Here is a 182,271-nt window from a genome sequence, read left to right on the forward strand (position 1 = left end):
ATGCAGATGGTCGCGACGATTAAGGATAGCTTTGGGAATATGAGGTCTTCTGCGGTAAGCGTTATGGTCGAGCCGCAAACCAATGTGAGTATGAACGATACAGGCGTAACGGCTTATGCGACTAACAACACTGTGTTAGCTAGTTATCAATCTGATTATGCTGGGCAAGACGCAGATTTTGGTAATGACCGAATGGCGTTGTCTGGCGTTGCTGATAAAACTGGGCGTGGCGCTGGAGGCTTCGACTTTACGCGTTTAAATGAAAATGGTGACCAAGTAGATAATACTGCCTTGCCTTGGCGATGTGTGCGCGACAATATTACAGGCCTTGTGTGGGAAGCGAAAACGCTAAATGATGTGAATGACATACACCATGCTGATCACGTCTATACATGGTTTCAGTCAGAAGACAATGGGAATGTTGCGGGTGAGCTTAATACTGGAGCTGCAAGCTGTTCAGTGAGTAATGGGCAATGCAATACTGAAGATTTCCTAAACGAAGTGAATAGCATCGGCCTCTGTGGATTTTTTGATTGGCGCATACCTACCCATCAAGAGCTTCAGTCCATTGTACATTATGGTAAGACGACTCCGCCCCTTGCCGATACCGATTATTTTCCGTTTTCTGGTGATAGTGGTTCATTCCCTTTATGGTATTGGACAAATGAGTCGAGTGCAGATGGTGTATCAGATTCAGGCGCTTTTAATGCTTGGGCACTGGATTTTAAATCGGGTGTCGATAATTTTTTGAATAAATCCACGATGGCACGGGTGCGCTTAGTAAGAGCTGGTAGGGTGGTGATAGACGAATGAGTATATTATTTAAACGCGTGTTTTGGGTCGTTTGCTGGGCGATACTAGCGGTAGTTAGCCAATTTGTCTATGCCGAATCGACATGCCCAGATGGCCTGGAGAACACGATACCTGATGAAGATTTGGTAGAATATGAAGGTGGTGAAATTTTGCATGTGCCGTCAAATCTTGTGTTCATGCGTTGTACAATTGGACAACAATGGGATGGTGATACGTGTATCGGAGATGCTGAGCCTTATTCATGGCAACAAGCACTGGCATTAAGTGTTGGTTATCAGTTTAATGAAAAAAATAGCTGGCGCTTACCAAATGTCAAAGAATTGGCTGTTATTGTTGAACGAGCATGTGTACGCCCATCAATCAGTGAGGATTCATTTCCAAAGACGCCTGCTGATGATTTTTGGACCTCAACGCCTTCGATGCTGGATGAACAACGGGCATGGTCGCTTACTTTTACGAATGGCAGTAGCGCGATTAAAGCAAAGGACAGAGATATATTTGTGCGTTTGGTTAGAACGCGGTTACCAAATGAACCGATTGAATAAGTGCAGGCAAAGATTGTTGCGCAGGTGCCATTCAACTGCGGGTATCACTTAATTGTAAGAATAACTCAAACGAACTCCGCTAAAAGCGTGTTCAAATAACGGCGACCGAGTTCGGTAACGCGCCAATGTGTCGCGCTTGATGCTAGTAAGCCTTTGTTCACTGCACGCTGCAAGACGACATTCTCTTCATTACTTAATAACGATAAGGTATATTTGGCGTAGTCATTCTGGGGACAAGCCTCTAACAGACGAAAACGGTTCATAAAAAATTCAAATGCGATTTCCGAAGTTTCGATGTCATTTTCACTGTACAAATAAGGCTTGGATAAATCCATGTAACCTTTTGGATGTTTGACCTTGACTGTACGAGTGATTTTACCCGTTGCGTTATCAGTTAGTTTACCATGTGCGCCGCAACCAATCCCCATATAATCCCCAAAGCGCCAATAGTTCAGATTATGTTTTGATTGCTGTTCTGATTTACAATAGGCAGAAACCTCATACTGTCGGTATCCGTTTTTTGCCAACAGTGCTTGACCTTTTTCTTGAATATCCCACAGTATTTCGTCGTTGGGCAAAACTGGTGGTTGAGAATAAAACTGAGTATTTGGCTCTATAGTTAGTTGATACCAAGAAATGTGTGGCGCATTTAAGTCTATGCTGGTTTGTAAATCGTGTAATGCCTGCTCTGGCGTTTGGTTGGGCAAGCCATGCATTAAGTCAGTATTAAATGAGCGCAGCGGCAACGCGCGAGCTAGTTCGATGGCGCGCACTGCTTGTTGACCATCGTGTATGCGCCCAAGTTTTTGTAAATGGCTTGAGTCGAAGCTCTGCACTCCAATTGATATGCGGTTAATGCCACTATCGACAAAACCTGCAAATTTATCTGCTTCTACTGTGCCTGGATTGGCTTCCATCGTCACTTCGGCATTTTCAGCAACAGTCATTCTTTCTTTTACGCCTGAAAGTAGTCGATGCATACCTGCCACACTGAGCAGACTTGGCGTACCACCGCCAATAAAGATACTGGAAATTACACGCGGCACATCTCTGCGTTCTTGACCAGTTAGCATAAAGCGATCTATATCCGTACTTAAATCATCGAGTAAATGTGAGATGTATTCCGATTCTGGTATCTCACCTTTTTTCTGGTGTGAATTAAAATCGCAATAAGGACACTTTTGTACGCACCATGGAATATGAATATATAAAGAAAGAGGTAGGGACATTGATGAATCGTTTATTTCAGTAGCGACTGGATAGCAGGCATTAACTGCTTCAGCGCTTTGCCACGATGGCTTTCCCTATTCTTAACTGATTTGTCTAGCTCAGCAGCCGTGCAATTGTGTTCCTGTACATAGAAAACAGGATCGTAGCCAAACCCACCTGAGCCAGAAGCCGCTTGTGTGATATTACCGTGCCACTCACCTTGACAAATGATAGGCGTAGGATCGTCTGCACTTCGCATAAATACCAGAACGCACAAAAATTTAGCCTGACGGTTGTCAATGCCATCAAGTGTCTTTAATAGTTTTGCATTATTGGCTTCGTTATCGCCATGCACGCCAGCATAGCGCGCAGAATAAATGCCGGGTGCACCGTGTAAAGCTTCAACAACTAAACCGCTATCATCTGCAATTGCTGGCATGTTTGCTAGAGAGGCTGCATGCCGCGCTTTAATTATTGCGTTCTCTACAAAGGTAGTGCCCGTTTCAGGTACATCAGGAATGTCAAAGGCAGACTGTGGCGTGACTTTGATGCCATATTCACCGAATAAGCTATTAAATTCAGCTACTTTCCCTTTGTTGCCAGAAGCGAGTACTAATTGATCAAAATTCATCACTTACGCTTGCCTTTAGTCTTTGTCTTGCGCTTTTTTTCTGCCGCAGTTTTCTTTTTCTTTGGTTTTTTTACGATAGTCGGGGCCTTATGTTTTGGCCGAAGTTCATCAATGATACGTGGTTTTAAAGGCTCGCCGGTAAAACGTGATATTTTACCTACCCACTGATAATCGTGGGCTTCTACGAGTGATATCGCAGTGCCTTTAGCGCCGCCACGTCCTGTGCGGCCAATGCGATGCAGATATACATCTGCGCCGCGTGGCATGTCATAGTTAACCACATGCGAAACGTCTTTTACGTCAATCCCTCGTGCCGCTACGTCAGTCGCCAGTAATATTTTGACCTCGCCAGATTTAAACTTTTCCATCGCAGCCATGCGTTTGTCTTGCGGCATTTCGCCTTGCAACCATACAAGCGGGAAGTCAGCCCACAATTTGTCGCGTAAAGCATGTAAGCGTTCTCTCGTTTTTACGAAAACAATGCATGACTCTATTGAATGGGTGAGTAGGTGCTTAATGATGGCATCTTTGTGACTTAAATTGTCGCACAAGTAGTACCACTGCAAAATTTTTGCTTTTTCTTTCCGTGAGGGATTAGTCGTCACTTCTTTTGGAGAGTTTAATAACTGGTCTGCAAATTTTCTTACACCAATACTTTCAAGGGTTGCCGAAAACAACATACTTTGCTTTCGCCACCTGGCTTCCGAAGCAATTTGGTTTACAATGGTTGAAAAACCCATATCAAGCATTCGATCAGCTTCATCAAGCACGAGGCTTTCGATATCACGGCAATCTAAACTTTCTTTTTCAATATGCTCGAACAAGCGACCGGGAGTGGCGACCAAGATGTCAGGCCGGGCGTCCAATGTTTGTTTGTCTGTACCATAGTTTATGCCGCCTGTAATAACACCTGAACTCAGGTGAGATTTTGCAGTAACTCGCTTACACTGTTCGTGAACTTGCAATGCAAGTTCCCTTGTTGGTACTAAAATAAGTGCTCTACACTGACTATCTCTATTTTTAGGGGTATCTAATAAAAATTGACAAAGTGGAAGTAAGTACGCGAGTGTTTTACCTGTGCCAGTGGGCGCGCAGGCCATGATATCTCGACCTTCCAATGCCTCCGGTATCACTAGGGCTTGGATACTGGTTGGATGAGTAAAACCCATGTCAGCGACGGCATGACATAGGTCGTCGTCAAGCTCTAGTTCAGGAAAGGTTAAAGTCATTTATGAGTCACTTGTTTTATGAGATCATTTAAGATCGTTAGTCGATAAGTATTATGTCGATGTCATTCAGACGAAAGCACCGCAATTGTGCGCGCAGTGTACCTTAATTTAGGATATTTTTCTCGGCTCGTTCTGATAAAAAAGTACCGATTAATGTTAAGCGCTCAGATTCTATTGCGGCTTTTATTTCTAGGCCTTTTAAACCCTTGTCAACAAAAGGTTTTGCGATGACTTGCGCGCATTTTTCATAGATAGCGTAAAAGTCCTCGGCTTGTGGATACGGTCTATTGGCAAAGTTCTTTCGGCCTAAAAAATCGGCTTCGCATACTTGTAGCAGTTGTTTAAATCTTTTGGGCTTGCGCCATGCGTCAGCACCATTTAATACATTGAGCACCTCTATTGCTTGTTTTGTATATAAGCGATGCACAACGCTATGGTGGGCACTGGTCAATAACGCGAGATCTTTACAATCGTTCGGCACAGCTAATCTTTCACTAAAGGCTTTGATTGCAGGTAAGCCTAAATCGTCATGGCCATGATGTGAGGGCCAATTGGTTGTATCAGTTAGCGCCTTCCCTAAATCATGCACGAGTGCTGCAAATCTCACGCTGAGGGCTTCAGAAAATTCTACTGCCTTTTCTAACACCATCATCGTATGTACACCAGTGTCTATTTCAGGATGCCATTGAGATGGATTTGGGATGCCCCATAATTTATCCAGTTCCTTATACCAGTATGACAGACCATCGATAGATTTTAGTATTGTAAAAAATATATGAGGGTGTTTGTCTTTTAGGCTTGAGGCTGTTTCTTGCCAAACACGCGGTGCGCTGAGGTGCTCTAACTCTCTTGAAGTGACTAATTCGCGCATCATTGATAAGGTCGTGTTGTGAATCGCAAAGCCATAATCAGCATATCGTGCAGCAAACCTTGCGGTTCTTAGTACGCGTAACGGATCCTCAGAAAATGCATCTGACACATGCCGTAAAGTTCTAGCGTTCAGATCTTCTTGGCCATTGAATGGATCAATGATGTTGCCTTTTTCGTCCATTGCCATTGCATTAATTGTAAGGTCACGACGGCGCAAGTCCTCCTCTAAAGTCACTTTTGGGGAACTATCACAAGTAAAACCTGTATAGCCTTGCCCAGATTTTCTCTCGGTGCGGGCTAGGGCATATTCTTCTTTCGTTTTGGGGTGTAAAAATACAGGAAAGTCTTTACCAACTTGGGTAAATCCATTGCTCAACATTTCTTCAGTCGTTGCGCCTACCACTACGTAGTCCCTGTCTTTTATCGCGCGACCGAGCAACTTGTCTCTGACTGCTCCACCTACTAAGTATGTTTGCATGTCGTTTTATATAAATTCTGAATAATACACAGTGTATCAAAATGCAACGCCAGTGTTGAGTTGTCTTCTGTTGACAGCGATATCAGCCATGTTACCTTAAGCCAATCAACGGAGATTACAGAAGTAAGAGTGTGTATTTAAACTACTATGGGTTGACGGATAATCCATTTTCTATCGCGCCAAACCCTGAATATTTATTCATGAGCAATCGACACCAACAAGCATTGGCGCACCTTAACTATGGTTTGCATGAATCCGGTGGTTTTGTGATGTTAACGGGCGAAGTGGGAACAGGTAAAACCACCGTGTCACGAAAACTAATGCAAGAATTGTCTGAAGATACTCAAACCGCTGTTATATTAAACCCGACACTATCAGCGCTTGAATTGCTTGCAACGGTATGTGATGAACTCGGAATTCAATATGACCAATCACATGCTTCATTAAAAGCGTTTACTGATAGAATTTTACAGCGCTTAGCCAACAACCATGAAAATGGCATTAATACGGTATTGATTATTGATGAAGCGCAGCATCTACTCCCAGAAGTATTAGAACAATTGCGTTTGCTGACAAATCTAGAGACTAACCGAGAAAAGCTACTTAAAGTCGTTTTAATTGGCCAGCCTGAACTACAACAACTATTGCGTCGTAATGAGCTTCGACAATTGGCGCAGCGTATTACTGCGCGTTATCACCTCTTACCGTTAACAAAAGAAGAGGTGGGGCAGTATGTAACACATCGTTTGTCAGTCGCAAATGGTAGGCAAAAGTTATTTAGTAAAGCGGCCATTGAGCATTTATTCTCGATTAGTGGTGGTATTCCTCGCGTAATTAATTTGTTGTGTGATAGAGGCCTAAGTTTAGGATATTCCTTACAACGGCCTTTTGTTGATCATCGTGTAATGATTTCGGCAAGTTGCCAAGTATTGGGGCATGACATCGTTACTCAACGTCAGCAAGTTGGGTGGAAAAAACACTACATTCAGGCATTTTTAGTTTGTTTGGCAATTGGCCTAGTGGTTGGAGGTTTTTATGCTTAAGCAGATGAATGTCGCCGAGTTACGCCCTGGAATGATGGTTACTCAGGTTATTGAGCAAAATGGCCCAGTAAAAATCAGACGTGTTGGTTTGGTTAAATCTGAGGCGATGATAAAAGGTTTAACCGAGATGGGAGTCAGCACGGTCGAAGTGGATCTTTCACAAAGTCTGGTTGTTGATAATGACGCTGAAGATCTTGCAATAAAAACGCAAAACCCAAAAAGTACACCAACCCGTCGGTTGATTGACAACGACCGCCAAGTTGAACAAGTTGACCGCCAACTCTCTCAACAATTCCACAATTCATTATTCATGCCTGCCATTGAAGAGATGCCGTCAGTATTTCAACTTTATGCTAAACCTATAAGTTTTGTAGCTGCTTTCGCTATACTTGGCTTTTCTCTTGGTTTTTTAGTGATGCAATCACCAAAACTAGTGAATCTGTTGCAAACCTCAAATGATCAGCTAGCTAGTGCAGGAAAAGTTGAGCAAAGTACACCGCAAAATACACCGCAAAGTACTTCCTTAAATCGCAATAGCGCCAATACAGGGCAGAGCAACAAGCTATCTACGATATCTTCAGATGACGGGCCAACGAGTGATACTGACGTTTTGCCTAACACCGAGACGACTAGTGTAAATCAATTGAGCGAAAATGATGAAACAAACCCTTTAGCGGTAAGTAGTGAAAATAATCGAGAGGAAATTGGTACTAACAATAGTAACTCCGAGACAAATGAAAATGCGGTCTCGATAGATGAACAAGCACCGGTAACATACGTAAATGGTGTCGCGCTGCAATCAGGTGAACGGGTACTTGGTTATCAAGGCGAGGAAGAAAATTCATCTGGTATTACTGTTGCAGAGGCAAATGACAATGGTGTGTTGTCAGACGTCGATAGAATAGAGATAGAAACGGGTGGCAGAGTCATCAACAATCCAAATGAAGCTTCTAACGCCGATACTTTTTCAGATTTACTGCGTCGCGTAAATGAAGCTGCCGCTGAGGTTAAAGAATCTGAACCACTACCAAATGATCCAAATTTTTTACCGAGTGATACATTTTTATCGGATGACAATCCAGCGCCAAGTAGTGCGAATCAAAATGGCCAATCAGTTACCACACCAACGCGCTATCAACGCTTAGATGAATTGCCGTTAGATATTCAAAATGTGTTGCCGTCAATGAGCTTTAGTGCACATATGTTCGCATCTGAACCTGAAGACCGTTGGGTAAGAGTAAATAGCTTGCGTAGGCAAGAAAACGAATTTATTACTGATGGTTTACGTATTTTTGAAATTCAGTCTGACAAAGTTATTCTTGAATATAGAGGCGAACGTTTTTCGATGAATGCCTTGAGTGATTGGTAAGTGGTCAATTGGTAAGTGAATAGTTGGTAAGTGATTAATTGATAAGTGATTGTCGAAAGAGACCCCCATAGATGTGTCTCTTTCGCATATCAGCATTTATTTGGGATAAAGTGCGGTACGGAAGAATTTGGGCAAATTAAGGTCGAATTCTTCGGGACGTACTGCCGTTTTTATACGTTCAGAACTTTTGTTCAAATCAATGATTTTTATTTCAGTGTGGTGTTTACCACGTATGCTATAGAATGACATCACCTTTGGTTTTAAAGGGTTTTTTCTATTTGCTTGTGCCACTATGGCTAATTTTCCACTTTGTAGATGGACAAGAGAACCGACAGGATACAAACCTATTGCTTTTATAAAGTCCTCTACTAAAGCTTTATCAAATGAGGGGTCTTCCAGCATTTCTTCTAATGTAGATTGTGAACTAGCTGATCCCTTATACGGCCGAGCGGTTATCATCGCGTCATAGGTATCTACAATTCCAGCCATTTGTGCAAATACGCTGATTTCTTGCCCTGATAAGCCTTTCAAATAGCCGCTGCCATCTATGCGCTCGTGGTGATGTTTCAGCACATCGTAGATCATATCGGGAAAGTCAGAATGCCTTTCAAGTATTTCAACACCAATATCTACATGCGTGCGCATGACCACAACATCGGCTTCACTAAATTTTTGATTGTTAGTAGCCAATTCGGGTGGCAACAATGCCATACCAATATCCATTAGCAGTCCACTAAAGGTGAGATCTTCTACTTCGCTTGCAGACAAATCTTTATATTTGCCAAATAAGCTCAACAAAATGGAGCAGTTCAAACTGTGTTGAACTAAATAGTCGTTGCTTTCTTTTAACATTACTAGGCAAGACAAGGCTTCAGGGTTATCAAACACTGAGTCAATAATATCTTGAGTCAAATCATGTAGTTTATCTAAGTCTGGGGTACTGCCACTACGCAATGATTTAACAAAATTAGATTGAATTGAGCGAGCTTGAGTATAGAGTTTATCTGCCGCGGCGAGTTGTTGTTGTTGCTCTTCAAAACTTAATATCTTAGGTTTCGATGCATTTGTTTGTTTCGGCTTTATAGACGCAGTGTCTGCATCTTGATTTTTTGTATCTACGATGTCCAAATCGTTGATGCTTTCTGATTCGCTTTTCGACAGGTCAATCTCAACAGAAATTACACCTCTGGATTGCAAATTATCAATCGTACTTTGCGACTTGATTACACCTTCGCGCTTGACGTGCAAGCGTGCTTCAGCCTCTACTACCCTTATTAGATACATACCGGTCTTTAAAGATTGTATTGAAATCGTTTGCTTCATTGTTCACTTTAGTTATCTGGTACCCACAAAGTATCTTTTGGGTAGACTGGGTTGTTGTAGCTTTTTATCGGCAACAAACAACCCAACTAAAGGAATATTTTAGTTATAACCATGCATGACGAGATTGTTCGAAAGTCGAAATATTATCTGACAACTCTAGGGTTTGCCCAATGGCATCTAAACCCTTCAATAGGTTAGTTTTATGCTGTTCAGCAATATCAAATCTTATCGTCAGTTCTGCTGCCAAAACAGTTTGATTGGGTAAGTCAATCGTTACGTTTACTTGTGGATCACTTTCTACCAGCGCAAACAAGGCATCGGTGTCTGCTTGACTCAGTGCAACAGGTAGTATTTGGTTGTTAATACAGTTACCGTAAAAAATGTCTGCAAAACTTGTGGCAACGATGGCTGTAAATCCGTAGTCCGCTAATGACCAGGGGGCATGCTCACGGCTTGAACCACAACCAAAATTTTCGCGCGTAAGTAAAATATTGGCACCTTGATATTCAGGTTTGTTCAGAGAAAATTCAGGGTTAAGTACTTGTTCTTGGGTATCAAGGTAACGCCAGTCATGGAATAAATGCTTACCATAACCAATACGAGTGACACCGGTTAAAAATTGCTTAGGTATAATTTGATCAGTATCGACGTTTGCTTGGTCTAACGGCGCGAAACGGCCACTGACAACATTAATTCCACTCATACACTTTCTCCTAACGATCTTACGTCAGTAAATTTACCCGTGATTGCCGCAGCAATAGCCATTTCAGGACTAACTAGGTGTGTTCTAGCCCCGCGACCTTGGCGACCTTCGAAATTTCTGTTACTTGTGGATGCACAACGGTCTTCAGCCTGAAGAATATCGTCATTCATTCCTAAACACATCGAACATCCAGGCAAACGCCATTCAAACCCGGCATTGATGAATATCTTATCTAAAGACTCGGCTTCAGCTTGTGCTTTTACCGATACAGAGCCTGGGACAATAATTGCGGTAACGTTCGGTTGAACTTTCCCTTTTTTGGCCACTTCAGCGGCCGCTCGTAAGTCCTCGATACGACCATTGGTGCATGAGCCAACAAATACATGAGAAACACTTACATCAGATAATTTCTGACCTGAGTTCAAACCCATATATTCTAACGCTTTTTCGGCCGATGCTTTTTCAATCGGATCGTCAAAATTCTCAGGTCCAGGTATAGGGGAATCTACGCCGATAACTTGGCCGGGATTAGTTCCCCACGTGACTTGTGGCGCAATATCATCTGCATGTAATTCTACAACTGAATCAAAGCTTGCGTCTGCATCAGAGTACAAAGACTTCCAGTATGTTACCGCAGCATCCCAGTGTGTATCATCCGGTGCATGAGTACGGCCCTTTATATATGCAATGGTCGTTGTATCAGGGGCAATAAGACCAGCTTTAGCGCCAGCTTCAATACTCATATTGCATATGGTCATGCGTTCTTCCATGCTTAGCGATTGTATTGCTTGGCCAGCATATTCAATCACGTGTCCAGTGGCACCTGCGTGGCCAATTTTACCGATAATGGCCAGAATAACGTCTTTTGCTGTTACACCTAAACCAAGCTTACCATCGACTTTTACAAGCATGCTTTTTGCACGACTTTGTTTTAAGGTCTGAGTAGCAAATACATGTTCCACTTGTGATGTACCAATGCCAAATGCCAGTGCACCAAATGCGCCATGCGTAGCTGTATGAGAGTCACCACAAACTACCGTCATACCGGGGTGGATAAGCCCTAATTCTGGCCCCATGACATGCACAATTCCTTGGTTTTTATGACCGACAGGGAAAAGTTGAATACGATGTTGAGCGCAATTTGTAGCTAGCGTATTTAGTTGCAGCGCATTTTGTGGGCCACAGGCGTCAATGGCCAAGGACTTTGTCGATATACTGTGATCCATCGTGCCAAAGGTTAAATCTGGACGACGTACCTTACGGCCTTTTTCGTTTAAACCAGCGAATGCTTGTGGAGACGTCACTTCATGGATGAGGTGGCGGTCAATATATAGCAATAGATCATCACCAACTTGGTCAACAATATGTTGTTCTAAGACTTTTTCATATAATGTTTTAGACATATTTTATGCCTCTATAATTTGTTGGACAATATAATCACCCACTTCGGAAGTAGATTTAGCGTGTTGCTTTTCATCTGCGCTCAATAGTTCGCCAGTTAAAATGCCTGCTTCTAATGTCTTTACTACTGCAGCATCAATTGTATTGGACGCCTCTTCTAATCCAAGGCTGAATCGCAACATCATTGACGCAGATAGAATTTGAGCAATGGGGTTCGCTATTCCTTGTCCCGCAATATCAGGCGCAGATCCACCTGCGGGTTCATACATACCAAATCCCTCGCCATTGATACTCGCCGATGGCAATAAGCCCATTGAGCCTGTGATCATCGCACATTCATCAGACAAGATATCGCCAAATAAGTTTGAGCAAAGTAGTACATCAAACTGCGCAGGATTCACAATCAATTGCATAGCCGCATTGTCAATGTATATGTGCTCAAGGCTTACGTCAGAATATTCGCTTGCAACATCCTCAACGACTTCACGCCACAAGCGACTGGATACAAGTACATTTGCTTTATCTACAGAGGTGACTTTGCCTTTGCGTTTTTGAGCTGCTTTAAATGCTGAATGGGCAATACGACGAATTTCCCGTTTTGAATACACCATGGTATCAAACGCTTTCTGTTCTTCGCCTTCCCCATCTAAGCCTTTTGGTTGCCCAAAATAAATGCCAGATGTCAATTCGCGAACCACCAATACATCAACATCATTTTCAGCAATATCCAACCGTAATGGAGACAAGTGGGCTAGGCCTTTATAAATTTTCGCGGGGCGCAAATTACTAAATAAGTCGAAATGGCTGCGCAGTGTTAGTAAAGCCGCTCGCTCAGGGCGTTGCTCAAGTGGCAATGCATCCCATTTTGGCCCACCAATTGAACCAAATAGTATGGCATCCGCTTCTTCACACCCTTTAAGAGTGCTTGCCGGAAGTGCTTCTCCCTGCGTATCAATTGCGTAGCCGCCAACAGCAAATTCCGTGCGTTCGAAAGATATGTTGTGCTTTTGTGCAACAGCATCTAATACTTTATTTGCCTCTTGCATTACTTCGGGGCCGATACCGTCCCCAGGTAACACAGCGATTTTATAACTCGCCACTTGTTTATACTCCTGAAACTTTGTGTTGTTTTTGCAAATCAATTTGATCTGCCAAATATGTATTGTTTAGAACAAAAATCAGTGATTTAACACCGGCTTCCACAATATCAGTAGCGAGACCAATACCGTGAAAACGACGATGCTTATATTCTGCGATAACACCGACTTGTGCCAATGCATCTGCACCTTCACCTTTTGAGTCTAATTTAAAATCGACGACGGCTAAGTCGTCGCCATCAATTGACTTACCGTTAATGGCTCGAATAATTGCGTTGAATGCGGCATCTACTGGACCATTGCCTACTGCTGATTCGGTAATTTCGTCATCACCCACGGCAAGTGTCACGGTGGCTGAGGGAATCATTTTTTGTCCACTTGTAGCGTGTAGATAACTTAGTTTATAGTAGGCATCTTCATGTTTTTGTTGATTAAAAAACAATAGTGCTTCTAAATCATAATCAAATACTTGGCCTTTTTTATCTGCCAACTTCAAAAAGGCCGTGTAAATTTCTTCTAAGTCGTATTCGTCTGCACCATAACCTAGTTCACCCAATCTATGCTTAATAACGTGGCGACCCGAGCGAGACGTAAGGTTTAAATTGTTTTTGTTAATGCCGACACTTTCAGGCGTCATGATCTCGTATGTGTTCTGACCTTTTAATACGCCATCTTGGTGTATACCAGAAGAGTGGCTGAACGCATTTGCTCCAACAATTGCTTTGTTTGCTTGTACAGGCATATTGCAAAGTTGACTGACGAGCTTTGATGACTTAGATATTTCTTGTGGATTAATGCCAGTTTGATAGCCTAGCTTACTTTCACGGGTGCGCATTGCCATAACGATTTCTTCTAATGAACAGTTACCAGCACGTTCACCAATGCCGTTGATAGTACATTCTACTTGTCTTGCGCCGTTCTCTACTGCTGCCAAGCTATTTGCTACAGCTAACCCTAAGTCATTATGGCAGTGCACAGAAATGACGGCCTTATCAATATTGGGAACTCTGTTGAATAACTGGTGAATAATACCGCCAAATTCTGAAGGTATCGTATAGCCTACAGTATCAGGAATATTGACGGTAGTTGCACCAGCATTTATTGCTGATTCGACCATACGGCAAAGATAGTCGATATGCGTTCTTCCTGCGTCTTCACAGCTAAACTCGACGTCGTCGGTGTATCTTTTTGCATGTTGAATGGCCTTGACTGCCATGTCGACGACTTCATCTTGAGACTTTCGTAGCTTAGTGCCAACGTGAATGTCAGATGTTGCGATAAATGTATGGATTCTAAATTGTTCGGCGACGCCAAGGGCTTGACCGCATGCATCAATGTCTTTTACAAGCGCTCTAGATAATCCACACACAGTAGAATTTTTGATTTCTTTAGCTATTAACTGAACTGATTCGAAATCACCTGGAGATGATACAGGAAAACCTGCTTCAATTACGTCAACACCGAGCCTTTCGAGCATGAGAGCAATCTGCAGCTTTTCGCGTACGCTTAAACTGGCGGGCAATGCTTGCTCGCCGTCTCTTAATGTAGTGTCAAAGATTATGACTCTATCACTCATTTTGCTCACCTTTTATGTTTTATTTGCTCAAAAAAAAACCCGTGCGATGCACGGGTTTTACTAAAATTTAAGTAAGCGCTACCCGTGCGATTTGTTCGCCAGACCGAGTAGAAGCAGAAGTGAAAAGTTGAAAACTATCATTTTCGTAATTTCGTTAATTTGCTATGCGCTTATGAATATGCGCACAAATGTAATCTGGTTTACCAGTCTGGTCAACACTTATCATGCATTTTTATTTAATTTCTTATGAATATTTTCTCCATGTAGCGTTTATCTGCTAAATTAGCTTTGCATTTCAACGCCAACTTCAGTAATTAAACGACGCAACCAGACATGACCTGCGTCATGGTGAAGTAATGCGCTCCAAGCCATTTTTAATGCAATGGGGGGAATGTCAAATGGCGGTTCGACAACTGCAATGGCAGGATCATCTTTAAAAATTTTTGCTGCTTTACTTGGTAACGTTGCTATATGGTTTTGAGATTTAGCGAGTTGCAGCGCCGCATGATAGTGTCTTGTGAATACACGTATATTTCGCTGCTTTCCGAGTTTTATCAATTCTGCATCAACCCAACCGAGCTTTTGTACTTCGTTTGGATCTATACCAACGCCAACACCGAAACCAGTTTTACTCACCCAAATATGTTGTCCTCGCAAATAGGCATCTAAGGTGAAATTATCTTTATCTGGGTGAGACGCCGCAACAACACATGAGAATGTGTCGTACCAAATGACTTTTTGATGGAATGATAAGGGCAATTCGTCAAAACGATTAATCGCCATATCCACTTTGCCTTGCTCAACATCATGAAACGTTACGTCGCTTGGTGTAATCAAATCGAGTGTAATACTCGGTGCAAACTCTGCTAAACGACCAATTAGCTCCAATAGTAATGTTGATTCAGCATAATCACTTGTCATAATCCTAAAAGTGCGTGTGCTAGTGGCTGGATCGAATTCTATTTCAGGTTGAATTGATGATTCTAGTTTACTTAACACGTCGCGTATAACAGGTTGTAACTCTATCGCGCGTTTGGTAGGCGTCATACCATCGCTTGTTCGCACTAACAATGGATCTTTAAACAAATCTCTTAAGCGTTTTAGCCCGTTACTCATAGCTGGTTGTGTAATACTTAGTTGGTTTGCTGCTTTTGTCACGCTGCCTTCTCGTAACAGCACGTCCAAATAAACCAGAAGATTTAAGTCAATTTTGGCGATATTCAATACGATTTCCTCAGATTGCAGCGTAGATGCGCAATGTATGTGCATAATTATATAACTATTTTGGATAATTAGTAGCAGTTTAATCAATGTCGTGAATGGGGTGTGATCTGTTTAATTTATTGATATATATTAATAAACTTATTTTTTATGGTGAACTTGAAATAAGCTATTCAATTTAAATTGAATATATCTGAGTCTTAATATAAATATGAGTTATTGATGCCATTTGTGCCAGAAAGTATAAAAATTTACTTTTACATTGAAAAATGAAATGTGTGATTTTTTTGGCAGTGTATAATCAATGCGCAAAATTGTCAGTGCGCAAAAGGCCTGTATAAATATAAGGTAAACCACTTATAGGCAATTGCATATTGTGGTTAGCTCAACATTTACTAAAGAGAGTTTTATGCAAATTATAATAAAAGGAATGTGCGCATTAAGTGTCACCTTACCGTTATTGTTAGCGGGTTGTGCATCGAATAACAGCGACGCAATAGTAAAAAAAATGGGAAATGAGCTTGAAAATACTGCAATAGAAACCGGGTTGCCAAAAAACATTATCATGGTGGTTGCAGACGGTATGGGGCCAGCTTATATACCTGCGTTTAGATATTACATGGATAACCCAGAGACGGAAGACGTTGAATCCACTGTGTTAGATGATATTTTAGTTGGAACGGCGCGTACTTATCCTGCAAAAGTGTCTGGGTTTGTTACCGACTCTGCGGCATCAGCAACAGCCTTAGCATCTGGTGTTAAGACGTATAACGGTGCGGTGGGCGTTGACGTAAACAAACAAGCTGTTGAAACGGTCATGCATAGAGCTAAACGGTATGGCATGAAAACAGGTGTAGTTGTTACATCTTCAATCATTCATGCAACGCCTGCATCTTATATGGTAGCCAATGAATATCGTAAGAATTATGACGCACTAGCAGATAGTGTATTTGATACGCGAATTGATGATAAGTTCGTTGCAGATCTAATGTTGGGTGCAGGTACGCTCAATTTTATCCGTGAAGACCGGCACATCGTAAACGAATTTATTAACGAAGGTTTTCAATACCTTGATGCGCTTGAGCAATTACCCTCTATTAGTAACAAAGCACCGGTACTCGGTTTGTTTGCAAGCTTCGAAATGCCGTGGGCGTTAGATTCGGATGATCCAACTCGATTGACGACCATGACTTCATCCGCGCTTGATTACATGACTAGCGATACCGGCTTTTTCTTGCTTGTTGAGGCAAGCCAAGTGGATTGGGCGGGACATGCGAACGATATTGCTGGTGCAATGGCTGAAATGTACGATTTCAGCAAAACAGTTGAACTGCTACGCGCGTATGTCGAAAAACATCCGGATACATTAGTGGTTATTACGGCAGATCATAGTACAGGTGGATTAACGGTAGGTGCCAGCGGTGAGTACCGATGGGATCCTATATGGTTGAAAGGCGTAAAGGCATCACCAGTTACGATTGCTTCTGGCTTAAAAACGGCGGATGACAAAACCTCATATCTTCAAACGCAATTAGGTTTTGAATTAAATAACGATGAACAAAATTTATTGTCGTTGATTACCTCAGAATCACCAGCACGTGATGTCGAAAGCATCGTTAAGCGTATCTTAGACAAGCGAAGTAACACGGGGTGGACAACTGACGGACATACTGCGGAAGATGTTTACGTGTTTGGTGTAGGCGCGCAAATTGAACGCTTTAGAGGTCAACTAAATAACATCGATATTGCGACGAAGATTTTTGAACTTTTAGATGAAAAGCATGCGCAATAGCATGCTTTTGGGGACTAGTTTATTGATGCAGGAACGTTTCTATTGGCTCACCTGTGCACTTGCCGATTTGTTTAAACAAGTAGATGAGCGCGCCAACCAATAGAATCATGCTTGGTATGACAATCACTGGATAACTTAATGCGGTCATTCTGCCTAACTCTTCTGTGTAGGCGGTTGTCCCTGGTTCTGATACCAGTATCCACTTTGCCAAAAAATAATTGAGACCAGCGGATAGGAAAAAAGAACTCGCCACAATATAGCTACTAACTGCAATTTTCTGTCCGAATTCTGCGTGTGAGTTCTTTTCTGATAAGCTAGAATTGAGCTTTTCCCAATTTACTATTTGATCGTTCAAAATCATGATTTTAACTAAGGGCTTTTTACTGAACTGAGTAAGTAAAACCGCAATGCCTAATATTGCAGGGATACTGGCTTCTTTTATCGCCATGTATTCAGCCGGCAGTTTCAACAGCGATATCCCACCAGTTAATAGCACACTGATGACGCCTAGCACCGAGAAAGCATTTATCTTTTTACTTTGTTTTAGATCATATAAACCGTAGCCTAAAGGGAAAGCGAGAGCGGCAACAACACTCCACATTGGGCCAAGGTATTCATCACTGGCTAAATAGCTCATGATGAGGACAGGAACGGCAATATTGAAAATTAAGTTGCCGAAGAAGCCTTGTTGTTGCGCTGGTTTCTTTGATGATTGGTCTATTTCTGTACTACTCATTTAATAAAACTGTATCCGTAAAAGTAGATGACGAGTGTACGCGAATTTCGATACCAGTCCATAGGCTAAATTTATAGATAGGTATACTTATTTGTAAACAATAATGTTTTTCTTACTTCACTAATGCTTAGCAATCGATGTCCAATCAATGTTATTAATTCGTTTGTCGGCGATATAAAAAATTTTGTCCCTACCTTTTAGGGTTGAACTGATAGGGGGGTTTACAGCAATTTTTTGTTTGTTTTCCTCTGCAGCGAAACCAATGAAAGTGGCGTCATACGTTTTCTTTAGGACATCAAACAGTATACCTGCCGTTATGGCAGTCACTTCAGATGGGATAGTTGCTGAAAATTGTGCTTGGCCTTCATAAACATCCAATAAGTCATGATGAAGTAGGCTTGAGCCCGGGTCAAACGCAGATTTAGCCAACATTTCTACCGCAACACTTGGCGTACATTCAATTTCTGGACAGTGTTGCTTTAAAAGCCCGACAAGACTTTCGTCATCAAAATACGAGACTTTATGTGCTTCTGGATTTCGTTTAGAACAATAAAGTGACGTTGTCATGGTCATATCGTCATGAGGGTTATCGATAATGATGACTGATGCACTGTCCACACACGCTCTATCCATGTCGGCATCTTGGTTAAAAGAATCTACCTTAACGAACGATATTTCACCTGGCATGGGGTTTTCTATGTCGGCTCGCACACACAGCACAATGTCAGGTGTGCCTGGTACATCCTCACGTTCAATGAGTAACAATTTTAGAAGTTGCTCTGTGCGTTTACCATTCCAACCAATTAATAAAACGTGATTACTAACATTCAAAGAGTGCATACCTCGTGCTCCTTTTTTCCATTGTTGACTCAACCAACTTGCTACTCGCCCAACGACTAAAGCGAATATACTCAAGCCGGCAGGAATGACATATAGCGATACTATCCATTTTCCGGCATCTGTAGTAGGGGACATATCGCCATAGCCTACCGTTGAGCCTGTCACTATTAACCAGTAGAAAAAATCCGCGAATCCAAGAAGGGCAGATTCACCTGCTACAAACAGCAAACTCCATGTGCTAACTGAATACACTGCAAGCATCATTAAGAGGGTGTACCACTTAAGTTGCGTGAAGTATCTCAGCATTATTTTTTTAACGTTAGGCCAAAGCAGCATTGCATACATGATTGTTATTTTTGATATCTACAAATCATACCGATGATTGTAAAAATGTAAATAACTGAAATACGGTATAAAAAGCCCGACAAAACTGCCGGGCAAAGGGACAACACAAGGAATGAAAATAAGAAATAGTGAAATGGGAGAGGTCAAAATTTCTAATCATCATCATAGTGAAGTTCTGTATAATGGTCAGCAAATACTGGGTATCGGCAAATGTTGTTACGTATTTTTTATGATACCTGTTTGAATTTAATTTTATTGATTGAGCTTACATGAAAGTCACTGATTTTGATTTTGATTTACCCGAAACTCTCATCGCAAAATACCCAGCAAATACACGTACGGCCTCTAGAATGTTGCACCTCGATGGTAAGTCTGGCACTACAGTAGATAGGCAATTTACAGATATCCTTGAATTAATTGAGCCAGGTGACTTACTTGTTTTTAATAATACTCGGGTGATACCTGCGCGTTTATTTGGACAAAAAGAAACGGGGGGAAAGGTAGAGGTTATGCTGGAACGGGTGTTGAGTGACAACACCGTATTGGCGCATATAAAGGCCAGTAAATCGCCAAAGGCAGGTAGTTTAATTACGCTTGAAGGTGGTTTAGTCGCCAAAATGCTTGCGCGACAAGGTGAGTTATTTCATTTGGCTTTTGAAGCCGACGAAAATATTTTTGACTTACTCGAAAAATATGGACATATGCCGCTCCCTCCCTACATTGATAGGCCTGATGAAGATGGAGACAAAGAGCGTTACCAAACGGTTTACAATAAAAAACCTGGAGCAGTAGCGGCCCCAACGGCGGGTTTGCATTTTGACGACGAAATATTAAATGCCCTCAAAGAAAAAGGCGTGAATATCGCTTTTGTTACCTTACATGTTGGTGCGGGCACTTTTCAGCCTGTTCGAGTCGATAACATTGAAGAACATCATATGCATTCAGAATATGCCGAAGTGACTCAAGACGTCGTTGAACTGGTTAAACTGACCAAGCGAAATAACAAACGCGTAATTGCCGTAGGTACAACGTCTGTTCGTTCAATAGAATCAGCCGCGCGTGCTAGTGACGAACTAATTTCCAAGTTTCTATCAGATACCAGTATTTTTATTTATCCAGGTTTCAACTTCAAAGTCATTGACGCAATGTTGACGAATTTCCACTTGCCACAGTCAACGCTTATTATGTTGATAAGTGCCTTTGCCGGGCGCGACAATGTGCTGTCTGCATATAAACACGCGATTGCACAAGAATATCGATTTTTTAGCTATGGTGATGCCATGTTCATCAATAAAGCGTGAAGATGTATTGTTAAAAAGAAGATCTAGTTAATAAATAATAGTCTGCCAGTGCCATATCAGTATTAGGTTTGGTATACTTTCGCGCTATTTTGAAATGAACATTTTTGCTGCGCGTTTATTATTGTTGTATTGCGCAGTAGTGAAATACACATACTGAAGAGTTTTCAATGAAGTTTAATTTACTTAATACCGATGGCTTCGCTCGCAGAGGGCAGTTAGTGTTTGAGCGAGGCGTGGTAGAGACACCCGCATTCATGCCCGTTGGTACTTATGGTACGGTAAAAGGTATGACGCCCGAGGAGCTTGATGAAACGGGCGCTCATATTTGTTTAGGCAATACCTTTCATTTAATGCTTCGCCCCGGTACTGAAATTATTCAAGCGCACGGTGATCTGCATGATTTTATGCATTGGGATAAGCCAATCCTTACGGACTCTGGTGGTTTTCAGGTCTTTTCCTTAGGTGATTTGCGTAAAATCAGTGAAGAAGGTGTTACTTTTCGTTCACCCATTAATGGTGAAAAGATTTTGTTAACACCAGAAAGGTCAATGGAAGTGCAACGCGATTTGGGTTCAGACATTGTCATGATCTTTGATGAATGTACGCCTTTTCCTGCGACAAAAGATGAAGCAAGAGTATCAATGCAACTATCGCTCCGTTGGGCTAAGCGCAGTAAAGAAGCACATAGTGGCAATGCATCTGCCCTGTTTGGAATTATTCAAGGCGGAATGTATGAAGACTTGCGTGATGAGTCTTTGGCTGGTTTAGAAAATATTGATTTTGACGGGTATGCGATTGGTGGTCTTTCAGTTGGCGAACCGAAAGAAGATATGATGCGCATTGTGAAATACACCGCGCCAAAAATAAACCCTGACAAACCTCGCTATTTAATGGGTGTAGGAAAACCTGAAGACATTGTTGAGTCGGTCAGGCGTGGGATTGATATGTTTGACTGCGTAATGCCTACACGAAACGCACGAAACGGACATTTATTTGTCACCGAGGGTGTCATTAAAATTCGTAATGCTAGGCATAAGAGAGATACCTCGCCATTAGATGAAAATTGTGATTGTTACACTTGTAAAAACTATTCTCGGTCATATTTACATCACTTAGACAAGTGTAACGAGATACTCGGCGCGCGTTTAAATACTATCCATAATTTACGGTACTATCAAATTGTTATGGAAGGTTTAAGAGACGCGATTGAACAAAATCGCTTAGACGATTTTGTTGCTGATTTTTACGCTAAAAAAGGGCTTCCAGTCCCTGAGTTAGATTAGCTAACAGATAATAGTAGTTTAGATAAAATAATTAATAAAAGGACATTCGTATGAGTTTTTTCATTTCTTCTGCACATGCACAAGAGGCTGGCGCGGCTTCGTCTGGCTTTGGCTTTGAACCATTAATCATGTTGGCCGTTTTCGGTTTGATTTTTTACTTCTTACTTTATAGACCACAAGCCAAACGTGTGAAAGAGCATAAAGGCATGGTGTCTGCGCTGAGCAAAGGTGACGAGGTGCTTACTCAGGGAGGCTTGGTTGGCAAAATAACGAAAGTGGCTGACGACAAAGATTTTCTTGAAATTATGTTGAATGAAAATAACAACATTATGGTTCAGAAATCAGCGATCAGTGCTGTATTGCCAAAAGGCACAATGAAATCGATTTAAATGTGAAACGTGAGCTGCAGTTATTTGCATTCTTACGTATATAGGAAAGTATTGTGTTAAATAAAACGCCCCTTTGGAAATACTTCACAGTAATCGGCATGATTTTATTATGTGGATTATATGCTTTGCCTAATTTGTATGGTGAAGACTTTGCCATACAAATTTCGTCAAGCCGCGATACTACCGTTTCTGCAGAAATGGTGGCAGATATTACTTCGCATCTCGAGTCTGCAAATATTTCATTTAGGAGAATTGAGTTTAAAGATGAACGCATTCTTGTTCGTGTAAACGATTCAGATACACAACTAATTGCTAGGCGATCATTGGATGATGTATATGGCGATGACTACTTTGTTGCGATGAACTTAGCTCCAGATACTCCAGAGTGGCTGGCCAATCTAGGCGCAACGCCAATGAAGTTGGGTCTGGATTTGCGCGGTGGCGTGCACTTCTTGATGGAAGTTGACATGAAAACAGCCATCGAAAAATCGCTCGATGGCGCTAAATCAGACTTAGAAAATAGACTGCGTGAAGAAAAGCTTAGATACCGTGGTATTCGAGTGGTGGGCGATGATTTAGAAATTACCTTTCGTGCTGCAGATGTGCTCGAAAGTGCCCAGTTTTATCTTCGAAACAATTATGGTGAAATGGCGTTTACTGAAAAAGACGACTTAACCTTACGTGCCAGTTACACACCGCAACGCTTAAGTGAACTTCGCGATTATGCGGTAAAGCAGAATATCACCATTATTCGAAATCGCGTTAACCAATTAGGTGTTGCCGAACCGCTTGTTCAGAAACAAGGACAAGAACGCATTGTGGTTCAGCTTCCTGGTATACAGGACACCGCAAAGGCAAAAGAAATCCTAAACGCAACAGCGACCCTAGAATTTAGACTTGTCGATTTAGACGGCGATTTAGCAAGTGCTGTTCGAGGTAGGGTGCCTCCTCGTTCTAAACTATTATATACCCGTGATGGTCGTCCGCAATTGCTGAAAAAAGATATTATGCTTGAAGGAAGTCACATTGTTGACGCTAACAGCAGTATGGACGAGAACGGATTTCCTCAGGTAAACATTGATTTGGATGGGAAGGGCGGCAGCCTGATGTCTAAAGGCACAAAAGACAATGTTGGAAAACCCATGGCTACCGTTTTCATTGAATATGAAGCGACGGATAAAGAAGATACTGAAGGCAATACGATTTTTGAGAAAAAAGAAGAGATTATTAATGTTGCCACTATTCAAGCACAGTTAGGTAGTTCCTTTAGAATTACTGGAATTGACAGTGTGACAGAAGCGCGTGATTTATCTTTGCTGCTAAGAGCGGGTGCGTTAATTGCGCCTATTCAAATTGTTGAAGAACGTACCGTAGGTCCTAGTCTAGGTAAAGAAAATATAGAGTTAGGTCAAACGGCGATACTATACGGCCTAATCGCAGTATTGATTTTTATGTTGATTTACTACCGCGCGTTTGGCGTTGTTGCCAATATTGCGTTGATGATTAACGTAATTATGATTGTTGGAATAATGTCTATGATGCCTGGCGCTGCGCTGTCTTTACCGGGTATGGCTGGTATTGTCCTGACAGTCGGTATGGCAGTCGATGCAAATGTACTAATCTTTGAGAGAATACGTGAAGAGTTGCGTGAAGGGCGGAGTCCGCAGCAAGCAATTCATCATGGTTACGATAATGCCTTTTCTACGATTTTAGACGCTAATATTACCACTTTTATTGCCGGTTTAATTTTGTTTGCAATTGGTACTGGTCCAATAAAAGGTTTCTCAATTACCTTGATGATTGGGATTATTACGTCAATGTTTACTGCGATATTGGTGACTAGAGTATTGGTGAATGCCGTTTGGGGTGGTCGCCGAGTTGAAAAACTGGCGATATAGGAGACTAAGATTATGGCATTTCAAATATTAAAGTTAAAAGATACCGTGAGTTTTATGAAGTTGCGTATACCAGCTTTGTTTCTCTCTACTTTTTTGATTCTTGGATCAATTACCTCTTTAGCGGTAAACCAGCTGAATTGGGGCTTGGATTTTACTGGAGGCACGGTAATTCAAATGAATTACCCCCAAGGTGCTGACTTAGAAAAGGTTCGCTTAGAACTAAGCGAAGCGGGTTTCGAAAATGCAGTAGTACAAAATTTCGGTAGTAGCCAAGAAGTGTTGATTCGAGTCGCCCCTCGTGAGGACTTAGCACAAGAAAAGATTGGCGATATGGTTGTTGAAGCACTCCAAGCTAAGAGCGCTGACGCCGAGAAGCAGCGGATAGAGTTTGTTGGGCCCAATGTCGGTGAGGAGCTCACTGAGCAAGGCGGCTTAGCGATGTTAGTGGCACTTATTTGTATTCTAATATATGTTGCTATGCGGTTTGAATGGCGTTTTGCGCTTGGTTCAGTTGCTGCCTTAGCTCACGATGTTTTAATTACACTTGGTTTGTTTTCTGTATTGCAATTGGAATTTGACTTAACAGTACTTGCGGCACTTTTAGCGGTAATTGGGTACTCCCTAAATGACACGATTGTTGTATCTGACCGTATTCGTGAGAACTTTCGTAAAGTACGAAAGGGTACGCCTGAAGAAATCATCAATATTTCACTTACGCAAACTTTAAACCGAACGATTGTCACGTCCTTAACAACAATTCTAGTATTGTTAGCCTTGTTCTTTAAAGGTGGTGCATTGATTCATGGTTTCGCGACTGCATTACTTATGGGCGTATTCATTGGTACTTATTCATCTGTATATATTGCAAGCGCAGTAGCATTGGCATTAGGTATCAGCAAAGAAGACTTGATGCCAACCGAAGTCGAAAAAGAAGGTGAAGATTTAGAACCACTCTAGACTCATAGAGTTATTTAGCAACAAACACGGGATCGTTAAGATCCCGTTTTTTTTAGCAAGTTCGAATGTTTGTATCATAGCCACTGTGTATCGTTGTCCAACGTGCACTTCAAAAAAACAGCCCTCATTAATCACACCCTAAACAGACTAATTTGGTTTGCTTGCAACTTTTTCAATTTCGACGCGTAAGGTTTAAATGTAAGCATCGGTCGCTGAAAATCAAAGAATGCTGCAGACGTTTTGTAAAAGTGATTTGTGCATATTTAAACAAAGATTAATAAAAGGAATACATTAATGAAACTCTCTAAAAAGTATATTGCGATGATGGCTGTATGTTTGTGGACAAGTGCTTCACAAGCGGCTCTGTTGACTGCGTTTGAAGCAACTGGCGATACTGCAGCTGATATTCAACAAACAGTTGATGACTTTCGCGGTGCATTAGGTGCAAATAATGGAAATCTTCCAATAAATGCGGACCCTAATGGCCGTAGACAAATTAATTGGGATGGTATACCGGATGCCTTTTCTGATCCTAATTTATTGCCAGGCGATTTTTTCAACGCGGACATACCAGGCCGCGCGCGGGGAATTGAATTTCAAGCGACAGGCAGTACTACCGGCTTTATGGTATCTTCTACCGCTGCATCGGGTCAGCCTACAGCGTTTGGTTTTGATAGCGCATTTCCCGTCTTTAGTGACGAACGACTATTTGCGTCAGTAGGCGGTTCAAGTTTCGATATATTGTTTTTTGACCCATCAGACCAAACGACACAGGCAACAGTTACAGGCTTTGGTGCTGTGTTTTCGGGTTTACAAATAGCGTCGCCAGTACAACTTCAGTTTTTCAATCTAGCGAATGAGTTAATCGGTAATTTAGATCCCATCGGCACCGATACAGGCGATGGCCTATCGTTCTTTGGCGCCATTTTTGATGCACCTGAAATAGCGAAAGTTAGTGTGATTGGCGATTCTCGTTTTCTTACTGAAAATGGCCGTTTTGCGGGGGCAAGGGGTGACGGTTTCGCGTTTGATGACTTTATTTTTGGAGAGCCTATTCCAGTTTCACAAGTGAATGTCAGTGCGCCGTCGACTATTGCATTTTTTATTGTCAGCTTTGTAGCGTTTTTCACTTTACATAGAAAAAGTGGATTAAAGAAATAGCGATATCAAGGTCACTTAAGTGCGCGCTGCAAATTAGCGCGCATTTTGTTAATTCTCACATATTCGCGTTTGCTAATTGCATATGGATGTCGCTTGTCAATTCGCTTGGAATGCAAAGTTGCTGTGATAATTGATTCAAGTAGCGTTGTGATTCAACGGCATGCATATCAATCGCACTTGCGCTCGCGGCGTAAACTTCTATGCCTGTTTGAGAATTTGGCACTTGTGCGACTAACTCACTTAATGAAAGTGGTTTACGCAGTTCGTCAAACAACATGGCTTTTTCTTCAACACTTAGATCTAACATTTCAACTTGCGCAAAAATGCGGGCACGTTCATTGTCATCAATGTGTCCGTCAGCATAGGCCGCTGCTATCATTGCTCGCATTACAAGTATTTGACCAGAGGTATTTGTGTCTTCAATAACCTCATTAAAGGCTCGCTCTGGCAGCTGCGCTGGCGTGAAATCAAATTGAACACGGTTGTTTTGTGGATTCGATTGTGGTCGTGTTTGGTGTAAATTGGCTGCCTGCACACTACCTTGTTTACTTGAATACTGTTGATATGCTTTCCATGCGATACCGCCGACGGCGGCTAAAGCGCCTACCTTAAGTGCCGACTTTCCCATTTTCTTTGTTTTTTTACCTGCTACCATACTGGTTAGTCCGCCGCCCGCGACACCTCCAAGAAAGCCACTCAGTGCGCCTGATTTTGATAGTCCGCCTACTAATTTGTGTAAATCCATAATTCACCTGTAATTCAATTGCACCCATTTTGATTTTAAATTCGTAAAGAACTTAAGAATACGTATTTGACAGTCATCCAAAAGACACAATAGTCATTCAGAGTCTGTCTTGATAGCTACAAATTGTTACATGCTATGTCAGCAAAAAGTTTGTTGATGTAAGCAGTATTTATTAACACTAGGCCTTTTATAGGGATAAAAATGAAGCGAAGTAAATTTCTGATTGTGTCCATGGTACTTGTTTTGACAAGTTGTGTATCATGGGTTTTTGCCAAAGGCCCATACAATGAAATGCCTGCTGGCAAATACACGCTAGATTTGACCCATGCAAGTATCGTTTGGAAGGTGTCACATTTCGGCTTGTCGAACTATGTGGCACGATTTACTGATTTTGATGCAATAATTGAATTTAATCCAAATAATATTGAGAAGTCTAAAGTGACAGCATCAATCAACCCAATGTCGGTGCAAACGGCCTACCCAAATGCAGAAGAAAAAGACTTTGACAATATTTTGGCGACCGACAAAGGATGGTTTAACGCGAAGGCGTTTCCACGCATTGAATTTCAATCCACTAGCATCAACATGTTGACGGACGACACCGCAAAAATGTCAGGAAATTTGGTCTTTTTAGGTGTATCAAAAGCAGTAGAGCTTGATGTCACAATTAATGGCGCTATGCCCTCACAACCTTTCAGTCGAAAACCAACTATGGGGTTTTCGGCCAGCACTGTTATCAAACGTTCTGATTGGGGGTTGGACAAATACTTGCCGCACATTGGCGACGATGTTGAAGTTATGATAGAAGGCGAGTTTTCAAAAGGCCCAGATGACTAACGCTCCATGAATGAAATAATGCCGGTTAAAAATAGATATCACACTAGCGCTATCGTTTTGCACTGGTTCATGGCACTTGCGGTAATTGTGATGCTTATATCGGGTTTATATATGGCCAATGGGGATATGCCCAAGTCAGACCAATACAAAATGTACCAATTACACAAAGCCGGTGGCATGACAATGTTGTGGATGATATGTTTTCGTATTGCTATTCGCTTAATACAGCCGCCACCGAGTTTACCCGCAGATTTGTCTCTTACCAACAAACGTGTTGCGAAAATAGGGCACTTAATGCTCTACGCGGGATTAATACTTTTGCCCATCAGTGGTTGGTTTATGGTGTCATCTAGTCCATTTGGTTTACCGACCTTTGTTTTTGTCGATTGGATAAAATGGCCTCATATCCCTTGGGTCAGTAAAAACAAGTTTGTTGAGACACTCAGCAATACAGCGCATTGGATACTTGCGTATTTAATGATTGTGCTTATCACTGGGCACGTGGCTGCGCTTATTTACCATCATAAAAAGCATAATATCAATTTGTTAAAAAGAATGTGGTTCAGAAAATAATGTTAAAATTTGCTAACAGCAACAAAAAGTTCTGCAGGCGTAAAAGCGTCGCCAAAACTGTTTTTAATTTAAGATTCACAGTGCTGCTATGTTTGCTTTGCCTCATACAAAACGTGGTTATTGCGTCTGAAATACAAGCAAACAATAACAATGGGAAGTTACAATTTTCTGGTGAGCATGCAGGTATGGTATTTACTGGTGAGTTTTTGGAGTGGCATGCATCGATTATCTTACCACCTGAGAAACACGCATTAATTACCGCTAGTTTTAATGTGGCGAGCGCAAAAACGGGTGACGCTACTTATGATGAGACCTTACCCGAAGAGGACTGGTTTTACGTCGAAAAGTATCCCAAAAGCACATTCGTCAGCGATACTATTGTGCAAAATGGTGCAGGGTACCAAGTAAGAGGTACTCTTGAGCTTAGAGGAAAAAGACAGAAAATTGCGTTTGTGTTGGAAGACAAAGGAGATGTTCTTGAGGCCAACTTTATTGTTGACCGACTTGCCTTTGATATTGGCCGGGAATCAGATGTTTCTGCAGAATGGGTGAGTAAAGATATCAAAATGTCCTTACTAATTGATAAACCTTAGTATGATGTTTGAGGTTAGTATTGTCATTAGCCTAGTGAGATAAAAACGTTTAGATATAGCCGTAGAACATTAAACCTACAATTGCTCGCGCTCGGAGAGAGCGCGAGTGTCAAAATACTAGTTACTTCAGCACTTTCACCAATTGCTGAACAACTCTTGGGCCACCAGACACAATGCCATTGGCTGAACCTGGTGCTTTTATTTCTGCGTAAAATGGGTCGTTATTTCCTGCGTAGTCGGTACTCAACCCGCCTGCCTCTCTAACTAGTAATTCGCCAGCAGCCATATCCCAGGCCTTTAAGCCCTTTTCAAAATAACCGTCGTAACGACCTGCAGCGACATAGGCTAAATCTAGTGCCGCTGAACCCATTCTGCGAACGTCGCCACATTGCATGAATATTTCGGAAAACTTAGATGAAATACCTGCAAATTCTTCTTTGTTTTTAAAGGGGAATGCAGTGGCGAGAATAGTACTGGATAAGTCTTTCGGTTTGGATGCTCTGATTCTATATCCGTTTAATTGTGCACCTGCTCCTTTTGATGCCGTGAATAACTCTCCTCGAATCGGGTCAAATACGACGGCTTGATCAAGTTTCCCTTTGTTTAACAAGGCAATACTTACGGCAAAGTGAGGGATACCTCGAATGAAATTGGTGGTGCCATCTAAGGGGTCGATTACCCAAGTAAAATCAGGGTCATTGCTGATATTGCCACTTTCCTCACCAATGAACGAATGGTTTGGATAGGATTGCTGAATTTTGTTAATAATAGCGGCTTCGGCTTCATGGTCAATTTTTGTCACATAGTCATGAGTGCCTTTTTGTTGAATTTGCAAATCGTCTAGATTTTCAAATCCTCTGGAAATAATATTGCCAGCCGAGCGCGCGGCGCGCACAGCAATGTTCAGCATAGGATGCATAGATACCACCGAATTGTTGAAAGAACGAACGTTTAAAAAACGCGCGGAGTTTACCAGAATGATTGCCTTAGTAAAAGAAAAACTCTGTTTTGACATATCTTGTCGTGGTATATTACGCGCCGATTTTTAACTCGGTAGGCCGCATTCATGCTAGATGATATACGCATTGTATTAGTGAACACATCCCATACAGGTAATATTGGCTCCGCCGCTAGAGCCATGAAAACAATGGGTTTGTCGTCATTGTATCTTGTCGATCCGGTATCTGCGCCTGATGGTAAAAGTAGTGCGCTAGCCGCAGGGGCCGGCGATGTATTAGCAAGTGCAATTACCGTGAATACCATGCAAGAAGCGATAAGTGGTTGCGGCCTTGTAGTCGGAACGTCAGCTAGATCGAGAACACTCTCATGGCCAATGTTAACGGCCAGAGAATGTGGCGACAAACTTGTTCAAGAAGGTAAACAACATCCTGTTGCTTTGGTCTTTGGAAGGGAAGCTAGTGGCTTAACCAACGAGGAATTACAGCTGTGTAACTTCCACGTATGTATTGACGCTAACCCTGAGTATAGTTCACTTAATTTAGCCGCTGCGGTGCAAACACTTTGCTATGAAATACGTATGAATTATTTAGATATGAAAGCAGCTCAGTACACAGAAAGAGAGGCTCCGGAATATCCTTTTACCGACGATATTGAACGTTTCTATGAACACCTGCAAAGTGCTTTATCCAAAACCGGTTTTATCCGCGAAAACCACCCCGGCATTATCATGACTAGGCTGAGACGCTTATATAATCGCGCAAGGCCTGACGCGCGTGAAATTAATATCTTACGCGGAATGTTGGCGTCTATCGATAAGATGGCAGATAAAACGACAAAAGAAGAGTAAACCATGTTTAGCGATTTTAGAGATGATATTAAAAGTGTTTTCCATCGAGATCCGGCGGCCAAAAGTAGCATTGAAGTTATCCTAAACTATCCCGGTTTACATGCTGTATGGATTCACCGAATCAGTCATAAATTGTGGCTTAAAAAGTTGGGCTGGTTGGCTCGAATATTGTCTACCTTTGCGAGATTTTTGACGGGCATCGAAATCCATCCCGGCGCATCGTTAGGGCGGCGGGTATTTATTGATCATGGAATGGGTGTTGTCATTGGTGAAACAGCGGTGCTAGGCGATGACGTTACTTTGTATCATGGCGTTACGCTTGGCGGGACCACTTGGAATAAAGGGAAGCGTCACCCGACCTTAAAAAATAACGCAGTAGTAGGTGCTGGCGCAAAAATCTTAGGACCTATCACTATAGGTGAAAATGCGAGAGTCGGTTCTAACTCTGTTGTGGTTAAAGACGTCCCTGATGATGCTACTTGTGTTGGAATTCCCGGACGTATTATTCAAATGCAGAAAAAACAGGGCTCACAAAACGGGTCTAAGCGTATAGAAATAGCCAAAAAATATGGTTTTGATGCCTATGCAGTCGCTGAAGATAATCCGGATCCTGTCGCAAATGCAATGGGGTTGTTACTTGAACATGTCCACTTAATGGACAAAAAAGTTGAAGAAATGTGTGGTGTTATTCAATCACTTGGTGGCGATGTTTGTACGGATAGCTTGCCACATATAAGTGCTGAAGACTTTGAAAAGACAGGTATTTCTCCCGTATTGAAAAAGGCGCAAGTAGAGGCCTTTGACCCTCACATTTAATTGTGAATTTTTCAGGTGCAATGTGGAAAGAATAAGCTATAAAAAATAACCTAGTAAATTAGTCAGGTAAATACTTGACAAATTTACTCAAGTAATTAGACTTCACATCACGAAACAAACTAGATGAAGTGATATATGAAACTAACATCAAAAGGACGCTATGCGGTGACCGCAATGTTAGATGTGGCTCTGCATTCAAAGCGTGGTCCTGTGCCTTTAGCTGATATTTCTGAACGACAGGCAATATCACTTTCATACTTAGAGCAGTTGTTCTCTAGATTGCGAAAGCATGAACTTGTATCTAGCGTTCGGGGTCCCGGTGGTGGATACCAACTTGGACGCGAAGCATCTGACATCGCCGTTGGAGAAGTGATATCTGCGGTTGACGAAAGTGTTGATGCGACAAGATGTAACGGCAATTCAGATTGCCAAGGTGGCGAGCGATGCCTTACGCACAGTTTGTGGCAAGATTTGAGTGACAGAATCACCAATTTCTTAAATGAAATCACCTTGGGTGAACTCATGAGCAAAGGCGAAGTATTAACCGTCGCCGACAGACAAAATAAATCTGCAAAAAAAATGGTTAACGACATTGAAATTAGCATGCAACTTTAAGCGGAGTTACTGATGAGCAATATACAACTACCTATTTACCTTGACTATGCGTCAACGACACCGGTTGATCCGCGTGTGGTAGAAAAAATGAAAGAGTGCTTATCCTTAGAAGGAAATTTCGGTAATCCTGCATCTCGTTCTCATAAATTTGGTTGGATTGCTGAAGAGGCGGTCGATATTGCACGCAATCAAGTGGCAGACTTAGTGAACGCAGATTCTAGAGAGATCGTCTTTACGTCTGGTGCAACTGAATCAAACAATCTAGCAATAAAGGGTGCAGCGCATTTTTATCAAAAGCGTGGCAAACACATCATTACCCTTAAAACTGAGCATAAAGCGGTACTTGACGCTACACGTCAACTAGAACGTGAAGGATTTGAGGTGACTTATATGGCGCCTGAAAGAAATGGTTTAGTTGACTTGGAAAAATTGAAAGCTGAAATACGTGAAGACACCATTTTAATCAGTATTATGCACGTTAACAACGAAATTGGTGTCATTCAAGATATTGCTACTATTGGTGAAATGTGCCGAGAGCGCAAAATTATTTTTCATGTAGATGCTGCGCAAAGCACAGGCAAAGTGCCAATCGACTTACAAACGTTAAAAGTCGATTTAATGTCTTTCTCCGGTCATAAAACATACGGGCCAAAAGGAATCGGCGCACTTTATGTTCGCAGAAAACCAAGAATTCGTATTGAAGCACAAATGCATGGTGGCGGGCATGAACGAGGTATGCGTTCAGGTACATTAGCAACCCACCAAATTGTTGGAATGGGCGAAGCCTTCCGTATAGCCAAAGAAGATATGGCGAGCGAAAACGAACGTATTAAAATGCTCAGAGATAAGCTTTGGAATGGCATCAAAGGCATGGAAGAAGTTTACTTGAATGGCGATGCTGAAAAACGTGTTGTTGGTAGTTTAAACGTCAGTTTTAACTATGTTGAAGGTGAAAGTTTAATTATGGCATTAAAAGATATGGCTGTTTCTTCAGGTTCAGCATGTACTTCGGCAAGTTTAGAGCCTTCATACGTATTACGTGCCTTAGGTATGAATGATGAACTTGCGCACAGTTCAATTCGTTTCAGTATTGGTCGTTTTACTACCGAAGCCGAAGTAGACCATGTGATTAACGTTGTCCAAGACGCAATTGTAAAGCTTCGTGAAATGTCACCGCTTTGGGATATGTTCAAAGATGGGGTGGATTTAGAGAGTGTCGAGTGGGCTCACCACTAAATGTGACTTGAGTTAAGCATTAATTTAATAAGGCATTGTGTAACTATGCAGTGCGTTAAGCAGATAATTTTTTGAGGTGATATAAAATGGCTTATAGTGAAAAAGTAATAGACCACTACGAAAACCCACGTAATGTCGGCGCTTTTGACAAAAATGATCCTACAGTCGCAACGGGTATGGTCGGTGCACCTGCGTGTGGTGATGTTATGCGACTTCAGTTGAAAATTGGAGACAATGGCATTATCGAAGATGCTAAATTTAAAACTTACGGTTGTGGTTCTGCTATTGCGTCTAGCTCATTGGTAACGGAATGGGTCAAAGGGAAGTCAATAGATGAAGCTACTGAGATTACCAATACTGATATTGCGCAAGAATTAGCGTTACCACCAGTAAAAATTCATTGTTCGATACTTGCTGAAGATGCGATTAAAGCCGCGGTTAGCGACTATAAGAGTAAACAAGCTTAATTATTTGTTGTGTAGGTGCTTGAGTATGCAAGCACCGTTAAGATTTAATGGGAGCAGTATTTTGGCTATCACAGTGACAGAGGCTGCGGCTAACAGAGCCAAAACCTTTTTACAAAACAGAGGCAAAGGCTTAGGACTTAGACTAGGCGTCAAAACCACTGGGTGTTCGGGTTTAGCTTATGTATTGGAATTTGTTGATGAGCTAGATGAAGGTGATGAAATCTTTGAAGACAATGGTGTAAAGGTCATTATTGATGGTAAGAGTCTGGCGTACCTAGATGGTACAGAGTTAGATTTCGCCAAAGAAGGCTTGAATGAAGGTTTTCAGTTTAATAACCCTAATGTATCTGGCGAATGTGGTTGCGGAGAGAGCTTTAACGTTTAGGTTGGGTGTTTAGATGTATTGCGAGTTTTATTCTCTACCAAATTCAGCATATCCACCCCTTTTTATCATTTCTTAAGTTTACTGCTGACAATGACCAATTATTTTTCACTATTTAATATTCCAGAAAAATTTTCTATTGATTTGATAGAGCTTAAAGCTCGGTATCAAACCCTGCAAAAACTTACGCATCCGGATCGTTTTGTTAATGCTAGCGATCAAGAAAAACGTATGTATATGCAAAAGAATACGCAAATTAACGATGCATATTTTGTTTTAAGTGCTTCGGTTAAACGTGGCGAACACATACTTGATATTCGAGGTTTTAAACGCGTTGATGAGCAAGCGACGCATAGTGACAACAGTTTTTTAATGCAACAAATGATGCTAAGAGAACAGTTAAGCGAGGCGACTGATGAAGTATCTTTTAATGCCTTGGAGGATGAAGTTACAACGCTTACGAATGATTTACTAGATAAAGTACGTAATGGTTTAGATAGTCATAATGAAGCAGGTCACCGAGCTGCCGCAGATGCGCTGACAAAATTAAAGTTTTTAGCGAAGCTCGGTGAAGAATCTCTCGCACGAAAAGAACAAATCTTATAATAGGACGTTTAAATGGCATTATTGCAAATTGCCGAGCCAGGCCTTAGTGCTGAACCTCATCAGCGCAAAATTGGGGTGGGTATCGACTTGGGTACGACTAACTCACTGGTTTCAGTGGTCAAGAGCGGTGCAGCTGAAACATTGCCTGATCACGATGGAAAACACCTATTACCGTCTGTCGTTCAATACCAAAAAGATTTGACAAATGTCGGAGAAGAAGCAAAAAACGCTTCTGCTAGCGATCCCGTCAACACTATTGTTTCAGTAAAGCGATTTATGGGAAGAAATGTTGAAGATGTCGTATCTACGTGGAAAAAATTGCCTTACCAATTTGCTGAAAACTCCGGCAATCCAATTTTTCAAACTGTACAAGGGAACAAAAACCCAATTCAAATTTCGGCAGATATTCTAACAGCACTTAAAGTACGAGCTGAAGCATCAATGGGCGATGATATCACCGGTGCTGTAATAACGGTACCTGCCTATTTTGACGACGCGCAACGCCAAAGCACGAAAGACGCTGCGCAACTTGCCGGCCTAAATGTGCTTCGTTTACTGAATGAGCCCACTGCTGCCGCGATTGCTTATGGTCTTGATAATGATGAAGAGGGCAGTATTGCCGTTTACGATTTAGGTGGTGGAACCTTCGATGTGTCCATTTTACACCTGAATAAAGGCGTTTTTGAAGTATTGTCAACGGGTGGGGATACCGCACTTGGCGGCGATGATTTTGATTTAGCAATAGCGGAGTATGTTACTGGTAAATTAGGTGTAGAGGAACAATCAACCAAATATCATCGACAGTTTATGAATGCTGCTAAGCAGGTTAAAGAAGCATTATCAACGACGGACTCAGCGACATTCACGGTAGATATTGAATCTCACCTTCACTCTATTACTATCACCAAGCTAGAATTTGAATCGATTATTAAGCCGCTCATTGATAACAGTATCAAGATTTGTAAGCAGGCTTTAGCGGATGCAAAACTTAAGGTCGATAAAATACAACAAGTGGTGATGGTTGGTGGTTCGACGCGCGTACCTTTAGTACGTGAATTAGTCGGAAACTTCTTTGACACGCAACCACTGACGAGTATTAACCCAGACAAAGTAGTGGCTATAGGTGCAGGGATACAGGCAGACATTTTGGTAGGGAATAAGCCTGACAATGATATGTTATTGCTGGATGTCTTGCCTTTATCTCTTGGTATTGAGACGATGGGGGGATTGGTTGAGAAAATTATTCCTCGCAATACGACGATACCGGTAGCCAGAGCACAAGAATTTACAACCTTTAAAGATGGTCAAACGGCCATGATGATTCATGTGTTGCAAGGGGAACGTGAGCTTGTAGACAACTGCCGCTCTTTAGCTAAATTTAACCTCACCGATATGCCGCCGATGGCCGCAGGTGCTGCTCATATACGCGTGACGTTTCAAGTTGATGCGGATGGTTTGTTGAGCGTGACAGCGATGGAAAAATCTTCCGGAACTCAAGCGCATATTCAGGTGAAGCCGTCTTATGGCTTAGAAGAGTCCGAAGTACTTGAAATGCTGACTGCGTCTATGACTCATGCAAAAGATGATATGCAAGCCCGTATGTTAAAAGAACAACAGGTTGAGGGACAAAGAGTGCTTGAAGCTATGGATGGTGCTCTTTCAGCAGATGGGGATAAATTGCTAAGTAAAGACGAACGTGAAGCGATTGACGTCGCGTTGCTTCAATTAGCGACATTAATTCAATCTGATGACGCCGATGCTATTAAGCAACAAATTGAAACCGTTGATAACGTGAGCCAAACATTTGCAAGCCGAAGAATGGATATGTCTATTCGAGAAGCTTTGTCTGGCCAATCAGTCACAGATTTATAAGTTAAGGGGATAAAATGCCGCAAGTAATATTTTTACCACATGAAGAGTTATGCCCCGATGGTGCTGTGTTGGAAGGAAATGAAGGTGAAACAGTATTAGATGTCGCCTTAAAAAATGGTATCGGTATAGAGCATGCCTGCGAGAAAGTTTGTGCGTGTACCACGTGCCACGTAATTTTGAGAGAAGGTTTTGACTCGACAGGTGAAGCTGACGATTTGGAAGAAGACCTGCTAGATAAAGCATGGGGACTTGAGCCAGAATCTCGTCTCGGTTGCCAGGCTGTTATTTCAGACGAAGACCTTGTGGTAGAAATACCAAAGTACACAATCAATCACGCGTCTGAACAACATTAAAAATTCATTGGGATTTTTGCTTGAAGTTGCATATAATCGCGCGCAGTCAATTTATTCATGCAACATATTATACATACAATAGGATTTCATCATGGCTTTAGAACGCACTTTTTCTATTATTAAACCGGATGCTGTAGCAAAAAATGCGATCGGTGCCATTTACAATCGCTTTGAATCTGCAGGTCTACGTATCGTGGCTTCAAAAATGGTTCATCTTTCTCGCGAAAAAGCGGAAGGTTTTTACGCTGAACATAAAGAACGTCCGTTCTTTGGTGCTTTAGTTGACTTTATGACATCTGGTCCAGTAATGGTTCAAGTGCTTGAAGGTGAAAATGCTGTTGTAAAAAATCGTCAAATCATGGGGGCAACTAACCCTGCAGATGCTGATGCAGGCACTTTACGCTCTGATTATGCGGCGTCTATCGATGAGAATGCGGTACATGGTTCTGATGCTCCAGAATCTGCTGCACGTGAAATTGCATACTTCTTCTCTGACGAAGAAATTTGCCCACGTACAAGATAAAACAAACATAAATTAATGATAAAGGGAGCTAAGGCTCCCTTTTTTTGCTATACAGTTAACTATAATCAAGCACATTGTAATTTCGCTGTACCGCATTCATGCAGTAAATAGGCATTCGATAATGACACAAGCATCTGATAAAGATAATTCCATATCACTCACTAGTCGCGGCGCTAAGAAAGTAAATTTACTTAATTTCAATCGCGAAGGATTGAGAGAGTACTTTGCCTCTATCAATGAAAAACCGTTTCGAGCGGATCAGTTGATGAAATGGATTTATCAGGTCGGTGAATCAGATTTTACAAAGATGACAAACCTCAACAAGGTTTTGCGCGCCAAACTAATTGAACATTGCGAAATTAGGGCGCCCGAAATCTCAGAGTATCAGCAAGCTACAGACGGAACAATAAAGTTTGCGATCATGTTAGATGGTGGTCAAGAAGTAGAAACAGTATGGATACCTGAAGCGGAAAGAGCCACATTGTGTGTGTCTTCTCAAGTTGGTTGTGCGCTTGAATGTACTTTTTGTTCAACGGCGCAACAAGGGTTTAATCGTAATTTATCTGTTGCAGAAATTATCGGTCAGGTTTGGCGGGTGGCTACTTTCATTGGCTTATCAAAAGATACTTCTCAACGACCAATTACTAATGTCGTCATGATGGGCATGGGTGAACCATTGCTTAACCTCAAGAATGTTGTCCCTGCAATGGATATTATGATGGACGATTTTGGTTTTGGTTTGTCAAAGCGAAGAGTAACATTGTCAACGTCAGGTGTGGTGCCCGCTCTGGACATGCTGGGTGATCAAATTGATGTTGCCTTAGCGATTTCTTTGCATGCACCAGACAATGTATTGCGAGATGAAATAGTGCCGGTAAATAAAAAATATCCAATTGAAGAATTTTTAGCGGGTGTAAGGCGCTATTTAAGTAAGTCTAAAGCGAATCAAGGAAAAGTAACGGTTGAATACGTTATGCTTAATGGCATAAATGACAGCACTGAGCAAGCGCATCAATTGGCGAAAGTGTTAAAGGAAACGCCTAGTAAGATAAACTTGATTCCTTTTAACCCATATCCCGGTTCTCCCTATACTTGTTCGAGCAATTCAAGAATAGATAGGTTTGCAAAAGTCTTAATGAACTATGGATTTACAGTGGTTGTCAGAAAAACACGCGGTGATGACATTGATGCAGCTTGTGGTCAGTTGGTTGGAGACGTGGTAGACCGAACTAAGCGTTTGCTAAAAAAACAAATGCAAGGAAAGCCTATCTCGGTTAGAGTCTCAGAGTAAAATTCCAGAAACACATAATCGGAGAAGCCTTAAGGTGTTGAAAAAAATTGCAATATTGTGTTTTTTTGTCGTGCTTGGTGGTTGTGTATCAGAGCCGGTCGACCCTGCATTTGTAGGTACTGGGGCTATTGACAAAGATGAAGCGGCAAAAACAAGAGTTAGTTTAGGTTTAACGTATCTTAAGAATGCTAATTATACGCAGGCTAAATTTAATCTTGATAAAGCAATAGAATTTGCGCCGCGCTCGGGTGAAGCGCATTACGCAATGGCTTTTTACTATCAGCAGGTTGGCGAAAATGCGATTGCTGAAGAGTACTATGAGAATGCGCTTGCTTATTCGCACAACGATCCGGATGTTGTAAATAGTTACGCGGTGTTTTTGTGTCAACAAGGCGAATATGAAAAAGCGAAAACGTATTATCTTCAGGCCATTAATTCACGTAATTATGTTGCTACAGCTGAAACATACGAAAACTTAGCTATTTGCACATTGAGTCATGGTCAAAAGGAAGAGGCGATTGAGTACTTTAATAGTGCCTTAAACCATCAACCGACCCGCCCAAGAAGTTTGTTTCTCTTAGCACAAACCTATGTTGAGTCGGGGCGTTGGGAAGAAGCAAAAAAAACGCTTTGGCGTTATGAAAGAAATGCGCAGGTCAATGCTGAATCTTTATTTATGCAATATAGAATTGCCCAGGGCGTGGGTGATACAAAAGCTGCAATTGGCTATGGAGATTTGCTTAACAGTATGTTTCCAAAACACGAGAACACTACTAAATATAACGACGAAATGAGTAAGTTTGCGCCAGCTGCAAAAGTGACTCGAAAATTAGCGAATGTAAAACCTACGCAAATTGCGTCAGAGCAACTCGAACCTGAAAATAGTATTCTTCAGGGAAACGTTGAAAAAATAGAACAAACCGCTAGTGAAAAAGTAGATACTGAGTTTTCGGATGTTAATGACGCCGATATAGTTGATGAGAACGCTATTGCGGATGAAAATCAAACAACTGGCTTAGATATTTTGGCGGACAACGAGCAAACGCATGAAAATATTGAAAAATCAGTAGAAAATGATGTATTTCATATTGTGCAGCCGAAAGAAAATTTGTATCGTATTTCTCTAAAGTATAATGTGAAAATGGATAAATTGTTGGAATGGAACAATTTATCTGATGCATCATCAATAAGAATAGGCACTAAGTTGCGGGTGAGGGAACCTAATAATAATGAATGACCAAGAAAAAACACCGGCACAGGAAGTAGAGCCTCAGAACGGCCAAAGTCCAGGACAGCAGTTAAAAATTGCGCGTGAGACCTTGGGTCTTAGCCAGCAACAAGTCGCGGAACGCCTACATTTACGTCTCAATAGTATTGAAACGATAGAGACCGATGGCATCGAGCAAGGCGTATCTATTACCTTTACCAAAGGTTATGTCAGACTTTACGCTAAATTAGTAAACTTGGACGTTGCCCCGTTGCTGGTTGCTTTTGAAAAAATCCATGCAGGTGACAAAAAGCCAGCTAAGCTGCAAAGTTTTTCGCGCCGAGTTGAACGTGAGGCTAACGATAACCGTTGGAATATGGTGACATATATCGTTGTTATTTTAGTTATCGCATCGTTAGGTTATTGGTGGTATGACCAACAGGATAGTTCGTTGTCAGATTTAGCGAGCGACGCTGCGCAGCAAGTAAGAGATACCTTTGAACAATCTCCGGATGAACCAGTTGAAGAGGAAAAACTAGATTCGGGGCCTCAAATAACGGAAGAAAATGCACAGCAATTGCAATCAGACCAAGCGAGTAATTCTGATATAGATAATTCAGCGTCGAGCTCACTTGAGATTGTAAATGACCTATCCGACGAGGGAAGTGGAATAAACTCTAGCGATACGATTGCCGATACTTTAAATGACGATGTTTCAGATACGTTAGTTACGTCCACAGACAAGATCATTGAAGATACTGGTGCTGATGTTAATGCATTGTCTAGCGCCGTTGCTGATGAAGTAACGGATTTAAATGAGGCGGTTAGTGACACATTAGATGATGCAACTGATAATGCCCAAGAAGAAGCTGAGCAACTAACGCAAGTAGAACCGATTCGGAATTCATCTTCTGCTATTAATACAGATGGCACAGTAGATATGATATTTACCTACAAGCAGGATTGTTGGCTAAGTGTCAAAGACGCGACAGGTGAAACATTGATATACGGTACAAAGCGCAAAGGGCATGTGTCGGAAGTCAGTGGTATTCCCCCAATAAAAGTTAACCTTTGTCCGCGAGAGCGTGTAGAAATTGAATATGGCCGGCAGCTGGTTGATTTGAGTGTATTTTCACGTGGCAGTCCGGTTAAATTAGAACTACCATTAGTGAGCCAATAATGTTTGCTGAGAGTCCTATCAAACGCCGCAAATCTAAGTGTATATATGTAGGCGATGTTCCGGTAGGCGATGGCGCGCCAATATCTGTACAATCGATGACAAATACTCTAACAACTGATGTCGAAGCAACCGTTGCTCAAATTAATAAAATCAAGGCTGCAGGTGGCGATATTGTAAGAGTGTCGGTGCCTACAATGGACGCCGCCGAAGCCTTCAAGCGTATTCGCCAGCAAGTTGAAATTCCGTTAGTAGCCGACATTCACTTTGACTATCGTATTGCGCTTAAAGTAGCAGAATATGGCGTAGACTGTTTACGTATCAATCCAGGCAATATCGGTAATATTGAACGGGTCAAATCAGTCGTAGATTGTGCGAAAGATAAAAATATCCCCATACGTATTGGTGTGAACGGTGGGTCTTTAGAAAAAGATTTACAAGAAAAATATGGCGAGCCAACCCCTGAAGCATTGGTTGAATCGGCAATGCGTCATGTGGACATTTTAGATAAGCTAAATTTTGATCAATTTAAGGTGTCGGTAAAGGCCTCAGACGTATTTTTAGCCGTGGGTGCGTATCGATTACTTGCCAAGCAGATAGAACAACCCCTACATCTTGGGATAACCGAAGCAGGCGGATTAAGGTCTGGCTCAGTAAAAAGTTCTGTTGGCCTAGGTATGCTGTTAGCCGAAGGTATTGGAGATACTATCCGAATTTCGCTTGCCGCTGACCCAGTTGAAGAAATTAAAGTCGGCTTTGATATTCTTAAGTCGTTGCGTATTCGTTCTAGAGGCATCAATTTTATTGCATGCCCAAGTTGTTCTCGGCAAGAGTTTGATGTTATTGCTACCGTCAATGCTTTAGAGCAGCGCTTGGAAGATGTGTTAACGCCGTTGGATGTGTCAATTATTGGTTGTGTTGTCAACGGCCCAGGTGAAGCTGAAGTATCAGACTTAGGCTTGACAGGCGCGAGAAACATGAGCGGTTTTTATGAAGACGGTGAGCGTCAGCGAGAGCGTATCGCTAATACCGATTTAGTCGATAAGCTTGAGCATAAAATTCGGACAAAAGCATTGATTAAGGCATCGATGCTAGAAGAAAATAAGCGAATTGATGTCAAACATCTAGATGAGTCAGCATAAATTTCCTTTATTACTTGTTTTTCTTCCCTTCCTAGATTTACCCAGCGTGACAAAATCCTTATAATGTCGCGCTTTCTTTAAATTAACAAAAAATGGGATAATAGTGGCTAAAACGATTCAAGCAATTCGAGGTATGAATGATTGCCTTCCAGAGCAAAGTGGCGCTTGGCAGTTAGTTGAATCTCATATTCGAACGTTAGCGGCGACTTATCACTACCAAGAAATCAGAACGCCTATTGTTGAGTCTACGGATTTATTCAAGCGAAGTATCGGTGAAGTTACTGATATTGTTGAAAAAGAAATGTACACCTTCGAAGATCGCAATGGCGATAGCCTTACCTTAAGGCCAGAGGGAACAGCATGCTGCGTTAGAGCTGGAAATCAGCACGGTTTATTGTATAACCAACAGCGACGCCTTTGGTACATGGGGCCAATGTTTCGGCATGAGCGCCCACAAAAAGGGCGATATAGGCAATTTCATCAATTTGGGGCTGAAGCTTATGGCTTTGAAGGACCAGACATTGATGCAGAAATTATTGCAATGGGCGCACGTTTATGGAAAGCATTTGGTATTGAGCAAAGCGTTACTTTACAGATAAATACACTTGGTGATACTGCTTCCAGAGAGCGATATAAGCTTGCACTGGTAGATTACCTAACAGGCTTTAGCGATGAGCTGGACGAAGACAGTAAACGTCGTTTGTCGTCAAACCCTTTGAGAATCCTTGACACTAAGAGCAAGGAAACGCAAAAAATATTAGAAGGCGCTCCCACATTATTCGATTATTTAGATGACGCATCAAAACAACATTTTAGTAGTCTTTGTGAACACCTAGACGCGCTGGATATTGAGTATGAAATAAATCAAAAATTAGTTCGTGGTTTAGATTACTATAATCGCACGGTATTTGAATGGGTGACGAATGCCCTAGGTGCACAAGGTACAATATGTGCTGGTGGTCGTTACGATGGTTTAGTTGAACAGCTTGGCGGAAAAGCGACGCCTGCAATTGGATTTGCAATGGGCATCGAGCGTCTTGTGTTACTTATGCAAGAAATTAACACCGACGATAGCTTTGCTTCGTCCGCAGACGTTTATGTGACTGCGCTTGGTGATTTGGCGCAGCTTGAGGCGGCGACTATTGCTGAGCAGATTCGTGATAAATACGAAGGCAGTAAAGTTATTCTGCATTGCGGCGGTGGTAACTTTAAGAAACAAATGAAAAAAGCGGATGCCAGTGGTGCGAAAGTAGCAGTAATTGTTGGCGAGAATGAAGTGAGTGCTGGTGAATACGGCGTGAAATATTTACGCGAAGATACAGCACAAGAAACACATAACATTCCCAGTTTATTAGAAAACTTGGGTAAAATAATTAATAACTAAGCTGCGAAACGCAGTTAAGGTTTGAGTTAGAGGACATAATGGATCGTTACGAAACTGAAGAACAACAAGTTGAAGCCATCAAACAATTTTGGAAAGAAAACGGCACTGCCATTATCGTTGGCGCGGTTTTAGGCCTTGGGGGGCTTTGGGGGTGGCGGTTTTATTCAGACAAAACAATCGAAAGTAAGGAAGTCGCATCGTCTGCATATCAGGCGGGTATCGACGAGTTTGTTAAAAGTGAGGATACGGCTTCTCTTCAAGCATTTCTATCTGAACACAGTGACTCTGGGTATAGCAATTTAGCGGCCTTTATTGTGGCTCAACAAGCCGTTGAAAAAGACGACTTTGAAGCTGCTAAGCGAGCGCTAGAAGGTGTAGCATCTTCTACAGATGCGATTGCAGATTTAGCGCGTATACGTCTAGCGAAAGTACATTTGCATTTAGGTGAAAACACACAGGCAATAAGTCAGCTTGACCAAGTTGTAGCGACATCTTTTTTAGATCAAGTAAATGAATTGAAAGGTGACGCACACTTTGCAAATGGTGAATTTGATCAAGCGCGATCTTCATATAATCTCGCATTAGTTGAACTTCCTAACAATATTAATATCAAAATGAAACTCGATAATATTGCGTATGCAAAAACTCAGGCTGTGAGTATAGATAGTGAAGAATAAAATTTATGTGCTAGTTGGCGCGGCAATGATGCTTGGCGGTTGTAGCACAATATCTGGTTGGTTTACGGATGAAGAAGAACTTGAGATACGTCGTTTGGCCGAAATCGATATGGTGTTTACTCCTCAGATAGAATGGCAGGAAGAAATTGGTGACGGTGTTGATGAGTATTTCTCAAACCTTTCACCTGTTGCGGCATACAGCAAAATCTTTGCTGCAGATCGCGCTGGCAGTATTTACGCCTTATCTCCTGATAGTGGTAAGGTGCTCTGGGAACAGGACATTAGTACTGACAGCAAAGAAAGTAAGTTATCCAATTTATATGGCATGTTTCCAGCGCGAATTCCCGCTAAGATTTCTGGCGGGTTATCTGCCGCGTATGAAACTATTTTTCTTGGCACTGAAAATGGAGAAGTTATCGCGCTAAACGAAGCTGATGGCTCTATAAAGTGGCAAGTAAAAGTCCCAGGGGAAGTCATTGTTCCACCAGCTATAGATGCAGGTGTAGTGGTAATAAATACCGTTGCCGGTGTATTGTTAGGACTTGACGCGGATACTGGAGAGGTTAAATGGCAGAATGAATCTGACGTACCGCCCTTGTCACTTCGTGGCGTTTCTGCGCCAACGGCGGCAAATGGTGGTGCAATTGTTGGTACAGCCACTGGAAAATTAATTGTCAATATTATCGACACCGGTTTGACCGCTTGGGAGCAGGTAATAGCTAAACCTGTCGGTGCGACTGAGCTAGAGCGCATTGTTGACGTTGATAGTAAGCCAATTGTGTTTGGCGGCAATATTTATATTGTAAGTTATGGTGGTGGCCTGTCGGCAGTAGAATTACGTACCGGGCAAGTGGTGTGGAATCGCGAATATGCGGCATACCAGAACGTTACAGTGAATGGTAATACACTTTATGTGACTGACAATAATAGTAATATTTATGCTATCGATCGTCGTAACGGTGTCGAGCTTTGGTCAAATACAGTGTTAAGAAAGCGTGGTCTAACTGCGGCAACACCCATAGGTGAACATGTCGTCGTGGGTGATAAATGGGGTTTTTTACATTGGTTAAATCAGGCCGACGGCAAGATAGTCTCTAGGCTTGACTTAGGTGGTGATGACGAAGATGAAGGCATTTATACTGCACCTATTGAAGCGAATGGTAAGCTACTGGTTAAAACCAGAGAGGGTGACCTTAACCTAATTAGTGTACCTTAAAGCTTAGTTGCTCGTTACACAGTATAACGAGTACAATACGTCAAAGCGTTTCGCTAAAATGATGTAACGCCACTAAATAATACAAACGCCAATGCTTAAGTCATTGGCGTTTTAGTCTAAGAGGAAAATTATGCTACCAGTGATCGCCTTAGTTGGCCGTCCAAATGTGGGTAAATCTACATTGTTTAACCGTTTAACCCACACACGAGATGCATTGGTTGCAGATTTTCCTGGTCTTACTCGTGACCGCAAATACGGACAAGCGAAATATGAACAACGACAGTTCATCGTTGTGGATACTGGGGGAATCAGTGGTGATGAAGAAGGTATCGATGCAGCAATGGCTGAACAGAGTTTATTGGCTATTGACGAAGCGGATGTAGTTTTGTTTCTTGTAGATGCGCGAGCAGGCTTAACGCCAGCTGATATTGGTATCGCAAACCACTTACGTAAACAAGAGAAGGCTGCATATTTACTTGTTAACAAAGTAGACGGCATTGATGGTGATAGTGAGAGCGCAGATTTTTACTCCATTGGTTTTGCTCATCAAATGCAAATTGCTGCGGCGCACGGGCGCGGCGTTAGTCAAATGTTAGACGCGGTGCTCGGGCCTATTGAGGCAGACTTTCCAGAAATGATGGCTGAGTCTGAAATCGAGCATGAGGAAGAAGACGCAGATGCTAAATTGGCGCGTTTGCAAAGCCTCCCTATTAAGTTAGCTATTGTAGGAAAACCAAACGTTGGAAAGTCGACCTTAACGAATCGTATATTGGGTGAAGAACGTGTCGTTGTTTACGATATGCCAGGTACAACAAGAGATAGCATCTTTATTCCGATGGAGCGTGACGAGCGAGAGTACGTGCTTATTGATACCGCAGGTGTGCGTAAGCGTAAGAAAGTCAGTGACACGGTCGAGAAATTTTCAATTGTTAAAACGCTTCAGGCAATTGAAGAGTCAAACGTTGTACTTCTTGTCATTGATGCACGACAAGGCATTACTGATCAAGATTTGTCCTTACTTGGGTTTGTATTGAATTCAGGACGGTCTTTAGTACTCGCCGTAAATAAATGGGACGGTTTGGATACTGACATTAAAGAAGATATTAAACGTGAACTGGACAGACGGTTAGGGTTTATTGACTTTGCGCGTTTGCATTTTATTTCTGCCCTGCACGGCACTGGAGTTGGGCATCTGTTTGAGTCTGTGCAAGAGGCTTATGCCTCTGCGACTAAACGAATTAATACGGCGATGCTTACGCAGATCATGGAAATGGCGCAAGACGATCATCAACCTCCCTTAGTGGCTGGTCGCAGAGTTAAAATGAAGTATGCTCATGCTGGTGGATATAACCCACCTGTAATCGTGATTCATGGCAATCAACTCGATTCTTTGCCTTCATCATACAAACGTTATCTGATGAATTATTATCGTAAGGCACTTGAGGTGATGGGAACGCCAATTAAAATTGAATTTCGTGAAGGTGCTAATCCATTTGAAGGAAAGAAAAACCAACTATCCCTTTCTCAGCAGAGAAAGCGCAAACGCTTGGTAAGTTTTCATAAGAAAAATAAACGTTAAGGCATCATATTTTTAGGTTAACAAATAGTTAATTCCAATGTAGTCTGGTAGTCCTTTGTAAACTAAAAAGTAATTAAAAAGGAACGTAACATGGGTTTATTAGATGGCTTGATGGGAAATGCCAGTGAAGTAGATGTCGCTGAAGTGAGTGAAAGTTTAGCGGAAATACTTGCAGACAATGAGTCGATTACCAATGCTTATAAGTTGATACGCGATATGTTGGTATTAACGAATAAACGGCTTATATTCATTGACAAACAAGGTGTCACAGGTAAAAAAGTTAGCTATCACAGCATTCCTTACAAATCAGTAACGAATTTTATTGTTGAAACTGCAGGGACATTTGACACCGACTCAGAACTAAAAGTGTGGGTATCTGGCAATTCAACACCCTTGGAATTGGAATTGAAATCAAGTTTAGCACCGTCAGTACAACAAGCGCTGGCAACTCAGATGTTCAGCTAGTATTAAGAGCGCCAGATGTTTTTTGGCGTTTTGAGTGTTGTTTGAGGTGTTTTTTTGGCCGGTTTGGTTTTCATGGTTTTCATGTTTTTCGCAGTTTTACTTGCTCCCTGCACTGCATTTTGCAATAGCTGCAATTCACTTTTGGTAAAATTTCGCCATTGACCTAGTTTTAAATTACTCAAGTTAATGTTCATTATACGTGTACGTTTCAAGCGTTTTACGTCGTAATCAAAGTATTCACACATACGTCGAATTTGGCGATTTAATCCTTGTGTAAGAATGATTTTGAACACAAATGTACTTATTTTTTCGACGGTGCAGGGTTTGGTTACCGTATCAAGTATTGGGACACCGCGGCCCATATTTTGAATGAATGACGCCGTAATGGGCTTGTTAACCGTCACTATATATTCTTTATCATGTGCATTTTCAGCCCGCAGGATTTTATTGACGATATCCCCGTCACTTGTCAAAAAGATAAGCCCCTCGGAGGGTTTATCTAGTCGTCCAACAGGAAATATGCGAGATTTATGCTTAATTGCATCTATAATATTTCCCTTTATGTGGCGCTCCGTTGTACAAGTAATTCCGACAGGTTTATGGTAGGCAATGTAGACGCGATCTGATTTGTTATCAGGTGCCGCGGTGAGTATTTTTCCGTCAAGCGCTACTTTATCACCATGCATAACTTTTGTGCCTAGTTCAGGCAGTTTACCGTTAATAGTGACACGTTTTTGCTCAATATATTTGTCAGCTTCTCGGCGAGAACATACACCCGTTTCGCTAATGTACTTGTTGAGTCGTTTACCTGTATTTTCTTGCATGGATGATTTGTTTTGTTTAATACTCATTGGGGAACAATTTCTTGTGTCAATTGTACTGTATATTTTGAGCAGCGTGCTTATTTTTCTGATTAATTGTCTATATTTATAAGAGAAAAGTATGCAGATATAGTGAGAATAAATAGCCGAAATCTGGCAACTACTTCCAATGCACTTGGGGCTGAGCTAGAATACGCCTCGTATTTTTAATGAGTGCGACTTCTCTCTGCGCATTTTATCAGCAGAATACGGTTCAAATAGCGTAAAATACTCGCAGTCAATGAGCACATTGGCGCATTATACACGGCACTTTCATTTACCCTTAACGAGCTTTAGGAATATTAATGACTACAGATACCTCTAAGATAATTTATACCATCACTGACGAAGCACCGGCTTTAGCAACACAATCATTGTTGCCAATCATTGAAGCATTTACGGCATCTTCTGGTATAACTGTCGAAACGCGTGATATTTCATTAGCAGGTCGTATCATTGCTAATTTTCCAGAATGTTTAACCGATGAGCAACAAATTAATGACGCCCTCACAGAACTTGGTGAGCTAGCAAAAACGCCTGAAGCCAATATCATAAAGTTACCTAACATCAGCGCATCGGTTCCGCAGTTACAAGCCGCGATCAAAGAGCTTCAAGCGAAAGGCTATGCGCTCCCTGATTATCCAGAACAGGCGGATAGCGATGATGATAAAGCGGTTCAATCAAAATATGCAAAAGTATTGGGCTCTGCGGTAAACCCAGTATTACGTGAGGGTAATTCAGACAGACGTGCGCCAGGTTCTGTAAAACAATATGCGCGAAACAACCCACACTCTATGGGAGCTTGGTCAAAAGAATCTAAGTCGCACGTTGCACATATGTCAGGTGGCGATTTTTATGGTAGTGAGCAGTCGACGACAGTGAGTGGCGCACAGGATGTAAAAATTGAATTTGTGACTGAAAATGGCGATGTGTCGGTGTTAAAGGAAAAAGTATCACTGCTTGATAAAGAAGTTATCGACGCATCAGTGATGAGTAAAGCCGCATTGGTTGATTTTTTCGAAAAAGAAATTAGCGCTGCAAAGGATGAAGATGTGCTGCTTTCACTTCATATGAAAGCGACGATGATGAAAGTGTCTGATCCAGTGATTTTTGGGCACGCAGTAAAAGTATTTTTTAAAGATGTATTTGAAAAACATGCCGAAACCTTCGCGGAGGTTGGTGTTGACGTTAAAAATGGTTTAGGCGATGTATACGCCAAAATCGAAAAGTTACCTGCGGATAAGAAAGCTGAAATCGAAGCGGATTTGCAAGCAGTGTATGGTACTCGTCCTGACATGGCGATGGTTGATTCTGACCGTGGCATTACTAATCTTCATGTACCGAGCGATGTGATTATCGACGCGTCTATGCCTGCCGCGATTCGTGCGTCTGGTCAAATGTGGGGGCCAGATGGTAAACAGAAAGACACTAAGTTTATGATTCCAGACCGTAACTACGCGGGTGTTTTTGCTACTGTGATTGACTTTTGTAAAGAAAATGGCGCTTTTAATCCATCAACAATGGGGACAGTACCTAACGTTGGTTTGATGGCGCAAAAAGCGGAAGAATATGGCTCGCATGACAAAACATTTATTCTAAGTGCTAACGGTATTGTAAGAGTAGTCAACACCGCTGGTGAAGTTTTGTTGTCACACAATGTAGAAGAAGGTGACATATGGAGAATGTGTCAGGCAAAAGATGCACCAATCCAAGATTGGGTTAAATTAGCAGTAACTCGCGCACGTGCTACAAATACTCCCGCTGTTTTTTGGCTAGACGAAAACCGTGCTCATGATGCCGAAATGATTAAAAAGGTAAATGCATATTTACCAAATCACGATACTTCAGGCCTTGAAATTTTGATCATGAGCGCTGTTGAAGCGACGGCTTATACCTTGGATCGTTGCTTTAAAGGCGAAGATACTATTTCTGTTACCGGAAATGTATTGCGCGACTATTTGACCGATTTATTCCCAATCCTAGAATTGGGTACAAGCGCTAAAATGCTATCTATTGTGCCGTTAATGAATGGCGGTGGATTGTTTGAAACAGGTGCCGGTGGTTCTGCTCCTAAGCATGTACAGCAATTTGAAAAAGAAAATCACTTGCGTTGGGATTCACTTGGTGAGTTTTTAGCGTTAGCGGCGTCTTTAGAACACCTTAGTACTTTTGCTAAAAACCCTAAGGCGCAAGTATTGGCTGATACTTTAGATGCTGCAACGGCGAAATTCTTGCAAGAGAACAAGTCTCCTTCACGTAAAGTGAACGAGCTTGATAATCGGGGTTCTCACTTCTATTTGGCAATGTATTGGGCTCAAGCTCTAGCTGCACAATCGGAAGATACAGAGCTACAAGCGCAATTTACTTCTATAGCGACAACATTGACTGAGAAGGAAGGCACTATCGTGAATGAGCTAAATGATGCTCAAGGTGTTGCTGTCGACGTTAGTGGTTACTATTTTGCAGATACTGCTTTGGCTGCGAAGGCAATGCGCCCGAGTGAAACATTCAATGCTGTATTAGCAACGCTGTTGTATTAATCAAAACTAGACCTAAAAAAACCACGCATATGCGTGGTTTTTTTGTATTTATTAAAAGAAGGATTTAGTTAAACACTAGCCATCCGCGCGCATTGAGCGCATAAACTTAGATTCAGGTGGTACTTCAATCTTCGCGATACTTTGTTCAACGATAGGTAACATCACCATACCCGGAAAATTACCTGATAATTTTACAAACTTGTCGCCTTTTTTGAACAAATAGTTAGTTGTATATACCGGTTCGATACCTGTATTTAATTTAACTTCAAAAGCATAGCCCTCAAGCACTTGATCTTGTTGCTCGATTTTAAGCGGCTTAACGTCTGAAATTGAATATTCGTTTATCCCTGCTTGTTCCACTAAAGCTTGCACTTGAAGTTGCTCTGAGCTTAATTCAGCAGCCAATAGATCCGCGTCATCCATGGTGTTTGTATAGGTAAACGGAGAAACAGGATATACCGTAATGTCTACCACAGCATCAGCATACTCAGGGTGCTCATATCTCGCGATACTACCTTGCATTGGATCACGATATAAAGCTTGCTGTTGAAGTGAAAAATCGCCAATTGTTGATGGAATTGTCATTTCTTGGTGATAATCACTGGCGCCAACCGTTTCGTAAATACGCTCCGCATCGAGGATCTCGGCATTTCGAATATGATTAACCCATTGCTCTAACATTAGATTTGCAGCATTGTCTATTTTTTCTTGAGTGACGGGCAAGCCAATCGCTTGAGTGACATTCATATCGTCAATAGGAATACCGCGCCAACTCGTTGTAATTTCCATTACTAGCGTAGGAGAGGTGCTTGAATCAATGATTGCATCACCGACTAACACTTCATACTCAGACAAAGATAATGCTTCTTTAACATCATCCGCATATTCATTAGCCTTGATGAACTGGCGTAATGCGTTTTTGTCGAGTGTATGGGTTTTACACTGCGTAGTTTCACAATAAGTACTTACATTTTCGCTTAAACTTGCCGCGTAAAAAGGTAAATCGCTTTGATTGTTAGCAAAAGATACTTGGCTAAATAAAGTAAGTCCGAGAGAGGTAATAACTAATGAAGACACATTTGATTTCATGGAAACTACAACATCCACTGTATAAATTGTTATAACTTGGTATGGATTTTAACACCATACTTGTAGACAGACAAACAAATTTATAACAATTCATACAAATGAAAAACAAAGTTTACATATATCAAGCGTTTAACTAACGATTATTTTTTATCTATAACTTCGGCAGTAAATTCCCCATCTGTTAGACGTGTTTTTATCAACTGTTTAGGGTGTATTTCATCTATGGAACGTAGGATTTTACTTTCAGAATGACTATCTTCTGAAAACGTAATGCTGTAGCCGCGTGCCATTGTAGACAAAGGGCTGACAGAGTCTAACAAGGCGGTTTTGGCGCTCAATTGTTGAGTAGTCATTTTTAGGACATTTTGCATTGAATTGTGCAATACGCTTTCTTTTTGAACTAGTGCATTCTGCAAGGTTTCAATTCGTTCCGCCGGCGATAAGTTGTTTAGTGAGTTGTTTGTTATTCGATGCTTTTGCCGCATATTTTGTAATGCATTGGTTATGCCTCGTTCTAGTTGCTGTTTAAGTTGCTCTATTTTTGTACTTTGCACTTCAATTGCATTTTGTGGGTGGCTGTTGTTTAGTCGATGCAGCAAGTTATCGAGGCCTTGTGCGTTGTTCTCAATCAGCCGTTGTGGTGATTGGTTTTTTAGGCCTTGATTAATCACGTCGAATCCATGAGCCTTAATTCGATGTTGCCTGTTAAACGCGGCACTTAAGTTTGCGAGTTGTTGGCGTATTTGTTGTTTCAGTACTTGGGCATCTTTACTTAGTAATTCTGCAGCGGCTGAAGGTGTTGGTGCTCTCATATCAGCAACAAAATCGGCAATGGTCACATCAATTTCATGTCCAACAGCGGATACTATCGGCAAAAATGACTGATGAATTGCTCGAGCAACAGTTTCTTCATTAAATGGCCATAAATCTTCCAATGAACCACCACCTCTGCCAACGATTAACACATCTACTTCGTTGCGTTGATTAGCTTTTATGATTTGCTTAACAATTTCTGGTGCCGCTAATTCACCTTGCACTGCGGTTGGATAAAGTACAACTTCGACACTAGGGTTTCTGCGCGCAAGTACATGTAAAATATCATGAATAGCTGCACCAGTAGGAGATGTGATGACCCCAATTCGGTTAATTGTCGTCGGCAATGCTTGTTTAGCCTCATCACTAAATAAACCTTCTTGAGACAATGCGTGTTTAAGTGCTTCAAATTGCTGTTTTAATTGCCCAACGCCCTCAGGTTCCATATGTTGAACAATTAATTGATAATCCCCTCTTGGTTCGTACAAACCAATACTTGCACGCACTAAGACCTTATCTCCTTGTTTGGGGCGAAAACCGATTCGTTGATTTGCGCCTTTAAACATTGCGGAGCGCACTTGTGCTTGATTGTCTTTTAAAGTGAAGTACCAGTGTCCCGAACTTGCTGCCACAAAATTACTTATTTCACCGGTAACCCATACTAAGCCAATTTCACTTTCTAACACACGTTTAGCAAAACGATTGAGTTTGGTGACACTTAATATACTGACTTGATCTGATGTGGCGAACATAAATGACTTATTTTTAGTAATTTTCCTTATTATTCTAGTTTACCTTGGGAATAAAAAACACTACAATTACGCCGCAATTAAACCACTACCGAAACAGGTGAAATTGCATGCTACGCATCGAAAAAGAAGCGCTTACTTTCGACGACGTTCTGCTTGTTCCTGGGCATTCCACAGTGTTGCCTCACACAGCGAATTTACAAACCAAGCTTACCCGTAAAATTACTCTAAACATGCCATTGATGTCTGCGGCAATGGATACGGTAACTGAAGCTAATCTAGCGATTGCCCTTGCACAAGAAGGCGGCATTGGCTTTATCCATAAAAACATGTCTGGCGAAGCGCAAGCGGAACACGTATTAAAAGTTAAAAAATACGAGAGTGGTGTTGTTCAAAACCCAGTAACTGTGCGTGAGCATGCAACTATTGGTGATATTAAGGCACTCAGCAAACAACTCGGTTATTCTGGTTTCCCCGTTGTTGATGAGGGCAATAATCTAATAGGGATTGTCACAGGGCGTGATTTACGCTTTGAAAACAGGCTTGATCAAGCAATTTCAAACGTTATGACGCCGAAAGAAAAGTTAGTGACAGTCACGTCGTCCGCGACCGCTGACGAAGTGATGCACTTAATGCATGAGCATCGAATTGAAAAAATACTTGTCGTTGATGAAGCATTTAGGCTAACAGGCCTTATTACAGTAAAAGATTTCAAAAAGGCAAAAAGTAAACCGAATGCTTGTAAAGATTCTCAAGGCCGTTTGCGTGTCGGCGCAGCAGTCAGTGTTGGTGCTGGAACAGATGAAAGAATACGCCTACTTGTAGAAGCTGGTGTAGATGTACTGCTTATTGATACTTCCCATGGGCATTCTCAAGGTGTAATTGACCGAGTGTCTGCAGTACGCAAAGCTTACCCTGAATTACAGTTAATCGCTGGAAATGTTGCAACAGCGGAAGGTGCGTTAGCGCTAGCTGAAGCGGGGGTCGATGCGGTAAAGGTAGGGATTGGCCCTGGCTCTATTTGTACGACTCGCATAGTAACAGGTTGCGGCGTACCGCAAATTACTGCAATTTCTGATGCAGTTTCAGCAGTAGATAAACTAGGTATCCCTGTCATTGCTGACGGCGGTATTCGTTTTTCGGGTGATGTTGCTAAAGCGCTAGTTGCTGGCGCTAGCTCTGTCATGGTCGGTAGTATGTTTGCAGGCACGGAAGAAGCGCCAGGTGAGGTAGAGCTTTATCAAGGGCGATACTATAAGTCATACCGTGGTATGGGGTCGCTTGGTGCTATGAATCAAAGCAATGGTTCCTCTGATCGATATTTCCAAGACAGCAATAGCGCCGAAAAACTAGTGCCAGAAGGTATTGAAGGCCGTGTTGCGTACAAAGGGCCAATTGCAAATATTATTCACCAGCAATTAGGTGGTTTGCGCTCTGCGATGGGATTAACTGGTTCAGCAACCATTGAAGAACTTAGAACAAAACCTAAGTTTGTTAAAGTAACGTCCGCTGGGATGGGCGAATCTCATGTGCACGATGTTAGTATTACGAAAGAAGCACCTAATTACAGATTAGGATAAATCCAATGTTCTTTTTGAGCAGCATGTTCTATTGCTGCTCTTTCACTATTTCTTAGGGTCATTTAATGTCAGTAAATATCCATAGCCAAAAAATACTCATTCTAGATTTTGGTTCTCAATATACGCAACTTATTGCACGTCGTGTGCGTGAAATAGGGGTTTATTGTGAACTGTGGGCATGGGATGTTAGCGAAGAAGATATTCGTAATTTCGCGCCAGACGGTATTATCCTCTCGGGTGGCCCAGAATCAGTCACCGAAGCTGGTTCGCCAAGAGCGCCACAATATGTATTTAATGCAGGCGTTCCTGTATTAGGTATTTGTTACGGCATGCAAACAATGGCGCATCAGCTTGGTGGCGCGGTGCAAGGCTCTGACTTACGCGAATTCGGTTATGCTCAGGTTGAGTTGTTAAATGCCACCGAGTTGTTTGATAAAATCGAAGATGAGATTGGCGCAAACGGCAATGCCTTATTAGATGTATGGATGAGTCATGGCGATAAAGTGGCGGCAATACCGGAGGGCTTTGAAACGATTGCAAAAACCTCAAATTGTCCGCATGCAGCAATGGTTAACCTTGATAAACAGTTTTATGGTGTGCAGTTCCATCCTGAAGTAACGCATACTAAACAGGGTTTACGGGTGCTTGAACATTTTGTGATTAACATTTGCAAATGTGAAAAATTATGGACGGCAGCCTCAATTATCGAAGATGCGGTAGCACGGATTAAACAACAAGTTGGTGATGACGAAGTTATCCTAGGTTTATCTGGCGGTGTTGATTCAAGTGTGACGGCAATGTTATTGCATCAAGCAATTGGTCACAAACTAACCTGTGTATTTGTAGACAATGGTTTGTTGCGACTCAATGAAGGTCAGCAAGTGATGGACATGTTTGGCGATCATTTTGGTTTAAACATCATCAAAGTTGATGCTGAAACACGCTTCCTTGACGCTTTACAAGGTGAAACAGACCCTGAGAAAAAGCGTAAGATCATCGGGAATGAATTTGTTTACGTGTTCGATGAAGAGTCTAACAAGCTTGCTAATGCCAAATGGCTTGCGCAGGGGACTATTTACCCCGACGTGATTGAGTCTGCGGGCTCTAAGACAGGTAAAGCTCACGTCATTAAATCACACCACAATGTCGGTGGGTTGCCTGAAGATATGAAAATGGGCTTAGTCGAACCATTGCGAGAACTCTTTAAAGATGAAGTGCGTAAAATTGGTTTGGAGTTAGGCTTACCTTACGACATGTTATACCGCCATCCATTCCCTGGTCCGGGTTTGGGGGTGCGAGTACTCGGTGAAATAAAGAAAGAGTACTGTGACCTTCTGCGACGTGCCGACGCTATTTTTATCGAAGAACTGCATAACGCGGATCTTTACCATAAAGTGAGTCAGGCCTTTACTGTATTCTTGCCTGTGCGTTCTGTTGGTGTAATGGGAGATATGCGGAAATATGATTGGGTTGTCTCTATAAGGGCCGTAGAGACGATAGACTTTATGACCGCGCGTTGGGCACATTTACCCTATGACTTTCTTGGAAAAGTATCAAACCGAATCATCAATGAAGTAGATGGGATATCTCGAGTGGTATACGATATTTCAGGCAAACCACCTGCAACAATAGAGTGGGAATGATTCCACGTCTAGCAGTGTCTAGCTCCTATAAGCAATAAACTTATCATAACCCATTGTCATCAATGGGTTTTTCTTTCTATGGACGGGAGTTTTAAGGGGCTTCTAGTGGACTGGTTAAATTAGACAGGACAATGCAGTAATAGAATCTATGACTGAGCAGTTTAAAGAATAGCTTTATCCTAAAGGTCACGCTCTCTAAAAGAAATACCTATGCCACATCCGAATTGTTTAATTGTAGAAAGTAAGTTTTCGATGTTGCCGCCGCATCTGCATCAATGATAATTGTCGTCGCTCCGGACTGTAAAAAAGACTTCACAATATCGGCGCGAGTCTTACCTTGAAGATAAACCGTAATCGGGCAGTCAATACCATAATCACGCTGAGCTTGGAGAGATTGAGGGCCAAATATTACTTTGTTCGTTTATTTTTGTGATCAATATAAATATTTATTCATAGTAATCGCAATGCACAAGAAGGCAAAAAGATCTTGGTTAGTACGTTAAAAGCTACTATTGAATACTTGCTGGTGTTAGGAGTGTATTTAATTTTTCATTAAAATTATTCAAGCCTAAGAAAGGTATTTCAGACCTATTTAAGATATAAAAAATCCTCTCCAATAGTATCAAAAACCTTACTATATACGTTTTTCCTGCCTTCTTGTTTAATCATGTCAACAATGCATAATTTCTGCGTATATTCAAAAAAAGCGAAAATCTGAAAATCAGATTTAGCTTTTAATTATGGTGGGATTAGCGATGAATTCTGAAGGCTCAACAGGCAATAATCGGTTTGACTATCGATTTGCCAAAATGCTTTATCAATGGCGGTGGCTTACCGCCATCTTCGTTTTGTGTAGTGTGATCTATGTCTTTATGAGCGGCATGGAGAATATTGGCCGAGTCACGAAGTCTGTACTTTCGATTAGCGATATTTCGGATGGTTCGGGGCAAATTGCACCGCAAATGTTTGATCCGAGTTTGGATGTTTGGTTTGACACGGGCGATGCGACAGTTAAAGCCTATTTTGATATTGAAGACCGCTTTATTGCCGAAGACTATATCCTTGTTACCTTCGAGAATACACAAGATTCCTATGGTGTATTCAGTCGAGAATCTTTAGAAACTATCCAAAGACTGACTGAAAACTTTTTAACCGTGCCTGGTGTACGGCATGTGCGCAGCCTAACTTACAGTCCGTGGATTCGTTGGGGAAGTATAGACGATGGTATTTCGACAGAAAACGGACTGATTATTAGTGATTTAGTCGAAAGTCCTGCCACCCAGCTCAGTGATAAGCAGCTAGTTGAACGTATGGTTGCGGTATTGGGGGCTAACCGAACGGCTAAAAAAATTGGTGCGCAACGCGTAAGAGAGTATCTGGGAAACAACGCTAACTTTGAAGACTTTCAGGGTGAACCCTTATTGCTTGATGCCATCGTCAATCAGGATGCCTCTGCCACTGCAATTCAAATTCAGATAACCCGACCCGTTGTTGAAGGTGAACATTCTGAACTCACCAAAAAACTCTATTCCGTACAATTTCAACGTGCAGCCTTACGAGGTATTGAACATTTCCTGAATATCGAAAGTGGGCTTTCACTTAAAACAACCGCTTTTCAAAAGGCTGAAAAACAAATTTCAGCTTTGCCAGAGAGCGAAGATAAAAGAAAACTTAAGCAGTCGTTATCCGACCCAAGCAAGAACTTCATGGTCGATCAAGATGGCCAAACCATACAAAAGTACCGAGTTTTTCGGCTTGATGAAGACGGCCATTACCTTGATATTGCCAGCTTAAATAGTGAGTTTAAAGCTGACAGTACATTTACGCCAAACGCATTAAGCCCTTATAACTTTAAATTGGGTGGTGTGCCTGTGTTGGAAAGGAATTTTGAAGTGGTTGGCTCAGCCGACTCAAAATTCTTACCACTGATGTTTCTTGTCATAACCGTCTTTTTAATCATTTTAACCCGCAGCTTTGCTGGTACTGTTATTCCAATGGTTGTTGTTCTTGCATCCATTTTTGGCACGGTAGGGACTATTTTTGCGACGGGAACACTCTTTAATAATCTGACCGCTATGATGCCTAACATGATGACGGCTATCGGGGTCGCCGACTCTATTCACCTTGTTGCAGCCTGGTTGCTCATGCGCAGTCAATATGACAATAAAGCTGAACTCATTATTGAAGTTATCCGAAAAAATGCAGCACCGGTATTGCTAACAACAATAACGACCGCCATTGGCTTTTACTCGCTGATGCTTAATGATTTAACACCCGTTAAACAATTGGCGTGGAGCATGGCTATCGGCACTTTTATCGCTTACTTGCTTACCATGACGGTAGTGCCGTTAATGCTATCACTATTTCCTCACTCAAAAAGAAAGCGTATTAAGCAAAGAGATGCGATATCCCAATACTTATCAACCCAATGGGCAGCCCTTATTATTCGTCATCGCGCTAAAGTGGTTGGCTATTCAAGTATCGTCGCTTTGATATCCTGTATAGGTTTATTCTTTGTTCAAATTGATGCCGACCAGCGAAAAATGTTTACTGCCGACAATCCGGTGATCCTCGACTTAATCTGGATAGAAGAGCACCTTGGCGGCACAGGTGACTTGGAAATCATTTTTAACAGCACAGCGAGTGATAGTGCTGAAGGCTTGAATGAACAGGAGGCGGCCAGACTTGAATCACTTCAAGCAAGAAACGTCGCAACAGCTAGCGGGATAAGCGGTGTTAAGGCGTTAAGCTCAGCTGAGATGAACGAGTTAAACTCTCTTCACCAGCGCTATGAAGCTTGGAATAACGGGCGTATTGGTGTTTCTGCCCAATTTCTACAACAGGTTGAGCAATTTGAATACCGTCTGCGTGAAGAAATGGTTAAACCAGATTCTGCGTTGTCTATTATCACCGATTTGTCATCACCGTTGGACATTCTGAAAAAAATGCACCAAGTGCAAAATAACGACAATCCAGCCTTTTATCGCGCGGTTAATGAAGGCGACGTATCGGCCTCACTTCGGCAGGCATCAGTAGAATTTGATGAACTGACCGAGGAATATAACTATATACCGTCGCAAACGGCATCAACGCTTATATCTCAATACTGGCTGCAGTATGAAAACGGTGCTCGACCGGGTGAAACCCTATCAACTCAACTAAGTGTTGATCGCCAACACTATAGAATGCAAGGTCGAGGGTTGTTGTGTACTACTCAAGAAAAACAAGCGGCAATTGCCAAAATTCGTGAAATTGCCGAGAACGAATTTCCTGACCTTATTGCGACACCCAACGATGCCTCCATTGCTGACCTAACGGTGTCAGGTAAGAAAACGTTGATGGATCGCACAGGTATTATTATCGCGGAGAGCTTTTCTAAATCTATCGTGGTTGCGCTTATCGTCATTTTGATTGTTATTAGTCTTTTCTTCCGCTCTTGGAAATTAGGATTAGTCAGTGCGCTACCTAATGTTTTACCGATAGCCATACCGCTCGGCTTCTTTGGTTGGTTTGGCATCATGATTGATGGGCCCGCCATTGCGGTTGCTGTGGTTGCTTTAGGTGTTTGTGTTGACGATACAATTCACTTTTTCACCAAATACTCACGTGCCATAAATAGTGGCAAAACGGTTGAGCAAGCCATTTCAGAAACCATGCGTGAATGTGGCGACGCCTTAACCCTGACTACTATCGTGTTGATCGTCGGCTTTAGCACCATGCTGCTCAGTTCATTTTCTCCGAACTATTTAATGGCCGTGCTGGCTGTTTCGATGATTGCCTTGGCATGGCTGGCTGACTTTATTGTTACACCCGCCGTATTAGCCATGATGGATATTAAGTCTTCCGAAAAGAAGGACACTGCAACCGATTCATTAGCTTATAGCGGAGGCTCTCAATAATGAAAAAACAACTATTAATCCTGCTCAGTGTGATCACGACAATCAGTCTTTCGGGCGTTACCTCCGCGAATGACGCTCCACCTGTATTTGATACTGAAAACCCGGCTATATACGGCAAACAACTGGTGGAATATTCTGATAGAAAACTACATGGCTGGAGAGATGAATTAGTCGCGGGAAAGATGTCCCTCTATGACACCAATGGTCAATCTGTATTGCGTTCATTTAGACGTATTGGACTGGAGCGCTTTGGTCAGGGAGATAAGTCCATTATTAAGTTTACCTCGCCTGCTGATATTAAAGGTGTAGCAGCACTTAACTATGAAAATTCAGGCAGCTCAGACGATAACTGGCTTTACTTGCCCTCTACCAAGAAGGTACGCCGTATCTCTGGTGCGAATAATACGGCGAGTTTCCAAGGCTCAGAGTTTACCTACGAAGACCTCAACGATTTAGACCCGGCAGAATACCAGTGGCAGTTTCTTAAAGAAATACAGATGGAGATTGATAACGAAACACTGCCTGTATTTAAAATAGAAGGTAAACCAACTTACCGAGATACAGCTTATTCTTACTTAATTCTCTATCTATCGAAAGACCATTGGTTTCAAGCTCAAGTCGAGTATTTTGATAAATCAGGCACCCATTTAAAAACCAGAACATCCAGCCAGTGGCAGCAGTTTCATAACCAATACTGGCGGGCGCTACAAGTAGAGATGGCGAATCATCAAACTGGCAAAAAAACAGTCTTAAAATTTAGTGATTACCTAGTGGATTTATCGCAATACACCAGTAAAAGAACTGGTAAAAAGCGCGCGAATCTGACTGAATCATCTTTTACCAAGCGCGCATTGACTAAATAGGAATGGTTAGATGCGTTTAAAAGTTAGGCCACTTAAGTATACATTGCTGGCAGGTGTTGTTGTTTTCACGTTCTCTGGTATTAATGGTTATGCACAGAGCAGTGATGATTTATTTAGCGACTTGCTGGAAGAAACTGTTAGCGATGACATTGTCATTGACGATACCGTAAGCACTTCTGGTGCTTCGCTACAGGCATTTTCAGGTTATGCAGAGTTATCGCCCCGTATTTTTCTGAATGACAGAAATGGGTATCATAATGATGAGCAGGTGTTGCTTACTACCGAATTTGAATTCGATGTATCACTAGGACAAAACACAACTGGCTATATCAGGCCACGCCTGTTTTTGGATTTGATCGATAGCGATCTCCAGCGGCTTGAGCTTTTTGAAGGTTATATTACCTATCAGCAAACGCATTGGGATCTTCGTGTCGGCCAGTTTGTTGAAAACTGGGGTATTGCCGATACCTTCAATCCCATTGATGTATTAAATCGACGCGACTTGAGTACTCAGTTGTTAGATACCACGCGCTTAGGCGAGGTGGGTGTTCGCGCCCGCTGGTTGCTTGATGGCAATGGCATGATCGGTGAGCCAACATTGGCTTTTTATGTGCTGCCCTGGTTTCAACGAACACGGTTTGCACTTGGCCGGCAGCGCTTAGGACTGGGAAGCGAAACCATCACGTTCAAGGAGAAGCAAGGGTTTGAGCCTGATGGAGACGAAGCCTATCTTTACGCACTTCGTTACCAAAGCACACTCAATACGTCGCTATTCAATGCCGATATACAACTTGTTGCCAGTCGAGGTACCGATAGAAATCCGTTAATCCGTCCCTTTAATGCTGATATAGCCGATACATTAGCACCTGTATATTTCGGTAATCGCATTCTGGGGGCTGGTATCCGCGCTGTCTCTAACATTGAAAAACTAGCAGCGTTTACCTTTAAGCTGGAAATAGCGCAGAACAACCCTTATGAATTTGAACAATCGCCTGTTGCAGTAATGGATGATTATCTTGCTTATGTCGCCGGTTTTGATTGGGATACTTATAACCTGCTAAACAATCAAGATCAGCTCACGTTCACACTTGAGTACGCCGGCGAATCAGGCGTCAGTCAAGCTCAAAGCGAAGCGTTCCCCAGACCTTTTAGTGACGACCTGATAACACGGTTATTTTGGCAATCGGGTGACTTTGCCCGCTCATCAGTTGAGCTAAGGGGCGTTTATGATCAGGAAAATGACGAGCATATTATTGAAGCAACTTTTGGCAGGTCTTTAATACAATGGCATCAAGACTTAAAGCTGGCGCTGAGTGTTTTGTATATAGCGTCTTCCTCAGAGCCTACTGCAACATTTAGCCAGTTACCGGATAACACGTCGTTGGCAATGACACTCCGGTTTGATTTTTAGGCCTATATAAATTTTATCGAGCGTTAACGGGGAGGTTATGAAAAATGACCGTCAAAGCATTTGCTTTATAAATTGTGCTATCGAAGCATATGGTGATAGATGGAGCTTGATCATTATTCGTGACATGGCCTTTTATGAGAAAAGGACATTTGGGGAGTTTTTGAAATCACCAGAAGGGATTTCTACCAATATTTTGGCTAATCGGTTACTGCATCTAGAATCTTCAGGATTAATAGATAAACGAAAATGTTCTGATGATGGGCGAGCTTATATATACAGCCTCACTAATAAAGGGGAATCGGTTAAACCGATTCTGGAAAAAATGATGGTTTGGGGAAAAGAAAGTAGCTTAAACAAGTATAATGAACATAAAAGTATCACTGTTAAGCATAAAGACTGACCATAATGATAAATTTGAACCCTATTTCAGAAGCTGAGTTTCAAACTTACTTAAAGGCTACAATAAAAAGCTATGCTGATCACAATGTTGAATCTGGGCGATGGCCTAAAGAAGAGTCATTAAGGCTTGCAAAGGATGAGCTAGATTCATTATTACCCGATGGCTTAGATACTCCCAATAACGATATATACGTGATTGAAAGCAGAGATCAAAATACATCAGTTGGATATCTGTGGGTGAACATTTCCAAAGAGTTAGATGAAAAATCAATGTTTATCTGTGATATAGAAGTACATGAAAAGTTTCGTCGAAAGGGATATGCAGAAGCCGCCATTCATTCTATCGAGAAGAATGCAAAGGCATTAGGGGGTTACCAGAATTCAGGCAAATATATTTGGACATAATACAAAAGCACAAACTTTATCAGAAAAGCTTGGCTATCGGGCTACAAATGTATTCATAAGTAAGAACCTTCGGTAAATTTGTTGTGCCGCTAATACCTCTTCCTTGCTTAGTTTATGCCAACAAAACATATGGCCAAAGTAAATAGTGAAGTGTCTACTTATTTCAACAACATCCCTTAAGATGCAATTTTATTTTCAATATTTGCCATTGGGCTTTAGTTAAACATTAATTCAATGGCAAGAAACGGGATGTTTGATAATTTGATCATTTATATACTTTGACTCCTAAACTATTTTAATAGGGGTACATAATGGAACTGCACAATAAAACGATCATTATCACCGGCGCGAGTAGCGGCATCGGCAAGGCGGCTGCAAAACTTTTCGCTCGCGAAGGCGCTAATTTAGTGCTTGCTGCACGACGTACAGCAGAACTTGAAAACCTTACTGCTCAACTTAAACAAGACGGTTATAAGGCTAGCTACCTGGCAGGCGATGTGACGGACAAAGACTATGCCTTTGAATTGGTTAATATTGCCAACAGTGAATTTGGTGGAGTAGATGGTGCCTTTAACAACGCTGGTATTATGGGTGAAAACACCGCTATTCCAGAAATGTCTGACGAGAATTGGCACCAAGTTATTAACGTTAACCTTACTAGTGCCTTTTACGCTGCCAAAGCGCAAATTCCTGCCATACAAAAACGCGGGGGAGGCTCACTTGTTTTTACTTCATCATTTGTGGGTTACAGCAATGGCGGTATGCCAGGTATGGGGGCTTATGCTGCTTCTAAGGCGGGCATGATTGGCTTGGCGCAGTCTATGGCCAGTGAACACGCGGCGGAAAATATTCGTATCAATACACTTTTACCCGGCGGTACCAAAACAGACATGGCAGGAAATGACCCTGATATCCATGAGTTTATTGCAAACCTTCATCCAATCAAACGAATGGCTGAGCCCGAAGAAATTGCGCAGGCTGCGCTGTTTTTGTTGTCAGACCGTTCTACCTACATGACTGGCAGTCCAATGATTGTCGACGGTGCAATGTCAACTCGGCTGATATAGGTACTTAGTCATGAAGAAGGTGACAGTACTCACAGAACAAATGATGTATGACGCGGTTGTGAGCAGGGACAAGTCGCTCGACGGCCAATTCGTGTATGCAGTAATGACTACTGGCATATATTGCCGTCCAAGCTGCGCCTCTCGCCCAGCACTGAAAAAAAACCTCCGTTTTTACTCGACGCTAGATGAGGCAAAGAACGCAGGCTTTCGTGCTTGCAAGCGCTGTAAACCAGATGATCCCAGATACGATGTTAATCGCCTTGTTGAACTTGCGCGTTATATCATCGCAAATGCGGATGAGAAACTGTCGCTCAATGACTTAGCCAAGCGCCAAGGTATGTCGCCGGGCTATTTGCAACGTACATTTAAAGCGGTGTTCGGCATTTCTCCCAAAATGTTCCAAGACGCCGCTCGGCTCAACACCCTAAAAAGCATGCTTAAAATAGGTGATGATATTACGGGTGCTATTTTTGGCGCTGGTTATGGCTCACCTAGCCGCTTCTACGAAAATGCTGCCAGAAAAATTGGGATGAGTCCCAAAACTTATCGCAATGGTGGCGAGGGCGAAGAGATTATGTTTGCTTGCCGCGAAACTTCGCTGGGCACATTAATGATGGCCGCGACTCAAAAGGGCGTTTGCTTTGTGATGTTTGGCGATAACGAAATACAACTCTTTGAACAGCTGCAAGCAGAATTTGCTAAGGCCAGCTTTACCAAAACCTTGAATAATGGTGGCGTGCTCCTCGATACCTGGATGACAGCTCTAGAAAACCATCTTGAACAAGGCGCTCCGCGACCCGAAATTCCTCTAGATCTCCGTGGCACTGCCTTCCAAATCAAAGTTTGGCAATTTTTACTCACTATCCCTGATGGTGATGTACTCAGCTATAGCGAAGTGGCTCAAGCAATAGACAAACCACGCGCCATGCGTGCTGCGGCCACCGCTTGTGGTAAAAACCGCATTGCGATGTTAGTGCCATGTCACCGAGTACTGAGAGGTGACGGTGGTTTAGGTGGTTATCGCTGGGGGTTGGAGCGTAAGCGAACCTTATTGGATGCTGAACGACAAAGGCGTGTAGAATCGTGAGTATTCCGCGACGAATAAACGCGCTCGACTGGACGGCAACACGCATTATGCTGAATGAACATGGCTACGCTTATTTGCCGAGTATACTTAATCAAGAAGAATGCCTTCAGTTAGCCCAACTTTATGATCAGCCAACAACCGGATTTCGCTCCCACATTAATATGGCGCGCTACAATTTTGGTCGTGGTGAATATAAATACTTCAGCTATCCCTTACCAAATATCGTCAGTCAATTGCGCAGTTCGTTTTATCCATATCTTGCCAAAATCACCAACGAATGGGAGTATCAGCTAAAGACAGGTAGGCAATGGCCTGAAACATTAGAGCAATTAACAGAGACTTGTCACCAAGCCAATCAGATGCGACCAACCCCTTTACTGCTTCGATATACAAAAGGCGATTACAATTGTCTGCATCAAGATCTTTATGGTGAAATTCATTTTCCCCTTCAAGTGATTATTCAATTGAGCGCCCAAAGTGAGTACAGCGGTGGCGAATTAGTGCTTGTTGAACAGCGTCCACGTATGCAATCCCGACCCATGGTAATACCGTTTGAGCAAGGCTCTGCCATTATCATTCCAGTGCGAGATCGCCCTGTAAAAGGCTTACGAGGCTGGCGTCGTAATCAAATGCGTCATGGTGTGAGCGAGCTTACACAAGGAACCCGGCACACCTTAGGGTTGATTTTTCATGATGCTAACTAAGCAGCCAAGATTGATAGCAAAGGATAATATGAAAGTGAATAGTAACCGAACCTTGGATCTCTTTGAGCAACTAGGCGAGAAACCAACCAATCTTCTTCCCTGCGGCGGTACAGTTCATTATTACGGCCCTATCACTTCAGGCTGTGCTGCTGACAATTACTTCGAGTCTTTATTACGCGATGTTGCTTGGAACCATGATGAAGCGATTATTTTTGGTAAACGAATCATCACCAAACGGAAGGTGGCGTGGTATGCGGATAAGCCTGAATCTTATACTTACTCCAACACAACCAAGATAGCATTGCCATGGATACCCGTTTTACTAGAGTTAAAAGCGCTGGTTGAATCTGCTAGTGGTGAAACATATAACTCGTGTTTACTGAACCTCTACCACGACGGAAGTGAGGGTATGGCGTGGCATAGCGACGCGGAGAAAGACCTTAAACGAAATGGTGCAATTGGTTCCTTAAGTTTTGGTGCAGAACGGAAGTTTTCTTTTAAACATAAGCAAAGCAAACAGACTGTATCGAAGGTGCTGGAACATGGAGCTTTACTTGTTATGAAAGGTACCACTCAAAGTTATTGGCTTCATCGACTACCACCAACAAAAACAGTCACTACTCCACGCATTAATTTGACTTTTAGAACTATTGTTTAAGAGAGCAAAAAACTTCCTGTTAATGGTCATATCCCTGCTTATTGTTCCGCTAATCCCTCTACCTTGCTTAGCTTATGCTAACTATAAATGCGGTAGAAAATAATGCTATTGTTGCTCCCATGATGTTCGCGATAAAGAGTATTTCTACAAATAGTGGTGCTACAGCTAATCAAGCTAGCCAGAACCGCACCGTTCCTATAATTTTCTTTTATCCATTTCATTTGAATAAGCGTTTAATTTTCAACGTTTTCAACAGCCCATTTATGCATTTCACCAAAAAACTTTTCTAGGGCCGCCGCTTTTTTTGTTGCGCTGTATTCAACACGAGGCGGTACTTCAGCATATACCTTGCGCGTGACCAATTCATCTTCTTCAAGCGCTCTAAGCTGGCTGGTTAACATGGTTTGGGTAATGCCGGTAATTTCACGGCGTAGCTCGTTAAAACGCTTGGTGCCTCCAAAAATCAAAATGCGAAGTATCCATAATTTCCATTTGCCGCCAATCATCGCAATGACTTTATCAAAGCCCTGACAGGAGGCCATATTTTCACGGCAAGCTATTTCCTTTCGTGTCGGCATAATAAAACTCTTCTAACTGTTCACTTTTATCAATAGTGGTGAAGGCATTAGTATTAAAAACATACTATGTAGTATTTTTCTGCCTTCTTGAATATTAATACTATTACATGTCAAATAACTTTTCAATATTGAAGAGAAGGAGAGGGCTTTTGTCTATCAAGGTTTATGCGATTAGCGGTTCACCGAGCGCGTGGCGAGTATTACTTGCCTTAACATTCAAACAACTAGAATACGATGTGCAGTATCTGAATCTGTCAGAACAGGAGCATAAGTCTGAAGCTTATCTGGAGCTTAACCCCAGAGGCACCGTGCCTTCGTTAGTGTCAAATGGCGTAACACTGCGCGACTCCATTGCTATTCTCGCTTGGCTAGATCGTGCTTACCCTGACAAGCCATTATTTGGTCATACTCCCGAACAGGCTGCTCATATCTGGCAAGTCACAATGGAAGCAAGCGAGCATTTACGTAATGCGAGTAAAGGGCTTTTACTTCCTATCTTTTTTCAAGGCGCTGATAAGAAAACCGATGAATTGGCACAAGTCGCCACTACCCAACGAAGTGAAATGCAAAAGTTGGGCGCTTTGCTTGTAAGGCATTATTTTATCGGTGGCGATTACCCTAGCGCCGCAGATGCAGTATGTTTTCCTGAAGCGCGTATGCTCAAAAGAGCGCTTGACACGAGAGCGGAACTAATGGAAGCGCTAGGGTATCAACTTGATTTGTCAGATTTTCCAGATATTGCTGCTTGGATAGGTCGGATTGAAGCATTTGAGGGTGTTAATAAGACGCTGCCACCGCATTGGAGTTAGCACATGCATGGTTTCTGGTATAGATAACGCAAATTTCTGAGGACGCAAGGCATTTTCTGAAAGAACATGGTGAACTGTTCTTGATCCAAAAACGCCGACTAAAGATCTATAGAATACACAAAATCCATTATTGAATGACTACGAAGAATCGTTTTAGAAACAAATAAAGAGAAGTATGGAAAGCTTCAGTGTACTAAAGAATGCCGTTGGTTCAGTATTAAATGGTGATAAAGAAGTATTAGCAGAGTTAAAGGAGCGGATTCAATAGGCAAATGCACATATGACTGGAAGGTTTGCAATTGATACTGATTATATATACAGTATTTGGTGGTCTATATAAATTAGCAATTGAGTAGTCCTGTTTGGACGCAAGTTATGAAGGATAAAAACACATGCAAGTTAAACATGAATGGAGGAAAAAAGAGAAAGTTATCTATCTTCCAAAAAATTGCCCTGAAATAATTGATGTACCCAGCTTCAAGTTCATCACAATTAAAGGGGAAGGAAGCCCAGCTGAAAGTTCATTCGCCAACAGTGTTAGCGCTTTGTACTCTTTAGCGTACACGATAAAGATGATGCCCAAAAAAATGGACACACCTCCAAATGGGTATTTTGATTTTACTGTATACCCGTTAGAGGGGGTTTGGGATATTAACGATGAGGCCAAAGCTAATTTTACAGGCGTAATTAGTAAAGATGACTTTGTATATAAATTGATGATACGTCAGCCCGATTTTGTTAACGAGAGCTTCTTTAAAGAAATGCTAGATATTGCTATGGAAAAGAAAAAAAGCCCACTACTAGAACAATTGTATTTTGAACAGTCATCTGAAGGTCTTTGTGTTCAAATGCTGCATCTAGGGCCTTTTGAAGATGAGCCTGAAAGCTTTAAAGTAATGGAAGAGTTTGCAAAAAGTGAGAACCTTATACGGATATCCAAGGCGCATCGAGAAGTATACCTTTCTGATACTCGAAAGGTAGCACCTGAAAAGCTTAAAACAGTGCTTAGATTTCAAGCAAAAAGATCATAGATGAGGTTAAATTTTGATAAAGCTATCAGTAAGTATTGATGTCGCCAATCTTAAACAGGCAGAGAATTTTTACATTGAAGCGCTTGGCTGTATAAAACTAAGGGATCAAGGAGGCATGTCAGTTATTTCAGTGGAAAACTGTGATATTTATCTACAGGAGAAAGCGGAAGGTTCTAAAGCAGTTCCTTCTGAAGTCATTGAACGAAGTTACTCTCGTCATTGGACACCAGTACATATTGATTTTTTAGCTGAAAATGTTGATGAAATCGTAGAGCGTATCCTTAAATTAGGCGGTAAGCATGAAGGTGGTGATAGTGGTGACTGGGGTTCAATTGCTTACTGCGCAGACCCATTTGGTAATGGTTTTTGCGTAATCAATGAGTAAAGCGTATAACAAATGTCGGCAGAATTATTAGCGAGCTAAATAAGGTTTTAATTTATGCACATTCTCAACGGTGACAGTGCCGCAGGTGCTTTCAAACAGACATTTCGTGTCTCTACAGAGGATATACTTGTATTTAGGGATGTACTCTCCTGCGGTGGTTTGACCGAATTTAGTGACATGAAGAGCTGGGCGCAATTCAGGCGAAGTTATTGGGGTGAGATGTTTCTCAAGCACGGTTTTGGCTCTATAGAGGAGATCGAAAAAGCACCGCGCGATTTCTATAATGATTTTGATGAGTTGAAAGGTGCTACTGATGTCAACTTATGGTTAGGCGTCTCCCTGAGCGATCATTTGTTGTTGGTTTACATCGTCACACTCTTCACGCATTACGGATTGGACGTCGATAAGCTGAAAATCTATCAATATGAAAAGATTAATGATAATCGTATGATAGTGATTGGCCTCGGCATGTTAAACCCTGAGCAAATAGCAGCATATAAACCTGACGCCATTACCTTAAGCCAAACACAAATCAAGTACTGTTTAGATGTGTGGGAGGCACTGGTATCAGAGACTCCAGACAAACTTATACAGATACTGAGGCAAGAAGCATTAGAGCTGCCGTTACTCCATCAGGCACTGAAAAGCCTGTTTTATCGTTTCCCCGACAGTGAGCGTGGGTTAAGTCATTTTGATCACATTATTCTTGAGGCAGCCAAAAAACATCCCTCTAATACGGCTCGTATTATTGGTGCAGTCTTAGCTCATAGTATGCGCTCTGGCTGTGAAGAGAGTATTCACACTTTGGACACTGTAGGAGATATTTATCTCTTCAATCGCCTTAAAAATATGGCTGGAAAAAGCCTTAAAAAACCGCTGTTATCACTCAATGTAATGGATGATAACTTGAGGAATACAAAAACAGAGATCACCGAGTTCGGATTGAAAGTTCTGGCCGGGCAGTACAATGCAGTTCAAGCCAATGGTATTGAAGACTGGGTGGCAGGCATTCACCTCGACAGCTCCAAAGGAGAAGCTTGGTTTAGGCAAGGTGATAAACTGATGTTAGAAAGTATAGATTGAGCATTTAGTGCCATCATTTTTTGATTATAAAACGGCTCAATGTAATCAATGATATTAGTTTTGGCTTCATGTCTTGTTTGATACTGATGATAATTCACGTGTTCTGATTTTAAGCGCCGAAAGAAGCGCACTGTTACTACATTATCTAAACAGTTGCCAGCTCGACTCATACTTGACGCTAGAGCTGTTCTTTCAGTGAGCGTTGAAAAGCATCACAGATGCGCTGTACGCCCAGAACTGTATGGAATAAGACAGCTTTCACGGGGTTCTCGCTTATTTAACGCTAGTCGTAACGCATGGGTTGTTAGTTCACTGTTTGGCTTATCAGAGAACGCCTAACTGATCACTTTACGTGAGCATTAGTCCATAATAACGGCTAAATATCACCAGTCTTGTTGAGTACGGATAAAGGTAATGTCACATAGACTACACTGTGTTGTTCAGGAGTATGAGCGCTGGCTTTAGGCGCGACACTTTTTTGTTTTTTCCGCTACTGCGATACCCATTGTTGGGTTGTCGTTATTAAATTCTTAGTATTTACATTGCACTAATAAAATAGACATGTTGTGTTTCAACAGCAGCCTGTCGATATTTGAATGCTGCGTGATAGTCTTCATCCATTAGCAGTTGAAGAAAGTTCTCTCGGCGCGGGTATTGGCCAATGGCAATAATGTCCCACTGTTCTAGGTTGTCGCCGATAAAATCTGCCTCAACAGCGCCTCTTAATACAAAGTGACCTCCGACTTCTGCTACCTTGGGTACACTGGTTTCGGCATATTTGCTAAACGCTTCGTGTCCAGACATAGACTCTTCAATTAGCTTATTATCGGCGCCTGTTCTTAGTTTAAAAAAGTTAACAACCGTCAGGGGAGCATCTTGATCTCCTTCTACCAGCGATTGCCACTGTGCACGAGATGGAAGATTAAAGCCGGTTCCATATAACTTAATTAGCGTATCAATTGAATATTTCATTTACATTCCAATATAGTTTTTCTACTTTAATTATTTAGGGTTATTCCAGTACCTGTAGCAAAGTAAGATTGCTCAGGGAATAGTTCCTTATGACTCAAAAGCTCAATAATGTAATCGCTGATTTTCTTTGCCGTCAGTGGTTGTTCCCACTGGTTCATGAAATCAGTTAGCGTTTTACCATTCGCTTCAGCGTAGGCCTGACCTGCGGCTTGACCCAATTCGGTTTCGGCGATGAGTTGTTTAGGAATAATCGAATAAAAATTCAAATCTAAGTTACGTAACGCTGCTTCTTTTTGAGCATATTCTGTTAAAAAATGCTGCATCCGCTTAGCACCGGCATAACCGCCTGACAGTCTTGAGCCTGAAAGCCCAGCACCGCTGGAGAAATTAATAATGGTACTGCCAGAAGCCATCGGTAAAGTGATAGCGGCTGATAAGAATGCATGAGCAATTTTAGTGTCAATATTCCACGCACCGCTAAACGCTTCCCAGCTTTGCTCAAAAAACGGTGCCATAGGTTGAGCATGACCTGCTGATAGAATTAACAAATCGGGCTCGTGCTCTGACAGCAAACGAGCCGCAGAACCTTCGCTTGCGGCATCTTCAGCAAGCACGGTTATATTCGGGTTGGCAGATTTGAGCGTTTCCAATTTTGCTAAATCACGGGCAACCACTGTGGTATCAACGCCACTTTCAGCTAAACGCAAAGCGATTTCTCTGCCAGAGCCTGAACTGCCGCCTATGACTAAGGCTTTTTTAGATTGAATAGTCATTGTCGTTCCTTTGGTTTCAGCTATCTAAGGCTGGTTGCTCTCGGTATGCGGTGAGCCAACACCGGTATCGAGATAAGTCTTTAAACTCTCGACAAAAAACATATCCCAACCTGCTTCACACACTTCATAGCAATGAAGGTTTGGTGTTAAACCATTATGGGTAAAGTCAATTTTCGTCTGCTCTCCGTCAGCTTCAATCTTCCATATCATTTTTGTCCCTAGCCATTCGGTCTGGGAAGCCTCTGGTTTGTCTGTAATCAGGTGGTAAGCATCTACGCACTCTAATTCGACTAATTTACCTGGCACCAGCGTTTTGGCTTCCATCGTCCAAAAGGAGACGTTAGGTGCGAAGGTAAATTTAATTTGGTCACCGACTGCGTTGAAAGACTTTCCGTGTGTCGTCGTCCACCAGTGGTCATAGCCAGTCGTTAATGCTTGATAGACGGCTTCGGGTGAAGCGTTTACTGAGATTACCTGATGGTAGCTTGGTTGGTTCATGTTAAGTACTCGCTCTGTAAAGTGAATACCTATATGATAGAACTACAGTATTAAATCGCAAGAAGGCAGATTTTTCTTGTATAGTATTAAAATAATACTAATGGGATGAAGTAACTATGAAATCTAAAGAAAAGCAAATGGATGCAACACCCCATATACCGGTGATTGATGGGTTTTGCCCTATGCCTGATATCGCGAAATTAATCGGCGGAAAGTGGAAGCTGATTATTCTGCAAATTTTGATATTTCAAGGAATGCAACGTTTTAATGGATTAAGGCGATGTATCCCCGATGTCACCCTAACTATGCTAACCAGTCAGCTACGGGCACTGGAAAAGGACGGCTTAGTACATCGTGAAATTTACGCTGAAGTGCCACCCCGTGTAGAATATTCTGCGACTCCAAGAGCAATGGCATTGCAGAAAGTGTTTTTATCTATGCACGAGTGGTGGCTCGAAGATGAAAAACGCAATATTTAATGAGTAGTACGATCAAAAGCAGCAATACGCTGAAGAATCAGTAGTGACGAGGGGCTGAACTGAAAGTTAGGCGAAATCTGGGCTAGATAAATTTTCCTGATGTTATGAAATAGTTATGGGGGAATGATTCCGCGTCTAGCAGCTATAAGCAATGAACCTATCATAACTCATTGTTAACAATGGGTTTTCATTATATGGAGGAGTGTTTCAAGCACCTTCTAACACTTCCAAGCAAATTGTTTTCATGTAATTTTTCATCGTATCGTCTTTTTCAATGTATCAGAAACTGCTCAGCCGACCGCAGTGCGAAAGCATTAGGACGTGAGAGGGTGACAGTTCCGCTCAGTGGAATTAGCGTTTAGCATATGCGGTAATGACTTGCCAACGCACTGCAACGGAATATCGAAATAGAACACTTCAATATGTAAATATCTTAAGATATGCTGGGGCTTATATTTTTAATAAGGAAGATATATAGCTCTTTCGTTTTACTAAATAATCAGTTAGCAAAACGGGATATTCTTCCCTAACGGCCTGTTTGACTGAATTTCGTTGCATGAGATTGGTACGCCATACTTGTACTTTTGGTAAGTTCTCAAAAATATCAATCTTAAAGTGAAGATCGAACACCTCAAAATATCGGAATATAGGGGAGTAAACGGCATCTATTAACAAAAAAGTTTTTCCGTTAAAGTAGGGCTCGGCTTTCGTTTCAGATTCTAGTAATTCAAATCGACGAGTTAACGCTGAGAGTGTATTGTTAAATTCACTCTTGGTTTTTGCGTTGTACAGTTTGGCAATATTATTGAGAGTTTGTGAACCAAATTCTATCCAAGCTTTGTGGTATGCCTTTTCTAGTGGCTCGTGTATTTGCAGACTACCAGGTGTTATTTCGTCTAAGTAATCGCAGATAACTGCAGATTCAAATAAGGGGTGGCGGTCATCCACAATTAACAGCGGCACTTTACCCATTGGTGATAGTTCCTTAAACCATTCCGGTTTATTGCCGAGGTCAATATCAATTCGATTATGGGGAATATTCTTTTCTTCTAGCGTAATGATAGAGCGTTGCACATAAGGGCAGAGTGCAAAGGTCACTAACTCCAGTTTTGGTATGTTCATTTTCTGATTTCCATTGGCTTTGATTTAGGACGTATTTACAGAAGTGTCGAGTCAGTTAAACCTTGATTTTGCGTATATTCACATTAGCGATGGCGTACGCCCCATTTCCCGAAAATATCTGTGTAATGGCCATCGCCACCAATACAAGCGGGTATTCCCAGCCGCCTCCGGTATTAGTAAATAACCAGCCATTTCCGGCGTGGGCCCAGGTTGCCCCCATTAAAACGGGAATCAATAGCAATGACACCATACGGGCTTGGAAGCCAATAATCAGCGCTATACCGCCAAGCGCTTCCAAGGTAAACACGACATAGGCCAGTGCGGCAGGCAAGCCGATTGACGTGAAGAATTCAGCAGTGCCGGGCAGCGTGAACACAGCGAGTTTGAGGTAAAAGCTGTGGGCAATCATAACTACACCTAGAGTGATGCGGGAAATTAGGGCTGATAATTCTGGGCGATTCAGTTGTTTCATGACAGGTCTTCTATATTAGTTGAAAGATGTGACTATTATTGAATTTGCAATGTGGCAAGTAAATTGGCAATGTGTGCAAATATAATTTGCAGTATTGCAACATGTTTTTTTGCAATGCGAGTAGAAGCAGAAAGGTTAGGTTAAATGAATTGGGATTCTCTAAAGGTGTTTCTGTCGATTGCGGAAACTGGCTCACTATCAGGAGCGGCAAAGGCTCTAGGGGTAAATCACTCAACTGTATTCAGAAAACTCCAGGCCTTGGAGGCAGATATTGGTGTAAGGCTATTGGAAAAAATAGAAAACAAATATGTGCTAACCCGCGCAGGTGAAGAAGTGCTTGATGAGGGCCAGAAGATTTCCGAGTCTTTTGATGCAATTGACCGACGGATCATGGGGGCTGATTTCCAGCCTAGAGGGACCGTAAAAATCACAGCACCTTTTAATATTGTAAATCGCTACCTACCTAAATTATTTGCTGAATTTTGTTGTCAGTATCCTGATATCGAAATCGAATTTTTCTCTAGCAATCAGGATTTTAATTTGGCTAATCGCCAAGCTGATATCGCTATCCGTGCAACATCATCACCACCTGAATATTTGATAGGGCGTAAGTTGTGCCAAATTCGTTGGGGTGTGTTTGGTGATAAGAATTACTTTAAGCGACATAGTCAGCTGGATTCGCTAGATGATTTGATCAGTCATCGCTTGATTGGCGCGAGTGGTGCAATGGGCAACTTGGAAGGGTTTGTTTGGTTAGACAATAACTACACTGAAAATATCACCATTAGATGCGATGAATTGACCGCCATGTCATATATGGCAGAACATGGGCATGGCTTGGCATTTTTACCGGTGGATCAACGTCGGGAAGGCATTGTTCAATACTTAGAGTTTCCGCCGGGCAAGTCCAGCGACTTGTGGTTGTTAACACATCCAGATTTACGTAAGGTGGAACGTATTCGACTAGTGATAAATTATTTGTCAGATCGACTAACAGGCATGTTCTAAGGTGTCAACGGCAATCAGAAACTGATCAACTGAACAATAGAAATCTAGCACTTGGTGAAACATCTGTTATTAATAATTTAATAGCGAAGTTAACGCGCGAATGTTCCTGAGGCGAAATTAAGTACGAGATAAAGAAGCCGAGCGCTCTTCATAGACTCAAGTTACAGTGGGAAATCTATTTCCTCTCAGCATTTATTTTTTTATAAAACATGCGTTTATATTCTTTTGGTGTTATGCCAACGTTTTTTTTGAAAAGTCGTCTAAAAAAGCTAACATTTTCATACCCTAAGTCATGAGCGATTTCGTCAAATGATGTATTACTTCTTTCAAGAATATATTTTGATTTTGCGATCCTAAGTTGCTGTATGTAGCTAATTAAACTGTGACCCGTCGCGGCTTTAAATCTCCGTACAAATGTTCTCTCGCTCATAGAAGATTGCTTGGAAAGTGTCTGTATTGATAAATCTTTATTTAGGTATTTATCAATGTAATTCTGACAGCTCAAAATAGTATCATCACCATGGTTTTTATTGACAGCAAATGTTCTATAGGGCTTCTGCTGCTGGGTTGTTCTGTCTATTAGCGTACAACGAGCGGTTTGAATGGCAACTTCATGCCCACAGAATCGAGAAATAATATGCATACTTAGATCTTGATCTGCCGTTACGCCGCCAGCGGTGATTATTTGATCATTATCGGCTATCAGCAATTCTGTATTTATGTCTAATATCAAAATATGCCTTTCAAAATGTTTGCGAAGGCAGCTGTTGCACAGGGGGTTTTCATTGATGGATATTTCTCAACTTCGATATTATACCGAAGAACTCAAGATGGGAGGATTTGAAATTGGAGGAGCGACTGATCATGTTGAACTCGTAACTGGTGAAAAACCAGAGACATTTGAAACAACTGTGCGCAGGTACGTTAATAAACCAAGCCTTATCGACCATAATTTAATTGTAGGAAACAAACTAAGTACTATGATTTTCATGATGAAAATGCTGTTAATTCGAGTCCCAGATTTAGATAAGTGGGAAGTCAATCATGGTCATCCCTTACTGAAAAATCCCACGTTAAGTCATGAAAGTGATGAATGGCTATTTACAGCGGAAAAACAAGAACTGAATCTGATAAAAACTCAGGCTACCTAGGCCATCAGGATACGCATTATGTAGGGCTCTCAAAGGTGTCATGACCAACTCAGCATGCTCATCAGCATTTGAGATTGGGCCTCAACCTGGTGCTACGAAAGAAAGTCTTGCAGATTCTTCATACCATGTTCCCAACCAGTGGAGAACCCCGTTCTCATCGCTTCATCTTCGATAGCGGAATGAACGATGCGGATATCTGTACCAGAGCCCATTTCTGACAACACGATCTCCACTTGGGACATTAATGATGGTCTAGTTTGCTTCGAACCTGTCTCAAACTTAGACCAAGAAAAGATGAGGTGGCTACTTGGAGAAATAGTTAAGTACTTACCTTCAAAGCCCATTTTTTCAACCCCGTTGTCTTTCATCAAAAATTTCCAAGCCCCCCCGATGCGAAGGTCGACCTCAGCAGAGAGCAGCGAGTTGGGCTTTGGGCCAAACCATTGCACAATGAGCCTTGGATCGGTCCAAGCTCTGAACACGGATTGAGGCGACGCAGCCAAGTATCCTTCTACGATAATGGGGTCAGCACCAATTTTGGTTTTGACAAAAGGTATGGTCATTCATCTATTCCTTTCAGCACATGTGCCATATTATCTAGCTGACGAACCCAGAAGCACCGATAGTCGTCCAGCCAGTCCGAGGCCTCTTTCAGCACCATTGGCTCAATGCGGCAATGGCGGGTACGGCCTCTTTTCTCTACACGGACAAGTCCAGCCTCATTCAAGACACGAAGATGATTGGAAACACCTGTCAAAGTCATGTCGTGTTGATTAGCTAATTCAGAAACTGATGCTTCTCCGTTTAGGAGTTGCGCAAGAATAGTTCGTCGGGTCTCGTCACCCAACGCGTGAAAGGTTTGATCTAGTGAACCCAATTTTCTCTCTCTTATTAAAGTGAAGCGATCACTTGACTGTTGATAGATTCAAACGTAAAGTCAAGTAGTTGCTTCACTATACGTTACCCGATTAGGTAACACAACAGAGGAAAGAAAATGAGAGAGATTACAGTATTGTCATTTGTGAGTTTAGATGGAGTTGCACAAGGGCCGGTTCAACCTGATGAAGACACATCTGACGGGTTTACGCAAAGTGGCTGGACATCAAACTATATTGAAGAAGCGATGGAATTAGTCAATACAAACTTAATGGAAGGTCCAGTCTCTTTCTTGTTTGGTCGCAAGACATTCGAAATGTTCTGTGGGCACTGGCCTAATTCCAAGACCACCGAAGGCGATCTGTTCAACCAGTCCCAAAAGTACGTGGTTACAACATCACTGAAATCCACAGTTTGGGATAAATCTGAAATCATCACAGGCGACCCGGTTGTAGCGCTTAAGAAGCTTAAGTCTGAGAGTGGTCCGAGATTACAAGTACATGGCAGTATAGCCCTTATCCAAACGCTTATCGCGAACGGCCTCGTTGATGAGTTTCGTCTTTTAACATTCCCCGTTGTTATTGGGGCTGGTAAGCGATTATTTGGAAGTGGAACCATGCCTGCAACGTTCAATATATCGAATTCACAGGTTTCTAGCAACGGTGTAGTGATGGGGGTTTATAGACGTAAATAAGGATAAGTTCTTCATGAAGCTCGTTTATTTTTGGTGTTAACGAACTGGCGTAAATGCGCTTTCTATTAACACCAAGACTAGCATAAACAAGTAAAATTCTTTTGTATCCTTGGCTTATTTTGTGCATAACTAATACTGAGCGCCGGTAAAGCGCAACGTTTTTTGACGCTCGATATGCAATTATTCAGGCATAGTCGAGCGTTTTACGTTTATGTTGCTTTACATTTATTGCAAGCAGGACATCTATCAGAGCAAGTATCATTCATGCAAAAATTTAAGACAGAACAAGAAACTTTTTGGGCAGAATCTTTTGGGAAAGCTTACATCGAAAGAAATAGCTCTGAACAGCTTTATTTAAGTAAAGTGGCGACTTGGGCAAAAATGTTGAAATCTGCAACTGGCGTAAAAAGTATTTTGGAGCTTGGTTGTAACATTGGTCTGAATTTGAAAGCAATTCATGGGCTCAACCCTGACATCCAGTTGCAGGGCGTTGAAATTAATAAAGATGCGGCAAATAAAGCGGCAAATATGGGCATAGCCGATATCCACCAAGATACCATTTTAAATACACTAGACAGTCCTCCGGTAGATTTGAGCTTTACCGCAGGTGTGCTTATTCATATTAACCCAGAATATTTAGACCAAGTATATGCAAACTTAGTGAATTTGAGCAAACGATATGTATTAGTTGCGGAATATTATAACCCTTCACCTATGAGCATTGATTATCGAGGTCATAAAGAACGTCTATTCAAACGGGATTTTGCCGGTGAACTTATTGATAATTATAATTTGAAACTTGTCGATTATGGCTTTGTTTATAAACGAGACAAATGGGCACCAATGGACGATATTACTTGGTTTCTATTAGAGAAATAAATCATGCATATTAGACTCGCGGCTTCTATGGATGCAGACGATATTTACATATGGCGGAACGATGAGCTTGTTCGTGATATGTCGTTAAATTCAGGCATAGTTGATTATGAATCACATATCGAATGGTTCAGCGCTACACTCAAGAATGAAAATCGATATTTATTTATTGGTGAAATAGATGGGCATAAAGTGGGTGTCTGTCGTTTTGATCTAGATGGAACAACTTTACCAAAGCAGGCGTTGGTATCTATTAATATGAATCCTAGTTTTAGGGGGCGAGGGTTAGCAAAGCCTATGCTAAAGAAAGCGATTGAGTGGTGTCAAACGAAAGACGATACTTATAAGTTAGTGGCATTGATAAAGCCTGAAAATAAAGCGAGTATTCAACTTTTTTCAACTAGTGGTTTTGTATTACATAGTCGTCATTCAGATTTACTTGAATATCACTATAATTGATACGTTTTTTGAAGTAGTACTCCAGACGCTTGTTGTATTGCATTTTCTAAACTCATATTGCTTGGTGGAACATTAATTACAAAGTCTTTGGGTATGACGGATGCTTTGGCGGCTAACGGTGTAAATTTGGCAACAATAAAACGAATGATTGCTCCATATATCTCTTGATTATCAACGTTAATATTAATGCCAACATTATTTTGCATTGTTAAGTAAAACGACCCAATAATCTTTTCTTGATATTCAATCACATACCACTCTCGATATGGATGCTGTGAGCAAAAAGCAACATGCTCCTCGTAGCGAATGGCTGTTTGGTGGCTTATTACGTGCTTTCTAGTTAATAGCAATTCAAACAGGATTGAAACGTGCTTATCAAGGTTAAACGGGTAATAATTGAGCTTCATTCATTCAACCTCAAAGTACTCTTAGCTGCACACCAAGACTAATGCGTTGTTGATGTCTATTATAGTCAATCAAAGAATCACCATAACCGTTAAAATATTGTAATAGCACATCATAGCGCTGGTTTAAGGGATAAGTAAAATTGAGCTCTATCCCACTTCTATTGTCGGAGAAAGATAGGTTATTCCTTAACTGAGTAAGCACATTTACTTTACCTAGTTGCCATACAAAACCTAATTCAGCACGCCCATAGAAATCATTAATGTCGGGGTTATCATCACCCGTCGGATCAAGTGGGTCAACTTTGTCGTCTTCCGGTAAACGCCACCAAGTTTTGACGTAATATGCGGCATCTTCATCGCTAAATAAAGCACTGGCGACTATGCGATTCCAGCTGCGTGACTTCAGCCCATCTTGTCCATTGGAATGGTGATTAAATCCTATTTGAGCCAAATTGAATCGGTAACCCAATAAGTCCCAATCTGCCTGCCATTGATAAAATATTTCTGGCTCATAATTCGTTTCTCTGAACGGTTTTGAGGCTTCACTATTATAGAGTTGCCAAAAGGATGTGGTAGTGAAACCGAAAAATACCCCGGTATTGCCATCATTTTCTAGGTATATGGGTGTTTTAATGCTGATTTGAAATTTTGCTTCTAGATTATCTATCGCTTTTTCAGGGAGTCCATCAATAGTGATGTTATTGGGCTCACTAACATAGCCTATCGGCAATAAATAATTACGTCGATGTTGAGTAATAGAAAATGGGTTTTGGTTTGCTATTTTGTCTTTATTGCGACGTTCATCTAGTATAGACGTAGTTTGTGGTGGCGTATCTGGATTGGTTTCAATGATGTTTTCTGCTTCTTGAGCAAATGCTGATTGGTAATTAAGACTCAGCGTAAAAAATAAGACTACTGACATTGTCTCAATTAAGCGTCCTTTCATGTGCCTTCCCGTTTTTAGGTTAAAAAGTAATGTTTATATGGATATCGATAAACCTTCGTAAGCGGCAATACATCTCGCGTTGACAGCACCGCCAATCTGCAAAATTTCATCGGCGTGCTCGGTAATTGCATCGACTTGTTTGTCAGTTCGTTCTGGATCATGGCTGTAGAGCGCAAGCGTTTTTACATTTGCACCCATGGCAAGTTTGACTGCTTCTTCTGCGACAGAATGCCCCCAACCTTGTTTGGCTGGCATATCTTGCACGATGTATTGCGCATCGTGAATCATCAGATCAGAATCTTTCGCGAAATCCACAAAATTGAGAAAATCGCCGTCTTTTTTATAGGGTGGATATAACTCATTGTCAGTGATGTAACTAAGCTTGCTACCATCTTCGACGATGCTATAGCAACTGCCACCACCTGGATGGTTCATCGGCCGTCGTGAAATTTTAGCGTTGCCAATTGTCCATGTATTTCGATTTTTTTCAATTTCGTTAATGACAATATCAGCGGCTAGTACTTCTTTGGGCACCGGAAAATACGAACCAGACATTTGATCTAATACCGCCGTCGGTTGGTGTTCTTTTGTCTGCCCAGGAATAATGTGGATTTGGCGCTCAGGTTGATAAGCTGGGGTAAAAAAGGGAAATCCTTGAATATGATCCCAGTGGTTATGAGATAGCAGCACAAAAATCGGTGTATCTTTTTGTGCTAACTTTTTGCCTAGCAAGCGTATTCCCGTACCTGAGTCCAGTATGATGTCGGTGCCGTCATTCAATTCAACATGAACGCATGCGGTATTGCCGCCGTATCTCGCAAATTCGGCGCCGGGAGTCGCAATTGACCCCCGTACACCATAAAAGGTTACTTTCAACTAGACACCTGCTTGATTAGTGATGAACGCAACTACCTCGTCAATATTAAGTAGTTGCTTTTCACCTGTTTTACGGTTTTTGTGCTCTACTTGCAGATTATCTAGATTTCTTTCACCAATAACAATACTATGAGGTATGCCAATTAATTCCATATCATTAAACATTACACCTGGACGCTCTTTTCTATCATCGAATAGTATCTCAACACCAGCGGCAATAAAGTCAGCGTACAAACGGTGAGCAACTTCGGCAACACGTTGAGATTTATACATATTCATTGGAATTAATGCGACTTTGAAGGGGGCAATTGCTTCAGGCCATTGAATCCCAAATTTGTCGTGATTTTGCTCGATTGCTGCAGCAACAATTCTTGTAACACCGATACCATAGCACCCCATCTGCAAGGTTTGGTGCTTACCTGATTCAGTTAACACACCGCAAGTAAGAGCGTTTGAATATTTGTCGCCTAACTGGAATATATGGCCAACCTCAATACCCTTGCGAATTTCAATTGTTCCTTTGCCATCTGGCGATGTGTCACCAGACTCAATGTTTCGCAAATCTGCGACGTCATAATCTTTTACGTCTCTATCAAAGTTTACGCCTGTGTAGTGTTGTCCATCCATATTCGCGCCACAAATAAAATCGCTACAATTAGCCGCGCTCCGATCTACCAAAATTGGACATGCTATACCTAACGGACCAATGGAACCAAAGTTAACGCCAAAAGCCTTATTAACTTCATCCTCGCTGGCCATTTGTAAGGGCGAAGCAACCAATGGGTGTTTTGAGGCTTTGATGTCGTTTAATACATGATCACCGCGAAGGACAATTGCAATATATTCATGCGCTGACTCTTCACTCGCTTTTACAATCAGTGTCTTTACACAGTACTCTGGTTCGACAGACAGTTGCAATGCAACTTCATCTATTGTTTTAGCATTAGGTGTATCTACCGTTTTTACATCTTCATTTGCAGATAAGCGTTCACCTGAGGCAATGACTTCTGCCAGTTCAACATTTGCGGCGTAGTCTGATTTATTGCTAAAGGCAATATCGTCTTCACCAGACTCAGCAAGTACATGGAACTCATGTGAAACTGCACCGCCAATTGATCCAGAGTCGGCGATGACGGCTCGATACTCTAAACCAATGCGCTCGAAAATATTACAATATGCTTGATGCATGCGTTGATATGTTTGGTCTAGCGACTCATGATCGATATGAAAAGAATAAGCATCTTTCATGATAAATTCGCGACTACGCATAATACCAAAGCGAGGCCTTACTTCGTCTCTAAATTTCGTTTGTATCTGATAGAGATTCAAGGGAAGTTGCTTGTAGCTGCTAATTTCATTTTTCACAAGAGCCGTGATAACTTCTTCGTGCGTCGGACCCAGTACAAAATCTCGATTGTGCCTATCTTTTATTCGGAGTAGTTCAGGGCCATATTCTTCCCAACGACCAGATGCTTCCCATAAGTCAGCGGGTTGTACAACAGGCATGCTAATTTCAATCGCGCTAGCCTTGTTCATTTCATCTCTCACGATTTCTTTTACTTTATTAAGTACACGAAGTCCTGTTGGCAACCATGTATATAAGCCAGAGGCAAGCTTTCTAACAAGACCTGCTCTAATCATTAATTGATGGCTGGCTATTTCTGCTTCGGCAGGTGACTCTTTTTGAGTTGCGATTAAATATTCTGTTGTACGCATTGTTATTGTTAATTATTGGGAAAAAATATTCGCCAATCATACCAGTGTAGTGGTACGGACTAAACCCTAAAATGACGCGACTGTGTTATTTCGACATAATTTATTGTTCAGAATTGATAACAACAATTGTTTTACCTTCTATACGCCAATGTATATCGAATCCGTAAAGATTAATCTTGTATGTTTTTAAGTCGTTTTTGTTTTTTTTATATGCCGGTCGAGGGTCTTGCGCAAGAATGTTTGTGATGAGTCGTGGGTCTATTTTTTGCGCTTGAATTTTATCTTTAACACCGTCCATAAAGATAACTTCATTGAGTTGTTCAGGTGGGCGACTCGCATATCCACATTGACTATCGTCGACGCTATCCGCGTAGCGAATATAGGGTTTAATATCGATGATAGGTGTCTGGTCTAACATGTCAACGCCTTCAACGAGCAAGTTACCGTTAGTAAGTCCGTTATTCTTTACTACAGTCATACCTATGTTGTTGGGTCTAAAGCTCGACCGAGTGGCAAAAACACCGAGACTTTTATTGCCGCCTAAACGAGGTGGCCTAACACTCTGCTTTTTATCTTGGCTAAGATGCTCGCTGAACAAAAATAAAACCCAAAGGTGACTGAATTCAGCAAGCCCCTCACAGGCATCTTCAACATTGATGAATGATTCAAATTCGATTTCTCCTTTGGCTATACTTATGCCGTGTCCTTGACGAGGAATGCCAAATTTTTGTTTAAATGGCGTATGTATTTTACCAACAGGCGAAATTGTATATTGCATTGAACAACCTAAATTTATGTTTGTCTGTATTGAAAACAAATGACACTGTAACTATATATTCATTCGCACGAATTATAGTCTTGTTAACTATACGTTTTATTCTATAGGGAATTGTATGATTTTAGTGGAAAATTTGACCCGCAAATTCGGCCATCATACCGCAGTAAATAATTTATCTTTTGAGATAAAGTCTGGAGATATTGTTGGTTTCCTTGGGCCGAATGGTGCAGGTAAGTCAACGACGATGAAAATGCTGACTGGGTTTTTACCTATTTCCTCCGGCTCTATCAGTATTGATGGGCTGGATGTCGACAAAAATGCGATAAAAGTAAAACATAAAATTGGCTATTTGCCTGAAGGGGCGCCTGCATACCCCGATATGACGGTATACCAGTTTTTACACTTTATTGCCGCAGCGCGTAAAATTCCTCGGAAAGAACGAGCATTGGCAATTGACAGCGTCGTTGAGAAAGTTGCGTTAGCGTCGGTGTTAAATAAAAGTATTGAGAATTTGTCGAAAGGATTTAAACGACGAGTAGGTATTGCTCAAGCCTTAATCCATGACCCAGATATTTTAATTTTAGATGAACCGACTGACGGGCTTGACCCAAATCAAAAGCATCAAGTACGCAAGTTGATTTCAGCCTTGGCTGAGACCAAAATTGTGATTGTGTCTACTCACATATTGGAAGAAGTGACCGCGGTTTGCAATCGAGTCATTATTATTGCCGATGGCGAGAAACGTTTCGACGATACTCCGCTAGCGCTGCAACAACGCTCTAAATACCATAACGCAATGACAATTAAGTTGAGTTATATGGCCGATATTTCTGGGTTGCTGGAATTACCCGGCGTTGCAGATTTGAAGCATGATAAAGATACCAAGCGCGTCACTATTTTTTCAGAAGAGCAACAAGATATTACTGCGATTATTCAAGATTACGTTCACAAACAGAATTTACCCGTGGATTTAATATTTCCTGAACAAGGTCGTTTAGATGACGTATTCCGTGAAATAACACGGTCGCAAGTAGCAGAAGGAGAGGTGAGTTAAATGAATGAAACATTTATAATCATGCGCCGCGAGTTTTCTAGTTTTTTTGCGACACCGGTAGCGTACATTTTTATTGCGATATTTTTAGTTATGTCTGGTGTGTTTACATTTTTAATTGGCGATTTTTATGCGCGTGGTCAGGCGGATTTATTGAGTTTTTTCAATTTCCATCCATGGCTGTATCTATTTTTGGTACCAGCTATATCGATGCGTACGTGGTCTGAAGAGAGGAAAAGCGGCACGATTGAATTGCTGATGACCTTACCGTTTACTACTTTACAAATTATGTTGGGCAAATTTTTTGCCGCTTGGTTGGTCTTAGGTACTTGTTTGCTGTTGACGTTTCCACTTTGGATTAGCGTCAATTATTTAGGCGACCCTGACAATGGTATTATTTTATCTGCTTATATGGGCAGTTGGTTGATGTCTGGTGCTTTTTTGGCGTTGGGTATTTGTATGTCGGCACTCACTAAAAACCAAATTATTGCGTTTATGTTGGCTATCGTTATTAGTTTTTTATTCGTATTAGCTGGCTCACCTGTAGTCTTGGATACGTTGCAACATTGGGCACCCAATCTCGTGATAGATACCGTAGCCTCACTCAGTTTTCTCACACACTTTCAAGATATCTCTAAAGGCGTTATTACGCTAAATGATGCGTTGTTTTATCTTATATTCATCGTTGTTTGCTTGTACGCAGGCTATGTCATTATTGAACAAAAAAAGGCGAATTAAGTGATGCAAAAGACCTTTTCCAATATTATTTTTTTTGTCGCCCTAATCGCTGTATTCCTTGTTGCGATACTACTCAACAATCTGTTGTTTAAAGGCGTGAGTGTTGATTTAACCGAGAATAAAGTTTACTCACTGTCAAGTGGGACTAAAGACATACTGTCAGAGTTAGAGGAGCCAGTGAATCTATATTTTTTCTTCTCTGATGATGCTAGCAAAGGGATGACTGCCATCCGGAATTATGCGGTACAAGTTGAAACATTGCTGAAGAAATACGAGCAGCTAGCAGGTGGTAAAATAAACCTTGAAATAGTGGATCCTGCGCCTTTTTCGGAAGACGAGGATAGGGCGGCTACGTTTGGCTTAACTGCGGCAACAGTGGGTAGCGCTGGTGAAAGCATCTATTTTGGTTTAGCTGGCACCAATGCGCTAGATGATGCAATGGTTATCGGTTTTTTTGACCCCTCAAAAGAATCGTTTCTAGAATACGATATTAGTAAACTCGTCCATCAATTGAGTAGCCCCGAATTAGCTAAAGTCGCTATTGTTACTAGCTTAGCGTTAGAAGGTGGTCAAAACCCCATGACCGGTCAGCAAGACCCGCCAAATGTCATATTTACGCAGTTGTCTCAGTTATTTGATGTAACACTTGTAAACGAAGTTGAAGATACACTACCAGAAGACTCACAAGTATTGATTCTATGGCACCCTCAGAATGTTTCCGATGCCTTACTATACAATATTGATCAGTATTTGCTTAAAGGCGTTAAGGCAATTGCATTTATCGATCCTCATTTTGAATCGGATCAAATGTCACCGATGGGGGCAGTCGGCGCAAATAGTTCATTAACGAGTGTGTTGGGTAAGTATGGTATTAGCGTTAAGGATGATGAGTTGATATTAGATGCACAACTCGGCTTAGAGATTCGAGGTCAGCAAAACAATGTCGTTCGGCATGTTGGGTATTTGGGCTTGGGCAATGCACAGATTAATAGTGACGACATTACAACCGCAGATTTAGACACGCTTAATGGTGCTTCATTTGGTGCTGTTACGATAGACGCCGATAATACGCTATCGTTGATGCCTCTCATATCGAGTTCAGAAAATACGTTCACAATAAATACAAATGACTATGCAACACAGCGGTCTCCGGACGCTTTGTTAGACCTTGCCTCGCCATTTGATCAACAAGCTGTTTTAGCTGCGCGTGTTACGGGTAAGGTCACTTCCGCTTATACTGATAACGTAGAGGCACAGAAAGATGGTTTTATTGGTGAATCTGAGGACTTCAATATTGCCGTTATCGCCGATGCTGATTTGTTGGCGGATAGATTTTGGGTGCAACAAAGTAGTTTCTTTGGACAAACGGTTTACTCGCCTTTTGCTAATAACGGCGATTTTGTTACTAACTTAGTTGAAAATTTTGCCGGGAGCGAAGGTTTAATTGGTATTCGTAGTCGAGGCACTTTTGCGCGCCCCTTTGATAAGGTTCAAGCCTTGGCGGTTCAAGCGGAAGAGAAATTCAGAGAACAAGAGCAATTGCTACAAGCGCAACTCGAACAAACAGAAGCACAATTGGCCCAAATTCAGAGTCAACAAACGGATAGTTTGACGATATCGCCTGAGCAACAGGCGGCGATTGATGAGTTTATCGCTCAACGAGTAAATATTCGGAAAGCGTTGCGAGATGTGCAATTCCAATTAGACAAAGACATTGACTCATTGGGTAATAAGCTGGCTATATTGAATATTGTTGTAGCGCCACTTGCTTTGGTTTTGTTGTTGTTTTTAACCGCGCGCCTATTTAGCAAACGCGCACCTGTCGCTAAACAATAGGAGGATGTTATGCAGAAGCAATTAATTGCAATACTTATTGTGCTAGTTGTTTTGGTCGCGGGCGCTGTGTTGTCTTTGAATATGGAGCAGAAAGATATTGATCCCGCAGATGACTCAAATCAAGCACTCATCAATGCGAGTTTTCGCGATGCTGACCTTATCGCTGTGCGCATAGAAAATGCTGGTGGTCTTCTTTTTCAAGCGAGCAAGCAAACTGACAATAATACTTGGTATGCAACGCACCTCGCAGACGACTTACCATACCCTATTGAAAAGTCCTTACTTGCCTCGTTTGTTCAAACATCAATGGATGCAAATTTAGTGGAGGCTAAGAGTAAACGTGCTGAAAATCGCGCGCGTTTAGGACTCTCTGCAATTACCGAGTCTGACTCGGCAGCGACTTTGGTTAATCTCGAGTTTTCAACGGGTAAGGTAGCGCTACTGTTAGGTAATCAAGCCAGTATCCAAAATGGTCAGTATTTAAGGTACGCTGATGAAAGCCAAATGTGGCTGACGGATAAATCCTTTAGTTTGCCATCTGACCAGTATGCTTGGCTCTCACCAAACATGCTAAATCTTGAGTTAGCAGATGTTAAATCACTTAAACGACTTGGAGATGAAACTGCTTGGGTTATACGATCCAAAGAGCCAGCAGATACGGGTGATTCTGGTTTTGTACTTGAAAACTTTAACGAGGAAGAAGATGAATTGCGCTTTGCTTCAATCGTAGATGACGTTGTTGAAAGTGTTATGTCGCTCGACTTTATTTCAGTGAGCACAATGACAGCGGAACAGTGGCAAGACAATGCAATTTTAGCGTCTTACGAGATTGAAGATATTCAGGGAAATATTCATTCGCTCAGACTAATACAGGAAAGCGAGCGGTATTTTGCACATTTTAATACCCATGGAGAACAAGCCTATGTAAATGAGTGGGTGTATGAGCTTCAGGATTATCAAGCACGTGAATTGCTCAAAACCTTTGATGATTTTTTGGTTGAAAAACCTGTCGAGGCTGAATAGTTTCAGCTTGTTATTACTATGTGCTAATTTGAGTTAGGCGAATAAACGCAATTACTAGGTTTATAAATGAGGATCAAAAGGAGCCGGCTTAAGTTTATTCACTTTATTGCGACCACCATGGTAGAGTTAAATAAAAGACGTATATACTTTATATTTGTGCTTAACTTACTTTCTTGTTGATGTTCGTTATTTAGGCGAGATATTACAAACAAACGGAACTAACCTATGAGAGCGGGTCCTTCAATCTTTCTATTCATGTGCCTTTTTACATGTGTTTCTTTTAACAGTCTAGCGGAATCTCCCATCGCATTTGCAATACACGGAGGTGCTGGAACTATTACTAAAGCTAACTTAACGAGTGAAAAAGAACAGGAATACCGCGCCAAATTAAGAGAATCGGTCACCGCAGGTTATGCGGTGTTGAAACAAGGCGGGACTAGCGAAGAGGCAGTCATTAAGGCGATTCAAATCATGGAAGAATCGCCTTTGTTTAACGCGGGTGTTGGCGCCGTATTTACGTGGGATGAAAATCATGAACTCGATGCGTCTATCATGCGAGGGCAGGACAAACAGGCTGGGGCAGTCGCCGGAGTTAAAAACATCAAAAGTCCTATTGCTGCTGCTCAGGCGGTAATGAATGAATCAGTGCATGTCATGCTCAGTGGGAAAGGGGCAGATGATTTTGCTCGGCAGCAAGGATTGGCAATGGTCGAGAATAGCGTTTTCAATACTAAGCGCCGCAAAGATGCACTCAAAAAGGTAAAAGCGAACATACTGAGCAATGACCATGCTATGTACCTTAGCCCCGATGTTGTTGATTATAAGTTTGGTACCGTTGGCGCAGTAGCCCTCGATAAACATGGGAATCTTGCCGCAGGCACGTCAACCGGAGGGATGACTGCAAAGCGCTGGGGGCGTATAGGTGACTCTCCCATTATCGGCGCTGGAACTTGGGCTGATAACGAGAGTTGCGCCGTATCAGCGACGGGGCATGGCGAGTATTTTATTCGTCATCAGGTTGCTGCGGATATTTGTAGTCGAGTGAAATACAGCAATAAAACGATATTAGAAGCCGGGCATGAAGTCATTCACAAGGTACTTTCGCCTGATGCTGGCTCCGGCGGCGTCATTATTATCGATACACAGGGAAACATTGCTATGCCATTTAACTCCGCTGGCATGTATCGAGCAAGTGTCGATGTCGAGGGGAGGGTGAGTGTTCAGATTTACGCGGAGTAGTGTGTTCAAGGCTTTAGTAGTATGTATCAACCTCAGCTCATTATTCCTTGTTGCCATGCCATCACGGCTGCTTGGGTTCGGTCGCGGAGTTGCAGTTTACTTAAAATATTGCTTACATGGCTGCGCACCGTTTTGATACTGATAAACAACTGTTCACTTATTTCTGTATTGTTTAAGCCTTGTGCTATTAGTTTCAAAATAGCCTGCTCTCGCTCTGTTAGAGAGATGAAAGGATCAATGGCAGGTTTGTAGTGCTCTTTCAAAATACGATTTGCGACAATTGGCGACAGAACCGTTTGCTTATTTGCGGCTTTGACGATTGCGTCCACTAGGTCAACAGGGCTTACGTCCTTCAACAAGTATGATAAAGCCCCCGACGCTAATGCTGGAAAAATGTAATCATCTTGATAGTAAGACGTCAGGATAATTATTTCGCAGTTTGGTATTTGTTGTTTTATTGCTTCTGTTGCTTCAATGCCGCTATGATGATGCTCAAGCTGTAAGTCCATTAGAATTACATCTGGTTTTATCGTTTTGGCTACCGAGATTGCAGACTTTGAAGAATCTGCTTCGCCAACAATGCGTATATTTTCCTGCGTGTTGATAAAGCTATTGATGCCTTGGCGAACTATTTCATGATCATCCACTGTCATAACGCGAATAATTTTCACACTGTATCCTCTGTTAAGGGTACTTGTATTGCTATGCTAAAACCAATTTCATCATGCGTTTCAATCAATAAGGTTCCAGCATTGAACTCAACGTTTGATTTTAGTATTTTTAGACCTTGACCCAATGAGGTACAACTAGCATTGTTACCGTTGTCTTGAATACTTAGATATATCGTTTTTTTGTCCATCCAAACGTTTATTGATACTTCTGTCGCGTTACTGTGCTTATGTATATTCTGCAAAGCTTCCCTTGTCGCTTGGTTACATATTTCGCGGATAGGCGCAGGGAGTTTGAGTTCGGTATCTAAGGTAATTTCATACTCAACAGTTAATGAATGCACGGCCTGCCAGTCCTGTATTAAGTTTTCAAGTTGGTTTCTTATTGGTGTGTTTGTTTCTGGGCGGTGCAATGTTGAGACCAAGGCGTTTATTTTGTCAAAAATAGCTTGGTTTTGCTTAGCAATTAAATCAATCAGGGATTTAGTTTGTGCAGTGTCTGATTCTAATACTTGACGGCAAGTTGCTAAATTGAGGTTATTGGCAAACAACTGCTGTTTAACTGTATCATGTAGTTCGGCCGCCAGTACATTGCGGTGTTGTAGTATGTGTAGTTGATGGTCTGCTTGAATATTTTTTGCTAGCTCATCTGCCATCTTATTAAGGCGGCGAAAGCTTATCCCCAATTCGTCATTACTAGACAGCTCAATTTTATGATGCAATTCCCCCTTTGACCAAAAGGCAATCGTTGTGTAAAGGTGGTTTAGGCGATACTTTAACTGCTTACCCGCAAAAAAAATGATACAGAAGCCACAAGGTAAAACAAATATTAATGGTATCAATGAATTGATGAGTGCGTCGGGGAATAGATGATTTTGCAAAAAGTGTAAATTAGTTGATTCAAATTGCGCGTCAGGCCATTGTAGTAAAAACATTGCTATTGCGCTGATTTGACTTTCAGAGTTTATTATCGGGCGAATGTAAACGTGATTCTTGTCATATCTCTCTAGGCCAGTGTTATAGTGCCCAACTATGCTATCACTTAAGTCATCACGCGAACGAATTGGTACCTGAGCGCCTACGTCACCCTCAACAAAGGAAAAATCTCCGACTTGTGCTAGTAGTGTCGAATCCTTTGAAATTAATGCGACACCATTTACGTCAACCTCATACTCTCTGTTATTAAAAGAAAATGACATGCTTGGCTGGGTAAAAACATTACCCAATTGCTGTTCCATCATCATTTTGTTTTCGTCGTTTTTTACAATTTGTTCTAATTTTGCTTGTACTTTGTTGAACCACGCATCTAATTCAATATTTGGTTGTGTGTTCCGATCAATCATGAAGATTTGGGCAATATAGAACATAAGCGATAACAAATACGCGACGACTGTCAGTGCCAAGGTTAGCTTGAACGTTAATGATTGATAAAACTTAATTTTAGTCATAGTACTTATTTGTGATTACGTCGCTCCAACCTTACTTCATTCTTAGCTTCATTTCATCGGTCTAGAGACCTAGATAAGATCATCATCCAAACCGATGCATAAAGGCTTATATTACTTTTTAATATTTGTATTACTGAATAAATAAGCCAATGAATATGAATGTAATAGAGTTTAATCAGGTATCAAAGTCCTTCCAGTATCACAAAGTGTTAAGCGATGTCACTTTTTCAGTTGCTCAAAATAGTGTTTTTGGCTTTTTAGGCAATAACGGCGCGGGTAAGTCTACAGTAATCAAGTTGATGCTTGGTATGCTCAACCCTAGTCATGGTGAAATTAGACTATTTAATCAACCTGTGAAACAGGTACTTCCCGCTGGTTTTGTGAACATTGGATGTATCGTTGATACGCCCGTTTTGTATGAAAATTTAACAGCGAGCGAGTTTCTTTCATTTTCTCAAAGATTAAAAAACCTTCCACGCAAAGAAATTGAGCGTGTGCTAGAAGTCGTCGACCTTTCAGCTTATAAAAAACAGTCAATATCCGGCTATTCCTTGGGTATGAAACAACGGCTGGCCATTGCCAACACGCTTTTAGGATCACCAAAGTTGCTGATATTAGATGAGCCAACTAATGGCTTAGATCCCCAAGGTATGCAAGACATGCGTGAATTACTTAAATATTTGCCGGAAAGAGCAGGGTGTACTGTTTTTGTGTCAAGTCACCTGCTATCGGAAATTGAGAGAATAGCAAGCCATATCGCTGTAATTCATGGGGGAGAAATCGTTAAACAAGACAGTTTAGACAATTTGAAGGGCACAAGTGGTGAGCTGAGGATTTCTTGCCTAGCACTTTCAAAAGCAAATGTCGTTTTATCGAATGCCAATTTCCATTGCTCTTCTGACCAAGATGGAGATTTGTTGGTATCCAAAGTCACACGAGAAGAATGCGCTCAGGTGCACCATTTACTATCGAAGAACAAAGTGGATTTTTGGCAGTCGAGCTTTTGCCAACAGTCTTTAGAAAATGTGTTTATGAAAGTAAGCCACCAGAAGGCAGCAAGTTAACGGTAATTAAGGACTTTTTCGCATGATGGCGACAAAATTACTATTGATTGAACTGACTAAATTGAAACGATCACAAGCACTTTTAATGACTTTTTTATGTCCGTTGAGTATTGTGGGCTTACAGTTTTTGATGGTACTTGAACGTGGTGGCAGAGTAGTTGCTGAAAAAGGCTGGATAAGCTATTGGTATGGAGTGACCAACCTTTGGTACATGTTAATGTTACCACTATTTGTAGCGCTTATTACGACCTTGATTAACGCTACAGAGCACAGAAGTAACGGTTGGCGATTTATGGCGACGATGCCAGTTAAACGGTGGCAGTTATTTGTTGTAAAAGCCTTTATTAGTTGGCTATGCATTGGATTTGCTGTTGCATTGATGTATCTATTTGCAAGCGCTAGTATTTTATGTTTGATCTTAATTGGATATGAAGCAACAACACCTTTCTCTGCTCCCTTTGTATTCGATTTGCCGAAAGTGATGCTTTCAATTGTACCAATTGTGGTGATTGGTCATATTGTTAGCTGGTTGTTTAGCAGCATAGTGCTACCCCTAGTTATTGGTATCACCATGACGGTTATCGCTGTCACTGTTGCCAACTCAACATACTGGCTATATGACCCATGGACTTATCATTTGGCTGTCACCTTGTTCAGTTATGATGATTCCTCTAACCTAGCTTCTATATGGGGGGGAGTGTTCGGTTTAACGTTGCTAAGCGTCGGCGCTACAATACTAAATAAGCGGGATATAGTGGACTAGGAACTACCTAGTGTGTATCTAATACTCATTCAGGTATTGTCTAAAAAAACTGATGCCCAGTTTTTCCGCGTGAGATATGTTTCGTTCGGGTATACCTTCGGGGTTTGGGTAATGCTTAAGTACGCGACTTAATGAGTCTTCTCTGAGTATATGGATAAGCGGGTACGGTGAGCGATTAGTGTAATGGCTAGGACTATCTGGGGGCTCACCTTCAAATAGATAGTTGGGATGGAAGCTAGCAAACTGATAAATACCTTCAAATTCAGCTTTTTTGGCAACGAAATTGACTTCCTCAAGTAAATCTAGATAGCGCTGAAAGTCATCAAACCCTTTCGTAAAAGCGAGTAAAGTTGTATCTATTTGGCTACTATCATGCGCAGTTAACGCATCACATTCTTTTAACACGTCTGAAACAGCCGCAGTTAGCGACGTGTTATCGGATAAGGTGAGCTTTATTCGTTGCTTTATTCTAACGTTTTTTGCGAAAGGACAAAAGTTTTGGCCTATAATCACCTCATCTAGCCACGTATATATTTTTTTCTCTATCGTCGGTGCAGACATGTGCGGCTTTATTCCGAATGAAACTTTACGTAGGCTTCCAATGTGTTTTCAATAAGGCTCGCTACTGTCATTGGACCTACGCCGCCAGGAACAGGTGTAATCCACCCCGCGTGTTTTTTCGCTACGTCGAAGTCCACATCCCCCGTTAGGGAACCATCCTCTAGGCGGTTTATGCCAACGTCAATTACAATAGCGCCTATCTTAATCCAATCGCCAGGGATAAATTTAGGTTTGCCTACGGCAACCACTAAAAGATCTGCTTGTTTTACCAATTCGGACAAATTGCGAGTGAATTTGTGACATGTGGTCACAGTGCAACCCGCAAGCAATAATTCGAGGCCCATTGGACGCCCTACAATATTTGAAGCGCCGACGATAACTGCATGCATTCCTTTGATTGGTTTTTTTGTCGACTCAATCATTGTCATGATGCCCTTAGGTGTACAAGGGCGTAACGCTGGCATACGCTGCGCTAGACGACCGATGTTGTATGGGTGAAAACCGTCAACATCTTTATGTGGATGAATGCGTTCTAATATCGGATCAGGGTCCAAACCTGCGGGTAAAGGTAGTTGTAGCAATATGCCATCTATTTCAGCATCTCCATTTAACTCATCGACGAGGGCTAAAAGAGATTCCTGTGCGGTGTCAGGTGGTAATTTGTACTCTTTTGAAACGAAGCCTACTTCTGCACACGCTTTTGTTTTATTTGCCACATACACTTGTGACGCAGGATTTTCGCCTACCAATATTACCGCTAGTCCGGGAGTGCGACGTTCTGCTTCTTTTATATTATCGACAGATACTTTAATGGTTTCTCTTACTTGTTTGGCAATCTGCTTGCCATTGATTAGTTGTGCGCTCATTTAGGATAGGGAAGGATGTCTCAAAAAGTTGGGCTATTGTACCTTGTTGTTAGATCAAATAACAAATGCTGCCAATGGTTAAGAATAAAAATAAATCAATACTTGTTTGCTTTTTCAACATATTAAAAAAAACCACTTTTGCTATCAAAAAATGTTTGACGCCATGGCATCATCTCGGTAATATGCGCCCCCCGTAGCGGTAGAGCTTTTACCGTTACAGCAAACAGTCGGTGAGTGGCGCAGCTTGGTAGCGCACTTGGTTTGGGTCCAAGGGGTCGTAGGTTCAAATCCTATCTCACCGACCACTTTTTGCTTGAAAGTGATTACAGCGCGTGCGTAGCTCAGCTGGATAGAGCACCCGCCTTCTAAGCGGGTGGTCGCAGGTTCGAATCCTGCCGGACGCGCCAGCAAAAAGATTATGTGAAAGAAGAAACAGTGGTGGGCGTAGCTCAGTTGGTAGAGCCCCGGATTGTGATTCCGGTTGTCGTGGGTTCAAATCCCATCGTCCACCCCATCTTCTCTAATATTTATGCGGAAGTGGTGGAATTGGTAGACACGCTGGATTTAGGTTCCAGTGCTTCACGGCGTGAGAGTTCAAGTCTCTCCTTCCGCACCATCTCTTAAATGCTCCAGATTTATCGGTGAGTGGCGCAGCTTGGTAGCGCACTTGGTTTGGGTCCAAGGGGTCGTAGGTTCAAATCCTATCTCACCGACCATCTTCTTCAAATAAATTAAACATCTACGATTTTTGAGTTTTATTTTCAGCGTTTTTTAGTAAAGTTTCGAAAATGTGGGGTCAAATAACATTTAATGATAAAAATTATGTGTTATTCAATCAAACTTCTCGACTCTGCTATTCTCACTCTGTATAATCTGGCGTCTTTTTTATAACGGGGCGTTTGTTTCGCGCCCATTAATGTAGCTTCAGATTAGCTACTTAATATGTCACAAAGCGCAGAAAACGCGCACAGTTGAGGTAGAATAATGCAAGTGTCTGTAGAGACTACTCAAGGATTAGAACGCCGTGTGAATATCACGGTCCCTGCTGAATCTATTGATTCGGCAGTTAAAGCTCGTTTACAACAATTAGCAAAAACACAACGAATTAATGGTTTCCGTCCGGGTAAGGTTCCTGTAAGTGTCATTAAAAAGCGTTTTGGTGCAGCTGTGCGTCAAGAAGTCGCTGGTGATGTGATGCAACAACACTTCTATCAAGCAATAATGCAAGAGAAAATTAATCCAGCGGGTATGCCATCATTTGATCTTGTGAAGGACGAAGATGGGGCTGATTTTGAATTTGCTGCAGTTTTTGAAGTATACCCTGATGTTGAAGTAAAGGGTATCGAGGAAGTTGAGGTTGAGAAGCCTGTTGTGACTATCAAGGCAAAAGATCTTGATGAAATGATGAAAACACTTCAAAAACAGCATGCAACGTACAAAGAAGTTAAACGTAAATCGAAGAAGGGCGATAAGTTAACAATCGATTTTGTTGGTACGATTGACGGTGAAGAATTTGAAGGCGGAAAAGCTGAAGACTTCCCTCTCGAACTTGGCAAGAGTCAAATGATTCCAGGCTTCGAAGAACCAATAATTGGTGCTAAAGTTGGTGAGGAAGTTGTGGCAGATGTTACTTTTCCTGAAGACTATCATGCAGAGACATTAAAAGGTAAAGACGCGCAATTTACTATTACCGTTAAAAAGGTCGATGGTCTTAACCTTCCAAAGGTGGACGAAGAGTTCGCTAAGTTATTTGGTGTAGAAGACGGTGGTGTCGATGCATTGAAAGAAGAAGTTAAAAAGAACATGCAACGTGAGCTAGATCAGACACTGAAATCAACAACTAAAGAGAATGTGATTGCTGGTTTACTTGCGAAAAACGAAATTGATTTACCTCAAGCCCTGATTGACCAAGAAGTTAATGCACTGCGTGAACAAGCAAAACAACGTTTTGAACAGCAAGGTAACGGACAAAATGTCCCTGATTTGCCCGCTGACTTGTTTGCTGATAATGCAAAACGCCGCGTTAGCATTGGTCTAATATTAGGCGAAATCATCAAGCAAGAAAAATTAGAGGTTGAAGAATCTCGAGTTGACGCCATTATAGAGTCAACAGCGTCTGCTTATGAAGACCCTGCAGAAGTCATTGAGTATTACAAAGGCAATAAAGAACTTTTACAACAAGTTCAAAACCTTGCGCTAGAAGAACAAGCGATTGATAAGGTATTAGAAAAAGCCAAAGTGAAAGAAGTTAAAAAAGCGTTTGATGACGTAATGAACAAAAAGGCATAATTTATTGTCAGAGTCATTGACTTAACTCCTTTTAAACTGATTAAATGCTCGGACTGTCCGAGCATTTTTTTTATGTAGACTAAATTTAAAAGAGCGCAAATGAATAAAGAGATTTTTGATCGAACGAACGCATTAGTCCCAATGGTGATTGAACAAACCGCAAGAGGTGAACGTTCATTTGATATTTACTCACGGTTATTGAAAGAAAATGTTATTTTTCTTGTTGGCCAAGTAGAAGACCATATGGCTAACCTAATCGTGGCGCAAATGCTTTTCTTAGAAGCTGAAAATCCTGAAAAAGATATTTACTTATATATAAATTCGCCTGGTGGGTCTGTAACTGCAGGTATGGCAATTTATGATACAATGAAATTTATCAAACCAGATGTGAGCACTGTTTGCATTGGTCAGGCGGCAAGTATGGGAGCTTTCTTACTCTCTGGCGGAACGAAGGGTAAACGATATTGTTTGCCAAATGCTAGAGTGATGATTCATCAGCCTTTAGGTGGTTTTCAGGGACAGGCGTCCGATTTTGAAATTCACGCAAAGGAAATCCTGTCTATAAAAGAGAAGATGAATCGTTTAATGGCGGAACATACGGGTCAAGATTACGAAAAAGTGTCACAGGATACTGACAGGGACAACTTCTTAAGTGCGCAAGAGTCTGTAGATTATGGATTGGTTGATGCTGTACTTAATAGCAGATCGGAAGTTGGTAAAGAAGATTAATAGGTTTTCTGAAATCTAGAAAATACTAAATTATATAGGCGAGTATTATGAGTGATGACCATACCAAAGAGGGCGATAATAAATTACTTTATTGTTCTTTCTGCGGTAAAAGCCAGCATGAAGTTCGTAAGCTGATTGCTGGTCCATCTGTATTTATTTGTGATGAATGCGTTGAATTGTGTAACGACATTATCCGCGAAGAAATTAAGGAAATTTCTCCGAAAGGAAAAGCTGATGCCCTTCCTACGCCAAATGAAATACACAAACACTTGGACGACTATGTTATCGGACAAGAGCATGCGAAAAAGGTGTTGTCGGTAGCAGTATACAATCACTATAAACGTCTGAAAAACGGCGATGTTCACAATGGAGTTGAGCTTGGTAAGAGTAATATTTTGCTTATCGGTCCTACCGGCAGCGGTAAAACACTATTGGCAGAAACACTTGCTAGGTTCTTGGATGTTCCCTTTACCATGGCAGATGCTACGACGTTGACTGAAGCAGGTTATGTTGGTGAAGATGTTGAGAATATCATTCAAAAGCTACTTCAAAAGTGTGATTACGATCCTGAAAAGGCGCAACGCGGCATTGTTTATATTGATGAGATTGATAAAATTTCGCGCAAATCAGATAACCCTTCCATCACAAGAGACGTATCTGGTGAGGGGGTACAACAAGCCTTACTTAAGTTGATTGAAGGAACAATAGCGTCTGTGCCACCTCAGGGCGGGAGAAAGCATCCGCAACAAGAATTTTTGCAAGTTGACACAAGTAAAATTTTATTTGTTTGTGGCGGTGCATTTGCAGGACTTGAAAAAGTCATTGAGCAGCGCTCAGCAAAAGGCACTGGGATTGGCTTTGGCGCCGAGGTTAAATCTACTGACAACAAAAAGGCACTTTCGACCTTATTCAAAGAGGTTGAGCCTGAAGACTTAGTAAAATATGGCCTCATTCCTGAATTCATCGGGCGATTACCAGTAGTCACTAGTTTAGAAGAGTTGAGCGAAGAGTCGCTAATTCAAATTTTAACCGAGCCAAAGAATGCAATTACAAAACAATATGCAGCTTTATTTTCACTTGAAGACACTGAACTTGAGTTTCGCGAAGATGCATTACGTGCTATTGCACAAAAGGCTATACATCGAAAGACTGGTGCGAGAGGACTGCGTTCTATCGTTGAGGCTGTTTTATTAGAGACGATGTACGATTTGCCATCAAATAGTGAGGTGGCCAAAGTTGTTGTTGATGAGGCGGTGATCAAAGGTGAGTCAAAACCTATCTTGATGTATGAAGGTGGCAGCGATAAAAAGGCTGTTTCTGAGTAACAATTAAAAGGGTCATTTATGACCCTTTTTTGCATCCCATATTTGAACTTTGTTTTCACGTCCCCATATAAAAAGCAATAGCGTAAATTAGAGAGAAAAATGACTGAGAAAAATTTACTCAGAAGTATGCCAGTATTGGCGTTAAGAGATGTCGTTGTATATCCTCATATGGTAATTCCATTATTTGTGGGACGAGAGAAGTCTATTCAATGCCTTGAAGCTGCAATGGACAATGACAAAAAAGTATTTTTAGTCGCACAGAAAGAAGCAAGTGTCGATGATCCCGAAATTTCGGATGTATTCACTGTTGGAACCGTTGCCACTATCCTCCAATTATTAAAACTCCCTGATGGCACCGTAAAGGTACTCGTTGAGGGGAGTATTAGAGCGCAAACAGAAGAATTTGTGGAAACAGAACCTTTCTTCGTTGCAGATGTGTCGTTAATTGATGATGTTCAAATGGACGAAGCTGAGCAAGAAGTACTAATACGTTCAGCGGTATCTCAGTTTGAAGGTTATGTAAAGCTCAATAAGAAAATTCCACCTGAAGTGTTAACTTCTCTTAATGGTATCGAGGATGCCGCGAGATTAGCAGATACAATGGCTGCACATATGCCGCTTAAGCTTTCTGAAAAGCAAAAAGTACTAGAAATGAGTGGCGTTAATGAGCGTATTGAGTTTCTCATGGCACTTATGGAAGGAGAGATTGACCTTCTGCAAGTTGAGAAAAAAATAAGAACTCGCGTTAAAAAGCAAATGGAAAAAAGCCAACGTGAGTATTATTTAAATGAGCAAATGAAAGCTATTCAAAAAGAACTCGGTGAGCTGGATGAAGCACCAGATGAATTTGACGCGTTAAGTAAAAAAATTCAAGAATCACAGATGCCTCAAGAGGCATTAGATAAAGCCAATGCTGAACTTAATAAGTTAAAGATGATGTCGCCAATGTCTGCAGAGGCGACAGTTGTTCGTTCTTATATTGACTGGCTAGTTGCCGTTCCCTGGCACAAACGTAGCCCTGTTAAACGTGATCTCGGTAAAGCTGAACTCATTTTGAATGATGACCATTATGGTCTTGAGAAAGTGAAGGAGCGTATTTTAGAGTATTTAGCAGTACAGCAGCGCGTTAAGAAACTAAAAGGGCCTATTTTATGTTTAGTTGGCCCACCAGGTGTAGGTAAGACATCGCTTGGGCAGTCAATTGCTAAGGCAACAGGACGAAAATACGTGAGGATGGCCTTGGGTGGCGTGAGAGATGAGGCTGAGATCCGTGGTCATAGACGCACCTACATAGGCTCACTTCCGGGGAAGTTGGTACAAAAAATGTCTAAAGTTGGGGTGAAAAACCCACTCTTTCTTCTCGATGAAATAGATAAAATGTCATCTGACATGCGAGGAGATCCGTCTTCAGCGCTGCTTGAAGTGCTAGACCCTGAGCAAAATTCTTCGTTTAGTGACCATTACTTAGAAGTTGATTATGATTTGTCAGATGTAATGTTTGTTGCGACTTCAAATAGTATGGATATACCTGGTCCACTACTTGATCGTATGGAAGTGATTCGACTCTCAGGTTACACCGAAGACGAAAAACTAAATATTGCTCAACGTCACTTAATAGAAAAGCAAAAAAGTAGAAATGGACTTAAAGCGAAAGAGTTAAATATAGAAGAGTCAGCAATTATCGGCATGATTCGCTATTACACACGTGAAGCTGGCGTTAGAAGTTTAGAGCGAGAAATATCGAAGGTATGTCGTAAAGCAGTTAAAAATATTCTTTTAAAGAAAGATAAAGCACCAGTAGTGGTGAATGAAGGCAATTTGAAAGATTACCTTGGAGTGCAGCGTTTTGATTATGGTAAGGCTGATAACAATAATCAAATTGGGCAAGTAACAGGTTTAGCTTGGACACAAGTAGGTGGTGACCTATTAACCATTGAAACTACATCTGTACCCGGTAAAGGTAAGACGACTGCTACTGGCTCGTTAGGTGATGTTATGCAGGAGTCGATTAAAGCTGCAATGACTGTGGTGCGTTCTCGTGCAGAAAAATTACGTATTAACGAAGATTTTTACGAAAAGCGAGATATCCATATTCATGTCCCTGAAGGTGCAACGCCAAAAGATGGCCCTAGTGCAGGTATTGGCATGTGCACTGCTTTAGTGTCTTCGCTAACAGGAAACCCAGTTAAATGTGATGTGGCGATGACGGGTGAAATTACATTAAGAGGCGAAGTATTAGCTATTGGTGGACTGAAAGAAAAGTTATTAGCAGCGCATCGCGGCGGCATAAAAACGGTTGTTATTCCACATGAGAATGAGCGTGATTTGGAAGAGATACCTGACAATGTGATCGGAGACTTAAATATTAAGCCGGTTAAATGGATAGACGAAGTGCTTGAAGTGGCGCTTGAACAGCCAGTGGAATCAGCGGGAATAGTGTCTTAAGCACTATTTTGTATGAATTATGAGCGGTGCAATATAGTTTTGAAAAAAAAACTTGGAAAAAACCATTTTTTTTCAATTTAAGGTATTCACAATGTATTTAGTTATGCTACCTTAGAAAAGTAAAGCTTGTTAATCCTTTGTAATAAAGGGTTTACGAGCTAAAGAATACTCAAATCGTCGCTGAAACATTCCTTATGGGATAACATTGTTCAACGCGGCTAATTTATTTTTGTAAAGCAATATAATAACAACGAAGGGGATCATATTGTGAATAAGACTCAAATTATCGAGAGTATCGCTAGTGATGCAGATATTTCTAAGGCTGCTGCTGGTCGAGCGCTTGATGCATTTACTAATGCGGTAACAGAGGCTTTAAAAAACGGAGACCAAGTAGCATTGGTTGGTTTTGGTACTTTTTCTGTAAGAGAGCGGGCAGCTCGTTCTGGTCGTAATCCTCAAACTGGTGAGACTATCCAGATTGCTGCTGCTAAAGTACCTTCTTTCAAAGCAGGTAAAGCGTTAAAAGATTCTTGCAACTAGTAAGTTAAAGTCCAGATTTAAAGGCGATGGTGAATACCATCGCCTTTTTTGTTCATCCCGCATAATCGCTCGCCTGAAACATATTCACAGGGTATAATCCTTTGCAATAAGTAAAATCAGACTATAAAGAAAAAATTAAAGGTTATTCTTAACAATGTTAGAAAGAATTAGAGAAGGTATACAAGGACCGTGGGCAATCGCAATTGTTGCACTTATTGTTGTAAGCTTCGTTTTTACAGGGGTTGGTGGTTATTTGTCTTCAAATTCATCTACTGCAGTAGCGGTGGTAAATGATGAAGAGATTTCTGCTCAGACATTAGATAACGCTTTTCAGAATGAGCGCAGTCGCATGGAGGCCCAATTTGGTGAAGCAGTAGCTACACTTTTTGCCAATGAAAGTTACTTATCAGACTTTCGCCAGAATGTGCTTGACCGACTTATCGGTGATACGCTCATATCTCAAAAAGCCACGGCGCTTGGTTTACGTGTAAGTGATGAACAAATCAAGCAGGCAATTGTTGAATTGCCGCAATTCCAAATTGACGGTCAGTTTAATAATGATACTTACAATTTGGCTATTCAACGTGCTGGATACTCTCCAACAGAGTTTGCTGAATATATGCGAGAACAAATGACCAGAGATCAGTTGCGTCAAGCATTAAGCGGCACTACGATTAGTCTGGATAGTGCGACAAAACACCTTCTTTCATTGCAACAACAAACGCGTGATGCCCGCATCTTAGAGGTTTCTGCCGAAGATTATCTTGAAGACGTCACCTTGAATGATGATGAAGTACTGAATTACTACAATAATAATATTACACAATACGATACAGAAGAGCAGGTGAAACTATCTTTCATTAGTTTGTCAGTCGACAATATTTTACCAAGAATTACTGTCTCAAATGAAGAAGTTCAAGCGTATTATGATGAAAACATCAGCTACTATACGATACCAGAACAGAGAGAAGTGGCACATATTTTATTTGAATCTGGCGACAATGAAGAGGCTGCATTAACAAAAGCACATTCGGCCTTGGCACGGATTAAAGCTGGTGAAGCGTTTGCCACCATAGCAGCAGAGTTGTCAGATGATACTGTTAGTGCGGAAGACGGTGGAGAATTGGGCGAGATCAATATTGGTGATTATGAAGAGGCATTTACAGATGCGGCATTTGCGTTGTCTGAAGAGGCTGAGGTGTCTGCGCCAGTGAGAACTGATTTTGGTTATCACATAATTAAACTTACTTCTCTTAAGAAGGAAAAGGTATCATCATTAGACGAAGTGAATACAGACACCCTGACAGACTTGAAGCGCGAAAAAGCGCTAGATGAATTCTTTACACTTCAGGCCGAAATGGAGCGTGTTGCATTTGAATCGTCAGACTCGCTTGATGATATTGCAGAGCTAATTGATAGGCCAGTGTTAGAAACAAACTTTTTCAGCAATTCTACTTACCCAGCATCAGTCGACTATCCTCAAGTGCAAAATGTTGCCTTTTCTTCGGATTTAGTTGATAGCGCAGTGAATAGCGAATTACTTACTGTGAGTGATGAAAAAGTTATGATAGTGCGAGTAGCGGAACACAAACCACAGCGTACGCAAAGTTTAGATGAAGTATCTAGTGGCATTGAACAAACATTGAAAGCCGAAAAAGCGCAGCAAACGGCGCTTTTATGGGCACAAGATGTACAGTCTTTAATTGCAAATAACGAAGAAACAAACAGTAAATTAGCCGAGAAATCACTTTCTTGGGCTGAACACAAAGGCTTACAAAGAAACAATTCGATTATCGCTAGGCAACTAACAGAAGAGTTGTTTGGATTAGCGCTTAGCAATGAAAGCAATTCAGCTGTAGTACTTCTTAATAATGGAAATGTAGGCATTGTTAAGTTAGATAGTATATTTGACGCCGACGCCCCTTTAGAGGCCGATATAGAGGCATTCAGTGGTCGTTACGCCTCTCAACAATCGCAACGTACATACGAAAACTTCATTGAAGCGTTAAAGGCCGAGGCCGACATTCAAATTCTTCAATAAATTTAACGTTAGTACTTTAAAAGGCACCTGATTTGGTGCCTTTTTTGGTTGAGAACGTTTAATGTTTGTTAGCGTTTTTCAGAAGTATAATGCTGCGAATGTAAAAAAAATAAGTACCACAGAAGATAATACAATAATGTACATGAAGCCTTGTTTACCTTGGGATAAAGAATATCCTTTATGTGATAAATATCCGTACCAAACTAGACATAATGACACGGGAATAAGAAATAGAAACTTAATCATGTTTTTCCCTTTTTTCTTTTATACGTGAAACAGTTGGATAGAGATTAATGGGCGCACGCTGCATTATAATCTTTAAAATATTACCATCTTTAACGATGGTATAAAAAAACCGGTGTTGCAAGGCAATCACCGGTTTTTTCTAAAAGACTAGTGTAAATGAATTATGCTAGTGCTTTAACTTGTGCTGTCAAACGTGACTTATGACGAGCAGCTTTGTTCTTATGGATAAGGCCTTTTGTTGCCATTCTATCCAATACTGGAACTGCTGCAGTTAGCGCTGTTTGCGCTGCGTCTTTGTCGCCTGCTTCGATAGCGGCAACAACTTTTTTGATGCAAGTACGCGTCATGGAGCGACGGCTTGCATTATGCTGGCGACGCTTTTCAGCTTGAATTGCACGTTTCTTAGCAGACTTAATGTTAGCCAAGTTGTACTCCTAAAAATGTTCATGTCAAAATTGAGGGTGCGGATTATCTAAGTTATGTGCGTTTTTGTCAATTGGCTTTCCGCATAAATACGTAAAAAAGTGCTCAAATTTTGATATTTTTAAGAAATCATGGAAATCTAATATAGTTTTTGAGTCATAATCTTATAATATGCGCTTTGTTATATATATATTACTGGGGATGTAAGTGGCTAAAAAGCTCTTAAAAGCGGGTATTGTTGTGAGCTTGATGACACTAATATCGCGGATTTTAGGTTTAGTGCGTGATGTTGTCATTGCGCGGATAGTCGGTGCAGACGCTGCCGCAGATGTATATATCTTTGCTAATAAGATCCCCAATTTTTTACGACGATTATTTGCTGAAGGCGCATTTGCTCAGGCATTCATCCCAGTGTTGACTGAAGTGTTAGAAAATGAGGATGAAAAACGACAAAAAGAATTCATCGCAAAGGTGTCTGGGACCTTAGGGTTAATTTTATTTATTACGGCTATTGTTGGCGTTATTGCATCCCCTATTATTACCGGACTATTTGGGTTTGGTTGGTTTTTGGATTACTGGCATGGAGAGCAAGATGGCGAAAAATTTGTTTTGGCGTCAACACTGCTTAAAATTACATTTCCTTATATTTTCTTTATTTCACTGACTGGTTTTGCGGGTGCTATTTTAAACACAATGCATAAATTTGCGGTATCTTCCTTTACGCCGGTTTTACTTAACATCAGCATTATTGCATGCGCGTTTTTTATGATCCCTCATATAGAGGAACCTGCATTTGCTTTGGCGTGGGGCGTTTTTATTGGTGGAGCCGTGCAACTTGGGTTTCAACTGCCTTTCTTGGCAAAAGCTGGAGTTTTGGTTAAACCTCGCTGGGGTTGGCAAGACAAATATGTAACTAAAGTGCGAACGTTGATGATTCCTGCGTTATTTGGCGTGTCTGTGAGCCAAATTAACTTACTATTAGATACTTTCATTGCGAGTTTTCTTGTTACTGGTTCAATAAGTTGGCTGTACTATTCAGACAGATTACTCGAGTTTCCACTGGGGCTATTCGGCATCGCTATTGCGACTGTGATATTGCCATCACTCTCTAGGAATCACGTGACTAAAGATGCCAATACATTTTCCTCCACATTGGATTGGGCAATAAGAATTGTTAGCATGTTAGGAATACCTGCTGGCGTCGCTTTATTTGTATTATCGTTCCCATTACTTATGGTGATATTCCAAGGTGGTGCTTTTGAAGTAGATGATGGTTATAAAGCATCCTATAGCTTAATGGCGTATTCTTTTGGTTTGTTTAGCTTTATGTTGGTAAAAATATTTGCACCGGCTTTTTACAGTCGCCAAGATACAAAAACGCCTGTTAAATACGGTATTATTACGATGGTGGTTAATATGGTGTTTAATATTATTCTGGCCATTCCTTTTGGTTATATTGGCCTCGCTATCGCTACTTCTATATCAGGTTCCTTAAATGCGTTTTTATTATACCGGCGCCTAAGTTTTTTGGGCGTTTATAAGATCACAAAGGCGACATGGTTTTTTCTATTTAGAGTGATTCTAAGTGCAATTATCATGTGTAGCTGTATCACTTTGTGGAACAGTGAAACTGATTGGGCTGCACTTACTTTTGTTGAACGACTGTACGAATTAGGTGTATTGATAATCATCGGTGTTGTGAGCTATTTTGTCGCTTTGATTCTTGTTGGAATGCGCGTCAAACATTTTGTTCGGCAAGATAATTTAAGTTCAATCGACGGTTAACATTAGAATAAATCAAAAAATGACCTTAATCCAAGCGAATACCTTGGTTAATGCATCTATTTCCGTATATAATCTGCCGCTTTGCGCAGGCTACATACCCCTAACATGATTGTTACGTGAATAGGTGGTGTGTTTTGTAATTTCGGGTAATCGAACGTTGGAATTAGTCAGGGGTATTCACAATATTGAGCATCGGCATCATGGCTGTGTGCTTACCATTGGTAAATTCGATGGTGTGCATCAAGGCCACAAAGCTGTTCTGAATAATCTGATTGAACAAGCAAAACGTCTTAATTTACCTTCTGCTGTGATGGTTTTTGAACCACAACCAGAAGAGGTTTTCGCTCCGGACAAAGCACCTGCACGATTGTCGTCTTTACGTGATAAATATGAGCAATTGAGGGACATCGGAATAGATCGGCTCATTTGCGTTAGATTTGACACAAAGTTTGCCTCACAAACTCCTGAACAGTTTGTTGAAGCGCTATTAGTAAATCAGTTAGGTGTTAAATTTTTAGTTGTCGGCGATGACTTTCGGTTTGGTTGTAAGCGATTGGGTGATTTTGAGTTTTTGCGACAATCATCGGCGACATTTGGCTTTGAAGTCGTCAGTACGCAAAGTTATCGTCTAAAAAATTGCAGGATAAGCTCTACTGAAATTAGAGATGCGCTATCAACATCTCGATTTAAAGATGCAAATGAGATGTTAGGCAGAGCGTATGCGATAAAAGGTCGAGTCGTGCATGGCGAAAAAAATGGACGCACAATTGGATTTCCGACGGCAAATGTAATTATAAAACACAAAAAGGCACCTGTTCATGGCGTCTTTGCTGTTGTTGTCCAATGGCAAAATGAGCGACGCCTAGGTATTGCTAATTTAGGTAAACGACCGACGTTGCATGGCAAACGGATGCAACTCGAAGTGCATATTTTTGATTTTAAAGATGACTTGTACGGTAAACGGATTTGTATAGAGTTTGTTGCGAAAATTCGTGACGAACAAAAGTTCAAGAATATTGATGAACTAAAAGAGCAAATAAAATTAGATGTAAAACAAGCAAAGCGCTTGTTGAAAATATAGAGAATATGGAAACCAAAATGAGTGATTATAAATCGACACTTAACTTACCAGAAACTGCGTTTCCAATGCGTGGAAATCTAGCGCAGCGCGAACCACAGATGTTGAAGTCTTGGACGGAAAATGACTTATATGGAAAAATTCGTCAAGCGCGTCACGGTAAAAAGCCATTTATATTGCATGATGGCCCTCCTTATGCAAATGGCAATATTCATATTGGTCATGCTGTAAACAAAATTCTCAAAGACATTATTATTAAGTCAAAAACATTGTCTGGGTTTGACGCGCCTTACGTACCAGGGTGGGATTGTCACGGTCTTCCGATAGAGTTAATGGTAGAAAAGAAGGTTGGAAAGCCTGGTAAGAAAGTGAGTGTTGCTGAGTTCAGACAAAAATGCCGTGAATATGCGCAAAAGCAGATCGATGGTCAACGTCAGGACTTTATTCGTTTAGGCGTTTTAGGTAATTGGCAACAGCCTTACCGGACAATGGATTTTAAATCTGAAGCAGATATTGTTCGCGCACTGGCGAAAATTGTTACTTCTGGTCATTTAGAAAAAGGCTTCAAACCTGTTCACTGGTGCACAGATTGCGGTTCTGCGTTAGCAGAAGCTGAAGTTGAATATCAAGATAAAGTATCGCCAGCAATAGATGTCGCTTTTTCAATACATGATGTTGATGCATTTGCTAAAGCATTTGATATCAATACTGACATAGCATCTTTAGCTAAAGTGGTTATTTGGACAACGACCCCTTGGACAATTCCTGCAAACCGTGCAGTGAGTATTCACCCTGAGCTTAAGTATGCGTTGGTAAAGGTGAATCGCAATGGCGCGGGTGAATATATGCTACTTGCTGACGATTTGGTTGACGCATGTGCTAAACGCTACAAACTTGAAGGCTATGATGTTGTTCAAACAGTCACTGGCGCTGCGCTAGAAAATATTCGTTTAAACCATCCATTATTTGATATACAAGTGCCTCTTATTTTGGGTCAACACGTTACTACGGAATCAGGTACTGGTTGCGTGCATACTGCGCCTGCGCATGGTGTGGATGATTTTAATGTAGGTAAAGCTTATGACATTGAAGTATACAACCCAGTGGGCGGAAATGGTGTTTACTTAGAAAATACGCCAATGTTTGCGGGGCAGCATGTCTTCAAAGCAAACAGTACGATTATTGATGCCTTAGAAGATGCCGGAAACTTAGTGCTAAACGTAAAATACGAGCATAGTTATCCGCATTGCTGGCGCCATAAAACACCGATCATATTTAGAGCGACACCTCAATGGTTTGTTAGCATGGACAAACAAGACTTAAGAGGTGCTTCATTAAAAGAAATAGAGAATACTCAGTGGATCCCAGAATGGGGTGAAAATCGTATAAAAAGCATGGTGGAAGGTCGGCCAGATTGGTGTATCTCTCGTCAACGTACATGGGGTGTGCCAATTGCATTGTTAATACACAAGCAAATTGGGGAGCTTCATCCTGATACTGAATCCTTAATGGAAAAAGTAGCGCTAGCGATAGAATCAGAGGGTATTCAAGCGTGGTTTGATATGTCAATTGAATCGCTTATCGGAGATGATGCATCAAACTATGACAAAGTGACAGATACTTTAGACGTATGGTTTGATTCGGGCGTAACTCATCACTTTGTGGTTGACCAGCGTGACGATATTCCAGCGTCAGCTGATTTGTATCTAGAGGGGTCTGATCAACATCGCGGTTGGTTTATGTCTTCTTTGATGTCATCTATTGCGATGCAAGGACATGCACCGTACAAACAGGTACTTACTCATGGCTTTACTGTAGATGCCAATGGTCGGAAGATGTCTAAGTCACTGGGCAATGTGGTCGCGCCTCAAGAAGTTACCAATAAACTTGGCGCCGATATATTGAGACTGTGGACGGCGTCTACGGATTATCGCGGAGAAATGACGGTCAGCGACGAAATTCTGAAACGAGCTGCAGATGCTTATCGCCGTATTCGAAATACTTGTCGCTTCTTGTTAGCAAACCTCAATGGTTTTAACCCTGAAACTGATTTGGTGGCCGGTGACGATTTGGTTGAGCTAGACGCTTGGATCGTAGAAAGAGCGCAAAAAATTCAAGGCGAAATTCTAACTGCATATGAAACCTATGACATGCTAACAGTGAGCCAAAAGATGATGCAATTCTGCTCTATTGAATTGGGCAGCTTTTATCTTGACGTAATTAAAGATAGGCAATATACCGCTAAAGCAGATGGACATGCGCGTAGGTCATGTCAGACGGCGCTTTACCACATTGTTGAAGCGTTAGTGCGCTGGATGGCACCGATAACGAGTTTTACAGCTCAAGAAGTATGGCAAGTAATGCCAGGTCAACGCGACGAATTCGTATTCACTGACGCGTGGTATGGTAACTTCCCGACAGTTTGTTCATCGCTAGATAATGATTTTTGGCAGCAAATCCTCGCAGTCAAAAATGCCGTAAACAGCAAACTTGAACAGGCGAGAAATCAAAAAGTGATTGGTGGTTCTTTAGAAGCAAAGGTCACCTTGTATGTACCAGAAGCGCTGAAACAACAAATTGCTACTATTGAAGATGAATTACGTTTTGTTTTAATCACGTCAGAAGCAAACGTGTTAGATTTAGATGCGAAGCCTGAATCTGCTGAAATACACTCTGACCTTGGTTTTGCTATAAGTATCGAAAAAGCAGACGGCGAGAAATGCGTGAGATGTTGGCATTACAAACCAGAAGTAGGCAGTAATCCAAAGCATGAAGAACTCTGTAACAGGTGTATCGAAAATGTCGATGGTAGCGGAGAAATCAGAAAATATGCTTAATCTTTTTAAGACAACAGGCTTACGTTTTACTTGGATAAGTGCAATTGCACTTATCTTAGATCAGTGGAGTAAACAAGCAGTTGTGAGCAGTATGGATTTATATCAATCCATCCAAATTTTGCCTTTTTTCAACTTAACTTACGTACATAATTATGGTGCCGCATTCAGTTTTTTATATGATGCAGGTGGTTGGCAGCGCTATTTCTTAAGTGCAGTCGCATTAGGCGTTAGTTTGCTAATTTTGTGGTGGTTAAGAAAATCTCCTCGTGAGCAAACATTATTGCCCGTCTCGTTTTCATTCATTTTGGGTGGTGCGTTGGGTAACCTGCTTGATAGGATGCTGTATGGTTATGTTATCGACTTTCTTGATTTTTACTATGGTACCTATCACTGGCCCGCGTTTAACGTCGCTGATTCAGCAATTTTTATTGGTGCGGCCTTATTAATATGGGATATGTTTGTAAATAAGGAAGAGACGAAAGATGAGTGAGTCTATTTTGAGTATCTCAGACAATAGTGAAGTGATACTCCATTTTGATTTGAAACTCAGTGATGGATCAGCAGTTGATAGTACACGTGTGAATAAAAAGCCGGCCAAAATGGTGATGGGAGACGGTAGCTTAACCAAAAATTTTGAGGATTGTTTGAGGGGGCTAGGTGCTGGCGATAAAAAGACCTTTGAAATTTCTGCAAATGAAGCGTTTGGCATGCCTAATCCCGACAATATTTATCATATCGATAGAAGCAAGTTTGCGGCAGACACAGAACTTTCTGACGGCATGATAATGGGTTTTTCGCAACCTGATGGTAGTGAACTTCCCGGTATTATTCGCGCAGTCGCTGGTCAGTCAGTGACGGTTGATTTTAATCATCCGTTAGCTGGTCAAGATGTTATTTTTGACGTCGAAATTATAGAAGTAAGGTAGCGTACTATGGATATTCATTTAGCTAATCCGCGTGGTTTTTGTGCAGGAGTAGATAGAGCAATAACAATTGTAGAGCGAGCTTTGGAAATATTTGAGCCACCGATTTATGTTCGTCACGAGGTAGTACATAACAAGTTTGTGGTTGATGGCTTAAAGGAGCGCGGTGCAATTTTTGTGGATGAACTGAGTGAAATTCCTGATGACAATATTGTAATTTTTTCTGCTCATGGCGTGTCACAAGCCGTCAGGAAAGAAGCTGATGCGCGTGGTTTAAAAATCTTTGATGCAACGTGCCCACTGGTGACAAAAGTGCATATGGAAGTTATGCGCGCAAGTAAGAAAGGAACGGAGTGCGTGCTCATCGGACACCATGGTCACCCAGAGGTCGAAGGAACAATGGGACAGTACAGTAATCCTGAAGGCGGCATTTATCTTGTTGAATCCGAGTCTGATGTCGAAGCGTTGTCGGTGAACAATCCAAACGAATTGTATTATTGCAGTCAAACTACATTATCGGTTGACGATACTGCGGATGTCATCGACGCCCTAAGAGCTAAATTTCCTAAAATCGATGGTCCTAGAAAAGACGACATATGTTATGCAACACAAAATCGCCAAGATGCAGTACGAGAGTTAGCGCAAGATTGTGATGTGTTGTTGGTCGTTGGTGCACAGAACAGCTCCAATTCTAATCGTTTACGCGAATTGGCCGAGAAGATTGGCGCTCGAGCTTACCTCATCGCTGACAAAGATTGTATACAGAAAGAGTGGTTTTCCTCTGCTTCCAGCGTGGGTGTGACCGCAGGGGCATCTGCGCCAGAAATTTTAGTACAAGGTGTTGTTGAACGGCTAATTGCGTGGGGTGCGAATAAGGCATCTGAGCGTAAAGGGCGAGAAGAAAATGTTGAATTTGCCGTCCCTAAAGAACTGAGAATAAAGCAAGTTTCTTAAAGCGCTTTATTGATAGATTAGCCCGTATAATACACCCAATGGCTATACAACATTGACTGCTTGCGTAGTGGTAAAGCAACGAAAAACCATCCTGATAGACAGTACTTTTTTTAATTTAATACCTTAGACTCATACTGAATAACCTATATTTGCCGATTTCATAATAAAGTGACGTCATGGCAAATGTATTCGGTTGAAGTATGAGACTCCAAAATAACTGTAATCCAAAACTAACAAGCGGTAACCAAGCAGGCATAAGTATGTTAGAAGTACTTATTACGCTGTTTATACTGTCTGTTGGTTTATTGGGTGTTGCTTCAATGCAGTTTATCGGCTCTTTTTCCAACAAAGAAGCTCTTGTCCGTACACAAGCAGTACTCGTCGCGCAACAAATGACGGAAAGGTTAAGGGCGTCAGTTGTGCCTTCCGTTGTGACAGACGGTTTTGTGGCTGATAACGCTTACTTCAATCCAATTAACTACAATTTTAATAATCTCAGCTGTGGTTCTGACCAAAGTGATTTTGATTGTTTTTGCAATGAAATACCCGCAGCGATCCCCAATTGCTTAGACGGCGAATGCAGCGCTGCTCAATTTGCTGTATTTGATGCCTACAAAATGTCTTGTGCTGCCGAGGTGGCAAGTCCTGAAGCGGAGTTGTCAGTTGCATGCACCGACAAAGAGCCTGCCGATGCAGATACATGCACTGCCGGTTCTATTCACAAAATAATGGTCAAATGGCCAGCACCTAGTTGGCAAGGGTTAGATCGTACTGCAAATGGCAATTGTAATGCTGCTGGCAGTCAAGAGTTCGACTGTGTGGTAATTGAGGTAACCCTATGAATCACATAGCGGCTAAACGACAAAAAGGGGTAACGCTTGTTGAGTTAATGATATCACTCGCGTTGGGCCTAGTAATTTCTGGGGCGGTAATTCAAATAATGGTAAGCAATAGCGTTACTGATAAATTTAATAAGGCCGTCGCAAGTGCGCAAGAAAATGGCCGGTACATCATGTCTAGGTTGCGCGATGATTTACTAATGACGGGATTGTATGACCCTCTGTCACCAAATTTGAGCCGGTTAGTGGACATAGTGGAGGAGGGGGCATTTGTCAGAAATCATCCAATTCCCGTGCCAGGGGATTTTCCTTCGCGGCCAGCGCTAGGCGCACAACAAGGTGCGGACGGCGCGAATGATACTTTGGTAGTGTCATTGCAGTCTGATAGAGACTGTAGAGCCTATGATTTAGGGTACGCCCGAGTAGCCCCTGTACCCGACGAGGAATTCTATGTAGTGAATGAATACTTTGTTGAGGATGGGAAATTAAAATGTCGGGGATTTGATGGGCGAGTGGTGCGCGGGCAAAAAGTTGCAGTTGGTCACAACGGACATGCGGGCGTAACACTGCTTGACGATGTGCTGAGTTTTCAAGTGGTTTATGGGATAACTAGAATTGGAGCCACCAATGGCACAACTAGGCCTATTCAATACATCAGTGCTGAAGAGCTTCCGCAAGCCTATATCAATAATTCACACGTAGTTGCCGTTAGGATCGCGTTAGTAGTGCGTGGTGATGGGGAAGGTTTTGTTACCCAACCTTCTCGATTTAAATTGCTTAATGAAGATGGCATAACCGCACCAGATTTAGGTTTATATAAGGCATTTGAAACAACAATCACCTTAAGAAATACAAAGAATTTTGCTAGGGGGGCAGCATGAATAAACAACAAGGCTTAGTCATGGTTTTCGCTTTACTGGTTTTATTGTCGATAACCATATTAGGCGTGAGTTCAGTATCCAGTAGTTTGCTTCAAACAAAAATGGCTGCTTCATTAGAAAAAAAGTCGGTCGCCTTTGATGCGGCTGAAGCGGCTATAGCTGGTGTGGTTTTTGAGTCAGAAGACGAGTCGGTATTAGGTGACCCTGCATTACTTGACCCTCTTTCGGAGGCTCGTCAAGCAAATGCCATCGATTTAATCAATGAGCGTTTAAGTTGTTTTGACGATACCCGAATTACCCGTTCTACAACGTCCGACGGAATGACGTTTGGCACTCGGCATACTACTGCTCAGAAGTTTAGTACCAATCCACCCATTGATGCGTGGTCACGCACAGTATTTGTGAGAGAGCAGGCTTGCCGCGGCTCTAGCAATGTTATTGGTGGCAGCAATATCAATTGTCATTTGTTTTTGGTAAGAGGCTGTGGTCAATCAGAAGGTAGCAGCTACGCTGTTGCTAATACTTTATCTGCCGCGGTTTTTGCCCCGGCATCAAACTAATTGGAGGCGATTATGTTGTTTAAAAAGTCCCTCGTCCTGCTCACCGCATATGTGTTAAGTAGTTTAATCAGTTATTCTGCTATGGCAGATGATTTAGAGATTTACATTGGCACTGGAGAAACCAGTTTAACGTATAACCCAAACGTTCTATTTATTATGGATACCTCAGGGTCAATGGGCGGTAAAGATGGCACCGATCAGTCTCGCATGCAAAGAGTACAAAACGCGCTTCGAGATGCCTTAGGTAGTGCCACAAATATTAATGCCGGCTTAATGCGATTTTCTGATTTTGGTGGGCCTGTTTTATTTCCTGTCAGAGGCATTGACACCCCAGTATCGCCAGAACTTATTGTTCCGGTGATCAGCGGAAATGACGACGCTTATGAGACCAGTGGGTCGATGAATACCGCGAATGGTCAACTAAGACTAACAAGTGGCACAGAGGCCGTCTTGACGGGAGTACGTTTTCAAAGTTTAAATATTCCGCGTGGTGCAGTAATTACGTCCGCTTACTTACGCCTTACCAGTGTAAATCTAGACACTACTGCAAGTGAATTCAAAATTTTCGGCGAATCGGTAGGTGATTCAGCTGAATTCGAGAATGTTACAAACAATATTAATACTAGAGCCAAAACAGGTGCATATGTGCATTGGGACAGTGAAAATAGCTTTCCATTTACCAACGAAACAATCACATCTCCAGATATATCCGCGGTTATCCAAGAAATAGTCAATAGAGGGGACTGGTGCGGCAAAAACAATCTGTCTTTGTTGGTTGAAGGGATTAGTTCAGACCCCTTGAGTGATAGAAGAGCGTACTCAAATGACGATGGAAACAGTAGAGCGCCTCAATTAGTGGTTACCTACGATGAATCGACTGCCACGGGCTGTATTCGAGACCGCCTCATTTATCAGGTAGATCAGCAAGATGAAAATGCCGAAGAACGTTCGAATGGTTATCAGTCTACGGGTAGCGAGCTAACATTTTACTCCGGCTCAAATAGCTACATTGGCACTCGGTTTAAAAATGTCGCCTTGCCACAAGGTGCCGTAATTCAAAATGCTTATTTAGAGTTTACGGCATACAATAATTATTCCAATAGTGGCGCTCAGATGAAGATTCGAGGCGTTGCACAAGACGATCCTGAAGATTTCTCACCCTATACTCGATATTTACTTCGGGATAAACCAAAAACCTCAGCTAGTGTTATGTGGACGAGTATACCGTCATGGACGAGAAATGAGGTTTATCAGAGTCCTTCAGTCACCTCTATTGTTCAGGAAATTGTCGATAGATCAGGCTGGGAACCAAACAACGAAATGATGTTTGTGTTTTCTGATTTTAATTTTGCAAAACGCGGCGCTTATTCTTTTAATGGAAAACCGTCTGGCGCGACAAGGTTAGTAGTTGAGTATCAAGGTAATGCTACGCCTGGCACTACTGCAACAGTAAGACAGCATTTGATAGGTAAAGTTGATGAACTAAATGCGAATGGTCTTACGCCAATCGTTGATACTTTGTATGAAGCATCCTTATATTTTGGTGGTCGAAATGTCGATTACGGTCGCAAACGCGGGGAGCCGAGCGTGAACGATTATGTGCAACGCTCTACTCGCGTAAGTCATCGCTCGTCGTATATAGGTGCAGATCCTGTGCGCGCTTCAGGTTGTACCGATGACAACCTAAATAGCTCAAGCTGTATCAATGAGTATATTCCTGCTGGTGCGACTTACATATCGCCTATAGAGGATTTGCAGTGCCAAACCAATAACCACATCGTGCTATTATCCGACGGTCAAGCAAACAATAACCACAGTGTTACTAAGATTCAGTCATTGCTTGGCAATACCTGTACCGGGTCCGGTGGTGAGAAGTGCGGCTTAGATTTGGTTAAAAATATCAGTGATTCAGGTGATTCAGTTATCGATGCCAGAGTCGTTACTCATACGATTGGTTTTGCCGCAAATGCAGACGCAAACAATTTCTTAAATCAATTAGCATTGCAAAGTGGTGGCGGCTTCTACAAGGCCGATAACAGCGAAGATTTACTTGCGGCGTTTGAAACTATTTTACGCCAAGTCAAAGATGTGAATACTACATTTGTTTCTCCGGGTGTCGCAGTTAACCAATTAAATCGTTTAACACATAGGGATGAACTGTATTTTGCACTATTTAAGCCAGCTGAAGGCACTTTGTGGCCGGGCAACCTGAAGAAATATAAGATTGATGGCGACGTGGTTAAAGACAAAAATGGATTGGATGCGGTAGATCCGAATACCGGTTTCTTTTCTGAAAATGCGCATAGCTATTGGTCTTCGTTGGTTGATGGTAATGACGTGAGGCTGGGGGGGGCGACTGGAAGTTTGGATCTTGTTAGAAACATTTATGCCTTTGATGATACGCCGGGCACGATATTCTCATCATCGAATAGCTTGAATGAATCTAACTCAACGATCACAACAAGTACGCTTGCTATCACTGATGTGGCAGAGCCAGATTCTCTGCGGGTTCAACTTTTAAAGTGGGCCCGAGGGGTAGACGTCTTGGACGACAATGGCAATGGTTCAACGACGGACATAAACATGATGATGGGCGATCCTATTCATTCGCAGCCAGTTATTGTGAACTATTCGGCAACGGATAGCGCAATATTTGTTGCTACCAATCATGGTTTTTTACATTCTTTTGATGCTGAAACCGGTGAAGAGAATTTTGCAATAATTCCCCGAGAATTACTTAGTAACTTACATGATTTTTATCAAGATAATTCGTCATTCAATCATATCTATGGTTTGGATGGCGATATTGTTATCCGTCAGTTTGAAGGTAAAACTTGGTTGTATGTTGGTATGCGTCGGGGTGGCAACAATTATTACGTTATTGATGTCACTGAGAAGTTTAACCCCAAGTTTGTATACAAAATAGATGGCGGCAATGGTGCATTTGAAAATCTCGGTCAAAGTTGGTCAAGGCCCATTCTAACTAAAATGAATATTAGCGGCACGGTAAAAGACGTCCTAGTTATCGGTGGCGGTTACGATGGGGAGCAAGACGACAAACTTGTTCGAACAGTTGATTCCGTTGGCAATAGTGTATTCATTGTAGATGCTGATAACGGTGATTTATTATGGTCAGCCAGCAATGCCGGTGCGGATTTAAATATACCTAGTATGCAATATAGTATTCCAGCCAGAATTGCGGTTATTGACCGTGATCATGATTCTTTAGCTGATCATTTGTATGTTGCGGACATGGGGGGGCAACTCTTCAGAATTGATATCTACCAGGGGAGTGGTCCAAGTGACTTAGCAAAAGGCGAGTTAATTGCACAATTGGGTGGTGATAGTGAAGAAGAAAACCGTCGCTTCTACTACGCACCAGACGTTTCTGAAATAGTTATTGGTGAAGAGCGCTATTATGCAGTAACGATTGGCTCTGGTTTTAGAGCGGGGCCGCTGAATTCAAGTATTCAAGATCATTTCTTTATGCTCAAAGATAAAGGTGTCTTTGCTAGAGATGAATATAACAAATTTGCGTTTCCAGACTCACCGTTTACCATATTTGATCTGTATGACGCGACAGATCATTTGTTGACTTCTGATGATGAGGCTGAGCGAGAACTGGCAAACACACAATTTTTAGATAAAGATGGTTGGACCCTTAAACTGTCAGCTGGCGGGGAGAAGATCTTAGCTTCGCCATTGATCTTAGATTATAAAGTATTTTTCACGTCTTATTTACCTGCAAGTGCAAGCGATAGCCTATGTGCGCCACCGACCGGTAACAGTCGGGCGTATTTGGTAAATTTGGTAAATGGCAATGCAATTGCGGATCTGAACGAGAATAACGTGGATGAACACGAAGACCGGTATGCGCAATTGGCGCAAACGGGGATAGCACCAGACACTAAAATTCTTATCGAAAACATTATAAAGCCTGTCGTTTGCCTTGGCGCGGAGTGTGTTAGCGCAGTGATTGAGCTAGATGAGGATGGAAATGAAGTTGCGTGTGGTTCGAATTTTGAGTGTTTAGCACAAAACATTTATGGACGCTTTGAGCGGGTGCAAAAAGACACTTGGAAAACCGAAGTTGAGAATCAGTAGAGTAAACGATACATGAGTGGGTGGTCAGAATGAATAAGTTAAAGAAGGGTTTCAGTCTTGTAGAGTTAATGATAGTCGTGGCACTTGTCGGGATTATTGCTGCGGTTGCTTATCCTAGTTATAAGAACACTATGGCTGGCAGTGCGCGTAGTGCAGTTCAGGCTGATTTAATGGCATTTGCAGGTGCAATGGAGCGTCACAATGCGTCTGTTTTTACTTATAAAGCTGCGGCGGCAGGTGGAGGCGACACGGGTACGCCTGCGATTTTCACTGGCCATTCACCTGCTTCAGGGCCGGTTGAAAACAAAAAGTACATATTGACCATTGATGATGTACCGACAAATGGACAAACGTTTATATTGAAGGCTGCACCAGTGAGTGGTTCATTAGTTGAAGGTTCTGGCGCCCTATTCATTTTTAGCGATGGTCGAAAAGCATGGGATCAAAATGACAATGGCACGATTGATTCATCAGAATATTGCTGGAATTGTTAGCATATCAGCATATCAGCATATCAGCACAGTGCATCCTTACCGTAGCCATTGTCATGGTAACTATCACCGTTTGTATCTTTGCTTAACCTAATTCTGCCATTGAGGCTAACATATAGAGCACGATTGTATATTTGAGTTTTCTCTTTTAAACATATGTTGATTGTGGCGGGACTGCTTAAACTGCCACCTCGTTGGAACGCGATTCTTTTCTTTGGTCCTTTGACTATCACTTGTGCGCTTGCGTGTAAGCCTCGACGAAGAATTTTTTCGTCTAGGTCACGTTTGCCATTGTAGTTATCATCTTGAAATACGATTAATGGTAGGTGCCAATCTATAAGATTACAGTCTATAGCGTTACTTGTAGGACAAATAACGATTTTTTTGTATTTTGATACCGCCATATATCTTGCATACTGAAGCAGGGCACTCGTGTCGTTGACCGCTGCAGTGATTCTACTTTTTGCAATAAGGTGTTGTGCGCTCGGCGTTGCAAATAAGAAAATAATACTTGCAATGGTTAAGACAATCATCATTTCTAGCAAGGTAACGCCGGATGATTTTGTATTCAATTGTACAATCCATGTATAGAATTTTTAGAACAAAGATTGTACGCGGGCGCGGAACAATATGCTGCTGTACTGTTAACCAGATTATTGTCAAAGATTTTAGGTTACTTACGCTAATGAATAGCGCTGGCCATGATTACGAACAGGTGAGAGCAGTGCCTTCTATATCCTCATGCACGCCGTTGTTGTCACTATCGCCGCTGATTTTTACACGACCCTGTTGGTTGATGTTTAAACCTCTTGCCAACTTAACGTCGCCGTCTGATGGGCATACCTTTATTAATGATACATTCGGTAATCGGCTCGCGCCGGTATCGACAAAACCTATGATTTCATTTGGGCCAGAAACCAAGATATCACCAACCGCAGATTGTGTTGAATGTAATAATTCTTCGTCAGCATCTCGCTGATTATTTTGGTTACTGTCAACAAATACGATCTTAGGTAAATTCCAGTTTGACATATTGCAGGTGGTGTAATTCGAAGATGGGCAAATAACTGTGTTTGTTTGTCTATCAATTGCACTATATCTTGCAAATTGAATAGCCGCACTCGTGTCGTTTATTTGAGAGGCGATTCTATTTGTTGCCACGATAGATTGTACGCTAGGTGCAACCAACGTCACTAATATAGCTGCAATTGCCAATGTAATCATCAGCTCCAACAGTGTCACACCTTGTTGACGACTTTTCACTGGATAATGAGATATCACTTCAAACCCCTTTTAGTAGGATGTAGACTATACCTTTACGCAAGTTGGTTTGGGTATATGCGTGACCAATCGATTAGTGTTTTACATACGTACTATAATCTAAAATAAGGGAGAGCAAGGTTGAAACAAGCGATTATTAACGAAATGAGAGTATTGCCGTCAATTTCGCCAGAACTTGAAGTTAAGCGCCGCGTTGATTTCATCAAAGAGCAATTAATTTCTGCTAACCTAAAAACGCTTGTGCTTGGAATTAGTGGTGGTATAGATTCATGTACGTTAGGGAAACTTGCGCAAATAGCCATTAACGAACTCAATGAAAAAGGCAGTGACTATCAATTTATAGCCATTCGCTTACCCTACGACAAACAAGCGGACGAAGCTGATGCGCAAGCGAGTATTGAATTTATTCAACCCTCTTTATCTATTACTGCAAACGTAAAAAACGGCGCCGATGCTATTCATGATGAAGCTGTTAATGCGTTGAAAGAGGTTGGGGCGTATGTTGCTGAGGCAAGTGCAGATGACTTTGTAAAAGGTAATACTAAAGCACGTACACGTATGGCTGTTCAGTATGATGTTGCCGGGTTAATGAAAGGTTTAGTGCTTGGCACTGACCACTCTGCTGAAAATATCACGGGTTTTTATACTAAATTTGGTGACGGTGCCTGTGACTTAGCGCCGCTCTTTGGTTTAAGTAAACGTCAAGTGAGACAAGTTGCAGCATTTTTAGGGGCACCTAATAATGTGATGAGCAAAGCACCCACCGCTGATCTTGAATCCTTAAACCCTCAACTCGCAGATGAAGACTCTCTAGGCTTATCATATGATCAAATTGACGATTTCTTGGAAGGTAAAAGTACTGACGCACTTGCCGACCAACAGTTAATAGATATTTACACTCGCACTCAGCATAAACGTGTGCCAATTCCTACTATTTACGATAATGAGTAAAATATGAAAAAAATAGAAGCAATAATAAAACCATTTAAGATAGATGATGTGCGCGAAGGTTTGTCGGCTATTGGGATTTCAGGCCTTACGATTACGGAAGTAAAAGGCTTTGGGCGTCAAAAAGGTCACACAGAATTATATCGAGGCGCTGAATATTCGGTTGATTTTCTACCGAAGACTAAATTAGAGGTAATTGTTACGGACGATTTAGTAGAAAGGGTTGTTGAGTCAATTGTTGAAAACTCTAAAACTGGGCGCATTGGTGATGGCAAAATTTTTGTTTACAATGTCGAGCGAGCAATAAGAATCAGAACGGGTGAAGAATCTGAAGATGCATTAAGTTAGTTTGCAGTGTAAATGTGAATTAGTTAATGCGGATGGGCCGCATTAACTAATTTAACTAATTTAACTAATTTAACTAATTACTGAATTGAATTAGTACAAACAAGATTGTCAGGCTTTTCTATGGGAGTTAGTGGCTGCAGCCACCCTTACCATGCACATGGCCATGTGATATTTCGTCATCAGTCGCGCCTCTTACATCTTCAATGTTTACATCGAAAACCAAGGTCTGTCCTGCTAATGGATGATTTCCATCTACCGTAATAGCATCATCACTTTTGTCTATAATGATGACTGATTGTTCGCCATGGTCGGTGGTAGCTCTGAAGCTCATTCCAACGTCTACTTCCATGCCTTCAAACATACTGAGAGGGACTTCTTGAACCAAATTGTCGTTACGATCGCCATAGGCTTTATCGGGTGTAATGGTTACGGTAAATTCATCACCACTTTTTTTATCGTACAATGCCTCTTCTAGTCCAGCAATCATGTAGTGACTACCTTGTATAAAAGATAAGGCATCTTGCCCTGATGAAGAATCAATTTCGTCACCGTCTGTCGTTTTTACCGTGTAGTGTATGGTTACAACATGATTGTCTGCTATCTGCATGAATTTGTGTGCCTATTCGTCATTGTGTAAATGGGTATGGGTGAGCCAAAACGGTAAACGTATACTCGCTATCTTTTAATCGTAACATATCGCCATAATGTGTGTCATTTGGCAATACAGCGAGGGCTAGTGAGTTTTCTTCATTTGTAGCAATTCGAATAATTTGACCGCCCCTTCGCCAGTTTTCGCCAATCTGCTTTTCTAACAGTGCACCAACCGTCAGGTCACTAATTACGTCACTACTTTTCAACAGAAACAAAGCCCTTTTATTTTTTCCTAAGAACTTCGTTCTTGCGACAACCTCTTGGCCCATATAGCAACCTTTATCAAAATCGATCGCACGCAGTAATTGCAAGTTAAACATTTGGGGAACGTATTCGCCGACTGTCGCTTGTTGAATGTTACCCACACAAGCAAGTACTTCAGCATAATTGTATAGGGTTTCATTGCCGATTAGTTTGCTACCTTTATCTTCTAATATGCGTTGGCCAGCCAAGTTCAATATACATTTATAAACAGCCTTGTTGGTGTCAACTTGCGGGTAATCTAATCGAATAAGAAGACCATAGTCGCTAGTTATTGTATTGAGGTGTTGTTCCGGTAAGTTGTCAAACATTTCCTTTAGAATAGATTCTGCGTCATCGCCAGCTGCGCCAAATATGGACAAGTCTTCAGCTTTTTCTATTGTGACTTTAGAAAATACACCATATTTTTTTAATTCGCGCAGCGAGGCTTCATTAGACGTATCGTGACCGGTAACTAAGAATTCATCGTGATAATCGCTTAAATAGAAACTACTCCACATTTTCCCTTTAAAATCACAATGAGCGGCGAGTCTTGCCGTATTATTTATCCAATTTTCAGTATTCACCGTTATTTGTCCATGCAAATACTTATTTTTGTCTTCACCAGATATGCGTAGTACGGATTCTGACTCTAACTTAGCCAAAAAATGAAACATATATACCTCAAAAATTCACCACCTCGTATGTACCAAGGATCTTGGGACGTCGTGTGTTTTTACAATCTTTTACTGACAAATTTATTTTGGCAAAAACGTAGGTAAGGCATATTTGTTAGTTGTGTTCTTAAAAACTGGTTTAACGATTCACAAGTACAGTGCGTTGTAAGTGCAGATTGTGTTAAATTAGACGCATAGATCGGTATTTAAAAATATAAGGTGGTGGCATGACATCAGTAGTTGAGTTTGAATCGAAAAGGCTTGCAAGATTGAAATGGGCATGCCGCAGAGGAATGCTTGAGTTGGATGTACTACTACTTCCCTTTGTTGAGCAGGCGTTTGATCAGCTCAGTTATGATGATAAGGTTGTTTTTGAACGGTTACTTACGGCAGATGACCCTGATTTATTCGCTTGGTTTATGGGGCATCAAGAATGTAAAGACAAAGAGTTTGCGTCGATGATTGCTAGGGTGCTAACGTCGGTAAAGATAAGGTAGGTAATCATTGTTGATATTCTTTTTTAGTAAGAGATAAATGAATTTTTTGAATTGGTCTTTCAAACGAAGAGACGTAGTGATACTTTTTGACGATGAAGGAATCCCTAGTGTGTCTATTGGTTGTTTGTTTACAAATTTAAAGCCCTACAAAAAATCTATTGTTAGCCCATGGGGTTTTTTCTTATTTGTCGTTGTAAAGGAGAAATCTGAGAGTTTTTTTATTCAACGAAATGCCATAAGTGAGCAAACCTTTCGCTCATTCACACGTTTTAATAAATGGCACAAATGGAAGTGATATGTAATGTTAAACTTATATGCAAAAGCTGCGTTATATTCACCTTCCAAGGCATTGCTTGCGAATTCTGAACTTTTTTTGCCCGACGCTAAATCTCGTCGCAGTATCACACTTGATGTTATTAATATAAATAAATATAACAAACTAGTTGCATGGGATAAGTCTGCTGGCAGCTTATTGCACCCTAACTATATCCAAGTACTGTCTCTTCCTATGCAGCTAGAAATGATGATTAGACCTCCATTCCCTTTTAAAGCTATGGGGTTAGTGCATATAGCAAATTCGATTCAGGTAAATAGCTTGCCGGTTGCCTACGGAGATATTGATATCAGCACCCGTTTTGGCAATTTATATCACCATCGACGAGGTATTGTTTTTGAGGTAATAACAGAAGCAGTGCAGGAAGGTGAGGCGTGTGTCTATGCGGTAAGCTACTATTTAGCAAGAATGGGAATTAACGCCTTAAATGAATATGCAGTAACGCTGCCCGCCTTCAATGAATCACTTTTGTTGTCCACAATCGAAACTACACAAGAGACAGTACCTTATAACGGTATATCTGATATTAACTTTTCTCATGATGCTGGACGCGAGTATGCGAAAGTGTCGGGCGACTATAACCCTATTCATTTGTGGCCCTTAACTGCTGCGATATTTGGATTCAAACGTGCGATTATTCATGGAATGTATTCTAAAGCACTCGCTTTTTCTAAGTTGTACTATTTAGATCGGAAAACACTTTCTAGTGGCGGGTTTTCGCTAAATACAGTATTTAAAGCGCCAATAAGCCTACCTCAAAATACATCGTTACAGACAAATACGAAGGGCGGATTTTGTTTGTCTTCCTTTAACAAAGACAAATCTCGCCAACATATTGTTGGCGAAATAGTGACGAATATTTCTTAGACTTTGACGCTTATTTAAGTTTCTTGAATTCCATTTTACGAATAACGGTCGGGCCAGCGTTTTCTGATAACGCTGGATAGTCTAGGTTATAGTGAAGACCTCTACTTTCTTTTCGCTGCATCGCACAGGCGACTATCAATTGAGCTATGCAAAGGAGGTTACGTAACTCAAGCATATTGTTACTTACTTTAAAGTTTGAATAATACTCGTCGACTTCTTGCTTCAGCAAATTGATTCTGCGCATGGCCCTTTCCAAGCGTTTGTTTGTTCTTACAATGCCGACAAAATCCCACATAAATAAACGTAATTCATGCCAATTGTGTTGAATAACAACGGCTTCATCTGAATCGATTACGCGGCTTTCATCCCAAGGTTTAATATCACAACTATTGTGATTGTTATTAAAGTTGGCCAAAATATGTTTAGCACACGCGTGGGCAAAGACAACGCATTCTAAAAGACTATTGCTTGCCATACGGTTTGCGCCGTGTAATCCAGTGTATGCGACTTCGCCGATGGCATAGACGTTGTCTAAGGTAGTACATGCATGTAAATCCGTAACAACGCCACCACATGAATAGTGCGCCGCTGGCACTACAGGTATCGGTTGGCGAGTAATATCAATGCCTAGCGAGCGACATTTTCTGTATATATTCGGAAAATGTTTAACAATGAAATCGCTCGCTTTGTGACTAATGTCTAAATACATGCAATCTTCACCTAAACGTTTCATCTCATAATCGATTGCTCTGGCAACAACGTCCCTTGGGGCCAAATCTCCACGCTCATCGAATTTTTTCATAAAAGGTGTTCCGTCGGGATGGCAAAGAAAAGCACCTTCTCCCCTAAGAGCCTCTGTGATTAAAAAATTTCCAGCATCAGGGTGGTATAAACATGTCGGGTGAAATTGGTTAAATTCCATATTCGCAATATCACAGCCTGCTCGCCAAGCCATAGCAATGCCGTCACCGGATGAGACATCTGGATTAGATGTATATTGATATACTTTACTGGCGCCGCCAGTTGCTAATGCGATAAAACGGCTTCGGATAATTTCAACTTTTTCTTTTTTTCGGTTCCACACATAAGCGCCAATGCATTTTGTATCTGTTTTATGTTCTTTGATTAAATCAATCGCATTGTAACGTTCGAACAAATGAATATTGGGGTGTTGAGCCACGTTTTCAGCCAACGTACTTTGCACGGCTTGGCCTGTAGCATCTGCCGCATGCAATATTCTTCTATGGCTGTGACCGCCTTCTCTGGTTAAATGAAAACGCAGATTCCCGTCGTCATCTTTTTCTTGGTCAAAAGGTACTCCTTTGCTTATGAGCCATTCCATGCTATTTTTTGCATTTTCAGCCGTATAACGAACGATTTTTTCATCACATATTCCCGCGCCAGCGGCAATTGTGTCTGAAATATGGTTCTCAATTGAATCATCATCGTCGAAAACAGCGGCGATACCCCCTTGTGCGTATCGAGTGCTTCCTTCATTGAGGTCACTTTTACTCAGTACTATTACGTTACAATGATCGGCCATTTTTAATGCGAGACTCAAGCCCGCGGCACCGCTGCCTATTACGAGCAAATCGCAACGGTGTTCCACAGTATTTTGCATAATTGAAACTTGTTAAACAGAAATTCGGTTATATGTATTGTTAGTAATATTAATCTTTTGTGTCACAAATACCAAGAAGAGGCTTTTTTTATGCTTAAAAAGCAATTAAATTCGAACTTTGTTAAATTTATACAGTCAATATATGCAACTTGCCGAAGCCATATTGGACAACATTAGGAGTAATGGCTTTAATGAGCGAGCAAAAAACTGATCAAGAATTGGTTAAATTAGTTCAGCACGGAAATAAGAACGCATTTAACTTACTGGTTATTAGACACCAGAATAAAGTAATGAACATTGTATCGAGATATGTGAAAAACTCTGGTGATGTGGCTGACGTTACGCAAGAAGCGTTTATAAAAGCATATAGGGCCTTACCGAATTTTAGAGGTGAAAGTGCGTTTTACACATGGTTATACCGAATTGCTGTGAATAGTGCGAAAAACTATTTAACTTCGCAAAGTCGAAAACCACCGGCAAGTGATGTGGATGCGCAGGAAGCTGACTATTATGAGGGTAGCGACGCATTGAAAGAAAATGCTTCGCCTGAAAGAAACTTGCTATCTGAAGAGTTGCAAGAAAAGCTTTTTTCGACAATTGAGAAATTGCCTGAGGACTTGAGAGTGGCAATTACCTTACGAGAAATTGAAGGGTTAAGTTACGAAGAAATTGCGGGTGTGATGGATTGTCCCGTTGGTACCGTAAGATCGCGTATATTCAGGGCGCGCGAGGCCTTAGATAAGGTCATTGAGCCATTGACACAAAATTGATTTGCGAACAGGTGTTGTATACTTGATAAACACCTGACAAAATAATCTCTCGACGGTATCATTATTAATAGTACGTTGAGACGTAGGAAAAGAGTGTATGTCAAAAGATTTTGAACAGTTGTCAGCGATGGTTGATGGGCAGACAGATGATGTTGCTATTGCCAAAGAAATGTTAAACGACCATGAGCTGCAACGTAAGTGGAAAAGCTATCACTTAACACGTGATTTAATGCGGAATGATATGTCTTCAGATTTATCGTTTGATGTAAGCGCAAAAGTAGCACAAGCACTTGAAAAAGAATTGCCAATTGTAGCGCCTAAATCCACTTGGAAAGAACTACCGGTAGTATCTTCCGTAATACCGATATTTAAGCAGAGTAGCCAAGTTGCCATGGCGGCTTGTGTAACTGCTTTGGTCATATTTAGTTATCAATCTTATAATCAACCTGAAGAAGTCCAGCCATTTATTGCTGCGCCGTCAGCGATAGGCCCAATGGGAGGCTTATCTCCAGTGAGTTTAGAACAAACAAGTGGAGTTAGTCAGCGCTCTGTTGCACAATTAAATGAGCAGAGACGATTGATTAATGCGTTGATTGAAGACCACAACAGACAGACCCAGCTTTTTCAAGCATCACTCGCTGAGCAACAAGAAGGGCTTGAGAAAGTAGCGAAAGAAGAGCCAGCTGCTGATAGTAGCTCTCCAGAATAAAGTGACAAGGGAAACGTGATTAAGAAACCTCTTTCTTTGCAACATTCAAATAGAAAAATGGCAATACCTTATGTTATTGCCATTTTTTTATTCTCTATTTTTAGTACAACAGTGTTTGCGCAATTGTCTTCAAATGCAGTATCGGAAGAAGAAAAACAAGCAAACTCCCCTGTCACTGAAGACGTCGAAAGTGCTAAGAGTAGCCGTTCAGCGGAATCAGACGCCGACAGTATTGGCATACAAGCTAGCAGCTCACATGCAATTAGCACAGAGACGTTTAACCCTCAATCGGGTATGCATTGGATGTTGCGTATGTCGCAACAAATCAACATATTGTCTTTTGAGATGGTGTATGTAGTGACGTCTGAAGCTAAAGACACTATGCCCTATATTTGGCGACGTGCAGAGGCTAATGATGGTAAATACATAGAACAACTCAGTGTGTTAAATGGTCCAGGGTTTGAGCAAATTGTGTACGATGAAAAGCTAAGTATCTTTGAGCCTGGTTACCCGCCGTATAGTATCAAAGGAACGGCTGTGCGCGGACCTATCCCAAATGCGCTTTTACGAGTACCCCAATTACTTGAAAAAGCTTACGACATTATCCCTATGGGGCGAAATAGAATTTCTGGGCGCATGTCAAAACAGATTAGAATTGTGAGTAAAGACCAAACCCGGTTTGGTTATCATTTGTGGATTGACGAAACATCTGGCCTGTTATTAAAGTTAAATACTTATAATCTGGATGGCCGTCTTATTGAGCAAGTGCAAGTAACACAGCTAAGTATTTCTAGTGATGTAAACACTTTTTTTGCAAATTTCCAGGCAAGCCACATGCCCGACATAAGCCCTGCGCTTTCTCACCATCAGAGAGCACTTGCGTGGGACGTCAGTTTTTTGCCTGAAGGTATGGAAGTCGTGAAAAAAACGCTGCATAGAATAGGTGGGAACGGCCAATTAACAGAGTATATGCTGTTGTCTGACGGTGTTGTCGATGTTTCTGTCTATTTACTTAATAGCAATAATATTGTTGAAAATGACGTTTCTGGCATGTCGGGCCCTAATGCAGTTGTAGTAAAGTCTGATGGGCAAATTCAGGTGACTGTTTTAGGTAAAATTCCGCTAGTCACTGCCGAGCGAATTGCAAACTCTATAGTATTGGTAAATTAATAATGATAGAAGAAGTTGCCAGAGTAATTGATACAAATGAACATTCTGCAGTCGTTGAAACACAAATTAAAACTGCGTGTGGCAGTTGTAAAGCTAACAAAGACTGCGGTACCAGTGTTGTAGCAAAAGCATTTGCAAACAAAACTCATCAATTCACGATATCGACGGTGACGCCATTGGTGGTTGGCCAATTTGTTAAAATTGGCGTGCCAGAAAGTAGCATATTAAAAGCGTCGTTGTACTTGTATCTGTTTCCTATTTTGGTGCTGATATTGAGTGCGGCTACCTTTGAATACATGTTTTCTGATATACCGGAGTATGTTGTCGTGCTGATGAGCTTTGGCTCAACGGCACTTTCATTTGTATATATTTCGCATAAGTTAAAAGGCGTCGCAAATTACGATGAGTTTACACCTGTTTTCTTAGGTGTTAGCAATGAAGCTCAAGCCTTAAGTGCATTTGAAATACCGATTAAAAAAATAGACTAACTTGTCCTAATCTTGAGTACAGGCAAGCGTTTATTGTACTAAATAGAGTTTTACATGTTACTTTCGCGTGAAAGTGCCGAAGATTAAAGAACTTTAGTCGCAATTTCCTCGTTAAAACGGTAATATTCGCCCACTCTTAAGGTGCTACGTTTGTGCCTTACATATCATTTTTAAGATTTGGCATGAATATTCCCAAATCTTAGACGAAATATTACAAGTTGTTTGGAATAAAAGTCACTTATGCATTTAAAAAATATCCGCAATTTCAGCATTATTGCTCACATTGACCATGGCAAATCCACTCTGTCTGACAGATTAATTCAACATTGCGGTGGTTTAACTGAGAGAGAGATGGCTGAACAAGTGCTCGACTCAATGGATATAGAGCGCGAGCGCGGAATCACCATTAAAGCGCAAAGTGTCACACTGTATTACAAAGCAAAAGATGGCGAAACTTACCAGCTAAATTTTATTGATACTCCGGGTCATGTCGACTTCACTTACGAAGTATCGCGCTCGTTGGCTGCGTGCGAAGGTGCGTTACTGGTTGTTGATGCGGGCCAAGGCGTAGAGGCGCAAACATTGGCAAATTGCTATACAGCAATTGATATGGATATGGAAGTTGTGCCTATTTTGAATAAAATTGACCTTCCTCAGGCTGAACCTGACCGCGTCGCTGAAGAAATTGAAGATATTGTTGGTATTGACGCGATAGAAGCCGTGAGATGCTCAGCTAAAACCGGTGTTGGTATCGAAGAGGTATTAGAAGATATTGTCACTCGTATTCCACCACCGGAAGGCGAAATTGACGGACCACTACAGGCCTTAATCATTGATTCTTGGTTCGATAATTATCAAGGGGTTGTATCGTTAGTCAGAATTGTTGGTGGTGAACTGAGAAGTAAAGAAAAAATTAAAATAATGTCTACCGGGCAAGTCTATCAAGCTGACAAAATTGGGATCTTTACACCTAAGCAGACAGAGACAGAAGTATTACGTACTGGTGAAGTGGGCTTCATCATTGCAGGTATAAAGGAAATTCATGGCGCGCCTGTGGGTGATACCATTACAACATCAAAAGCGCCATCTGATATCCAATTACCTGGATTTAAGAAAGTTAAACCTCAAGTATACGCAGGTTTGTTTCCTGTCAGCTCTGACGAATATGAAGACTTTCGCGATGCGTTGGCTAAATTGAGTCTAAATGATGCATCGCTTTTTTATGAACCAGAAAGTTCAGCAGCGCTAGGTTTCGGTTTTCGTATTGGCTTTTTAGGTATGCTGCATATGGAAATTATTCAAGAGCGGCTCGAGAGAGAGTACGACTTGGATCTCATTACGACCGCCCCTACCGTAGTCTATGAGGTGAAGACAACAAAGGGTGAGGTATTGCAAGTAGATAACCCATCTAAGCTACCTCCCATTAACGATATTGAAGAAATTCGAGAGCCTATCGTAACTGCCAATATCTTGGTCCCGCAAGAGTATTTAGGTAATGTTATTACTTTATGCGTGGATAAACGGGGTATGCAAACTAATATGGCATATCACGGAAAACAAGTGGCAATTACATATGACTTGCCGATGGCTGAAGTCGTGTTGGATTTCTTTGATAGACTAAAAAGTACGAGTCGTGGTTTTGCGTCCTTAGATTACAATTTTAGTCATTTCCAAGTGGCAGACATGGTGAGACTGGATATTTTAATTAACAGTGAAAGAGTCGATGCATTAGCTGTAATTACTCACAAATCAAATGCGCCATACAGAGGGCGGGACTTAGTAGAAAAACTAAGAGAAATCATTCCTCGTCAGATGTTTGATATTGCAATACAAGCTGCTATTGGAAATCACGTCATCGCGAGAAGCACAGTAAAACAATTGCGAAAGAACGTCATCGCGAAATGTTACGGCGGAGACGTTAGTCGCAAGAAAAAGTTGCTTCAGAAGCAAAAAGAAGGGAAAAAACGGATGAAACAGGTTGGAAACGTTGAGTTACCTCAAGATGCATTTTTAGCAATATTGAAGGTAGATAACTAATGGCTAATTATTTTTCGATATTTTTGGTTGTTGTGAGCTTTGTTACGGGCATTGTTTGGCTTGTGTATGCATTGTACTTTTCACCGAAGCAGGAAAGTGTAACATCTGGCGGGAGTAATACCGCAGTTGGCGGAGCCAACGCTGAGGAATCTGCTGAAGAGGAATTGCCTGCATTGGTTGATTTTTGCAAACAAATGTTCCCCATTTTTTTTGGCGTAATGATATTTAGATCATTCATTTACGAACCATTTCAGATACCCTCAGGGTCAATGATGCCGACGTTGCTCACCGGTGATTTTATCCTAGTAGAGAAGTTTTCTTATGGCTTAAAGGACCCTGTTACTCGCACTGAGTTAATCGAGACAGGACAGGTTGAACGCGGTGACGTTGTTGTATTTAAATACCCATTAGATGAACGAGTAGATTACATAAAGCGAGTAGTAGGTCTACCCGGAGATACGATTGTTTACAGAAACAAGCAATTGTTTATTAAACAAGCCTGTGTCGGAGGAAGTGAATGTAACCCCGCTCAGCCAGCTCAATTAAAGTCATTAGGTGCTGGGCAATATTCGCTGGGCCCACATCGTTTATCGTTATTTGAAGAGCAGTTGGGAGGTGTAACACATCAAATTCTCCATAACCCGAATCAACCTTCGGGATCTACTCAGGTGATTGTGCCTGAAGGTCATTATTTTGCAATGGGTGATAACAGAGACCATAGTGCCGACTCGCGTAGTTGGGGATTTGTGCCAGAAGAAAATCTTGTTGGAAAAGCTGTTTTTATTTGGATCAGTTTTGAGTTTGAGAGAAAACAAGAAGACTTTTTACCAACTTGGATGCCTACTGGGGTCCGGTTTAGTCGCGTCGGTGCATTTGGTTAGTGAAAGAAATAAAGTTAAAAAATTTACAAAAACGTTTAGTGTACAGTTTTGAAAATCAAAACCTACTGCTACAAGCGCTAACGCACCGCAGTGCGGCAAAGGCGCATAATGAGCGTTTAGAGTTTTTAGGTGATGCTGTTTTAGGCTTGATTGTCGCAGAGATTTTGTATGCTAAGTTTCCTGCACAGCCTGAGGGGAAGCTGACTAGAATGAGAGCTTCACTGGTTAATCGTTCAACGCTTGCGGATATCGCGCGTGAGCTATCGTTGGGGGAACTGCTTAGTCTCGGGTCCGGTGAAAAGAAAAGCGGCGGTCATCGTCGAGATTCAATTCTTTCCGATACTGTTGAAGCTATTCTTGGCGCGATTTATTTAGATGCAGGTTTGACCGCAACGCAAAAGACGGTTAACGCCTTGTTTAATTCTCGTGTAGATAAATTAGACCCTTCAGTACAAATTAAAGACAGCAAAACGCAATTACAAGAACACTTGCAATCTAGGCAAATTCCCCTTCCGACATATGATGTGATAAATATTTCTGGCAAAGATCATGCACAAACATTTGAAGTTAGTTGCTCAATTGCATCGCTAGATATTACTGCAAATGGTATTGGGCAGAGCCGTCGAATTGCAGAGCAACAGGCCGCGAAACAGGTCTTGGAAATGGTATTATCATGACAGAAAATCACTGTGGTATGGTGGCGATAGTTGGTCGGCCTAATGTTGGAAAGTCAACAATCCTTAACCGTATATTGGGCCAGAAAGTTAGTATTACATCGCGGAAACCACAAACCACTCGACACCGCATAATAGGTATCGATACTCAGGATAATCGTCAAGCGATATACGTTGATACACCAGGTCTGCATAAAGAAGAGAAGCGTGCTATAAATCGTTTCATGAATCGGGCGGCAAGCAGTTCATTAGGTGATGTATTTTTAGTACTCTTCGTTGTCGAAGGTACACGTTGGCAAGCGGATGATGAATTGGTTCTTGAGAAAATTAAAGCATCAGGTTTGCCTTGTTGGCTGGTTGTGAACAAGGTAGATAAAGTAGATGAGCAAGGTGATTTAATGGATACCTTGTCACGTCTAAGTAGACTGCATGACTTTGATCAGGTATTGCCTGTGTCTGCAAAGCAAGGTAAGCAAATAGAGCGTTTACGACAGCTCATTTTATCTAAATTACCCTTTAGCGAGTTTTACTTCCCGGAAGATTATATTACCGATCGCTCCAGTCGTTTTATGGCGTCGGAAATTATTCGTGAAAAACTAATGCGCTTCACTGGCGATGAGTTACCTTATTCGATCACGGTTGAAATTGAGCAGTTTAAACTTGAATCAAATGGTGTTTACCATATAAATGGTTTAATTTTGGTGGAGCGTTCGAGTCAAAAACCCATGGTTATTGGAAAAAATGGTAGCCATATAAAAACGATTGGCGCAGAAGCTCGCAAGGACATGGAAGATTTGTTTGATAACAAAGTGTTTTTGGAGCTCTGGGTCAAAGTGAAATCTGGCTGGGCTGATGATGAACGGGCTTTGCGATCACTTGGCTACGATGAAGATTACCGCTGACCTAACAAGTCTCAGCAATGATTAAATTTCTACTTTTTGCGCAAGCTTCAGTTGTTTAGATTTGAGTAATTGTCATGTTATGATGATGAATAAGTCTAGGAAAACCAGTAATGAAACCACTCCAAGATTTCAGACAAGAATACCGAACCGGGCAGTTGGACGAGAGCCAGTTAACGGAAGAACCATTTGCGCTTTTTAATCGTTGGCTGTGTGATGCGATCAATGCGAAATTGCCTGAGCCAAATGCGATGACTGTTGCCACTGTTGATGTTGAAGGGCAGCCAAGCCAGCGAATCGTACTGCTAAAAGATGTGACGGACGAAGGTTTTATTTTTTATACAAATTTAGGGAGTAATAAAGCCAAGGACCTCGCCGGAAATAATAAAATATCCTTACATTTTCCTTGGCATCTGCTTGAACGCCAAGTAAAGGTATGTGGCGTTGCCACCCAATTATCGCGCAAAAAAGTAATGCAGTATTTTCTTTCAAGGCCTAAGGACAGTCAAATTGGCGCATGGGCGTCACAGCAAAGCCAGCCCATTTCCACTCGGCAACTTTTGTTAACGCAATTCGCGCAAATGAAGGATAAATTTGCGAATGGTGAAGTGCCGCTGCCGGATTTTTGGGGCGGCTTTTTAGTTAAACCTCATTTGGTTGAGTTTTGGCAAGGCGGAGAGCATCGCTTGCACGACAGGTTTCAATATCGCCTCAGTGCCGATAGCCAGTGGACTTATCAACGATTAATGCCTTAGCTCATGCCCCAAAGATAAACGTAGCTTAACGAACACTATGCCTTTCATAGACTGCCACTGCCACATTGATTCGCCTGCGTTTGACGTCGACAGAGCGCAAGTACTCAAGAATGCAAAAGCACTCGGCGTCGAACAAATGATGATACCTGGTTTACATCTATCTCAATTCTCTGAGCTTCTTTCTTTAAAAAATGATTATTCTGGTACGGCGTATCCTCGATTAGATATCGCCTTTGGTTTGCACCCTTATTTTTTGTCTGAGAATAATATTGCCGGCAACATTGAGCACTTACTATCGAAATTTTGCAAATATTGTACTCAATATGAATCGTCAATCGTTGCCATCGGAGAGGCTGGATTAGATGCAAAAACGCCGATAGATATGCAAGATCAAATTGCAATTCTAGTTGCTCAGATAGATGTCGCCAAAGTACTTGGCAAACCAATTGTGTTGCACCATAGACAAAGCCATAATGAACTTATTCGTGTGCTTAAACAAAAGAAATTCACAGGAGGGGGGTTAATTCATGCTTTTTCAGGTAGTTTTGAAATTGCGAAAACTTACGTGGACATGGGCTTTGTTTTAGGGATTGGCGGCACAATTACCTACGATAGATCACAAAAAACGAGGAAAACTTTACGCAGAGTATATGAAGAACTGGGGGATGAGCACCTAGTGCTGGAAACAGATTCTCCCGATATGCCGTTATTTGGTTTCCAAGGTCAGCGTAATTCACCCGAGAGAATCCCTCTGGTAGCAAAGGCTCTTTCAAGAGTACTTGCTGTCGATATTGAACACATAGCGTTGAGTACTAGTAAAAATTATAGCAGAGTATTTTCTTCTCCGACTTCATGACGATAGCGAAACTTATACACCATGCGAGTTAACAAACAAGAAATGATCATCGTCAATAAGATGACCACAAAGGTTTGTGATAGCTGACCTCTATTAAAATCTTGATGATGTTGAGTAATCTCTTCCCTGTTGAGGACTAACTTAATGTATCCAAGTGTTTGCAAAGAGTCGTCGACGATATCTTCAACAAACACCAAGGGGGCAACATCGGCATCATTTACCATTTCGACTACCGAAACAATACTTTCATGTTGACTTAAACGCATGCCGGTACTATCAAATAGCACTGCGCCTTCAACGAATTTCCCATCATTGATCACGTTTATATAGTGTGCAACTAATTCTTCGTCTTTCGATTTTAAGGGGGTAGCGACTAATTTAGCTGCTTGTTTGGTAAGCCCTCGCCCTAATTGTTCAGATTCAATCTTATACCATTGTTGCGCATTTTCACTGTGCATTAACCACAAATTTACCGCAAGCACACCGACACAAATTAATAGTATCGCGCTAGATATTCGTGTGAATATCGCGTAATTGTTTGACTTTTTCGTCTGCATCCATTTTTAGTGCCTAGTCTAACTTAGTCCAAAACATTAGAGTAAAAGCCAGTGTTTGCCAAGTCTTTTGGTTTACAGATGTTTGTATTTCAGTAAGATACGATGCATTAAATCCGACTGTTATGAAACTGCATGTTAAATTTATCCTTCACTACATTAGAACTTGAAGACCTTTCACTTCCTCAAACGCTGACTTGCACTCGTTTATTTGAAAATTATCTTTTCGATGCGAAAAAGACAGGTAATTTCCTTACTTTGTCAATTGATCAAAATACTACGTTTCAATGGCAGGAGGGCGATAGTGGCGTTGATGGTTCAACTATTGTTGTTGTTGGACAAGGGTTGAATTTATGGGTGTTAAGCCAATTGTGTTTCGCCATTGCAGGTAAAGATGCCTTGGTTGAATGCAGCGCTAGCAATTACTATATGACTTATGCAAAGCAAGTACTGAGATTAACGTTTAGCGAGACAGTGTTGCCTTCACAGGCACAGCTATTAGATGTCGCTGAGCAGTTCCATGTCGATTTACATGTAAAACCTGAAAAGACTAGCTTGAGCAAACCAGGTCTATTGGTGATGGATATGGACAGCACCATTATTGATATTGAATGTATTGATGAAATTGGCGCGCTAGCAAACGTAAAAGAAAAAATTTCTGAAGTGACTGAACAAGCCATGCGAGGTGAAATAGCGTTCACCGATTCATTGAAATATCGGGTTGCATGCTTAGAAGGGGTCGCTATCGACAAGTTAAATAGTATCCGTAGTCGTTTGCCCTTCATGCCCGGCTTTTTAGCTACTATGCGGGTGTTACAGCAACATGAATGGTATTTAGCCATTGCGTCTGGGGGATTTACGTATTTTGCAGATTATGTGCAAGCGGTCGCCGGTCTGAATGAAGCACACAGCAATACTTTAGAAGTTAAAGACGGTAAGTTGACCGGCAAGGTGATTGGGAATATCGTAGATGGCGATAAAAAAGCATCAATATTAAAAAGCTTACAACAGAACCAAAATATCGCTGAGCACCAAACGGTAGCGATGGGGGACGGTGCTAATGATTTAATAATGATGGGGGCGGCAGACCTAGGCGTAGCCTATCACGCTAAACCTACCGTTCAGGAAAGCGCCGATGTGGCAATTAACGTTGGAACATTTGAGAGTTTGCTCTATATTTTGGAATAGTTAGTCGACTGCATCCTGCTGGGGCAAGCGATACCGGTATAGCACTTCCTGTGTTATATCCGTCAAAAATATTGTCGCGGCAATGTCCCACATCCTTTCTTCAAAGTAAGTGGCTTTATGAATTGCGTGTTGTGATAAATATAGCAACTCTTGTTCAAGTCTTTCCATATCAGGCCTAAGCGCTTTATTGAATGTGACAGAAAATGCAAAAAACTGTCCGGATTCTGTCGCTGCCTTTACAAACGCGCGTTTAGCGCGATGCGTACTCAGTTGATATTGCCATTTAGCATATACTTGGTTATCTTTCCGTTTCTGTTTTGGGTCAAAAGACACATAAATTTCACTTGTGATGGGTTTTGGGTCAAGACTCATCATCTTTATTGATTGACGAATAAACGCGGTACTTTGCATATCATCTTGATACAACCAAGATAAATTAAAAGACACTAAGTTTGCGTTGTGATGTAAGAACTTTAACCAACTTGCGCGCATTTGGTTAATTGTTGCCATCGCTGGCATAAATCCATTTTGTTGCTTTTCTACATAGATGCATGCTTGTGGGCTAGATTTTCCGTGTAAATTGCGCAGCGCGATTCCCATTCCTGGCAGTCGCTCTTCCTGTTCTAATGCTTGCAATTTATCAGTGTTATTGCTTATGAGTTGACTGAAAAATTGTTCGGCGACGCCAGTTTCATCATCCGAAACTGCTTGAAGATGCAGTACTTGTTTGTCTGTATTAATATGTTTGACTCTGTATTGCACATTTTTCAATTCAAAGTTTTGTGTGATTTCTTGTAATTTTGGAAAACTAATTTGTACCTTACTATTCATCCGTTGATGAAATTCTTGATCGAGTTCTAATCGTAAACCACTTACTGAAAAATCTTCAGTAAAGCCATGGATTGCTCCATTATTAGTTTTTACGATTACTGGCGTACGCAAGATATAGCGAGTTTGACGACGCAATTCTTTCTGTTTATGCCGGTACGTTTCAACTGGTTTAGGTGGCTTATTTCTCGCATGGCCAAAGTACTTTAATAAGCGAATGTTTGATTTGTCCAATTTCCTCCGTTGATATACTTCTTGCGCATTTGAATTCGTGATGTCTGTGACAGTTAGCATTCCTGTTAAGGATTTTAGCCGCCCTTGTAGGCGTGGAGACAGGCGTTTGTTGAGTTTATCAATGTCTCTATTGATGCCATCTGGTACTGAGCTAGGGACATAGGCATCTGATGGGTTTACGTCACTGTAGGCCAGGTGGTACACGCGCCAACTTACACGGCGAGCGCCATACGACAGAAATGTCTCGGCCAGTTTTGGCTGTTCTAATAGCTCTTCAGTCGAGGCTGAATAAAAGTATATTTTATCGTCGGCAATATGGTGAAAACAATAAACGGTTGTTTGGGGATAAGCCGCACTGTCTGACGTTAATTGCCTCAGGCGATTTTCATTTAGAAGATATCCCAGCATTTGATGATGATTTTCGTCTAACCAGTAATCTAGAATACGTTTAGAGCAGCTATTTGTACTGGCATAAGCAGCATGTAATTTACCTTCCTCAGTTTTTTCAATAAACACCGGTAAGCCAGGAATCGTATTCGCAAAACTTTGTTCGTAAACTTTGCTGCTTAGTGCCATTTCGACATTGTCTAAATTGACTTTATAGCGCCGCTTTTGCAATTTGATTAGCTCAAGAACAAAATCCGTAAACTGTTCATTTGGGCTCGTATTTGGGCGCAAAAGGTGTACGCACGTTTTGGCGTTCCTGCCGGAAACACCGAGAATTTGGTATTCAATACTATCTCTAGCGATGCCGGTACTTCGGTCTAAACCTCGAAACACGACATGAATCGGAGCTGCAACGCTGATTTTTTCGAGTGCTTCGGGGTCTTTAAATCGAATTTTTAAGCCATGAACAGATATATCTAAAGTGCTTGCATGTGCACTTGTGTTGTCAGTAAAAAAAACTTCAATGGCGACAACATAATTGAGTCGTTCTTCCTTTCTAATTGGAAAGTTGAGTAATTCTTGGCATGGCGTAACAAATTTATCATCAGGTATTTGTAATTCGGTGTCTTGCACGACAACTGATTGCGTTTTTACCAAGTCCATTCTCCGCTTTTCTTCTTCTGAAAAGTTAATTACCCCCTCATAAACGCCAAATGTGTACTCACCGTATCGTTTAACCAGTTTCTCAAATTCGAATATTCCATTAACATGCAAGTAATGTGGAATACCTTGATAGTTGAATAGCCTGCATTCATCATTTACCTTAGTACGTAAATCAATAGAACGAATACAAGGTTTTGCAAGCCGTTTAACTTCCATTTTGATCAAAAAACTAAGATCGCTTGCAATATTTTGGGTGCGACGTTTAAATGCCTTGTTAAACTCGGCATGATTGACCAAGGGCGCTAGAGAGTGAATTATTTCCCTATATGGTGAAAGGTCTGGTGTCATTTTCGGTTGTATTTTAATCAAAACTATTTTCCATGGCGTTTGGGGCCTATCATTTGTCGCAGCAATATTTTGCGTCAAAGAACGATAGACCCTTAGGTTATCGGAAAAATGCGAGAAAACTTTGATTATTCAATTTAGCTTATTTGGGCTTACCAAAAAATAAGGCCGCGACGGAGTAGTAATGGCGAAGAAGAAAACAGCGTATGTTTGCAATCAATGTGGCTCAGAACATTTTCAGTGGCAGGGACAGTGTAAAGACTGCGCAGAGTGGAATACCTTGACAGAATTTGTCGTCCAAAGCGCAAACGATAGACGTCCTGTTAGTTACTCCGGTTTTTCAGGTAACACGAAAGCCAAGGTTGAAGTCCTTAAGGACATTGATTTGGCCGCTTTGCCTCGTTTTACCTCAGGCTTTAAAGAGTTAGATCGAGTGCTTGGTGGCGGCATTGTGCCCGGCGCGGCGATGCTGATTGGCGGCTCGCCAGGTGCGGGTAAATCGACGCTATTGTTACAAGTTATGTGTTATTTGGCTGAGAAGGGGAGTGTCTTGTATGTGACAGGCGAGGAGTCCTTGCAGCAAGTCGCGATGCGAGCTAAACGTCTCCAATTACCCGATGATAAGTTAAAGCTCTTAGCTGAAACAAATGTGGATACTATATGCCAATTGGCGATAGAGAATAAACCTAATGTGATGGTTATCGATTCTATACAAGTGATGAGTATTGCTGATATTCAATCAGCCCCAGGCGGTGTGTCACAAGTGCGAGAATGCGCAGCGGCGTTAACACGATTTGCTAAACAGCATCATATCGCAATGTTCATTGTCGGCCATGTTACAAAAGACGGAAGTCTTGCCGGACCTAAAGTACTCGAACACTGTATCGATTGTTCAATGATGCTTGAAGGGGAGAGTGACGGACGTTATCGCACCTTGCGTGGCACAAAAAATCGCTTTGGTGCAATTAACGAGCTTGGCGTTTTTGGTATGACAGAACTCGGCATGAAGGAAGTCTCGAATCCATCGGCCATTTTCTTGAGTAAACAGCAGGCACCATCAGCAGGCAGTATCGTGATGTCGGTATGGGAGGGGACCCGCCCGTTATTGGTAGAAATACAGGCGCTTGTTGATTACAGTCAGATGTCACATCCGCGTCGGGTCACTGTCGGTCTAGACCAGAATCGCTTAGCAATACTCTTGGCGGTGATGCATAGACATGGCGGGATTCAGATGAATGACCAAGATGTGTTTGTGAATGTAGTTGGCGGAGTTAAAGTTACTGAAACCAGTGCGGATTTAGCCGTGATGCTGGCGATGTTGTCAAGTTTTAAAAATACAATATTGCCGCAGGGTGTCATTGCGTTTGGCGAAGTCGGTTTGTCGGGTGAAATTAGACCCGTACCAAATGGTACTGAGCGTATTGCTGAAGCGGCGAAGCATGGTTTTACTAAAGCAATAGTACCGAAAGCAAATGTACCTAAGCAGAAGATTGATGGTATTGAAGTGGTTCCGATTGTGAAATTAAATGACGCTTTGGAAGCGATATGAATTATTTAAGCGATTGTTTTTAAAAATATTTTTGTTTCACACTTTAACACTAGCATCGAAGATGAGACATTTGCGAAGTATTTTTGTACAATAGACGCATACATCGTGACTAAAACTCATGTCAGACAACGTGGATAAAATAATATAAAAGGAGAGCGACTTGAGAGTTCCATCGTATTTTATTCCTATACGAGCGCAAAAAACTAAACTGCCTAGTCGTCCTCCCGTCAGTTTAGATAAATCTGAAACTGATACAGACGTAATGAAACAAGAGGGAGTTATTCACGCTAAAATTGATGAAAAAAGAGAAGGCGGGGATCGTCGGAAGCGAAATCAAAAAGTGTTGCTCGATACACGCTCTGGACGAGACCGACGTTTTGATAGAGCGAACCCCTCTATAGACGTCAAGGCGTAAACTATTGTGCTGACTCGTGACTAAGGTGTTTTACATATTTTGCTTTTACGATGGGCAAAAGCATCATTAATAGTAAAAGCGCGTAAATCATTTTCCAAGCTAAACTGACGGCAAGTACAATACAGACAGCTAATCCAACGACAATCAACGATAAATACTTCCGTGGCAACAGTTTTATTGCGCTTATCATTGACACTGCATAAATAAGTACGAATACGCCATTACATAAGCCCACCAGTATCTCTAAGTCGAGTGAGAAAATATGGGATACAGTAAGTACTACTAGCATTATCATGGTCAAATGTTTTAACGCGACATTCGCCACGCCATTTGAGTTTTGCCGGCTGTAAGCGCTCAGTAAAAGTTTTTGATTGCTCAAACTTTGCATTAATTTGCAGCAACTTGCAGTGTAGACATTCACTGTTGCCAACCCGCCCGCAATCCCCAATATTCCGATGATAATATGACCGCCGCTGCCCATCAGTGTGTTAAATACTTCAACGATAGCCAAGTTGCTACTAGTAGGAACATGCGTAATTAAGAATGTACAGGCGACGTAAATTAGACCGACAACGATTGTGGCAATGATGATGGCAGGTGTCATGTTTTTCTTCGGGTTTTTAAACTCGGTGGACAAATGCGCCATTGCTTCAATACCAAGAAAACTCCAAAATGCGAGCCCTGCGGCAGGCAAAATACTTAACACGGTTTTATCTTCAATATGGCTTTGTATATGCAAAATACTTTGGTGTGAGGCCGCGTCGAAAGACATAAAATAACGGAGGAGTAGTGCGACTACCACAATCACTATTAATAACGTAAGTAGTAGTTGAATACTCGCAGCTAAGCTTACTCCTCTGATATTTAGTAGGTAAATGCTAAAAATAAAGCCATATTGAATAAGTAGGGCAATGTTTTCATTAAACATCATGAGACCATCGACAAATTGATAGGTCATTATCAACGCCGCTGGGGCGCCAATAGGCACGACTAATAAGAAGCTTAAACCTAATGCTTGCCCTTTTACTTTTCCGAACGCTAGTTCAACAAAATTGGCAGGGCCTCCAGCATGAGGATATTTGGCGCAAAGACGAGCGAATATTAGGGCTATGGGTAATATGCTGAGTGTGAGCAGTGACCATGCCCAAATAGCATGTTGTCCCGCTATATCAATGGTCATTTGTGGCAGAATAAACACGCTGGTACCTAAAAGCGTTGTCGCCAACAGACCTGCACCTTGCCATGTACCCAGAGTACCTGTTTTGTTCACTACGAATTCCTCTACGCATTGATATTATTAATATATTGTAAATGCTATTTGATGAGCAAACTGTCGAAATTACCAGGCAGTCAGACGGCTTTTTCTTCATTTTGACGGAATTACATTATTTTTACGTCAAAATGTTGTGAATAGTATTTAAGCACGTTAAAATTTTTGTTTAATATGCAATAGAGGTGTAATAGAACCGTAGCTCACATTTCCCCCTGAGCTAAGGCGTTGCTTACTGAGATAAATGATGGATAAATTTGATCAAGAGATTCTCGATGTATTAAAGGAAAATGCTAGAACAAGTGTATCTTCCATTGCGCAAAGGGTAAGTCTGTCTCGTTCTTCAGTATCTGAGCGGATTAAGAAACTCGAACAGAAGCGAGTTATTAAAGGTTATCAAGTCTTACTGTCGGAATCTCAAAAAAGTGGGGTCAGTGTGTATTTTGAGATTCAGCATAAGTGCGCCAGATGTGCAGATCTTATTCCATTCATTCGCAAAATACCGGAGGTGATTAAGTGTCAAGGTATCACCGGTGATATGGATTTATTGATATTTGTCAGTGCTCCTTCAATGCAGCGTATTCATGAGATACGAGAATCGTTAGATGCGTCTGACGACATTATAAAAATAAAAACGCATGTCGTCATGAGCGATTGGGTCTAGTGCGTGTCGGTTGGATAAAAGTAAGCCTACTCTAGGTTTGTCCTAGTGCAGACTTACTATTCCTAATAAAGAAAGTAATTAACGTAATTAGATTAACTAAGCAGATATCTTCTTATATTTTAAACGATGCGGCTCAACGACATCTTGCCCATACGTTTTTTTCAACCAAGCTTCATATTCTGCATAGTTACCTTCATAAAAGTTAATTTTACCTTCGTCTCGGTAGTCTAAAATATGGGTTGCAATCCTATCTAGGAACCAACGGTCATGTGAGATAACCATGGCACAACCGGGAAATTCTAATAAGGCATTTTCTAAAGCCCGCAAGGTTTCAACATCTAGGTCGTTGGTTGGTTCATCCAATAAGAGCGTATTGCCGCCGGCTTTTAACAACTTTGCCAAATGGACGCGGTTGCGCTCACCACCTGATAGGTCTTTGATGAATTTTTGTTGATCAGTACCTTTAAAGTTAAAACGACTGCAATATGCGCGGCTGTTTATTTCAAAATTGCCAATGCGAATAATGTCTTGGCCGTCAGATATTTCTTGATACACCGTGTTTGTTTCGTCCATGTGATCTCTGAACTGCTCAACACTCGCGAGTTGTACTGTGTCGCCCACAGAAACTTCACCAGAATCTGGTGTTTCAGCCCCTGATAACATTCTAAATAGTGTTGATTTTCCCGCGCCATTAGGGCCGATGATGCCAACGATAGAACCTTTTGGCATTTTAAAGCTTAGGTCATCAATAAGTTGTCGGTCGCCATAAGACTTACTTAGATTGCTTACTTCTATCACCTTATCACCCAATCGTTCTCCGGGTGGAATAAAAAGTTCGTTGGTTTCATTGCGCTTTTGATAGTCGCTTGTATTCATTTCTTCAAAGCGCGCCATTCTTGCTTTGCTCTTAGCTTGGCGGCCTTTAGGATTAGAACGTACCCACTCAAGTTCTTGCTTAATCGACTTCTGACGTGCGTTTTCAGTGCGTTCTTCCTGCGCCAAGCGTTGGTCTTTTTGTTCAAGCCAACTAGAGTAATTCCCTTCCCAAGGAATACCTTCACCTCTATCAAGTTCCAATATCCACCCTGCGACATTGTCTAGGAAGTAGCGATCATGGGTAATGGCGACAACTGTGCCTTCGTAGTCATGTAAAAAGCGTTCAAGCCAAGCCACAGATTCCGCATCTAAGTGGTTTGTTGGTTCGTCGAGTAGCAACATTTCTGGTTTTTCTAAGAGCAATTTACATAGCGCTACACGCCTGCGTTCTCCACCTGAAAGCTTACTTACATCTGCATTCCATGGCGGTAAACGCAAAGCATCGGCTGCTCTCTCTAGCGCGTTGTCTAAGTTGTGGCCATCTTTACTTTGAATTATGGCTTCTAGTTCGCCTTGTTCTTTTGCTAAGGCATCGAAATCTGCATCGGGCTCGGCATAAGCTGCATATACTTGGTCAATTCGCGCTAATGCATCAACGACATCCGCAACCGCTTCTTCAATATTGCCGCGCACATCTTTACTTTCATCGAGTTTGGGCTCTTGCGGTAAGTAACCAATTTTCAAATCAGGTTGTGGCCGGGCTTCTCCTTCAATGTCGGTGTCAACACCTGCCATGATGCGTAGTAAGGTAGATTTACCTGCGCCATTTAAGCCGAGTACGCCAATTTTAGCGCCTGGGAAAAAGCTAAGAGAGATATTTTTTAAGATTTGTCTGTTCGGTGGGACGATTTTACCCACACGATGCATACTATAAACGTATTGTGCCATTTATATCGCTACCAAGTTATTGTTAGTTTTTTTGGTATTGTAATGCAGTTCACCAAGTTTAGTCATACAAATTTTATGCTAGTATGCGCGTAAATAAAGAACCCGTTTTTTTAAAGGTAAAACATACATGGGATATAGTGTAGCGCAAATCGCAGAACACATTGGTGGAGAAGTGAAAGGTGATGGTTCTCTAAAAATTGATAGTATCGCAAGTTTACGTCAAGCGAATAGCAGCCAGCTTTCATTTTTATCGAACGCCAAATTTGTTGATGATTTGCATAATACCGGCGCCGGTTGTGTGATTTTAAGTGAGAAAGCCGAAATCAGTTATAAAGGAAATACCATCATCGTAAAAGACGCCTATGTTGGGTTTGCATTAGCTTCACAGCTATTGGACACGACACCGCATATTACGGTCGGCATTGCCGCAACTGCAAGCGTCGCTCCGAGTGCTACGCTAGGTAAAAATGTCGCCGTTGCTGACGGTGCAGTTATTTCTGCTCACACACTCATTGGCGACGATTGTGAAATTGGTGCGAACGTGTTTATTGGCGAAGGCGCGAGACTTGGTAATGGCGTTAAGCTAAGCGCAAATGTATCTATTTACCATAAGGTGCAATTGGGTGACGAGGTGTCAATTCACAGCGGCTCGGTGATTGGCAGTGATGGGTTTGGTTATGCCAATGACGCCGGCAACTGGATTAAAATTCCGCAAACAGGCAGTGTGCAAATTGGTGAACGCACTGAAATCGGCGCCAACACATGTATTGACCGTGGTGCGCTTGACGACACGATTGTTGGTAAAAATTGCATCATTGACAATTTAGTACATATCGCACACAACGTTGTTATTGGTGATCATGTCTGTTTGTGCGGTGGCGTAGGTATTGCTGGGAGTGCGACTATTGGTAAATATGTCGTGATTGCAGGGCAATGCGCGATCAATGGTCACATTACCATTGCAGATGGTGTACAGATAACCGGTTTTTCTATGGTGACCAAGAGTATTAAAGAAAAGGGAACTTATTCATCTGGCATGCCGGCTGCGCCGAATAAAGATTGGCAACGAAATACTGTTAAATTGAGGACGATAGACAAACTTTATAATCGCGTTAAAGCTATAGAAAATGAAGGAAAGAGCTAAAAGGCTTAGACGCAAAATTGGATTTACAGTTTTTGGCTAAGTTATTCCTAACTAACGCTATACAAATCCAGTTTTTGGGCTAAAATAGCCGCGATTTTTACGTTATATCTCAGACCCCAATTGGTTTGCCTAAGGAGACTCTATGTTATCAAGCAAAATGACCATCGCAGAATTCGACCCAGAATTAGCTGTAGCTATGGAAAAAGAAACTCAGCGCCAAGAGCATCATATTGAATTGATTGCTTCAGAAAATTACTGCAGTGCTAGAGTGCTTGAAGCGCAAGGGTCTCAATTAACAAATAAATATGCAGAAGGCTATCCTGGCAAACGCTATTACGGCGGGTGTGAGTATGTCGATGTTGCAGAAGAACTCGCTATCGAACGTGCAAAAGCGTTGTTTGAAGCGGACTACGCCAATGTTCAGCCGCATTCAGGTTCACAAGCGAATGCTGCGGCTTTTATGGCCTTAATTGACGCTAATGATACGGTGTTAGGTATGAGCTTGGCGCATGGTGGGCATTTAACACATGGCGCACATGTTAACTTTTCAGGTAAAACATACAATGCTGTTCAGTATGGCCTGCACCCCGAAACTGGTGTTATCGACTACGAACAAGTGGAAGCGCTTGCGTTAGAGCACAAGCCTAGGCTCATTATCGGTGGTTTCTCCGCGTATTCTGGTATCGTCGATTGGGCTAAATTTCGAGAGATTGCAGATAAAGTAGGGGCATACTTACTTGTTGATATGGCGCACGTTGCCGGTTTAGTTGCCGCTGGTGTTTATCCTAGCCCTGTTCCACATGCACATGTGGTAACAACGACGACACATAAAACGCTTGCGGGCCCGCGTGGTGGCTTGATTATTTCTGCTTGCGGTGACGAGACTATCTACAAAAAGCTCAATAGTTCGGTATTCCCAGGTAATCAAGGTGGGCCATTGTGCCATGTTGTTGCGGCAAAAGCCGTTGCTTTTAAAGAAGCCTTGTCTGACGATTTTAAAGTGTATCAAGCACAAGTGCTGAAGAACGCCAAAGCGATGGTGTCAGTGATTCAAGCACGTGGTTACAAAGTTGTATCAAATGGTACGGACAATCATTTATTTTTGTTAGATTTAATTGATAAAGACATTACCGGAAAAGATGCTGATGCAGCGCTTGGTTCTGCGAATATTACCGTAAACAAGAATTCTGTGCCAAACGATCCTCGCTCGCCTTTTGTGACCAGCGGATTAAGAATCGGTACACCAGCGATTACGCGACGTGGATTTAACGAAGCCGAGTCTCAGCAAGTTGCAACTTGGATTTGTGATATATTAGACAATATGGGTGATGAAGCGGTTATCGAACGAGTTAAATCAGAGGTCGTTACTCTCTGTGAATCATTCCCTGTTTACGGCTAGTCACTAGTGTTTATTTAAATGAGCCGGACTTGTTCCGGCTTTTTTTGTTTTCTTTGGAGCGTTTTATGTTCTGTCCATTTTGCTCTCAGCAAGAGACTAAAGTGATTGATTCGCGATTAGTGTCAGATGGCGCGCAAGTGCGTCGACGACGTCAATGTACGATATGCAATGAACGATTTACGACGTTTGAAGCAGCGGAGCTTGTGCTGCCCGGTGTCGTCAAGCGTGACAGTACTAGAGAACCTTTTAACGAAAATAAATTAAGAGCAGGGTTAACGCGTGCACTAGAAAAACGTCCAGTCAGTGCAGAGGCTATTGAAAAGTGCATTCATCAAATTAAGTCTTCTTTGCGGGCGACGGGTGAGCGTGAAGTGAAAAGTGAGTTCGTTGGAGAGCTTATCATGCAACACCTCAAGATGTTGGATAAAGTGGCATATGTCAGATTTGCTTCCGTTTATCGCTCATTCGAAGATGTAAAAGAGTTTGGTGAAGAAATTGCACGTTTGTCTGATGATTAATCGATTTGATACCTGTGAATATAGTTAAAAATTAGAAGACTACTATTGAATGAATTCTCGTAAAGATGCCGACTTTATGGCGCAAGCACTCAGCTTGGCTGTTAAAGGCCAATATTCAACGACACCTAACCCACAAGTAGGTTGCGTTATAGTAAAAGAAGGAAAAATCGTCGGACGTGGCTATCATCAAAAAGCGGGCGAAGCCCATGCTGAAGTTCATGCGTTAACGGAAGCTGGCGAAGCTGCCAAGAATGCCACAGTGTATGTTACCTTAGAGCCATGTTCGCATACGGGTAAAACGGGTCCATGCTCTGTTGCGCTTGTTAACGCCGGTGTGCGCCGTGTAGTGATTGGTAGTAAAGATCCCAATCCTTTAGTTGCCGGACGTGGCATCAAAATCTTAGAAGAAAATGGCGTTATTGTTAACTGCGGCGTGTTAGAAGAAGAATGTGAACGCGTCAATTATGCTTTTTTCAAGCGTATGCGCCATCAACGTCCCTATGTCGTAATAAAGTTAGCAAGTAGTTTGGATGGGAAAACTGCCTTGGCGAATGGCAAAAGTAAATGGATCACTAGCCACGCATCAAGAGATGACGTTCAGCATGAAAGAGCAAAAGCTTGCGCTATTCTTACCGGGGCGAATACCGTATTGAAGGACAATCCTCGTTTAACTGTTCGGGGCGAATCTTTACGTTCTGAGGTTGGGCAGGCATTTCTATCAAGGGGAAAGCAGCCACTTAGAGTCATAGTGGATGGACAAAACCGATTAAATGACACCTTTACTTTGTTTAGTGATGGAAATCAGAATTTGGTTTTTAATTTATCACCTAATATTTCTATATCAGAGACCGAAAACACAAAACAGGTGCAGGCGTCATCGGTCAATGGGAGGGTTAACCTAGATGCCATGCTTCGAACATTAGCCTGCGACCATCATATAAGCCTTTTGTGGGTAGAAGCAGGTGCGTCGCTTTGCGGTGCGTTGATATCTCAAGGATTAGTTGATGAACTTATTTTGTATCAAGCGCCTATGTTCTTAGGAGATAAAGGGCGTGATTTACTTGAGTTACCTGAGTTAGGCGACTTGAAAAATGCAGTGGGAGGGCGCATTTTAAGTCATTGTTATATTGGGAATGACTTAAAATATAGAGTTAAGTTAGAACACACGAAGAGTGATAGGTTTTAGGATATGTTTACTGGGATCATCGAAGCAAAAGGCACGATTAAGAGCATAAACAATAAGGGTAATGATATCCGTCTTGTCGTAAGCACAAATAGCTTAGACATGTCGGATGTTAAACTTGGTGACAGCATTGCGACCAATGGCGTTTGTTTAACCGTTGTTGACATGAGCGCTGAATATTATGTTGCGGATGTTTCCAAAGAAACGATTAAGTTGACCGGGTTTGCGCATTACAAAGCAGGTAGTGTTGTTAATCTAGAAAAAGCAATGCGTGCGGACACTCGCTTTGGTGGTCATATAGTGTCTGGTCACGTAGACGGTGTTGGTGAGGTTATTTCTGTTACCAATCATACGCGTTATGTCGAAGTGTGGGTAAAAGCGCCGAATGACTTGGCAAAGTATATTGCGCACAAAGGGTCTATTACCGTTGATGGTGTTAGTCTCACGGTTAATGAGGTCAGCGGCGCCAAGTTCATGCTTTGGTTAATTCCACATACATTGCAAGAAACCACAATAGGCGGATATAAATCCGGTACAGCGGTCAACTTGGAAGTGGATTTAGTTGCGAGATATATAGAAAGATTAATGCTAGGCGATAGCGCCGCCGAAGAAAAGTCTACTGACATGAGCCTCGCGTTTTTGGCAAAACATGGTTATCTAAAATAAGAGTAAAAAAATGGCAATAAACACAACGGCAGAAATAATTGAAGATATCAAATTGGGCAAAATGGTCATTTTGATGGACGATGAAGATCGTGAAAATGAAGGTGATATTATTATGGCAGCAGAGCATGTCACGCCTGAAGATATCAATTTCATGGTTACACACGCCAGAGGACTAGTCTGTTTGCCAATGACAAGAGAGCGTTGCCAACTATTAAAGCTGCCGTTAATGGTAGACAATAATGGTGCGCAATTTTCCACTAACTTTACGGTGTCGATTGAGGCCGCAGAAGGGGTAACGACAGGTATCTCTGCTGCTGATCGAGCCGCGACAATTCTGGCCGCCGTCAATAGGAATGCGGTCGCTGATGACATTGTACAACCAGGCCATATTTTTCCACTAGTTGCCAAAGAAGGTGGGGTGCTCAATAGAGCTGGCCATACAGAAGCAGGCGTTGATTTGGCTAGAATGGCTGGGTGTGAACCTGCGGCAGTGATTGTCGAAGTTCTGAATGATGATGGCAGTATGGCCCGTCGACCAGAACTTGAACGTTTTGCTGAAAAGCATGATCTTAAAGTCGGTACAATCGCAGATCTTATCGAATATAGAAATTTAAACGAAACCACTATTGAACAAGTCGCCACTTGTAAACTACCAACAGAGGTGGGCGAGTTCGAACTCATCACGTTTAAAGATGTAATTGACAATCAGCTTCATTTTGCGCTTAAAAAAGGAGGCATATCAGCTGATTTGCCAACGCTAGTGCGCGTGCATTTACAAAATACATTAAGTGATTTACTTGGTTCTACGCGGTCAATTAATCGTTCTATGAGTCTACAGAAGGCTATGCAGCGCATCCATGATGAAGGTGGTGTGTTGGTTTTACTCGGAAAATCAGAAGACTTAATTGGTCAGATTAGACAATTTGAAGCTGAGGATAATGGTGAGTCAGGTAAGGCAAAAGCGTGGGAAGGTTCTTCGCGCACAGTCGGTGTTGGCAGCCAAATATTGGCATCATTAGGTATCAAAAAAATGCGTTTACTCAGCAAACCAATAAAGTATTCGGCGCTATCTGGCTATGGGCTCGAAGTAGTAGAATATATATCTGATTAATCAATAAAAATTATACAGCAAAGAGCAGCGCGCCTTGAAGTATATGTGCTATACTCTGCGCCGTTTTTATCAGGAGAAAAATCAATGAATATAATCGAAGGTAACATTCGCGCCACAGGAAAGAAATTTGCGGTGGTTGTAGCAAGATTTAATAGTTTTGTTGTTGAAAGCCTTGTGGATGGTGCGTTAGATACATTGGAACGTCACGGTGAAGTGAATCCTGATGATATTACTCTAGTCAGAGTACCCGGCGCATATGAATTGCCAGTGGTTGCTAAAAAGTTGGTAGAAAAAGGTAATTTTGATGCGGTGATTGCACTTGGTGCAGTCATTCGAGGTGGTACGCCACATTTCGACTTTGTTGCCGGCGAATGCAATAAAGGCTTGGCGCAAGTTGCTATGGACGCCACAATCCCGGTAGCGTTTGGTGTAATCACGACGGATAGTATTGAGCAAGCGATTGAGCGTTCTGGCACGAAAGCTGGAAACAAAGGTGCCGAAGCTGCGCATTCAGCCCTAGAAATGGTCAACGTAATGGCTGCTATAGACGAGGTTTTATAGTGAAGCCACAAGCAAGAAAAAAAGCTAGGGAACTCGCGGTCCAAGCATTATATAGTTGGCTCATGAGTGGAAACGACATTAAGCAGATTGAATTGCATATGGCAACCACCAATGATATGACAAAAGTCGATATGGCTTACTTTAAAGAGGTTATTGATGGTGTATACAATCAAGTCGAAGCGCTTGATAAGGCCATTAAACCCTATCTTGGTCGTTTGCCTGAAGAGCTAGACCCTATTGAAAAAACAATCTTACGTATTGCTACCTTTGAACTTGTTGAGCGAGTCGATATTCCATTTAAAGTGGTTATAAATGAAGCAATTGAACTTGCGAAGGTTTTCGGTGCCGAAGAGAGTCACAAATTCATTAATGGCGCGCTAGATAAAGCGATTAAAACCTTAAGAAAGGACGAAAGAAAGTAATTTTGAACGAATTCAATCTTATACGAAATTACTTTGAAACGTCTAGTTATCAACGACGAGATGTAAAAGTTGGTATTGGTGATGATGCGGCAATTACGCAGATTCCAGACGGACAGTATTTAGCGACTACCACTGATACATTATTAGAGTCTGTGCATTTTTTAGAAGGGAGTGCACCAAATGCTATTGCACATAAGTCGCTTGCCGTTAATTTAAGCGATTTAGCCGCAATGGGGGCCGAGCCTGCATGGATTAATTTATCGCTATCTATCCCTAGTGCTGACGAACTTTGGCTTTCAGAGTTTTCGAATAAGATTCGCGAGTTGACGGAATATTTTTCTATTCAACTCATTGGCGGTGATACGGTTAAAGGTGATTTAGCTATTACAATTACTGCACAAGGGTTTGTGCCGCCAGACAGTATATTGACTCGTTCTAGCGCCAAACCGGGTGATTGGATTTTTGTTACTGGTACTTTAGGTGACGCGGCCGCAGGTTTGGATGTTTTATTGGGTAAATTGGACGTTCATGATCTTACTCATAAAAACGCGTTGGTGAACAGACATTATTACCCGACACCAAGAGTTCTCGCCGGGCAAACATTACGGCGTTTAGCGTCTTCTTGCATTGATATCTCTGATGGTTTGTTGCAAGACATGCAACATGTACTTAATGCCTCTAGTGTTGGTGCAGTGCTTAATCTCGACCAACTGCCCATATCAAAAGCCTTAGGGAAGTCCATTCCTCATTTAGAGCAAGCCTTAGAATATGCTTGTACTGGTGGCGATGATTATGAGTTATTGTTTACTGTACCTGAAGTGCATAGAGTAAGTGTAGAGTCTGCTATGGCGAGTTATAACATTCCGTGCACTTGCATTGGGCAAGTTACAGGCGCACAAGGTAAGCTTGAACTCCGTTTAAATGATGAAGCATATGCTTTATCTGGCAAGCAATCCACTGGTTTTCAACACTTTTAGTTTATTAGCTAGGTAACCCACACGAGTATGGATCGGCAACTACGGAAGAAAGTATCGCTTAAGAAAGTTGATCATTTTTTTGCGCTTGGCTTTGGTTCAGGTTTAATACCCGCTATGCCAGGCACATTCGGTTCTTTGGCAGCTATACCTTTGCTATTGTTATTGTCTTTCGTCAGTACTGAATGGTATTTGTTAGTCACTCTGATTGCCTGTATTGCAGGTGTACGGTTTTGTGGAAAAACAAGTGATGCATTAGGTTTACATGATCATGGTGCTATTGTGTGGGATGAAATTGCAGGTATGTTAGTCACAATGCTTTTTGTCCCATTGGTATGGCAAAACGTGCTAATCGGATTCATTTTGTTTAGGTTTTTCGATATTCTTAAGCCTTGGCCCATTAGTGCTTTAGATAGAAGAGTGCATGGTGGCACAGGCATAATGCTTGACGATATCGTTGCAGGCTTAATAGCTTGTGGCTTAATTCATATTGGCTTTCAATTAGAACTACCGCTTTTAGTCAATGGTTTGTAGTCGCTCAATGCATGCATTTTACATGTAGGCGTACTGCGCCAACAACTATAACTGCCAACAATCATAGCTAATAAGTGCCTAGTTAATCACTTCGATACTAGGGCTTGTATATGGTCTAATCATGATATTGCTTTATAGCATTCACAATGCCTTGTGCGTCAAGTCCCAATTCAGCATACATTTCTTGCTGAGTGCCTTGCATAATAAATTCGTCAGGTAAACCAAGGCAGAGTACATACGCCAATACTTTATTTTCGTGTAGACACTGTTGGACTGCGCTACCAGCACCACCTGAGACGGCGCCGTCTTCAAGTGTTACTAATAAGTCATGCGCCTGCGCAGCAAGCAGTATTGCGTCTTTATCTATCGGTTTAACAAACCGCATATCGATTACTGTGGCGTTTAGGATCTCGGCAGCTTTTTGTGCCTCACTGATTAATGTACCAAAATTCAGAATTGCGAATTTTTCGCCGTTTCTTATCGTTTTTGAAATGCCTAACGTTATTTCATCCATTTTTTCGCTAGGTTTAGCACCAATACCGGCGCCTCTAGGGTATCGAACAGCAGCAGGCATATTGGCTTTGTGTCCAGTGAATAGCATATTTCTGCACTCGGCTTCATCAGACGGCGTCATAATAATCATATTGGGTATGCAGCGTAAAAATGGAATATCAAATGCGCCTTGATGCGTAGGGCCGTCTGCACCTACCAAACCTGCTCTATCGATAGCGAATAATACCGGGAGAGCTTGCAGAGCGACGTCGTGAATGAGTTGATCGTATGCGCGTTGTAAAAATGTTGAATAAATCGCCACGACAGGATGTTTACCTTCTTTCGCGAGTCCCCCAGCAAGCGTTACCGCATGTTGTTCCGCAATGGCTACGTCAATATATTGATCAGGAAAGCGTTGTGAAAACGCAACCATTCCAGAACCTTCTCTCATTGCTGGGGTAATTGCGATAAGATCGCTATCGGCGCTAGCCATATCGCAAAGCCAAGTTCCGAAGATCGCGGAAAACGTCGGTTTGCCTGGCTTGCTTTTAGGAAATTCTTCAGTGGTATGATCGAATTTAGGTACTGCATGCCATTTTATAGGGTCTTGTTCCGCTTTTTCGTAACCTTTGCCTTTTTTAGTCACCACATGCAGCAGTTTCGGGCCACTCATTTTTCGCATGTTAGTGAGGGTGTCGACGACAGCGTTGACATCATGTCCATCGATAGGGCCTGCATAATGAAAGCCTAGCTCTTCAAATATTGTGCCCGGTACAACCATACCTTTTATGTGTTCTTCGGCTCTGCTGGCGAGTTCTTTTATTGGTGGGACATTGCTAAGGATTTTTTTACTACCATCTCTAATTGTATTAAAGAGTGATCCCGTTAATAGTCGAGTTAGATGACTATTTAACGCACCAACGTTTTCGGAAATCGACATTTCATTGTCGTTTAGTACGACCAACAAGTCTTCATTTAAATCGCCGCCATGATTAAGCGCTTCAAATGCTAAACCTGCAGTCATTGCCCCATCACCGATTACCGCAACGACCTTTCGTCCTTTATTCTCTTTGTTTGCTGCGATCGCCATACCAAGGGCAGCGCTAATGGACGTAGACGAGTGTCCAACGGCAAATGTGTCATATTCACTTTCTGGTGGCCAAGGAAATGGATGTAATCCGTCTTTCTGACGAATGCTCGTCATACGGTCGCGACGACCAGTTAAAATTTTATGAGGATAAGCTTGATGACCAACATCCCAAACAACGCGATCAAATGGCGTGTTGTATACATAATGCAGTGCAACCGTTAGCTCTACTGTCCCTAATCCAGAAGCAAAATGACCGCTACTTTGACTAACGCAGTTAAGCAGAAATTGTCGCAATTCGGTTGATAGTTTACTCAGCTTATGTTTTGGCAATAGCCTCAATTCTTCAGGCGTATTTGCATTTGCTAAGTTAGGGTACTGTGATAAGTCTAGCGTCATTCTGTCTTTTGTCTTATTTTCAAAGTTGGATTTTACAATGGCAAATTTTAGTGGGTTCTTGCGACCATGTATTGTGTAAAAAGCTTAAGCTGTTCTGTATTGTAAGGTAATTGTTCAAGCGCGTGTAGTGCTTCTTCATACTGCACGGTTAGCGCGTCTTTAGCTCCCTGCAAACCTAAATGCGTTACAAAGGTAGATTTGCCATTTATCAGGTCTGAACCTTGCGGTTTACCTAATGTTGCTGTATCTGATGTAAGGTCCAATATATCATCTTGAATCTGAAATGCTAAACCGATGGCCTTTGAATAAACGCTAAGTAGCTTGCGCGTATCTTCATTCGCGGTTGGTGATAGGCAAGTGGCCATACTAACAGCAGATTCTATTAATGCGCCTGTTTTTAACTGATGTAGCTTGATGAGGTCGTCTAAAGAGATTGTTTCCCCTGTCGCCAATAGGTCAAGACTTTGACCCTGACACATGCCTCGCATGCCAGAGGCTTTCGCTAATATTGCGATGAGTTCGTGCCTTTTGGTTTGTGCATATTCGCTTAGCGGCATTGAACTTAAGCATTCAAAAGCTGATGACTGAAGTGCATCACCCGCTAAAATTGCAGTTGCCTCATCGTATTTGATGTGGCAGGTAGGCTTTCCTCGGCGTAAATCATCATTATCCATCGCGGGTAAGTCGTCGTGCACTAAGGAATAAGAATGAATGCACTCGATCGCCAATGATGCGACGTTAATATCTTGTTTATTCGCGGATAGCATCGTTCCAGTTATGGATAGCAGTAAAGGGCGCATCCGCTTTCCGCCACTTAATAAGGCATATTCAACTGCATCGAGTAGGGGAGAACTTGTATAATTTAGTCTTTTTGTAAGGCTAATAAATGTAGATTGAATGGCGTCATTTGCTTCAGTTTGCAGTGCTTTTAATACTTTGCTCATGAAAGGCTAGTCGGTGGTATTAAAGTCTTGGAGCTCTTCAGTATTCCCACGCTGTGTTAATACTTTCACTTTTTGCTCAGCTTCGCTTAATAACGACTGGCTATGACGAGCAAGCGTCACACCACGTTCAAAGCTTTTTAACGATTCTTCGAGGCTAATATCGCCTTGTTCCATCTGAGACACTATTTTCTCAAGTTCTTGCATTGCTTGTTCAAAAGAAAGATTTTTAGTGCTCATAGCGACCCCTCATAAAATTTGTCTGAAAGATACCTAAACCCGCCTGTAAATTCAATGTAAATATGTGCTTAAGCGTTAAGAAAAAAGGCTTTATCCATTGTTCTAAGTGATGAATCATTTTAATAAAGGATCGCTGATATTTGCCGTTAATACCATTAATTGAGGTGGGAAGTAGATTCAGCCTTTGCATCCATTCCCGCCGTTAAAGTATTCGACCTATAAGAATATACAAATTTTTAGGAGTATTCAGTGGATTTAGCAACCCTTGTCGGTTTTTTAGGCGCATTAGGTTTTGTCGTAATGGCAATGGTCCTTGGTGGCGACATCACTATATTTTTTAATGTTCCGTCAGTATTAATCGTATTTGGCGGGTCTATTTTCGTTGTGTTGATGCAATATCCGATGTCACAATTTTTGGGTGCTGGAAAGGTCGTCGCAAAGGCGTTCTCATTTAAATTGCAAGCACCAGAAGAGCTTATTGAAAAAATTGTTGAAATGGCTGATGCGGCGCGTAAAGGCGGGTTTTTGGCATTGGAAGAAGCAGAAATAGAAAACCCATTTATGCAGAAAGGTGTCGATATGCTGGTTGACGGACACGACGTGGATGTAGTGCGTGCAACAATGGCGAAAGATATTAGTAACACCACTGAACGACACGACTCCGGTTCCGTGATTTTTAAGTCGATGGGGGATGTAGCACCTGCAATGGGAATGATAGGAACGTTGATTGGTTTGGTAGCGATGTTATCAAACATGGATGACCCTAAGTCAATTGGTCCAGCGATGGCAGTAGCCCTTCTGACCACGCTTTATGGGGCGATGTTAGCAAACTTATTCTGCCTGCCCGTTGCATTTAAGTTACAAGTGCGTTGTGGTGAAGAAAAACTCAACCAAAGTCTTATTTTGGACGGTATTCTTGGCATCGCCGATGGACAAAACCCGCGTGTTATCGAAGGCGTGTTGAAAGGTTATATTGCGGAAGGAAAACGCGCAGTTAGCGAGGCCGAATAATGGAAGAACAAGAATGCCCCAAATGCCCCCCCGAAGGGCTCCCAGCATGGATGGGGACGTTTGCTGATTTAATGTCCTTGTTAATGTGCTTCTTCGTATTGTTGCTTTCATTTTCCGAAATGGACGTTAAGAAATTTAAGCAGATAGCCGGGTCGATGAAATTTGCCTTTGGTGTACAGAATAAAATTGAATTAAAAGATATCCCAAAAGGTACCAGCGTTGTCGCCTTGGAATTTAGACCTGGGAAACCCGATCCGACGCCGATTGAGACAATTCAACAAGTTACTCAAGATATCACTCGTCCAATGCTTAACTTCCAAGAAGGTGAAGATGACTCTTCCGGTGGTCGTCAGAAACAACGTGGTAATTTCCGTGGTGGTCAATCTCCGAAAACAGCCAATGAAACATCTTCTGCCGGTGCTGCGGCATCGAACAAAGAGCAACTTGAAAAAAATAAGAAAAAAGTCGAAGAGCTTCTTCAAAAAGAAATTAAAGATGGTGCGGTGGATGTTGAAAATCTTGGCCAGCAAATTATCATTCGTATTCGAGAAAATGGGTCTTTTTCAGCTGGCTCTGCGTTTCTACAACCGCAATTTGTCCCGGTAATTCGTCGTTTGGGTGTCTTATTAAATGATATGCCTGGTAACGTAGAAATAACGGGGCACAGTGATGGTATTCAAATTGCCAACGAACTATATAGCTCTAACTGGGATTTAAGTGCACAACGTGCCGTAGCGGTTGCTGAAGAATTAAGGCGTGCTCCGCAGTTTGATGAAACCCGCATGCGAGTTATTGGCAAGGCTGCTACTCAGCCAATGAGTAACGAAGATACCGCAGCGGCAAGGGCGCAAAATAGACGTGTCGAAATTGCGATAACCCAAGGTAAGCCAAAGTATTCAGATCCTATTTCATTGTCTGCACCAGAATCTCAGTAATGGTTTGAATGAGCACCAGTCAGTTGACAAAAACACGCCGAGTCATCGGCGTGTTTTTAGCGTTGCAATTCAGCACGGTAATGGGGCTTTGTTATTACGAGTTGAACAGTACTGATGACACGCTCCATGAAGCCTCCTTCACAGTAATTCAAGTAGTATTGCCACATACGCATGAACCGTTCATCGTAACCATCTTCATTGAGCGCATTTTTTTGAGACATGAACTGCTGAAACCAGTCGCGTAAGGTTTGTGCATAGTCCAAACCAATATCATGTACATCTCTAATACTCATGTCCGTATATTTTTTCACGTGCTGGTTGAGTGTGCATTGCGAGGGTAAAAAGCCGCCAGGGAAAATATGTTTTTGGATAAAGTCTACACTATTAGAGTAACTATCATATCGTCTATCATCGATGATGATAGATTGAATCAGCATTACGCCGTCAGGCTTTAGCAGTGATTTACACTTTTTGAAAAAGGTAGGTAAGTATTCCTTGCCTACTGCTTCGATCATTTCTATTGACACCAGTTTACTGTATTGCCCTTCAAGTAAGCGATAGTCTTTTTTGAGTAAAGTGATTTTATCTTCAAGTTGTTGTTCCGCGACTTTATGCTGAGCAAACGCGAATTGTTCTTCAGATATGGTTGTTGTCGTGACTTTACAGCCATAATTTTGAGCGGCATAAATGGCCAGCCCACCCCAACCAGAACCAATTTCTATTAAATGATCTTCTTCGCATAATTTTAGCTTGTCACAAATAGTCTTAAGTTTATGTTGTTGCGCCGACGCTAAACAGCTGTTCGGATCTGGATAAATCGCAGCTGAGTACATCATGCTATCGTCTAAGAATTTGGTGTAAAGTTTATTGCCTAGATCGTAATGAGCGGCGATATTATTTTTAGCTTGTTTGGTACTGTTCTTGTTCGCTAGGTGTTTTAATTTCAGCAATGGCATCGTTAACCATTTGAACTTTTGTTCCCAGTGATCGAGCATCGACAGGTTTCTGGCAAAAATACGAATAACATTGGTTAAATTTGGTGTATCCCAAAGTTTGTCAGTAAAGGTTTCACCAGATGCAATACTGCCACCTAACAATAGTTTTGGGTAGGCTGCTGGGTTTAGTATGTTAACTTCCGCTTTTAGTGCGTGATGCTTATTACCTAAGTCAGCAACGATACTTCCATTTTCCTTTATAAGTAATTGCCCGTCAGGTATGTTTTTTAAAGCACTAATAAAAAGAGAGCGGCAAGTTTTTTCCCAAAATGTCATGGATTCTGCTGCATGATAAGTTTGTTCACTGTGTGACATTGCTACTTCCTTCGTTATGTATGCGTATATATAGGTACGCGCTTAATAAATAGTTTTAAGGCTTGCCAATAAATTCCCACGACCGTTTTAATTGTCATGCTTGGTATTGAGAATAGTGTCTTTTTCAAGGCGCTATTGTTTAGTGTTTCTTTTTTCATATCGATAGCCGCTTCAAAGTGCTTTATATCTTTGTAACAACTTAGTTGTAGCCGCATATAGTCACATGGAGTTTGTACATTCCATTTATATATCATATCCATTGGATTGAAAGGCGAGACATGGAACGATTTTGTTGTGTTTTCCTGCAATTTTAAGTCAACCAAATAGTGATGGCGTTCATTCCAAGGGGTATTTGATACTTCTGCTAACATATGTGTAAAATTGTTATTTTCGTCTCGTAAGAACCAAAAGTTCACTGGACTAAAGTACTTACCCAATGTACGCGTTTGCCCCAAGAAAAATATACTGCCTGTAAGAGTTTCCTTCGCTAAGTTAGACATCGTTTTCAACACATGATTTTCTAGTTCTTCGTGCGTAGTTGCCGAATGTTCTACATTTTTTGTATTCATGTAGTCAGAAAACTTAAATCTCAACCAAGCTCTTTTTTTTGTATTGACTCCAAATAGTGTTAGCGTGTTTTCTAGTTGGGGGAGTTCTTCAAGTTTTATCCACCACAAAAATAAATTGTATGAAAACTTATGTTTTTTTGGATGAGTGCGTTGGTGGAATACGATGCCTTTATACAGCGCGCTTTCAAATGACTGCATTATAGACTCTCCCCAAAACGTTGGCATACGTCTAACGCGCTTCTTACACCATCTTCATGAAAACCGTTGTACCAATATGCTCCGCAAAAATGAATGCCATTTACACCACATATTTCGCTGCGTCGAGTTTGTGCTTCTACCATATCCGCAGAAAACTGTGGGTGAGCATATTTATATCTACCTAGCACTTTATTTACGTCAATGTTATCGCTGTCATTCAGACTCACAACAAACGTTTGAGGGGCGTCTATCTTTTGTAATATATTCATGTTGTAAGACACTTTAGCTAGTGCCTTACCTTCGTTTTCAACACCTGTTAAACGATAGTTCCAACTAGCCCATGCTAATTTTCTATCAGGTAAAACGCTCGTATCCGTGTGCATCACAACGTCGTTTAATTCATATGGGATGTTACCTAACACGGCCTTGACGTTCGTTTTATAATTGTCAGCGAACATTGACTTACTGAGTATCTTTAATGCTTGATCGCTATGGCAAGCAAAAATGACATCGTCAAAACCTGCGTATTTGACTTTCCCGTAGAGGCTAATACCGTCTTCAGAGTATTCAAGGCAATCTATCGGCGAGTTAAGTCTAATATTGTGTTTGAAGTTTTCAATTAATGGCGGAACGTAGGCATTTGAACCACCCACTATCGTATACCATTGAGGCCGATTTGTGATATTCAATAAGCCGTGGTTATTAAAAAACTGTAGGAAGAACTTGATCGGAAAGTTAGCCGACTGCTCTAAACTGGCACTCCATATTGCAGCGCACATAGGCAGAATATAGTTATCAAGAAATACTTTGGAAAATTTGTGTTGCCGGATAAATTGGCCAAGTGTCTGCTGATGATCATAATTGTCATTGAGAAGGGCAGCTTTACACACTTTGTTGAAGCGGACAATGTCTTTTACTAGCCGCAAAAAGGTAGGCGAAATAACGTTTCTGCGTTGTGCAAAAAGGCTGTTAATTGTGTTGCCGTTATACTCCATGTTAGTGCTTTCATTGTGAACACTAAAACTCATTTCAGTTTCTTGTTTTTCTACCTTGAGTTGTGATAGTAATTTAATAAAATTTGGGTAAGTCCAATCGTTGAAGACTATAAACCCCGTGTCTATCGAATATTCAGTATTGTTAACATTTATTTTCTTCGTTGCTGTATGGCCACCAATGTAGTCATTGGCTTCAAAAACATGAACGTCAGCATTTCGTGATAACAAATACGCACAAGTGAGGCCAGATATACCGGCTCCTATAACAGCAATCTTCTTTTTATTCATAACATTACACCTTCCCATTGTTAGTCATTTTCAAGCAAATTTTATGTTTGAAAACGTCTGGTAAAGCGCTCAATAAGCGAATAGTGAAGCTAAATCTACGAGGGAAATATACCGTTGATTTATTGTTGAAAAGGTCTTTATACATATATGCTGCTGCTTTTTCTGAAGAAATGCTCATTGGCATTTTAAAGTCATTTTTATCGGTAAGTGGGGTTTTTACAAAGCCAGGGGAGATAGTTTTAACCTTGACACCGTATTGGGCTAAATCTACCGCAAAACTTTTTGCCATGTAGTGCACGGCTGCTTTGCTCGCACCATAGGCTTGACTGCGAGTAAAGGGTAACAATCGCGCTAAACTATCAACGAAAACGACCTTATTACCTTTGACCAAGTTTTTTGTTATGACAGACATAATATTCGAAATACCAAACACATTCGTGGCAAAGACGCGTTCAAACATACTTGCGTCTATATCGTTTACGTCCACGTATTCGCATGTGCCAGCGTTGAGCACGTATATGTCTGCTGACACATTACTGAGTGCGTTTGTAACCGCTTGTTTATCTGAAATATCAAATGCTTTGATGTCAATATTCCCAAGATTCGATAATTCATCCAGCTTTTTTTGGTTGCGTCCGCAGGCTATTACATGGTGATTATTTTTCACTAGCATTCTAATAAGTGCTTCACCTATACCGGATGTTGCACCGGTTACTAGGACGCTAGCCATTATGCCATTTTCCTTTTAATCGTTTTTACAAGTCGACCGAATAAGGGAAGATGCTCATACACCATTTGCCCTAAATCGTAATAGTCTCTGTGATAAACAATCATATCATCTTCTATTTCTAAGATGGTTGTGCCGTCGACATGTATTGGAGTTCCGCCGTTTAGTTTGGAAGACGTATATGACATCGTCCAACAAATCGTAGCGTCCGACTCACCGTTTCTTAGCTTTTTACTTATCTCGAATTGACAATATTTGGCGCTTGATAGAAGTCGCTCGAAGTACATTTCGACTGCGGCCAATCCTTGATGGTGCGCTATTGGGTCAATAAATACAACGTCTTTTCTGTAGATTTTCTCTAGGTCATCAATTTTCATCGATGTTATGTCCACGTAAAACGTTGAAAACTTTTCAATTATATTCATTCGTTGATTAGGTTTGTTTTTTGTCATTTTTTTACTACGAATAAATACGTGTAGATCATCAATTAAAAATTTTTAATTAAACAAGAGCGCGATCCAAGTTTATGTAAACTAAGTAAAAATTGTATATCTAAAAATGAGGAATAAAAATGAGGCTACCCCTTTTCCCATTATCGTCACATTTATTGCCTCAAGGTCGACTAGCATTAAGAATATTTGAGCCGCGATATATCCGAATGGTGAAAGAAGTGTGTGCAGTGCAATCCGGCTTTGTTATTTGTATGATAAACGAAACTGGTGAACGAGCGCTAAATACTCACATATTTCCCATTGGGACATATTGTAAAGTGATTGATTTTGATATCTTGGATGATGGTTTATTAGGTGTAACAGTAGAAGGTCACTACTGCGTTTCTATAAACAACATTGAAACTGAGCATGATGGCTTAAGGGTGGGTGACTGCAATGAAGCGAGTATTTGGCAGTCGAAATCTCCCAACAATGATATTGAAAATATAAACGAAAAGTTACGAGAGGTTTTTCAGCAATACCCTGAAGTAAGCGAGTTATATGATGACGTGAGATTTAATGAAACTGAATGGGTCATCAATCGTTGGCTTGAACTTTTACCGGTGGCAGCGGAGCAAAAACAACATTTCTTGAAAAGTGGAGATACACAAAAAGTTTTTCAATACCTGAATCAACTAATTAAGCCCTAGTAGATTAACCAAATACTGCCAGCTAACAAACATTAATCTTTTTTAACTTTTAGTTAATGTTCCTTTAAGTATACTCAAATCATACTATAGTAAAATCTATAAGAAGGTGTGGTCAGATGCTAATTGGAATTCCGTTGGAAAATCAGAAAAGAGATGACGTAAAGCCGAAAGAATGTGCAGCAGAAATGTCAGCGTACTTAGATACTGTTGCAAAAGAACGCTGTAAGTTGTCTTTTTGTAAGGTGTTTAGTTATTTTGCGCCGCGATTGCGTTCTTATGCACTGAAACAAATGGGAAATGAAGCGTTAGCAATGGAGTTAGTGCAGGACACTATGTCGAATGTTTGGCAAAAAGCGCATTTGTTCAATGCTGAAAAAGGCTCACCTTCAACGTGGATTTTTACAATTGCTAGAAATATTCGTTTTGACATGCTTAGAAAGCTTCAGAATCGAAAAGAAGACGTTTGTTCAGACGATTTGTGGCCAGTCCTTTGTGAACAAACCGCTGATACTACATCAGCCCCATTAGATGAGCAGATAACGTTAGAGCAGGTAGGACAATTTTTTGAAAATCTACCGGTAAAACAAAAAGCTGTTGTGGAAGCTATATATATCGACGGAAAATCACAACAGGAAGTTGCTGATGAGTTACATATTCCCCTTGGCACAGTCAAATCAAGGACCAGACTTGCTCTTCAGCGCTTGAAAGACATGTTAAAGGAACATGATTAAATATCATCCATCTGAATGGGATATTGAAGATTTTGTTGCTGGTAACGTTTCCCCTGCGAAGTCCTTAATAACAGCTGCACATATAGATATGTGCAGCTGTTGTGCGATACGGGCTGAAAATGCGCATTTTCGACAAGCAAAAACATTAGAGTCTGAAAAATGTCAAAATGCGTTTGATGGAATGCATTCTATGATGCAGGCGATAACTGACAACAATATATCGACAACGAAAACAGAAACATCCGCCTGTCGCAATACGCCTGATAATATAAACCAAATGTCATCTAGAAGAAAAATAGACGATTCAAGAATTTTGCACTTAGAAGGTAAAAGGTTTGCAGTACCAAAAACCTTGGCACGATACATCCCACAAAATGTTGTTTGGTCAAAGTATCTGGGTAAATTGTGGCAGGTGCCAATTAAAATAGGCGGCAGAAACTTAGCGTATTTTATTTATCTTGAAGGAGGCGGCTATGTGCCTGAGCATACGCATGCAGGCACTGAGATGATATTGGTCATTGATGGGCAGTTTTCTGATGGGATTGGCTCGTATCGACAGGGAGATGTTGTAACGTTTGATGAAAAACACACGCATTCCCCAGTAACAAAAGTCGGGGAAGGGTGTTTAATTTTTATTATTATCGACGAGCCATTGTCGTTTACAAATAGTTGGGCCAGAGTGATAAACCCTCTCAGTCAACTATACTTCAACCTTCATACTTCAAAGCGTTAATTGCTTAGACTCTTAGCGAATGTACTGACTATCTGGGTAATTTAATTTTAGGGTTTTAAGCGCATTATTTCTTAACTCCTCTAAACCCATTTGGTCATAGCTTTCCACCATTATTTCAAGTGCAGGCTGCGTAAGTGTAGTATCAGCATAATATTCGAGTACGTATCTTCCTCTATTAGCGGCAGCGACCCACGCTTCGCGACGCATGTAAAATCTAGCAACTGCTATTTCATACTTCGCGAGTCTATTTTTGATGGATACCATACGTTTTTTAGCATCACCACTGTATTTAGAGTCAGGGTGTTTTTCCACCAATTTCCTAAAGTCTTCGAACGCTTCACGCGAATTACTAGGGTCTCTATCTGCACGATCAACGTTGAATAGATCTTGGAATAAGTTTGAATCTCGTTCCATGTTTGTTAAACCGCGCATATACATCGCATAGTCAACGTCAGAATGATTGGGATTCAATCTCACAAATCTATCAATAGTGGCAAGTGTTTGATCGGTATCGCCTGATTTGTAATATGAATAGATAAGATCTAACTGTACTTGGTGAGATAACTCACCAAAAGGAAAGCGTGAGTCAATGGAGCTTAAAATTTGAGCTGCGCCGCTGAAGTTACCCGTGTCCATATTTCTTTTAGCTTGTTGATATAACGCATTTGCCCCTTGATTAGCTATTATTTCTCGCTGTTCATCTTCTGAACTACTACAACCTGACAAACCTAATAATGCGAGTGATGAAGCCGCTACTAACCAATATTTCATGTAAAATTTGCTCATAAATTTATTAAAAAATTCTCTTATACCGCAAGGGTCAAAAGATCGTAGTTTACACGATAAAATCATGTAGCACGATCATTAAAACGTGCGCATAACCAAAATGTTTCTGTGAAGTTAACCCTGCAAATTATGCCGTTCACTTGATATACTAATGCAAGAAAGATATTCCAGTAGGCATTATGCAAACAAAAAGCAAAGTTATACATTTAGACGGTGTGATTCCTGAACACTTATTCAATAAGAGACTAGACCAGTGTCTGGCCGAAATGTTCCATGAATATTCGCGTTCGAAAATTAAAGAGTGGATTGAAGGTGATTGCGTTACCGTAGACGGGCAAGTAAATAATATACCTCGTACAAAAATGAAAGGGCGAGAATGTATTATTATTGAAGCAACGCAACTTACTCAAACAGCGAGTAAAGCAGAAGAAATCGCCCTTGATATTGTGTTCGAAGATGCGCATATATTAGTTATCAATAAACCTGCAGGCCTCGTTGTCCATCCAGGCGCAGGTAATCCTACAGGGACTATGCTGAATGCGTTGTTAGCTCATGTGCCAGATATAGATAAAATACCTAGGGCAGGAATTGTGCATCGTTTGGATAAAGATACAACAGGCCTTATGGTAGTCGCGAAAACCTTGCCGGCTCAAACACATTTAGTCGAACAATTGCAAAGCAGAAGTATGGGGCGTGAATACGAAGCAATTGTCATGGGAAATTTAATTGCAGGTGGTTCTGTTGACGCGGCAATAGGCCGTCATCCCTCAAAACGGACCTTGATGGCGGTAAGAGAGACCGGTAAACCTGCAGTAACGCACTATCGAGTAATTGAGAAGTTTAGAGCACATACACACCTTCGGTTAAAATTGGAGAGTGGACGAACGCATCAAATTAGAGTGCATATGACACACATCAAGCATCCTCTGGTTGGAGACAATCAATATGGTGGGCGACCTAGGCCACCCAAAAAGGCGGTTGAAAGTTTTGCGCAGGCCTTGCGAGATTTTAAACGACAGGCACTTCATGCTGCGCAGCTGACACTTAACCACCCGAATACTAATGAGGAAATGTCTTGGCAGGTGCCTTTACCTAGCGACTTTAACAATATGTTAGCGATCATGCGTCAAGACGTAGCTGACAATCAGGATTTGATGGAATATTGAGGGTAATTACACCGCCAATTAACTTAGCGGAAAACGTTATTTGTTTCTCTACTACAGTCGATGGTGGCGTGAGTACAGGTGCGTACGAAAGCTTAAATTTAGCGCATCATGTACAGGATACCAATTGTGATGTTAGTCGAAATCGTCAGATTCTGAATGACTACATTAAGGGCATAGTTCCCCTTGCTAAGCCCGCCGTATACATGAATCAGCAACACACCACAATTGTTCAAGATATAGATAACTCTGCACTCAACCAAAACCTTGCTGTCGATGGTGTTTACACGTCAAAAGCACTGCAGCCGCTGGCTGTGATGACTGCGGATTGTTTACCAATCGTGTTGAGTGACGGCGATAAAATTGCAGCAATTCACGCTGGCTGGCGAGGATTGGTCGGAAATATTTTGGGCAACGCCATCGCTAACTTTAGCAAGGCATCGTCAATATCTGTTTGGGTTGGGCCGGCGATAAGCTGTGCGAATTTTGAAGTGGGAGACGATACAATCGCGTTATTTGGTGCCCATGCGAAACACGTATACCCAGCAAGGTCGAAAAATAAAAAGCTCGTCGATTTAAAGATGATTTGTCGAGACGAATTATTTAAGTTGGGTGTAACAAAAGTGTCGCTTGCAGAACACTGTACTTACGAAGATAAATGTTTTTTCTCTCATCGCCGAACAATTCATTCAGGTCTTAAAAACACTGGACGCAATGCAACCTTCATACTAAAAACAACTTAAATAAAGCGTTGTTCTCTTGAAATAATATCTTCGGATACCCACTTAATTTATATGGAAATGACGGAGTTACCTCTATGCGTTTAGATAAATTTACCAATAAATTTCAAGTGGCTATATCCGATGCTCAATCGCTGGCGTTGGGGCGTGATCATCAGTATATCGAACCCGTTCATTTGATGTCGGCGCTGCTAAATCAGCAAGGAGGTACCGTTAGGCCATTATTAGACATCGCTCAAGTCAATATGAACTCACTTCGTTCGTCACTAGCGGAAGCAATTGATAAGTTACCAAAAGTACAAGGCAATTTAGGGGATGTTCAGTTAGGGCGTGATACTGTTCGCGCACTAAATTTGTGTGACAAACTAGCACAGCAGCGCAAAGATGATTTTATAACGTCGGAGGTGTTTGTTTTAGCCGCTGTAGAAGATTCTGGTGCGTTAGGCAAGATTTTGAAGCAACTGGGTTTAACGAAAGAGAAAGTTGAATCGAGTATCAATAAGCTTCGCGGTGGACAGAAGGTTACTGATCAAAATGCTGAAGATGTGCGTCAAGCATTAGAAAAATTTACGACAGACCTGACTGAAAGAGCGGAGCAAGGAAAGCTTGATCCCGTCATTGGTAGAGACGACGAGATACGCAGAACCGTGCAGGTACTGCAACGGCGCACTAAAAATAACCCGGTGTTAATTGGAGAGCCTGGGGTCGGTAAGACCGCCATTGCGGAAGGTTTAGCACAGAGAATCATTAATGGCGAGGTGCCTGAAGGTCTAAAAAACAAGCGAGTGCTTTCGTTAGACATGGGGTCACTATTGGCTGGCGCCAAGTATCGAGGAGAGTTCGAAGAGAGGCTTAAAGCTGTGCTCAATGAGCTTTCGAAAGAAGAAGGGCGCGTTATATTATTCATTGACGAATTGCATACAATGGTCGGTGCAGGAAAAAGTGACGGCGCGCTTGATGCTGGAAATATGTTAAAGCCTGCCTTAGCCAGAGGTGAACTGCACTGCGTAGGGGCGACCACTTTAGATGAATATAAACAATACATCGAAAAAGATGCGGCACTGGAGCGTCGTTTCCAAAAAGTACTCGTTGATCAGCCAAGTGTTGAAGATACCGTCGCCATTCTGCGAGGTTTAAAAGAACGATATGAGCTTCATCATGCGGTCGATATAACCGATCCGGCACTTGTATCCGCTGCTAGTTTGTCACATCGCTATATTAGTGACAGACAACTCCCTGACAAGGCGATTGATTTAGTGGATGAGGCTGCTTCAAGCATACGGATGCAAATTGATTCGAAACCTGAAGAAATGGATAAACTGGAGCGACGCATTATTCAGTTAAAACTTGAAGAGCAAGCGTTAGCAAAAGAAACTGATTCGGCGAGTCACAAGCGTTTAGAGATTATTGAGCTGGAGCGTGAGCAGGCGGAAATAAAATTTTCAGAGTTAGATACTATTTGGAAACGCGAAAAAGATGCTATGCAGGGTACTCAAGGGGTGAAAACTGAACTTGAACAAGCGAAGTTGGATTTGGAGATTGCCCGGCGTGCGTCTGATTTGAATCGTATGTCTGAATTGCAGTATGGCAAGATTCCTGAGTTAGAGCAGCGTTTAGAAAGGGCATCTGAGTTTGAATCTATCGACAACAAACTATTGAAGAACAAAGTCACTGAAGTTGAAATTGCCGATGTTCTCTCCCGCTGGACAGGTATTCCTGTTACTAAGATGCTCGAAAGTGAAAAAGAAAAATTAATACACATGGAATCAGTGTTAGCTAAACGAGTTGTTGGTCAAGGTGAAGCTGTAAAGGCGGTTTCTAATGCAATTCGTCGGTCTCGCGCTGGCCTAGCTGATCCTGACAAACCTATGGGGTCGTTTTTATTTTTAGGTCCCACCGGTGTCGGAAAAACAGAGTTGTGTAAAGCGCTAGCGAGTTTTATGTTTGATACTGAGAATGCGCTAATAAGAATTGATATGTCAGAGTTTATGGAAAAGCATTCTGTCGCTAGATTAGTAGGCGCGCCCCCTGGTTACGTAGGATACGAAGAAGGTGGTTATCTAACAGAAGCCGTCAGACGCAAACCTTACTCAGTTATTTTATTGGATGAAGTAGAAAAAGCACATCCTGATGTATTCAATATTTTGTTGCAAGTACTCGATGATGGCCGTTTAACTGATGGACAAGGACGAACCGTCGATTTTAAGAATACTTTGATTATCATGACGTCAAATTTGGGCTCTGATATTATTCAATCGCAAAATGGCGCTGAAAATTATGCGGCGATGAAAAGTAGTGTAATGGGGGTTTTAGGCGAGCACTTTAGGCCTGAATTCATAAATCGTGTTGACGATATCGTCGTTTTTCATTCATTAGAACGGACGCAGATTAAAGCCATCGCTAAAATACAATTAGCGGGCTTAAGACAGCGTTTACATGAAATGGACTACAAGTTTGAAATTTCTGGTAAAGCGCTAGATAAATTAGCGGAAGCTGGGTTTGATCCTGTTTTTGGGGCTAGGCCACTCAAACGTGTTATTCAAACTGAAATAGAAAACCCCTTAGCAGAAAAGTTACTCGCAGGTAGCTTGAGTAACGGCAGTGTGGTTCGAATTGATGTTGTTGATGATCAACTTACTATTGTATAGATCCATTCGCTTAAAAAGTGAATAGCGTTGGTCGAATCATTTATAACAAGTATTGTGTGATTACGCATACGAGAAGTATGCGCAATTTTCAGATGTACTAGCTAGGATTAAAAATCAAGCCGCTTCTTTTGTTGAAATTAGCGCTTTGAGTTCTATTACTTTGTCAGCAACAAAGTCGAAATGTGGGCTTTCCATTATGGATTTTATTAACTCTTGTGATTCTGTGATCCGATCTAACTTATACAGGGTGAAAGCTAAATGATATTGTATTTGGGGATCATCAGAAAGCAATGTATATGCTTGGCGTAAAAACGTTAACCCTTCCTCAAATTTACCTTCATTTACTAAAATCCAACCTTTAGTGTCAATAATTTCTGCGGATTGTGGTGCAACCCGCAGTGCTTTATTTATGTAGGATCTTGCTTGCTCAAAATCGCGTAGACTATCTAAGTATAGGTTGGCAATATTATTGAGAACGATACTTTGATTATTGTAGCCGTCTATGTCAATTTTTTTGTATAAAGCAAGTGCTTCTTCTACCTTATTTTGAGTGACGTAATAATCCGCTAGTAGATTTGATATTACTGGTGGTGTTGAGCCGGCTGCTATAGCGTCTGACAGCAATTTTTCGACGGCTTCACCTTGGTGTCCATTTATGGCTAGTTGATATAACTTGATTGCAGATAATACATATGAATTATCCAAGGAAAATGCACTAGCGTATGCCTTAAATGCAGCCTTTTTATCATTTTCTGCATTCGCTATTTCACCCGTTAGCAGCATGTAAACCGGGGAGTCAGGAATTTGTTTTTCTAACCTTCGAGATATTTCTTTTGCTTTACTGATTTCATCACGTTGCAAGTGCACCTTTATCAATTCGATGTACACAGGCACTTTATATGCCGTAATTTTTTCGGCAGTGATAAGGGATTTTATTGCTGAATCTAAATCTTGAGCCTTGACTTGCAAAGGTGCTAATGAAAGCAGTTTTTCTGCATCTTTATTCCATAAACCAAATAGTACTTTAAGTTCTTCAGACGCGCTTTTAAAGTCATTGATTTTGATAAGTAACTTGGCTTTTTCTTCGATGTACGGCGGGTATAAAAAGTACTCTCGTAGTAATGCCTCTAACTCTCTTATTGCTTTATCTTCCTGTCCCATACGTTTATGGAGTTGTACCAGTAATTCTGAAGGGTATCGATCATTCGGCGCTAGCGATTTTGCTCTGTTGAGCGCGCGTAAAGCTCTTTCATGTAAATCTTGGGCTAACAGGCTTTGCCCAAGAAGCGTATGAAGGCCACTGTCTTTTTCGTTGGTGTTTATTAGCTGTGAAAAAATAACTTCCGCGTTGTTATATTCACCTATGTTTAATAGTGCAATAGCCTTATTTTTTCGAGCCAAAAAATGTTTTCCATCTTTTGACAATACATCGTTTAGGATGGTTAGTGCATTTTCATATTCTGCTAGCGTAATATGTATTTCTGCCTTAATAACCAGCGCTTGATGATCATTGGGATTCAGTTGTATAAGCGCGTCAACTTTCTTCATTGACTCTTCAAGCATTCCATTTACTCGGTACAGCTCTACACCTGTGTACATGGACACCGGATCAATCTGATTACTGAAGAGTGTTTCAAATAGGCTTAGCGCTTCTTTGTTTTGGCCTCTTTCTAATAGTGCTTGTATCCTAGAGAAAACTAAATTCGGATTTTTTTCACCGTATATTTGCTGAATTTCATCAAGGAGTAATTCACACTTAAAACTTCTAGGCGAATCGATGTAAAGATTGCATAGTAGTAAGTTCAGTTGTAGATTATCTTTGATAAGGGGCTGATTTTTGTCGAGTAGATTCAGTGCTTTAAAATCTTGCCCTAATTTCATGTAGGTGTCTGCCAATATACCTATCGCATTGATATCTCTACGATTTTTTATCAAATAGCTTTCCAGTTCAGTGACTGCTTGTTCATAATTTCCTGACATATAGGTAGCAAGTGCCATGACAAAACTTAGTTCAGCACGCTCTGATTTTATTTCATCAGGAATTAAGGACAGCTTTTGATTTATCTCAACAAAGACTTCTTGATCCATTACCTTTGAAGATGTTTCCATCAATTTTCCGAATAGCAATAGTGCAAACGGGTCATCTGGGGTTTGTTTTATGATCACTTCAACCACTTCTTTCGCATTTTCTGTGTCATTTACACTTATATATGCGTTTGCTAAGGTGCGCTGGATTAAAGGGTCATTTGGTGCAAGTTCGTAAGCTTTTTGAAAATAGTTTAGTGCAAGTTCGTCTTTGTTGTTTCGTTTAGCAAGCTGTCCCTGTAGATGCAAGGTACGTTGGTCATTATTATCAATTTCACTTAAGCTAGAAATATATATTTTTGCCTGCTCAGCGCGGTCCGTAAATAAATAGAAATAAGCAATTGATTGAAGTGCACGCTTTGAATCTGGCAGTATTGACAAGGCTTCTTTGTAATATTTTTCGGCAAGTTCATCATCATTGATATTAAAAGCCGTGGTCGCTTTTATCAGTGAAATTTCAAATTTATTCTGTGTATTTAACCCAATGTCACTAAGTGCAAAAATGGCACCTTCGTCACCCAAGTACAAATGAATCCTAGCTAAGTCTGAAATAATAATATTTTCATCAGCACCAGCTGCAATAGACTCTTCAAATTCAATTAACGCATCTCTAGCGAAACCTTTAGAAAATAGCGTTCGCCCCATTAACAACTTTGAAGGAAGGTGGTTAGGGTTTTGTTGAAGTGCATTTTTTAAATATATATATGCTTCTTCAATGTCGTTTTCGTTGTATCGTTGCAACGCCTTTTCATATGTATCTGCAACTTGAGCGGGTACACTTACAACGTAAAATATAGAAATAATAAATAAAAAAACTCTCAAATTCGCCTCAATACCCAGTTAAATTTATTACTGACACTTAACTATCATAAATATAGATCTAGTGTAACTTACTTATTGTATCGACCAAAAAAAACGCCCCATAAATGGAGCGTTTATTCATGAGAAGTCTAATTACGTGCGTCGGCGATAAATCAGTACCAATCCTACTAGTAAAATACCAAGTGTTGCGGGCGCATTTACAGTACTTATGTCCGGTGTCGAATCTCTAAACACCAAGTTATTAATCGCACCAGAACCTGGCATATTTACTACCAGTTTTGTTACACCGAATAAATTACTATAATTCTCACGTTGATAGTGACCATTCCCTATGCCAGGAACATCTTCTTCTCTTACTGTATTATTTGTTAGGAAAAAGAAAAGCTTTGTCGCTGGCGCACCTAGTTGTGATTCCGTCACTTCAACGTCAAAGAAGTCTAGGCTTAGAATATCTACTGGCGCAGTAAAATTGAATACAAAAAAACCAGCTGGGCGACTACCTTCATCATCAGGGTTAGAACAAGACGTTCCATCGCATGTTTCATTTTCGTGAATAATTAATACGTTACCAGGTTTTTTCCATGTATCTCTGCGGCTATCACCAGCGGCATATAAATCTTCATAGTACTCTTTTCTTTCACTCAAGGTATCATAGTATTTTTTACTATTGTCAGTGCCTTGTCTTGAAACATAATCGTCACCACTTTTGACGAACTCCAAATCTTCATCGGCGGTACCTGAATCTTGAGTATTAAAAGCAGTTTGTCGGTCAGCCTTATCATCGCTATTATTGGCACATATTCCATTGCGTTGATCAGTGTTTGCGTGGACGCTACCATTAATATTACAACCAGAGATACTTACTCCCCAGTTTGCATATTCGTCATCAATTATTTGACCTGCTGTAATTGGATTGCCGTTAGTATCCAAATCAAAATCTAGTACTCTTAATGCGGCTTGCGCATTAACTGCCACTAATAATGCAGATATCCCTACCAATTTACCGACTAATTTATTCATTGCTTTTCCTGTAAAACATACTGCTTGCAGATACAAAGCAAAAAACATTCCAGTATTTTAAGTGTTTGATAAGTTGACAATATTTCATACGTTTCTATTTTAGAATTTTGTATTTGTAAAAAAAACAGACGCTTATTTTATAGTCAGTCATCCGAGCTTAGGCATTGTTCTTAATACCTAGTTATCGATTCTCGATATTTCACTAGTCTCAGCAGGTGTAAATATTTACGGCAAACAAATTTTTTCACTGCATTTAAACAGTCATGAGAATGCTGTATTATCTTCCGCAACATAACTGTGGAATCTATAATGACTAAAAGACGTGGAATTTATTTGTTGCCAAACTTGCTTACGACTGCTGGTTTATTTAGTGGTTTTTATGCAGTAGTCATGTCGATGAATGGACAGTTTGAACATGCAGCTGTAGCTATATTTGTCGCGATGGTCTTTGATGGCTTGGACGGCAGGGTCGCGAGAATAACGAACACACAATCTGCGTTTGGTGCGGAATATGATTCAATGGCTGATATGGTATCTTTTGGTATTGCACCTGCACTCGTTGCTTATAATTTTGGCATGACTGAACTTGGTAAGGTTGGTTGGCTGGCAGCTTTTGTTTATGTGGCAGGGGCTGCGTTGCGACTTGCTCGATTTAATACTCAGGTCGGCATCGCGGATAAACGGTTTTTTCAAGGTTTAGCTAGTCCCGCAGCCGCCGCAGTTGTAGCAGGTATGGTGTGGGCGTGTCATGATTATTCACTTAGTGGCCATGATTATGAGTATGTGGTTGCGATCGTGACCGGTCTCGCTGGGCTCTTAATGGTTAGCAACTTTAAATATAACTCGTTCAAGGAAGTTGACTGGCATGGCAAAGTGCCGTTTGTTGCTATTTTAGTGATCATGCTTGTATTCATAATCGTCGCTACGGCGCCTTCTTTAGTGCTCGTTACTGTGTTTATATTGTATGCGGTTGCTGGTCCAATAAATACTTTTCGTACCGTAGATAAGGTAACCCTAGAAGATGTTGTTGGGGATACGCACGAGGATGCAGATTTCGAAGAAAGTAGTTCTTCAAAGTTTGATTCTAAAGGCGAAAATAAGGATAGCTAAGGCGATATACACATTGGTTTTATGTAACACATACTGCGACATATATTTATTTTGTTATTGCTAATAAATATATGTCGGCTTCAGTTAACTAAATAATATAAGCATCTAAATAGTACAAGTATCCAAATAAAGTAAGGCTCTCACTTAGTTATCCTTGTAAATTTCCATGCTGTGCCATTGCGAATATAGTGTAAAGATGGCCAATAATAGTTTTCTTCTCGTACTTGATATTCTGAGTATTGGAAATTTTTGTCCAAACGAATAGCCTCAACGGAAGTATAGTCACCAGAATGCTTACCGACTAGCGCCGCTTTGACTTCTAATATACTGTTTATGGGTTGTTGATCGATTGATAAAATGCATACTGGGTCTACGTTTAATGCGGTGTACATTGGCGCGCCAAAATATCTGAATCCAACTCTAATGCACTTTTCTCTCGTGCCACTAGGTGTCGTAATATGCGTCTGTATTTCATGAATTACTGCGCCGCCCCACACAATCACGTCTGAGATATTCAAATATGGTGAGTCGCTTAGATTTATTGGGACTTGGATGACTTCTCCATTGCGAAGTACTGAAAACACCTCTCTTTTTTTATTAAGCAATAGATAGAGAGAGTTTAACGAGTTTGCTGATAATGCGGTGTCTAAAATTATGTCGCCTGAAGAAAGACCACTCATTTCTAGTTCTTCGGCTTTTTCTACGTATAATTTTCGCCCTATTGGTAATTGATACTCTGTTGGTAAGCCGAGTTCAATTGCGCCCGCGTAACTTAAATAGGTGAGTTTATCTTTGAGTTCAAAAATACTTTTTCTAGATTGTAAATAGTCATCAATAAATGCGCCAATGAGTTCTGATGGGATAATACCTAAAACGCCATTATTTTCATCGTATCCCGGTGCTACAGCGAGCAAGGTATTATTTTCATCAGTGTAGACAGAAAACTCATCAGGTATGTAACTCACATCTCTACTGTCAAAATTTGTCTTGCCATAGTAAACAATTGGCCATTCAATACTCACGTTTGTTTCAAAATCCACGTGAGCAGTTCTGCCACGTAAATTTACATTTTCTTTCGACGTTAATACTTCTTTTGTGACTTGTGGAATAAGTCCGTTTTTAAATTGTATTTGTGATAGGTCGGCCTTAATCAGTACCATATTTAAGTATGGGTGTATTGCTTCTACAGACGCTGATGTAGAATTCCCGTTATCGAAAAGTGCATTGACTTGACTCAAACTCGAATCGATTATGTCTTTGTTTGTGAGTATCAATCCGTTTTTGATATCGACCACTACGCCATTACCTTTGCGAATGACTTCTCTGTTGATATTTACTTCAACCGGCCTAAATACTTCTAACTCAACCAGTGGCGATTTAACTTCTTCTCCATGTGCTAAAGTAACTAAGCTCGCGGTTTTATTTGATAAGACTAAGTCTTTGCAATGCCAGAGGAGGGCGCCTAAATCATCTTGACAATGACGGTTCACAAAGAACGGGGTCAAATTTCTAACCTTTTTGTATTCTTGGTCTTTCTGATTGTATACGTACCGATAGCGCAAGCTGAACTTACTGTTGGTTGGTATATTTTTGAATGCATGCTTAAAGTCGTTTAAAGAATCAATATTTTTGCCATTGATTTCTTCTATTCGAGCGTAGTTGTTGATACCTTGACCGCCGAATAATCTGCCGGGTGCTGTTAGTAACACGCCTGATGCTGGCACGTTGAACAAACGGGCGGTACTAAGGCCGATAGGTATAAAGATAGCTCTTCCAATTTCGATAAACTCGTCAGGTACAAGCTCGAATAGGTTTGATACTGAAAGTGTTAATTGTTTTTTTTCCTTTTTGCGAAGAACCACAAAATCAACAGTTTGATTTACTTTCTCGTTTAGGAATGTCTCTAAAGACAGGAAATCTAGGAGGTGATTGTTTTCTCCCATATAAAGGATATCACCTATTTGTAATACTCCGTCAGCAGGACTTCCTTTTACAATATGGGTTATTCGCAGAACCCCTTTTGACACTGGCTTTTCGCTGTTCAATTGCTCAATATCTTCTTCATTCCACCCGAATTCTGTCAGTTGATTCAACGGCGTATATTCGAACACAGTTTGTAAAGTCCCTCTTTGCACATTCTTTCCAGTCAAAATTTTATCTAATACAGGTAGCATCATGTCCATCGGAAGGAAAAATGCTGCGGCCGTATCATTTCTTGCTCCTGCATTTATTGCAATTGCATGCCCGTTTTTATTTAGGATGGGAGAACCAGAAGAACCGCCGCTTGTACCTAATGCTGCTTGCATGTAAAAGGTGTTATAGTCAGTTGTTGTGCTGTTGTAATTTGGTGCTGTGCGATCCAAACGCGACAATACGCCTTGTATGATTGATAGTGCTTCTCCACCATCATTCCCATATAAACTAATTTCATCACCGACATTTGCGACTGGTTTTAATGGAATTGGCTTGATTTTTAATGCATTTAATTCTTCGGGTGAATATTGAAAAATACCATAGTCGTGAACGGGATCTCTATATATAGGCGTTAGCTGTAATTTTTGTTTGTTTGCAAATTCACCATAAGCGATGACAGGCCCAACATTAAGAATATGTTTATTGGTAAGAATTAAGCCTTTATGACTATCTATTACAAAACCTGTGCCGACGCCTGAGGTATTGTAACCATCGTCCCAAGGCGTTACTTTGTTGAACTCAATATTAACTATTGCATTAATAACATCGTTGTTAGCGTACAAGTTGGAATGTTTAGCGCAAATAATAAACAGAATGCTAAGTGAGGAAACCTTTAATTTTATACGTGAAATCATTTGTTGTTTGGTCTATATGTCCCTGTTTTAAAGGACAGTAACACCAAAGTTGTTTTCAATAAAAGAAAGTCATTCAAAATTTTTTAAAAAACCTGTTGCACATATCAAGTTAGTCTGTAGAATGCGCCTCCGCTGTCAGGGGATAATGCTTCAGACAGTGTGTTTGTCAGTGTATTTATTGCCAGATAGTGTGTGATTAAATACGGTAAGTAATTAAGAAATAGTTTGAAGATTTTTTAATAAAAACCTTGACAAAAACTTTGGGAGGCGTATTATTCGCACCCCGCTTGAGACAAGGTCTGCAAGGCACATCGCAAGCGACGTTCTTTAACAATTTAGCAAGACAATCTGTGTGGGCACTCGTAATGAGTGTTCTAACAAAAAAAGTTTATTTGTAATTCGATTTTAATTGAAGAGTTTGATCATGGCTCAGATTGAACGCTGGCGGCAGGCCTAACACATGCAAGTCGAACGGTAACAGGAAATGCTTGCATTTCGCTGACGAGTGGCGGACGGGTGAGTAATGCTTGGGAACTTGCCTTTGCGAGGGGGATAACAGTTGGAAACGACTGCTAATACCGCATAATACCTACGGGTCAAAGGGGGCTTAGGCTCTTGCGCAAAGAGAGGCCCAAGTGAGATTAGCTAGTTGGTGAGGTAAGAGCTCACCAAGGCGACGATCTCTAGCTGTTCTGAGAGGAAGATCAGCCACACTGGGACTGAGACACGGCCCAGACTCCTACGGGAGGCAGCAGTGGGGAATATTGCACAATGGGGGAAACCCTGATGCAGCCATGCCGCGTGTGTGAAGAAGGCCTTCGGGTTGTAAAGCACTTTCAGTTGTGAGGAAAGGGATGTGGTTAATACCCATGTTTTGTGACGTTAACAACAGAAGAAGCACCGGCTAACTCCGTGCCAGC

At 41.4% G+C, this 182,271-nt stretch carries 175 protein-coding genes, 5 tRNA genes and 1 rRNA gene (1 of these 181 cut by a window edge); 123 read left to right on the forward strand and 58 right to left on the reverse strand.

Annotated features, from left to right (window positions below; genetic code table 11):
- Window positions 1-813 carry the 3' end of an Lcl C-terminal domain-containing protein gene (locus QQK00_RS19305; protein WP_284219333.1) on the forward strand. 912 nt of this gene lie to the left of the window's left edge, so the window shows 813 of its 1,725 coding nt (coding positions 913-1,725); its start codon lies off the left edge, out of view; it ends in the stop codon at window positions 811-813.
- Window positions 810-1,358 (forward strand): Lcl C-terminal domain-containing protein, encoded by a 549-nt coding sequence (locus QQK00_RS19310; RefSeq protein WP_284219334.1) that lies wholly within the window; start codon window positions 810-812, stop codon window positions 1,356-1,358. Before QQK00_RS19305 ends, QQK00_RS19310 begins: the two co-directional genes overlap by 4 nt.
- Before the next feature lie 65 nt (window positions 1,359-1,423).
- Here the strand turns inward: QQK00_RS19310 and hemW are convergent, their stop codons facing one another.
- The 4 genes from hemW to QQK00_RS19330 all read right to left on the reverse strand — a co-directional run bounded on the left by hemW (window position 1,424) and on the right by QQK00_RS19330 (window position 5,775).
- Window positions 1,424-2,587, reverse strand: a complete 1,164-nt coding sequence (gene hemW / locus QQK00_RS19315) for a radical SAM family heme chaperone HemW (protein WP_284219335.1) — start codon at window positions 2,585-2,587, stop codon at window positions 1,424-1,426.
- A gap of 11 nt (window positions 2,588-2,598) precedes the next feature.
- Entirely contained in the window at window positions 2,599-3,198 is a 600-nt protein-coding gene (gene rdgB / locus QQK00_RS19320) for an RdgB/HAM1 family non-canonical purine NTP pyrophosphatase (RefSeq protein ID WP_284219336.1), read from the reverse strand.
- Window positions 3,198-4,427, reverse strand: coding sequence for an ATP-dependent RNA helicase SrmB (gene srmB, locus QQK00_RS19325; RefSeq protein ID WP_284219337.1), 1,230 nt, complete (start codon window positions 4,425-4,427; stop codon window positions 3,198-3,200). Before srmB ends, rdgB begins: the two co-directional genes overlap by 1 nt.
- 103 nt (window positions 4,428-4,530) lie before the next feature.
- Window positions 4,531-5,775, reverse strand: a complete 1,245-nt coding sequence (locus QQK00_RS19330) for a multifunctional CCA addition/repair protein (RefSeq protein ID WP_284219338.1) — start codon at window positions 5,773-5,775, stop codon at window positions 4,531-4,533.
- A gap of 131 nt (window positions 5,776-5,906) precedes the next feature.
- Between QQK00_RS19330 and QQK00_RS19335 the strand changes: the two genes are divergently transcribed.
- Both QQK00_RS19335 and QQK00_RS19340 read left to right on the forward strand, forming a co-directional pair.
- Window positions 5,907-6,818 (forward strand): ExeA family protein, encoded by a 912-nt coding sequence (locus QQK00_RS19335; RefSeq protein ID WP_284219340.1) that lies wholly within the window; start codon window positions 5,907-5,909, stop codon window positions 6,816-6,818.
- Complete coding sequence (locus QQK00_RS19340; protein ID WP_284219341.1) at window positions 6,811-8,187, forward strand: general secretion pathway protein GspB; 1,377 nt, start codon at window positions 6,811-6,813, stop codon at window positions 8,185-8,187. Before QQK00_RS19335 ends, QQK00_RS19340 begins: the two co-directional genes overlap by 8 nt.
- Window positions 8,188-8,283: 96 nt before the next feature.
- On the opposite strand, the gene QQK00_RS19345 is transcribed toward QQK00_RS19340, so the two are convergent.
- The 6 genes from QQK00_RS19345 to QQK00_RS19370 all read right to left on the reverse strand — a co-directional run bounded on the left by QQK00_RS19345 (window position 8,284) and on the right by QQK00_RS19370 (window position 15,511).
- Window positions 8,284-9,510: a cyclic di-GMP phosphodiesterase gene (locus QQK00_RS19345; protein ID WP_284219342.1), complete on the reverse strand. Its 1,227-nt coding sequence runs from the start codon at window positions 9,508-9,510 to the stop codon at window positions 8,284-8,286.
- A 103-nt stretch (window positions 9,511-9,613) separates the two neighbouring features.
- Complete coding sequence (gene leuD / locus QQK00_RS19350; RefSeq protein ID WP_284219343.1) at window positions 9,614-10,213, reverse strand: 3-isopropylmalate dehydratase small subunit; 600 nt, start codon at window positions 10,211-10,213, stop codon at window positions 9,614-9,616.
- Window positions 10,210-11,616, reverse strand: coding sequence for a 3-isopropylmalate dehydratase large subunit (gene leuC, locus QQK00_RS19355; RefSeq protein ID WP_284219344.1), 1,407 nt, complete (start codon window positions 11,614-11,616; stop codon window positions 10,210-10,212). The genes leuD and leuC overlap by 4 nt, the downstream gene beginning before the upstream one ends.
- A gap of 3 nt (window positions 11,617-11,619) precedes the next feature.
- A complete protein-coding gene (gene leuB, locus QQK00_RS19360) occupies window positions 11,620-12,714 on the reverse strand; it encodes a 3-isopropylmalate dehydrogenase (protein WP_284219345.1) in 1,095 nt (364 codons plus the stop codon).
- Between the two features lie 4 nt (window positions 12,715-12,718).
- Complete coding sequence (gene leuA / locus QQK00_RS19365; protein WP_284219346.1) at window positions 12,719-14,287, reverse strand: 2-isopropylmalate synthase; 1,569 nt, start codon at window positions 14,285-14,287, stop codon at window positions 12,719-12,721.
- A 282-nt stretch (window positions 14,288-14,569) separates the two neighbouring features.
- Window positions 14,570-15,511 carry a LysR family transcriptional regulator gene (locus QQK00_RS19370; protein WP_284219347.1) on the reverse strand — a complete coding sequence of 314 codons (942 nt, stop codon included), beginning with the start codon at window positions 15,509-15,511 and terminating at the stop codon, window positions 14,570-14,572.
- Between the two features lie 406 nt (window positions 15,512-15,917).
- On the opposite strand from QQK00_RS19370, the gene QQK00_RS19375 reads away from it, so the two are divergent.
- Window positions 15,918-17,300, forward strand: coding sequence for an alkaline phosphatase (locus tag QQK00_RS19375; RefSeq protein WP_284219349.1), 1,383 nt, complete (start codon window positions 15,918-15,920; stop codon window positions 17,298-17,300).
- Between the two features lie 19 nt (window positions 17,301-17,319).
- Here QQK00_RS19375 and QQK00_RS19380 read toward each other — a convergent pair whose 3' ends face one another.
- Both QQK00_RS19380 and QQK00_RS19385 read right to left on the reverse strand, forming a co-directional pair.
- Complete coding sequence (locus tag QQK00_RS19380; protein WP_284219350.1) at window positions 17,320-18,036, reverse strand: VC0807 family protein; 717 nt, start codon at window positions 18,034-18,036, stop codon at window positions 17,320-17,322.
- A gap of 120 nt (window positions 18,037-18,156) precedes the next feature.
- Window positions 18,157-19,212, reverse strand: coding sequence for a potassium channel family protein (locus tag QQK00_RS19385; protein ID WP_284219351.1), 1,056 nt, complete (start codon window positions 19,210-19,212; stop codon window positions 18,157-18,159).
- 278 nt (window positions 19,213-19,490) lie between these two features.
- Between QQK00_RS19385 and queA the strand changes: the two genes are divergently transcribed.
- The 6 genes from queA to QQK00_RS19415 all read left to right on the forward strand — a co-directional run bounded on the left by queA (window position 19,491) and on the right by QQK00_RS19415 (window position 26,210).
- Complete coding sequence (queA, locus tag QQK00_RS19390) at window positions 19,491-20,522, forward strand: tRNA preQ1(34) S-adenosylmethionine ribosyltransferase-isomerase QueA (RefSeq protein WP_284219352.1); 1,032 nt, start codon at window positions 19,491-19,493, stop codon at window positions 20,520-20,522.
- Window positions 20,523-20,689: 167 nt separating this feature from the next.
- Window positions 20,690-21,805 carry a tRNA guanosine(34) transglycosylase Tgt gene (gene tgt / locus QQK00_RS19395; RefSeq protein WP_284219353.1) on the forward strand — a complete coding sequence of 372 codons (1,116 nt, stop codon included), beginning with the start codon at window positions 20,690-20,692 and terminating at the stop codon, window positions 21,803-21,805.
- Window positions 21,806-21,855: 50 nt separating this feature from the next.
- A complete protein-coding gene (yajC, locus tag QQK00_RS19400; RefSeq protein WP_284219354.1) occupies window positions 21,856-22,194 on the forward strand; it encodes a preprotein translocase subunit YajC in 339 nt (112 codons plus the stop codon).
- Between the two features lie 53 nt (window positions 22,195-22,247).
- Window positions 22,248-24,092, forward strand: coding sequence for a protein translocase subunit SecD (gene secD, locus QQK00_RS19405; RefSeq protein WP_284219355.1), 1,845 nt, complete (start codon window positions 22,248-22,250; stop codon window positions 24,090-24,092).
- A gap of 12 nt (window positions 24,093-24,104) precedes the next feature.
- Window positions 24,105-25,049, forward strand: coding sequence for a protein translocase subunit SecF (secF, locus tag QQK00_RS19410; protein WP_284219356.1), 945 nt, complete (start codon window positions 24,105-24,107; stop codon window positions 25,047-25,049).
- 294 nt (window positions 25,050-25,343) lie between these two features.
- Window positions 25,344-26,210 (forward strand): hypothetical protein, encoded by an 867-nt coding sequence (locus tag QQK00_RS19415; protein WP_284219357.1) that lies wholly within the window; start codon window positions 25,344-25,346, stop codon window positions 26,208-26,210.
- Between the two features lie 55 nt (window positions 26,211-26,265).
- Here QQK00_RS19415 and QQK00_RS19420 read toward each other — a convergent pair whose 3' ends face one another.
- Window positions 26,266-26,955, reverse strand: coding sequence for a tellurite resistance TerB family protein (locus QQK00_RS19420; protein WP_284219358.1), 690 nt, complete (start codon window positions 26,953-26,955; stop codon window positions 26,266-26,268).
- A gap of 201 nt (window positions 26,956-27,156) precedes the next feature.
- Here QQK00_RS19420 and QQK00_RS19425 point away from each other — a divergent pair, with 201 nt between their 5' ends.
- The 3 genes from QQK00_RS19425 to QQK00_RS19435 all read left to right on the forward strand — a co-directional run bounded on the left by QQK00_RS19425 (window position 27,157) and on the right by QQK00_RS19435 (window position 28,958).
- Window positions 27,157-27,792 carry a YceI family protein gene (locus QQK00_RS19425; protein WP_284219359.1) on the forward strand — a complete coding sequence of 212 codons (636 nt, stop codon included), beginning with the start codon at window positions 27,157-27,159 and terminating at the stop codon, window positions 27,790-27,792.
- Window positions 27,793-27,798: 6 nt separating this feature from the next.
- Entirely contained in the window at window positions 27,799-28,365 is a 567-nt protein-coding gene (locus tag QQK00_RS19430; RefSeq protein ID WP_284219360.1) for a cytochrome b, read from the forward strand.
- An 80-nt stretch (window positions 28,366-28,445) separates the two neighbouring features.
- Window positions 28,446-28,958 carry a YceI family protein gene (locus QQK00_RS19435; protein WP_284219361.1) on the forward strand — a complete coding sequence of 171 codons (513 nt, stop codon included), beginning with the start codon at window positions 28,446-28,448 and terminating at the stop codon, window positions 28,956-28,958.
- 121 nt (window positions 28,959-29,079) lie between these two features.
- On the opposite strand, the gene suhB is transcribed toward QQK00_RS19435, so the two are convergent.
- Window positions 29,080-29,877, reverse strand: a complete 798-nt coding sequence (gene suhB, locus QQK00_RS19440; RefSeq protein WP_284219509.1) for an inositol-1-monophosphatase — start codon at window positions 29,875-29,877, stop codon at window positions 29,080-29,082.
- A 147-nt stretch (window positions 29,878-30,024) separates the two neighbouring features.
- Here suhB and trmJ point away from each other — a divergent pair, with 147 nt between their 5' ends.
- The 19 genes from trmJ to QQK00_RS19535 all read left to right on the forward strand — a co-directional run bounded on the left by trmJ (window position 30,025) and on the right by QQK00_RS19535 (window position 47,773).
- Window positions 30,025-30,765 carry a tRNA (cytosine(32)/uridine(32)-2'-O)-methyltransferase TrmJ gene (gene trmJ, locus QQK00_RS19445; protein ID WP_284219362.1) on the forward strand — a complete coding sequence of 247 codons (741 nt, stop codon included), beginning with the start codon at window positions 30,025-30,027 and terminating at the stop codon, window positions 30,763-30,765.
- A gap of 3 nt (window positions 30,766-30,768) precedes the next feature.
- On the forward strand, window positions 30,769-31,581 hold the full coding sequence (cysE, locus tag QQK00_RS19450; RefSeq protein ID WP_284219363.1) for a serine O-acetyltransferase: 813 nt from the start codon (window positions 30,769-30,771) through the stop codon (window positions 31,579-31,581).
- Window positions 31,582-31,716: 135 nt separating this feature from the next.
- On the forward strand, window positions 31,717-32,196 hold the full coding sequence (gene iscR, locus QQK00_RS19455; RefSeq protein WP_284219364.1) for a Fe-S cluster assembly transcriptional regulator IscR: 480 nt from the start codon (window positions 31,717-31,719) through the stop codon (window positions 32,194-32,196).
- Window positions 32,197-32,217: 21 nt separating this feature from the next.
- Window positions 32,218-33,432, forward strand: coding sequence for an IscS subfamily cysteine desulfurase (locus tag QQK00_RS19460; RefSeq protein WP_284219510.1), 1,215 nt, complete (start codon window positions 32,218-32,220; stop codon window positions 33,430-33,432).
- An 86-nt stretch (window positions 33,433-33,518) separates the two neighbouring features.
- Window positions 33,519-33,899, forward strand: a complete 381-nt coding sequence (iscU, locus tag QQK00_RS19465; RefSeq protein ID WP_284219365.1) for a Fe-S cluster assembly scaffold IscU — start codon at window positions 33,519-33,521, stop codon at window positions 33,897-33,899.
- Between the two features lie 61 nt (window positions 33,900-33,960).
- The gene (iscA, locus tag QQK00_RS19470; RefSeq protein ID WP_284219511.1) at window positions 33,961-34,284 is read left to right on the forward strand and encodes an iron-sulfur cluster assembly protein IscA; all 324 of its coding nucleotides are present in this window, start codon (window positions 33,961-33,963) and stop codon (window positions 34,282-34,284) included.
- A gap of 90 nt (window positions 34,285-34,374) precedes the next feature.
- A complete protein-coding gene (gene hscB, locus QQK00_RS19475) occupies window positions 34,375-34,887 on the forward strand; it encodes a Fe-S protein assembly co-chaperone HscB (protein WP_284219366.1) in 513 nt (170 codons plus the stop codon).
- Window positions 34,888-34,899: 12 nt separating this feature from the next.
- Window positions 34,900-36,759, forward strand: coding sequence for a Fe-S protein assembly chaperone HscA (gene hscA / locus QQK00_RS19480; protein ID WP_284219367.1), 1,860 nt, complete (start codon window positions 34,900-34,902; stop codon window positions 36,757-36,759).
- A 14-nt stretch (window positions 36,760-36,773) separates the two neighbouring features.
- Window positions 36,774-37,112: an ISC system 2Fe-2S type ferredoxin gene (gene fdx, locus QQK00_RS19485; protein WP_284219368.1), complete on the forward strand. Its 339-nt coding sequence runs from the start codon at window positions 36,774-36,776 to the stop codon at window positions 37,110-37,112.
- Window positions 37,113-37,203: 91 nt separating this feature from the next.
- Window positions 37,204-37,635 carry a nucleoside-diphosphate kinase gene (gene ndk, locus QQK00_RS19490; RefSeq protein ID WP_284219369.1) on the forward strand — a complete coding sequence of 144 codons (432 nt, stop codon included), beginning with the start codon at window positions 37,204-37,206 and terminating at the stop codon, window positions 37,633-37,635.
- A gap of 121 nt (window positions 37,636-37,756) precedes the next feature.
- On the forward strand, window positions 37,757-38,926 hold the full coding sequence (rlmN, locus tag QQK00_RS19495) for a dual-specificity RNA methyltransferase RlmN (RefSeq protein ID WP_284219370.1): 1,170 nt from the start codon (window positions 37,757-37,759) through the stop codon (window positions 38,924-38,926).
- A gap of 34 nt (window positions 38,927-38,960) precedes the next feature.
- Window positions 38,961-40,163, forward strand: a complete 1,203-nt coding sequence (pilW, locus tag QQK00_RS19500) for a type IV pilus biogenesis/stability protein PilW (protein WP_284219371.1) — start codon at window positions 38,961-38,963, stop codon at window positions 40,161-40,163.
- A complete protein-coding gene (locus tag QQK00_RS19505) occupies window positions 40,156-41,313 on the forward strand; it encodes a RodZ domain-containing protein (protein ID WP_284219372.1) in 1,158 nt (385 codons plus the stop codon). The genes pilW and QQK00_RS19505 overlap by 8 nt, the downstream gene beginning before the upstream one ends.
- Entirely contained in the window at window positions 41,313-42,452 is a 1,140-nt protein-coding gene (gene ispG, locus QQK00_RS19510; protein ID WP_284219373.1) for a flavodoxin-dependent (E)-4-hydroxy-3-methylbut-2-enyl-diphosphate synthase, read from the forward strand. Before QQK00_RS19505 ends, ispG begins: the two co-directional genes overlap by 1 nt.
- Before the next feature lie 103 nt (window positions 42,453-42,555).
- Window positions 42,556-43,836, forward strand: a complete 1,281-nt coding sequence (hisS, locus tag QQK00_RS19515; protein WP_284219374.1) for a histidine--tRNA ligase — start codon at window positions 42,556-42,558, stop codon at window positions 43,834-43,836.
- Between the two features lie 38 nt (window positions 43,837-43,874).
- The gene (locus QQK00_RS19520; RefSeq protein ID WP_284219375.1) at window positions 43,875-44,513 is read left to right on the forward strand and encodes a YfgM family protein; all 639 of its coding nucleotides are present in this window, start codon (window positions 43,875-43,877) and stop codon (window positions 44,511-44,513) included.
- Window positions 44,500-45,729: an outer membrane protein assembly factor BamB gene (gene bamB / locus QQK00_RS19525; RefSeq protein WP_431307768.1), complete on the forward strand. Its 1,230-nt coding sequence runs from the start codon at window positions 44,500-44,502 to the stop codon at window positions 45,727-45,729. Before QQK00_RS19520 ends, bamB begins: the two co-directional genes overlap by 14 nt.
- Before the next feature lie 130 nt (window positions 45,730-45,859).
- Complete coding sequence (der, locus tag QQK00_RS19530) at window positions 45,860-47,308, forward strand: ribosome biogenesis GTPase Der (protein WP_284219377.1); 1,449 nt, start codon at window positions 45,860-45,862, stop codon at window positions 47,306-47,308.
- Window positions 47,309-47,398: 90 nt separating this feature from the next.
- Window positions 47,399-47,773, forward strand: coding sequence for a PH domain-containing protein (locus QQK00_RS19535; protein ID WP_284219378.1), 375 nt, complete (start codon window positions 47,399-47,401; stop codon window positions 47,771-47,773).
- Between the two features lie 2 nt (window positions 47,774-47,775).
- On the opposite strand, the gene rluF is transcribed toward QQK00_RS19535, so the two are convergent.
- Complete coding sequence (gene rluF, locus QQK00_RS19540; protein ID WP_284219380.1) at window positions 47,776-48,624, reverse strand: 23S rRNA pseudouridine(2604) synthase RluF; 849 nt, start codon at window positions 48,622-48,624, stop codon at window positions 47,776-47,778.
- Between the two features lie 314 nt (window positions 48,625-48,938).
- Here rluF and QQK00_RS19545 point away from each other — a divergent pair, with 314 nt between their 5' ends.
- On the forward strand, window positions 48,939-51,173 hold the full coding sequence (locus QQK00_RS19545; RefSeq protein ID WP_284219381.1) for an NADP-dependent isocitrate dehydrogenase: 2,235 nt from the start codon (window positions 48,939-48,941) through the stop codon (window positions 51,171-51,173).
- A 75-nt stretch (window positions 51,174-51,248) separates the two neighbouring features.
- Here QQK00_RS19545 and QQK00_RS19550 read toward each other — a convergent pair whose 3' ends face one another.
- Window positions 51,249-52,262, reverse strand: a complete 1,014-nt coding sequence (locus QQK00_RS19550; RefSeq protein WP_284219382.1) for a hypothetical protein — start codon at window positions 52,260-52,262, stop codon at window positions 51,249-51,251.
- A gap of 140 nt (window positions 52,263-52,402) precedes the next feature.
- Entirely contained in the window at window positions 52,403-53,827 is a 1,425-nt protein-coding gene (xseA, locus tag QQK00_RS19555; protein WP_284219383.1) for an exodeoxyribonuclease VII large subunit, read from the reverse strand.
- Between the two features lie 107 nt (window positions 53,828-53,934).
- Here xseA and guaB point away from each other — a divergent pair, with 107 nt between their 5' ends.
- The 11 genes from guaB (at window position 53,935) to QQK00_RS19610 (ending at window position 67,540) form a co-directional block, all read left to right on the forward strand.
- Complete coding sequence (gene guaB, locus QQK00_RS19560; RefSeq protein WP_284219384.1) at window positions 53,935-55,404, forward strand: IMP dehydrogenase; 1,470 nt, start codon at window positions 53,935-53,937, stop codon at window positions 55,402-55,404.
- 65 nt (window positions 55,405-55,469) lie between these two features.
- Complete coding sequence (gene guaA, locus QQK00_RS19565) at window positions 55,470-57,047, forward strand: glutamine-hydrolyzing GMP synthase (protein WP_284219385.1); 1,578 nt, start codon at window positions 55,470-55,472, stop codon at window positions 57,045-57,047.
- A 755-nt stretch (window positions 57,048-57,802) separates the two neighbouring features.
- Window positions 57,803-60,946, forward strand: coding sequence for an efflux RND transporter permease subunit (locus tag QQK00_RS19570; protein ID WP_284219386.1), 3,144 nt, complete (start codon window positions 57,803-57,805; stop codon window positions 60,944-60,946).
- The gene (locus tag QQK00_RS19575; protein ID WP_284219387.1) at window positions 60,946-61,809 is read left to right on the forward strand and encodes an outer membrane lipoprotein-sorting protein; all 864 of its coding nucleotides are present in this window, start codon (window positions 60,946-60,948) and stop codon (window positions 61,807-61,809) included. Before QQK00_RS19570 ends, QQK00_RS19575 begins: the two co-directional genes overlap by 1 nt.
- A 10-nt stretch (window positions 61,810-61,819) precedes the next feature.
- Complete coding sequence (locus QQK00_RS19580; protein ID WP_284219388.1) at window positions 61,820-63,220, forward strand: hypothetical protein; 1,401 nt, start codon at window positions 61,820-61,822, stop codon at window positions 63,218-63,220.
- A gap of 37 nt (window positions 63,221-63,257) precedes the next feature.
- Window positions 63,258-63,620, forward strand: a complete 363-nt coding sequence (locus tag QQK00_RS19585) for a winged helix-turn-helix transcriptional regulator (protein ID WP_284219389.1) — start codon at window positions 63,258-63,260, stop codon at window positions 63,618-63,620.
- Window positions 63,621-63,625: 5 nt separating this feature from the next.
- A complete protein-coding gene (locus QQK00_RS19590; RefSeq protein ID WP_284219390.1) occupies window positions 63,626-64,024 on the forward strand; it encodes a GNAT family N-acetyltransferase in 399 nt (132 codons plus the stop codon).
- A 311-nt stretch (window positions 64,025-64,335) separates the two neighbouring features.
- On the forward strand, window positions 64,336-65,091 hold the full coding sequence (locus QQK00_RS19595) for an SDR family oxidoreductase (RefSeq protein ID WP_284219391.1): 756 nt from the start codon (window positions 64,336-64,338) through the stop codon (window positions 65,089-65,091).
- 10 nt (window positions 65,092-65,101) lie between these two features.
- A complete protein-coding gene (ada, locus tag QQK00_RS19600; RefSeq protein ID WP_284219392.1) occupies window positions 65,102-66,178 on the forward strand; it encodes a bifunctional DNA-binding transcriptional regulator/O6-methylguanine-DNA methyltransferase Ada in 1,077 nt (358 codons plus the stop codon).
- Window positions 66,175-66,882 carry a 2OG-Fe(II) oxygenase gene (locus QQK00_RS19605; RefSeq protein ID WP_284219394.1) on the forward strand — a complete coding sequence of 236 codons (708 nt, stop codon included), beginning with the start codon at window positions 66,175-66,177 and terminating at the stop codon, window positions 66,880-66,882. The genes ada and QQK00_RS19605 overlap by 4 nt, the downstream gene beginning before the upstream one ends.
- Window positions 66,883-66,910: 28 nt before the next feature.
- Window positions 66,911-67,540, forward strand: coding sequence for an alpha-ketoglutarate-dependent dioxygenase AlkB family protein (locus QQK00_RS19610; RefSeq protein WP_284219395.1), 630 nt, complete (start codon window positions 66,911-66,913; stop codon window positions 67,538-67,540).
- A gap of 233 nt (window positions 67,541-67,773) precedes the next feature.
- Here the strand turns inward: QQK00_RS19610 and QQK00_RS19615 are convergent, their stop codons facing one another.
- Window positions 67,774-68,118, reverse strand: coding sequence for a winged helix-turn-helix transcriptional regulator (locus QQK00_RS19615; protein ID WP_431307765.1), 345 nt, complete (start codon window positions 68,116-68,118; stop codon window positions 67,774-67,776).
- 149 nt (window positions 68,119-68,267) lie between these two features.
- Between QQK00_RS19615 and QQK00_RS19620 the strand changes: the two genes are divergently transcribed.
- From QQK00_RS19620 to QQK00_RS19635, 4 genes are all read left to right on the forward strand, one after another.
- Window positions 68,268-68,927 (forward strand): glutathione S-transferase family protein, encoded by a 660-nt coding sequence (locus tag QQK00_RS19620; protein WP_284219396.1) that lies wholly within the window; start codon window positions 68,268-68,270, stop codon window positions 68,925-68,927.
- Between the two features lie 392 nt (window positions 68,928-69,319).
- Window positions 69,320-69,958: a GyrI-like domain-containing protein gene (locus QQK00_RS19625; protein ID WP_284219397.1), complete on the forward strand. Its 639-nt coding sequence runs from the start codon at window positions 69,320-69,322 to the stop codon at window positions 69,956-69,958.
- Window positions 69,959-69,971: 13 nt separating this feature from the next.
- Window positions 69,972-70,343: a VOC family protein gene (locus QQK00_RS19630; protein WP_284219398.1), complete on the forward strand. Its 372-nt coding sequence runs from the start codon at window positions 69,972-69,974 to the stop codon at window positions 70,341-70,343.
- A gap of 54 nt (window positions 70,344-70,397) precedes the next feature.
- Entirely contained in the window at window positions 70,398-71,426 is a 1,029-nt protein-coding gene (locus QQK00_RS19635; RefSeq protein WP_284219399.1) for a DUF1835 domain-containing protein, read from the forward strand.
- Here QQK00_RS19635 and QQK00_RS20555 read toward each other — a convergent pair.
- From QQK00_RS20555 to QQK00_RS19650, 4 genes are all read right to left on the reverse strand, one after another.
- Window positions 71,354-71,596 (reverse strand): IS3 family transposase, encoded by a 243-nt coding sequence (locus QQK00_RS20555; RefSeq protein WP_431307766.1) that lies wholly within the window; start codon window positions 71,594-71,596, stop codon window positions 71,354-71,356. The two genes, QQK00_RS19635 and QQK00_RS20555, sit on opposite strands and share 73 nt — an antisense overlap.
- 367 nt (window positions 71,597-71,963) lie before the next feature.
- On the reverse strand, window positions 71,964-72,398 hold the full coding sequence (locus QQK00_RS19640) for a DUF1330 domain-containing protein (protein ID WP_284219400.1): 435 nt from the start codon (window positions 72,396-72,398) through the stop codon (window positions 71,964-71,966).
- 26 nt (window positions 72,399-72,424) lie between these two features.
- Entirely contained in the window at window positions 72,425-73,171 is a 747-nt protein-coding gene (locus QQK00_RS19645; RefSeq protein WP_284219401.1) for an SDR family NAD(P)-dependent oxidoreductase, read from the reverse strand.
- Window positions 73,172-73,195: 24 nt separating this feature from the next.
- On the reverse strand, window positions 73,196-73,669 hold the full coding sequence (locus QQK00_RS19650) for an SRPBCC family protein (protein WP_284219402.1): 474 nt from the start codon (window positions 73,667-73,669) through the stop codon (window positions 73,196-73,198).
- A 116-nt stretch (window positions 73,670-73,785) separates the two neighbouring features.
- Here QQK00_RS19650 and QQK00_RS19655 point away from each other — a divergent pair, with 116 nt between their 5' ends.
- A complete protein-coding gene (locus QQK00_RS19655; RefSeq protein ID WP_284219403.1) occupies window positions 73,786-74,148 on the forward strand; it encodes a winged helix-turn-helix transcriptional regulator in 363 nt (120 codons plus the stop codon).
- 450 nt (window positions 74,149-74,598) lie between these two features.
- Here QQK00_RS19655 and QQK00_RS19660 read toward each other — a convergent pair whose 3' ends face one another.
- Both QQK00_RS19660 and QQK00_RS19665 read right to left on the reverse strand, forming a co-directional pair.
- Window positions 74,599-75,270, reverse strand: a complete 672-nt coding sequence (locus tag QQK00_RS19660; protein WP_284219404.1) for a glutathione S-transferase family protein — start codon at window positions 75,268-75,270, stop codon at window positions 74,599-74,601.
- A gap of 55 nt (window positions 75,271-75,325) precedes the next feature.
- Window positions 75,326-75,742, reverse strand: a complete 417-nt coding sequence (locus QQK00_RS19665; RefSeq protein WP_284219405.1) for a DoxX family protein — start codon at window positions 75,740-75,742, stop codon at window positions 75,326-75,328.
- 144 nt (window positions 75,743-75,886) lie between these two features.
- Here QQK00_RS19665 and QQK00_RS19670 point away from each other — a divergent pair, with 144 nt between their 5' ends.
- Complete coding sequence (locus tag QQK00_RS19670; protein ID WP_284219406.1) at window positions 75,887-76,750, forward strand: LysR family transcriptional regulator; 864 nt, start codon at window positions 75,887-75,889, stop codon at window positions 76,748-76,750.
- Between the two features lie 175 nt (window positions 76,751-76,925).
- On the opposite strand, the gene QQK00_RS19675 is transcribed toward QQK00_RS19670, so the two are convergent.
- Window positions 76,926-77,483 carry a GlxA family transcriptional regulator gene (locus QQK00_RS19675; RefSeq protein WP_284219407.1) on the reverse strand — a complete coding sequence of 186 codons (558 nt, stop codon included), beginning with the start codon at window positions 77,481-77,483 and terminating at the stop codon, window positions 76,926-76,928.
- A gap of 55 nt (window positions 77,484-77,538) precedes the next feature.
- Here QQK00_RS19675 and QQK00_RS19680 point away from each other — a divergent pair, with 55 nt between their 5' ends.
- Complete coding sequence (locus QQK00_RS19680) at window positions 77,539-77,901, forward strand: hypothetical protein (protein WP_284219408.1); 363 nt, start codon at window positions 77,539-77,541, stop codon at window positions 77,899-77,901.
- Window positions 77,902-77,993: 92 nt separating this feature from the next.
- Here QQK00_RS19680 and QQK00_RS19685 read toward each other — a convergent pair whose 3' ends face one another.
- Window positions 77,994-78,464, reverse strand: a complete 471-nt coding sequence (locus tag QQK00_RS19685) for an SRPBCC family protein (RefSeq protein WP_284219410.1) — start codon at window positions 78,462-78,464, stop codon at window positions 77,994-77,996.
- Window positions 78,461-78,778 (reverse strand): ArsR/SmtB family transcription factor, encoded by a 318-nt coding sequence (locus QQK00_RS19690; protein WP_284219411.1) that lies wholly within the window; start codon window positions 78,776-78,778, stop codon window positions 78,461-78,463. The genes QQK00_RS19685 and QQK00_RS19690 overlap by 4 nt, the downstream gene beginning before the upstream one ends.
- A gap of 117 nt (window positions 78,779-78,895) precedes the next feature.
- On the opposite strand from QQK00_RS19690, the gene QQK00_RS19695 reads away from it, so the two are divergent.
- From QQK00_RS19695 to QQK00_RS19705, 3 genes are all read left to right on the forward strand, one after another.
- On the forward strand, window positions 78,896-79,471 hold the full coding sequence (locus tag QQK00_RS19695) for a dihydrofolate reductase family protein (protein ID WP_284219413.1): 576 nt from the start codon (window positions 78,896-78,898) through the stop codon (window positions 79,469-79,471).
- Between the two features lie 264 nt (window positions 79,472-79,735).
- Window positions 79,736-80,350, forward strand: coding sequence for a pseudaminic acid biosynthesis-associated methylase (locus QQK00_RS19700; RefSeq protein WP_284219414.1), 615 nt, complete (start codon window positions 79,736-79,738; stop codon window positions 80,348-80,350).
- A 3-nt stretch (window positions 80,351-80,353) separates the two neighbouring features.
- Entirely contained in the window at window positions 80,354-80,806 is a 453-nt protein-coding gene (locus QQK00_RS19705) for a GNAT family N-acetyltransferase (RefSeq protein ID WP_284219415.1), read from the forward strand.
- Here QQK00_RS19705 and QQK00_RS19710 read toward each other — a convergent pair.
- The 5 genes from QQK00_RS19710 to tsaA all read right to left on the reverse strand — a co-directional run bounded on the left by QQK00_RS19710 (window position 80,797) and on the right by tsaA (window position 85,529).
- Window positions 80,797-81,213 (reverse strand): hypothetical protein, encoded by a 417-nt coding sequence (locus QQK00_RS19710; protein WP_284219416.1) that lies wholly within the window; start codon window positions 81,211-81,213, stop codon window positions 80,797-80,799. The two genes, QQK00_RS19705 and QQK00_RS19710, sit on opposite strands and share 10 nt — an antisense overlap.
- Window positions 81,214-81,223: 10 nt before the next feature.
- Window positions 81,224-82,159, reverse strand: coding sequence for a phospholipase A (locus tag QQK00_RS19715; protein ID WP_284219417.1), 936 nt, complete (start codon window positions 82,157-82,159; stop codon window positions 81,224-81,226).
- A 33-nt stretch (window positions 82,160-82,192) separates the two neighbouring features.
- Window positions 82,193-83,035 carry an MBL fold metallo-hydrolase gene (locus QQK00_RS19720; protein ID WP_284219418.1) on the reverse strand — a complete coding sequence of 281 codons (843 nt, stop codon included), beginning with the start codon at window positions 83,033-83,035 and terminating at the stop codon, window positions 82,193-82,195.
- The gene (locus QQK00_RS19725; protein ID WP_284219419.1) at window positions 83,036-84,751 is read right to left on the reverse strand and encodes a proline--tRNA ligase; all 1,716 of its coding nucleotides are present in this window, start codon (window positions 84,749-84,751) and stop codon (window positions 83,036-83,038) included.
- Window positions 84,752-84,851: 100 nt separating this feature from the next.
- On the reverse strand, window positions 84,852-85,529 hold the full coding sequence (gene tsaA, locus QQK00_RS19730) for a tRNA (N6-threonylcarbamoyladenosine(37)-N6)-methyltransferase TrmO (protein WP_284219420.1): 678 nt from the start codon (window positions 85,527-85,529) through the stop codon (window positions 84,852-84,854).
- 115 nt (window positions 85,530-85,644) lie between these two features.
- Between tsaA and QQK00_RS19735 the strand changes: the two genes are divergently transcribed.
- From QQK00_RS19735 to QQK00_RS19755, 5 genes are all read left to right on the forward strand, one after another.
- Window positions 85,645-86,583, forward strand: a complete 939-nt coding sequence (locus QQK00_RS19735) for an ABC transporter ATP-binding protein (protein ID WP_284219421.1) — start codon at window positions 85,645-85,647, stop codon at window positions 86,581-86,583.
- Window positions 86,584-87,318: an ABC transporter permease subunit gene (locus QQK00_RS19740; RefSeq protein WP_284219422.1), complete on the forward strand. Its 735-nt coding sequence runs from the start codon at window positions 86,584-86,586 to the stop codon at window positions 87,316-87,318.
- A gap of 3 nt (window positions 87,319-87,321) precedes the next feature.
- A complete protein-coding gene (locus QQK00_RS19745) occupies window positions 87,322-89,154 on the forward strand; it encodes a Gldg family protein (RefSeq protein WP_284219423.1) in 1,833 nt (610 codons plus the stop codon).
- A 9-nt stretch (window positions 89,155-89,163) separates the two neighbouring features.
- On the forward strand, window positions 89,164-90,177 hold the full coding sequence (locus QQK00_RS19750) for a DUF4340 domain-containing protein (protein ID WP_284219424.1): 1,014 nt from the start codon (window positions 89,164-89,166) through the stop codon (window positions 90,175-90,177).
- Between the two features lie 255 nt (window positions 90,178-90,432).
- Entirely contained in the window at window positions 90,433-91,416 is a 984-nt protein-coding gene (locus QQK00_RS19755; protein ID WP_284219514.1) for an isoaspartyl peptidase/L-asparaginase family protein, read from the forward strand.
- 32 nt (window positions 91,417-91,448) lie between these two features.
- Here QQK00_RS19755 and QQK00_RS19760 read toward each other — a convergent pair whose 3' ends face one another.
- Together QQK00_RS19760 and QQK00_RS19765 are read right to left on the reverse strand one after the other, a co-directional pair.
- Window positions 91,449-92,087, reverse strand: a complete 639-nt coding sequence (locus QQK00_RS19760; RefSeq protein WP_284219425.1) for a response regulator — start codon at window positions 92,085-92,087, stop codon at window positions 91,449-91,451.
- Window positions 92,084-93,532 (reverse strand): sensor histidine kinase, encoded by a 1,449-nt coding sequence (locus QQK00_RS19765; RefSeq protein ID WP_284219426.1) that lies wholly within the window; start codon window positions 93,530-93,532, stop codon window positions 92,084-92,086. The genes QQK00_RS19760 and QQK00_RS19765 overlap by 4 nt, the downstream gene beginning before the upstream one ends.
- Window positions 93,533-93,687: 155 nt before the next feature.
- On the opposite strand from QQK00_RS19765, the gene QQK00_RS19770 reads away from it, so the two are divergent.
- Complete coding sequence (locus tag QQK00_RS19770; RefSeq protein ID WP_284219427.1) at window positions 93,688-94,596, forward strand: ABC transporter ATP-binding protein; 909 nt, start codon at window positions 93,688-93,690, stop codon at window positions 94,594-94,596.
- Between the two features lie 22 nt (window positions 94,597-94,618).
- Window positions 94,619-95,359 carry an ABC transporter permease gene (locus tag QQK00_RS19775; protein ID WP_284219428.1) on the forward strand — a complete coding sequence of 247 codons (741 nt, stop codon included), beginning with the start codon at window positions 94,619-94,621 and terminating at the stop codon, window positions 95,357-95,359.
- An 18-nt stretch (window positions 95,360-95,377) separates the two neighbouring features.
- Here QQK00_RS19775 and QQK00_RS19780 read toward each other — a convergent pair whose 3' ends face one another.
- Both QQK00_RS19780 and folD read right to left on the reverse strand, forming a co-directional pair.
- Window positions 95,378-95,920 carry a DUF1415 domain-containing protein gene (locus tag QQK00_RS19780; protein WP_284219429.1) on the reverse strand — a complete coding sequence of 181 codons (543 nt, stop codon included), beginning with the start codon at window positions 95,918-95,920 and terminating at the stop codon, window positions 95,378-95,380.
- 8 nt (window positions 95,921-95,928) lie between these two features.
- Complete coding sequence (folD, locus tag QQK00_RS19785) at window positions 95,929-96,786, reverse strand: bifunctional methylenetetrahydrofolate dehydrogenase/methenyltetrahydrofolate cyclohydrolase FolD (RefSeq protein ID WP_284219430.1); 858 nt, start codon at window positions 96,784-96,786, stop codon at window positions 95,929-95,931.
- 228 nt (window positions 96,787-97,014) lie between these two features.
- Between folD and QQK00_RS19790 the strand changes: the two genes are divergently transcribed.
- The 11 genes from QQK00_RS19790 (at window position 97,015) to QQK00_RS19840 (ending at window position 106,155) form a co-directional block, all read left to right on the forward strand.
- Window positions 97,015-97,091 (forward strand) — tRNA-Pro (locus tag QQK00_RS19790).
- Window positions 97,092-97,116: 25 nt separating this feature from the next.
- A tRNA-Arg gene (locus QQK00_RS19795) sits at window positions 97,117-97,193 on the forward strand.
- Between the two features lie 31 nt (window positions 97,194-97,224).
- Window positions 97,225-97,300 (forward strand) — tRNA-His (locus QQK00_RS19800).
- Between the two features lie 17 nt (window positions 97,301-97,317).
- A tRNA-Leu gene (locus QQK00_RS19805) sits at window positions 97,318-97,402 on the forward strand.
- A gap of 23 nt (window positions 97,403-97,425) precedes the next feature.
- A tRNA-Pro gene (locus tag QQK00_RS19810) sits at window positions 97,426-97,502 on the forward strand.
- A gap of 268 nt (window positions 97,503-97,770) precedes the next feature.
- A complete protein-coding gene (gene tig / locus QQK00_RS19815) occupies window positions 97,771-99,075 on the forward strand; it encodes a trigger factor (protein WP_284219431.1) in 1,305 nt (434 codons plus the stop codon).
- Window positions 99,076-99,174: 99 nt separating this feature from the next.
- Window positions 99,175-99,804, forward strand: coding sequence for an ATP-dependent Clp endopeptidase proteolytic subunit ClpP (clpP, locus tag QQK00_RS19820; RefSeq protein WP_284219432.1), 630 nt, complete (start codon window positions 99,175-99,177; stop codon window positions 99,802-99,804).
- 47 nt (window positions 99,805-99,851) lie between these two features.
- The gene (clpX, locus tag QQK00_RS19825) at window positions 99,852-101,129 is read left to right on the forward strand and encodes an ATP-dependent protease ATP-binding subunit ClpX (protein ID WP_284219433.1); all 1,278 of its coding nucleotides are present in this window, start codon (window positions 99,852-99,854) and stop codon (window positions 101,127-101,129) included.
- A gap of 99 nt (window positions 101,130-101,228) precedes the next feature.
- On the forward strand, window positions 101,229-103,574 hold the full coding sequence (gene lon / locus QQK00_RS19830) for an endopeptidase La (protein WP_284219434.1): 2,346 nt from the start codon (window positions 101,229-101,231) through the stop codon (window positions 103,572-103,574).
- A gap of 267 nt (window positions 103,575-103,841) precedes the next feature.
- Window positions 103,842-104,114, forward strand: a complete 273-nt coding sequence (locus QQK00_RS19835; RefSeq protein WP_284219435.1) for an HU family DNA-binding protein — start codon at window positions 103,842-103,844, stop codon at window positions 104,112-104,114.
- A 154-nt stretch (window positions 104,115-104,268) separates the two neighbouring features.
- Window positions 104,269-106,155 (forward strand): SurA N-terminal domain-containing protein, encoded by a 1,887-nt coding sequence (locus QQK00_RS19840; RefSeq protein ID WP_284219436.1) that lies wholly within the window; start codon window positions 104,269-104,271, stop codon window positions 106,153-106,155.
- 407 nt (window positions 106,156-106,562) lie between these two features.
- Here QQK00_RS19840 and rpsT read toward each other — a convergent pair whose 3' ends face one another.
- Entirely contained in the window at window positions 106,563-106,826 is a 264-nt protein-coding gene (gene rpsT / locus QQK00_RS19845) for a 30S ribosomal protein S20 (RefSeq protein WP_284219437.1), read from the reverse strand.
- A gap of 205 nt (window positions 106,827-107,031) precedes the next feature.
- Here rpsT and murJ point away from each other — a divergent pair, with 205 nt between their 5' ends.
- The 11 genes from murJ (at window position 107,032) to QQK00_RS19900 (ending at window position 121,279) form a co-directional block, all read left to right on the forward strand.
- Window positions 107,032-108,609, forward strand: coding sequence for a murein biosynthesis integral membrane protein MurJ (gene murJ, locus QQK00_RS19850; RefSeq protein ID WP_284219438.1), 1,578 nt, complete (start codon window positions 107,032-107,034; stop codon window positions 108,607-108,609).
- Window positions 108,610-108,766: 157 nt separating this feature from the next.
- Window positions 108,767-109,690, forward strand: a complete 924-nt coding sequence (gene ribF, locus QQK00_RS19855; protein WP_284219439.1) for a bifunctional riboflavin kinase/FAD synthetase — start codon at window positions 108,767-108,769, stop codon at window positions 109,688-109,690.
- Window positions 109,691-109,707: 17 nt separating this feature from the next.
- The gene (gene ileS / locus QQK00_RS19860; RefSeq protein WP_284219440.1) at window positions 109,708-112,524 is read left to right on the forward strand and encodes an isoleucine--tRNA ligase; all 2,817 of its coding nucleotides are present in this window, start codon (window positions 109,708-109,710) and stop codon (window positions 112,522-112,524) included.
- Window positions 112,517-113,014, forward strand: a complete 498-nt coding sequence (gene lspA / locus QQK00_RS19865; protein ID WP_284219515.1) for a signal peptidase II — start codon at window positions 112,517-112,519, stop codon at window positions 113,012-113,014. The genes ileS and lspA overlap by 8 nt, the downstream gene beginning before the upstream one ends.
- A complete protein-coding gene (gene fkpB, locus QQK00_RS19870) occupies window positions 113,007-113,450 on the forward strand; it encodes an FKBP-type peptidyl-prolyl cis-trans isomerase (RefSeq protein ID WP_284219441.1) in 444 nt (147 codons plus the stop codon). Before lspA ends, fkpB begins: the two co-directional genes overlap by 8 nt.
- Before the next feature lie 6 nt (window positions 113,451-113,456).
- On the forward strand, window positions 113,457-114,401 hold the full coding sequence (gene ispH / locus QQK00_RS19875; RefSeq protein WP_284219442.1) for a 4-hydroxy-3-methylbut-2-enyl diphosphate reductase: 945 nt from the start codon (window positions 113,457-113,459) through the stop codon (window positions 114,399-114,401).
- 200 nt (window positions 114,402-114,601) lie between these two features.
- The gene (gene pilV / locus QQK00_RS19880) at window positions 114,602-115,243 is read left to right on the forward strand and encodes a type IV pilus modification protein PilV (RefSeq protein WP_284219443.1); all 642 of its coding nucleotides are present in this window, start codon (window positions 114,602-114,604) and stop codon (window positions 115,241-115,243) included.
- Window positions 115,240-116,121 carry a PilW family protein gene (locus tag QQK00_RS19885; protein WP_284219444.1) on the forward strand — a complete coding sequence of 294 codons (882 nt, stop codon included), beginning with the start codon at window positions 115,240-115,242 and terminating at the stop codon, window positions 116,119-116,121. The genes pilV and QQK00_RS19885 overlap by 4 nt, the downstream gene beginning before the upstream one ends.
- Window positions 116,118-116,681, forward strand: coding sequence for a PilX N-terminal domain-containing pilus assembly protein (locus tag QQK00_RS19890; protein ID WP_284219445.1), 564 nt, complete (start codon window positions 116,118-116,120; stop codon window positions 116,679-116,681). Before QQK00_RS19885 ends, QQK00_RS19890 begins: the two co-directional genes overlap by 4 nt.
- A gap of 12 nt (window positions 116,682-116,693) precedes the next feature.
- Window positions 116,694-120,785, forward strand: coding sequence for a PilC/PilY family type IV pilus protein (locus QQK00_RS19895; RefSeq protein ID WP_284219446.1), 4,092 nt, complete (start codon window positions 116,694-116,696; stop codon window positions 120,783-120,785).
- A 29-nt stretch (window positions 120,786-120,814) separates the two neighbouring features.
- Window positions 120,815-121,279, forward strand: a complete 465-nt coding sequence (locus QQK00_RS19900; protein WP_284219447.1) for a type IV pilin protein — start codon at window positions 120,815-120,817, stop codon at window positions 121,277-121,279.
- Between the two features lie 20 nt (window positions 121,280-121,299).
- Here the strand turns inward: QQK00_RS19900 and QQK00_RS19905 are convergent, their stop codons facing one another.
- Window positions 121,300-121,848, reverse strand: a complete 549-nt coding sequence (locus QQK00_RS19905; protein ID WP_284219448.1) for a GspH/FimT family pseudopilin — start codon at window positions 121,846-121,848, stop codon at window positions 121,300-121,302.
- 133 nt (window positions 121,849-121,981) lie between these two features.
- Window positions 121,982-122,557 carry a GspH/FimT family pseudopilin gene (locus tag QQK00_RS19910; RefSeq protein WP_284219449.1) on the reverse strand — a complete coding sequence of 192 codons (576 nt, stop codon included), beginning with the start codon at window positions 122,555-122,557 and terminating at the stop codon, window positions 121,982-121,984.
- 120 nt (window positions 122,558-122,677) lie between these two features.
- Between QQK00_RS19910 and nadE the strand changes: the two genes are divergently transcribed.
- Together nadE and QQK00_RS19920 are read left to right on the forward strand one after the other, a co-directional pair.
- Window positions 122,678-123,508: an NAD(+) synthase gene (gene nadE / locus QQK00_RS19915; RefSeq protein WP_284219450.1), complete on the forward strand. Its 831-nt coding sequence runs from the start codon at window positions 122,678-122,680 to the stop codon at window positions 123,506-123,508.
- A 3-nt stretch (window positions 123,509-123,511) separates the two neighbouring features.
- Window positions 123,512-123,853 carry a P-II family nitrogen regulator gene (locus QQK00_RS19920; protein WP_284219451.1) on the forward strand — a complete coding sequence of 114 codons (342 nt, stop codon included), beginning with the start codon at window positions 123,512-123,514 and terminating at the stop codon, window positions 123,851-123,853.
- Window positions 123,854-123,980: 127 nt separating this feature from the next.
- Here the strand turns inward: QQK00_RS19920 and QQK00_RS19925 are convergent, their stop codons facing one another.
- Window positions 123,981-124,460 carry an FKBP-type peptidyl-prolyl cis-trans isomerase gene (locus QQK00_RS19925; protein ID WP_284219452.1) on the reverse strand — a complete coding sequence of 160 codons (480 nt, stop codon included), beginning with the start codon at window positions 124,458-124,460 and terminating at the stop codon, window positions 123,981-123,983.
- A gap of 19 nt (window positions 124,461-124,479) precedes the next feature.
- A complete protein-coding gene (gene ygfZ / locus QQK00_RS19930; RefSeq protein ID WP_284219453.1) occupies window positions 124,480-125,421 on the reverse strand; it encodes a CAF17-like 4Fe-4S cluster assembly/insertion protein YgfZ in 942 nt (313 codons plus the stop codon).
- A 227-nt stretch (window positions 125,422-125,648) separates the two neighbouring features.
- Between ygfZ and QQK00_RS19935 the strand changes: the two genes are divergently transcribed.
- From QQK00_RS19935 to QQK00_RS19945, 3 genes are read left to right on the forward strand one after another with little or no spacing between them, the layout of a single operon-like run.
- The gene (locus QQK00_RS19935) at window positions 125,649-125,918 is read left to right on the forward strand and encodes an FAD assembly factor SdhE (RefSeq protein ID WP_284219454.1); all 270 of its coding nucleotides are present in this window, start codon (window positions 125,649-125,651) and stop codon (window positions 125,916-125,918) included.
- A 37-nt stretch (window positions 125,919-125,955) separates the two neighbouring features.
- Complete coding sequence (locus QQK00_RS19940) at window positions 125,956-126,213, forward strand: hypothetical protein (protein WP_284219456.1); 258 nt, start codon at window positions 125,956-125,958, stop codon at window positions 126,211-126,213.
- A 6-nt stretch (window positions 126,214-126,219) separates the two neighbouring features.
- Window positions 126,220-127,119, forward strand: coding sequence for a MaoC/PaaZ C-terminal domain-containing protein (locus QQK00_RS19945; protein ID WP_284219457.1), 900 nt, complete (start codon window positions 126,220-126,222; stop codon window positions 127,117-127,119).
- A 10-nt stretch (window positions 127,120-127,129) separates the two neighbouring features.
- Here QQK00_RS19945 and nadB read toward each other — a convergent pair whose 3' ends face one another.
- A complete protein-coding gene (nadB, locus tag QQK00_RS19950) occupies window positions 127,130-128,740 on the reverse strand; it encodes an L-aspartate oxidase (RefSeq protein ID WP_284219458.1) in 1,611 nt (536 codons plus the stop codon).
- Window positions 128,741-128,931: 191 nt separating this feature from the next.
- Here nadB and rpoE point away from each other — a divergent pair, with 191 nt between their 5' ends.
- The 10 genes from rpoE (at window position 128,932) to QQK00_RS20000 (ending at window position 137,979) form a co-directional block, all read left to right on the forward strand.
- Complete coding sequence (gene rpoE / locus QQK00_RS19955; protein ID WP_284219459.1) at window positions 128,932-129,510, forward strand: RNA polymerase sigma factor RpoE; 579 nt, start codon at window positions 128,932-128,934, stop codon at window positions 129,508-129,510.
- Between the two features lie 97 nt (window positions 129,511-129,607).
- Window positions 129,608-130,219, forward strand: coding sequence for a sigma-E factor negative regulatory protein (locus tag QQK00_RS19960; protein WP_284219460.1), 612 nt, complete (start codon window positions 129,608-129,610; stop codon window positions 130,217-130,219).
- 15 nt (window positions 130,220-130,234) lie between these two features.
- The gene (locus QQK00_RS19965; RefSeq protein ID WP_284219461.1) at window positions 130,235-131,389 is read left to right on the forward strand and encodes a MucB/RseB C-terminal domain-containing protein; all 1,155 of its coding nucleotides are present in this window, start codon (window positions 130,235-130,237) and stop codon (window positions 131,387-131,389) included.
- 2 nt (window positions 131,390-131,391) lie between these two features.
- Complete coding sequence (locus QQK00_RS19970) at window positions 131,392-131,877, forward strand: SoxR reducing system RseC family protein (RefSeq protein WP_284219462.1); 486 nt, start codon at window positions 131,392-131,394, stop codon at window positions 131,875-131,877.
- 240 nt (window positions 131,878-132,117) lie between these two features.
- On the forward strand, window positions 132,118-133,914 hold the full coding sequence (gene lepA / locus QQK00_RS19975) for a translation elongation factor 4 (protein ID WP_284219463.1): 1,797 nt from the start codon (window positions 132,118-132,120) through the stop codon (window positions 133,912-133,914).
- Window positions 133,914-134,795 (forward strand): signal peptidase I, encoded by an 882-nt coding sequence (gene lepB / locus QQK00_RS19980; protein WP_284219464.1) that lies wholly within the window; start codon window positions 133,914-133,916, stop codon window positions 134,793-134,795. The genes lepA and lepB overlap by 1 nt, the downstream gene beginning before the upstream one ends.
- Entirely contained in the window at window positions 134,795-135,472 is a 678-nt protein-coding gene (gene rnc / locus QQK00_RS19985; RefSeq protein WP_284219465.1) for a ribonuclease III, read from the forward strand. Before lepB ends, rnc begins: the two co-directional genes overlap by 1 nt.
- Window positions 135,469-136,371 (forward strand): GTPase Era, encoded by a 903-nt coding sequence (era, locus tag QQK00_RS19990; protein WP_284219466.1) that lies wholly within the window; start codon window positions 135,469-135,471, stop codon window positions 136,369-136,371. Before rnc ends, era begins: the two co-directional genes overlap by 4 nt.
- A gap of 110 nt (window positions 136,372-136,481) precedes the next feature.
- Complete coding sequence (gene pdxH, locus QQK00_RS19995; protein WP_284219467.1) at window positions 136,482-137,123, forward strand: pyridoxamine 5'-phosphate oxidase; 642 nt, start codon at window positions 136,482-136,484, stop codon at window positions 137,121-137,123.
- Window positions 137,124-137,160: 37 nt separating this feature from the next.
- Window positions 137,161-137,979, forward strand: a complete 819-nt coding sequence (locus QQK00_RS20000; RefSeq protein WP_284219468.1) for a TatD family hydrolase — start codon at window positions 137,161-137,163, stop codon at window positions 137,977-137,979.
- Here QQK00_RS20000 and QQK00_RS20005 read toward each other — a convergent pair.
- Window positions 137,946-138,536, reverse strand: a complete 591-nt coding sequence (locus QQK00_RS20005; RefSeq protein ID WP_284219469.1) for an AhpA/YtjB family protein — start codon at window positions 138,534-138,536, stop codon at window positions 137,946-137,948. The genes QQK00_RS20000 and QQK00_RS20005 overlap by 34 nt on opposite strands.
- Window positions 138,537-138,668: 132 nt before the next feature.
- On the opposite strand from QQK00_RS20005, the gene serB reads away from it, so the two are divergent.
- On the forward strand, window positions 138,669-139,721 hold the full coding sequence (gene serB / locus QQK00_RS20010; RefSeq protein ID WP_284219470.1) for a phosphoserine phosphatase SerB: 1,053 nt from the start codon (window positions 138,669-138,671) through the stop codon (window positions 139,719-139,721).
- Here the strand turns inward: serB and QQK00_RS20015 are convergent, their stop codons facing one another.
- Window positions 139,722-142,202 carry a PilZ domain-containing protein gene (locus tag QQK00_RS20015; protein WP_284219471.1) on the reverse strand — a complete coding sequence of 827 codons (2,481 nt, stop codon included), beginning with the start codon at window positions 142,200-142,202 and terminating at the stop codon, window positions 139,722-139,724.
- Window positions 142,203-142,362: 160 nt separating this feature from the next.
- On the opposite strand from QQK00_RS20015, the gene radA reads away from it, so the two are divergent.
- On the forward strand, window positions 142,363-143,727 hold the full coding sequence (gene radA / locus QQK00_RS20020) for a DNA repair protein RadA (RefSeq protein ID WP_284219472.1): 1,365 nt from the start codon (window positions 142,363-142,365) through the stop codon (window positions 143,725-143,727).
- Between the two features lie 160 nt (window positions 143,728-143,887).
- Window positions 143,888-144,142 (forward strand): hypothetical protein, encoded by a 255-nt coding sequence (locus tag QQK00_RS20025; RefSeq protein ID WP_284219473.1) that lies wholly within the window; start codon window positions 143,888-143,890, stop codon window positions 144,140-144,142.
- Window position 144,143: 1 nt separating this feature from the next.
- Here QQK00_RS20025 and yjeH read toward each other — a convergent pair whose 3' ends face one another.
- Window positions 144,144-145,412, reverse strand: coding sequence for an L-methionine/branched-chain amino acid transporter (yjeH, locus tag QQK00_RS20030; RefSeq protein WP_284219474.1), 1,269 nt, complete (start codon window positions 145,410-145,412; stop codon window positions 144,144-144,146).
- 247 nt (window positions 145,413-145,659) lie between these two features.
- Between yjeH and QQK00_RS20035 the strand changes: the two genes are divergently transcribed.
- Complete coding sequence (locus QQK00_RS20035) at window positions 145,660-146,076, forward strand: Lrp/AsnC family transcriptional regulator (protein ID WP_284219516.1); 417 nt, start codon at window positions 145,660-145,662, stop codon at window positions 146,074-146,076.
- A gap of 96 nt (window positions 146,077-146,172) precedes the next feature.
- Here the strand turns inward: QQK00_RS20035 and ettA are convergent, their stop codons facing one another.
- On the reverse strand, window positions 146,173-147,840 hold the full coding sequence (gene ettA, locus QQK00_RS20040; protein WP_284219475.1) for an energy-dependent translational throttle protein EttA: 1,668 nt from the start codon (window positions 147,838-147,840) through the stop codon (window positions 146,173-146,175).
- A gap of 127 nt (window positions 147,841-147,967) precedes the next feature.
- On the opposite strand from ettA, the gene lpxD reads away from it, so the two are divergent.
- The 10 genes from lpxD (at window position 147,968) to QQK00_RS20090 (ending at window position 156,352) form a co-directional block, all read left to right on the forward strand.
- Window positions 147,968-148,984, forward strand: a complete 1,017-nt coding sequence (gene lpxD, locus QQK00_RS20045; protein ID WP_284219476.1) for a UDP-3-O-(3-hydroxymyristoyl)glucosamine N-acyltransferase — start codon at window positions 147,968-147,970, stop codon at window positions 148,982-148,984.
- A gap of 142 nt (window positions 148,985-149,126) precedes the next feature.
- A complete protein-coding gene (glyA, locus tag QQK00_RS20050; protein WP_284219477.1) occupies window positions 149,127-150,383 on the forward strand; it encodes a serine hydroxymethyltransferase in 1,257 nt (418 codons plus the stop codon).
- Window positions 150,384-150,448: 65 nt separating this feature from the next.
- Window positions 150,449-150,901 (forward strand): transcriptional regulator NrdR, encoded by a 453-nt coding sequence (gene nrdR / locus QQK00_RS20055; RefSeq protein ID WP_284219478.1) that lies wholly within the window; start codon window positions 150,449-150,451, stop codon window positions 150,899-150,901.
- Between the two features lie 49 nt (window positions 150,902-150,950).
- The gene (gene ribD, locus QQK00_RS20060) at window positions 150,951-152,087 is read left to right on the forward strand and encodes a bifunctional diaminohydroxyphosphoribosylaminopyrimidine deaminase/5-amino-6-(5-phosphoribosylamino)uracil reductase RibD (RefSeq protein WP_284219479.1); all 1,137 of its coding nucleotides are present in this window, start codon (window positions 150,951-150,953) and stop codon (window positions 152,085-152,087) included.
- Between the two features lie 3 nt (window positions 152,088-152,090).
- A complete protein-coding gene (locus QQK00_RS20065) occupies window positions 152,091-152,750 on the forward strand; it encodes a riboflavin synthase (protein WP_284219480.1) in 660 nt (219 codons plus the stop codon).
- Between the two features lie 10 nt (window positions 152,751-152,760).
- A complete protein-coding gene (gene ribBA, locus QQK00_RS20070) occupies window positions 152,761-153,861 on the forward strand; it encodes a bifunctional 3,4-dihydroxy-2-butanone-4-phosphate synthase/GTP cyclohydrolase II (protein ID WP_284219481.1) in 1,101 nt (366 codons plus the stop codon).
- Window positions 153,862-153,945: 84 nt separating this feature from the next.
- On the forward strand, window positions 153,946-154,422 hold the full coding sequence (gene ribH, locus QQK00_RS20075; RefSeq protein WP_284219482.1) for a 6,7-dimethyl-8-ribityllumazine synthase: 477 nt from the start codon (window positions 153,946-153,948) through the stop codon (window positions 154,420-154,422).
- Window positions 154,422-154,844 (forward strand): transcription antitermination factor NusB, encoded by a 423-nt coding sequence (gene nusB / locus QQK00_RS20080; protein ID WP_284219483.1) that lies wholly within the window; start codon window positions 154,422-154,424, stop codon window positions 154,842-154,844. The genes ribH and nusB overlap by 1 nt, the downstream gene beginning before the upstream one ends.
- 2 nt (window positions 154,845-154,846) lie before the next feature.
- Window positions 154,847-155,821, forward strand: coding sequence for a thiamine-phosphate kinase (thiL, locus tag QQK00_RS20085; RefSeq protein WP_284219484.1), 975 nt, complete (start codon window positions 154,847-154,849; stop codon window positions 155,819-155,821).
- Between the two features lie 27 nt (window positions 155,822-155,848).
- Window positions 155,849-156,352, forward strand: a complete 504-nt coding sequence (locus QQK00_RS20090; protein WP_284219485.1) for a phosphatidylglycerophosphatase A family protein — start codon at window positions 155,849-155,851, stop codon at window positions 156,350-156,352.
- Between the two features lie 115 nt (window positions 156,353-156,467).
- Here the strand turns inward: QQK00_RS20090 and dxs are convergent, their stop codons facing one another.
- Genes dxs through QQK00_RS20105 form a run of 3 tightly spaced genes read right to left on the reverse strand, consistent with a single transcriptional unit; the run spans window position 156,468 to window position 159,511 of the window.
- Entirely contained in the window at window positions 156,468-158,330 is a 1,863-nt protein-coding gene (gene dxs / locus QQK00_RS20095) for a 1-deoxy-D-xylulose-5-phosphate synthase (RefSeq protein ID WP_284219486.1), read from the reverse strand.
- Between the two features lie 47 nt (window positions 158,331-158,377).
- The gene (locus QQK00_RS20100; protein WP_284219487.1) at window positions 158,378-159,274 is read right to left on the reverse strand and encodes a polyprenyl synthetase family protein; all 897 of its coding nucleotides are present in this window, start codon (window positions 159,272-159,274) and stop codon (window positions 158,378-158,380) included.
- 6 nt (window positions 159,275-159,280) lie between these two features.
- Window positions 159,281-159,511 carry an exodeoxyribonuclease VII small subunit gene (locus QQK00_RS20105; RefSeq protein ID WP_284219488.1) on the reverse strand — a complete coding sequence of 77 codons (231 nt, stop codon included), beginning with the start codon at window positions 159,509-159,511 and terminating at the stop codon, window positions 159,281-159,283.
- A 249-nt stretch (window positions 159,512-159,760) separates the two neighbouring features.
- Here QQK00_RS20105 and pomA point away from each other — a divergent pair, with 249 nt between their 5' ends.
- Together pomA and QQK00_RS20115 are read left to right on the forward strand one after the other, a co-directional pair.
- Window positions 159,761-160,522 (forward strand): flagellar motor protein PomA, encoded by a 762-nt coding sequence (gene pomA / locus QQK00_RS20110; protein WP_284219489.1) that lies wholly within the window; start codon window positions 159,761-159,763, stop codon window positions 160,520-160,522.
- Window positions 160,522-161,457, forward strand: a complete 936-nt coding sequence (locus QQK00_RS20115; protein WP_284219490.1) for a flagellar motor protein MotB — start codon at window positions 160,522-160,524, stop codon at window positions 161,455-161,457. Before pomA ends, QQK00_RS20115 begins: the two co-directional genes overlap by 1 nt.
- 56 nt (window positions 161,458-161,513) lie before the next feature.
- On the opposite strand, the gene QQK00_RS20120 is transcribed toward QQK00_RS20115, so the two are convergent.
- Genes QQK00_RS20120 through QQK00_RS20140 form a run of 5 tightly spaced genes read right to left on the reverse strand, consistent with a single transcriptional unit; the run spans window position 161,514 to window position 165,996 of the window.
- Complete coding sequence (locus QQK00_RS20120; RefSeq protein ID WP_284219491.1) at window positions 161,514-162,767, reverse strand: SAM-dependent methyltransferase; 1,254 nt, start codon at window positions 162,765-162,767, stop codon at window positions 161,514-161,516.
- A 14-nt stretch (window positions 162,768-162,781) separates the two neighbouring features.
- On the reverse strand, window positions 162,782-163,534 hold the full coding sequence (locus QQK00_RS20125) for a DUF1365 domain-containing protein (RefSeq protein ID WP_284219492.1): 753 nt from the start codon (window positions 163,532-163,534) through the stop codon (window positions 162,782-162,784).
- The gene (locus QQK00_RS20130; protein ID WP_284219493.1) at window positions 163,534-164,817 is read right to left on the reverse strand and encodes an NAD(P)/FAD-dependent oxidoreductase; all 1,284 of its coding nucleotides are present in this window, start codon (window positions 164,815-164,817) and stop codon (window positions 163,534-163,536) included. The genes QQK00_RS20125 and QQK00_RS20130 overlap by 1 nt, the downstream gene beginning before the upstream one ends.
- A gap of 4 nt (window positions 164,818-164,821) precedes the next feature.
- Window positions 164,822-165,547 (reverse strand): SDR family NAD(P)-dependent oxidoreductase, encoded by a 726-nt coding sequence (locus QQK00_RS20135; RefSeq protein WP_284219494.1) that lies wholly within the window; start codon window positions 165,545-165,547, stop codon window positions 164,822-164,824.
- Complete coding sequence (locus QQK00_RS20140) at window positions 165,547-165,996, reverse strand: nuclear transport factor 2 family protein (RefSeq protein WP_284219495.1); 450 nt, start codon at window positions 165,994-165,996, stop codon at window positions 165,547-165,549. Before QQK00_RS20140 ends, QQK00_RS20135 begins: the two co-directional genes overlap by 1 nt.
- A 119-nt stretch (window positions 165,997-166,115) precedes the next feature.
- Here QQK00_RS20140 and QQK00_RS20145 point away from each other — a divergent pair, with 119 nt between their 5' ends.
- From QQK00_RS20145 to QQK00_RS20155, 3 genes are all read left to right on the forward strand, one after another.
- On the forward strand, window positions 166,116-166,685 hold the full coding sequence (locus QQK00_RS20145; RefSeq protein ID WP_284219496.1) for an LON peptidase substrate-binding domain-containing protein: 570 nt from the start codon (window positions 166,116-166,118) through the stop codon (window positions 166,683-166,685).
- Between the two features lie 116 nt (window positions 166,686-166,801).
- Entirely contained in the window at window positions 166,802-167,416 is a 615-nt protein-coding gene (locus tag QQK00_RS20150) for a sigma-70 family RNA polymerase sigma factor (protein ID WP_284219497.1), read from the forward strand.
- The gene (locus QQK00_RS20155) at window positions 167,409-168,149 is read left to right on the forward strand and encodes a ChrR family anti-sigma-E factor (RefSeq protein ID WP_284219498.1); all 741 of its coding nucleotides are present in this window, start codon (window positions 167,409-167,411) and stop codon (window positions 168,147-168,149) included. Before QQK00_RS20150 ends, QQK00_RS20155 begins: the two co-directional genes overlap by 8 nt.
- Before the next feature lie 12 nt (window positions 168,150-168,161).
- Here QQK00_RS20155 and QQK00_RS20160 read toward each other — a convergent pair whose 3' ends face one another.
- Window positions 168,162-168,920, reverse strand: a complete 759-nt coding sequence (locus QQK00_RS20160; RefSeq protein WP_284219499.1) for an outer membrane protein assembly factor BamD — start codon at window positions 168,918-168,920, stop codon at window positions 168,162-168,164.
- A 194-nt stretch (window positions 168,921-169,114) separates the two neighbouring features.
- Here QQK00_RS20160 and rluD point away from each other — a divergent pair, with 194 nt between their 5' ends.
- The 3 genes from rluD to clpB all read left to right on the forward strand — a co-directional run bounded on the left by rluD (window position 169,115) and on the right by clpB (window position 173,486).
- Window positions 169,115-170,101, forward strand: a complete 987-nt coding sequence (gene rluD / locus QQK00_RS20165) for a 23S rRNA pseudouridine(1911/1915/1917) synthase RluD (RefSeq protein WP_284219500.1) — start codon at window positions 169,115-169,117, stop codon at window positions 170,099-170,101.
- Entirely contained in the window at window positions 170,098-170,841 is a 744-nt protein-coding gene (gene pgeF, locus QQK00_RS20170; protein ID WP_284219501.1) for a peptidoglycan editing factor PgeF, read from the forward strand. The genes rluD and pgeF overlap by 4 nt, the downstream gene beginning before the upstream one ends.
- 74 nt (window positions 170,842-170,915) lie before the next feature.
- Window positions 170,916-173,486: an ATP-dependent chaperone ClpB gene (clpB, locus tag QQK00_RS20175; protein WP_284219502.1), complete on the forward strand. Its 2,571-nt coding sequence runs from the start codon at window positions 170,916-170,918 to the stop codon at window positions 173,484-173,486.
- Between the two features lie 114 nt (window positions 173,487-173,600).
- Here the strand turns inward: clpB and QQK00_RS20180 are convergent, their stop codons facing one another.
- Together QQK00_RS20180 and QQK00_RS20185 are read right to left on the reverse strand one after the other, a co-directional pair.
- The gene (locus QQK00_RS20180) at window positions 173,601-176,393 is read right to left on the reverse strand and encodes a tetratricopeptide repeat protein (protein WP_284219503.1); all 2,793 of its coding nucleotides are present in this window, start codon (window positions 176,391-176,393) and stop codon (window positions 173,601-173,603) included.
- Window positions 176,394-176,525: 132 nt separating this feature from the next.
- Window positions 176,526-177,413 carry a hypothetical protein gene (locus QQK00_RS20185; RefSeq protein ID WP_284219504.1) on the reverse strand — a complete coding sequence of 296 codons (888 nt, stop codon included), beginning with the start codon at window positions 177,411-177,413 and terminating at the stop codon, window positions 176,526-176,528.
- Between the two features lie 309 nt (window positions 177,414-177,722).
- Between QQK00_RS20185 and pssA the strand changes: the two genes are divergently transcribed.
- The gene (gene pssA, locus QQK00_RS20190) at window positions 177,723-178,523 is read left to right on the forward strand and encodes a CDP-diacylglycerol--serine O-phosphatidyltransferase (RefSeq protein WP_284219505.1); all 801 of its coding nucleotides are present in this window, start codon (window positions 177,723-177,725) and stop codon (window positions 178,521-178,523) included.
- Between the two features lie 140 nt (window positions 178,524-178,663).
- Here the strand turns inward: pssA and QQK00_RS20195 are convergent, their stop codons facing one another.
- Window positions 178,664-181,279 (reverse strand): trypsin-like peptidase domain-containing protein, encoded by a 2,616-nt coding sequence (locus tag QQK00_RS20195; RefSeq protein ID WP_284219506.1) that lies wholly within the window; start codon window positions 181,277-181,279, stop codon window positions 178,664-178,666.
- Between the two features lie 478 nt (window positions 181,280-181,757).
- On the opposite strand from QQK00_RS20195, the gene QQK00_RS20200 reads away from it, so the two are divergent.
- Window positions 181,758-182,271, forward strand: a 16S ribosomal RNA gene (locus QQK00_RS20200); the annotation flags it as partial.

The sequence above is a fragment of the Agaribacter marinus genome (assembly GCF_030160655.1).
Classification (GTDB): domain Bacteria; phylum Pseudomonadota; class Gammaproteobacteria; order Enterobacterales; family Alteromonadaceae; genus Glaciecola; species Glaciecola marina.

Excerpts from the sequence above, each read along its gene's own strand:
- ribBA (WP_284219481.1), top strand. The coding sequence starts at position 152,761 with ATGGCAATAAACACAACGGCAGAAATAATTGAAGATATCAAATTGGGC.
- QQK00_RS19520 (WP_284219375.1), top strand. The coding sequence starts at position 43,875 with ATGGATCGTTACGAAACTGAAGAACAACAAGTTGAAGCCATCAAACAA.
- xseA (WP_284219383.1), bottom strand. The coding sequence starts at position 53,827 with ATGTTCGCCACATCAGATCAAGTCAGTATATTAAGTGTCACCAAACTC.
- QQK00_RS19665 (WP_284219405.1), bottom strand. The coding sequence starts at position 75,742 with ATGAAACAACTGAATCGCCCAGAATTATCAGCCCTAATTTCCCGCATC.
- QQK00_RS19655 (WP_284219403.1), top strand. The coding sequence starts at position 73,786 with ATGAAATCTAAAGAAAAGCAAATGGATGCAACACCCCATATACCGGTG.
- era (WP_284219466.1), top strand. The coding sequence starts at position 135,469 with ATGACAGAAAATCACTGTGGTATGGTGGCGATAGTTGGTCGGCCTAAT.
- pssA (WP_284219505.1), top strand. The coding sequence starts at position 177,723 with ATGACTAAAAGACGTGGAATTTATTTGTTGCCAAACTTGCTTACGACT.
- QQK00_RS20140 (WP_284219495.1), bottom strand. The coding sequence starts at position 165,996 with ATGACAAAAAACAAACCTAATCAACGAATGAATATAATTGAAAAGTTT.
- QQK00_RS19570 (WP_284219386.1), top strand. The coding sequence starts at position 57,803 with ATGAATTCTGAAGGCTCAACAGGCAATAATCGGTTTGACTATCGATTT.
- clpB (WP_284219502.1), top strand. The coding sequence starts at position 170,916 with ATGCGTTTAGATAAATTTACCAATAAATTTCAAGTGGCTATATCCGAT.
- lpxD (WP_284219476.1), top strand. The coding sequence starts at position 147,968 with ATGGGATATAGTGTAGCGCAAATCGCAGAACACATTGGTGGAGAAGTG.
- QQK00_RS19645 (WP_284219401.1), bottom strand. The coding sequence starts at position 73,171 with ATGACTATTCAATCTAAAAAAGCCTTAGTCATAGGCGGCAGTTCAGGC.
- QQK00_RS20005 (WP_284219469.1), bottom strand. The coding sequence starts at position 138,536 with ATGCAGACGAAAAAGTCAAACAATTACGCGATATTCACACGAATATCT.
- clpP (WP_284219432.1), top strand. The coding sequence starts at position 99,175 with ATGAATAAAGAGATTTTTGATCGAACGAACGCATTAGTCCCAATGGTG.
- QQK00_RS19695 (WP_284219413.1), top strand. The coding sequence starts at position 78,896 with ATGAGAGAGATTACAGTATTGTCATTTGTGAGTTTAGATGGAGTTGCA.
- pilV (WP_284219443.1), top strand. The coding sequence starts at position 114,602 with ATGAGACTCCAAAATAACTGTAATCCAAAACTAACAAGCGGTAACCAA.
- QQK00_RS19940 (WP_284219456.1), top strand. The coding sequence starts at position 125,956 with ATGAATTTTTTGAATTGGTCTTTCAAACGAAGAGACGTAGTGATACTT.
- QQK00_RS19925 (WP_284219452.1), bottom strand. The coding sequence starts at position 124,460 with ATGCAGATAGCAGACAATCATGTTGTAACCATACACTACACGGTAAAA.
- QQK00_RS19970 (WP_284219462.1), top strand. The coding sequence starts at position 131,392 with ATGATAGAAGAAGTTGCCAGAGTAATTGATACAAATGAACATTCTGCA.
- fkpB (WP_284219441.1), top strand. The coding sequence starts at position 113,007 with ATGAGTGAGTCTATTTTGAGTATCTCAGACAATAGTGAAGTGATACTC.
- ygfZ (WP_284219453.1), bottom strand. The coding sequence starts at position 125,421 with ATGTTTCATTTTTTGGCTAAGTTAGAGTCAGAATCCGTACTACGCATA.
- QQK00_RS19425 (WP_284219359.1), top strand. The coding sequence starts at position 27,157 with ATGAAGCGAAGTAAATTTCTGATTGTGTCCATGGTACTTGTTTTGACA.
- QQK00_RS19710 (WP_284219416.1), bottom strand. The coding sequence starts at position 81,213 with ATGAAGCTCAATTATTACCCGTTTAACCTTGATAAGCACGTTTCAATC.
- QQK00_RS20555 (WP_431307766.1), bottom strand. The coding sequence starts at position 71,596 with ATGAGTCGAGCTGGCAACTGTTTAGATAATGTAGTAACAGTGCGCTTC.
- QQK00_RS19740 (WP_284219422.1), top strand. The coding sequence starts at position 86,584 with ATGAATGAAACATTTATAATCATGCGCCGCGAGTTTTCTAGTTTTTTT.
- lepB (WP_284219464.1), top strand. The coding sequence starts at position 133,914 with ATGGCTAATTATTTTTCGATATTTTTGGTTGTTGTGAGCTTTGTTACG.
- guaB (WP_284219384.1), top strand. The coding sequence starts at position 53,935 with ATGCTACGCATCGAAAAAGAAGCGCTTACTTTCGACGACGTTCTGCTT.
- QQK00_RS19345 (WP_284219342.1), bottom strand. The coding sequence starts at position 9,510 with ATGAAGCAAACGATTTCAATACAATCTTTAAAGACCGGTATGTATCTA.
- QQK00_RS19595 (WP_284219391.1), top strand. The coding sequence starts at position 64,336 with ATGGAACTGCACAATAAAACGATCATTATCACCGGCGCGAGTAGCGGC.
- rdgB (WP_284219336.1), bottom strand. The coding sequence starts at position 3,198 with ATGAATTTTGATCAATTAGTACTCGCTTCTGGCAACAAAGGGAAAGTA.
- clpX (WP_284219433.1), top strand. The coding sequence starts at position 99,852 with ATGAGTGATGACCATACCAAAGAGGGCGATAATAAATTACTTTATTGT.
- folD (WP_284219430.1), bottom strand. The coding sequence starts at position 96,786 with ATGAGCGCACAACTAATCAATGGCAAGCAGATTGCCAAACAAGTAAGA.
- QQK00_RS20035 (WP_284219516.1), top strand. The coding sequence starts at position 145,660 with ATGGATAAATTTGATCAAGAGATTCTCGATGTATTAAAGGAAAATGCT.
- QQK00_RS19420 (WP_284219358.1), bottom strand. The coding sequence starts at position 26,955 with ATGGATTTACACAAATTAGTAGGCGGACTATCAAAATCAGGCGCACTG.
- ileS (WP_284219440.1), top strand. The coding sequence starts at position 109,708 with ATGAGTGATTATAAATCGACACTTAACTTACCAGAAACTGCGTTTCCA.
- QQK00_RS19580 (WP_284219388.1), top strand. The coding sequence starts at position 61,820 with ATGCGTTTAAAAGTTAGGCCACTTAAGTATACATTGCTGGCAGGTGTT.
- leuA (WP_284219346.1), bottom strand. The coding sequence starts at position 14,287 with ATGAGTGATAGAGTCATAATCTTTGACACTACATTAAGAGACGGCGAG.
- QQK00_RS19550 (WP_284219382.1), bottom strand. The coding sequence starts at position 52,262 with ATGAAATCAAATGTGTCTTCATTAGTTATTACCTCTCTCGGACTTACT.
- QQK00_RS20090 (WP_284219485.1), top strand. The coding sequence starts at position 155,849 with ATGGATCGGCAACTACGGAAGAAAGTATCGCTTAAGAAAGTTGATCAT.
- rlmN (WP_284219370.1), top strand. The coding sequence starts at position 37,757 with ATGACACAAGCATCTGATAAAGATAATTCCATATCACTCACTAGTCGC.
- QQK00_RS19640 (WP_284219400.1), bottom strand. The coding sequence starts at position 72,398 with ATGAAATATTCAATTGATACGCTAATTAAGTTATATGGAACCGGCTTT.
- QQK00_RS19680 (WP_284219408.1), top strand. The coding sequence starts at position 77,539 with ATGGATATTTCTCAACTTCGATATTATACCGAAGAACTCAAGATGGGA.
- QQK00_RS19585 (WP_284219389.1), top strand. The coding sequence starts at position 63,258 with ATGAAAAATGACCGTCAAAGCATTTGCTTTATAAATTGTGCTATCGAA.
- ndk (WP_284219369.1), top strand. The coding sequence starts at position 37,204 with ATGGCTTTAGAACGCACTTTTTCTATTATTAAACCGGATGCTGTAGCA.
- serB (WP_284219470.1), top strand. The coding sequence starts at position 138,669 with ATGTTAAATTTATCCTTCACTACATTAGAACTTGAAGACCTTTCACTT.
- QQK00_RS19545 (WP_284219381.1), top strand. The coding sequence starts at position 48,939 with ATGACTACAGATACCTCTAAGATAATTTATACCATCACTGACGAAGCA.
- QQK00_RS19625 (WP_284219397.1), top strand. The coding sequence starts at position 69,320 with ATGCAAGTTAAACATGAATGGAGGAAAAAAGAGAAAGTTATCTATCTT.
- tgt (WP_284219353.1), top strand. The coding sequence starts at position 20,690 with ATGAAGTTTAATTTACTTAATACCGATGGCTTCGCTCGCAGAGGGCAG.
- QQK00_RS19715 (WP_284219417.1), bottom strand. The coding sequence starts at position 82,159 with ATGAAAGGACGCTTAATTGAGACAATGTCAGTAGTCTTATTTTTTACG.
- QQK00_RS19590 (WP_284219390.1), top strand. The coding sequence starts at position 63,626 with ATGATAAATTTGAACCCTATTTCAGAAGCTGAGTTTCAAACTTACTTA.
- hscA (WP_284219367.1), top strand. The coding sequence starts at position 34,900 with ATGGCATTATTGCAAATTGCCGAGCCAGGCCTTAGTGCTGAACCTCAT.
- ribH (WP_284219482.1), top strand. The coding sequence starts at position 153,946 with ATGAATATAATCGAAGGTAACATTCGCGCCACAGGAAAGAAATTTGCG.
- dxs (WP_284219486.1), bottom strand. The coding sequence starts at position 158,330 with ATGACGCTAGACTTATCACAGTACCCTAACTTAGCAAATGCAAATACG.
- QQK00_RS19775 (WP_284219428.1), top strand. The coding sequence starts at position 94,619 with ATGATGGCGACAAAATTACTATTGATTGAACTGACTAAATTGAAACGA.
- QQK00_RS19650 (WP_284219402.1), bottom strand. The coding sequence starts at position 73,669 with ATGAACCAACCAAGCTACCATCAGGTAATCTCAGTAAACGCTTCACCC.
- ispH (WP_284219442.1), top strand. The coding sequence starts at position 113,457 with ATGGATATTCATTTAGCTAATCCGCGTGGTTTTTGTGCAGGAGTAGAT.
- tsaA (WP_284219420.1), bottom strand. The coding sequence starts at position 85,529 with ATGCAATATACAATTTCGCCTGTTGGTAAAATACATACGCCATTTAAA.
- QQK00_RS19780 (WP_284219429.1), bottom strand. The coding sequence starts at position 95,920 with ATGTCTGCACCGACGATAGAGAAAAAAATATATACGTGGCTAGATGAG.
- QQK00_RS19685 (WP_284219410.1), bottom strand. The coding sequence starts at position 78,464 with ATGACCATACCTTTTGTCAAAACCAAAATTGGTGCTGACCCCATTATC.
- QQK00_RS19705 (WP_284219415.1), top strand. The coding sequence starts at position 80,354 with ATGCATATTAGACTCGCGGCTTCTATGGATGCAGACGATATTTACATA.
- tig (WP_284219431.1), top strand. The coding sequence starts at position 97,771 with ATGCAAGTGTCTGTAGAGACTACTCAAGGATTAGAACGCCGTGTGAAT.
- iscR (WP_284219364.1), top strand. The coding sequence starts at position 31,717 with ATGAAACTAACATCAAAAGGACGCTATGCGGTGACCGCAATGTTAGAT.
- hemW (WP_284219335.1), bottom strand. The coding sequence starts at position 2,587 with ATGTCCCTACCTCTTTCTTTATATATTCATATTCCATGGTGCGTACAA.
- QQK00_RS19895 (WP_284219446.1), top strand. The coding sequence starts at position 116,694 with ATGTTGTTTAAAAAGTCCCTCGTCCTGCTCACCGCATATGTGTTAAGT.
- QQK00_RS20105 (WP_284219488.1), bottom strand. The coding sequence starts at position 159,511 with ATGAGCACTAAAAATCTTTCTTTTGAACAAGCAATGCAAGAACTTGAG.
- QQK00_RS19765 (WP_284219426.1), bottom strand. The coding sequence starts at position 93,532 with ATGACTAAAATTAAGTTTTATCAATCATTAACGTTCAAGCTAACCTTG.
- pdxH (WP_284219467.1), top strand. The coding sequence starts at position 136,482 with ATGAAACCACTCCAAGATTTCAGACAAGAATACCGAACCGGGCAGTTG.
- QQK00_RS19890 (WP_284219445.1), top strand. The coding sequence starts at position 116,118 with ATGAATAAACAACAAGGCTTAGTCATGGTTTTCGCTTTACTGGTTTTA.
- rluF (WP_284219380.1), bottom strand. The coding sequence starts at position 48,624 with ATGAGTATTAAACAAAACAAATCATCCATGCAAGAAAATACAGGTAAA.
- QQK00_RS20145 (WP_284219496.1), top strand. The coding sequence starts at position 166,116 with ATGAGGCTACCCCTTTTCCCATTATCGTCACATTTATTGCCTCAAGGT.
- QQK00_RS19670 (WP_284219406.1), top strand. The coding sequence starts at position 75,887 with ATGAATTGGGATTCTCTAAAGGTGTTTCTGTCGATTGCGGAAACTGGC.
- lspA (WP_284219515.1), top strand. The coding sequence starts at position 112,517 with ATGCTTAATCTTTTTAAGACAACAGGCTTACGTTTTACTTGGATAAGT.
- suhB (WP_284219509.1), bottom strand. The coding sequence starts at position 29,877 with ATGCATCCTATGCTGAACATTGCTGTGCGCGCCGCGCGCTCGGCTGGC.
- QQK00_RS20000 (WP_284219468.1), top strand. The coding sequence starts at position 137,161 with ATGCCTTTCATAGACTGCCACTGCCACATTGATTCGCCTGCGTTTGAC.
- QQK00_RS19755 (WP_284219514.1), top strand. The coding sequence starts at position 90,433 with ATGTGCCTTTTTACATGTGTTTCTTTTAACAGTCTAGCGGAATCTCCC.
- QQK00_RS19920 (WP_284219451.1), top strand. The coding sequence starts at position 123,512 with ATGAAAAAAATAGAAGCAATAATAAAACCATTTAAGATAGATGATGTG.
- QQK00_RS19635 (WP_284219399.1), top strand. The coding sequence starts at position 70,398 with ATGCACATTCTCAACGGTGACAGTGCCGCAGGTGCTTTCAAACAGACA.
- QQK00_RS19430 (WP_284219360.1), top strand. The coding sequence starts at position 27,799 with ATGAATGAAATAATGCCGGTTAAAAATAGATATCACACTAGCGCTATC.
- rpoE (WP_284219459.1), top strand. The coding sequence starts at position 128,932 with ATGAGCGAGCAAAAAACTGATCAAGAATTGGTTAAATTAGTTCAGCAC.
- cysE (WP_284219363.1), top strand. The coding sequence starts at position 30,769 with ATGTTTAGCGATTTTAGAGATGATATTAAAAGTGTTTTCCATCGAGAT.
- queA (WP_284219352.1), top strand. The coding sequence starts at position 19,491 with ATGAAAGTCACTGATTTTGATTTTGATTTACCCGAAACTCTCATCGCA.
- nadB (WP_284219458.1), bottom strand. The coding sequence starts at position 128,740 with ATGCAAAATACTGTGGAACACCGTTGCGATTTGCTCGTAATAGGCAGC.
- srmB (WP_284219337.1), bottom strand. The coding sequence starts at position 4,427 with ATGACTTTAACCTTTCCTGAACTAGAGCTTGACGACGACCTATGTCAT.
- QQK00_RS20135 (WP_284219494.1), bottom strand. The coding sequence starts at position 165,547 with ATGGCTAGCGTCCTAGTAACCGGTGCAACATCCGGTATAGGTGAAGCA.
- rluD (WP_284219500.1), top strand. The coding sequence starts at position 169,115 with ATGCAAACAAAAAGCAAAGTTATACATTTAGACGGTGTGATTCCTGAA.
- yajC (WP_284219354.1), top strand. The coding sequence starts at position 21,856 with ATGAGTTTTTTCATTTCTTCTGCACATGCACAAGAGGCTGGCGCGGCT.
- QQK00_RS19960 (WP_284219460.1), top strand. The coding sequence starts at position 129,608 with ATGTCAAAAGATTTTGAACAGTTGTCAGCGATGGTTGATGGGCAGACA.
- der (WP_284219377.1), top strand. The coding sequence starts at position 45,860 with ATGCTACCAGTGATCGCCTTAGTTGGCCGTCCAAATGTGGGTAAATCT.
- leuD (WP_284219343.1), bottom strand. The coding sequence starts at position 10,213 with ATGAGTGGAATTAATGTTGTCAGTGGCCGTTTCGCGCCGTTAGACCAA.
- QQK00_RS19415 (WP_284219357.1), top strand. The coding sequence starts at position 25,344 with ATGAAACTCTCTAAAAAGTATATTGCGATGATGGCTGTATGTTTGTGG.
- QQK00_RS19725 (WP_284219419.1), bottom strand. The coding sequence starts at position 84,751 with ATGCGTACAACAGAATATTTAATCGCAACTCAAAAAGAGTCACCTGCC.
- QQK00_RS19745 (WP_284219423.1), top strand. The coding sequence starts at position 87,322 with ATGCAAAAGACCTTTTCCAATATTATTTTTTTTGTCGCCCTAATCGCT.
- QQK00_RS19885 (WP_284219444.1), top strand. The coding sequence starts at position 115,240 with ATGAATCACATAGCGGCTAAACGACAAAAAGGGGTAACGCTTGTTGAG.
- QQK00_RS19375 (WP_284219349.1), top strand. The coding sequence starts at position 15,918 with ATGCAAATTATAATAAAAGGAATGTGCGCATTAAGTGTCACCTTACCG.
- lon (WP_284219434.1), top strand. The coding sequence starts at position 101,229 with ATGACTGAGAAAAATTTACTCAGAAGTATGCCAGTATTGGCGTTAAGA.
- QQK00_RS20065 (WP_284219480.1), top strand. The coding sequence starts at position 152,091 with ATGTTTACTGGGATCATCGAAGCAAAAGGCACGATTAAGAGCATAAAC.
- iscU (WP_284219365.1), top strand. The coding sequence starts at position 33,519 with ATGGCTTATAGTGAAAAAGTAATAGACCACTACGAAAACCCACGTAAT.
- QQK00_RS20150 (WP_284219497.1), top strand. The coding sequence starts at position 166,802 with ATGCTAATTGGAATTCCGTTGGAAAATCAGAAAAGAGATGACGTAAAG.
- lepA (WP_284219463.1), top strand. The coding sequence starts at position 132,118 with ATGCATTTAAAAAATATCCGCAATTTCAGCATTATTGCTCACATTGAC.
- QQK00_RS19700 (WP_284219414.1), top strand. The coding sequence starts at position 79,736 with ATGCAAAAATTTAAGACAGAACAAGAAACTTTTTGGGCAGAATCTTTT.
- QQK00_RS19750 (WP_284219424.1), top strand. The coding sequence starts at position 89,164 with ATGCAGAAGCAATTAATTGCAATACTTATTGTGCTAGTTGTTTTGGTC.
- leuC (WP_284219344.1), bottom strand. The coding sequence starts at position 11,616 with ATGTCTAAAACATTATATGAAAAAGTCTTAGAACAACATATTGTTGAC.
- QQK00_RS19945 (WP_284219457.1), top strand. The coding sequence starts at position 126,220 with ATGTTAAACTTATATGCAAAAGCTGCGTTATATTCACCTTCCAAGGCA.
- ribD (WP_284219479.1), top strand. The coding sequence starts at position 150,951 with ATGAATTCTCGTAAAGATGCCGACTTTATGGCGCAAGCACTCAGCTTG.
- QQK00_RS19340 (WP_284219341.1), top strand. The coding sequence starts at position 6,811 with ATGCTTAAGCAGATGAATGTCGCCGAGTTACGCCCTGGAATGATGGTT.
- QQK00_RS19610 (WP_284219395.1), top strand. The coding sequence starts at position 66,911 with ATGAAAGTGAATAGTAACCGAACCTTGGATCTCTTTGAGCAACTAGGC.
- ada (WP_284219392.1), top strand. The coding sequence starts at position 65,102 with ATGAAGAAGGTGACAGTACTCACAGAACAAATGATGTATGACGCGGTT.
- glyA (WP_284219477.1), top strand. The coding sequence starts at position 149,127 with ATGTTATCAAGCAAAATGACCATCGCAGAATTCGACCCAGAATTAGCT.
- hscB (WP_284219366.1), top strand. The coding sequence starts at position 34,375 with ATGACCAATTATTTTTCACTATTTAATATTCCAGAAAAATTTTCTATT.
- guaA (WP_284219385.1), top strand. The coding sequence starts at position 55,470 with ATGTCAGTAAATATCCATAGCCAAAAAATACTCATTCTAGATTTTGGT.
- QQK00_RS20155 (WP_284219498.1), top strand. The coding sequence starts at position 167,409 with ATGATTAAATATCATCCATCTGAATGGGATATTGAAGATTTTGTTGCT.
- QQK00_RS20160 (WP_284219499.1), bottom strand. The coding sequence starts at position 168,920 with ATGAAATATTGGTTAGTAGCGGCTTCATCACTCGCATTATTAGGTTTG.
- QQK00_RS19310 (WP_284219334.1), top strand. The coding sequence starts at position 810 with ATGAGTATATTATTTAAACGCGTGTTTTGGGTCGTTTGCTGGGCGATA.
- radA (WP_284219472.1), top strand. The coding sequence starts at position 142,363 with ATGGCGAAGAAGAAAACAGCGTATGTTTGCAATCAATGTGGCTCAGAA.
- fdx (WP_284219368.1), top strand. The coding sequence starts at position 36,774 with ATGCCGCAAGTAATATTTTTACCACATGAAGAGTTATGCCCCGATGGT.
- ettA (WP_284219475.1), bottom strand. The coding sequence starts at position 147,840 with ATGGCACAATACGTTTATAGTATGCATCGTGTGGGTAAAATCGTCCCA.
- QQK00_RS19330 (WP_284219338.1), bottom strand. The coding sequence starts at position 5,775 with ATGCAAACATACTTAGTAGGTGGAGCAGTCAGAGACAAGTTGCTCGGT.
- QQK00_RS20100 (WP_284219487.1), bottom strand. The coding sequence starts at position 159,274 with ATGAGCAAAGTATTAAAAGCACTGCAAACTGAAGCAAATGACGCCATT.
- QQK00_RS19505 (WP_284219372.1), top strand. The coding sequence starts at position 40,156 with ATGAATGACCAAGAAAAAACACCGGCACAGGAAGTAGAGCCTCAGAAC.
- ispG (WP_284219373.1), top strand. The coding sequence starts at position 41,313 with ATGTTTGCTGAGAGTCCTATCAAACGCCGCAAATCTAAGTGTATATAT.
- QQK00_RS19660 (WP_284219404.1), bottom strand. The coding sequence starts at position 75,270 with ATGAACATACCAAAACTGGAGTTAGTGACCTTTGCACTCTGCCCTTAT.
- QQK00_RS19735 (WP_284219421.1), top strand. The coding sequence starts at position 85,645 with ATGATTTTAGTGGAAAATTTGACCCGCAAATTCGGCCATCATACCGCA.
- QQK00_RS20125 (WP_284219492.1), bottom strand. The coding sequence starts at position 163,534 with ATGCAGTCATTTGAAAGCGCGCTGTATAAAGGCATCGTATTCCACCAA.
- QQK00_RS19575 (WP_284219387.1), top strand. The coding sequence starts at position 60,946 with ATGAAAAAACAACTATTAATCCTGCTCAGTGTGATCACGACAATCAGT.
- QQK00_RS19935 (WP_284219454.1), top strand. The coding sequence starts at position 125,649 with ATGACATCAGTAGTTGAGTTTGAATCGAAAAGGCTTGCAAGATTGAAA.
- QQK00_RS19615 (WP_431307765.1), bottom strand. The coding sequence starts at position 68,118 with ATGCCGACACGAAAGGAAATAGCTTGCCGTGAAAATATGGCCTCCTGT.
- QQK00_RS19385 (WP_284219351.1), bottom strand. The coding sequence starts at position 19,212 with ATGCTGCTTTGGCCTAACGTTAAAAAAATAATGCTGAGATACTTCACG.
- QQK00_RS19535 (WP_284219378.1), top strand. The coding sequence starts at position 47,399 with ATGGGTTTATTAGATGGCTTGATGGGAAATGCCAGTGAAGTAGATGTC.
- QQK00_RS19770 (WP_284219427.1), top strand. The coding sequence starts at position 93,688 with ATGAATGTAATAGAGTTTAATCAGGTATCAAAGTCCTTCCAGTATCAC.
- nrdR (WP_284219478.1), top strand. The coding sequence starts at position 150,449 with ATGTTCTGTCCATTTTGCTCTCAGCAAGAGACTAAAGTGATTGATTCG.
- secF (WP_284219356.1), top strand. The coding sequence starts at position 24,105 with ATGGCATTTCAAATATTAAAGTTAAAAGATACCGTGAGTTTTATGAAG.
- QQK00_RS20185 (WP_284219504.1), bottom strand. The coding sequence starts at position 177,413 with ATGAATAAATTAGTCGGTAAATTGGTAGGGATATCTGCATTATTAGTG.
- QQK00_RS20130 (WP_284219493.1), bottom strand. The coding sequence starts at position 164,817 with ATGAATAAAAAGAAGATTGCTGTTATAGGAGCCGGTATATCTGGCCTC.
- QQK00_RS19840 (WP_284219436.1), top strand. The coding sequence starts at position 104,269 with ATGTTAGAAAGAATTAGAGAAGGTATACAAGGACCGTGGGCAATCGCA.
- QQK00_RS20120 (WP_284219491.1), bottom strand. The coding sequence starts at position 162,767 with ATGTCACACAGTGAACAAACTTATCATGCAGCAGAATCCATGACATTT.
- QQK00_RS19380 (WP_284219350.1), bottom strand. The coding sequence starts at position 18,036 with ATGAGTAGTACAGAAATAGACCAATCATCAAAGAAACCAGCGCAACAA.
- trmJ (WP_284219362.1), top strand. The coding sequence starts at position 30,025 with ATGCTAGATGATATACGCATTGTATTAGTGAACACATCCCATACAGGT.
- QQK00_RS20115 (WP_284219490.1), top strand. The coding sequence starts at position 160,522 with ATGGAAGAACAAGAATGCCCCAAATGCCCCCCCGAAGGGCTCCCAGCA.
- QQK00_RS19900 (WP_284219447.1), top strand. The coding sequence starts at position 120,815 with ATGAATAAGTTAAAGAAGGGTTTCAGTCTTGTAGAGTTAATGATAGTC.